Raw genomic sequence first — 230,686 nt, forward strand, 5'->3', positions numbered from 1 at the left:
GCAGAATCTCTACCCGTTGAATATTATGGAAAGTTCCAAATTCCTGCCCCAAGGCACGGACGTCTTCTTCAAAATCACTATATCCCGGTACTAATACATAACGTAGCCAGAATGGGCGGTTGTGTTCTTCCAACCAATGGGCGGTACGTAAGGTTTGTTCATTGTTGCGTCCCGTCAATGCGCGGTGGCGCTCCGGATTGTGCTCTTTGATATCAAGCAGAACCAAATCCGTCAGTCCCAATAACTCTTCAACCCTTTCGTTCCAGACCGCTCCATTGCTGTCTAAACAGATATGAATTTGGTTTGCCTTTAACTCTTTGAAAAGCGGAATTAAGGCTTCGGCTTGCAAGGTGGGTTCTCCTCCGGAAAAAGTTACTCCTCCTTTCCTTCCATAAAAAGCTTTTTGGCTGATTGCCATTTGCAGGATATATTCGGATGCAGTGAGAGTGCCTCCTTTTGATTCTATTGTGTCCGGATTGGCGCAATATAGACAACGGAACGGACAGCCTTGAAGGAAAATGACGAGCCGGATTCCCGGCCCGTCAAATGTTCCCATACTTTCGTAAGAGTGTACACGTATCATATTACATTCTTTCATGGAAAGAACGGTTGATAACTTCCAACTGGTGCTCACGACTCAGTTTCACGAAGTTCACGGCGTAACCGGAAACGCGGATAGTAAGTTGCGGATATTTTTCAGGATGCTCCATAGCGTCTTCCAGCATTTCGCGATTCAATACATTTACGTTTAGGTGATGAGCGCCTTTGGTGAAGTATCCGTCCATCATGGTAACCAGATTTTCTACACGCTCCTCTGATGTCGGACCTAATGATTTCGGAACTATGGAGAATGTATTGCTGATGCCATCTTGCGAGTCACGATAGCGAAGTTTGGCAACCGAACTCAGAGAAGCAATAGCTCCATTCTTGTCTCGCCCGTGCATCGGATTGGCACCCGGGGCAAAAGCAACCCCTTTGGCACGTCCGTCAGGAGTGGCACCGGTTTTCTTGCCATACATTACATTGGATGTGATAGTAAGCAATGAAAGGGTGGGGCGAGCGTTTTTATAGACAGGCAATTTCTTTAGTTCTTCACTGAAATAATACACCAAGTCTACTCCGAGGTGGTCTACACGGTCGTCGTTGTTGCCGAAACAAGGGAAAGTTCCTTCTATGTCGAAACTTTCTGTCAGCCCAATGTCGTTGCGGCGGGCGGTTACTTTGGCATATTTGATGGCGGATAAAGAGTCGATGGCAATGGAAAGTCCGGCCACGCCATAAGCTAAATTAATGCGCGGGTCGGTGTCTACAAATGCCATTTGGGCTTTCTCGTAATAATATTTGTCATGCATGTAGTGGATGATATTCATAGCTTCGTTATATACACGAGCTATTTCAGTCAACACTTTCTTATAGTTGGCCATTACTTCTTCAAACTTCAGCGTGTCACCGGTCAGTACGGGAATATTTTTGACCATGACCGTACCTGTGTTTTCGCAGCGGCCACCATTAATGGCCAACAGCAATGCTTTGGCGAGATTGGCACGTGCACCAAAGAATTGAATTTGTTTTCCTATGGCTTGATAAGACACACAACATGCAATGCCGTAATCGTCGCAGTTGCGTACCTCGCGCATCAGATCGTCGTTCTCGTACTGAATAGAACTTGTGTCTACGGAAACTTTGGCACAGAAGTCTTTGAAACCTTCGGGCAGTTCCGGACTCCAAAGTACCGTCATGTTCGGTTCGGGCGAAGGGCCGAGGTTGTACAAGGTTTGCAGAAAACGGAAAGACGTTTTCGTCACTTTTACACGCCCGTCATTAAAACGTCCTCCGATGGCTTCGGTCACCCAAGTTGGGTCTCCTGCAAAGATATCGTTGTACGATTGCATGCGCAAGTGGCGAACCATACGCAATTTGATGACGAATTGGTCAATCAATTCTTGCGCAAAGGTCTCATCGATTTTGCCATGCGCCAAATCATATTCTATAAAGATATCAAGGAAAGAAGAGGTATTACCCAATGACATGGCAGCTCCATCTTGTTCTTTTACAGCGGCAAGATAAGCCATATATACCCATTGTACCGCTTCTTGGGCGGATGTGGCGGGACGGCTGAGATCAAGCCCGTAATATTGCCCCAACACTTTGATATCCTTCAAGGCTTTGATTTGTTCTGATACCTCCTCACGCAGGCGGATACGGGATTCGTTCATGGGACCTGTCAGATTATGCAAATCTTCCTGTTTGGCCTCGATCAAGCGATCGATACCATAAAGCGCCAGACGACGATAGTCGCCAATAATACGTCCGCGCGCATAGTTGTCGGGAAGGCCTGTAAGAAATCCTAATGAGCGGAAAGAGCGTATTTCTTCGGTATATACATCGAAAACCCCGTCGTTATGTGTCTTGCGGTAATGCGTGAAGATTTCTTTTACTTTATCATCCACTTCTATGCCGTTTTCATGGCAAGCCTTTGCCACCACGTTGATACCGCCGAAAGGCTTGATGGCACGTTTCAACAGTTCATCGGTCTGCAAACCTACAATCAGTTCATCGTTCTTGTCTATATATCCGGCAGTGTGGGATACGATGGTAGATACTGTTGCATTATCCAATGCACGAACTCCATTGTTGTTTCTTTCTTCTTCAAGAGCTTTCAGGCAAATGTTCCAAATGCGTTTTGTGCGTTCGGTAGGCCCTTGCAAAAAAGATGCGTCTCCGGTATAGGGAGTAATGTTTCTACTAACGAAATCACTGACATTGACTTCGTTATTCCAAAGCCCATTAATAAAGGTGTTGTTCTGTTCCATAAAATTCATTTTGTTAGTGGGTTAGGGATTGTTATCCTTTTAGAGTGCGCAAAAATACCGAATAATCCCATAATACAGTAAGGAAAGCTCCTCATTTTATGTTGTACAACATTAAAATAGCTATTTGTAGGTATGACAGCTCATCATGGTTTTTCAAAATGAATCTTGCATAAAGAAAAAGAAAGGCCATACCATATTCTGAAAACAGTTATGATATGACCCTTCTTGCTTGCAGGGACTTTATGTCTATTCCTATTTAATAATTTCCAAAGCTTTGAAACATTTGGTCAATTTTTCTACTGCATAATCTACTTGCTCTACGGTGTGGGTCGCCATCAATGCTACGCGCACCAATGTGTCTTGAGGAGCACATGCGGGAGGGATAACCGGATTGATGAATATGCCTTCATCGAAAGCCATCTTTGTTACGACAAAGGTCTTTTCGGTATCACGTACATAAAGAGGGATGATGGGAGATTCGGTTTCACCGATTTCGAAACCTGCGTCACGGAATTTCTTTAATGCATAGTTGGTAATGTCCCACAAACGTTGAATACGTTCCGGCTCGGATTTTATAATATGGAGAGCCTCGCGGGCGGCAGCGGTTGCGGCCGGAGTGCTGCTTGCTTGGAATATATAGGAGCGAGCATTATGGCGTAGCCAATTGATAACCTCTTTGTCTCCGGCAATGAATCCTCCGATAGAAGCCAGTGACTTGCTAAATGTACCCATGATTAAATCGACCTCATCCGTAACGCCGAAGTGATCGCAAACACCACGGCCTTGTTTCCCGAAAACGCCTAAACCATGGGCTTCGTCTACATATATACTGGCATTGTATTTTTTCTTCAGACGAACAATTTCCGGAAGGTTGGCCAAATCTCCTTCCATGGAAAAGACTCCATCGACAACGATTAGTTTTACGGCATCCGGCTCGCATTTTTGAAGTTCTTTTTCAAGAGCTTCCATGTCATTGTGCTTGTACTTTAGCTGTGTAGCGAATGTAAGACGGCGTCCGTCCACAATAGAAGCATGGTCACGGTCATCACAAATAATATAATCTCCACGGCCCACAACGGCAGGAATGATGCCTTCGTTTACCGTAAATCCGGTAGAAAAACAGAGCGCTTCGTCTTTTCCTACAAATTCGGCCAGTTCTTTCTCCAATTCCACATGGATATCGAGGGTGCCATTCAAAAAACGGGAGCCGGCGCAACCGGTACCGTATTTTTCTGTAGCGGCTATTGAAGCGTCGATGATACGTTTGTCGTATGTCAGTCCCATATATGCATTAGAGCCGAACATCAAGACCTTTTGGCCATCCATCATAACTTCTGTGTCCTGATGACTGTTAATTGTGCGAAAATAAGGATATACTCCTTTTGCCATAAATTGCTGTGGCAAATCGTATTTCGCAAATTTTTCTTGTAATAAACTCATGAAGTGTCTTTTGTATTATGAATATTTAAATCTATTAAATACGAGTCTTAAAAAACAGGGGGCAAAGATAGCAAAATATGTCGGTATATTATTCTATTTGTTTAAAAAAACTCTTTGTGCTTATTTTAAGATATCCCATATTGATGTTATATCCTATATTTGTAATATATTTGCCAATCAGAAGAAAAACTGCATAGTATGACTTTTGCATGAGTGAAGACAAAAAGAAAATAGTATTTATCATAAACCCGATATCCGGCGCTCAGAACAAGGAAGTGATTTTGAAGTGGGTCAGTGAAAAACTGGATAAAGAGAAATATGTGCAAGAAGTTCTTTATACTGAACGGGCAGGGCATGCTGTAGAGATAGCTGCACAAAAGGTAAAAGAAGAGGTTCATGCGGTTGTGGCAATCGGGGGGGATGGTACGATAAACGAAATAGCTCGTTCATTGGTACACTCTCAAACAGCATTGGGTATTATTCCTTGTGGTTCCGGAAATGGGCTTGCCCGCCATCTGCAAATTCCGATGGAACCTAAAAAAGCTATCGAGGTTATTAATGAAGGGGTGATGGAAGTCATTGATTATGGGAAAATCAATGAAGTGCCTTTTTTCTGTACCTGTGGCGTGGGGTTTGACGCTTTTGTAAGTTTGCAATTCTCCAAGGCAGGAAAAAGAGGCCCTCTCACTTATTTGGAAAAGACACTGCTTGAAAGTTTGAAATACCGTCCGGAAACGTATGAACTGGAAATGGATGGCAGCACTTTGCGCTATAAAGCATTTTTGATAGCTTGCGGAAATGCTTCGCAATATGGAAACAATGCCTACATCACTCCTCAAGCCGCTTTAAATGACGGATTGCTGGATGTTACTATTCTCGAACCTTTCACCGTGCTTGATGTTCCTTCATTGTCTTTCCAGTTATTCAACAAGACTATCAATCAGAATAGCCGCATTAAAACCTTTCGTTGCCAAGCGTTGCGAATCCATCGTTCCAAGCCGGGGGTGGTTCATTTTGATGGCGATCCGATGATGACAGGGGAAAACATTGATGTGAAGATAGTGAAAAAGGGATTGCAAGTGATTGTGCCCCGGGGAGCGGAAAAAGATACGACAAATATGTTGCAGCGGGCGCAAGACTATATCAACGGACTGAAACAGATTAATGAGGCTTTTGTGGAAGACATAGCGCATAAAAACAAAATAATGTTGGCTAAGGGGAAGGAGCAAATTAAGAAACTGACAAAGATTTAACTTCGTCTTATTATTGTTTCGTGAATGGCGTTTTTCAGAAACTTTTCTGTTGCGATAAACTGTATAAAAGATGTTTTGTGTATTTTTGCATGGTATTTTTGCAATGGTTTTGAACCGGTATGCAGGAAGAAATAAGATTGGATAAATTAAAAAGATATAAAGATGTATAGAACACACACCTGCGGAGAACTCCGTATCTCCGATGTTAATAAGCAAGTGACACTGGCAGGATGGGTACAGCGTAGCCGTAAGATGGGGGGGATGACTTTTGTTGATCTCCGCGACCGTTATGGAATCACTCAATTAGTCTTCAATGAAGAAGTGGACGCTAAACTTTGCGAATGTGCCAATCACTTGGGGCGCGAATTTGTTATTCAGGCAAAAGGGACTGTAAACGAACGCTTCAGTAAAAATGGAAATATGCCCACCGGTGACATTGAAATCATCGTGTCGGAACTTAATGTCTTGAATACATCTTTGACCCCCCCTTTCACCATTGAAGAGAATACAGATGGAGGCGATGATATCCGGATGAAATATCGTTATTTGGATCTTCGTCGCGCCAATGTGCGCAGTAATATGGAACTCCGTCATAAGATGACGATTGAAGTTCGCAAATATTTGGACAATCAGGGCTTCATTGAAGTTGAGACCCCCATTCTTGTAGGATCTACTCCTGAAGGTGCCCGTGACTTTGTTGTTCCTTCGCGTATGAATCCGGGGCAATTCTATGCCTTGCCGCAGAGCCCGCAAACGCTGAAGCAACTGTTGATGGTTTCCGGCTTCGACCGTTATTTTCAGATTGCTAAATGTTTCCGTGATGAAGACTTGCGCGCAGACCGCCAGCCGGAGTTCACCCAAATAGATTGTGAGATGTCTTTTGTGGAACAAGATGATATTATCAACCTTTTCGAAGGTATGGCAAAATATCTCTTCAAGGAGATTCGCGGCGTGGAAATCACTGAACCTTTTATGCGTATGCCATGGGCAGATGCCATGAAGTATTATGGCAGTGACAAACCGGATCTTCGTTTCGACATGAAGTTTGTGGAGTTGATGGACGTTATGAAAGGATATGGTTTCTCTGTATTTGATGACGCCGCTTACATCGGTGGTATCTGTGCCGAAGGGGCTGCGCATTATACGCGCAAGCAATTGGATGCTTTGACCGAGTTTGTAAAGAGACCGCAAATAGGGGCCAAAGGTATGGTATATGCACGCGTAGAGGCAGACGGTAGTGTGAAATCAAGTGTAGACAAGTTCTACACCCAAGAGGTACTGCAAGAAATGAAGGCGGCTTTTGGTGCCAAGCCGGGTGACTTGATTTTGATTTTGAGTGGCGATGATGCAATGAAGACCCGCAAGCAACTGAATGAATTGCGCCTTGAGATGGGTAACCGGCTTGGGTTGCGTGATAAGAATAAGTTCTCTCTTTTGTGGGTGGTAGATTTCCCGATGTTTGAGTGGAGTGAAGAAGAAGGCAGGTTGATGGCTATGCATCACCCATTTACACATCCTAAAGATGAGGATATTCCTTTGCTGGATACCAATCCGGCTGTTGTTCGTGCCGATGCATACGATATGGTGTGCAACGGTATCGAATTGGGCGGTGGCTCTATCCGTATTCATGATGCACAGTTGCAGGCGAAGATGTTCGAAATTTTGGGATTCACGCCCGAAAAGGCTCAAGAGCAGTTCGGTTTCTTAATGAATGCCTTTAAATATGGTGCTCCTCCTCATGGAGGTTTGGCTTATGGTTTGGATCGTTGGGTAAGCATCTTTGCAGGACTTGACAGTATTCGTGACTGTATTGCGTTCCCCAAGAATAATAGTGGACGCGATGTTATGCTGGATGCTCCGTCGGTCATCGACCGGAAACAATTGGATGAATTGAATTTGATTGTGGAAGTCAAGGAATAAAAGCAAGCAGAAAGCTATGAAACCATGAAATTCATATCTAAACTTTAATTCTCGAAGACTTGTCCGCGCTGCGTGAATGCCTGTCCGCCAGTTGAGAATGTGTATTCGCACGGAGCGAGCAGGGGCCTATTCAGATAGAGAACAGGTTTATAACTGCAATAAAAAGAGCCATATCATTATTTAAAATAGAGTTTGATATGGCTCTTTAATGTTCATCAGTTACAATCCGTAATGTCTCTGAGGGCCTATGTTCGCTTCTTTTTATTCATCAAGGTATCTTTTGGTTAGTCCTTCATAGGCATCAATCCTGCGATCGCGTAAGAACGGCCACCAACGACGTACGTTTTCCGAGCGTTCCAGATCAACCTCAATAATTATGTTTTCTGAACCTTCGTTCCTTGCTTGTGCCAGAAACTCGCCTTGTGGGCCGACCACAAAACTATTCCCCCAAAATAAGATTCCTTGCGTCATACCGGAAGGGTCGGGTTCATGTCCTACTCGATTAACGGAAACCACAGGTAGGCCGTTGGCAACAGCATGGCTGCGTTGTGATATGATCCAGGCATTGAGTTGGCGTTCTTGTTCTTCTTTCGTGTCGGTAGTCTCCCAACCTATGGCAGTAGGATATATCAATATCTCGGCACCTTTCATGGCCATGATACGGGCAGCTTCCGGATACCATTGATCCCAGCATACCAAAACGCCGAGTTTCCCTATAGAAGTCTGAATTGGCTCGAAACCTATATCTCCGGGGGTAAAATAGAATTTTTCGTAATAGGCAGGATCGTCGGGGATGTGCATTTTTCGGTACTTGCCGGCAATGCTTCCATCGGCGTCGAAAACTACGGCTGTATTATGGTATAAACCGGGGGCACGTTTTTCAAACAAAGAGGTTACTAACACAACATGGTTGGCAGCAGCCAATTCCGAATAGAATTCGGTAGATGGTCCCGGGATAGGTTCTGCCAAGTCAAAAAGTTGTGTGTCTTCTGTCTGGCAAAAATATAAAGAATTATGTAGTTCCTGCAGGACGACCAGTTGGGCGCCACGGGTAGCACATTCTTCAATGTTTTTGGCTAAATTCATCATATTTGTTAGCAGGTCTGCAACGTTGCTCTGCTGAATGATACCTATTTTAATCTTTCTCATATGTTTAATCTTTTAGATGATAACTCTGTTTGCTTTATTTTTTTGCACGTATGTTTATTCCAGTACACCGGCAGGATACTGCATGGTGACACAGTGTAGGGAACCGTGCTGTTTAATCAATGCCCGACAATCTATCCCTATAATTTCATGATCGGGAAATGCTTCTTGCAGTATTTGGCCTGCCAGTATGTCGTTTTTCGGTTGATTATAGGTCGGGTAGAGCACCGCTTTGTTTATAATCAAAAAATTGGCGTACGTGGCGGGAAGGCGTTCGCCCTTTTCCTCTATTCTGTCTGCCATGGGCAATGCCAATAAACGATAAGGTTCACCTTTCGGAGTGCGAAAAGTCTGCAATTGTTGTTCCATTTTGCAAAGTGCTTCGTAATGCTCGTCTTCAATGTCGTCACACTTCACATAGGCTATGGTATCCGGTGAGCAGAAGCGAGCCAACGTGTCGATATGACTGTCGGTGTCATCACCGGCAAGATAACCATAATCAAGCCAAAGCACACGGCGCAAATGAAAAACAGTACAAAGATATTCTTCTATTTCTGCCCGGTTCATCTGTCCATTACGATTAGGAGAGAGGAGACATGCGGAAGTGGTGAGTAAAGTACCCATGCCGTCACTCTCGAAAGAACCACCCTCAAGTACAAATCCTAAGCGATTGGTGTATTTTCCCTTCAATATGCCGGCTTTTACGGCATGGCGGGTAATCAGGTTGTCCTTGTCGGATGCAAATTTCAGTCCCCAACCGTTGAATTTGAAGTCAAGCAGGGAAATGGTGTCTGAATCCAACAGGCTGACGGCGCCATGGTCGCGTGCCCATGTGTCATTAGTCTCACACTGCAAAAAACAGACGTTTCCCATATTGACCGTAGTTGCTATTTGCCTTTCAACCGTTTGTGGCTCAGGGGTAACAATCAGCAGCTTTTCTCGTTGGGCTATCTCACGTGCTATTTTTACAAAGCACTTTTCTACTTCTTCGAGCATGTATGCCCAGTCAGTTGCGGCATGTGGCCACGTCAGCTGTACGCCGCTTTGAAGTGCCCATTCGGCAGGTAAAAGAGGAGTACGATTCTCCGGAATAGTATTTGAAACAAACAGTAATTGCTCCTCTTTTTCTGATGTGCCTCCATCTGGAGAGTCTACTATAATTCCCATTTATTCGTCAATTGAGTCCCTTAAAATCTATTTTTTTATTTTCGTGTAAGTGCAGACTTACACTCTTACATATTATTTAAAAATGTGATACGACAAGTACAAATGTATGCGTGGCAATCATCATTTGTGAGCCACGTTATCATTTGTGAGCCACGTTTGGAAGATGTTCATGCCGTTTTATAAGTACAATCTTTTCTTCTTATTAGTTCGCCAAAGATAATACAAATATTTTTTTGCACTATCTTCGCAACGTAGAAAGCTTATATACAAGACTTTTTTTTGACCTAAACGTTTTTTAATCCACTGTTTTTTTCTACCTTTGCAGCCAAGTTCTCTGTTTAGAATGAAAATTAAAGAAATAGTAAGCGCCCTTGAACGGTTCGCGCCTCTGCCATTGCAAGACGGATTTGATAATGCCGGCGTGCAAATCGGATTGACAGATGCGGAAGCAACAGGGGCTTTGTTGTGTCTTGACGTTACCGAAGCTGTATTGGATGAAGCAATTTCATTGGGATATAATCTTGTCATTGCTCATCATCCTCTCATCTTCAAAGGGTATAAATCCATCATAGGCAGAGATTATGTAGAACGCTGCATCTTGAAGGCTATTAAGAATGATGTTGTTGTCTATGCTGCCCATACCAACTTGGATAACTCTCCGGGTGGGGTAAGCTTTAAAATGGCCGAGAAGATTGGATTGAAGAATGTCAGGATTCTGGAAGCAAAGGAAAATGCTTTGGCCAAACTGGTTACATTTGTCCCCAATGCGCAGGCAGAAACGGTGCGAAAGGCTTTGTTCGATGCCGGATGTGGCTATATCGGTAAATATGATTCTTGTAGCTATAATTTGGAAGGCGATGGAACATTTCGTGCACAAGAGGGCGCTCATCCTTATTGTGGAAGAATAGGAGAATTGCATGCGGAAAAAGAAGTGCGTATTGAAACAATACTTCCGGCCTATAAAAAAGAGGCGGTTATCAAGGCCTTGTTGGCAGCACATCCATATGAAGAACCGGCTTTTGATTTATATCCTCTGCAAAATTCCTGGGCACAAGCCGGAGCGGGGGTTATAGGAGAATTGGAAATGCCGGAGACTGAGTCGGAATTTCTGAAACGCATCAAGAAGACTTTCGAGGTGGGATGTTTGAGGCATAATAAGTTGACAGGGAGAGAAATCCGGACAGTTGCACTATGTGGAGGTGCAGGCTCTTTTTTAATGTCGCTTGCCGTACGTAATAAGGCGGATATTTTTATTACCGGTGAGATAAAATACCATGATTATTTTGGGCGCGATACGGATATTCTGCTTGCAGAAATAGGACATTATGAAAGTGAACAATATACAAAAGAAATTTTTTATACGATAATCAAGGAGGCGTTTCCTTGTTTTGATGTTCAAATGACAAAAGTAAATACAAATCCCATAAAATACTTATAAGTAAAATGGCTAAAGAAGCAAAGAAAGATCCCCAGGAATTGACTGTGGAACAGAAGTTGAAAGCTTTGTTCCAGTTGCAGACAATGTTGTCTAAAATTGATGAGATAAAAACGCTGAGAGGTGAACTTCCGTTGGAAGTGCAAGACTTGGAAGATGAAATTGCCGGTCTCAGTACGCGTATTGAAAGAATCAAGGCAGAGGTTTCTGAACTGAAATCATCCATCGCCGGAAAGAAAGTCGAAATTGAAAGTGCAAAAGCTTCTGTTGCAAAATATAAGGACCAGCAAGATAATGTCCGCAATAACCGCGAATATGATTTTTTGAGTAAAGAGATTGAGTTTCAAACGCTGGAAATTGAATTATGCGAAAAGCGTATTAAAGAGTTTACTGAGCAAGAGGTAGAAAAATCTAAGGAGGTAGCCGATAGCTCTGCTGCTTTGGATGAAAGACAGAAGGATCTTGAGGTTAAGAAAGGTGAATTGGACGAAATTATCTCTGAAACGAAGCAGGAAGAAGAAAAGTTGAGAGACAAAGCCAAGGAACTTGAAACCCAAATAGAGCCGCGCTTGCTTCAGTCGTTCAAACGTATTCGTAAGAACTCACGCAACGGATTAGGTATTGTATATGTACAACGTGATGCTTGTGGCGGTTGCTTCAACAAGATTCCGCCTCAGAGACAATTGGATATCCGTTCGCGCAAGAAAATTATTGTTTGCGAATACTGCGGACGCATTATGATTGACCCTGAATTGGCCGGTATTACTACTGAACAAAAAACTGAATCTGTAAAAGAAAAGCCGACGAGAACGAGAAAAAAAGCGGCAAGTTCAGAAGAGTAAATATTCTTTCAAATAGCATAAAAACGGTGATAGATAAATCTGTCGCCGTTTTTTCAATGACGCCAACTTAGAGATAATGAGAATCCTCTTTACCCCTTATCCGGTTGGATCTGTATAATACCTCCATGGGGCGTTAGTGCATTAAAAGCTTCTTCCATCCGAATGATTCCTGCATAAATCTGTGCACAGATCAGTACGCCGCCGTGTGCAAAGATGGCAACTTTCTTATAAGGTTTTTGGCTAAGTTCGTCCAGAAATCCGCTGACACGTTGATATTGCATGGCAAAAGATTCTCCGCCGGTAGCTGCTACATTCAAATAATCAGCATACCACTCTTGCAAGCGAGGGTCGTTATTATGGTCAAAAGGCTTCATTTCCCAACTCCCGAAATTTATTTCCATGAGGCGATTGTCTCGCTCTGCATCAGGATAGCCACAATATGATGCGAGACGGACACACCGTGTCAGCGGACTTGTGTAAATGTGTTCGAAGGGAAGATATGCTTTCAGATTTTCTGCCGTAACAGCAGCTTCTTCTTCAAAGGTTGCTTTTAGGGGCACATCTGTCTGCCCATAGCATATACCCGGTGGCACATCTACCGAAGTGTGGCGAATCAAGATTATTTCCATGGATTAAGTTGTTCTATTGTATGTTTGGATGGATGATTATCAGGCTTCCTATATAAAAAGATAATTCGCACAGCAGGAAAGTTGCTCCGCAACAGTCACCCGTATAGCCTTGTAAGCGTCGTTTCATCAGTAGGTATAATAAGGCAAAGGTCGCTATGGGGAAGAAGACGACAATCCATCCCTTGACAGGTAGGAGTACTGTAAGGGGAAGTAGGCCGGCAATGAGACAGATGGACAACTCGCGGGATGTCATGCGATTGTAAACAACCCCCGTTTTACTTTCTCCTTCTTTGCGGGCGTAAGGTAAAAAGTTGACAATCTGAGAAGCGCAACATTTGCTCCAACAGTCTCCGCAGAGAACAAGAATACAAAGGTAGCGGAGGGGCAGATGATACAATTGCCATAGAAGCAGGAAATAGCAGATCAATCCGATGACTCCATAACTCCCTATGTGAGAATCCTTCATAATGGAAAGTGTATGTTCGCGTGTACTTCCTCCACCAAAGCCATCGAAGAAATCAGCCAAGCCGTCTTCATGCAAGCAGCCACTGATAAACAGACGGACAACGATTGCTATTCCCCATGCCGTCGGCAATGGCAGTATCTGAGCGGCCGACCACAATGCTGCTGCCATTATGCCGCCTGTCAACCAACCCACAAGTGGCCAATAAGGAACTATGTGTTTGAAACTCTCGGCCGGGACCTTTTTTATTCTCCAAAAAGGTAACCGTGTGAGTAGTATGAATGCCGCCAGAATGTTGTTCATGATTTATGCAGAGAATTTACAGTTTGACATTCTATATTAAAAAATTATTTCTTCAATAAATGTCAGATTAAAAATATTTTGTGATAGATGCGTGTGCAAAATTATCCATCTCATTAATCATCCTTACGGCGGAGTCTACGATGGGATATGCGCATATGGCTCCCGTGCCTTCTCCCAGACGTAAGCCCAGATTCAGTAATGGCTTAGCGTGCAAGGCATCAAGCACAAGCTTGTGCCCTGTCTCGTCACCACAATGTCCGAAGATGGCATAGTTTTTCACTTCCGGATAGAGCATGGAGGCGGCGAGTAGGCAGTTGGTCATGATGAATCCATCTATCAATATAACCATTTTCAGTTCCGCCGCTTGCAACATGGCACCCACGGCCATTACCATTTCCAGCCCACCGAAGTGGCGCATGATGTTGTGCACAGAACCGTCTCCTTTATAGTTTTCTATAGATTGTTTCAACACCTTATATTTGTGACGGATGCCCATTTGGTCAAGGCCACTGCCTGCACCTACGCATTGCTCTAACGGAATGCCGGTGAAATAGCTCATCCATAAAGAAGACGAAGAAGTGTTGCCTATGCCCATTTCACCGAAACTAAGGACATTGCTTCCTTCATCATGACATAGGCGCACCACTTCGGCGCCCCGCTCCAGACATTGTTCCATTTCTTCTTCGGTCATAGCGGCTTCGTGCAGATAGTTTCGCGAACTTTTGCGTACTTTCATGTCGATGATACCCTTTTCATACGGCAGGTCGTAGTCCACGCCCGCATCTACTATCTTCAATACGAATCCATGCTGCCGGCAAAGAAAGTTTACTCCTGCCCCTCCGTGTAGGAAGTTGCTGATCTGTTGCCAAGTGATTTCTTTGGGCGACAAGCTGACTCCTTCTTCTACAATGCCATGATCGGCCGCAAAGATAATGTTCTGAGGATACTTCAGGGTGGGAGACAGTGTTTGCTGTATAAGACCTATTTGCAATGCCAATCCCTCCAATATGCCCAGAGAACCTTTAGGCTTGGTCAGATTATTGATTTTATTTGTCAATGCGATGCGTATAGATTCGTCAGGATGAGTGATATAGAATGTCTTCATAAGTGTTTTTCGTTTAAAACTCAAATAAAGTTTATTTATTCATCATTACTCTTGATTACTCTTTGATGCAATAGGTTGGTTGGTTCGTCATTTTTTACTTGCATCGGAATGCCTGCCACCATCAGTATCACCTCATCGGCGCGAGAGGCGATATACTGATTCATCCATCCTTGCATATCAGTGAACTTCTGTTGCAGTTTGTTTTCGGACACTCCTCCCATACCAATCTCATTGGTTACGAAAATGAAAGTTGCCTCTTGTTCAGTGAAACGGTTGAACTCTTCTTTGGCTGTGGCAAGCGCTCGATCGACATCAGCATTCAAGTCAAAGAAGAAGTTAGTACACCACAAGGTGACGCAATCTATAAGAACCACCTTCCCCTCCAACCGGTGACGACTGAGTTCTTTCTCTTCCTCGATATTTGTCCATTCCGCTCCCCGTCGCTGCTGATGGCGTGCCACTCTTTCCCTGAACTCTTCGTCCCAAATGCGTGCCGTGGCAAGATATACAGGGGTGGGGGAAAGGCAAAGTGCCAATTTCTCGGCATATGCACTTTTGCCGGAGTGAGATCCTCCGGTAATAAGTATGATTCGCTTCATAGTGCTGCATTTGTTCGATTCATGGAGCAAATATATATGATTTCTATGGCAAAGGCAAGGATGTCTCATGATATTCTTGCGACAGCTTTTTCATAAGAGGATCACCTATGTGCTTGACTATGGACAGATGGAGAGTAAAGCCGGCACCATACTTAAAAGGGTCCCGAGTTGGATATGCATAGTGGAAATTGTCTTTAAAAGCGTTTTTTGTTTTAATTTCAGATTGAGGATCTGTTTTTTTATTCCGAAGTCGCATAGTTGCCGGTTTTGTTATTGAGAATGAAAAACAATAAATATTTGAGGAAATGTTTGTTTCTTTCGGGAGGATTTTGTTACCTTTGCCGCTGCTTAATAGAATAGGAAAATGCGGCAGTAGCTCAGTTGGTAGAGCATCAGCTTCCCAAGCTGAGGGTCACGAGTTCGAACCTCGCTTGCCGCTCCATCTGAAAATCAGGTAGTTAATTATTTGTAACTACCTGATTTTAGTTTGTACAATATGGGCATAGAGCGCTGTAGGGCTCAAGCCGGTAAAATGTACTTTTTTACCAATTTCGGTACAAAGGTGGATTTATTCGTTGGCGGTCTGTAGTAACATTTTGTAAATAACAGGCTTACATAAACAAAAATAAGTTGATGAAAAGATAGCAACTTATTTCAATTTGTCGGGGTAGCGGGATTCGAACCCACGACCCCCTGCTCCCAAAGCAGGTGCGCTAACCGGACTGCGCTACACCCCGAGTGCCTTATTTCTTAAGCGAGCGCAAAGATAAAAAAATATGTTGATATAAACCAAATTTTTTCTCACTTTATACTTTTTTTAGTTAGGGGATAAGTGAACATTTTTAATCTTATTGTGTTTAATACTGTAAAGTTCCAAAATTTAATAATTGAACTTATGAATACATTATTAATGACTTTAATGCTAACAATTATGACGTATGAAATGCCAAAACTTCCTTATGCAAACAATGCATTGGAACCTGTAATCAGTCAGCAAACTATAGATTTCCACTACGGTAAACATTTGCAAACCTATGTAAATAACCTAAATAGTCTTGTTCCGGGAACAGAATATGAAGGTAAAGATCTAATAACCATTGTTTCCACAGCGCCGGATGGTGCCATCTTTAACAATGCAGGACAAGTGCTGAATCACACTTTATATTTCTTGCAATTTTCTCCGAATCCAGAACAAAAAGAACCTACCGGTAAGTTGGCTGAAGCCATCCAACGTGACTTCGGCATCTTTGAGAATTTCAAGAAAGAATTCAATGCGGCAGCTGTAGGTCTATTCGGTTCAGGATGGGTATGGCTTTCTGTGGACAAAAACGGTAAACTTCATATCACTCAGGAGATGAATGGAAGCAATCCTGTACGCTCCGGTTTGACTCCATTATTAGGGTTCGACGTATGGGAACATTCCTACTATCTTGATTATCAAAATCGCCGTGCAGATCATGTAAACGAATTATGGAAGATTATCGACTGGAAAATAGTAGGCGACAGGTTGAAATAATTTGAAATAAATCGATTTATAACTTATAAATCTACCCGTTGACAGAATTAATTTTCTATCCAAAGCTCGTGATTGGATTGACGGTGAGGAAGAAGGATCTTGAGAAAAGTGAGACGGAACGTTTGAATGTCGGGCAAATTCTTCCATGTATTACCAACATCTCCATCAACGGGACAGATTTGCTACTTGATACCGTGTGTTTGACAATGTTGGATTCGATTAAATCGAGAATACCGGCCTGAGCCGATATACCGCATTGTCTGGAAGCTTAGTGACAAGTAGACATGAAATAGTACAGAATACCAGTGTGCTACACACATGAAGGATATAGTGTAGCCCCATATTGGTGTTCTGTTTTATTTCGTGACAAAAAGACCGAAATAAACTTGGAAAGTGTTGATAAAAGCTTAAAAAAGAAAATCAAAAACAGAGTTTCTCAAACCAAAGTCTTGGGAAATATGCTATATTGGGGAAATGATAAAAGAGAAGAGAGCGGAAAACGAGACTCGAACTCGCGACCCCAACCTTGGCAAGGTTGTGCTCTACCAACTGAGCTATTTCCGCATTTGATGACTTCCTTTTCACAAAGGAAAGGTGCCCAGAACAGGACTCGAACCTGCATGCCTCTCGACACACGCACCTGAAACGTGCGCGTCTACCAATTCCGCCACCTGGGCATTATAAATCATCACAATAAAAATACTATGAAAACAGAGCGGAAAACGAGACTCGAACTCGCGACCCCAACCTTGGCAAGGTTGTGCTCTACCAACTGAGCTATTTCCGCAAATACAAAGGAAGTGAAGAGAAGGAGACTCGAACTCCCACGACATGATGTCACTACCCCCTCAAAGTAGCGCGTCTACCAATTCCGCCATCTCTCCATCTTACTTCCAGGAAATCAAAGAACTGATTGTTTTACCTCTGTGCCCAGAACAGGACTCGAACCTGCATGCCTCTCGACACACGCACCTGAAACGTGCGCGTCTACCAATTCCGCCACCTGGGCATTTGGTAATTACAATCATGTTGAGCGGAAAACGAGACTCGAACTCGCGACCCCAACCTTGGCAAGGTTGTGCTCTACCAACTGAGCTATTTCCGCGTTTGCGGTTGCAAAGGTAGATATTTTCCTTAAATCTGCAAATATTCCACACGTTTTTTCATACATAAAAATACGCTTCTCCACCTAATGCGCAAACAGTCTTTTAATAATCAACTCATTCGATTCCGAAAGTCTTCATACGTAAATTGTTTAAAAACTTCTGCCTTTCCCTCTTTCGTCCACATTGCAATGGCAGGATGATGAATTCCATTGAACATATTTGTCTTTACCATGGTGTAATGAATCATATCTTCAAAGATTATCCGTTCTCCTATCCGCAATTCATGATCAAAGCTCCACATGCCCATATAGTCGCCACTCAAACAAGAATTGCCGCCAAGGCGATATACGTAAGGCCCCTCGTCTCCCATTTTCGAACCACATACGGCAGGCTGATAAGGCATTTCCAAGCAATCGGGCATGTGGCAAGTAAAACTCACGTTGAGAATGGCAGTGCGAATGCCGCGGTTCTCCACAATATCCACAATTTCAGAAGCAAGTACACCGGTTTGCCATGTGAAAGCTGAACCGGGTTCAAGAATAACATGCAGGTGCGGATAACGCTTTTTCAACCCTTGCAACAGACGGATGAGATGCTCCACGTCATAATCTTTGCGCGTCATCAAATGTCCTCCACCTAAATTCAGCCATTTTATTTGTGAAAACCAACGAGAGAATTTGGATTCTAATTGTGTCAAAGAGCGTTCCAATTCATACGAGGAAGATTCACAATGACAATGGCAGTGGAATCCGTCTATACCTTCCGGAAGCACTTCCGGAAGCTGAGTTGCCACCACCCCAAAACGAGTGCCGGGTGCACAAGGGTTATAAAGTTCAGTCTCTACCTCGGAATATTCAGGATTAATGCGAATGCCGCAAGAAATTCCACTTTGCCCTGCCTTCACTTTCGGATAAAAGCGATGGAACTGCTCCAATGAATTGAAAGTGATGTGACTGCTGCACCGCATGATTTCAGGAAAGTCGGTCTCGGTATATGCCGGAGAATAGGTATGTGCTTTACTGCCAAACTCTTCAAAAGCCAAACGGGCTTCATATACGGAACTTGCCGTAGAGTTGGATATGTATTCTCTGAAAATAGGAAAGGAACGCCACATGGCAAAAGCTTTAAAAGCAAGAATAATCTCTGCCCCTGAACGTTCGGCTACACTTCTTATCAGCGTAAGGTTTTTTCTTAGAAGTTCTTCTTCCATGATGTAACACGGGGAGGGAAAACATTCAAAATCTATCATATTGTTTATGGTTTTACATTAAATTTCATCGACGCCTCTTTGTCCGGATACGCCTTACGAACACTATTTATCCTATTACCTTGAAACGTGCAAAGCGTAACAGAAGTTGTTTGTCTCCCGCATTTTTAAAACGAATGGTCGCTTTGGCATTATCCCCTTCACCTTCCATTCTCAAGACTTCTCCTAAACCGAAGCGTTCATGCTCAATCAGTTGCCCTTCCACAACTCCATGAATAGAAGCATCGGGGTGAGGCGTTGTTCCTGTGGAGTCAGAGGTCGGCATCACTCGTTTCAAATTACGAGGAACAGCCTGAGGTATAACTTCTTGCTTCGGACGCATCATCTTCTCTTCTCTCTTTTTATAGGAGAAATCGTTATGCGCATCTTCCTTCAATCTAAAAGAGGGCTTTGTATCAGGCAACTGCAAAAATCGTACATCTATATCTTTTAGAAAACGACTGGGACTTCCAAATTCCATTTTGCCAAACCGAAAACGAGTCTTTGCATAAGATAAAAAACAATGTTCCTCTGCACGTGTAATGGCTACATAAAACAATCTACGCTCTTCTTCCAACGCTCGGACAGATTCTCCAATCATTGCACTGGGAAAAAGGTTTTCTTCCATTCCCACCACAAAAACATTCTTAAACTCCAACCCCTTGGCAGAATGAACCGTCATTAAAGTTATTTTTTCATCATCATCATCGTTCTTATCCGAATCTTGATCGGTCAGTAATGAGACTTCCGACAAAAAATCAGCCAACAGAATGTCGGGATTTCCTTCCTCTTGTCGCCGAACACAAAAATCACTCATGCCATTCACCAATTCCTCTATATTTTCCTTACGGCTCAAATTTTCCGGTGAATTATCCTGACAGATATCATTGATGATACTCGACCGGCGAATGATATCGGAGCCAATCTCGTAAGCGTTCTTATCGGCTGCATATGCAATGAAGCCGGCTATCAAGTCCTGAAAGCCTTGCAACTTCCCTGCCGTGCTTTTTGTAAAAGTCAGTCCATAGGCCGGTGGGTCGCAGAGTACCGTCCATAGGCTGACATTATGCATCGTGGCAGCTGCAATGATTTTACCTACTGTAGTATCACCGATGCCGCGTGCCGGATAATTGATGATGCGTTTGAACGCCTCTTCATCATTAGGATTTACGATCAACCGGAAATAGGAAATTATATCCTTGATTTCTTTACGCTGATAAAACGATAAGCCGCCATATATGCGATAAGGCATTCCTCGCTTACGCATAACTTCTTCAAAAATGCGACTTTGCGCATTAGTGCGGTAAAGTATGGCAAAGTCGGAATAGGCATACTGTTTCTCTCGACGCAATTCGGTAATTTTATTTACTACAATATCCCCTTCTTCTACATCGCTATAGGCTTGATAAACACCAAGTGCCTCCCCCTTCTCTTTTTCAGAAAAGACTTCCTTGCGTATCTGTCGATGATTCTTCTTTATCAAGCTATTGGCCGCACAGACAATGGTTTGAGTAGAACGATAATTCTGCTCTAATTTAAAGACTTTGGCATTGGGATATATTTGGGTGAAATACAAGATATTGTCGATATCGGCTCCGCGAAAAGAGTAAATACTCTGTGCATCATCGCCCACTACACATACACGTTGGTGATTCTTGCTCAACTGTAACACAATGCTATGTTGTGCAAAATTAGTGTCTTGATATTCATCTACCAGAATATAACGGAATTGTTCCTGATAACGGGCAAGTATCTCCGGTTGATCTCTAAACAGCAAAAAGGTATAGAACAGCAAATCGTCAAAGTCCATGGCATCTGCCTGCTTACAGCGTTCCCAATACCTCTGATATACGTCGCGAAGGGCAGGAACTTTTGCCGCACGATCTGCTTCATAAGCCTCTTTACTGTTTGCATAAGCGGCAGGAGAAACCAAATGATTCTTGGCATTTGATATACGCGCTTGCACCAATCCGGGTTTGTATATCTTTTCATCCAATCCCATCTCCTTTATGATAGAGCGTATCAAACTTTTGCCATCGGCCGTGTCGTATATGGTGAATTGCGAAGTGAATCCAAGATGCATAGCTTCAGCGTGCAGAATGCGCAAGAACATGGAATGAAAGGTTCCCATCCATAGATGGCGCGCACGGTCTGTACCCACCTGGCGTGCTATGCGTTCTTTCATTTCTCGCGCCGCTTTATTGGTAAAGGTCAACGCAAGAATATCCCACGGCCGGTAACCATTCTCCAGCAGATAGGTTATTTTATATGTCAGTACGCGCGTCTTTCCAGAGCCGGCACCGGCTATCACCAATGACGGCCCATCGTTGTAAAGCACCGCTGCACGCTGTCCTTCGTTCAGTTCCTGTATATAATCGGGCATATTCCGTACAATCAAATAGAGATATTTTGCAGCAAATTTAGATATAAATTGCGATTTATATGTCGGTATAATAAGAAAAAGTCAAGATCACTCCTGTCTTTATGGCGTGAGAGATCGCAGTGAACGAGCTTCAAAACGATTGTTTACGAACTTAGTTTCAAAATATAATCTCTTGTGAGAATTGTATGTGGTCTTGACGTTCAGAAAGATAATTGAAACTTTCAAATAAGCTGGAAACCGATGCGGTTATTGCTTGGAGAAAGTTGTTTACAACATCTGTAGGTCTTGATACATAATACGATAAGTCGCCGCTTTTTTTTCTAATGCAAGTGGATAGGCTCTCGAGGAGGATGGCATCCGGTAAAGACGTAATGAACGATTCTCAAAAAGAAATTCTGCGAAGTTGCCTGCTTTGGGCTTTTCAATGGAGAACTGAAGGCATAAGATATCGGTGGCTTTTTCACCGGTGGTGGCAAGAGCCTTACATTTCGGAAGCCTACGCAGTAGGGCTTGGATATCTGTGGGTTGTACCACTTCCAAGAATTTATCCGAAGCATTGTCTTGCAGGCGTCGTATTGCCGTTGCTGTATCGAATAAAGCAATTCCTTTTTCATTCAGGAAACTTTCGATATGTTCCTTATCGAAGGTTTTCTTTACTTTGTCTACGAAATAATCCTTGTCATTGAAGAACACGTAGCCGATAATTCGCCACATATCATTTCCCCAATTGGGGTAGTAGAAATCCATCGACCATCGTTTCTTTTGTGGTGGAAAACTACCCAACATCAGCAGGTTTGCATTCTCGGGGAGGAAAGGTTTGAGGGGATGTTGTTCTATTTCCATCTTTGCGCACTTATTATCAGAGAATAAGCCCTATTCGGCATGCACTGAATAGGGCTTTGATGTAAAACTCTTTTTGCCTTTTCTATTTCTGATCCGCCTCTTTACTCTTAGGCTCTTTCTTGGCAAGCATCACTATGTTATATACATATTCTGACATCCATTCTTCCGAATATCCTAAACGCTCCTTATATTGACGCACGGACATGGCCGTTTTGTGTACATCGTCTTTTTTCCACACGTTTTTTGTACAGACGTCGTGCACTGTCTTTTCCGTCATGCTGCGCAGTGCTCCTTTAAAGAAAGAAGGCAGGCGGAACTTCCATTGCATCAAGTTGCCCATAAGCATCATCAGATCGTTGGAAAAGCCTTGATACATGAAAAGATATCCTTGCACATCGTTCTGTGTACGGCAGTGCTTCTTTACGGAAGCATCTATCTCTTTGAAAAAGTTCTCGCTGATGTTGTAGTCCTGCATCAGCATTTTGCGCGAAGCTGTTTTTTCTGCCTGCCCCAGACGTCCTCCTTGCGTCGGGATTTTGAACAGACGCTTGAAGTTGGCTACATCAGGAATGAAACGGATATTGGTAATGCCCAGATTGGCCGCTATCACGGACTGAAAATAGACACGTGTCAGTGAAACGAAGTCTTCTACGTTTTTGGAAGATACTTCTCCGGTATTCTTGTTGAACAGTTTGGTCAATATGCCCATATTACGTATGGTTTATGATTTATATTTTATAATTGCCGCAGTAATTGCGTTTGCAAAAGTACGAAATAAGTTGATTCTCGCCAGCACTCCGGGGCTTTTTCTACTTCTTTTGAAGTGATTTTTCGTGAAAACAAGATTTGTGAGAGAGTAAGACTTTTTTTTGAAATAGAGGCGTGAGGATACATCGTTTGTCTTTCTTTATTTCAATTTAAAATAAAACTTATGTCCTTCGAATACCGGCTCTACTATGCCATATCGTATGAACTTTGCCAGTAAATGTTCGGCGGCACGTCGGGAGAGATGTGACAGCCGGCAGTATCGGTTTAAAGATAACCTGCCGTTTTCTTCCAACAGGTTGAGCAGCAATCGTTCCCGTTCTGTATATTCCATCAGTTCGTCTTCGGTGCTTCCGCTTTGCTGCCAGACGCGCAAATGGATGGGAGTGGCCAGTATGTTTTCATCTTTGATACGCAGATAAGCAAGACGTTTCCCCGCTTCGTCTTTGGCATATATGGGTTTTTGTTCGCTTTCATCTATTTTTATGACCAGAATGCTGTGTCCTTCCACATGATAGGTCTGTGCGTGGAAGTTCACTTCGGGATGACAATACAACTGTGTGGCCGCTTCTATCATGTATTGTTCTTCATCAGACTGTACGCCGGCAATTTTTCCATTGTCTTTCACTCCGATGAGCAGGCGCCCTCCTTCCGTATTGGCAAAGGCGGATAGTGTTTTGGCTATCTTGCGGGCATCGGATATTTCAAATTTGAAGTCCTGCTGTTGATGCTCGCCCTCTGCTATCAGGGCACGTATGTATTCGGTGTCAGTAGGCGTTTTCATGCTTGCAAAAATATGTGACCGGATCAGTCCTATACTGATGTGACATCAGTCCTATACTGATCCTGCTTCAGTCGTATACTCATCCTACCCCCTCTCAAAAAAGTTCCGGCGGGGCATTTTGTTTCTTGATATTATTATTCCTTTCTATCCTTTATTTCACAGGTCTTGCTTTGCAACGATGATTTCTTCCGCTGCTTTACGCTTCTTCTCCTTTGCTTCATCGGAAGGATACCCGATAGGTATCAGGACGGCAGCCTCTTCGTTTTCATCCAAATCAAAGCTCTTTTTACAAAGTTCAGCGTCGAAGTTGCAGACCCAGCAGGTGCCAAGCCCTTGCTCCGCAGCTGCCAGGCAAAGGTGCTCTACCGCTATGGCTATGTCGATGTTTCCATGATGCTTTCCGTCAGCTCTTACCCATTCCTCGTCATGCAGAATAGAGACGATGATATGAACAGGTGCCGTGGCAAACCATTCACGGTTGTAGCATCGGGCGAGTTTCTTCCTGTCGTTCTCATTGGTGATGACGCGAAACTTCCACGGCTGCTTGTTGCATGCCGAAGGAGCCAAACGCACACATTCCATGATATAGTCCAGCTTTTGCTGTTTAACATTCTTTGACTGATAGCTCCTACAGCTATATCTGCTCTTTACAAGTTCTAAGAAGTTCATGTTATTCAAGTTTAATTCTGTTATGTATTTTGTTATATCCCGCCATGACATTTGTCATTATCTCGGCACGACCGAAGAAAAAAGAATAAGAAGGCGTTGGCAGACCGCCACCCCATAATATTATGGCAGACAAAAATACACAAATATTTTGCGTTATCAACGATATCGCTTTTAGAAACTGTTTTTGATTTTACTTCAGCTTCCTTACGGAAGTTGCTTTTGAGGATTTTGTCTGTTTTTCTTCGTCACATAGCCGGCTATTCTTCTTCGAAAAACAGACAAAAAAAATGAAAATAAATTCAGAGAGTGCCGATAAAACTTAAAAAAGAAAATCAAAACAGTTTAATATCCGCTTTTTTGTACGTGCAGGAATAAAAGAATATATTTGTGCAGTTTTTTCATCTGTTCTTCCGAAGTTTGAGCACCATTCTTGTTTTGCAAGCTTGTATCGGCTTTTTGCGAACATTCGTTCAACTCTTTACGGGAGGCAGGCAGATGACGATGTGCATATGGGACATATGAACTTAAGAACTTATAACACAATAAAAACAGCGTATTTATGAAGAAAGTGATTATCAACTCGTATGAGGAATTTGAAAAGTTGGTAGGCCGGCAAATCGGTGTTTCAGATTATGTAGGTCTTCCTCAGGAACGTATCAATCTTTTTGCCGATGCTACATTGGATCATCAGTGGATTCATGTGGATGCAGAACGGGCCCAGGTAGAAAGTCCTTTCAAGAGTACTATTGCCCATGGATATCTTACATTGTCCATGTTGCCCTACCTGTGGAGTCAGATTATTGAAGTAAACAATCTGAAGATGATGATAAACTATGGCATGGATAAGATGAAATTCGGCCAGGCTGTGTTGTCGGGACAGCGTATTCGCCTGGTGGCCGATTTGCACTCTTTGTCCAACTTGCGTGGGGTGGCAAAGGCGGAAATTAAATTTGCCATTGAGATTGAGGGAGAGAAGAAGAAAGCACTCGAAGGCATCGCTGTCTTTTTATACTACTTCAACTAAAAAATCTCTCCATTCAACATTTTCATGGATCAAGACGTTTTTAAGAAAGAAGTCTATAACATTGTAGCTGCTATCCCTTCGGGCAAGGTGTTGACATACGGGCAAATAGCTTACTTGATAGGTAAACCTCAACATGCCCGTATGGTGGGATATGCCATGTACAATGTTCCTTCCGAATGGCATTTGCCTTGTCACCGGGTGGTGAACAGCCAAGGTAGGCCTGTGCCCTTTTGGGCAGAACAAAGAGGGCTGCTGGAGGCTGAGCATGTGAAGTTCAAGAAGAATGGATGTGTGGACATGAAACAATGTCTGTGGGATTTTATGAAAGAATAATTTAGAATGGGGAATATGAAATTTATAGGTGCGCATGTGTCGGCAAGCGGCGGAGTCGAATCAGCTCCCGTCAATGCCCATGAGATAGGGGCAAATGCTTTTGCCCTGTTTACAAAGAATCAGCGTCAGTGGGTGGCAAAGCCGCTGGCTGACGAGAATGTGGAATTGTTTAAGAAGAATTGCGGCAAGTATGGTTTGGATGTTTGTCACATCCTGCCCCACGACAGCTATCTGATTAATTTGGGACATCCGGAAGCAGAGGGGCTGGAGAAGAGCCGCATAGCTTTTGAGGACGAAATGCAGCGTTGCGAACAGCTGGGATTGCGTATGTTGAATTTCCACCCCGGCAGTCATTTGAATAAGATTTCCGTAGAAGCGTGTCTGGACAGGATAGCAGAGTCCATCAACATTGCTTTGGAGAAGACACGGGGCGTGACGGCTGTCATCGAAAACACAGCCGGGCAGGGGAGTAATGTCGGGAATGAGCTTTGGCATCTGAAGTATATCATTGACCGTGTGGACGACAAGTCGCGTGTAGGTGTTTGTCTGGACACTTGCCACACTTATACTGCCGGTTATGACATTGTGAATGAGTACGACAAAGTGTTTGACGAATTTGATACAGCAGTAGGTTTTCATTATCTTCGTGCCATTCACTTGAATGACTCCAAGAAGCCTTTAGGAAGTCGGGTAGACCGGCACGACAGCATAGGCAAAGGATTGATAGGACTTGACTTCTTCAGACGTTTCATGGCGGATGCCCGTTTTAATGACATGCCGATTATTCTGGAAACGCCCGACGAATCGCTTTGGGCGGAAGAAATCAGGATGCTGAGGAGTTTTGAGTAAGAGCTGAGAAGTGTAAGTCTCTATTTTTCCGGTTCGCCTTTTGCCTTAAAACAAATGACAGGAAGTTTTATCTTTCTTAAGTGAGGTTACTGCTTCTTGGAGGTGATAACAGGGATGTAGAAACATGCCATGAAGTCCTCTTTCTGCATTGTTTGGTCATTGGAGCATATGCTTAAAATGTCGCTTTTCGGGTTATTTTCATTATTTCCCCGGTTACGGGGTGTGTAAATTCTAAGGTTTCGGCATGCAGATACAGTCGTTCGGCCTTTTTCCCGTATAGTTCGTCTCCGCTGATGGGACAATTCAGACCGAGCAAATGAGCGGCATGTACGCGAAGTTGGTGGGTACGGCCGGTATGCGGATAGAAGGCAATACGGGTCTGTCTGCCGATACGCTCCAAGACCTCGAAGTCTGTAATGGCGGGCTTGCCGTATTGGATATGCACCATTTGCCGGGGGCGGTCTAAAGGGTTCGGGCAGAGAGGAAGCTCAATGGTGCCGCGATCTGCTTGCACCGTCCCGTCAAGCAAGGCGATATAGCGCTTCTTGATGAGATGGTATCTGAATTGAGCTTGCAAATCCCGGTGTATATGTTTGGTTTTGGCTATTAATAACAGACCGGAGGTGGCCATGTCGAGACGATGAACCGATAGGGGGCCGTCGGCTTCCGGATATTGTTTACGTATCAGGCTGAATACGGAGTCTATGTCTTCCTTGCCCGGTACGGATAGCATGCCTGCCGGTTTGTCTACTACCAGCAACCATCGGTCTTCGTAGACAATTTCCGGCTTTTTGTCTTGTGTCTGCATCTCTTTCAACAAGGGGTTCTCTTCAACCTGCAATCCTTGTAGCATATGGCGCAGAATAGGTTCGCATTTCCCCTTGCATGCGGGATAGTAATGTCCATGATGGCGTATCTCTGTCTTAGGAGATTCTCCCCACCAGAACTCTGCCATGGTCAGCGGCTTCCATCCATGCAGATAGGCTTGTTGCAACAATTTGGGAGCGGCGCATTCGCCCGCGCCGGCCGGAGGAGTCTTGTGTACGGTTTGCTCGAATATCTCGCAGAGGTTCTTGTACTCCCCGCGTCGGTTCAGCATTTTGAACTGTGCGAATATCTCTTGCTGCAATGCGGCGGAACGTCGTTTGCGTTCTGCTTTTAAATTTTGTATCTGCTTCAGCCGGTTGTCGGCCTGTGCCTGTAGAGCGGCAGTTTTCTCTTTCCAAGCGTGCTCCTGCCGTTTGTACTCCGCTTTTTGGAATTGACTTTCACGTATCAGTGTAACTTCCTCCTGTGCGTCTGTCATGCCCGCTTGCCTGCGTTGTTCTCTTCTTGCTTTGGCTTCTTTAAGTTCTGCCTTGGCCAGAGCTAATGCTTCTTGTCCGGCTTGTATGTGCCGGTTCAGTTCCGCCAACAGCCTGATGTAGCTTTCATCTTCTTCCAGCAACTTGATGCTTCGATTAATGGCTGAGATGTTTTCTTCTTCTATCTTGAAAAATCCTTGCGGTTGCAGAAAATCGTATATGGGCGGCACGAAGTAGGGATGCAGGTTTCTTCCGGCCAATATACCCGAAAAGGCCGCTAAAAAGGCAATCTCGTTCTCCTCGGTTTGCACTGCCAATACACCGAACATTTTGCCTTTACGCAACTCTTCTTGCCATTCGGATTGCTTGTTGAGATAACTCTGCACTTCTTTCGCAGCCAATACGCATAGAGGATGCGGTGTGTAGCAAAAAGGATAGGTAAACCTTTCCGGAAGCGGTATATCGGCGATGGAGGTGGAGAAAGAATGCAACATAACAATATAAAAAGAACAGTTTCGGTGCAGGGACGGTTTGCCTTATGCTTATTTCTTCTCAGTGGCAGTGGAGGAGTTTTCGGATTGCTGCGGTTTCGGAGAAGCCGGAATATGTGCTTTCTTCTTTCCATACTTGCACTCCTTTTCCCATGCGGCCTTGCGGGCTTGATATTGTTCCATCTGCTTTTCGAGATAATTGTCTGCCATCTGCTTTATTGATGTGTGGAAGTTTACGTTTGAAAAAGAAAGTTTCATGAAATTCAGACGCTTATTTGTATTTGGCCTTGATTTCAGGCAATGCTTTCTGTATATCGCTGATGCGGCGGGCGTCACTAGGGTGGGTACTCATCAGTTCAGGCACTTTGACTGTATTGCCGGATGACATTTTTTGCCAGAACTTGACGGCAACATCCGGATTATAGCCTGCCATTCGCATAAAAATCAGTCCCATATAGTCTGCTTCCAGCTCATGTTTACGGGAGAAAGGCAACATAATTCCATATTGTGCACCCACACCGTACACCTGGTTGGCGATTGTTTGTATGGCGGCGCTTTTTTGCGTGAGTGACAGGCTTAATATTTGTGCGCCATATTGCGCCAATATTTGTTGACTCATGCGTTCATTACTGTGTTTCGCTACGGCATGGGCCACTTCATGTCCGATAACCACCGCTAGTTCGTCATCTGAAGACACTAACTTCATCAGTCCTTCATATACCACAATCTTTCCGCCGGGCATGCAGAAAGCATTGATTTGTCCGTCTTTCACCAGATTGAACTCCCAAAAGAAATTTTTCACCTCTTCAGCCAGTCCGTTCTGTTTCAAGTATTGCTCGGTAGCTGCTGCAATTCTTTTCCCTACGCGTGTCACCATTGCCGCTTGTCGCGTCGATGCCGACTTCGGGGCAGTTTTTATATAATCCCTATATTGGGTCAGGCTGGAAGTCAGTATTTCCTGGTCGGATACCAAAAGTATTTGTCTTCGTCCGGTGACGGGCACAGAACCACATCCTGCCAACATCAGCAGCGAGGCGATTACCATTATAAGCTGTTTCTTCATATCATTCATCCTTGTCATTTATAATGCAAAGGTAGAAAAAATATTGGATTAGGCGCAGATTTCGCAAGTTGGCACGTTCGTTATAAACTTCGTGAATCCTGCGTAATCTGCGCCTAAAAGCACAGTAAAGGTGTTTTAAAGCTACCTTCCTGAATCAATCTTTTATTCTAATCTGCGAGCACCGTCGCTGATGACCACATCATAGATCTTCGGACTTCTTCCGAATTTCTTCTTGAATTGCTCTTTGGCTGTTTCGATGAATGTTGTGTACAATTCATTTTTCACCAAGTTGATGGTACATCCGCCAAATCCACCTCCCATTACGCGTGAACCGGTGACGCCACAATCAAAGGCCAGGTTGTTTAAGAAGTCAAGCTCTTCGCAGCTTACTTCATACAGTTTGCTCATTCCCTGATGGGTTTCATACATTTTCTGTCCCACAGTTTCATAGTCACCTTTTTCCAAGGCATCGCATACGCTCAGTACGCGTTGAATCTCCTCAATGACATATTCTGCGCGCATGTAGTCTTCTGCACTAATCTCCTCTTTGGACTCTTGAAGCATTTCCATCGTTACATCACGCAGGAATTCTACGTGCGGGTGTTTCTTTTGAACCGCTGCCACTGCTGCTTCGCAACTTTGGCGACGCTTATTGTAGGCCGAAGAGGCCAATTCGTGTTTCACCACAGAATCAACAAGCACTAAGCGGTAGCCTTGCGGGTCAAATGGGAAATATTGATATTCCAATGAGCGGCAATCTAAACGGATGAGGCTGCCTTTTTTCCCGAATACAGAAGCAAACTGGTCCATGATACCGCAATTGACACCACAATAGTTGTGCTCGGTGGCTTGTCCCACTTTTGCCAATTCGAATTTATCGATTTTGTTTTCACCGAATAAATCGTTCAATGCGAAAGCGTATGTGCTTTCCAAAGCGGCAGACGAAGACATGCCTGCGCCCAAAGGAACGTCACCTGCAAAGGCTGTGTTGAAGCCTTTAACGTTTACCCCTCTCTTTATCATTTCCCGACATACACCGAAAATGTATCTTGCCCAGCTTGCGCGAGGTATATCCTCTTCGTTCAAGCCGAACTCTACATAGTCTTTCAAGTCGATGGAGTAAGCTTTCACTGTTTGGGTGCCATTGGGCTTTAATTCCGCAATCATTCCCTTGTCAATAGCTCCGGGGAATACAAACCCACCGTTATAATCTGTGTGCTCACCGATAAGGTTGATGCGACCCGGAGATGCATAGACAGCTCCTGTTGTTCCGTCAAAATGCTTGATGAAACGACTTCTTACGTATTCTATATCCATGATATTTATATTTTATAAGGTGAATATTTTTTCTTTTCACTTATTCCACAGGAATGTCTTTATTGACATTCTTGCAACCTATCAAACCGTAGAACAGTAGATATGCCAGAGCGGCAATGATAACCCAATAGCTAGGCATGAAACCTGCTATATCGGCCACCCAATTCTGAATGACAGGCAAGATACCTCCACCACATACCAATACCATGAACAGACCGGAAGCAGCGGCCAGATATTTACCTAACCCTTCTACTGCAAGATTGAAGATTCCGCCCCACATGATAGAAGTGCAAAGACCCACTAATACTAAATACATGGCGTTGATGGGTACTTCTGCAAGTCCGAAAGACAAACCTCCGGTTTCACTTTGTTGAAGTACCGGCAGATTGACAAACGAACCTATTGATGAGAAGATGGCAAGAAATACTAAAATCAGACCTAATGCAGATGTGAAAATGAGCATGGCTCTACTGGATACTTTTGCACCCAATGAAACACCTGCCAAGCGACCGATCAACATAAGAAACCAATATGTTCCTACAACAAAACCGGAGATAGTGGAAGGAATACCGGCTCCTCCTTTTTCAATAGGGTCGGTCAGGAACAGGTTCAACGTACCCGGTACGCCTACCTCAACACCTACATATACAAAGATTGCGATAGCGCCCAATACGAAATGGCGGAACTTCAACGCTCCGGCCATTAGTTTGCCGATAGGTTCAGTGGTTGTTGCAGCATTGGGTTCCGGTATGGGTACGAACAAGAGAACAAAGAATGCAAAAGCAAATACAGCCATTGCAGTATACATTACAGGGAATATCTGAGAGATTGTGGCTTTTTCGATGGAACCGGCGATCAGGATACCTACAAACATAGGAGTGATAGTGGCCATTACAGAGTTGAAAGAACCACCAACTTGGATAAGCTGGTTTCCTTTTTTGCCTTCACCGCCGAGTTTGTTCAACATTGGGTTGACTACCGTATTGAGCAAGCACATGGAGAAACCGGCAATGAATGCACCGATCAGATATACTGCGAACGCTGCCTCAGGGCTGGCATGGCCGGACAAATATTGAACACCTACACCGATAAAGCCGACAGCTACTGCTATCAATGCTGTTTTCTTATATCCTACTCGTTGTAATAAAATGCCGCTTGGTATTCCCATCACTGCATATGCGATGAAGTTACCGAAGTTACCCAACATTCCTAATGCGTTGGATACTGAAAACTGATTTTTCAGTACAATCCCCATAGGGGCGGCAAGGTTGGTAACAAATGAGATCATACCAAAAAGGAAGATCATCGTGATAATTGCGATGAGTTTACCATTCTGTTTTTGTTGTGTCATGGTTTCTTTAAAATTATAAGTTTATAAATTAGGTTAGTTATTTCATTCTTGTACGCCGAATTTGTAGATGGTTACCTGTTGGTATTCATCGCCCGGCAGCAAGATGGCTGATGGGAAATGGGCCTTGTTGGGTGTGTCGGGGAAGCATTGAGCTTCAAAGCAAACGGCACTTCTGGCAGGGAATGTGGCTCTGTGGGCGCCTTCGAACCCATTAAGCCAGTTGCCGGTATAGAGTTGGACACCGTTTTCCGTTGTATATACTTCCATCGTTCGTCCGCTATCGGGGTCGGTACAGGTGGCTGCCAAACTCAATTCTCCGCTTTCTGTTTTATTCAGAACATAGCAATGGTCGTAGCCGCTGCCATTTACCAATTGCTCGAATTTTCCATCAATCCTTTCTCCAATGGCATGAGGAGTGCGGAAATCCATAGGCGTATCTTCTACCTTTAATATCTCTCCCGTAGGAATAGATACTTCGTCGATAGGAACATAAAAATCGGCGTTGATGGTGATGATATGATTCAGAACGGTAGGAGAGGGAGTGGCTATGCCGGCAAGATTGAAGAAAGCATGATTGGTCAGATTCACGATGGTGGCTTTGTCCGTGGTGGCTCGGTATTCTATTACCAAAGCATTGGTTCCGTCTTCGAGACGATATGTCATTTCTACTTTCAAATTGCCGGGAAAACCTTCTTCTCCGTCCACAGAGGTGTAATTAAAGATAACAGTAGACTGATCGGGTTGTACGGCATCCCATACACGAGTATGGAAACCGGTTGGTCCACCATGCAATGAGTTGGGACCGTTGTTGATTGTCAATTGGTGTTCCTCACCATACAATGTAAACTTACCTTTAGCTATGCGATTGCCGTAGCGGCCGATGGTAGTGTTCAAAAAAGGTTCCGGACTATTGACTACGTGCTCGATGCTATCGTGTCCTAAAACAACGTTGGCATATTTCCCTGCTTTGTCGGGAACCATAATGGAAAGTATTGCACAGCCGTAATTGGTTACTGCTACTTCCATGCCCTGCGCATTTTTCAGGATGAACAAATCGGTTTTTTTGCTATTGATATTTTTTTGAAATTTATTTCTGTCCAGACCGGACAGATTATTTTCTGTTGGAGTGTTCATCATATTCATGGCTGATTTAAATTTCTTGCAAAGAAAAAGAAATTCTTTTGTTCTCCCAAGTAATTGAGAGGAAATATAGAAAGCATTTTAGGAAAGTTTAGCGTTTTGTTAATAGAATGCAATTCGGTATTTTTTTGTAAATTTGTCCCCGTAATCTAAAAAACACATCATTAACAGAATGTTTTAATTATAACAACAAATGTATCCTCTTAAATTTGAGCCTATTCTGAAGCAAACACTTTGGGGGGGCGACAAGATTATTCCATTCAAACATTTGAATGATAACCTCGCTAATGTAGGTGAGAGTTGGGAAGTTTCGGCGGTAGAAGGTAGTGAGTCAATAGTGGCTAATGGCGCCGACAAGGGGCTGACACTATCTGAAATGGTCAGAAAGTATAAGGAAGAATTGGTTGGTGAAGCCAACTATGCTCGTTTTGGTTCTAAATTTCCTTTATTGATAAAGTTTATTGACGCTAAGCTGGACTTGTCGATTCAGGTACATCCGGGTGATGAACTGGCAAAGAAACGCCACAATAGCTTTGGCAAGAATGAAATGTGGTATGTTATTTCCGCGGATAAGGATGCGAAATTGATTTCCGGCTTTTCCGAACAAATAACTCCGAAAGAATATAAAGAGAGGGTGTATAACGGTACATTTGCCGAGGTGCTACAGACTTGTGCCATTAAACCCGGAGATGTTTTCTATGTTCCGGCAGGCCGTGTGCATGGAATAGGGGCGGGGGCTTTTGTGGCTGAAATTCAGCAGACATCTGATATAACCTATCGTATCTTTGATTATAACCGCAGGGATAAAGATGGTAATTTAAGAGAGTTGCATACCGGACAGGCTATGGATGCCATCAATTTTGCGGATGTGCAGGATGATTTTCGTACCGAATACGAACTGGTACCGAACGAACCGGTAGAAATAGTGGCAAGTCCATACTTCACGACTTCTGTATATGATATGACAGAAGAAATCACTTGTGATTATTCCGAATTGGACTCATTCGTCATATTCATATGCGTGGAAGGCGCTTGCCGCATTGTAGATGATGAGAAGAATGAACTTCTCATGCAAGCCGGTGAGACGGTTTTGCTTCCGGCCACTACCCAGGAAGTTACAATTATTCCCGAAGGCACAGTGAGGATGCTTGAGACGTACGTCTGAGTTTGTCGGATTCTGTCTTGTTTTATTTCAGCCACTTCTTGACAAGTTCCTTCAGTGTTTCTATCTTGAACGGTTTCGCCAGGAAATCGCTGCAACCTGCGTCGAAGGCAGCTTGACGGTCGCTTTCGTAGGCGTACGCTGTAAGTGCAATGATGGGGATATCCGGTGAAATCTCCCGAATGATACGGGTGGCATCCAATCCGTCGAGATTAGGCATTTTGATATCCATCAAGATGAGAGCGGGATGTGTATTCTCGAACATGGTGACGGCTTCCATCCCATCTTTGGCGCGTTCCAGCCGGTAGTTATTTTCTAATATGGCTTTGATTAAGACGTAGTTACTATCTGTATCTTCGGCCACCAGAATAATGGAACGGGAGTCGTTGTTTTCTTTCGTTTTTACTGCGGGCATGTCCTTTTCGGAAAAAGGGAGGGGAACCTCGGTAGCAGCTTTTCCCGTAGGAACGATGGGCTCCACTATGCAGCAATCGGACACTGTTTCTTTTGTAGCTTTCTTGTCGGCCGATTCTATCGGGAGTAAGAATGTGAAAGTTGTTCCCTTGCCAAACTCGGAAGATACGGAAATACGTCCGCCTAACCGTTCTATGATGATTTTGCAGATAGACAGTCCCAGTCCTGTGCCTTGGGCAAAGTCGTTTGCTTTTACAAAACGATCGAATATATGTTCCACCTTGTCAGGCGCAATGCCCAGTCCTGTGTCGGTGACGTAGAACCTGACCTCATCGCCTTCTCTGCGGTAGCCGTAAGTGATGCTTCCGCTGATGGTGAATTTAAAGGCATTGCTTATCAGGTTGGATATCACTTGGAAGAGCCGGTTCTTGTCTCCATCTATCACAATGCTTGCATCCGATTCCTCAAAAATGAGTTGTACCTCCTGCGGACAGCGGAAGGTGAGTGCCTCGTGCAGTTCCTTGCAAAGTTTATGAAGGCATATAGGTGCGATGGTAAATTCAACGAAGCCCGATTCTATTTTTGACAGGTCGAGGATTTCGTTGATGAGCTGGAGCAGACGCTCATTGTTTGCTTCTACTATTTTGTAATAATTTAGTCTCTCTTCGGCGTTGGAACTCTCGGCAATGATGCCCGAAAAACCCACAATGGCATTGAGCGGTGTGCGTATTTCGTGGCTCATGTTGGCAAGGAAGGCCGATTTAAGCCTATCGGAGGTTTCGGCTTTTTCCTTGGCCACCATCAGTTCCCGTTTCATCTGTTCCATTTCGGTGATATCCCATTCGATGTCCAACAGAAATGGAGGGAAGTCATTGCTCTCAACTTTTATTTTCCGTTTATCCAGATAGATGGCAGAGCCTTTCGCGTCTTGTTTTTCAGCAATCCAGTGCTTTTCTTGGCCGGTTTGGGCTATTTCAATGTCTTCTTTCCTTTTTTGTAGGGCCACCTCTGGTGGATAGAAGTCGAAATCGTCTTTTCCCGATATGCTTTGCACTGTGATGGCACCGTTGTACGCCTCTCTATTGCGATAGATGTACTTAAATTCGTTATTGATATCTTTTACAACGATTCCTGCCGGCAGGTTTTCCATGATTTTATCCAGAATCTGGTTAAATTGCTTGATTTGTTGCTCCTGCCGGATGCGTGTGCTCACATCTCTTCCGAAAGCCCATACCGTTCCTTCTCCCTTGTCGCTGGTCACCCAATAAGCATTTCCTTCTATGGCAAGGACTTCGGGATGTTGTGGTATCGGGTTATGAAGGATGTATTCATGTGTCAGTTCTCCTCGTTTTACGGTGGCGGCAAATGTTTTCCATGCTTTCTTATCTCTTACGAATGTGGGCAAATCATAGACTTTCAAGGTTGAGATGTCTTGATTCTCATCAATCTGGTGCCTTTCCTTGAAGCGACGGTTGCAGAATATCAGAGTTCCGTCTTCGTGGGCGGAATAGATATCCTCGGTGGAATTATTGATGGCATGCGTCAGCAGATTGATGTCGTTGCGCCGTTTCTTTATGTCGGTGATGTTTTGTATATAGCCTTCCAATGTGATATTTCCATCTTTATGACATTCGCGTGCAAAAGTCTTGAGACGGATATAGTAGATCTTTTTTTTAAAAAGGAGACGATAGTCTATGTTATTTTCCATTTTGCCTTTCAGGTTATCTTTCAGCCAATTCCGGAAACTTTCCCTATCTTCGGGAATAATCGCTTCCAAATAATGGTCTTGATGAATATATTGCAACTCATCAGAGCACATGACGCCGGTATGTCCGATATAAGAAAACAAGGCGGTGTCCGAATCGTATTGCCACCTTCCGATGAGGGCGGCTTTCTGAATTTCATTCAGTTCGTGATTCCTTTTTTCCAGTTCCAACTTCCGTTGGCTGCGTTCGGTGATGTCTCGGTATTGGCAGAGTACCATTCCGTCAAACGGATACATGATGCACTTGAAGTAGTAGGTGATGCCTTTCAAGGTGATTGCATAGTTATTGGCGGAACGTATCTTATACTTCAGTACTTTTTTAAAATCCGGATAGAATTGTTCACAAGTGGATGCCGGAAGCACGTCGAATAAATTTTTACCTAATAATATCTCTTCCTTCATAAACCAGAGGTCGATGTTATATACAGCCATGTCCACACATGTTCCTTTTTCATCCAGGATAAGCATGGTGTCCGCTGTCATCTTCAGCAATCTTTCAGCATTTTCCGGCTTTCGTAGAATGTCTTTCATTTTTTGTAGTATTTAGGTCATGCTCTTCGTGCCTTTTCCCATGTGCCGTTTGTGCTGTTCCTGCGCTTCAGCAAATATCTGACCCCTCTTATGACGTTGACGTTCATGAAGAGAAAATAGTAGGGGATGAAGAGTATTTTGTTTTTTATATGTTTGGTCGATAAATAATACCCCCATCCTGCCATGAGGTAAAACAGTGTTTGCAACACCCCGATGAAAGCATATAGAGCCAACCGGTCGGTAGCAAAAAGCAAGATGACATTGAGGGGAGGCAACAGAAACAATAAAACCGGAGTGAGCGACCATCGCAGTACGCGGTGTGAGACATACTGAAGGCTGAAGACTCCGTAACGAAATGGATTCAGCAATGGACGCATCCGCCGGATGGACTGTAAGCCACCGGCGGCAATGCGTACTTTGCGTTTTTGTTCTTCGTTCATGTCGGCCGACCCGTTTTCAACAGCATAGGCATCGGCGCAATAGGCTATGGTGTAACCTCGCATGACGATACGCATAGATAGGATAAAGTCATCGAGCAAAGTGTCGGGTTGCATCTCTTCGAAAAGTTCGCGGCGAATGGCAAATAACTCGCCTGCCGCACCCACCGCTGAATAAAGTCGTGAGTCAAGAGCCTTCAGGGCCGATTCATACTTCCAATACAAGCCTTCTCCACCGGAAGCTGCATTATTCTTGTTTTGAACAGCGATACGCTTCTCTCCCGCCACGCAGCCCACCTTGGGATTATTGAAGGCGTATGCTGTTTTTCGCAGCGCCTCGCGGTTGAGGTTGGTGTTGGCATCTGTAAATACGACAAGAGGGGTTTCTACAAAGTGCATACCCCGGTTTAGGGCGGCGGTTTTTCCCAAACGTTCAGGACGATGAAGTACGGTGGCTTGCGGCCAATGCGAAAGTCGCTCGTTGGTTCGGTCGTTGCTTCCGTCGGTCACCCAAAGAATATGCAGTTTTTCGGCAGGGTAGTCCAGCTCCAAGCAATTTCGCATTTTCTCATCCACCACCTCTTCTTCATTATAAGCGGCAATGAATAAAGTCAATTCCGGTAAGCTGTCATCGCCGGGGGCATTGCTATCTGTTTTCCGATTGAAAAGTTCTTTTATTCTGACAAGAATGTACAATAATATCCCATAACCGATATAGGTATAGAATACCACGAATAAACTTGTCCAAAAAAATATCTCCAAGAATTTCATAGTATCAGATTGTCCATCCTTTGTTTATTTTGTTCTTTTTTTTCATCTTTCCATAAAAGAAGTTTACTTGCCAAAAGTAGAAATAAACTTTTATTGATACAAGAAAAAGCTATAAAAACATACTATGATTATAGAAAGACATTCGGCATATAGTTTGCCATTTTAAGTATAAACATTTTAAATTAACGTGAGTTCGACGAATTCATAATAAAGCAAGCTGCGTATCAAATATTCTTTTTACATTGATGCACGGCTTCTTTGGAAACAAGCAGTATGCGGCAATAGCCCCCAATAAATTGACGATGAAATTCTCAAAGCATCTATGCCTGGAGTGTTCCACTTGCACAATGTTCTTGAGTTCATCATTCACAGTCTCAATGATAGCCCTCTTCCTGAGCAGCAGTTTGTCGGAAACGCTCATCAGCGCACCCTTCATGTTGCTTTTCAACTTGGTAATAAGCTGTATTCCGTCCACGAACAGCCGTTGGAAGAGCCTCTTGCTTATATATCCCTTATCCCCAACCAACTTGCCGTATATGAATTTCACAAAGTCCTTGTATTCCAAAGGCTTGCGGTCGTCAATGTCACCGGGTGTTATCATGAAGTTGAGCAGTTCTCTTCGGGAAACAGATGGCGCAGATGCCTGCACACCTTTTCAAGATAGAAATGTTTCAGACAGCGGTAGCCGGAGTCGTGGAAGAGAATCATGATAAGCATGATTTTCGCCTTTGACATCATGCTGTCACGATGATATTTTCTCTTCTTGAGCGGTTTTAGCGTGTATTTTGCCATCATTGTATCAAAAACTTGCAGAAGTCGTCTGCCATACAAAATATTTCTGTAATTTTGCTCTCGGTGATCATAGCGATTTTTAGTTGTAATTCTTTGTATTTCACTACTATAAAGTTACAACAAATTTCGCTAATCACCAAATTTATAGACACTTATAATTCGTCGAACTCACGTTAAATAGAAATATAGGAAAAAGTCAGAAATGTAGGGTGAAATACGGAAATAGCTCTGATTTTAATATCTTGATAGTGAATGTCAATGATGGTAAAAGGACACGCATATATTCAATAGATGCACAACACCTTTCTTCTCAGAAAGATTCGATCTATTTCTATCCGGAGATAAAGAACGGCGTGGTTACAATAAAGTGGAATCGTGAAATTGAAAACTACGTAAACGAAGTACAATAGGCTACGATTATTTGTGGTTAAACTGCTATATTTATATATTATGAATGACTTTGAAGAATATATAAGACAGGGAGAGCCTCAGAAAAGAGAAAAAGGCTATGCTTGGCAAACAGCCATCGGATTGCAGGCAGTGGACGATTTGAAGCCTTCAGAGTATCTGATACAAACGGCACGCCAGCATATTGAGGGCGATATAACTATTGAAGAAGCCAAACAACTGATTGATAGCTATTATCAGTCTAAGACCGTCAGAGCTGACATAGAAGACAGAACGGAAGAAGCTGATAAGGTTTCGGCACGTATAGCCGAAATTTTATCGGAAAAAACGTTCACTTTCTCGCCTATTGAGTATATCACCATTCATCGTCGCCTTTTTCAAGGCATCTATAAATTTGCAGGAAAAATCAGAGATTACAATATCACCAAAAGGGAATGGGTACTGAAAGGTGAAACCGTGCTTTATGCCAGCGCTGACAGCATACGAGAAACGCTCGATTACGATTTCATGCAGGAAAAGAATTTCAGCTATAAGGATTTGAACATCAACGATGCTATCACACACATCGCCAAGTTTGTTTCCGGAATATGGCAAATTCACGCTTTTGGTGAGGGTAACACCCGCACAACGGCTGTATTCATCATCAAATACCTGCGCACTTTTGGTTTTGACATCAGCAATGAAGCGTTTGCAAATCATTCGTGGTATTTCCGCAATGCCTTGGTTCGTGCCAATTATAATAATTTGAGCAAAGGCATTTACGCCACCACCGAATATATCGAAGCATTCTTTAGAAACCTCATTCTCTCCGAACAAAACGAGCTAAAGAACCGAACAATGCTTATAAAGGATTTTTCCGAACAAGACATTCAAGGTGCAAATACATCAAACGGGACAGTCCCAAAGTGCAAATTTTGCACTTTGGATTGCACTTTAGAAGAAATCGCTGTGTTGAATTTCTTACGAGAACAGCCTAAAGCCACGCAAAAAGAAATAGCGGTACATATAGGCAAATCTGAGAGAACAGTAAAGACCATTACCGTGAATTTGACCGAAAAAGGCATCATCGAGCGCAAAAACGGCAAAAGGAATGGTTTTTGGGAAGTGAAAACGAACGATTTAAACAGCTAAATTCTCATTTATGGAAGAGAAGAAAGAACAACATAAGAAATCAATTCGCTTCTTCAACGACCGTGAAGTGAGGGCGGTATGGGACGAGGAACAAAACTGTTGGTGGTTCTCAGCCACTGATATTGTACGAGCCATCAACAACGAACCCGACTACACCAAAGCAGGTAACTATTGGCGTTGGCTAAAACGTAAGTTGAAGCAAGACGGCATTGAACCTGTGAGTGCCACTCACGACTTTAAATTTGAAGCACCAGATGGAAAGTTGCGTGTTGCAGATGTTCTTGATAGTGAAGGAGTGGCTTTATTAGCAAAGCACTATCCTAACAATCGAGCAAATGAGTTCCTTGACTGGTTTACATACAGCGATAATACTATTGATGGGCAGAGCAAGAAGAAAGCCTATCAACTTTTTGAGAGTGGCATCTTGAAAACGGCAGAGCCTGGTAGCATCAAGTGTCTGCAGCAGATTCATGCTTATCTCTTTGGAGGATTATATGACTTTGCAGGTCAAATCCGTACTAAGAATATATCCAAAGGAGGCTTTACTTTCGCTAATTGTATGCATTTCCCTGAAACTTTGCAAACAATAGAGCGAATGCCCGAAACCACTTTTGATGAGATTATGGACAAATACGTGGAAATGAACGTAGCTCACCCCTTCATGGAGGGTAATGGTCGCAGCACTCGTATTTGGCTTGATCTCATGCTGAAACGTTCTCTCAAGCTGTGTGTGGACTGGAGCCAAATAGACAAAAACGAGTATTTGTCGGCAATGCGTGAGAGTGTGTCTGATAGTATACATATCAAGGCTTTGGTAAAACCAGCACTCACCACCAAGATTGACGACAGAGAAATGTTTATGAAAGGTATTGATTATTCATATTATTATGAACAAAATGATTGATTATTATGATAGGAGAATGGAAGGAATACAAATTAAGGGATGTCTGTACAATTTTAGGGGATGGACTTCATGGCACACCCATATACGATGACAAAGGAGAATTTTTCTTTATTAATGGGAATAATCTAAAAGACGGTCGTATATCTATTAAGAATGATACCAAACGAGTGTCCTTTAGTGAAGCTAATAAATATAAGAAGCCACTAAATAATCGAACAATATTGGTATCAATCAATGGTACGATTGGTAATTATAAATTCCGTATTCCCCCATTGTCTATTCAAAAGCAAATTGGGAAAATTCTCTCTTCCTTTGATGACAAAATAGAGCTGAACCGCCGGATAAATGATAATTTAGAGCAGCAGGCGCAGGCGTTGTTCAAGGCTTGGTTCGTGGATAATCCCAATCCAAACTGGAACGAAACGACTTTATCTGAAATAGCATCTTTTATTGGTGGATATTCTTATAAAGGTGAAGAATTGGCTGATAGTTCAAATATTGCTATGGCTACTATAAAAAAACTTTGGACGTAATGGAGGCTTTAAGGCTGATGGCTTTAAGGATATTAATCCATCATCAAAACTTAAAGAATGCCATTATGCTAATCTGTTTGATATTTTGGTTGCTCATACTGATTTAACCCAAAATGCAGATGTGATAGGAAATGCAGAATTATTACTTAGCTGTGGTAAATATGATAGTGTAATCTTCTCTATGGATTTGGTTAAGGTGATGCCTAAAGATAATTTCCCATATAACTTTCCATTTAAAATCCAAACAAAGTTGGATAATTCATTAATAATTAACTTTTGTATTATATCTTTGTATCAGGATGTTAAGAGGAAGTAGGCTCTGCTGAGGAGCAACCTACCAGCGATAAGCATCCTGACGGCACGCAGTAATGCTACTTGTGGAGGCGGTTACACGCCTCTCTTTTTGTATTACTGATACTGTCTGATATGGCTAAGAAAACCTGAGCCAAAATCCTATGGTAAAACAAACTTTCCACAGCGGACATCAACGAAGTGAGCCGCAAGTTCCTTTATCAGTCAAACCATGTAATGAGAGTTACAGACTTTTTTGAGCGGACTTCAAAGCCGCAAAAGATATGTAGTATTTCTCTCAAAAGAAAGTTGTTTTACCTTATAGGATTCTATATCATTTGATAACACATGGCACATATTCCTTTTCATGTTTAAGTACAAAATAGACTCTGTTCACTAACCGTCTGGCAATTTTCACAATAGCCTTTTGCGGATTCATCCGTTTCCGGTATTCCGTATAAGCCATTGTCATGGCCGGGTCTTTCCGGATGGCAACCCATGCGGCTTCCACCAACAGACACCGGAGCATGAAATGCCGACGGGGTGTAATGTCACCCACATTATCATTATCACCACTGGAATGACACATGGGAACCAATCCAATGAAAGAGGCTAAATGGTCCGCATTGCTGAAACGGACAATATCGTCAATCTCGACCATCAGGGTAGCGGCGGTTGTAACACCTATACCCGGAACGGATGTCAGCAGGCGTATCGGTTTGTCGAATGGTGCTTTCCGGGATATTTCACGGATGGCACGTGTTTCCTGCAGCAGCATCTTCCTCAAGCGGATGAACTGCTCAAGGTGAAGCTCCAGTGTTTTCTTTCCATACTCCGTTGAGAGTTCAAGGCAGTGCAGCCAATTCAGAAAACGCTTCGACCAGCACCCGATTGAACTCCGGGTAAATTCTTCCGGTATTTCCACTCCATGGAAACGAAGCAATGATTTGATACGGTTCTTGGCACGTGTGCTGTCTTTTACTATCAGGTTTCTCAGCCTTATCAAAGAGCGCATTTCCAGGATGTCAGTTCCCGGAACATATATCCCTTCTAACGAACCTGAACGTAACTCACGGGCGAGCTTGTTGCAATCCACCGCATCGGTCTTACGTAATTTCTCCTTGCTCATCGTCGGAACATCCGCAGGATTGACCACTATATTGTTGATACCTAAATCCGTCAACTTCTCGTGTATCCAGAAGCCACAGAAACCGGCTTCATAAACTGAGAAGTAATTGGCACCCGGATAATTGCTTACCAAATATTTATGCAACGCTTCCGGCTCCGGATCTTGTCTGAATCTTCTCAGTACTGAATGTTTCGATAAGATTGCTACCGACCAACTCTTCAGGTGGACATCAATTCCTACGTAAATATTTTGTCCACTAAAATCTAATGTGTTACTTTGTACACGTTTCATAAGCTATATCGTTATGAGTTAATATTGTTTTTTTCACTTACAAAGTTAACTATAATGGTATAGCTTTTTTAGGGCTATCTTCTGTTATCCGTCACTTCCGATTTTAAACATAGGAACTTTTTACTTGCAGCAATGCTTAAAAATAAAATATTTAAGGGACATTGTCTTGGATATGTAAATGGAACTACCGTACTTCACCTTAGTAAAAAGGCATTGCCGGAATTTGAAATAAGAATGCCGTCTAAAGCTGAAGCACAAACAATGAATGACACCTTTGCTACTTATTATAAGCGAATGGCGGAAATACTGCAAGAGAATGATAAGCTCATTCATCTTCGTGATACGCTTCTCCCAAAGTTGATGTCAGGAAAGCTAAGGATTAGTGAAATAGAAAAAGAAAAGTAATTATGGATAAATCAATCGGCATATTAGATAAGGATTACTCTTTATGGGTTAATGAGCTTGTAAAGCGTTATCGTGGCAGTCAAATCAAGGCAGCAATAAAGGTGAATAAAGAATTGCTGCGCTATTATTGGGAGCTTGGTAAAGATATTGAGGACAAGCAAGCAGACAACAAGTATGGCAGTAAGTTTTACGCCACATTAAGTCGCGATTTGCGTCATGAAATGCCTGATGTAGAAGGGCTTTCGCAAACTTCTATCCGATATGCAAAACGGTTTTATACTCTTTATAGCCAACAGGTTGCAATTCTTCCACAGCTTGTGGAAGAATCTGATAAGGAAAATCTCCCACAACTTGTGGAAAGATTATACTCTGATTTATTTTCAATACCTTAGGGGCATCACCGCTATATCATAGACAAATGTTCCAATGATTCAAGTAAGGCTTTGTTCTATGTACGCCAAACATTGGAAAATGGTTGGAGTAGGGATATATTGCTGAATATGTTGAGTACAAATCTGTATGAGCGCAGTGGTAAGGCTCTGACAAATTTTAAGAATACACTCCCGGATGTGGATAGCGATTTGGCACAGGAGCTAACACGCGACCCCTACGATTTCTCTTTCACAGGTTTGCGTGGAAAATACAATGAACGTAAGCTGAAAGATACACTGCTGACCAATATCACTAATTTTTTGTTGGAACTTGGCACCGGATTCGCCTATGTAGGCAAAGAGTATCGTTTGCAAATAGCTGAGAAGGAAAAATTTATAGACCTGCTTTTCTATAATCTCAGATTATCTTGCTATGTCGTGGTTGAGGTCAAAATCGGAGAGTTCGATTTTGCCGACGCAGGTCAGTTAGGCGGTTACGTTGTCGCTTGCAATTACCTGCTTCGCAAAGAGGGGCGCGACAATCCCACAATCGGATTGCTTATTTGCAAGCAGAAGAACAACACTTTGGCTCAATATGCGCTGGAATCAAGCAGTCAGCCTCTCGGAATATCCGAATATGAGCTTGAAAAGCTCTATCCTGAAAAGGTTGAAGGTACAATGCCGTCAATCAAAGAAATAGAAGATAAATTAGAGTTCCTGTCTATTACGAAAGCCGCCTATTGAAATTGGATTTGGATGATGACACGCTTAAATTGCTCGACAGCGGGTATGACAAACTTGCTGAAGAAGGAGCAGAGGAGCAGGACATCAAACGCTCCAAGGATGAAAATGCACGGCTCCACGCTTTGCTTTCAGCCCCGCAGACTATTGACACATTATGCAAGGACATCATAGACCATTACGAGAATAACCGTGCCGACCAGCTTACGGGTAAAGCCATGATTGTAGCGATTGACCGAGCCACCGGGATAGACATTTATAAAAAAACTGATAGAACTTCGTCCACAGTGGAAAGAGATTATCGCTGTGGTTATGACGCAAGGATAAGCATAAATTGGTTCATAATCAATCCCCAGTTAGTAATCGGCATTGTCCACTTCTTCTCAATAAAATTTGGAGATAGGTTTAAATTGTTGTAATTTTACGCTCGTCGGGACGGGTGGTCCCGCCCCTTGGCGCTGGCCGCTCCCCGACCGATGAGATTGAATGAGAATAGAGCATGGCACAGTTTAATTTACACAACCTGCTCTTTTAGGTTGTGTAGTAGTCTAATGAGCGTTTCCAATTTATAATCTCCTCCGTATCTCCTCCGTATCATCTCCGTATAACCTCCGCATAACCTCTGTTCCTATAGGTACGGAGTTGACACGAAGATGGTATGGTGCAGGTACGGCTATTGTCGGAATTCAATCGGTTTCCCGTAAAATCATGCTGATAAAAATTTTGAAAGAATTGTAAGCAGACTCTTATACTTAATTCTTTTCTTTTTTGCGCTTTATTCACATTCTTTTTTGTTACTTTTGCGGCAAATTAATGAAACCATTATTTAAATAAACGCATGGCAAATGTAATAAAGTTACGTAAAGGCCTCGATATCAACCTGAAGGGAAAGGCAGCCACAGAGATTATGTCCGTCAAAGAGCCGGGATTCTATTCATTGGTTCCTGATGATTTTACGGGTGTTACTCCGAAAGTGGTGGTCAAAGAACAGGAATATGTGATGGCCGGGGGAGCCTTGTTTATCGACAAGAATCATCCCGAATTGAAATTTGTTTCGCCCGTCAGTGGTGTGGTGACAAGCGTGGAGCGTGGTGCCCGCCGGAAGGTGATGAACATTGTTGTGGAAGCGGCTGCCGAACAAGACTATGAGGAGTTTGGCAAAATGCAGCCCTCCAAGATGAGCGGACAGCAGGTGAAGGAAGCGCTTTTGCAAACCGGAATGTTCGCTTTCATCCGTCAACGTCCGTACGATGTGATTGCCGACCCGGAGGTGACTCCAAGGGCTATCTTCGTTTCGGCTTTCGACAGTAATCCGTTGGCTCCTGATTTTGAGGTGGCCTTGAAAGGAGAAGAAATGAATTTCCAGACGGGACTCGATGCTTTGTCGAAGATGGCAAAGACTTATCTGAGTGTCAGTGTGAAGCAAACCGCAGCCGCTTTGTTACAAGCCAAAAACGTTACCATTACGACTTTTGACGGACCGCATCCGGCAGGTAACGTCGGTGTGCAAATCAATCATATAGCTCCCATCGCAAAGGGAGAAACAGTGTGGACCATCTCACCCGAAGCCGTTCTGTTCATAGGACGTCTCATGAATACGGGACGAGTGGACTTGACCCGTACGGTGGCTGTCACCGGTAGCGAAGTGCTGAGACCCGCTTATTGCAAACTGCGTGTAGGTGCGTTGCTGACCAATGTATTCAGTGGCAATGTGGCAGCGGACAAGGCTCTGCGTTATATCAGCGGTAATGTGCTTACCGGCAAGAAGGTTTCTCCAAACGGTTTTCTGGGTGCTTTCGACAATCAGCTGACCGTAATTCCCGAAGGAAACGAAACCCACGAAATGCTGGGCTGGATTGCGCCTCGCTTCAATCAGTTCAGCGTCAACCGCTCTTATTTCAGCTGGCTGATGGGTAAGAAAGAATATGCGCTTGACGCTCGTATCAAGGGAGGCGAGCGTCATATGATTATGTCCGGAGAATACGATAGCGTGTTCCCGATGGACATTTTCCCCGAATATTTAGTGAAAGCAATCATTGCCGGCGATATTGACCGTATGGAGGCTTTGGGCATTTATGAGGTGGCACCGGAAGACTTTGCGCTTTGCGAATTTGTTGACTCCAGCAAAGTAGAAGTACAACGTGTGGTACGTGCCGGATTGGATATGCTCCGTGCTGAAATGGCGTAAATAGAGTTATGGTTTAAAATTCAAAATCAAAATAATTAATGAAAGCGTTAAAAAATTATCTCGACAAGATAAAGCCGAACTTTGAAGAGGGCGGCAAACTCCACGCGTTTCGTTCGGTGTTCGATGGCTTTGAAACATTTTTGTTTGTGCCGAACGCCACTTCGAAATCGGGAACGCATATTCACGACTCTATCGACAGCAAACGCATCATGTCGATGGTGGTCATTGCGTTGATACCGGCATTGTTGTTCGGAATGTACAACGTAGGTTACCAACATTTCCACGCTACCGGTGCTTCCGGCAGTTTCATCGAGATGTTTGCCTATGGTTTTCTGGCTGTATTGCCTAAAATCATTGTTTCTTATGTGGTGGGACTCGGCATTGAATTTGTCGTTGCCCAATGGAAGAATGAGGAAATTCAGGAAGGTTTCCTCGTTTCCGGTATATTGATTCCGATGATTGTGCCTGTAGATTGTCCATTATGGATTCTGGCCGTCGCCACTGCTTTTTCCGTGATTTTTGCCAAAGAAGTTTTTGGCGGTACGGGTATGAACATTTTCAACGTGGCTTTGATTACACGTGCATTCCTTTTCTTTGCCTATCCTACGAAGATGTCCGGTGATGCTGTTTGGGTGTCGGGCAATTCCATCTTTGGATTGGGGCAACAGGTAGACGGTCTGACGGTGGCTACTCCGTTAGGCGTGGCAGCCACAACGGGTGCCGCGCCGGAATTCTCCATGGATATGATTTACGGTTTCATACCGGGTTCTATTGGAGAAACAAGTGTCATTGCCATTGCAATGGGAGCTGCATTGTTATTGTGGACGGGCATTGCAAGTTGGAAGACCATGCTCTCGGTGTTCGTGGGCGGTGCCTTCATGGCTTGTGTATTCAACGCCATCGGCCCTGATACGCCTATGGCGCAGATGCCTTGGTACGAGCACCTCGTGCTGGGTGGTTTCTGCTTTGGCGCCGTATTCATGGCTACCGATCCTGTAACTTCGGCCCGTACGGAGACCGGCAAGTATATCTTTGGTTTCCTGATTGGTGTTATGGCTATTGTAATCCGTGTGTTGAATCCGGGTTATCCTGAAGGCATGATGCTTGCCATTCTGCTGATGAACATCTTTGCTCCGCTGATTGACTACTTCGTTGTACAGAACAACATCAGTCGCCGCGAGAAACGTGCAATAAAGTCTAATAATTAAATACCGGAAAAGAAATGAATACCAATAGTAACAGTTATACTATCATTTACGCTTCGGTAATGGTTGTTATCGTAGCATTCCTGCTGGCATTCGTAAGTTCCTCCTTGCGCGAAACGCAACAAAAAAACGTGGAGCTGGACACGAAGAAGCAGATTTTGTCCGCATTGGGCGTGAAGGACGTGAAGGAACCCGATGCAGAATATAATAAATATGTAAAAGGCGATATGTTGATGAATGAGGACGGTACACTTACAGAGAATACCGGCGCATTTGTCACCGCTTACGAGAAAGAAGCGAAGGAGCATAAACGCTTGCACGTGTTTGTAGCCGAAGTAAATGGAGAGACCAAATATGTGTTCCCCGTTTACGGTGCCGGTCTTTGGGGAGCCATTTGGGGCTATGTGGCATTGAATGGCGACAAGGATACGGTTTTCGGTGTCTATTTCTCTCATGCCAGTGAAACGCCGGGATTGGGAGCTGAAATTGCTACGCCTCACTTCCAAGGGGAATTCACCGGAAAGAAAACATTGGAGAATGGTGAAATAGCCCTTGGTGTCGTGAAGAACGGGAAGGTGGAAAAGGCAGCATATCAGGTGGACGGAATCTCCGGTGGCACCATCACCTCGGTAGGCGTGAATGACATGCTGAAGAACTGCTTGAGTAGCTACAAGATTTTTTTAACCAATAATAAGGAGGAGGAATAAGAATATGGCATCATTGTTTTCAAAGAAGAATAAAGAAGTATTCTCCACTCCGTTGGGGTTGAATAACCCCGTTACCGTACAAGTATTGGGCATCTGTTCGGCTTTGGCCGTTACAGCCAAGCTGGAGCCTGCTATCGTGATGGGACTTTCTGTAACGGTGATTACGGCATTCTCCAATGTGGTGATTTCATTGCTGCGCAAGACTATTCCCAACCGTATACGTATCATCGTGCAGTTGGTGGTGGTGGCTGCTTTGGTGACTATTGTAAGTGAGGTGCTGAAAGCCTTTGCTTACGACGTGAGCGTGCAACTCTCCGTATACGTGGGTCTGATTATCACCAACTGTATATTGATGGGACGCTTGGAAGCGTTTGCCATGCAGAATGGTCCTTGGGAGTCTTGTCTCGACGGCATCGGTAATGGTTTGGGCTATGCCAAGATTCTGGTCATCGTGGCTTTCTTCCGCGAGTTATTGGGATCGGGAACCCTGCTTGGTTTTAATATCCTGAACCACGATTGGCTGAAGAGCCTTGGTTATGTGAACAACGGCTTGATGCTGATGCCACCCATGGCACTCATCATTGTGGCTTGTATCATCTGGTTTCAGCGTTCCCGTAACAAGGAATTACAAGAGAAACAGTAATTAAAAATAAAGTATTTTCATTTTTAATGAACTAACATGGAACATTTATTAAGTTTATTTGTCCGCTCTATCTTTGTGGACAACATGATATTCGCTTTTTTCCTCGGTATGTGCTCTTATCTGGCCGTATCGAAGAACGTGAAGACAGCCTTGGGACTGGGTGCCGCCGTTACTTTTGTGCTGGTAGTGACACTTCCGGTCAATTATCTGTTGCAAACCAGAGTGCTGGGGCCTGATGCCATTATCGAAGGAGTCGATCTCAGCTTCCTGAGTTTTATTCTTTTCATAGCCGTTATTGCCGGTATCGTGCAGCTGGTGGAAATGGTGGTTGAACGTTTCAGCCCTTCGCTCTATGCTTCGTTGGGTATCTTTTTGCCTTTGATTGCCGTGAACTGTGCCATCATGGGAGCCTCGCTCTTTATGCAGCAACGTATCACGATGGGTGAGAGCGATCCTAAATATATAGGGGGCATTGCTGACGCGGTTGCCTATGCATTGGGTTCGGGTATCGGCTGGTTGCTGGCTATTGTCGGTTTGGCTGCCATTCGTGAGAAAATGGCTTACTCTGACGTGCCTGCTCCGTTGAGGGGGTTGGGCATCACGTTCATTACCGTAGGCTTGATGGCGATGGCATTTATGTGTTTTTCGGGTTTGAAAATCTAAAAAGAAAGGAATAAGACAATGGATATAAATATGATATTAGCAAGCATTGGAGTATTCCTGGTGGTTATTTTGTTGCTTGTAGTCATCCTGTTGGTTGCCAAGAAATTCTTGATACCGTCGGGAAATGTGAACATCACCATCAATGACAAGGATGTGCTGACGGTGCCGCAGGGCGGAACCCTGTTGGGAACACTGTCGGAGCAGGGCATTTACCTTTCTTCTGCTTGTGGTGGTAAAGGTTCTTGCGGACAGTGTAAATGTCAGGTACCCGAAGGGGGCGGTGAAATTCTCGACTCTGAAAAAGGGCATTTCACTCGCAAACAAATCAAAGACAATTGGCGTTTGGCTTGCCAATGTAAGGTAAAAGGCGATTTGGGCATAAAGGTTCCCGAATCGGTGATGGGCGTCAAGGAATACGAATGTACGGTTATCAGCAATAAAAACGTGGCTACCTTTATCAAAGAGTTCAAAGTTCAGTTGCCTGCCGGTGCCCATATGGACTTTATCCCCGGTTCTTATGCTCAAATCAAGATTCCTGCATTCTCCATGGACTATGATAAGGACATCGACAAGAGCCTGATTGGTGAAGAATACCTGCCTGCCTGGCAGAAGTTCGGACTGTTCCCGCTGAAGTGCGTCAACACCGAACCTACCATTCGCGCTTACTCTATGGCCAACTATCCTGCCGAGGGAGATGTGTTCATGCTGACGGTACGCATTGCCACCCCTCCTTTCAAGGCAGATCGTAGTGGCTTCATGGATGTTAATCCGGGTATCGCTTCTTCTTACATTTTCACGCTGAAACCGGGTGATAAGGTAATAATGAGCGGCCCTTACGGTGATTTCCATCCGCACTTTGACTCTAAGCGTGAAATGATTTGGGTAGGTGGTGGTGCCGGTATGGCTCCGCTTCGCGCGCAGATTATGCACATGACCAAGACGTTGCACACTACCGATCGCGAGATGCACTACTTCTATGGTGCCCGTGCGTTGAACGAAGTGTTCTATCTGGATGACTTCCTCGGAATTGAAAAAGAATTTCCCAACTTCCATTTCCATCTGGCACTTGACCGTCCGGATCCCGCAGCCTATGCGGCGGGCGTGAAGTATACTGCCGGTTTTGTTCATCAGGTGATGTTGGATACTTATTTGAAAGACCATGAGGCTCCCGAAGACATCGAATACTATATGTGCGGCCCCGGCCCGATGTCGAAAGCCGTGGTTGCCATGCTTACCGACCTCGGCGTAGAAGAACAATCTATCTTGTTCGATAACTTTGGAGGTTAATCCCCCGATAGGGAAAAAACAATGATTTTTTTTAAGGCGCGGATTACGCGGAATTCACGGATTTAATTTGTCAAAACCGTATTGATTCCATGTAATCCGCGCCTCTTTTTATTATTGTACACACCGGCCCCTTGTGTAAGCTTTTAGTCGTTTGGGTAGACTACGTTCCATTCTTTTCTCAATTCATCCATGATATGCATCATGCGTAAAGTCTCGCGTCATTAATCGCCGGAAAAAAGCTATCAATAAGTTCTTGTGAATTACGAAGACAGGTGTTTCTGGCGAATTATGTAAATGGGTCAACTTCAAAACAGATGGTACATTGTCAAGATAAACCTTTTTGTTATATTTGCAGGGTAATGAGTTTCGTAATCTCAAAACAGCTTCTGAAAGAATCACGTTTCTTCAATAGACAACAATATGGTGAATAAAGAGGATATACTCCACAACTTGAAAATAGAGGAACTCAACCCGATGCAGCTCGCAGCCGGCCGGGCCTATGATGAACAAAAAGATATGGTGTTGCTTTCGCCTACGGGAAGTGGAAAGACATTGGCTTTTCTCTTGCCGTTGGTGCAAAAGTTAAAAAATGAAATAAAAGGTGTGCAGGCTGTGGTACTGGTGCCTTCGCGTGAGTTAGCCTTACAGACGGAAAGCGTTTTTAAGCAGATGAACACTTCATTTAAAGCCATCAGTTGCTACGGCGGCCGTCCGGCAATGGAGGAACATCGCACCATTAGAGGAGTGAACCCGGCTGTAATCATTGGTACACCGGGACGTATGAACGACCATCTGAAGAAGGGAAACTTTGATGTCGATACCGTTCATACGTTGGTAATCGACGAGTTTGACAAATCATTGGAATTTGGTTTTCACGACGAAATGGCGGAAATCATCGGACAACTGCCCGGGGTAAAGAAACGTGTTCTTCTTTCGGCCACAGACGCTGAAGAAATTCCGCAATTCGTGGGGTTGGGAGAGGACGCCTGTATCAAACTGAATTTCCTCTCCCAAGACGGTTCTTTGTCGGAACGTCTGAACTTGTTGCAAGTGCATTCGCCTGAAAAAGACAAACTGGCAACACTTTATCGGCTGCTTTGTATGTTAGGTGAAGCCTCTACGCTCGTTTTTGTCAATCATCGGGAGAGTGTGGAACGAGTGGCGGGCTATCTGCTGGCAAAGAAGTTTCCTTGCGATACTTTCCACGGTGGTATGGAGCAACAAGACCGCGAACGGGCGCTTTATAAATTCCGAAACGGTACGTGCCCTGTCCTTATCTCTACCGACCTGGCCGCACGTGGGCTGGACATTCTGGGTATAGACAATGTAGTGCACTATCATTTGCCGGTCAACGAAGAGGCTTTTACTCACCGCAACGGACGTACCGCACGCTGGCAGGCGAACGGCTCTTCTTTTCTGATACTTCACTCCGAAGAGCGCTTGCCGGATTACATTTCCGCGGAGATTCCTGTTTTTGAGCTTTCATCGCAGGCAGTAAAGCCCATAAAGGCCCGTTGGGCTACGCTCTATATCGGTAAAGGTAAGAAAGATAAGCTTAATAAGATAGATATTGCAGGCTTTTTATATAAGAAAGGTGGATTGATGCGCGAAGACGTGGGGCAGGTAGATGTGAAAGAACATTATGCTTTTGTGGCCGTACGCCGTTCCAAACTGAAACAGTTGCTTACTTTAATTAAAGGAGAAAAGATAAAAGGCATGAAAACTATCGTTGAAGAGGCAAAATAGAAGCTTCTGGCTGACGTTTTGATAGTTTATAGCTTTTATTTCACTTTTAGTAACAAACGCGCTCTTCTTCTCAACCTGTTCTTTCATTTTCATTATAAAAAGTGAGGGTTGATATATTTATATAACAAATTGGCGCATATCTCTTGTATATACCAATAAAAAGTAAGATAAATGTGGAATAAATCCGTAATTTCATAAAGAAAGATTTGCAAAGCAGAAATTAATCCGTAATTTCGCCATGTCGGAAGACATCAATAAACGAATTGTGTAACCAAAACAAACTAATTTCAAATGAAAAAGCATAATTTCAATGCAGGACCTTCTATTCTTCCTCGTGAGGTGATTGAAGATACAGCAAAAGCTGTTCTTGATTTCAATGGTTCAGGCCTTTCACTGATGGAAATCAGCCATCGTGCTAAAGACTTCCAACCTGTTGTGGACGAAGCAGTGGCATTATTCAAAGAATTACTTAATATCCCCGAAGGATATTCTGTTCTGTTCTTGGGAGGTGGCGCCAGCCTGGAATTCTGTATGATTCCTTTTAACTTCCTGGAAAAGAAAGCTGCTTACTTGAATACGGGCGTATGGGCAAAGAAAGCCATGAAAGAGGCCAAGGGATTCGGAGAAGTGGTTGAGGTGGCTTCTTCCGCTGAGGCTACTTATACGTACATACCGAAAGATTATGCCATACCGGCCGATGCGGATTATTTCCATATCACGACCAACAACACGATTTACGGTACCGAACTGAAAGAAGATTTGAATGTAAACGTTCCGATGATTGCTGACATGTCTTCAGATATATTCTCACGTCCCATCGATGTGTCCAAATACATCTGTATTTACGGTGGTGCGCAGAAGAATCTGGCTCCTGCCGGCGTAACGTTCGTCATTGTGAAAAACGATGCATTGGGTAAAGTGTCTCGCTACATCCCTACCATGCTGAATTATCAAACACATATCGATGGGGGTTCCATGTTTAATACACCTCCCGTTCTTCCCATCTATTCGGCAATGCTCACTTTGCGCTGGAACAAAGCGCAAGGCGGTGTAAAAGAAATGGAGCGGCGCGCCATTGAGAAAGCTGATATGCTATATGCTGAAATAGACCGCAACAAGATGTTCGTGGGGACGGCAGCTAAAGAAGATCGCTCTCGCATGAATATCTGTTTCGTAATGAAGCCCGAATATAAAGATTTAGAGGCGGATTTCCTGAAGTTCGCTACGGAAAGAGGTATGGTGGGCATCAAGGGACACCGTTCGGTAGGCGGATTCCGTGCATCCTGCTACAATGCTATGCCGAAAGAAAGTGTGCAGGCTTTGATTGATTGCATGCAAGAGTTTGAAAAACTTCATTAATAATATCTTCGCCACAGACTGCACGGGTTTGCACAAGTCGTTTCCTAAAAAATAGAGTGTGCCTTGTGCAATCTGTGGCAATTTCTTTTCTAATATAGTAGAATTATGAAAGTATTAGTCGCAACAGACAAACCGTTTGCCAAAGTGGCTGTGGACGGTATTCGTAAAGAGATTGAAGCAGCCGGTTACGAGCTCGTATTGCTGGAGAAATATGGTGAGAAAACCAAGTTGCTGGAAGCCGTGAAAGATGTCGAAGCTATTATTATTCGTAGTGACGTCATAGACGCCGAAGTGCTGGATGCCGCTCAAAAACTGAAAATCGTGGTGCGTGCAGGTGCCGGTTATGACAATGTGGATTTGGAAGCTGCCACCGCTCATAACGTTTGCGTGATGAATACTCCGGGGCAGAATTCCAACGCTGTGGCCGAACTGGCTTTCGGGCTTATGGTGATGGCTGTCCGCAATATGTACAATGGAACTTCGGGAACCGAACTGAAAGGTAAGAAGTTGGGTATCCATGCTTATGGCAACGTTGGTCGCAACGTGGCCCGCATAGCCAAAGGTTTCGGTATGGATATTTATGCATTCGATGCTTTCTGTCCTAAAGAAGTGATTGAGAAAGAGGGTGTGAAAGCTGTGGCTTCTGCCGAAGAACTGTACTCCACTTGCGACGTCATCTCATTGCACATTCCGGCAACCGCTGAAACGAAGAACTCCATTAATCACGCTTTGGTGAACCGGATGCCCAAAGGTGGTCTGTTGGTGAATACTGCCCGTAAGGAAGTGATCAATGAAGCCGAGTTGATTCAGCTATTGGAAGAGCGTACGGATTTGAAGTACGTGACCGATATTATGCCGGCAGCCAACGAAACCTTTGTTTCTCGATTTGCAGGGCGTTATTTCTCCACACCGAAGAAGATGGGTGCACAGACAGCCGAGGCCAATATCAATGCGGGCATTGCAGCTGCCTGCCAGATTGTAGGTTTCCTGAAAGAAGGCTGTGAGAAATTCCGTGTAAACAAATAATGGCAAAAAAAAATAATATCCTCTATGGCAATCATTAAACCTTTCAAAGGTATTCGTCCTCCGCAAGAATTGGTGGAGCAAGTGGCTTCTCGCCCCTACGATGTGCTGAACTCTGCTGAAGCGCGCGAAGAAGCGGCCGGGAATGAGAAATCCTTATATCATATCATTAAGCCCGAAATAGACTTTCCGGTAGGTACCGATGAACATGATGAACGTGTTTATCAGAAAGCGGCCGAGAATTTCCGGATGTTTCAAGACAAGGGATGGCTGGTACAGGACGGCAAGGAGAATTACTACGTATATGCCCAGACCATGAACGGCAAGACACAATACGGACTTGTGGTGGGTGCTTATGTGCCCGATTATATGAACGGTGTCATTAAGAAACATGAGTTGACTCGCCGTGATAAAGAAGAAGACCGCATGAAGCACGTCCGAGTGAACAATGCCAACATTGAACCGGTATTTTTTGCTTATCCCGACAATGCTTTGCTGGATAGTATCATTGCACGCTATACGGCCGAAAAGCCGGTATATGACTTTGTTGCTCCGGATGACGGTTTCGGTCACACGTTCTGGATCATCGACAAGCAGCAGGATATAGATGCCATCACCGGTGAATTTGCCAAGATGCCCGCCCTCTATATTGCCGATGGTCATCACCGCAGTGCCGCCGCTGCCTTGGTAGGCGCAGAGAAAGCCAAGCAAAATCCCAATCATCGTGGAGATGAAGAATATAACTACTTCATGGCTGTTTGCTTCCCTGCCAACCAGCTGACCATTATAGACTACAACCGTGTGGTAAAAGACTTGAATGGTCTGACTGTAGAAGAGTTCCTGACTGCCGTGAGCAAGAATTTCATAGTAGAAGATCGAGGAGAGGAAATCTATAAGCCTTCCGGCTTGCATAATTTCTCTCTCTATCTGGCCGGTAAATGGTATAGTCTTACAGCTAAACCGGGTACTTACAACGACAATGACCCCATCGGCGTATTGGATGTCACCATCTCTTCCAATCTGATATTGGATGAAGTGTTGGGCATCAAGGATCTGCGCTCCGACAAGCGTATAGACTTTGTCGGTGGCATCCGTGGCTTAGGTGAACTGAAGAAACGGGTGGACAGCGGAGAGATGAAAATGGCCTTGGCTTTATATCCTGTCAGTATGAAGCAGTTGATGGACATTGCTGATACAGGTAACATTATGCCGCCCAAAACAACTTGGTTTGAGCCTAAGTTGCGTTCGGGTTTGATTATCCATAAATTGGATTAAGAAAAACAGAAACAGGTTTGACATCAAAAAGCATCTTTTTTCGGAGGATAAAAATACAGTCCGAGAGTTTATGCTTTTAATCTTTTGATGCAGGCAATACAGATTTTTTATTCAAGAGCTGTATTGTCTGCGTCATTTTGTATCGTCTGTATCTGGAAGGGGAATAGTTTGAAATAAACGCCCCCCTCTTTTATAATTTGAAGAACTATAGTCTTTTACACTTGTACAAGCGTAAGCTTATGTATGTAGGAGTTGTAGAGAGGATTTGGGTATAAGCTGCTAATTGGCTTTCCTGAAGCGGTTGTCTATATCATCTTCCGGCAAATCTCTTCCACAGTCCGCCGGATATTGGTTTTTGCAAACGCTGACTCCATAGCTTTTTCTTGAGGAACGGAAGTAGGATTGATGGAAAGTACTTCTTTGAAACCGGCTTTTTCCAGCATCTCTTTGTCTTCTATCTTTCCCGCCAACAGAATGACGGGAATTTGTTGCTTTTGAGCTTCTTGCAGGATGCCCGAAGGTACTTTCCCCATAATGGTCTGTCGGTCTGCCTTGCCTTCTCCGGTGATGATGAGATCAGCACCTTTGATTTTCTCGGTAAAATGAAAGAAGTCGAGTAGTAGTTGTATGCCGGGTTTCAGATCGGCATGCAAGAAAGCCAGCAAGCTACCACCCATGCCACCGGCAGCACCTGAACCGGGGATGTTGGAAATGTCTTTCCCTGTGGATTGAGAGATGATGCCGGCCAGTTTCTTCATATTTGCATCGAGCTTTGCTGCCATTTCCCGGTCGGCTCCTTTTTGCGGAGCAAAGACGAATGATGCGCCTTTCGGGCCGGTGAAAGGATTCTTTACATCACATGCAGCGACAAATTTTGCGTTTTTGAGTGCCGGATGGGCAGCAGAGGAGTCGATTGAGGCTACTTTGGCCAGCAACTCTCCGCACATGCCTCGCTTGGGAATATCCGGAGCTACCGCTTGGATGATGTTTGCACCCGTTTCATCAAGAAAACGAAAACCCAATGCCTGCAACATTCCCAAACCGGCATCGTTCGTTGCGCTGCCACCTAATCCGATTATAAAGTTTCTGCATCCCAAGTTCAAAGCGTGGCATATCAGTTCACCGGTTCCGTAAGAGGTGGTCAACATTGGATTTCGCTTCTCTTTAGGTACGAGTGGCAGGCCGCTGATGGCGGCCATTTCGATAAAGGCCGTTTGCCGATCGTTAGAAATGCCATAGCAGGTGTCGTGCATTTCCATCATCGGGTTGTGAGCACGTAGAAAGAGACGCTTTCCTCCCGTGGCGGAAATTAGGGCATCCAGCATTCCTTCTCCTCCATCGGCAATGGAGAACCGGACGACTTCACATGATGGAAATACTTTATGTATGCCTCTGGCAGCGGCTTCTCCTGCTTCTTGGGAGGTGAGGCATTCTTTGAATGAATCGAGGGCGATGATTATTTTCATTGGCGATTGTGCATTTTTTATCAATTCATAAATCAGTAATTCATAAGTTTGATATAGGTATAAAGAGCTGTTGGAGGTTAGGATATAAGCTTTGTTGCCTGAGCCAAAGATAGTATATTTTGATTGATTTCGTCAATTGTTGATGGCATTGTTGATGATGAAAATTAAAAGAATTGTATCTTTGCAGCATGAGCGAAGATAGGTATAAAACGATTTCAGCCCTTTCCGAAGGCATTTACACGGAGAAGCGTAGCAAATTTATCGCTATAGCCTTGCCGGTGCACACATTGGAAGAAGTGAAATCGTATCTGGATGTTTATCAGAAAAAGTACTATGATGCCCGTCATGTATGTTATGCCTATATGCTGGGACATGAGCGCAAGGATTTTCGCGCCAATGACAACGGTGAACCTTCAGGTACGGCAGGCAAGCCTATCTTAGGACAAATCAACTCTAATGAACTGACGGATATACTTATTGTTGTGGTTCGTTATTTCGGAGGTATCAAGTTAGGGACAAGCGGGTTGATTGTGGCTTATAAAGCCGCTGCCGCCGAAGCTATTGCTGCCGCGTCTGTTATAGAGAAAACCGTGGACGAGACAGTAACTTTCTTGTTTGAATATCCTTTTATGAATGACGTGATGCGCATTGTGAAAGAAGAAGAGCCGGAGATACTGGAACAATCGTATGATATGGACTGCCACATGACGCTTCGCATTCGTCAGTCCATGATGCAGAGGTTGCGGGTACGGCTGGAGAAAGTAGAGACTTTGAGGTTTGAGTAAATAGTCGGGAAGAAGCAACGTCTCTAAACATTTATTTGAAAAACAATTACGCTAATAAGAAAAAAGATGGGGGTTAGTGCGACTAAAAGAGAACTGGGTGAACTATATGCCTTTTTCCGTCTGTTGGCTGACGGAAGTGTGGCATTCGGTACACCGGATGTGCAGAAAAATGTGGCAAAGTGTTGGCCTGTTGCCTTGGTGCAGAGAGAAGAGCACGATGGTACGCGTCGTTATTACATAGAGGAGGAAGAAGTACGGCTGGTTGGCGGAACAGTGGGGAAGGATGGCGCTTTCACTCTCGGAGGCAAGGAAGAACAACGCTTTCCCCGTGAAGACTTCAAGGATGCGGCAGAACTTATTCTTCACTTGTTGAAGACTGCTTCCGGCGAGGCAATCGAGGTGACCGAAGGACTGGAAGCTTTTCTGGATGCTGTCGGTATCTATGATTTGGAGGCGAAAACGGACGATCGCACAGATTTCTACGTGGCTTTCCATCATCCCGACGCACCGTTGACGGGATTTACGGTTCGTTGCCGTCTTGCCCCGATGAACCCGTTGCTCGACGGAGGCCGTACGGCCAACTTAAAATTGGAACAGAGTGGCGTGAAGTTTGCCGTGCCCACAGTGAATAAGGTGAACGCTTTGTCTCAATCTCCAACCGAAGTAGCCGATAGGATGCTGCTTATTGAGCGCTTGGGAGGCATCTTGAAGTACGCTGATGTAGCCGACCGTATGTTCCGTTGTAATCTACAGATGATTGATCTCCATTTTCCCCGTATGTTGGCAGAGATGGTTCGCGTAATGCATCTGGATGGCATTGTCCGTGTCAGTGAGCTGACGGAGCATATCAAGGTAATGAACCCTCTGAAGATAAAGGATGAATTGATAAACAAACATGGTTTCTATGAGTTTAAGGTGAAGCAGTTTTTGTTGGCGCTTGCCCTTGGAATGCGTCCGGCTAAGATATACAACGGCACTGATTCTGCGGTGGAAGGCATGTTGCTGGTCACTACCGATGGTGAAGTGCTGTGCTATCATAAATCGGATCGTGCCATCTTTGCTGACTTTCTTTACCGAAATACCCGTTTGGAGAAAGGTTCTGCAGACAAGGACAAATATGGCTTTCTTGAGCGTGAAAACGGAGTCTGGTATTTTAAACTGAATGTGAAGATAGGTCTGATGAAAAGGTGACTCTCACTCCGGCTCTCTTCTGTTTTTATCTTTTCTGCAATTATAATCAGTGCCTCCTTCCGAAGTAATTCCTGATTTTTCTCATGAACTTAAGTCCTAATCTTACGCCATCAAAAACAGCCATGCCGGTATTGAATGCTCTCATGATTGCACCGGCTTTATTGGTGGCGGGAGCGATGGGAGCCAATATGTCTTTTGTAAGATTGGTCATGATATCTTTTTGTGCATGAATTTGCTGTAATAAAGCCGATTTTTGTTCGGCTATGCTTTCCAACGTATGAGGGAAAGGTATCGAAGTGTGGCTCATTCTGTCTCTTATTTATTGGATTTGTCTAAGAATAGTCCGGCAATGAATTTGACTGTCGGGTTGATGATTAGCTTTCTACGGAAGAGAACAAGTAAGAGGATGAGCAGGATATGAAATCCGGCAACAAGAGCATAGCTTGCCGTCAGTCCACCAACTAAAGGGGCTATTACATAAACCAGGGTAAATGACAGATAGAACAGAACCACTACGCTTAGGACAATGATAAGTATAACCAGCAAAAGCATGGAGAGCAGCTTGGATAGTTTTTCCGTGATCTCCAATAGAGTATATTCTTTTTGTAGTTCAAGAAACTTTTTGAACTCAACGAATAATTGCTGAATTTTCTCAAAACTTTGATCGTCGGCAAACATGGTGGTTCTGTTTTAGTTCGTTTTATTCAGCAGGTTCCCCTTTGATTTCTGCTGCAATTTCATCTACCAGATTCTCCATGTCATTCCGACTGAGCCGGATACCTTTTTTGCGGAGAATCTCTGCAATTTTATTACGCGTGTCCTCTCCTTTTTCAGGAGCAAATAAAATACCAAGGGCTGCACCCACTGCGGCACCGCCCAAGAAAGCTGCTAAAACGTTCAGTCCTTTCATAATTCTATCCTTTCTTTTAAGAGGTTCTCAGTTACAAAGTTAGCATTATTTTTACACAAAGGGTTGATTTTCTCCTTTATTTTCTTAAAGATCTGAGATTTGCATACATATATAAATCTTACGGTTGTTCATTTTTGTATAGCTTTCTTCTTGAAGAGCTTTTAGCACAGGCTGTATTAAAATTGAATTTTCAAATGTCATGTGGTTGATTAATCGAGCTTTACGCTCTGTTTATTTATAACAAAGATGCGGCAACTCTTTAGGCAATTCCGTCTTTATTGTGGGGTTTAATTATATTTAACTGATGAAGCGAGGGGATAATTGCGCGTTATGGCGTACCTTTGTTTCCTAAATAAGGTGTAGCTCGGAAAGATGAACTGCTTCTTGAATAAAAGCGGATTTTTATTTGCTTTGTTCCTTGAAAGTATTGATTGATATTGGGATAAGAATAGACGGAAATATTATTAACAAAAAACGATAAGAAAAAAATGAAAAAATTAACTCTATTAGGGATGGGGGTATGCATTGCTTTGGCATTCTCTTCTTGTAAATCGAGCGAAAGCGCTTATAAAAAAGCATATGAAAAAGCCAAACAGCAAGAATTGGCCGAACCGCAGACTGCTGTTGCGGTAGAAGAAACGGCTCCGGTTGTGGTGGCCCCGGCAAGCAGCAAAGTGGTGGAGAGTGCTCCGGTCGGTGTACGTCAGGAAAAGGTCACTGTGGTCTCCGGTGGCAATGGTTTGAAAGACTACAGCGTGGTATGTGGCAGTTTTGGCGTGAAGGCAAATGCTGAAAACTTGAAGGCTTTCTTGGATAGAGAGGGATATAACGCGATTGTTGCGTTCAATGCGGAAGCTTCCATGTATCGTGTCATTGTGGCAACTTTTGCGGATAGGGCTTCGGCGGCTGATGCTCGTGATGCATTTAAGGCCAGATATCCCAATCGTCAGGATTTCCAAGGATCTTGGTTGCTGTACCGAATTAACTAATTAAGTAAAGTTCTTTTGAATAATTTATAAAGAAAGAGATAACACTTTCTTTTGATAGGCGGTAGCTGGCAAGCTACCGCCTTTTGCCTTTTTTTATCAGGCAGGCTGATTATTCTTATATGTCCTTTCATCTTGTCTTTTCCAAAAAAACAACATTTTTTTATTTTTTCATATGAAAAAACTTTGCTATTATTAAAAATGTATCTATTTTTGCATCGTATTTTGTATCGTAATAGGTGCAAAGAGGTTGAACTAATGAGGTATATAAACTCCGGTATGGCAAAGTGCTTAAAAGCGGAAGTGGTAGCACAATATGTAACGTTCTTTTTATTCTGTTTGTTCCCAATGATAGGATATGGTCAAACGGGACAGGAAACTGTGGATACTTTGATTAGAATGGGCTTTGAGAATGTGGGATGGGCAGAAGATGGTGATGAACGCATATATATCTTTCAGAATTCCACATACCGTTTGCAAGGAGTCGGTATAGGTAAGGCTGTGGATGTGATTCAAAAAATAGGCTTGCCGGAAAATAAAAGATGTAGGATTGTTGTTTTGAACAATGATATACCTCAAATATCTCTTAGCTATCATCCGATTACCGGTGATACTTTATCTCGGGTAGAGCGTAATGACTGGAATGTCAGTTATGAATTGGGCGATACGTGGGAGAAGGCTAAGAAAGTGAAGTTGAGAAATCGTTCTTTGTTTAAGATTGATGTATTGGTATATCCTCAGTTGGCTTTAAAGAACTTGGTGATTACACAGATTTATCAAGTCTTGTTTAACTTGAGTCCTGCCATTGAAGTTTCGATGTGGAAAGGAATGAAGCTTACTGCACAAGTGAAACTACCTGTTTATAATGATGGGTATGGAAAGTATGAAGATAAGATTCATCCGGGGCATATCACCGTTTCACAGCGTTTCAGATTGCCTTACAATGTGTTTGGTAGAGTGGCGGTAGGCTTTTTCAATGCCGATCAATATGGAATGGATGCCGAATTCTTTCGTCCTTTGAGTGATGAACGCTTCTTTTTATCGGGCAGGATAGGTTATACCGGAACAGGGTATTGGGATGGATTTAAATTGCATTATGATCCTTCTACAAGGACAACCACATGGTCTTTGGGAGGAGGATTTTATTGGCCGCAGTTTAATACCCAATTTACACTGAAAGCCGAACAATATTTAATGAAAGAAAAAGGAATCAGATTTGAAATGACCAGACATTTCCGTTATTGTTCGATAGGCTTTTATGTAATGAAAGCTCGGCATGCAAGAGCAAATGGAGGTTTCCGATTTCAAGTGGCTTTGCCCTCTTATAATTATAAAAGAAAGGGATATATACCACGTATGAATACTTCTGCCAACATGGGGCTTGTTTATAATGCAGGTAATGAACGCATGTATTATAGGCAATACAAGGCGGAAGCCAGTGATAACATAATGGAAAAGAATAGTTTTAATCCATATTTTATTAAATCAGAATTGTTAAATTTTTAATTTATTTATTGAAATGAAGAAGATTAAATTCTTAAACGGTATAAATGCAATGTTTGCGTTAGCCGTAGTAGCTTTGGCTACAACTTTTACTTCTTGCGAGAAAGAAGAATTCAACGTAAAAGTTGATCCTATCAATGCACAGGCAACTATCAGCCCGATAGTGCTTTATGTTGCGGATGGTGTTACTACGGATGTGACATCGACTGCTAAAATTTCGTACAATCCGAATTCTACTTTTACCGGTAATCCGGCTTTGGCCGCTACTACTGCAACTGTTTCTGTTTCTTATGACGGAATAAGTGCTGATGTAAAAGTTGCTGTTCCTGCATTGCAGGCCGGTCAGTTTGCCACTCTGACTCCGACTATTATTCTGCAGAAGAAGACTCCTGAAACTAAGATTGAGATTTCTCAGGTTGTAGGTACACCTGTACCAGAGGCTTCTGATAAGTCGGCTGAATTAACCAATACAACAGATTATTGGTATTCAACAACTGTGAAGTATCTTGAAAAATCCGGTAACAAGATTATGGAGAGGGATATTAAAACAACGGATGTGAATGAAGTGGCCGCTGTTGGTACTTTCTTTAACGCTCTTCAAGATACTTACAAAGAAACGCTTGTTGAAAAGAAAGATGTACCGGTTCACTCTCATTCGCTTACAAAAGTAAGTGTGACTTATACTGTTGTGACTACGGAGTATAAGATTGTTAAGAAAACCACTACGGTAACAAAAGCAGATGGCGAAACTGTTCTTGCTACAGCAAAGGTGGCAAGTTATGCAACTTCTACAGCTACAGTTACCCCTGATTTGCAAATTCCGGGTCACAATCATGCACCTGCAGGTCATGGTCACGGTCATGGCACAGATCCTAACGCAGGTGGTGGTATTGTAATCGCTGACTAATTTTAGTTGTAGTTATTTATCTTAAAACTAAAGAGAAAGATGAAAAGTAAATTAATAATAGCCTCTTTATTGTTAGCAGGCGCTTGTGCTACGGTGAGTGCACAAGAAAAAACAAAATATTATACCGAGAAGGCTTCGGATAATATTTTCTTAGGAGTTGGTGTTGGAGGAATGAGCGTTATCAATGACGGCTTTAATAATCCGACGATGAACTTTAACATTTCGCTTGGTAAGTATATTACTCCGGTTTGGGGTGTACGCGGACAAGTGGGTGGCTTTTGGCAAACTCTTGACAAGCAGGATAATGGTTATCAGAGAGATAAGAAAAAGTTTGGCGAAGTGAACTTGGATGCTATGGTTAACCTGATTAACCTTTTCGGTGGCTATAAACCGAATCGCGCATTCGATCTTTATGTATTCGGCGGTCCTACTATGAATTTGGGTAAGGCAGTTGATACACAAATTTCTATTCAACAAGGTACGGGCAAACAAACCTATGCATATAACGAAGACGGATTGAAAGCTCGTTTTGGTGCAACTGTAGGGTTGGGTTTGGCATATAGTATCAATGAAAAATGGGCTATCAACCTTGAAGGTCGTCTGGGGGTAACTCCTTCTGTCTTCGGCGATGCAAGCGACTGCCGCAAGGCTGAAGCAACTGCTCGTGTGAACTTGGGCTTTGCTTATACTTTCGGTGGCAAGAAGTTTGTTCCGACTTCCAATATCAACGAGGATGCTATCAATGCCGAAGTCAACAGATATAGAAGAGAGTTGGCAGAAGCTCAGGCCGACTTGGCTAACTGCAAGAATGCTTTGGCTAACATGAAACCTGGAGTTAAAGAGGTTGTGAAGGAAGTTGAGGTGGCAGGTCCGCGTGCAGTCTTCTTCAGAATCGGTAGTGCTAAGATTGATGACTATGGTAAGGTTAACATTGAGTTGGCTGCTAAGACACTGAAAGCTAATCCTGACAAGAAGTATAAAGTTGCCGGTTACTGTGATAAGGCTACCGGTAGCGCACCTTTCAACCAGAAGTTGTCTGAAAAACGTGCTCAGGCTGTTTATGACGCTTTGATTGCTCAGGGTGTTGATAAAGATCAGCTCGAACTCGTAGGCTTCGGTGGTACTGAAAATATGTTCGGTAAGAACTTCTTGAACCGTGTAGTTATATTGGAATAATACACTCGTGATTTAGAGACTCTAAACATAGAAGGCGTCTGGGAAGTCAGACGCCTTTTTTGGTGGATTATCCGGCATATTTGTTGTTTTATTTTTGTTATAGGGACTGGTTCTGTATGCGATGATGAAGTTTAAGCTGTTCTTTTTTATTCTCTTTTGTTCTTTGGTAAGTTCTGCCTCTGCACAATTAACGTATGGGGCGACCGGACTCTTGCATGCTCCTTCTGCTGAGATGCAGCGAGACAGGACTTTTATGTTCGGTGGAAACTTCTTGAACAAAGAATTGACTCCTCCCACCTGGTATTACCATACCTATAATTATTTCTTGAATGTAACCATATTGCCTTTTCTGGAAGTGGCTTATACTTGTACGCTCTTCAAGGCAGAGGCTTTAGGACTTGCACCCTATGGGTACACAGGATTTACCAATCAAGATCGTTATTTCTCCCTCCGGTTGCGGGCATTGAAGGAGGGGCAGTTCTGGGAGTATATGCCATCGGTTGTGCTGGGCACGTCGGATCCTTTCACTTCTTCCGGAGGAGGAGAAATCGCTTCACCTCAAGGAAATGGCTACTACAGCCGATTCTATATTGCTGCCTCCAAACACATTCCTATTGCGGGTAAAGAAGAAGTTGGCGTTCACCTTTCCTATCTTTATAATGAACGTAAAGAGTATAAATTGAATGGATTGGCATTCGGAGTCACTTATAGTCCCGCTTTTCATCCTCAGTTGCGATTAGTGGCAGAATATGATTCCAAAGATTTTGCTTTGGGGGTATCCTATCTGTTATTTAACCATTTGCATGTACAAGTGGAGATGCAGAAGATGCAATATTTTAGCGGTGGATTAGCTTATAAGATTCATTTGAAATAATCGAGCTTATATTGTAACGTGTGGGTTATGCAAAGTGGCATAGTCCGCATGTTTTTTTAATTCCTAAAGATTTCTCATTTTATCTATATATATATAATATTGGAGGCATAATTCAAATTTAATCGTAATTTTGTAGTCCATTATGAGTAGAATAATAGCGATAGATTACGGTCGGAAGCGTACAGGTATCGCCGTGAGTGATACACTACAGATGATTGCCAACGGTTTGACAACGGTGCCTACGCATCAGTTACTCTCTTTTTTGCTGGACTATGTTGCCAAAGAATCGGTGGAACGTATTTTGGTGGGGCTTCCCAAACAAATGAACAATGAGGTTTCGGAGAACATGAAACATATTGAACCTTTTGTTCGTTCATTGAAGAAGAAGCTGCCGGATATGCCTATAGAATATGTAGACGAACGTTTTACGTCTGTTTTGGCACATCGAACGATGCTCGAAGGAGGATTGAAAAGAAAAGATCGCCAAAATAAGGCGCTGGTAGATGAAATCAGTGCAACTATTATCTTGCAGACTTACTTGGAGAACAGGCGCTTCTCTCTGTCATGATGAAAAAGACTTTCTAATAAGGATATTGTAATAAATTTAAAAGAATGATTTTACCTATTTATGTGTATGGTCAACCCGTTCTAAGAAAGGTGGCTGAAGATATAACTCCGGACTATCCCGATTTGAAGGAGTTGATAGAGAATATGTTTGAGACGATGGATAATGCTGAAGGCGTGGGGCTTGCAGCACCGCAAATAGGTCTTCCTATTCGAGTGGTGACCGTTGACTTGGACGTTTTGTCGGATGATTTCCCTGAATACAAGGGATTTCGCAAAGCATATATCAATGCCCATATCTTAGAGGTTTCGGGAGAAGAAGTCTCTATGGATGAGGGCTGCTTGAGTCTTCCGGGAGTTCATGAATCAGTGAAGCGTGGAAATCGGATACGTGTGAAGTATCTGGATGAGAATTTGGTAGAGCACGATGAGGTGGTAGAAGGATATTTGGCTCGTGTGATGCAACATGAATTCGACCATTTGGATGGAAAAATGTTTATTGATCATTTGGCTCCACTCCGCAGGCAGATGATTAAAGGAAAACTTAATGCCATGTTGAAGGGTAAGGCACATTGTACCTATAAGGTGAAAACCGTAAAGAAATAGAGGCACATATATAGCAAATAAACGAAAAATATTATTTTTGCTTCCCTACTTATAAAATAAGATGATAAAGAAAATACTGTCGGTTATTTTGCTGTTACCCGCATTGTTGTATGCGCAGATCAATACGGAAAGGGTAATGACTATCGCTCGGAATGCTTTGTATTTTGAGGATTACGTACTTTCCATCCAATACTTCAATCAAGTAATCAACGCCAAACCTTACCTATATGAACCTTACTTTTTTCGCGGGTTGGCTAAAATAAATCTGGATGATTATCAGGGTGCGGAAGCGGATTGCGATGCTGCCATTCACAGAAACCCTTTTGTGGTAGGCGCTTATCAAATCAGGGGATTGGCACGTATCAGGCAGAACAAGTTCGACGAGGCAATAGAAGACTATAAGACGGCTATTAAGTATGATCCGGAAAATGTGATACTTTGGCATAATCTTTCTCTTTGCCATATTCAGAAGAAAGAGTATGAGACCGCTAAAGAAGATTTGGACAAGCTTTTGACAATAGCTCCGAAATATACCCGAGCGTATTTGATGAGAGGGGAGGCGTCGTTAAAGCAGAATGATACGATACAGGCTTTGCGTGATTTTGATAAGGCTATTGAGATAGACCGTTATGATCCGGATGGATGGGGAGCAAGAGCCATTGTACGTATTCAACAGAGTGACTACAAGGGCGCAGAAGCCGATTTGGATCAGGCGATACGTTTGAGCGCGAAGAATGCCGGTAATTATATCAACCGTGCATTGACTCGTTTTCATCAGAACAATTTGCGGGGAGCCATGAATGACTATGATTTAGCATTGGATATTGACCCGAATAATTTTCTTGGTCACTATAACCGTGGTTTGCTGCGTGCCAGAGTAGGCGATGACAATCGGGCAATAGGAGATTTTGACTTTGTCTTGAAAATTGAGCCGGATAATATGATGGCAACTTTTAATCGGGGAGTGCTGCGCGCTCAGGTAGGTGATTATCGAGGAGCTATCAGCGACTATTCAAAAGTGATAAATGAATATCCCAACTTTGCGGCCGGCTATTACCAGCGGGCAGAAGCCCGTAAAAAAATCGGTGACCGGAAAGGTGCGGAGCAAGATGAGTTCATGATTATGAAGATGCAGATAGATAGGCGTAACAGAGCTTCCTCTGATGCTGTTTCGGACAATGCGGATAAGGATATGGCAGATAACGCCTCTGAAAAATCTGATGAAAGTAAGAGGGAAACTCGCAAAAAGTCGGATAAGAATATGGAGAATTATCGCAAAATAGTGATTGCGGATGATTCGGAGGGAGAACAACGCTATAAGAGTGATTATCGTGGTCGTGTACAAGATAGAAACGTGACAATCAAGCTTGAACCTATGTATGCTCTGACTTATTATGAGAAGCAGAGTGATGTTAAACGCATCGTGCATTATCATAAATACATCGAGGAGTTGAATCATGAAAAGCTCTTTCCGAAATCTTTACGTATCACTAATATGGAGGCTCCGTTGACAGAAGACCAGGTGAATTATCATTTTGCTTTGATCGACACGCACACTTCCGATGTGGTGGCTGATGATAAGAATGCCCAAAAACGCTTTATGCGTGGGTTGGATTTCTATCTGGTTCAAGATTTCACCAGTTCCATTGATGACTTCACGAAAAGCCTATTGCTCGATGAAACGTTTTTCCCTGCTTACTTTATGCGTGCTTTGGTGCGTTGCAAGCAGTTGGAATATAGAAGAGCAGAAGCGGAGATGAGCGAGGGGGCTACTTCGGGTGCGTCTGATGTGAAAAAGACGGAAGTAACGACTATAGATTATGAAATAGTGAAAAACGATTTGGACAATGTTATTCGTTTGGTTCCCGATTTTGTTTATGCCTATTATAACAGAGGTAATGTTTCCTCTTTATTGAAAGACTATCGTGCAGCTTTGGTAGATTATGATAAAGCGATTGAACTGAATCCGGATTTTGCCGAAGCGTATTTTAACCGTGGGCTGACACATATCTTCTTAGGCAATAACAGACAAGGCATTTCCGATTTGAGTAAAGCGGGAGAATTGGGTATTGTTTCGGCTTATAATATCATAAAAAGATTTACGGATGTGAGAGAATAACATTTTTTAGAGGTCAACAACGGTTATGCCTGCTCCGCCAAACTGTATATGTTCATCGGCAAATCGGGATACTCCGGGAACTGTTTCCAAATATTGACGAATAAGCGTACGCAAAATGCCTGTGCCCGTTCCATGAAGAATGCGTACGCGTGACATTCCGACAAGAATAGCATCATCGATAAAATAAATGACAGCTTGCATAGCTTCATCGCCACGCATGCCTCGAACATCAATATCTTGTTTAAAGTTCAACTTCTTTTCATACATACTGTCTTGCGTTTGCCCACTGATGTAAGTTGTCTTGGTTGCCAGGTCTGCCTGTTTGAGTTGCGCATTACTACGCTCCAGTCTGTCTAATTTAACAATGGTTTTGAGGTCTCCAAATGCAACAACAGCATTCTTTTCATTTACCTTCATTACCTGACCCACTACGGTTTGTCCTTTAATTTTAACATTGCAACCGGGCACAATGGAAGACTGTGGTTCGGCATCTTTCTTTGCTTGTTGTTCAGCTATGGTTTGGGTGGATAGAGAGGTCGTTAGCTCCTTATCTGTTTTTTTCTCCTTTTTCCGGATCTGTTTTTCTTTCAACTTCTCCATCTTCCGCGCTATTATTTCCTCTTGCTCTTTATTGGCAAGTGCCTGTATCGATTCACGAAAATCATTCAGTTCCTGTCGGATCTGGCGTGTTTTACTCTTTTCTGCCTGCGCCTCTTTGATGGACCGTATGGTGTTTTCGATGCGTGCATTCGCTTCCTGCATCAGCTGCTCCACTTCTTCTTTAGCTTTACGTAGAATTTCCTTACGGGATTTTTGTAACTCTTCAATTTCGGCCTGATAACGACTGATGGTTTCTTCCATCTGCTTTTCACGTTGACGAATTGTTTGCCGTTTATCTTCCCAATAGCGTTTATCGCGAACGATATCCTGCAAATATTTATCGGCATTGATATATTCGCTACCCACAATCTCCGAAGCATCGGCTATCACTTCCTCGGGCAAGCCTGTTTTTCGAGCTATTTCTACGGCAAATGAACTGCCGGGATTACCTATCTGTAATTGAAATAAGGCTTGCATCAAATGGCGGTCGTAAAGCATGGCACCATTCACCACACCTTCGTGATCTTCGGCAAAGTGCTTCAAATTCTGGTAGTGTGTAGTGATAATTCCAAATGTTTGCCGCTGATTGAAGCGTTTCAATACAGCTTCGGCAATGGCACCACCAATTTGTGGTTCCGTTCCGCCACCAAATTCATCAATTAAGATAAGACTGCGTTCGTTACAATGCTTTATCATGATTTTCATATTTGTAAGATGAGATGAATATGTACTTAAGTCGTCTTCAATGGATTGTTCATCACCTATATCAATAAAGATATCACTGAATATTCCCGCCTCACTGCGTTCGTGCATCGGGACAAGCAAGCCACATTGCAACATATACTGTAACAATCCTACAGTCTTCAGACAAACCGACTTACCACCGGCATTGGGACCTGAGATGACCAAAATACGTTGCTTTTCATTCAGTTCGATGTCAAGGGGTACTACTTTTTTGCCATGTTTGGCTAAAGAAAGCTGAAGAAGTGGATGTACAGCCATCCTCCAATCCAACAATCTCTTATTCTTTAAGACTGGTTTCAATGCAGATATTTGTTCGGCAAATAAAGCTTTGGCCCGTATAAAGTCTATTTCTGCTAAAAAGTCGTAAGACAATAATACTTCCGGAATGACAGGGCGCAATTGATTGGAGAAATCAAGCAGGATACGGATAATCTCCTTACGTTCTTCTGCCTCAAGCTCCCGAATACGGTTATTAGCTTCTACCACCTCGGCGGGTTCAATAAATACTGTTTTCCCACTGGCCGATTCATCGTGCACAATACCACGTATCTTTCGTTTCAACGCCGGCGCAACAGGAATGACCAGGCGTCCGTCACGCATAGTAGGGGTGACATCTTTATCCACAACCCCTTCGGCTTGGGCACTACGCAAAATACTATTCAATGATCGTGATATATTTCCAATAGTACTTGCCAATTCGTGACGAATACGTGCCAGCCCGGTAGAAGCATTATCTTTGATTTTGCCGTATGGCGAAAGAATAGCGTTTATTCTGTTAATAAACAGTGGAAATACCATAACATCTCCGGCCAATCGTCGCAAACAAGGGTAGGGGGAAGCATCTTCTTTCTTATCTTCACTCTTTTGCAAAAAATGCACAATGTCGCATATAGTCTCCAAAGAGCGACGCAAGTCAAAAAGTTCCTGTTCATCCAAAAACATTCCTTCTATCCGTATGCGTTTCAACGAAAAGCGTACATCAAAAAAATATTGTGCAGGAAAATTTTCTTCTTCTCTAAGTATATGTACAAACTCAACGACCTGATCCAGTCGCTCTTCTACGATAGCAAAGTGGTAAGAGAACACCATATCTTCCACTTGTTCTTCACCAAGTGTACTGAGACATTTTTCTTTCAGTATTTGGCGTATTTGATCGAAACCTATTTTCTGTTCAAAGTTCTGCGGATATATCATGGCACAAAAATACAATTTATTCATGAAAAAATAGAATGCCTATTTGCAGATTAAAAAAAGTTTTGTATCTTTGCACCGCTTTACGAGAAAAAGCACTTTATTTTTGAGTTAGGAGAGGTGGCAGAGTGGTCGATTGCGGCGGTCTTGAAAACCGTTGTGCTGCAAGGCACCCGGGGTTCGAATCCCTGTCTCTCCGCTGGAAGTACTCTGAAACAAGAGTAAGAAAAACTCCAAAAAAATCAGTAAGTATCGTAGCTTCAATAAGTTACGATACTTTTGTTTTATATCCTTCCGTCTTTTCAGAGTAGGTACAGAGGTCGTATGAACGCCCAAAATACTCTCCTATGGCTACAATCTGGCTACATTTTTTTGAGCCGATTGAAAATTGTAGCCAAGAGTCCGTAGAGCGTTCGTTTAGAGTACTTGTATATTGCTGTTTTTCAAATAATTATATAGAACTTTGCAGCACGGTTACAGAAGATTGTTTTCCGCATTTTGGCTACAATTAGCCTCTTTCGTGGCTACAATTTTTCTTGGCTTGGCTACTGGAAAATCCAGTGTAAGATGCCCCCTAAAACCAAGCGATTCTATTCCCTTGTGCCAAAATAATCCTGCCCATTGATTCCAATATAAAAATGCCCCTGTCAGACTGAAGTGCACCCCAAAAGTTGGACATAAAACTTTTGGGGTGCACTTCACATTATAATTGTTTATAAGGGGCTTTACTGTAAGGCAGTATATAGTCACCGAGGAGAAAATGTGTCACGACATGCACTGCAAATACCAGTCGTACATCCGTTGCACCCCTTCCTCGATTTCTATTTTGTGGTGCCAACCCAGTGCATGCAGTTTTGACGGGTCTGTCAGCTTGCGCAGTGTGCCGTCGGGTTTGCTGCTGTCGAAGGCAAGCCGGCCTTGATAACCTACGGTAGCTACAATCAGCTCGGCCAATTGACGGATGCTGATTTCCTTGCCCGTACCGATGTTGATGTGGCAGTTGCGTATTTCCTTTTCACCCGCTTGGCAAGTATCTTTGAAGTCCACATGCTCCATGACGAAGACACTTGCGTCTGCCATCTCCTCACTCCAGAGAAATTCCCGGAGAGGTGTTCCCGTTCCCCAGAGTTTTACTTCTTCCCGGTCGATTCCGTATTTGGAAAGAATGTTCAATATCTCTTCCTTACTACTGTTTCCGTTAATGCCCTCCACCGGGCGGAGATTCATGTCGCGGCATACGGCATCCCAATCTTCGCGTTTCAGGCAGTGTGCCAGATGTATCTTGCGAATCATGGCGGGAAGCACGTGGCTGCGTTCCAAATCGAAGTTGTCGTTGGGGCCGTACAGATTGGTGGGCATCACGGCAATGTAGTTGGTTCCATATTGCAGGTTGAAGCTTTCGCACATCTTCAGTCCGGCAATTTTGGCTATGGCGTATGGCTCGTTGGTATATTCCAGAGGCGAGGTGAGGAGTTCGTCTTCTCTCATCGGTTGCCGGGCGTCGCGGGGGTAGATGCAGGTGCTGCCCAGAAAAAGGAGTTTCTTCACATGATGCCTGAAGCTCTCGCCTATGACGTTTTGCTGTATTTGCAGATTCTTGTAGATGAAGTCGGCGCGGTAGATGCTGTTGGCCATGATTCCGCCCACGAAAGCGGCGGCAAGGAAGACGTATTCAGGCTGTTCCTCGTCGAAGAAGCGGCGGACGGCTACCCCATCGAGCAGATCGAGTTCGGCGTGTGTTTTTCCCACGAGGTTGGTATAACCTTTTTGCAGGAGGTTATTCCAAATGGCAGAGCCCACTAATCCGCAATGGCCCGCCACGTATATTTTGGCATTTTTATTTATCATATTGTCTTGCTTCTATGCACTATTCTTCTTCCTTTGCTCTCAGGTGCAGTTTCTTCACGAACTTCATGTCGTGAGCCACCATGATGCGTACCAATTCCTCAAAACCTGTCTGTCGCGGGTTCCAGCCGAGCAACGTCTTGGCTTTGGTAGGGTCTCCCAGAAGTTGTTCCACTTCGGCGGGACGGAAGTATTTTGGGTCTACCTCCACGAGCACTTTGCCCGTTCGGGTGTCAATGCCTCTTTCCTTTACGCCTTCGCCTTCCCAGCGCAGCCCGATGCCGGCTTCGCGGAAAGCCAGCGTGGCAAATTCGCGCACCGTGTGCATCTCGCCGGTAGCGATGACAAAATCTTCGGGAACGTCGTGTTGCAGGATGAGCCACATACATTCCACGTAGTCGCGGGCATAGCCCCAATCGCGCCGGGCATCGAGATTGCCCAAATAGAGCTTGTCTTGATAGCCTTGGGCGATGCGTGCGGCGGCCAGTGTGATTTTTCTTGTCACGAACGTTTCGCCCCGGCGTTCGCTCTCATGGTTGAAGAGGATACCGTTCACGGCAAACATGCCATAACTCTCGCGGTAGTTCTTGGTTATCCAGAAGCCATATTGCTTGGCCACCCCGTAGGGGCTGCGCGGATAGAAGGGGGTTGTTTCTTTCTGAGGCACTTCCTGCACCTTACCGAAGAGTTCCGAAGTGGAGGCCTGATAGATGCGTGTTTTCTTCTCCATACCGAGAATACGTACGGCCTCGAGCATGCGCAGCGTGCCTACGGCATCGGTTTCGGCGGTATATTCGGGCACGTCGAAAGATACCTTGACGTGGCTCTGTGCGGCAAGGTTGTAGATTTCGTCGGGTTGCACTTGCTGTATGATGCGGATGAGCGAACTGCTGTCCGTCATGTCGCCGTAGTGAAGATTGATGGTGCGGTGTTGTTTCATGTCGCGCACCCATTCATCGAAGTAGAGGTGCTCGATGCGTCCGGTGTTGAAAGAAGAAGAGCGGCGCAGGATGCCATGTACTTCATAACCTTTTTGAAGTAGAAATTCGGCCAGAAACGAACCATCCTGACCCGTAATGCCGGAGATGAGAGCTTTTTTCATTGTATATTGCTTTTTATATATCTGTTTTTTCAGACTGCAATATTCGTTATTTTTAGGGAGATACGCAAATGCTCTTCCTACTATTTAAAGCCTGCTTCATTTTCATTCGGAATATCTTGAAGCTGCTTGGGACTTAGAAGCTGTTTTGATTTGTCTTTGTTCCAACCTCATATCTTCTCCGCATTGACTCCGCATAAACTCCGTATCTGCTCCGCACCAAATCCGTATCAAGTCCGTATCAACTCCGTATCTTCTCCGCATAAAGGTACCCTTATGCGGAGAAGATACGGAGTTGATACGGACTTGATACGGAGCAGGACGGTTCGGAAGGGCCTTTTGATTGTGAACAGATACGATTGGAATGTGGCATTTTGGCCTGCGATTTATGAGGTTAATGAATCGCAGGCCAAAATACGGATAATGAGCGAGGGCAGGAAAGAAAGTATCCCCTTGCTCCGATCTGCACGCCCGGGATGGGAGAGCAGACCGAAACAAGGGGACTATCGGAGAACAGTGTCTTTATGCAGGCACTGTTGTGAACGCTTGGGGGAGCGTTCGGTGTGTTAAGTTGAGTTGTTTCTGCTATTCTTTATATACCTCGCGTATGGGGTCGTCGTACTGCGCTTGCAGACGCCGCAACTCCTCCTTCAGATTGGCGGTGATGGCTTCCGTGCCCGGCCGGCCGTAGATGTTGTGCATCTCCGAGGGGTCTTCGCGCAGGTCGTACAGCTCCCAGCAATCGATGTCGTTGTAGAAGTGTATCAGCTTGTAGCGGTCGGTACGCACACCGTAATGACGGCGCACGGCATGTTCGGCCGGGTACTCGTAGTAGTGGTAGTAGAGTGCCTTGCGCCAGTCTGCCGGCTGCTCGCCGCGTAGCAAGGGCAGGAACGACACGCCGTGCATGTCTTTGGGGACGGGCACGCCCGCCAAGTCCAGGATGGTGGGGCCGTAGTCGATGTTCTGCACCATCTGCTCCACGTCGCCCTGCTTCCCGCCCGGCAAGCGGACGAGCAGCGGCGTGCGGAAGGACTCCTCGTACATGAACCGCTTGTCGAACCAACCATGCTCACCCATGTAGAAGCCTTGGTCGGAGGTGTAGACTATCATGGTGTTATCCAGCAGGTTGTGCTCTTTCAGATAGTCGAGCACGCGGCCCACGTTGCGGTCCACCGAATGGATGACGCGCAGGTAGTCGTGCATGTATTGCTGGTATTTCCACTCCGCCAATGCTTTACCCGTCAGTTTGGCTTCCTTGAACCGGCGGATGATAGGGTCGTAGTGCTTGTCCCACGCTGCCTTCTGGGCGGGGTTCATGGCGTTGTACATCCGGCGTCCGGCTTGTTCCAACCCCGTGTTGGTATGGATTTCGTTCTCCTTGTCGGCCATCTTCAGGTCGTACACCAAGTCCATGTCTTCGATGATGCTCATCTCCTGCTTCGATGCGGGGATGCGCCCTTCGTACTTGTCGTAGAAGTTGTCGGGCACGGGATAGACCACATCGTTGTAGAGGTCAAGGTCGCAAGTGTCGGGCATCCATGTGCGGTGGGGTGCCTTGTGGTGGATGAAGAGGCAGAAAGGCTTCTCCGGGTTTCGGATGCTGTCCATCCAGTTCAGGGCGAGGTCGGTCACGATGTTGGTGGCATAGCCTTCGCGCCGCAACTTCTTTCCGTTGCTGATGAATGTGGGATTGTAATAATCGCCTTGTCCGATCAGTATGTCCCAATGGTCGAAGCCCGTAGGTTCGGACACGAGGTGCCACTTGCCTATCATGGCCGTTTGGTAGCCGTGCTCGCGCAGCAGCTTGGGGAACGTCTGCTGACTGCCGTCGAAGGTAGTCGTATTGTCGGTGAACCCGTTGGCGTGGCTGTGCTTGCCTGTCAGCATGCAGGCGCGGCTCGGCCCGCTGAGCGAATTGGCCACGAAGCTGTTGGTGAAGCGTACGCCGTCGTGTGCGATGCGGTCGATGTTAGGGGTCTCGATGTAGCGGCGGTCGTATGCGCTGATGGTTTGAAACGAATGGTCATCGCACATGATATAGACGATGTTCATCGGTTTCTTCACCTCGGCCGTCTTCTTGGGCGTGCCGCATGCGGCGAGGGACGACAATGCCGCCGTCCCTGCCAGGGAGTAGATGAGGGGGGATGTGTAGTTCTTCATATTTCAATCTTTATCAATTGTTCTTCATTGTTTCATGCTCCAATGGCTTACCATCCCGGATTCTGTTTCCATTGGTTGCCCGTCATCTCGAACATATCCTTATGAATGGGCAGCAGATAGTCGCGGCCGGTATTGAATTTCCATCCGCCTGCATATCCGGCCGGATTGGTAGGGATGATGTAGCGCAGGGCGTCGCCGGGCTTTCCTGTCAGGAAAAGGTTGTTCTTCGAGGGTTGGTCGTGCACCAACTTGCCCTTGTATTGCGGATGGTTCTCCAAATTGCTGCCCGTGTAGAGGGCGCCTTTGGGCCACTTACCCACAATCAACTCGTCGGCGGCTGCCCAACGCAGAATGTCTTCCAGCCGAGAGCCTTCGCAGGCTTTCTCGATGCGGCGCTCGCGGCGTACGGCTTGGACGTATTTGTCGAGCTTGCGGAAAGGATAGTCCGCCTCTTGGTTGTATTCGCGGTCGAAGTCGACGGCAGGCATGCCCACACGGTTGCGCAGCGGTTGCAGCGCGTCGACGATTTGCTGTGCATTGCCTGCCCCGTCCAGTTCGGCAAGGGCTTCGGCGTAGTTCAGCAGAATGTCGGCATAGCGGAACTGAATGCCGGGGGTGGCACCCTTGAATTCAGCGTCGAGGCTGCCGGTATAGTCTATCTGCACGTGCTTCAACAAAGAGTAGCCCGTCATGTTCTGGTTGTAGGACGAAGAACCGATGAGTGGCGGAACCACGTAGTAAGGAGCTTTGTCGTCCGGGCGCAACTGCTGCCCCGGGGCGCATACAGTCTGTATCAGACGCGGGTCGCGCAGGGTGGGTTGCAGCTCGTTGCCGAACACTCTCTTGGCCTCGATGCGCGCACTGCCGATGAAAGGCTTCCCGTCGCGCGTCAGGTAATCGTCCACCAAGGATGCGGTGACGCCCATTCCGCCTCCGCCTTGGTTCAGATAGCGGTTCACGTTGTTGCCTATCTTGTCACCGTCATACATCTTGAACCAAAGCACTTCGGAGTTGGAAGAAAGGTCTGTGGTCTGGAACATCCGGCGGTAGTCATCCAGCGGATTGCCGGTGGTGTATATGCGCCATACGTTGCGACTCATCACTTCCTTGGCGGCGGCAGCGGCCTGCGTGAAGTAGTTGCGTATCTTCTCGTCGGTCACGGTGGGGTCGTAGAACTTGTCGTTCTTTGCTTTGTGGTATTTCTCCCACGTGCCTTCGAACAGTGCCACTTCGCTCTTCAGGGCACGTGCCACATCCTTATGTACACGCATGGAGGCGCTGTTGTTTCGCTCGTTCAGCAGCGAGACGGCTTTGTCCAAGTCTTCCAGTATGTGGTCGGCTATCACGGTGCGGTTGTCGCGGGGCAGCAACATCTCCTCACGGTTGGGGTCGAGCGGTTTGCCGAGCCAAGTCAACTGCCCGTAGTTGACAAACAGACGGTAGTAGTACCATGCGCGGAAGTAGTAAGCTTCGCCCACACATTGGTTGTAGGTTGCCGTTCCCTTCTCGGAAGTGTTGTCCAAGTTATTGAGCAGGAAGTTCAGGTTGCGGATTTGGGTATATGCCCCCAACTTCGAGGCGTTGTTCAAAGAGAGCTCTCCGGCGAGGCGTGAGTTGACGGCGCTGGAAGCCATGTTGTCGCTGTGCGTGTCGTCACCGGCAATGCCGCCTCCGCCTCCGGCCGAGAAGCCCTGTGCGCGCAGGCCGCTTTCGTAGAATTGATCCAAGTAATTTCTTATCTCGCCCGTACTCGAGAAAGGAGTGGCTGTAGAGAGTACGCCTTCAGGCATCTTGTTCAGGTCGTAGCAGCCGGACAGGCCGATGATCAGTGCCAAGCCCGGCAATATATTTTTTTTCTTCATGGTCGTATGGAATTATAAGTTAACAACTAAGCCGAAGGACACTACCTTGTTCATCGGGTAGTTCTTTCCTCCCTCGCCGGTATAATTATTGCTCGTAAAGACGGCTTCGGGGTCGAACATGTCCATCAGGGGGGTAAACGTCAGCAGGTTCTCTCCTGAGAAAAACACCTGCACCTTCTGCATGCCGATGCGCTGTGTCCATGCCCGGGGAAGGTCGTAGCTCACCGTAAGGTTCTTCAGGCGGCAGTATGCGGCGCTTTGTATGTAGCGGTCGCTCACGGTCTTGGTCTTTGCCTGGAAAGGGCCGACGCCTCCACCCGAGTGTATGTAGGGTTTGGGGTAATAAGCATTCTTGTTGTCCTCCCGCCAATAGTCCAAGTGCTCTTTGAAGACGGTGACTTGTGCGTACGGGCCGCTACCCCAGAAGTAAACCGCACCGCCGGCGTGGTAGTCGCGCTTCCCGACACCTTGGAACATCGCACTCAGCGTCAGTCCTTTGTAACTGATGGAGCCGTTCAGCGTGTACTGGTAGCGTGGGGTGGTGTTACCGATGACGGTCATGTCGCCCATGCCTCCTTTCAGGCTGTTCTTGCCGTTGTCGATGACGTTGTCGCCGTTCAGGTCTCTGTATTTCACATCGCCCGGCGTCCACGGTTTGCCGCTGATGAATTTCAGGTTGTACTTCTTATTGTACTCATCCGCTTCTTCTTGTGTCTGTATCAGTCCGTCGGCACGATAGCCCCAGATTTCGCCCACTTTGCGACCTTTGTACCATGTGCTGGCGGGTTTGTTTCCGTCCGGGTTGACGTAGTCCGTCACCACGGCGGTGGCGTCGGACAGCATACCTCCGATGCTGTAGTCTATGTCTTTGCCTATTTTGCCGCGATAGTTCAGGGTCAGCTCCCATCCCCGGTTGCGCATGCGGGCGTTGTTGGTCTTGGGCGCTTCTGCTCCGAAGAAGTCGGGAAAATCTTCCACCGGCCCCAGCATGTCTTTCGTGTCACGTTGGAAGAGGTCGAACGAACCGGTCAGTGCGTTGCCGAAGAAGCCAAAGTCCAGACCGATGTTCTTGCTCTCGACCTTCTCCCACGTAGTGGCGGGGTTCACCACTAAAGGCGCTTTGGTGTAGATGTGCCGCCCGTCTTGGAAGATGTAGCCTCCCAGTCTGCCGTTCAGTTCCATCGTGGCTGCGAAAGTGTAGAGGGCAGCTCCCGCCTGATTGCCCAGCAAGCCGTAGGAGGCGCGCAACTTCAGGTTGCTCACTGTCTTGCTCAACGGTTCCATGAAGCGCTCACGGCTGATGTTCCATCCTAATGAAGCGGAAGGGAAAAATCCCCAGCGGTGGTCGGAAGCAAAACGGGACGAACCGTCGTAGCGTCCGTTTACTTCAACCAGATAGCGTCCGTCGTAATCGTAGTTGATGCGGCCGAAAAATCCTCGGGTGGCCCACCCGTTGCGGGTATCCACCACTACTTTATCGCCCGTGCCCATGCCCACGTTTGGGGTGGCTGTGGAGTAAAGTCCGGTGATGGCGTTCTTCATGTAGCTGTAGCTGTTGTCCTCTTCCTGATACCCGCCCATGAGCGTGAAGTTATGTCTGTCCGCCAATGTGAAGAGGTAGTTGGTGTAGAGGTTGACGGTCTGATAGCGCGTGCGTGCGTAACTGCGGGTGAACTTGCCGTCCGGCGACACGCCCAGCTCGCTGCGCTCGCCTTTTGACGTACTTACACCATCGGCGGCATAGATGAGCGGACTTACGTTGAGGGCTTCGTACTCCATGTTCATCAGTTTATACGTATAGTCGAAGAAGACGAACCAGTTCTTCAGTGGCTGTACTTCCAAGCCGGTAGTTAGGCTGAGGCGGTCTCGGGCGGTAGTGGTGTACGTGCCGCTTTGCAGATAAGGAATCATACTCAATTCCGTGAAATGACCGTTGGGGTCGATGACCGATACCGTGGGGCGGAAGCGTGCCAGCGAGTGATAGAAGCCCTCGCTGATGCCGCCATCGCCGAACGGGGTGTCCGTATCGGAGTGCATGAACTTTGTGTTCACCTTTAGTTTCAGCCAGTCGGTCAGTTGTGAGTTGACATTGGCGGCAAAGTTGTAGCGCTTGAAGTCCATCTTGGCATAGCGCAGGATACCGTCTTCCGAGTAGTAGCCGCCCGAAACGTAGTATTGTGCTTTCTTTCCGCCACCGCTCAGACTGATGTTGTGATTTTGCTTGAAAGCCCAGTCTTTGTAGTGCAGGTCGAAGTAATCCACATTGCCCACACCCGATTCGGAGTTTTCGAAGGCAGGGTTCATATTGGAGTTGGCAGGCAGCTCGGCCCAAGGGTTCACACTGGCAGGATTTTGGATGTACTGTTGCAACAGGTTCATCTTCTCCTCGCTATAGAGGCGTGGCGAACCGGCATTGGTACAGCCGTCGTTCCAGTACTTGGCAAAGGAGTAAGAGTCTACCATGTCCGGGAGTACCGTAGGCGCACTCCATCCCACAGTTCCCTGATAGTTGATGCGTGCCTTTCCGTCCTCGCCTCGTTTGGTGGTCACTAAAATGACGCCGTAAGCCGCCCGCGCTCCGTAGATGGCGGATGCCGCAGCGTCTTTCAGCACCGAGATGTTTTCAATGTCGTTCGGGTTCACGTCGGAAAGGTTCATCTCCACCCCATCCACTAATACGTAAGGATGAGCGGTGTTGTCGAGGTTTCCTTGCCCGCGCAGGGTCAATGTGCCCGAAGATCCCGGACGACCGGCTCCTGAATTGTTCACTAACAGGCCGGGCACCAATCCTTGCAAGCTCTGTGTGGCGTCGGCTACCGGGCGGCGTTCCAACGCATCGCCTTTCACGGCCGAAACAGAACCTGTAAGATTTACTTTCTTCTGTACACCGTAACCCACTACGACGACTTCGTCCAGCATTTCAGTATCTTCGCTCAAGGCGATGGTGAAGCTTGTTTTTCCGTTCACCGCTATTCGTTGTGTGGTATAACCGATGTACGACACCACGATGGTTCCTTGCGAAGGAACGTCTGCCAACGTAAATTCGCCGTCCAAACCGGTAATGGTGCCGTTGGTTGTTCCTTCCACCAATACACTTGCGCCTATGACGGGCTCTTGCGTGTTTCTGTCCGTCACTTTGCCTGTCACGGAGAGCGATTGCGCCATCGCTGCTACCGGTGGCAGCAACAGCATCGCTGCTACTATCCATCCGAACAGGCATGAATTTGTTCTTCTTCTTTTTTGCATACCTTAGATTATTAAAAAGTTAACTGTGAGTAAATACTTGCGACAAAAGTAGCGGAACGGACGCACAAAAGAAGTCGTAAATCGTCTGCATGAAGTCTGTAAATGTCTAAAAAGCCGATCAGGAGATTCTCCTGGTCGGCTTTTGATAGAAAAGAGTAAGTAGTATGGATGAGCCTCTCCGCTATAACCATTGGGGAGCGCCCACCTTATTTATCTTGACATTTTCATTGGTTACGGTGAAATCGCCATTGCTTTCGTCTCTGAATTTAGGGTCGAGGGTCTTGCCTCCATCCTTTGCCACTACTTGGGCAATGCCGTCCACTGTTACCTCTATCGTGCCTGCATTGGCTGCACGGAAATAGTTGTTGTTGCCGAATGTGGGGGCGGAGTTGGTTTGCGATTGCTTGGAGAAGTATCCCGCCGTATTGGTTACTATATTATTCATGAATTTGATGCTATGTTTGAAAGTGGTTTTTACACCATTCTCTTCTTTTTGCTCTGTGGCAAACCTGACGTACATGATGCGTTTGCTTGGATTGTTCGATATACCGACCAAGGTGTTGTTGCTGACGTTGATCTGGCTCATCACATCAGGGAACGTCTTGGTGGCATTGTCATAACGCACAAAATCGCGGTCGGCGCAACTGTTGTAAACGGTGTTGTTGATGAAATCCAGAGCTTTGTAGGCTCCCTTGCGGCTATCCATGAAGTCGGCTCCGTTACATTTTACGTCGTGTATCATGCAGTTGTCGAAAGTGATTGATTCCACCAAAGAAGCGGTGTTGATGTAGAACAGGCCTTTATCGAAGTTCCTTATTTCGCAGTTTTCCACATGCAGGGCAGAGTACGTCGCCTCTTTCTTGTAGTCGAACGCATGGTTTTTGGTGTAGTCTCCATCCAGAATGACATTTCTCATCTCTACGCTGCCTCCATTCAATTTGAAGTTACTGCCTTTTATCACGGGGCGGTTGTTCATTCTTTCTCCCACGATACGTACGTCTTTGTCAATGTTTATGTCGGTCAGTTCATACGTTCCTGCACGAACAAGAATCAGGTTGAGGTTCTGCGTTGCTTCGTCGATGGCTTCTTGCAGCGACTTTCCGCCTTCCGATACCAAAATGGCGGTAGCCGGGTCGATTAAAGTCGTGAAAGAGTGTTCACCGCAATTCTTGTCTCCGTTGACTAAGCGGGCTGTGTATTTGGTGTTGCCTTGTAGTTTGCCGACGGTGGCAGTGCAAGTCTTTAGTTCTTCTGCCGTGAAAGTGTGTCGGATATCTCCGGGGTTAAGCACCATGCCGGTTACTTGTTTGTTCGCTTTCCACGTAAACGTGGCGCTTGAATAAGTCAGGTCGTCTTCTGTCACTTTGCTTAGCAATTGTTCCGGGTCGGTCTTGAAATACACCCCGTTCCATTTGGACTCCGGTCTGCCTTCGCCATGCGCTTTGAATCTGGCAGAATATCGGGTGTCGCCCATCAATTCTTTCACGTCATAAGGGATATTGGAATTTGTCAGACCGGTATAGGTGCGTATCGGTGTGCCGGCAAAAGTCAGACTGTCATCTTGAAAGATTTCGATGTCATAACTTGTCGCCCCTTCTATCGGAGTCCAGCTTAGACGGACATTGATGTTATTGTTTACTTTTGCCTCCAGTCCGAAGGGAGCAAAGAAGCGTGCGTATTCAACGGCGGTCAGCTCGTTGTCTTGTTTGCTGCAAGCGGTGGTCAGGGCAACCAAAGCCAACCCTGCCCCAATGATATATTTTGAAAACTTCTTCATAATCTTCTGTTGTATGTATCTTTCATTCATTAGTTATTAGAAAGCATGCCGTTGCTGCTGTCGATAAATGTTTGCCAGATGGGCCAGAACTGATTTTCATCGGGGTTTTTCTGATAAAGACAATCGATAAGTGCGTCGGTCAGTTTCTCGGTATTAATCCATGTGACACTTTCATAACCTTCGGGGGCACTGCCCACTTCCCCGTGGTTCAGGCCATAAAAGAGCAGTGTTTCGTTATCCTTGTCTGTTTTGTAGTACAGCTTTTCGGGCAGGTCGGCATAGGCGCCTTCGCGGCGAGCCAATTGCTTCATCTTCTTTTTTGCTTCGTCCATCTTTACTTTCAGCAGATTCCAACGGATAAGGTCTGCTTTTCTGAGAGATTCTCCGGCAAACTCAAAGCCGCGTTGTTCTACTATGGCGTTGAAGAAAGCGTCTTTGTTTGCAGTGGCTTTTGTCATGTATGCCGAAACTTTGGCTACGGGCAATGCACGGCTCAATATCGGGCGCAAATAAGGTGCGGCAGCAGTAGGTGATTCCAGTTCGTTGATAGCTTCTGCGGCCATCAGATACACATCGGCCAGACGCATGTACTGCCAGTTGATGCCATCGTCGTTGGTAGAAGTAACAATACGGTTCATCCACTCATAACGAAGTTTACCGAAGCACCAGCTTTTCAGGCTGCGCACTTCCTGTCTGGATTTTCCGTTGACCAAACCGGACGACCACTCATAAGGAACACAAGTGATGTCACGACGCACATCCTCTACATCATAGTCATAGAAAAGATAGGGCAGGGGACCGTTTATGCCACCCTGTGCCTGCTCGGTATATTGGTCTTTAGCTTTGTGTTTCACGCCCAAGGTATAGAGTACGCGACCTCGACCGGCAGCAAAAGGAACTTCCCAAAGAGATTCGCCACCGGCAGTGGTATTGTCCTGACACAGTTTCTTGAAGTTATCAATGAAACTACCCAAAACGCTTCCGCTATTATTAATGACATCCAGGCATTCCTCTTTGGCAATGGTATGCATTTTATCAACTGTCAGTTCCGGATGATTGCTGCGGCGTATGCCGTCTGCACGTTGACTATATCCTGCGGCATAGAGGGCAATACGTGCACGGAGGCCTTTGACGAAAGCCTTGTTGATTCGTTCCGTACTTTTGGTAACAGTAGATGCATTAGGCCAAGGAACCATGTCCGAAGCCTCTTTCAAGTCGTTGAGCAGATGTATATAAATGGAATCTCTGTCAGTCTTGGGCAGGTAAACCGTTTCCGAAGAGTTAGGCTCGAAGCGGGCGGGAACATCTCCCCAGCCTTTTACCAAGTCAAGGTAGAGCACGGCTCTCAAAGTGAGGGCTTCACCCAGCAACTGGCGGAAATCCGGATTCGTAAGGTCGGCATAGGCACGCAAGCCGCGTATGCATAGGTTGGCACGTTCAATACCTTCATAGAATTTTGCCCAAGCATTGTTGTCGGTATTCATTTGCGAGTTGGTGGGACGCGTGGCGTAGGTGCACAACTCGTATTTTCCGTCGTCGGCAATCTTGGCGGGATCTATGTTGTTTATCCATTCAAGGTCGGTGTTTATACCATAATAAGGGAGGAAACGACCGCGATAGGAGTTAGTCTCTCCAAAGGATTGATGAATACCCATTACAGCCCCTTCGGCCAAGTCTTTTACTGCAAACAGGTTGGGTTCTTCCATCGCAGAAACAGAGGGAGATTCCAAGTCGCAAGAGGTCGTTGCGCCTGCCAGCGACAGCATTAAAACAGATGTGTATAGTATCTTTTTCATTTCTTTGATTGTTTTGCTTGGTTAGAAGTTCAAGTTAAGACCTACCACGAACTGACGGCTCTTGGGATAGGCGGAATAGTCAACACCCGGAGTCAGGTTGGTTCTGCGGACTGTGGATACTTCCGGATCATATCCGGAATAGTTCGTAAGGCAGAATACATTGTAAGCCGTCACATAGAGACGTAAATTCTGTATGTGCGCTTTAGAGAGCAAAGCTTTGGGTAATGTATAGCCTAAAGTTAATGTGTTCAGACGCAGGAAAGAAGCGTCTTCTACGGCCCAGTCGCTGAAAATCATTTTCTCGCTATTGGCATAAGGAGACCACATGGTGGTGTTGGCATTCATTGCTGTTAATCGGGCAGGATCGTTGCAAATGGTTCCGTCCGCATTCAGGTTGTTCCAGCGTTTGCCGGCGGCCATTTCGCCAATCATGTTACGGTATTGGTATTTTCCGGGATTGGTGAACTCTATTTTATTGGCATTGTAGACGTCGTTGCCATAACTCCAGTTGAAGTTTGCACTCAGGTCGAAGCCATAGGCGCGGGCATTGATGCTGAAACCGCCGGTATGTACCGGATTGGCATCACCAATGATTTCGCGGTCGGCCAATGTCACTTTGTTATCCGCACTGCCGTCAATGTTGGCAAGCTTCATGGTGCCCGGACGCAACTTACCGAGAACGGCAGTTCCATCTACCACACCTTCTTTCAGCTTCCAAGACTTGGATGCTTCGTCATAACCGATGAAATCGCTTACCTCGTAACGGCCTGCGGAACGATAGCCGTACATCCTGCCGACAGAGCTTCCCTTGGCTATCCAGAAGTCGTAACCGATTTCGGAAGAGGCCCAATAGGTCTCTTCACCGAAGTCGTTCATGATGCCCAGGTCTTTGATTTCATTCTTGTTGAATCCGATGTTCGCACTGAAGCTCAAACCATAGTTTTTTTTGTCAAGGATAGTCCAGTTGATGCTGGCTTCAATACCTTTGTTTTGTGTTTTACCCATGTTGCGATACTGATAGTCGTAACCGGTTCCTGCAACCGGGAACTGAATGAGCAAATCTTTGGTCGTGTTCAAGTATGCTTCGACAGTACCGCTCAGTTTGCCGCCTAATACGGTGAAGTCCATACCCGCATTGCGAGTAATGGTAGTTTCCCATTTCAAATCCGCGTTCGGCATTATCTTGGAAGCCGACCAATAGCTGTCAAACCCATTGATCCAGCTGGTTGCTGAAGACTTGTAGTTTAAGTTCATTTGACCGGAAGGAATATTATTATTGCCGGCAGTTCCGTAGCTTACGCGCAACTTCAAGTCGTCCAGCCAGCCTTGGGTGTTTTTCATAAAAGGTTCTGAAGATACGCGCCATGCAAAGGCGGCAGACGGGAAGTATCCCCATTGATTGCCGGATGAGAATTTGGAGGAGCCATCGGCACGGAATGTAGCACTCAACAAATATTTGCTTTCAAAGTCATAGTTGACACGACCGAAATAGGACAAGAGCTTTTCGTCCGGATTGAGGTAGTTGTCGATAGTAAAAGGCTTGCCTTGCGAGGAGTATTTCCATGCATCGGATGCTGTGAACGATTCGGGGAATCCATGAACCACATTGGTCTGAACGGTTGATTTACTGATGATCCATTCGTGTCCGGCCATGGCGTTCAAGTGGTGGCTGTCACCTCTGAACAACCTGGAGAAATCGTAGCTGACGGTATTCGTGCTACGGAACTTGTGACGATTGGTCTCGGCGAATTGAGCTGCCGGCTTCTTCTGATTGTCTTTGGAGGGAACATTCTTTATATAATAGGTGGTCAATCCCCAGAAACGTTGGTCGTTGTTGCGATAGTCGTCGTAGCCAACTTCGGCTTTGACCTTGAAGTTCTTGAAGATTTCCCATCCGAAACCGCCAGCGATGTTCAAACCTTTGCGTTCTTGCATCCTATCGTTGTCAGAGATGGATGTCAATGGATGATAGAGGTTTCCTAAATCGTCGTCGGCACTGCCTGAAGAAGAATCCAAATTGGCAAGGGGTATCGGGGTATAAATGACGGAGTATTTCAGACGTTTGTCCGAGTCATAAGGAGAGCTTACATCGTTTGCACCACCGCCGTTGATGTCTGTTTCGGAATAACGTGCCTGAAAATCCAGCGTCACGTTCTTGGCGGGCTTGGTGTTCAGCTTTAGGCTGAAATTGTCACGCTTGTATGAGGAACCTTCCATGATGGCTTTGTCATTCATGTGGTTGTAGCTGAAAGCGTATTTGATTTTGTCGCTACCTCCATTGATGTTCAGGCTGTGGTTGAAGGTATGGCCGGTACGCCCGAAAGTCAGATTCTGCCAGTCGTTGGTCGCAATGTTGTCATACAAGTCCAAGTCTGTGTACGAACCGAAGAATTTCTCATAGCCCGTCACATAACTGCTGCCTTTCAGCTGAGCCAGCTCGTATTGCCACTTTGCATAATCGGCAGCGCTGAGCACATCCAATGTTTTGGCAATCTTTTTCCATGAATAATAAGCGTTGTAGTTTACGGACACTTTGCCTTCCTTTCCGGATTTTGTAGTAACCAAGATAACACCGTTTGCGCCACGTGATCCGTAGATTGCCGTCGAAGAGGCATCTTTCAATACGGTCATATCTTCGATGTCCGAAGCCGGAATGTCGGAAATTGATTCTACGGGGAACCCGTCAACGATAAACAACGGTTCGTTGCTTTGAGAGATGGAACCTCCGCCGCGTACGCGGATTTTCATTTCTGCATCGGGCGAACCTTCGGTTGTGGTAATCTGCACACCCGCCATCTTACCGGTCAGCGCTTCTGTTGCCGTAGCTACCGGCACAGCTGCCAAAACCTCGGAGTTAACGGTGGCCACGGAACCGGTCAGGTCTTTACGTTTCACCGCACCGTAGCCGATGACCACCACCTCTTCCAGGGCCTGCGCATCGTCTGCCAAAACCACATCGATAACTTTCTGTCCTTTAACGGCAACTTCTTGTGTAGTCATTCCCACATAAGAAAATACCAGTGTGGCATTGGCGGGGACAGACAGTGTAAAGTTTCCGTCAACATCCGTAATGGTTCCATTGCTGTTATTTCCTTTTTGGACTACGGAGGCGCCTATTACTGTTTCTCCGATTTTGTCTTTCACAGTACCTTTTACGGTCACATTTTGCGCTGATACGTTGAGCGATATCATGGCTACCAACGTGAATAGTAGCGCATTGCACATGTTTTTCATCTTGTTAGACATCCTTTGCATGTTTAATAATTTAAAATGTTTTCATCTTTCATCGTGTGTTCGCACACACTGTTAAATTGTTGATGCAAATGTATAGAGATGTATATCCCCGGATGTGGAAAATTTGTTTTTAGGCTTGTATTTTTTGTTGTCTATATGGATATGTCAATGGTATGTCAGACAAAGCTTTATATTTATAGCAGGCGCATTGTTGTATTCGTAAATGCAGCTTTTCGGTTAGCAAGACATTGCCAGAGTAAAGATTTTGTCGGCTTCGTCGACGATATGTTCAGGGTGGAAAGATTCCAACTCCATGCGTGGACGAAATCCCCATGTCACTCCGCATGCGGTTACTCCCGCATTGGCGGCCGTCTGCATATCCACTCCCGAATCTCCCACATAGAGCACGTCCTCCTTATCCGTACGGGTTATTGCGAGGATATCATGCACGATGTGCGGGTCAGGCTTTACGGCAATGCCTTCGCGCTGTCCGAATACGGCTGCAAAACGAATCTCGGGGAAGTAATGGGCAATCAGCTTCTCAGTGGCGGCCTGATATTTGTTGGACGCTACGGCCGGCTGCATCCCTGCCTCTTGTATTTGTTGCAACAGTTCGGGTATGCCGGGATAGGGGCGGCTCTTGTCGGCATTATGCACGTCGTAGTAGGGGATGAATTCTTTGCGCACACGCAGCACGTTTTCTTCGCTCTTTTCACCTTCCGGCAAGGCACGTTCAAACAGTTTGTTTATGCCGTTGCCCACCATGAAGTTATAAGCAGCTTCCGGATGTATTGGGTATCCAAGTCTCTGCAGGGCATGGTTTGTACTTTGTGCCAGGTCGGCGATGGTGTTCAGCAGCGTGCCGTCCAAATCGAATATAATCAGCTTTTTCATTGTTTCTCGTTTTTCCGCGGCAAAGATAGTATTTTTAAGGAAATGAAAAAGTAATTCCGGGCAAGGCTGATGAGGAAAAGAAAGCGTAGAAGAGATTTTCTTCTTACTTCTGGGCTTCCAGCGTATAGCCTTGCTGTTGCAGCAGGTTCAATACGCCGTTGTCGCCGGGCAGGTGTCCGGCGCCTACCACGAAGAGCGTGGGAGCCTCGCTCATGAGGGCGGGCATCTTTTCGGCCCATGCTTTGTTGCGGTTGTCAATCAACGCTTCCATTTCTCCGGGCAGAGGGTCGCACGAGTCGCCGCGACGTTCGGCCAGCAGTTGCAACATCGCATTCAAATCCTGCTTCCGATAGGCTTCAATCACGCGTTTGACTTGTCCTACGGTTCTGTCGATGTCACTCGCCGTACAATACAGAATCTCCGCCTGACGTTTCAGCGTCTGGCTGTTGAAGAGGATATCCACTTGCGATTGGGGTGCTTCCAGTCCGCCCACTTTCTTGCCCTGTTGCTGTGCCTGTTGCTGAAAGTAGGCGTCGAGCTGTTCCTGCGGATTGAAGCCCGGCGTATGTTTCATGTAGAGTATCACGGCGAGTTGCGTGTTGATGGCGGCCGGTTTCAGTTGTGCCAGCATGGCGATGTCCACCATCATGTTCTCTTTGACCACTTTGCCCAATTCTTCGTATTGTTCGGGTGTGAAGAGGCTTTGCAGTGTGCTGTCTTGGGGCATCATCATCTGCTGTTGCATGCTTTGCACAAAAGCCGGCGACATCATTTCGCTCATGACCACCTCACCATAAACCTGCGAGGTTTCGTTCACGGCTTGCGGCAGGGCGGCAATGCTGTCCTTGATGCCGAGGGGCGAGAGGTGGTAGGTGCCGAAGATGTACGACGGTTTTTCCAATCCCTTGCCGGATACTTTCCACAAGAGTTGCGCATGGGCGCTCTGCACAAGGCAGATAAGCAGGAGGAGGCTGATAATTTTCTTCATGATTCTTTGGCTTTGGAGTTTTACTATATGATTTGGATTGTTTATTCCATTGGCTGCGTTTCTTGCATCGATGTCTGTTCGGATGTGTCCGAGGTTTCCTCGGCAATCTCTTCCTCTACACTGATGTTGAAGTAGGCTTCCAATTCCTTCTCGGCAGAGTTGTGCTCGTTCTTGATGTCGCGGATGATGACGCCGTTCTCCAGCAGGGCGATGCGCGGACACACGTCCACCGTATGGTTCAGGTTGTGGCTGGAGATGATGACGGTGGCACCGTGTTCTTCGTTGTACTTCTTCAGCAGGTGCTTGATGATGGATTGCGAACTGGGGTCGAGAAAGTTGAACGGCTCGTCCAAAATCAGCAGTTGCGGGTGGTGAAGCATGGCCGAGATGATGCCTACCTTCTGCTTGTTTCCCATGGAGAAGTTGCGGATGAACTTTTTCTGTCCCAGCACCTCGCCGTTCATGAAACGACCGAAGGGGAGTAAGCGTCTGTCCACCTCTTGTTTATTCAGTCCGTACATCTTGCCGATGAAGTAGAAATACTCTTCGGGCGTCAGGTAGTCTATCAGGAAACCGTCGTCGATGAAGGCGCCCGTGTCTCTTTTCCATTCCTCGCTCCGGCTGGTGTCCGTGCCGTCTATGGTGACGTTTCCTCTGTCGGCTTTCAGCAGGTCGAGGATGAGGCGGAAGAGGGTGGTTTTTCCGGCACCGTTGTTGCCCACCAGTCCCAGCATGTCGCCGCGGTGTATGGTGTAGCTCTCTATGTCGACGGCAACCTTGCTGCCGAAGTGTTTCTGAAGGTCTGTAATCTGTATCATTTGGTCTGTTTGCTTTTAGAGTTCTTGTATGCTTGATTTACTATTTCTGTCTGCTGTCTCTGAATCCTTCCATATTCCGGTAGCGGCGTTTCATGAAGCGGCGGTAGACGTTTTGCAGCCAAAGGCGTGAAGTGGCGATGAATGCGATGCCGATGACAATGAAGATAACCGCCACGGTGCCGTCGTCGAACAGCGCTTGAAGCGTGTACAGCAGAATCAGAGGCAGTCCGAAAGCCGCAAGAGAGATGAGGTTTTGCATCCCCGTCCCCATGTTGCGTTGGGTCATCGTGTTATTCAGGTTCACCGTCTTGTTGTTGTATACGGCCATCTGGAACATGCAGAAGTAGACAAACCCCGGAATGAAGAAGAACCACGAAAGGCAGGTCAGCAGTGTCACCTTGTCCATCACGATGGCAGGTATCATCAGCACGAACGGTACAATCTGCCCGCAGGTATAGAGGATATATTTGGCCTGCAGCAGCGCGTAAATGCTCTCTTTGCGGCTCATCAATCCGTCTATGTAGTTGCCTTCATATCCCATGATGGTGCTCAGGAAGAGGATGCCGAAAAGAACGAAGTTGTACATCACGAGGAAACTTTTCGTGCCCCCCTGATAGGCGTCGGTAAAGGCGATAAGCGCGCTGAACATGATGACCACGCCTCCGGCGGAATAGAGGGCGCGCTTGCACATCTTGTTGCGCAGCAGCAGTTTCAGCTCCAGCTTCATGTATTCGCCCACTTGCCCGTAGCGTTCAAGGAAGCGGTATTCCGATACGTGTTTCACTTGCACGGTGGTGTCTTCCACTTTGTTGATTTCGTTGTACATCACGCCGCTTATCACGTAGCTGTTTATCAGGTAGAAGCATGCCACGGCGACCAATGTACCCGCAAAGGTGAGCGGATTGCCTTGAATGAACCCTTCGCCCACGTCGGTGGAGAAGCTGAACACCGGACTGTTGTCCGGAATGAACATGGCGGCGGCCATGAGCCCGTAAACACCTATCGGAAGCAACAGCCACCAGAAGCGTTGACTCATCAGCGTGCGGCACAGCAGGTACCAGTAGTTGTTGACAAGCATCAGCAGCCAGATGCCCGCTAAATAAGTGATGACGCCCGTAACCCCATAGAAACGGGTGACGGTGATGACGGCAAACGGAACGAAGAAAAAGAACCAGAAGAGATTGTACAAATCCAGCCCCGAACGAAGCAGCAGACAGTCGATGAGCCGACGGCGCTTGACGGGCAGCAGGATGTAGGGCTTTACTTCTTGGCTGGGTGTCTTCTGGAAAGGCATACGGGTGACAAAGTCGAGTGCAAGGATGAATATCAGGCCGGAGTTCAGGATGTGGTAAGGCTCCGTGGCTCCGCCTTGCATGGCAAAGGCAAGCGTCGTGCCGAAGAAGATGAGATAGCCTGCCCAGAAAGCGGCCATCAGATAAATCCAGAACTTGGCGAAACGGCTCTTCTCGTACATCGGGTTGCGCTTGTCGGCCAGTCTTCCGTGTTTTCGCAATACTAAAAAGAGGTTCATTGTGGTAGATGGGTTGATTAAGAATGAACAAGGCTGCGCTACTTCGTAGCGGAACAACGCAGCCTTGTGGTGTGGTTGGTTTACGGCTCTTTTACCGGCGGCTATTTGGCTTCGGGCACGGTCATGATGACCGTGATTTTGTTGCCTTGCTTCAGGATGTCGGCGGCAAACTGCCGGATGTCTTGGGCGGTAACGGCGTTTATTGTCGCCTCATAATCCTTGGTGTTGTCTATGCCGGTGCTGAAGTATTCGTCCAGATTGCCCAGCCAGTAGCTGTTTTCTTTCTGGTGATCTTTATACTTCTTCAGCATGTATTCCTTAATCTTTTGCAGATGCTCGGCGGTAGGACCTTCTTCAGCCATCTTCTTCATTTGCTCGTCGATGATGCCGTTGAGGTGGTCTTTCTTGGACGGGTCGGTCTGGTAAACGATTTGCAGAATCATTTCCTCTTTCGGCGCTTTGGTCAGTGAGCCGTAAGTGTTTACACCGTACGTGCCGCCTTCCTTCTCGCGTACTTCCTCCGTATAGACAAGGTCGAGGGCCTGCGTGAGGAAACTCATCAGGATACTGTTCTTCAGCGTATATTCGCACTTGCCGTTGTAGACCATGATGACGGTAGCCATCGGTGTCTGTTGTTCCTTGGCATACTCGTTTACGATGTTGCCCGGCTGTATATCCATCTGGTTGTCGCGGACACTCTCTTGGCCGGCATGGGTAGCGGGCAATGAGCCGAGGTATTGCGCAATGAGCGGTTTAGCCTTCTCCAGGTCGATGTTGCCCACGAAGTAGAATTTGAAGTCGCTTGCATCGGCGAAGCGCTCTTTGTAAAGCTCGATGATGCGATCGTAGTCAATCTTGTCTACCATGTCCGGCTTCAGGCTGATGCTGCGCGGGTGGTTGTTGTACATCACTTTGCGCAGGGTGTCGGTGACGGAAGAAAGCGGGTTGGCTTCCGCACTCTCCAACTGCGCTTTCAGGCGGCTCTTGAAGGAGGAGAACGCGTCTTCATCCTTACGCGGCGCCGTGAAGTTGAGGTAAGTAAGCTGCATCATCGTCTCAAAGTCTTTGGGCGAGCAGTTGCCGCTTACATACTCCTGCGTACTGCTTACGCCGGCATTGACGGACACCTTCTTGCCGGCAAGCATCTTGGTCAGATTTACTTTGCTGAAGTTACCGATGCCTCCGGCGGAGATGACGCCATTCATCACGTGCTGGTTGAAGTTCAGCGCGTCTTTGGTTTCGAACAGGCTGTTTCCGCCGGCGCTGTAAGCCTTCATGCGGATTTCGTCTGCCTTGAAATCGGTCTTCTTGATGTACACTTTCACTCCGTTGGAGAGGGTCAGCTCGGTAGTGCCGTAGATGGCGTTCTGCTTCTCCGAGACAATCTTTCCGCCCTTGGGAGCTTCTTTCATCAGCGGTTCGTCAGAGACTTGGTCCACATACGCCGTGACATCGAGATCCTTCATGCCCTTGAGCAGAGCCACGACCTCTTCCCGGGTGGGATACTTCATGCCCTCTTTCTCGGGTGCGGCAATGAACACCACTTGATTGGTATCCGCCACCAGCTGCGTCTGCACCAACTGATTGATGGCGGCCACCGGAATGTTGGGGGCCACTTGGTTCATGGTGCTGTACTCGAACTCGATGCCGGGAATGGGCTCCGCGTTCAGGAAATGCTGCACGTATTGCCGCACGTAGACGTCGTTCTTGTTCTTCTCGCGTTCGGTGTAGGCCGATTCCAGGCGTTGCAGGTAGTTGGCGCGGGCGCGCTCGTATTCCGACTCCGTGAAGCCGAAGCGGCGAGCACGTTCCACTTCCGTCAATACGGCCTTCAGCGCCTGGCTGATGCCGTCGGCCTTGCTGCCGGCGCTGAGCGTAAAGGCCTCTTTGGTCTTGGCGAGGAAGTAGTCGTCATAACCGGCGCTGGCGTATATGAAAGGAGGGTTGGCCGATTGGCGCAGTTCGTTCAGGCGGTTGTTCAGCATATCCATGCCCATGCTCAGCAGGTAGTCCTGCAACATATACATCATATTGCCCTTGACGGAATCGGGCGTGGCGTCTTGCTTGAAGAAGATCATGAAGCTGGGGTTGTCTATTTCCTTATCCTTGCCGATATAGACCAGCGGCTCTTTATTATCCGGAACGGGGAAGTAGACACGCTCCGCCGGGTTGACGGGCGCCTTTACATCGGCGAAAGTGTTTTTGAGCTTCTGCTCCATGGCGTCTACATCGATGTCTCCCACGATGATGATGCCCTGCTGATCCGGCCGATACCACTTGGTGTAGTAGTCGCGTATGGCCTGGTAGGGGAAGTGGTCGATGACGTCGATGCTTCCGATGGGCATGCAGTCGGCGTATTTCGAACCGGGATACATCGTGGGCTGGGCTTCGGTGTAGAGGCGCATGATGCCGCTGTTGCGGCTGCGCCACTCCTCGTGGATGACGCCGCGCTCCTTGTCTATCTCCTTGTCGGTGAGCAACACGGCGCTGCTCCAGTCGTGCAGGATGAGCAGGCAAGAGTCTACCACGTTCCGGTTGTCGGTGGGCACGTTGCTGATGTTATAAACCGTTTCGTCCACGCTGGTGTAAGCGTTCAGGTTGACGCCGAACTTGATGCCTTTCGTCTCGCACCAGGGCACCACTCCCAGTCCTCTCTCGTCGCCCGGGAAGTGCTTGGTTCCGTTGAAGCACATGTGTTCAAGGAAGTGGGCCAATCCGCGCTGGTGAGGCTCTTCGAGGATGGAGCCTACCTTTTGGGCGATGTAAAATTCCACCCGATGTTCCGGCAAGGCGTTGTGGCGGATGTAGTATGTCAATCCGTTGTCTAACTTCCCGATGCGTACGTTCTTATCCACCGGGATGGGGGGCATCTGCATCTGGGCGGATGCCTGTTGGATGTTGCAGCAGATAAGCAGTGCAATCATCCAGAAGCTGTGTAGTAAATGTTTCATTATTAAGCGTTATTAAATAGTTTTTTGTTCTATATGTCGGTGCTGTGAAAGATAAATCACAGCCGATGACTGTTTTTTGATTTTAGCGGATGAAATTTTATCGGATGGCTTCTCGGATGCGTATCAATTTCGTCAGTAAGCCTTCCAGCAAATCCAATTGCAACATATTGGCGCCATCGCTTTTGGCCGCAGCCGGATTTTCATGTGTTTCAATGAATAACCCATCGGCTCCTACGGCAATGCCGGCTTTGGCAACAGTTTCAATGAGTTGCGGCATACCTCCCGTCACCCCGCTGGTTTGATTGGGTTGTTGCAGAGAGTGCGTCACATCCAAAATAACGGGGAATCCAAATGCCTGCATCTCCGGAATTCCTCGGTAGTCGATCACCAGATCCTGATATCCGAAAGTGGTTCCTCGTTCAGTAAGCATGACGTTGGGATTGCCGGCTTCCACCACTTTGTCCGCTGCAAAGCGCATGGCAAGCGGGGAGAGGAACTGCCCTTTCTTGATATTGACTGTTTTGCCGGTTTGTGCGGCAGCCATCAGTAAATCTGTCTGTCGGCATAGGAATGCGGGTATCTGAAGGATGTCCACATATTCGGCGGCCATTGCAGCTTCGTCTGCCGCATGGATATCTGTCACTGTGGGCACTCCGAATGTATCATGTATCTTTTTCAGTATTTTCAGTGCTTTTTCATCCCCAATACCCATGAAAGAGTCTAAGCGGGAGCGGTTGGCCTTGCGGTACGAACCTTTGAACACGTATGGGATTTGCATCCTTTCGGTGATAGTCGCAATACGATCGGCGATGCGCATCGCCATTTCTTCGCCCTCAATGACGCAAGGACCTGCCAGAAGAAAGAAATTACCGGCAGGATTGTTTTTCAGTTCAATCATTTTTATTTATTTTAGTATTATATTTTGTTTGTACCTCTCTTAGTTGAGTTTTGCTCCTCGCGAAGTCTTTCATCGCTTGTCAGCCTTGTATAAAATGTCTTGTTTGCTCTCTTTCTCCGCATCTCCTCCGCATCTCCTCCGTATCACCTCCGTATCACCTCCGTATCACCTCCGTATCACCTCCGCATATCCTCTGCTTGTATAGACATGGAGCAGATATGGATTTGATACGGTTCTGATAAGGAGCTGTTCCTGAAGTGACAGTAAGTGGCGTTGTTTTTTTCGACTTTCAGACGGTTCCCGTTTTAACCGGGGATAATCAGAGTGGCAGCTTCGTGCAAAATGCCTATGTCCAAAGGAAAATGGCGATCCAGAATGCGTCCGTCCAAATCGACGGAAGCGTTTTGTGCACGCAGTACCTTCACTTTCTGGGTGCGGTAGGGCATCACCACCTTATGGTTGAGAATCCGGCCTTGGATGAGCATCCATAAACCTGACCAAAGTTGTAATAATTCCGGACGGTAAATGACGGAAACATCCAACCAGCCATTATAGGGTACTGCGCTCGGAGCTTGTCCATACCCCCACGCACTGCCTATGCAGACAGTCATGATACGACCTCGAATATGCTCACCATTTATCTTGAGATGCATCCGATAGAGTTTACGTTCGAAGATAATAGATAGCAATGCCATGAAATAGGAGAGAAATTTGACGCCCCAAAAACGTTTGCACTGATCGGTGATTTTCACAATGCGTGCGCCCAACCCTATATTGATGGCATTGAGAAAATAGCGCGTCAGATGTTTTTCGCCATCGTAATAGTAGCAAGTTCCCACATCAATTTTCCGGCGACGGTTTTTAATGATGCAGTCTACCGCTTTTTTGTAGTCCTGGCTCATGTTCCAATAGTCGGCAAAGTCATTGCCTATGCCGTTGGGGATGATGCCGATGGCAATATCTTTCTTGTCGGCGACATTGGAAAACATGATACCGTTGATAACATCGTTCAATGCACCGTCACCTCCTACTACAACGATGGTTCGGTAGCCGTTGTCGGCAAGAAATCTCGCCAGACGTTCTACCGAGCCGAACCCTTCGGACTGGAGGTAGTCGTAAGACACACCTTTGGAATCCATATATTCTTTGATTTCTTTCCACCGTTTTTGCACCTTCCGTGTCCCGGCTTTGGGGTTGTATATCACTCCCCATTTTTCAGGTTTCGCACTCATAGATTCGTTTCTTTCAGTAGGTCTAACATTTTCATTTCATATCATCGGTTTCATCCTTTTTCGCCAAAGATACTAAATCTCTTTGAGTTTTGCTTTTACAAAGGCTATCTTTTCTTCCATCGGACATCGGGCATTTATCCAATGGATGGTGAATCCGCGCCGTTCCATGCCTCTAAACCACGTCATCTGCCGTTTGGCAAATTGATGAATAGCTATCTCCAGCTGATGGTACATCTCATCGTAACTCAACTTGCCGATGAGGTAAAGCGTCAAGTATTTATATTCCAAACCATAATAGATAAGGTCTTCCGGCCGGATGCCTTGTTCTATCAGTTGTTTCACCTCATCTACCATTCCTTCTGCCAACCGTTGACGCAGGCGTTGGGTTATTTTCTCACGGCGCAGTTCCCGGTCTATATCCACTCCGATGATGAGACTGTTCAAGGCCGGGAACGAACGCTCCTCTACCGGAGTGTGGGCGTAAAACTCTTCTATCTCGATGGCGCGTATGGCACGTTTGGCCGTATCTACATCTGTGGTGTTGTGCAGATTTTTGTAGCCTTTCAGTATCTCCGTCAGTTCTTCCTGCGATTTGTCGGCCAGACGGTTGCGCAGTTCTTGATTTTCCGGTACGGGCAATAGTCGGTAACCCTTCAACACAGATTCGAGATACATTCCGGTTCCTCCGCACACAATGGGTAGGCACCCTTTTTGCTTAATGGTCTCGTAAGCATCGAGAAAATCACGTTGGTATTCGAAAACATTGTATTTGTAGCCCGGATTGACTATATCAATGAGATGATATGGAATTTGTTTCCCGTTTACAGTGTAGTCTGCAATGTCTTTTCCGGTGCCAAGATCCATGCTTCGATAAACTTGCCGTGAGTCTGCACTGATAATTTCCGAATGAAGCTCGGCGGCCAATGTCGCAGCAAATGGGGTCTTCCCTGAGGCTGTGGGACCCAATATGGCGATTAAATCGTAGTGAGGCATGGTATGCTTTTGTTAATTCTGAGTTGTGATTTCTGCTACCATTTGAAATAATTAAAGAAGTAGAATGCCGCTGCCCATCTCCTGTCTGCCTGGGTATAACCGATGGTTTGATTGCTTGCATTGGCAACTCTGCCACCACTGATAGTTCCAATGAGTTGGTTATTCTGGTTTTTGACAGACCCGTCTGCTTCTATTTTCCCGATAAACTGGTTGCTACTATTGTAGTAGGAGCCGCTGCTGCACTTGCCGATCATAGAATTGGTTTCAGAGAAAATTTCACCGTTGCGACCAATTCTTCCTATTTTCTGATTGTTTTTGTTGAAAACATCTAATGAACCATTGATATGGCCGATGTGTTGGTTGCTGCCATTGTAGAATTTATTTATACTACCGGAGTTGTTCGTTACAGATTTTTGGCGTGCGGCTTGTTGTTTTCGCTCTATTTCTCTCTGCTCGGCCTGCCTCTTCTGTTCTGCCAAATGAGCTTCCCGTTCTTTCATGATGACAATGTCATCTTTCATTTTCCAGGTTTGCTTGTACTCGCTGCGCATTGAGGCATATAGGGATTGCAGTTGCTTATAAATTTCTTGGTATCGGGCATCTTTTGCGGATATGTCACCACTATATAGTCTAATTTCTCTGATGGCATTGGCTTGGGCCAGGTAGAACTCTTTGCTGTTCGGACCGGCCGAAGGTGCGTTGACCTTATCGATAAAGAACTGGATGACATCGTAAGTGCTGTTTTGTTTTGCTTCTTCAGAAGAGTTGTCGAAAGCGGGTCTTCCCCCGTAGATTAGTTTGTTTGCTTCAGCCATTATCTGTTGGACTTCGGTCCGCCATTCTTGCATTTGCTGCTTGTCAGTCTTTTCATTATTTTCCAGCAGATTCAACAGGTTGGTGATTTGATTGCAATGCAGGCAAGCTATATGTTCCATGTCTTCTTCGGCTATGGCTGTTTTAAATTGCTTCAGTTCATAGGCTAAATTGGCAAAGAGTTCTTCCGGTTCGGATTGTTCGTTAAAATCTGATTCTCGGGCGATAGAATACATTTTTTGTTCGTGCACTTTGTCTGAGACTTTCTTTTCGGCCTCATTGGCTTCTTTCACGATTTTGGTTGTCACCGTTTTTTTTACTCTTTCTTTCAGTGCCCGAAACTGTGCATTTGCAGCAAAAGAAGCTGAGAATAGCAGTACGATTACCGTACATAAGGTTCTAAACATTTTTGTTTTCATCTTTTTTTAGTTAAAGTTAAAATCTATATTTATTTCAAGTTCTTTATGTGGTAAATGGAGAAAAAGATCAATGCGTTTTAATTTTAAATTTCATTATTATAAACCTGTTGTCGGAATTAAATTAAGCAGACAATTCTGAGTGATAAAACATACATGGTCTTGATTTTTAGAGGATTATTGGTGTAACATCTTTGATTTTAAATCATTGTATTCACAACTTATACACAAAATTCGTCAAAATATTTGAGACATGCAAGCATTTTTCTTAAAATATAGTCCAATGAACAAGGCAACATAGCCCGTCGTGGTACTATCTCCAAATTTTCAGTTCTGGAAGTGGTGGTATCTTAAGGAGGGACAGGGTATTTGCCCCTATGTATGTTATCGGTAACAAGAAGTACTATTGCATTGAGATTAAATATAGAGCCGAAAAGAATCAATCCTCTGAGATTGTCGAAGGGCGTTTCTTCAGCTACGAGGATGTGATCTATGTTTTAAAAAAAAAGTCCCCGTAGGCGGCTCAACCTGCGGGGACCGGCGTCAAAAGAATCGAGTTATCAACCGATAGCAAGAGAGCCTAATTTCTTTCCGATATCCTGAAGGGCATTGTTCAATGTCTGTATCTCAGCTTCTTTCAGGTAGTATATCTTGCCTCTTACGGGGCTGCCGTTAACCCGTTGGCTTAGCCATGCGGCGCTTTTTCCGAAGTAGTTTTGTGCGATATACTTCAATGACACGATTTCGCTGATCTCTTTCACTTGCCGCTTGATGTCCAGCATCCTGTCTAACTTTCCGTCCAGCTCGTCTATTTCTTTCTCCACTTGGTTCAGTTCTCCGTCCAAATATTGTTTGATATATGCCTTTTCTTCGGGCGTCCGGTATTTGGCGGCGATTGCTTTCATCTTGTTGGTGCTCTCTACACCTTCAAGACTGCTCATGATTTTTAGTTCTTTCAATAGTTCTTCCATACTTCTGTTGTTTTTGCCCCTCCCTTTCAGGAGGGGCTGTTCTTTTACTCTTTCATTAACTTTTCTCTCTTTGCCATCATCTTAGATAGCCTTTCCAATAACTCATCTACTTTTTCAGAGGGGTCGACTTCCAGAATCTTGCAGCGTTCGATGTACTTCTGAACCTCGTACTTCAGGCGGTAGATTTGGAAGTTGACTTCTTCCAGCTCGTCTTTTCCTTTTTTCATAGGTCGTTTTTTTAATGATTAATACTCTTTTTCTTTTGACATCACAAATGTACATAAAATATTTTTAATGTGTAAGTAAAACATAAAGTTTTTTTATGACATTACAAATTACCTTCAAAGTTCTTCAGTTCCGGATGGGCGGTCATCTGCTCTTTCCTTACATACTTGTTTGTCGTGGCCACGGATGAGTGACGTGCTTGGTCCTTCGCTACGCTAAGTCCCACACGGTCAATGGCATCCGTTATCCCAGTGTCTTTCAGGCTGTAGAATTGATAGTGTTCGAGGAAGCTCTCTATATAGGCTCTGTCGAACTGGTAGATATACACCATTTTGCCGGAGAGGCTTTCGTTCCATTCCTTCAGCTGGTTAAGCCGGCATATATAATTATTGTAGGTGGATGGTTTGATGACATCGTCTTTGAGCATCTTTTTCATGTTCAGCTCGTATCGCTCGAACACTACATTGCACGGCGTGAATCCTTTCTTTCCGCATTCCTGAATCAATGGATTCCATCCCTGCTTCAGCTTTACGGCCACTTCGTCCCGGAAGCGGAGTGCCGCTTCATCCCGGTCTTTCTTGTTGGCGATGTGGTTGAATTTCTTGCGGATACGTCTTAACTTTGGGTTTCCCTCTAATACGGAGTCGGGGTCTAAGACGTAGAAGTATACATATTTTTCCCAGCCTTTCTTATTTTGTATATGGGCAGGCGGTATTTCTCGATTTCTGCGAAGTTGTCTCTGTCCTTTTTCGGCAACATTTTTTTTACATTGTTTCGTTTTCGTAACAATGCAAGTTAATGATAACCAGTTCTATTTTGTCCCGTATTTGTCCCGGCACTTGAAAAGAAAAAGGTTTAACCTGCTGACTGGCAATAGGTTAAACCTTATCTTGTCGGAATGAGGCGACTCGAACGCCCGACCCCTACGTCCCGAACGTAGTGCGCTACCAACTGCGCTACATTCCGCCTTTGAAAAGTGGTGTCACCAGGAATCGAACCGGGGACACAAGGATTTTCAGTCCTTTGCTCTACCAACTGAGCTATGACACCATTTCTCGGTTTGCGGGTGCAAAGATAAATAGTTTTTTTTATACCACAAGGCTTTCCAAGAAAAATATCTAAAAAAGGAGGAAGGATAAGCTCTCCTGACAGTGCGCTTATAAAGAATGAGTTTTTTTTAAGTGAAAGTTTTTTCTTTTGTTGAGGATTGTCCGGATGTTCACAATTTATTTATCTTTGCAAGAAAAGCATAGAACTATGAGTATAGAGTTAGGAAAATTCAATACGCTGGAAGTAGTGAAAGAAGTTGAGTTCGGAATGTATCTGGATGGTGGAGAAGAGGGAGAAATCCTGCTCCCATTGCGCTATGTCCCCGAAGAGTGTAAGGTAGGTGATAAGTTGAACGTTTTTATATATCTGGATAATGAAGAACGTTTGGTGGCCACTACATTGACACCATTGGTGCAGGTGGGGCAGTTTGCTTGCCTGGAGGTGGCTTGGGTAAATCAATACGGTGCCTTTCTTAACTGGGGCTTGATGAAAGACCTCTTTGTTCCATTTCGGGAGCAGAAGATGAAAATGCAGGTAGGGAAAAAATACGTGGTTCATGCTCATTTGGATGACGAGAGCTACCGCATTGTTGCTTCGGCTAAAGTGGAACGTTATCTTTCCAAGGGACAAGCACCTTACCAACCGGGGGAAGAAGTAGAAATCTTGATTTGGCAGAAAACTGATTTGGGTTTCAAGGCTATCATTCAACATCAATACAGCGGTCTGCTTTACGAAAGTGAGATATTCCGACCGTTGCAAGCGGGTATGACGCTAAAAGCTTATGTGAAGCAGGTGCGTGAAGATGGCAAGATAGACTTGATGCTACAGAAACCGGGTGCCGGAAAGGTGGGTGATTTTGCGGCTTCCCTTTTGGAATATATCCGCGAACAAGGCGGTGCTACCTCGCTGAATGACAAAAGTCCCGCAGAGGATATTTATGCCGCTTTTGGTGTCAGCAAGAAAACATTCAAGAAAGCAGTGGGAGATTTGTACAAGAAACAGCTGGTGGTGCTGGAAGATAACAAAATAAGGATTAGGTAGGTAATCTAAAACTGTTTATATCATGGAGTTACCTTTGGCTTTTACCGACTATATGCATGCCCTTTTGGGAAGTGAGGAATATGATAAACTGGTTGCTGCTCTTGACGAGGAGCAGCCGGTCAGCATACGACTGAATGAAGAAAAATTGCAGGCTTCTTCATTCGGCCGTTTTCGTGCCTCTTTGCGAAAGGTGCCTTGGTCGGCTACCGGATGTTATCTGAACAACCGTCTGAGCTTTACTTTCGACCCGTTGTTTCATGCCGGCTGCTACTATGTCCAGGAGGCTTCGTCCATGTTTGTGGAGCAGGCATTGAAACAGTATGTTGCACAAGAACCGGTGGCGATGCTCGACCTTTGTGCGGCTCCCGGAGGAAAATCGACTCTTGTCCGTAGTCTGTTGCCCGAAGGCAGCCTGCTGGTTGCCAATGAGGTCGTCCGCAGCCGTTCGAGGATTTTGGCGGAGAATCTTACAAAGTGGGGACATCCCGACGTCGTGGTGACCAACAATGACCCGGTGGATTTCTCTCCGTTGGATGGTTTCTTTGATGTGATACTGACCGACGTTCCTTGTTCCGGCGAAGGCATGTTTCGGAAAGACCCTGTTGCCGTGAGCGAGTGGAGCCCCGGCAATGTGGAGATATGCCGGCAACGCCAGCATCGTATCATTGCGGACATCTGGCCATGCCTGAAACCCGGTGGCATCCTTATATACAGTACATGTACTTATAATACGAAAGAGAATGAGAAGAATATCCGTTTGATGCAGAAAGACCTTGGAGCGGAAGTTTTGCCATTGCAGGTTCCTGCCGATTGGAACATCACGGGTAACCTGTTGACCGGAGAAGACTTTCCCATTTATCGTTTCCTGCCTCATAAGACGGAGGGTGAAGGCTTCTTTCTGGCTGTCCTGCGTAAGCCCGGACAGGGCAACGGGAATGTGTGGGCAGAGCAGTCGTGCACCCGGGACATAACATCTGTACTATATGGGCAAAGAGATGATAACCAGCGGGTAAGGGGGCGAAAACCGGTGGACAAAGGAACGAAAAGTAGCGGCTCTGTCAAAGAGCAACTTGCCGTGTTGCGCGGATGGCTCACTGCTCCGGATGAATATGAGTTTCTTACGCATGGCGACAACCTCAGCGCTTTCTCTAAAGAACTTCTCCCGAGATTGTCGGCTTTGCGTTCATCGCTTCGTATTGTGCAAGCGGGGATAGGCATTGCCGAGCTGAAAGGCAAAGATTGGGTGCCTGCCCATGCGCTTGCCATGAGCACTGCGCTGAATCGGGCCGCTTTCGTTTGTGAAGAAATAGGCAGCGAACAAGCCATTGCCTATTTGCGCAAAGAGACGGTGGTGCTTCCCGAAACAGCTCCCCGAGGAGTCGTGTTACTTACATATCAGCATATTCCTCTTGGATTTGTCAAGAACATCGGCAATCGCGCCAACAATCTTTATCCACAGGAGTGGCGAATCCGTAGCGGATACATGCCCGAGGAGATTTCTGAGTTGGCGGGGCTTCTATGAATATTTTTTGTCATTTGATGCAGTATTCTCATTGTCTGTGCATTTTAATTATAGATAATTGTTTTTTTAACTAATACTATCAACCTATGCTAAAGAAAACATTTGCCGTATTTGGTTTGCTTTGCATCCTTGCATCGTGCCAAAATGATGAGAGTTCTTCCCCGCAACCGCAACCTCGTAAAGACATTGCTCTTACTCGTACGGAGCAAGAAATGTTGGATAAGGGGAACGATTTTGCCTTTCGTTTTTTCAGTCAGGTTTGCAAGACTGAAGAGAAGCCCAATCTGTTTGTCTCTCCTTTGAGTGTCACTCTTTGTCTGTCGATGGTCACTAACGGAGCGGCTGGCAATACGCTGGAGGAAATGAAAACCACTCTGGGGTTTTCCGATTATTCATTGGATAAGATGAATGATTATAATAAAAAACTGGTAACCGCTCTACTTGATTTGGATAATACCACTCGGTTGGGTATTGCCAATTCTATTTGGATAAGACAAGGATTCGGAGTGTATGACGACTTCGTGAATGTGAATAAGCGGATGTACGATGCACAAGTGCGGGAATTGGATTTTGCATCGCCCGCTGCAATAGCTACCATAAACAATTGGTGTGCCGAGAAAACGAATAACTGTATCACGGAAGTCTTGACAGAAATTCCTGATGCCGCATGTCTTTATCTGCTGAATGCGCTTTATTTCAAAGGGAATTGGACGAAACGGTTCAGTAAATCCGATACTGCTTCGGAGCAATTTACAAACGGGGATGGAAGTAAGTCTGCGGTGCAGATGATGAATATGAATGAAGGGCACTTTAATTATGGCGAAAACGAATATTTCTCCATTGCCGAGTTTCCATATGGCAACGAGGCCTTCAGCATGGTAGTGCTTTTGCCCGCAGAAGGAAAGTCGCTGGAAGAGTGCTTGCCGCAACTGACAAAAGAACATTGGCTGGAGTGGAGCAAATATCTTTCGGGTGCAACGCTGAACGTCAAATTTCCCCGCTTTGAACTAAAATATGATAAAAAACTGAAGACGGTTATGATGGCAATGGGGATGAAAGATGCCTTCGATCGCGTTACCGCCGACTTCTCTAAAATGTCGGCTGCTCACTTGTTTGTCGGCCTGTTGGAGCAATACACATACGTCAAAGTGGACGAGGAAGGCACCGAAGCTGCCGCAGTGACCGTTACAGGTATGCTTACTACTTCTATCGGTACGTCGGTAAAATCTTTTCATATCAATCGTCCCTTTGTTTTCCTGATAAAGGAGAAGAGTACGGGAACCATCCTTTTCATGGGAAAGGTGACAGCGTTGTAAAGCACTTGAGCCTGGTATAAGAAATATAAAGGGAGTTTTGTTTTTTTCTTTCTTCCTTTTATGCATATAGCGGACTAACGGGAGTCTTTGTCGCTGACTCCCGTTAGCCGTTGTCGCTGACTTACAGCCTGCTCTTGTAGATTTGTGCCATCGCTTTCTGATAGCGATTCTCTAATTGCAGCAGATTCGTTTTGCTTTGGTAGATAACGGATATCTCCACGAAGTATTCAATCATGCTGATTTGCCCTCCCACAAGTGCCCGCTTCAGTAGGGTAAGGTCTTGCTGTTGTCCGAAGGTACGTTCGTATTCCTCTATCGAGGCTTGCAGGTTGCGGGCTTCTTCGTAAAGTTGCCACAGTGTGGAGCCGGCTTGAAAAACCGCATTCTCCTTTTGGGCGTCTATGTTGAGGACTTGTGCCTTGGCCATTTTTACTTTGCTGCGGTTCTCGAATATCGGGAAAGAGAAGCCTACCACCACGCCATTCAGCGGGCGTCCCGACTCTGTGTTTCGGCGATAACCCAATTCCAGTTTCGGCAACCATCCTTGCCTGCTTGCCGAAACACGCTGCCGGGCAGCGGAGCTTTCGCCTTGCAAGGCTTGTAGCATGGGGTCGGAGGCCAACAATTCGGCAACTACGGGGCGGAAATCAGCCGGCAGTGGAACTGCCGGATATCCCGCCAGATGGACAGCTTGGGTAGTGGAATAACTTTCGGGCATGGTACGTCCGGGTATGAACGACCGATTTCCGTTGAGTGCGACCAGCTCTTTTATCTTATTCTCTAAGGCGGTCTTGTTCAAACGAACTTCCGTGCGCACATTCAGTAATTCCAGATTAATTTTATTGGTTTCTATGATGTTAGCATCGCCTGTTGTAAGCCGTTGGGCATACAAGGCGGACAACTCTTCCGCATTCTTCAACCGCTCGTCGAGCAGAAGTTGCAGGCGTTGCAGCATGATGATGTCCAGACATACCTCTTTTGCTTGGAGCAATACCTGTTGGCGGAAAGCGGCGGCTTGTGCATCGAGCGCATTCGTCTTGAGGCGGTTCATTTTTCCTCTTGTTGCATAGAGGGTGGGGAAATCGAAACTTTGAGAGACGACCAGTTCACTGACAGTCTCATTGCTGTTTTTCGAATCCCAAAGGTGGGCATAAGACAGTGTAGGGTCGGACAGATTGTTGTCGGTCTTGTTCTCTAACTTTTGCGAAACGATGAGGTGTGCATTGGCCTGTAACTCTTTGTTATTGGCTTCTATCTGTCGAAGAACATCATCTATGCCGGATGTTTGTGCGCATACCTCGGCAGATGAGAGGATAACTGCGCTGAGTAGGAAAATCTGTTTCATAATAAGGGAGGCTCTTCCCCGGCCCCTCCCCCGTAGGGAGGGAGGAGCAGAGTTCGTTTTAATTTATATTTACTTAGTCGGATATCTCTTTTTCATCGGATTCCTCAATTTTCTTCCCTCTCTACAAGGGGAGGGGGTATGGGAGGAGAGACCGTAAACTATCGGTACGATAAATCCATTCAAGAACGTAGAGGTCAGCAATCCACCCAGAATCACTTTGGCCATCGGGCTTTGTATCTCGTTGCCCGGGAGGTCTCCGCCGAGCGCCAGCGGAATGAGTGCCAAAGCGGACGACAAGGCTGTCATCAGAATCGGGTTCAGACGATCCAGCGAACCGTGCACAATGCTGTCGTGCAGACTGTGACCTTCTTCCTGAAGATGCTTGTAGTGACTGATGAGCAACATCCCGTTCCGGGTGGCGATGCCGAACAAGGAAATGAAGCCGATGACAGCGGGGATGCTGACCTCGCCCGTTGTGACAAGCAGGGCAAATACACCGCCAATCAAGGCCAGCGGCAGGTTGATGAGGATGATGGCACTCTCTTTCACACTGCGGAACTCGTGATAGAGCAACAGGAAGATGACCACGATGGATATGAACGAGGTCAGTGCCAGTGTGCGGCTTGCAGCTTGTTCGCTTTCAAACTGGCCTCCATACTCAAGGTGGTAACCTTCCGGCAGGTTTATCTGATTGTCCACTCGCTGCTGTATGTCATTCACCACACTTCGCAGGTCGCGGTCCGCTACATTGGCGGAGATGACGATTTTACGTTTCACATTCTCTCGGCTGATGGTGTTCGGCCCCATGGCAGAGCGGATTTCCGCCACATGGTTTAGTGGGATTTTTCGCCCGTCGCCCGTATCAATCATCAGGTTGCTTATCCGTTCCATTCCGTCTCGCCGATCCTCTTTGATGCGGACGGTAATGTCGAAACTCTGTGTCTTCTCATAAACCTGAGAAACGGTTTCGCCTGCTAAGCAAACATTGACCACTTCAGCAAATTCCGGCAGCGTAATACCGTATTTGGCAAGCATCTCCCGCTTGGGCGAAAGGATTAGTTGCGGCCGTTCAATCTGTTGTTCTACAGTTAAGTCGGCAATGCCGGGAATGTCTTGAATGGTATTCTTGATTTCATTGCCTAAGGCAAACATGCGGTTCAAGTCGTCGCCAAAGAGTTTGATGGCGATATTGGCCTTTGTGCCGGACAGCATGGCATCGATGCGGTGACTGATGGGCTGCCCTATTTCGACGTTGGCTCCCACGATGCCGCCTAACTTCTCGCGCACTTCGGCCACGAGTTCGCTGCGCGGACGGTCTTTCAACTCAAAAGGCGCTTCAATCTCCGAAACGTTTACGCCCAAGGCATGCTCGTCCAATTCGGCACGTCCCGTTTTACGGGCCACGGTCTGTATTTCAGGAATGGAAAGTAGCAGTTCTTCGGCACGACGTCCCATCTTGTCGCTCTCGTCCAGCGAGATGCCCGGAAGCGATGACAGATTGATGGTGAACGAACCTTCGTTGAAGGGGGGAAGGAAAGAGCGTCCCAAGGTGAAAAAACAAGCAAGTGCCGTAATGAACAGCACGACACTGCCTCCCAGTACACCTTTTTTGTGTGCCAAGACCCAAGTCAGTGCTTGCTCATACCATTCTTTCATTTTGCGTGCCACAGCAGAGTCGCCATTTGCACTTTCTTCTTTCCCGATACCTTCTTTTCCCAGCAGATAGGAGCAAAGTACCGGTGTGACGGTCAGTGCCACAACGGTGGAAGCAGCCAATGCCACGATGAACGCAATGCCTAAAGGAACGAGCATTCTGCCTTCCATACCGCTCAGGAAGAACAGGGGCACGAAGCTGACGATGATTATCAATGTGGAGTTGAGGATGGGCATGCGTACTTCTTTCGAGGCGTTGAACACCACTTCTGTGATAGGCAGTTGTTCCGCAACCGGTTTCAGGCGGTTTTCGCGCAGCCGCTTGTATACATTTTCCACATCCACAATGGCATCGTCCACCAACGAGCCGATGGCGATGGCCATGCCGCCGAGGCTCATGGTGTTGATGGTAAATCCCATGTGGTGCAGGACAAGAACGGAGGTTATCAACGACAGTGGCAAGGACACCAGTGAGATGATTGTCGTACGCGCATTGGCAAGGAACAGGAAAAGGACGATGACAACAAAGATGCCGCCTTCCAGCAAGGACTTCTGTACGTTTCCGATGGAACTCTCGATGAAGCGGCTTTGTCGGAAAATGTCGGTAGATACTTTCACATCGGCAGGCAGGTTCTTTTGCAACTCTTTCAGTGAAACCTCCAGCTTGTCGGTCAGCTCTATGGTACTTGTTGCGGGTTGCTTGGTGACGGTCATCAGCACGGCAGGCTTTCCGCGTTCGGAGGCAGTGCCCAGTCTCGGCAGTTTGGCTCCTGTGCAGATGTCGGCAATGTCTTCCAGCAAGATGGGGGCGCGAGAAGCGTCCTCGCTGCGTACAACGGCCTTGCCCATGCGTTCCGTGCAGTCGGTGGACAATAAACCACGCACGATGTATTCGTTGCCATACTCATAGAGTACTCCGCCGTTGGCGTTCAGATTCATTTGGCGTGTCGCATTCATCACTTCACTCAGACTGATGCCGTAATGGCGCATCCGTTCCGGATCTAATTGAATCTGATATTCCTTAATGTCTCCACCCAATACGGCGACCTGAGCCACCCCTCCGGTAGAGAGCAGGCGCGGACGTATGATGCGGTCGGCGATGGTACGCAAGTCCGGCATGGAAGTAGAGTCTGCGGTCAGGCCCACAATCAGCATCTCGCCTAAGATGGACGATTGCGGTCCTAATGTCGGTTTGCCCACATTGGGCGGCAATGATTCGCTGACTATGGGGAGCTTCTCGCTGACAATCTGACGGGCTAAGTAAATATCCGTATCCCAGTCAAATTCCACCCACACAACGGAAAACCCGTTTGTGGAAGAAGAGCGTACACGGCGTACACCGGTTGCACCGTTCACAGCCGTTTCAACGGGGAAGGTGACAAGCTGTTCCACCTCTTCCGCTGCCATGCCGTTGGCTTCGGTCATGATGACCACCGTAGGTGCGTTAAGGTCGGGAAACACGTCCACTTCCGTATGCATGGCAGTATATGTACCGCCAATCAGCAACAGCATGGATGCCGCCAACACCAGCATGCGGTTGCTGAGCGAATAACTGATTATCTTGTTTAACACGTTTGCTATGTTTATATATTTATCAATTTGCTTTTGTTCACTCAGGGGGATTAATGCTCGTGGCTATGGGCCGGGATGGCATTGGCTGCCGAAGCTAATTTCACCTGATAGGCTCCTTGCGTCACTACATGGTCTCCGGTTTTCACTCCGGAGAGTATCTGTACGTATTCTCCATTGTCTGCGCCAAGAGTCACCAACTGTTTCCGATACCCCTCTTCGTCCAATTGCAGGTAGACGAAGAAACTGCCTTGCTCCTCTGTCAGTGCACTGTGAGGTAAGGCGATGACGTCCTCTATAGGTGAAGAAAGCAGGAATACTTCTACGTATGACCCGGGGATGATGTCGCCTTTGTTGTCGAACTCAAAAGTTATGGGGACGTAGTATCCGTTTTCGCCCGAGGCTTTTCCGTAAGAGAGCATGCGGCCGTTCAAATCTTTCAGTGCGTACACCTTATCATTATAAGGAGTACGGAAATTGGCCGAACCGATGGTGCGCAGGTAAGAGTAATATTTTTCAGACACATCGGCACGCAGGAACAATCTTTTGTTCTGAGTGATGCTCGCTATAGGTTGACCTATGGCTACGTAGTCACCTTCTTTCACGAGTAAGTCTTTCACATATCCACTGATGGGGGCAACTACCGTCTGTCCGCCGGCAGAGTGATTCTTGGCTACCGACTCGTAACTGATGCGGGCGTGCTCATAGGCCTGCTCGGCTTGGGCAAATTCTTTTTCCGATACGATTTTGTTGCCTACAAGCGCTTTCATACGCTCGTATTCTTTCTTGGAGACTTCATAGACCACGCGGGCTTTTTGCACCGGGTCGCCATCGGTCATGCCCTTTGATGACAATATGGCCAGTGCGCTACCTTTGCCTACGCCCATGCCTTCAACCACTTTGCCTTTGAATGACACGATGCCTGCCACGGGGGCTGCCACCATGCTTTCTTCTCCTTGGGCAGCCAATACTTGCCCTCCGGCTCTGATAACTTGGTGGAAAACTCCCGGTTCCACGGTGTTTACGACGATGCCGGCAGCTTGTGCTTTGGCCGGGGGGAGAATGATTTCGTCGCTTCCGCCATCATTGCTTTTTTGCTCCTCATGCTCGTGGTTGCAATCTTTGTGTGCATGGTTATGCTGTTCGTGATGGTGAGTCTCATGATTGTGTCCTTCGTGGTTGTTTTCGGACTTGCTGTTGCAGGAGCCTAACAGGAATAATCCTACGGCTCCCATAAAAAAGATTTTTTTCATGCTGTTTGTTCTTGTTCGTTATTTGAGGTACAAAAAGGAGGAATGGAGCGTGCAATCCGATTGCATGCTTCCAAACAGGAGATAGAACGGCTTTCGACGATGGTTGATGCCGTTTAAGCAAGAACAGAGGGAGGGGCGCGAAGTCCCGCGGCACGTGTGATAAACGTGCCGTGAAGAGATTCCAGATAGACGCAGTCATGCCTTCGGACATCAAGTTCGGGCAGGATTAACAATTTGGAAAGCGGTTCTATGAATAAAGTGACCGCCCATAAGATTTCGGAATGCAAAGAAACACCATCGGCTCCAGGCGTTTGTTGCACGAAATGAGTCGTGAGACATCCTGTGTCGCAACAGCAATGTCCGGCATCGGAGGTATGGTGATGTTCGCAGCAGTCGGCAGTGATATCGTTTTTCATACATATCAGTCCGTCTGCATGATGATGGTGAGGAATGACAGGTACCATCAGCATAATCAGGCTGATGAAGAGAAAGAGTATGGATATATGCTGTCTTTTTTTCATTCCTTTATCTTTGTAGGGGACAAAGATAAAGGTTCATGATTTAATAAACAAGCGTAGAAAGCTAAAAAGAGGGGGCTTATTTCCTCTCTAATTCGCGCAACGAATTCATTTTTTTCTTCTCGAGGAATTCGTAGATGCCACTTAAATGTTCTTTTACCTGTTTGTTTCCGAATTCGTAGACCTTGCTCACTAATCCATCCAAAAAGTCGCGGTCATGGCTTACAAGGATGAGGGTGCCGTCAAAATCACGAAGGGCTTGTTTCAGAATATCCTTGGTTTTTATATCCAGATGGTTGGTAGGCTCGTCCAAAATCAACAGATTGACCGGTTCGAGCAGCAACTTAATCATGGCAAGGCGTGTGCGTTCTCCGCCGGAAAGAACCTTTACCTTCTTCATGGATTCTTCGGGACCTCCGAACATGAAGGCACCCAGCAAGTCGCGTATCTTGTTGCGGATTTCTCCTTTGGCGACATCGTCGATGGTCTGGAACACAGTCAGGTTCTCATCCAGCAGAGATGCCTGGTTTTGTGCAAAATAGCCTATCTGTATGTTGTGCCCTATGGTGAGCGTGCCTTCATGTTCTATTTCGTTCATGATGCACTTCACTAAAGTAGATTTTCCTTCGCCGTTCTTTCCCACAAAGGCCACTTTGTCGCCCCGTTCTATGGTGAAAGTGGCATTCTTGAACACCACATGCTCACCGTAGCTTTTGCCAACGCCTTCCATGATGACGGGATAATTGCCCGAACGAGGCGAAGGAGGGAATTTGAGCCGCAGTGCAGAGGTGTCTTCTTCGTCTACTTCCAGCAGTTCCAGCTTTTCCAGCATTTTCACCCGGCTTTGCACTTGCAGGGTTTTGGAATATGTACCTTTGAAGCGTTCGATAAACTCTTTGGTATCGGCAATGAACTTCTGCTGTTCATCGTATGCCTTTTGTTGTTGTTCGCGGCGTTCTTTGCGCAGTTCCAGGTATTTGGAGTAGTTTACTTTGTAGTCATAAATTCTCCCCATGGTCACTTCGATGGTACGGGTGGTAATGTTATCCACGAATTTGCGGTCGTGACTGATGACGATGACCGCTTTCCCGTTGTTGATAAGGAAATCTTCCAACCATTGTATGGATTCTATGTCTAAGTGGTTGGTCGGCTCGTCCAGCAAGAGTACATCAGGCTTTTGCAGTAGCAGTTTGGCTAGTTCGATGCGCATGCGCCATCCGCCACTGAAGTCGCCGGTAGGGCGTTCGAAGTCTTTGCGCACGAATCCCAGCCCGAGCAACGCTTTCTCTACATCTTCTTCATAGTTTGTAGTGTCTATGGCGTAGAACTTCTCGCTCAGGGTAGATACATGTTCGATAAGTTCCATGTAACTGTCGTTTTCGTAGTCGGTACGCGTCTCAAGCTCTTTGTTGAGCCGTTCTATTTCAGCCTCCATTTCGTGCAGATGGGCAAAAGCCTGTGCCGCTTCTTGAAAAACGGTACGTCCGTCTTCCGTCATAAGATGCTGTGGGAGATAGGCTATGACACAATCTTTAGGAGCCGATATCTTGCCTCGGGTAGGCTGTCTTACGCCTGCCAGAATTTTCAACAAGGTACTTTTCCCCGCTCCGTTCTTTCCCATCAGGGCGATGCGGTCTTTCTCATTGATTACGAAAGATATGTCACTGAATAAGGTGGTGCCGCCAAACTCTACGGCCAGTCCGTCTATGGAAATCATTGCTTTTTCTTCTAAAATGAGATGCAAAGATAGTATAAACTGAAGAGAGAATAAATAAGGAAAAGTCGATTGTATGCAAAACTTTTGTGTCTTTTGGCAGAAAATGTATCGAGAAGAGGCTTATCTCCTCTAAAAACTAGCATCTTGCATTATTTTTTCTTATCTTTGCCCCTGTAAAATGAAACACAAAGGTCATGGAAACTGAAAACATGTCGGAAGGGTACCGACCACTTATTCTGGTGGCAGAAGATGATGAAAGTAATTTCAAACTGATAAAAGCTATCATCGGTAAAAAATGCGAGATTCTATGGGCAAGAAATGGTGAGGATGTTGTGAGTTTATTCAAAGAAAATCGTGGCAGGGCTGAGGCAGTTTTGATGGATATAAAAATGCCTGTTATGAATGGCTTGGAGGCCACGATGAAGATACGTGAGGAGGATAAGGAGTTGCCTGTGATTATGCAAACCGCTTATGCTTTTACTGCCGACCGCGAAAAGGCTCTGGAGTGTGGAGCTTCGGAGGTATTGGTGAAACCGATTACTTTGAATGCCTTGCGAATGTGCTTGAGCAAATACCTGCCAAGGTTAGTCTGGTAAGAAAGTTTCGGCAAATAGAAAAATAGCAGAGTGGTAAAACTGTAGCCAATTGCAGTTTTATCACTCTGCTGTTTTTTTACCTTATATATAGTGCCGATATGGGCAGTGCGAAGAATGAAAGGAGTGCCAATTGCGACAATGACACTTTGTCAATCCGCGTATTCTATTTTGTTATTCTTCTTTCTTCCATCTTCCGTTTCACGAATTTTATCTTCAGGTCTGCCTCCTCCATATTCTTCTTTATTTCAGATATGGACGAGAGTAGCTGTGCCAGGTCGTAGATGTCGGCAAGGGCTTGGCGATCTGTTGCCGACATGGCGGTGGAATAGGGATGCTCTCCTTGATATTCAACTTTTATGTTTTTGTCTTTGTTCAAATAAAGAAATCCCATGACGTTTCCGTCTTCTCCCATTTTATAGTCTGCTTTCTCTATTTTCTCGTCAAGATCGGTTGTCTCGTAACTGTCTTTGGCGGTGGGCGTTTCGGCAAAGCTTCCATCGGGGGCAATCACTTTGACGGCTATGTGATGGATGTTGCGAGGGCCGCAATAGATGGAGGTCATGCTCATCATGCCGTTTTCGTCTGTCTGAAAACGGAGGAACGAGCGGTGCAGGTTTTTCTCGATGACTTGCGACGGATGCAGGTAGTTGCCTGTATTTTGATATTCGGCATCTTTTTCAAAAGCGTATTTGCTTTTGATGGCGTTGAATGCCTGTTGTTTGGCCTGAAGCATGCTGTCGAGGTAGAGCTGGCTCTTTTCCTGTTCTTTCAGCTCGATTTCCTGCATCAGCCCGATGCCGGCACGACGGACATCAAAAGCTTTGGGATAGAGCGTCTTGATACTATCAACCATAATTTTCGCTTCATTGTAGTTGCCAAGCTCGAAAGCTTTCCGCGCAGCTTGCAGCTTTTCATCGGCTTTTTTGTCCGCGTCGTTGCAGGAGAAGAGTGTGCAGCACAGGCACACCAGAAGCATACTTTTTCTCATAATCATTTTCTTGAAGTTAGCGGGGAACAAAGATAGTGCAAAATTTAGAAATAATATCCCTATCTTTGTGCCTTCAAACTGATTTATTGACAAATGATAGAGTTGACGGCAGAAGAACTGAAGGCGCGTTTCAGTGACGATATATTCAAGCAAATATCCGAGACGGCTGACGGGCTGGGATTGGAGTGTTATGTGGTGGGCGGATATGTGCGCGACATATTCTTGCAACGTCCCTCCAAGGATATCGATGTAGTGGTGGTGGGCAGTGGCATAGCGATGGCCGAAGCGTTGGGGAAACGCTTGGGGCGAGGCGCGCATGTCTCTGTCTTCAAGAACTTCGGTACGGCGCAGGTGAAACATCGTGGCGTGGAGGTGGAGTTCGTGGGGGCGCGGAAAGAGTCGTATACACACGACTCACGCAAGCCGATGGTGGAAGACGGCACTCTGGAAGATGACCAGAACCGCCGCGACTTTACCATCAATGCCCTGGCCGTCTGCCTGAACCGTGCACGCTATGGCGAACTGGTGGACCCTTTCGGCGGGATGGAAGACATGAAAGAGAGAACCATCCGTACGCCGCTCGACCCCGACATCACTTTCTGTGACGACCCTTTGCGCATGATGCGCTGCATCCGTTTCGCCACCCAACTGAACTTTTACATAGACGACGAGACGTTCGATTCGTTGTGCCGCAACCGCGAACGTATCTCCATCATCTCCAAAGAGCGCATTGCCGATGAACTGAACAAAATCATCCTTGCCCCCATACCTTCCAAGGGATTTATCGACTTGGAACGATGCGGGTTGCTGGAGCTAATCTTCCCCGAACTGGTGGCGCTGCAAGGTGTGGAAACCCGCAACGGACGGGCGCATAAGGATAATTTCTATCATACCCTCGAGGTGCTTGATAATATCAGCAAGCAGACCGATGACCTCTGGTTGCGTTGGGCTGCGATTCTGCACGACATCGCCAAACCCGTGACCAAGCGTTGGGAACCTCGTGTGGGATGGACTTTCCACAATCATAACTTCATTGGCGAGAAGATGGTGCCCGAAATCTTCCGCAAGATGAAGTTGCCCATGAACGAGAAGATGAAGTTCGTGCAGAAGATGGTGAGCCTGCACATGCGTCCCATTGTGATTGCAGATGATGTGGTGACCGACTCGGCCGTGCGGCGCCTTCTGTTTGAGGCCGGAGATGATATAGACAGCCTGATGACTTTGTGCGAGGCCGACATCACGTCCAAGAACATGGAGCGCAAGAAGCGTTTTCTGGATAATTTCCGGTTGGTGCGCCGGAAGCTGAAGGACTTGGAAGAACGCGACCGCATCCGTAACTTCCAGCCTCCGGTGAGCGGGGAAGAAATCATGAAGACCTTCGGGCTTTCTCCTTGCCGCCAGGTGGGGGCGTTGAAGAGTGCCATCAAAGATGCCATTCTGGACGGCGTCATCCCCAATGAATACGGAGCCGCCCGTGCATTCATGCTGCAACGGGCGGAAAAGATGGGCTTGAAAGTGAACCAGGAAAGGTGAGCGAGCTTCTTCTTTTTCGTCACTCTCTCTCTATATATAATCGCCTTTAGTGATTGTGCTCTTTCAAGTATTCGTAAAAGGTGTATTGCGAGCGTACCCTTTCGTCTTGCGGGTGAGCCGATTTCGGGCAGTTACGCAAATGGTCATCCACAAAGCAGGCTTTCCGCCTGTCAGATAGCTGTATGGAAAGCATGTCCGTCAGTTCGTTTTTCAAATCCGGATCCAGTATGGGGGCTACGGCCTCGATGCGGCGATAGAGATTGCGGCGCATCCAGTCGGGCGAGCCAAGGAAGAGCTTGGCTTCGCCTCCGTTGCCGAAGTACCACACGCGGGCATGCTCCAGAAAAGTGTCGACGATGCGTGTGACGCGGATGTTGCGGCTGTACATCTGTCCGGGGATGAGGCAGCAGATGCCGCGCACGATGAGGTCTATCTCCACGCCGGCTTCGGAGGCTTCGTACAGCCGGTCTATCATGGCGGGGTCTTGCAGCGCATTCATCTTGAGGATGATTCTGCCCCGTTTCCCGTCCTTTGCCAACTCTATTTCGCGGTCGATGAGGCGGTTCAGCTCGGGCATCAGGTTGAAACGTGCCACGAGCAGTTGGTGGAATACGGGGTTCTCTTTGCCTTGCAGGGTGCGGAACAGATTGTGGAGGTCGTTCACAATCACCGGATTGCAAGTGAACAGTCCACTGTCGGCATAAACCGTGGCCGTCTTTTCGTTGAAGTTGCCCGTGCTGATGTAGGCATAGCCGGGCAGCTTGTCCTCTTGCCGGTCGTGCCGCAGCACCAATGCCACTTTGGCGTGTACCTTCAGTTTTGGAATGCTGTATATGATGTTGATGCCGGCACTTTTCATCATTTCGGCTGTGGCGAGGTTGTTCTCTTCGTCGAAGCGCGCTTTCAGTTCTACGAACACCGTGACTTCCTTGCCGTTGCGGGCGGCGGCTATCAAGGTATTGATGACGGTGGAGTTTTCTGCCACGCGATATTGGGTTACCATGATGGCGCGCACGTTCGGGTCGTGTACGGCCTCGTATAGGAAATGTATGAAATGATCGAAAGAGTGGTAGGGATAATGTAGCAGCAAGTCTTTCTTCTCCACATAGCGGAAGATGGACTCGTGCTCGTCCAAACAGGCCAGCTTCATGGGCTGTGGCTTGTTGATGGGAGGTGCCGGCCGGTGGGGGTTGGGCAGATGGCGCAGGTCTTCCAGGTTGAGGTGCTTGTCGCCGGGCACCAGTTCGCGGCGGTCTATGCGGTAGGCATCCACCAGGAAGTTAAGGAAGTCCGTCGGCATGGCGCGGTCGTACACAAAGCGGCAGATGGCGCCTATTTTGCGTTTCTTCACCTTCGTCTTCACCTGCTCTATGATTTCGGAAGTGGTGTTCACCGTATCGTCTATCAATATGTCCGCGTCTCGCGAAATCTTGATGCAATAGCTGCTCTCTACCACGTAGCCGGGGAAGATGGCTCCGATATTGGCCTTGATGATGTCTTCAATGAACATCAGGTAGTGGTTTTCTCCCACTTTGGGCAGTTGGATGAAGCGCGGCACTTTGCTGTACGGCAGTTTCATGACGAAGTATTGGGTATGGTCGGGCGAGCCTGCCGGCAGACTTTTGGCGTAGAGGCGCACAGCCAGATAAAGGCGGTTGTCGCGCAGGAAAGAGACAATCTTATCCTTGCTTACCGGAACGGGCGACAAATAGGGGAATATCTCTTCGTGGAAGAAGTTGCGTATGAACGCCTGATGAAAAGGCTCCACATTCCGGCTCTGATAGAAGATGATGTGCTGCTTCTTCAGGGCCGGCAGAATCTGCTGTTCGTAGATGCGGATGCGGTCTTCCAGTTGGCGGTTCACTTCGTCATTGATTTCTGCCACTAATTCGATGGCCGATTGCACCGACTCTTCGTCATTCTGCGTCACTCCGCAGGCAATGGCCTTGTGGTCGGCCACCCGTATTTTGTAGAATTCTTCCAGGTTGGAGGAGTATATGGAAATAAAATTGATGCGCTCGTACAAGGGCAATGTGTCGTCTTCGGCCTCCAGCAACACGCGATAGTTGAAAGACAGCCAACTGATGTCACGCTTGAAGTATCTGTTCTTCATAAGATTTCGGTTTAAGCGGGCAAGGATGCAGACAGGCGCTGAAATAAATCGGTCTCTTGCTCTTATTTCGTCCAAATATAATTACCTTTGTTTAATAAACAAAAGAAAGATGACAAAAATTGGTCTATTGTCGGATACGCATGCCTATTGGGACGAGAAGTATCTGCACTATTTCGAGCCATGCGACGAGATATGGCATGCCGGAGACATCGGTTCGACGGAAGTGGCACGGAAGCTGGCGGCTTTCCGCCCGTTCCGCGCCGTGTATGGCAACATCGACGGGCAGGAGTTGCGCCGGCTTTATCCGCAGACGCTACGCTTCACGATAGACGGGGCGGAAGTGCTGATGAAGCACATCGGCGGATATCCCGGCAATTATGACCCTTCCGTCAAAGGCAGTCTGCTGGTGCATCCGCCCCGGCTTTTCATCAGCGGACACTCTCATATCCTGAAGGTGAAGTATGACAAAACGTTGGACATGCTGCACATCAATCCCGGAGCCGCCGGCATCTCCGGCTTCCATAAGGTTCGCACCATGGTGCGCTTCGTGGTGGACAAGGGGACATTCAAAGACCTTGAAGTCATTGAACTGGCCGGCTGAACCGTTGCCGGCCTCATTCATCTCGTGGCTTCTGCTGAAAAAAACAGCTTGCATATTTTTTTTTACATCCGGTTTACATTATATTTGCAGCCTGAATAGCAAGTAGAGCCGTGGGGCTTCGTCCTCCTTCTTATTTTATTCTCCGTTTGATGTATCACCGAAAATAGAACTGAAATATGAAAGGAATCATTCTTGCAGGTGGCAGCGCCACTCGTCTCTATCCCTTGTCCAAGGCTATCTCAAAGCAGATAATGCCCGTCTATGACAAACCCATGATATACTATCCGCTCTCTACGCTGATGCTGGCAGGCATACGCGAAGTGCTGATTATCTCTACTCCTCGTGACTTACCCATGTTTCGCGATTTGCTTGGAACCGGCGAAGGGCTGGGAATGTCTTTCTCCTATAAAGTACAGGAAAACCCCAACGGACTGGCGCAGGCCTTTGTGCTGGGCGCAGAGTTCCTGAACGGCGGGCCGGGTTGCCTCATTCTGGGCGACAACATGTTCTATGGGCAAGGCTTCTCGGCCATGCTGAAGCGCGCCGCCTCCATCGACAAGGGGGCCTGCATCTTCGGCTATTATGTGAAAGACCCCCGGGCTTATGGGGTCGTAGAGTTCGATGATGAGGGGAAGGCCCTCTCTTTAGAGGAAAAACCGGCACACCCCAGAAGCAACTATGCCGTCCCCGGCCTTTATTTCTATGATTCCACCGTGACGGCCAAAGCGGCTTCTTTGAAACCTTCCGCCCGGGGCGAGTATGAGATAACCGACCTTAACCGTCTTTATTTAGACGAAGGCACGCTGAAAGTGGAACTCTTCGGCCGCGGTTTCGCATGGCTCGATACGGGCAACTGCGACAGCTTGCTCGAGGCAAGCAACTTTGTGGCTACCATACAGAACCGTCAAGGCTTCCGTGTCAGCTGCATCGAGGAAATAGCATGGCGCAAGGGCTGGATAGACGTCGGCCAACTGTATCGCCTCGGCGAGCAGCTGGGAAAAACGGAGTACGGCAACTATCTGATGGAGCTTGCCGACTCGAGGAGATAAGAAACGGGAGGATACTCTAAAGCTCATCATTCAACATTCATCATTCAACAAAAAAAAACTCATAATCGCATGAAGACTTATCTTGTGACCGGTGCGGCCGGTTTTATCGGAGCCAATTATATCAAATACATACTGGCCAAACATGATGACATCAAAGTAGTGGTATTGGATGCCCTGACCTATGCCGGAAACCTGGGAACCATTGCCGACGACATCGACGACGTGCGCTGCTTCTTCGTGAAGGGAGATATTTGCGACCGCGCGTTGGTGGATGACCTGTTTGCCCGATATAAATTCGACTATGTGGTGAACTTTGCAGCCGAAAGCCATGTGGACCGCAGTATCGAGAATCCGCAACTCTTCCTGACGGTGAACATTCTGGGCACGCAGAACCTGCTGGACGCCGCCCGCCGCGCTTGGGTGACGGGCAAGGACCAGGCCGGCTATCCCGCTTGGCGCCCGGGTGTGCGCTATCATCAGGTCTCGACGGACGAAGTCTACGGCTCGTTGGGCGCCGAAGGCTACTTCACGGAGCAGACCCCGCTATGCCCCCACAGTCCGTACAGCGCATCCAAGACGAGCGCCGATATGGTGGTGATGGCCTATCACGACACCTACAAGATGCCCGTGACCATTACCCGCTGTTCAAACAACTACGGGCCCTATCACTTCCCCGAGAAGCTGATTCCGTTGATCATCAAGAATATCTTGGAAGGGAAGAAGCTTCCCGTCTATGGCGACGGCAGCAACGTGCGCGACTGGCTGTATGTGGAAGACCATTGCAAGGCCATCGACCTTGTGGTGCGCAAAGGCGCGGAGGGCGAAGTCTACAATGTGGGCGGCCATAACGAAAAGACCAACTTGGAGATCGTGAAACTGACCATCTCTACCATTCACCGCCTGCTGGAGGAAGAGCCCAAGTATCGCGAAGTGTTGAAGAAAAAAGAGAAGGATGCTGCCGGTCAGATTGATATCAGCTGGATAAACGAAGACCTGATTACCTTCGTCAAAGACCGTCTGGGGCACGACCAACGCTATGCCATCGACCCAACGAAGATTACCGAGGCCCTCGGCTGGCGTCCCGAGACGAAGTTTGAGCAGGGCATCGTGAAGACTATCGAATGGTACCTCAACCATCAGGACTGGGTGGGCGAAGTGACCAGCGGCGACTATCAGAAGTATTACGAACGGATGTACGGAAAGAGATAACCTGCTTTCTTAACCGGACAGAAAAAAGAGAGGGTGCCGATGTCTCTATGGAGGCGTCGGCACTCTCTCTATAGAGACGTTGCCTGCCTCTCTATAGAGACGTTGCCTGCCTCTCTATAGAGACACTGCCTCCCTCTCTATAGAGGTGTCGCCTCCCTCTCTATAGAGGTGTCGCTTGCCTCTCTATAGAGACGTTGTTCGCCTCTCTATAGAGGTACAGGCGGCCTCTTTATCAAGGTGCCGCTTCTCTCTCTATAGAGACGTTGTTCGCCTCTCTATAGAGGTACAGGCGGCCTCTTTATCAAGGTGCCGCTTCTCTCTCTATAGGGGTGCTGCTTGTCTCACTGCGGTGATGCTGCCTGTCTCACTGCGGTGACGTTACTTGTCTCACTGCGGTGACGCTGCCTGTCTCACTGCGGTGACGTTGCCCGCTTCACTGTGGTGACGTTGCCCACCTCACTGCGGTGTCGTCACCTGTCTCGCTTCGGTGACGCTTCTGCCCTCGCCGCAAGCTCTGTTTCGCTCGGATTTACATCAGAATGGCTGCACTGAGCAGCAATCCCATAAGCAGCATGTTGCGCGAGGTTTCGGCAAGTATGCTGTTCAGTTCTTTGCCGCTTCGTATCCGGCACATCCGTTGCCAGGTGCGTACATGAAAAAAGAGGTAGAGTGGCGGCATGAGCAGTGCGGCCGGGTTGACGGGCAGGGCGGGGCTGCTGATGAGGTCGTTGTCTATGCCGAACCGGAAGGAGAGCAGGGTGGCGACGATGCCCAGCCCCAGGTAGGCATAGCGCCCGAAAGGCTCGCCCAGGCGTACTATCAGTGTGCGCTTGCCGCTAAGGGCGTCTTGCTTGCGGTCGCGATAATTGTTCACTACCAGCAACGTGTCTGTCACCAATCCGCAGACGAGCGAGGCTACGACGACATCCGTCGTTATCTCGCCGGTTTGTACGTAGTAAGTTCCTGCCACGGGGATGAAACCGAAGAAAACCAGCACCGCCAAGTCTCCCCATCCGTGATAGGAAAGTATCGTGGTGTAGAGAAAGGCGGACAGGACACAGAGCGCTCCCGCTGCCGTCAGCTCCCATCCGCCGTAAGGCAGCCTGTCCCCGCATGCGTAGAGCAATCCGCCTCCGGCCAGGCACGCGAGGAGGATGGCGAGCCCGATGCCTTTCTTCATGGCCGTGGGCGTAATCCAGCCTTGTGCGCAGGCACGTTCCGGGCCGAGGCGGTCTTTGCGGTCGGTACCTTTCAGATGGTCGTAGAGGTCGTTGATGAAGTTGGCGGCCACCTGCATGCCGCAGGCAAAGAGCAGGCACAGCAGGGCGGGCAGGGGCTTGAACGCCTTGTGGGCAAGAGCCAGCGAAGTGGCTATCAGTACGGGGATAACGGCTCCCGTCAGCGTCTTGGGGCGGGCGGCGAGTATCCAGGCATGGATTGAGTTGGTCTTTATGGTTTCCATCATGTTCTTTTCTGTATATGGGAAAAAAGCGTTTACTCCGGCATCAGCACCACGCCTTGTTTCTTCTTTCCGTCCATCTTGACGATGAGGGGTTGCTCAAAGCGTACATGGCGCAGATACTTGGACTCGTAGGCGGCGGGCTGTGCGTTGAGGAAGTCCTGATTGTACACGCCGTCGTTCATGAAAGCGTTGATGGTGAAGTAGCCCACGCCGAACGAGGTCAGGTTCTGGAAGAAGTGCGTCCCTTGACTGGGGTCTATGCGGTAGTTGGTCAGTCCCGCCTCCACGATGATGCGGGCTGCGCTGATGTGGGGCCACTTCACGGGGATGCCCAGCCAGGTGTCGCTGCTTCCCCAGCGGCCGGGCCCCACAAGGATATAATTCTTGCCATCGTTGAGGAACTGTTGGTTCAGCTTTTCTATCTCCCATGCTATTTCTTGATTGTGCGAGGCGCTGTAATCGTTCGTCTTGACGTAGACCACATCGTGCATCTCGTTCATGACGCCATGCCCCAGCGAGTTGTTGGAGCGGAGCAATATGCGGTCGGCGGAGATGAGCGAGAGGTCTTCGTCCAGCATCTCCTTGCTGTCTACAATGGGGCGGATTTGCAACAGGTAGAAGGTGCCGGATTTGTCTTTCTCGTGGTTCAGGGTGGCGGCAAACTCTATTTCCACGGGGCGGCGCATCTCCTGTTGCCCGTATTTCAAGACCAGTTGCAGGATGCGTGCCAAGGGGAATACATCGTGCTGTAGGATATTGGCAAAGGTGATGACTTTACGTCCGCCGGGGTAGAGGCCGTCGCGAATCACTTGGTCGTATGGGTCGTAAGTCGAGGCGATGTAGTTCAGCGCTCCGTCCTTTTCGGCCTCCTTGACGTGGAGCTTCAGCAGATTGAAGCCGTCGTCTATCGAGAAATCCTGCCCCGCGTTGCGCAGGTCGAGGGCGTAGAACTGCGTCTGCGTCTCTTTCAGCGCAATCTCCATTTCGCTGGTCTGCAACACCTTGGTGGGGTGGTAGGGAGAGAAGCGCAGCGTCATGCCCCCGTCCACGATGTACTTGCCCAATCCCAGCGCCAGATTGACGGTTCCTTCTTCCGCCTTCTCGTCGCCGAGGGGGTAGTAATTGAGCGAGCGTGCCACGCCGGACATCGACGGATAGTAGCGGTCGCCGTAATAGTTGCCGGCCACCTCTTGCAGGATGACCGCCATTTTCTCTTGGTCGATGACGTTGCTCGTGGCCTGCATGTAGGCTTTGGAGTCGCGGAAGTAGACCGAGGCGTAGACCCCTTTGATGGCATCGCCCAGCATGCGCAGCATCTCGTACTTATCGTCCAGATAGGGAATCATGTAGGTGCTGTAGATGCCGGCAAAGGGCTGGTAGTGCGAGTCTTCCAGCAGCGAGGAGGAGCGGATGGCTATGGGCGACTTCACCACATCGAAGAATGTGAAGAAGTCTGCCACCAGACGGTCGGGAAGTTTGGCTTTCAGGAAGCAGCGCAGGATGGTGTCGTCGTCCGCATCCGAAAGAGCAATCTGATATAAGTTGTTGCTGTCCATGAACTCGTCGAACACATCCGTGCAGAGTACAACGGTCTTGGGGATGGCCACATTGGCATTCTCCAACTCCTCGAACTCGGGATGATGCTTCACCATGTTGTCGATGAATGCCAGTCCGCGCCCTTTGCCTCCCAACGAGCCGTCGCCTATGCGGGCAAAGTTGGAGTAACGGTCGAAGCGGTCGCGCTTGAACACCGCCACCACTCCCTGGTTCTTCATCTTGCGATACTTCACGATGGCCTCGAAGATGATTTTGCGGTGCGCGTCCACATCCTGCAAGCTGTTCCAGGTGATGGGTTTCAGGAACTCCGCCACCGGAAACATGGCGCGCGAATAGAGCCACCGGCTGACGTGGTTGCGGCTGATGTGGTAAAGGAACGACTCTGCCGGCACGGCGAACAGAATGTTCTGCAATTCCTTGAGGTTCTTCACGCGGGCAATCTCTTCCATCGTCTCCGGATTGCGGAAGATGAAGTCGCCGAAGCCGAAGTTGTCCGATACGATGCGGCGCAAGTCCACATCCACCTTCTTCGAGTTCTTGTCGATGAAGGCGGCGTCGTACTTGGCGGCATAGGCGGCGTTGTCCGACTCGGAAGACTGTATGACGAGGGGGACGAACGCATCTTCCTTCCGTATGGCGGCACAGAGCTTGATGCCCGCCAGTCCGTCTTTCTCGCCTCGCTCGGTGCGGGGGAAGCGCACGTCGGTGATGACACCTAATATGTTGTTCTTGTATTTTTCGTAAAGTCCGATGGCCTCTTCGTAGGTGCGCGCAAGAACGATTTTAGGTCGCCCCCTCATGCGCAGGGTGCGTTGGTGGGCGTTCAGCGCCTCGGTGGAGAACTCTTGGCTTTGCTTCAGGATGAACTTGTACAGGTTGGGGAGGATGGAGGAGTAGAACCGGATGCCGTCTTCCACCAGCAGGATGAGTTGCACGCCCACCTCGTTGACGTCGTGCTCCAGATTCATCTTGTCTTCTATCAGCTTGATGATGGACACCAGCAAATCCGTATTGCCCAGCCAGCAGAACACATATTCGAATGGAGTCAGGTCTTCGTTGGCTATGCGCTTGGTGATGCCGTGGCTGAAAGGCGTCAATATCACCATGGGGATATGCTCGTATCGGCTCTTGATGCTGCGTGCCGCGTCGAATCCTTCGTTGTCTCCCGTGCCCGGCATGCAGATGATAAGGTCGAAAGAGATGGAAGCGAGTTGTGCCAGCGCCTCGTCGCAGGTCGATACTTGCGTGAATCGGGGCGGGTAGCGCAGTGAGAGCGAGGTATATTCGTTGAATATCTTCTCGTCTATTCGCCCGTCGTCTTCCAGCATGAAGGCGTCGTAGGGGTTGGCTATCAGCAGGACATTGAAGATGCGCCTCGTCATGAGGTTGGCGAACTGCGTGTCCTTGAAATAAAGCTGGTTTAATTTGAACTTACTGAGCATGCTCTCTCTCGGTTGATGGTTTCAAGCCACAAAAGTAATAGAAATCAAACCTATTCGGACGGTTTCTCAGCCTCTTTTTTTATATTTGTGTGTAATATTGCATCCGTAAAACAATAGATGACCTATGTCTGCTTCATATCCGTTGCCGTATAAAACCGCCGCATGCGCACTCTTATTATTGTGTATGTTCGTTTTTATGTCTGCCGACTTGTTCGCCATTACAGTTTTCTCCCATTCTGACGGCTCCGCGCTAAGCCGCATGTTCGGTGAAAAGAAAGATGTGCTCTTATTCCTATCCATCGCAGGACAACATCAATTGGCGGAATGTGATATACCGCATAACCAATTGGCTTGTGACGAAGGTTGTCGTTCGCAATGACCGCAAGAAAAGCAAGCTGCCGACTGTGCTGATAGCCGATGATACGGAGCTTCCAAAAACAGGAGTGCATATGGAATCCATCGGCGAGATGTTCTCCCATGTGCATCAGAAGTGCATTCTCGGGTACAAGGCGAATAGGCGTAAATATTCCCTTTTGATATCCGGAAACCCATGTGGAAAAGCCACTCTACTTTGACCCTTTTGGCCAAACAGGATTGCCCACCTTGGCCATAATATGATTGCCCCTTTAAAGTCCTGGTGATAGGGGTCAATTTTATTTTATCCTTTTGATTCTCTAGTTTTTCTTAGACCTTAACTTGCGCATACTTTCACCGTACAACTCAATGGTATGGGCCGTATGAATGATTCGGTCAAGGATGGCGTCGGCTATTGTCGGATCACCAACCATGTCATACCAGTTGGACGATGGGTACTGCGAGGTTATGATAGTGGATTTCCTTTCATGCCTGTCCTCAATAATTTCGAGCAGGATGGGACGTTCCTTGGCATCAAGAGGTACAAGAAACAGGTCGTCAAGGATGAGTAACTGGCAACGCTCAATCTTCTTGAGCTCAGTTTCAAGTGTACCTTTGACTTTGGCAACCTTCAGTGCACCAAGCAGTTTGGGTGCATTGGCATAGAAAGTACGGAATCCCCTTTTGCATGCCTCGTGGCCAAGGGCACATGCCAGATAGCTTTTCCCTGTACCTGAAGAGCCGGTAATGAAGAGGTTCTGCCCCTTATGTACAAAGTCAAGGGTGGCGAGGCGTTCCATCTGATTGCGCTCAAGGCCCCGGTTTGTGGCATAGTCAATCTGTTCGAGATAAGCCTTGTATCGGAACGCCGCATTCTTAGTAAGCCGCACTATGGCAGCCTGGGCACGGTAATCCCATTCGCGTGCAAGGAGCATGGAAAGGAAGGTGTCCGCGGTCATGGACTGTGGAGTGGTGCCGGCAAGGCTTTCCCTGAAAGCCTCCGCCATACCGTGTAATTTCATGCGGCTCATCAAATCCAGTGATATGGTGTTCTGGTCTTGTTGTCCCGTTACGGGAGCTGTCTTATTATTTATTTCCATAATTTTAGCTTTATTGTTCCTGTTTGTCTTTTCTGTAATAGTCACGTCCACGTATATTCTTGTGGGTCAGTGGTGTCGGGGATGTCATGTCAGGCTGTATCCTCCCGTCCTCATCAGGAAGGAAATCCGCGTCTTCTCCCAGTTCAAGCACCTCGCGTAAGGCCTGATACCCGTATTGTAGCTTCTGTTCTGCGCAGGCGCAGGCAGCGACCAAACGGTCACGGCCGTATTTTTTCTCCAGCGTCAGTATGCCCCGACAGGATCTGAACGCTTTTGGAGGATATTGCATGACACGCTCCACTTCCCGGAGATAATTCAATACGATATTGTCTATTTCCGAGGCACGTCGGAAGAGTTCCTCAAGATCCTTGTCATAAGGACCATAGTGCCCCGGCAGGTTGTGCTCCTTTTTCCATGAATAGGTGTAGGGTATGTCACAGCGGTCGTGGATGGCGACAAGGTTCATGCTACAGTATATTTCCACCGTATCGGCATCATAGAGAATCGTCACACGCCTTCCTGCATATTCCTTCGGGACACTGTAATGGTGCCTGAACAACGAGACGTAGGAGTTCTTGCCCACGGTCATGAGTTTTCTCTCTTTCATCACGTAGCGTTTCTTAGGAAGCGGACGGAGATAGTCTTTCTCTCCACGCAGGAACATCTCCTTACGTGACGCCTCCCGACCGGCCATCACCTTTTCGTTGAAATCAAGCAGGGAAATACGGATGGCGGTATTGAGACCGTCCAGGCTGGAGAATGTCATCCCCTCTATGTCAAGGTAAACGGAACGGTAGAGAAGTTTCACGGTATTCTCAACCAGGGCCTTGTCCTTGGGGTGGCGTACACGGGCAGGATAGACCGCACAACCGTAATGCTCGGCAAAGGCGGCGAAATCATCATTGATGACCGGCTCGTTACGGTCGCTCCGTGTGACAGCTGCTTTCAGATTGTCGGGAACGATGGCCGCCGGGACACCCTCAAAATATTGCATGGCGTTCTCACATCCCCTTATCAGGTCTTCCTTGCGTTGTGACCATACGGCCTCACAGTAGGTATAATGACTGAACGGCAGGACAGCGACAAAGACCTCGGCCTTCTTCGTCTCGCCTGTCATCTCATCGACAACTTCAAGCCTGTCACCGGCAAAATCAACATACATCTGGTCGGCGGCATAGTGCTCGACATGGCCGACGACCTTGATGTGGAACTTGTACTGGCGGACTGCCCGCTTGAAGGAAGACAGCTGAAGACCGTCAGGATATTCAGCATGATACTCCTTAAACAGTTTTCTGACACTCATCCCTTTGCGTGTCAGGCGGGATACATATCCGGGAAGCAAAGCCTCTAATTCAATCCTTTTGGAAGAAGGCTCCCGACGTCGGGATTCCGTACCGCCAAACATCTCATGCAACTGCTCCTCGGAAAGGGAGAGAAGATGATCGATGCTTTTCCCACTTGAAAGGAACAGACGGACATACTTGCGGACAGTGTTACGGGAAGTATGGAACGTGGATGCCGTTTCCTTGATACCCATCCCTGCCGCATAACATCTTAAAATGTTCTTGATTCTTTTATTCATTTGCATAGATTTTATTATTACCCCTTACACCAGGACTCGGGTTCTCAAATCTACACAAAAAAAACTCTAACGACACTTGTACTAAGTGGTTAATGTTATTTTGGCCAAAAGGGGCAATCATATTATGGCCAAGGTGGGCAATCCTGTTTGGCCAAAAGGGTCAAAGTAGAGTGGCTTTTCCATTGCGTTCCACAAAGGGAAACTGGCTCTTGTTCTGAATAATGAGTTCAGAGAAAACGGAGAAATACTTATTTGCAGCGATACCTTCTATCCCTCTTAAGGAATCAAGATTATTAGTTTGAAGAGCTTCACGTTTGCTCATTTCAAGGAACGAGGCAGCCTCAGCCACCGCTTGGTTTTCGCCATTGTCGCGAAGGAATCTGTGCAGAATGTTCCGATAATTGAGAATTTTTGCTGATATCATGGTTTTGGCGAGATGGATTGATTTCTCTGGATTATCGGCCCAGTGTAACTGTTCTCTCCGTAGAAGCACATTCCCTTTTATTGGTCCTTGAACTCTACTGATAAATCTTCCAGATGGCGAGAGGAAGGTAAGAGAAACACCGTTGTCGTAGCATAATTTCATCAGTCCCGGACTTGCCCCCATATAACCAAAGGTAACAATCCCTTCAATATTGATAATTGGGATACGGAAGATTTCTTTCTGTTTGACAGACACAACAACGTTCTGTCCATCTTTGTAAAGATAAGACTCCGGAGTAGTGATGTATAACGTGTTAAGTAGTTTCCTCATACAAATTTCTTTTTATATAGAAGGAAGCATTTTTTACTTTCTTTTTCATGGGCATACATATATTTAACAGTGAACAGTTGTTGCAACATGGACGATAATCTGCCTGTGGTAAGTTTGTAGTTTCATAGATGGCGTGCATTTCGTCAGCGCATTGCTTTACTATGTCACGAAGTTGCTGTGTGAAAATAACTTTCTCGCGTCTTTTGGTTTCGGCATAAAATAGTGCACCTTCCCTAATCCGGATATTGTAGGCTTCTTCCAAACATATTGCTTGGGCAGTGAGCTGTACCTCATCTATTTGGTTTTTCTTTGGTTTCCCATGCTTGTATTCCACAGGGTAGGGAGTCCATCTGCCAGGATAATTAGGATGTAAGATGCTGTTATGCTCATCATCCGCAGGATGAAGTTCCACAACATCAGTCACGCCATAAAGTCCTAACTTATGAGATCCTACGCTGACAGAGCGGAGACATATATAGTCTCCGCATTTCTGTCGGTAGAAAGGGTCATCAACATGTCTGTGCAGGATATGTCCTTCTGTTGTGAGACGGTTGTCTTCCCACTGTTGCTCGATATGTATCAATGCCCACTGTCGGGGACAGAACCGATAGTGTTGAATCCCCGATAACATAAGCATTTCGTCATCTGTGTACATCGGATTAGATAAACTCTTCAACCTCTACTCCTTCGGGGACGTGGTCTCTGTCAATTGTGATGCTGTAATCTGCCACAGAGCGGGGAGTCTGGTCAGTCCTCTTCTCCACTTTTACAAGGTCGAACAATTGATTGGCCGGTGCGTTTCCAAGGATAGAACTGTGTTTGAAAACGATGAGTTTCTGTGCACTCATCAGTCCGCGTGCTGCCGACCGGTCAATGTCAAACATATTCTTCAAAGCCTCCCAGAACAGACTCAGGTCACCTTCGTCAAAGCCGGTCTGTTTGGCAAGATTGGCAGAGATGAATCCATGACAGGCATAGAGGGCATAGGGTACAGTGGCCTTGCGTCCCATGGTTCTGTTGTCCCCATTTTGCTTCTCGGAATCTTTTTCTGTAGCCACGGCCATTCTGGTGATGGAGTGCTCTGCTGTAGCAATGGAATCAATGGAACGCGCAAAAGTCATCTGAATGGGGCCGCGTACCTGACCGGCATTCTTTCCTGTTGACATGACAGCACCGAATGTGCGAATATCATAGTATTTTCTACACATCACGTTACGCGCTGCATCGCGTTTGGCGTCGGACTTGTCTCTGCTCTTGACGCTTTCGTCTTCATACGAGTCGTCAATCAATTTGTTAAGTACGGCTTTCTCCTTGATGAATATATCATACCCTTCTGCCAAATTCTTGATTGCTTGCACGTAGTTTCTTACTTTACGTTTAAGACATACGTCAGTTACAAGTCCCTGACCTGTTTCGGCATCAACACGAGGAAGATTGCCCGCATCGGGGTCACCATTGGGATTGCCGTCCACTACATCAAAGATGTAGACGAAATCGATTCTGTTCTTTAATTCACTCATGAGTCGTTGATATTTAAGTTATTATATTCTGTTATTTCTCTTCTTTCGCAGTATAGAACCATTGTGTCTGATGATAGTATCCGACAAAGAATCTGCCCTGGTCTTGCAAGTCCAAGTGGGCAGGAAAACCGTTGGAATTAATCTTGTCGACAATCTCTTGTTTTATTTTTTCATAAAACACCTTGCTTCCTTCACTAAGTTTTTCTGAATGATGGGAAGAAAGGTTCAAGATGGTTGCAAAAACGGAAGCTGGTGTTGTACTTGCAGCATTCATGTACCTCTCCTTGATAGAATGAATGTTATTCGCATCTGACTGTATCTTGTCAAGAACTGCGAATAATCGGCCACAGAGGTAGCCTTGGTTGGTGTTTTCTTTGTCTAACATAGCAATTATTTTTTTGTTCTGATCTGTTTTCCTATTCAAATATGCTTTCAGAATGGCAGCACGAGTGATGCCAATTTCCTGTTCGCACCTGATTCTGCGGATACAGCTGGCAAACAGGGTGTATGGATAGGGGAGTCCTTGGAATATGCTCTTTACCACGGCATCCGGGAGATTGGGTGTGGCATCTGAAGATTTCCCACCTAATGTCACGGCACTAAGCATGGAATGTAGCCCTATGTATGGCTTCTTCTCTTTCCGATTATCAACGATTTCCATGTCATCAAAATGACGGAGAATCATTTCCGCAAATTGCCTTAGAGGTTGCTCTGACCAATAAGTGACGGCAATGCGGGCACTGTTAGGTGCCAAGCCAAGAATATAGAACTTGTCATCCAGAGAAGTTTTCAGGCTTCCCGAATAAATAGAGTTCAGTAGCTTTTTGGCATTCTCTATATTTCTGTTTGGGTCATCGGCATCAGCAAATCCTATTAAGCTAAATAGAGAGTTCTCTGCTCCAAGGCCTACTTCGTCATTGGCAGAGGCCCAGAAAACGAAACTACGGTTGCCTATTAAGAACTTGTTGTGCGAATCTCTTGAAAGCATAGCGTTTAATGCAGTGGTATATTTAAACTCTGCCTCTGCTGATATTGGTGCGTTGAATCCCTTTTGTTTTCCATACGAGTCATAGCCGGAATTAACTTGGAAGGATACGAGTTTAGCGGTTGCCTGACTATTGGGTATGGGGGTTGCAGTTGTTGTCTCAACGATATTACCCTTTTTCCCAGAAATAAGACAATTGCCTTCCTTGGCATCTTGTTCATCAGCAGATGCATTAGAGAGCAGTTCTTTTTTTTCTGGCAATATTTGCGTGTCACCTTCAATAAGGAAAGAGATATTCTTGATGAGGTTCTTTTGGAATTCTGTCCATAAAGAATCTGCCTTCATATCTTCTAAAATACTTTTGCTCTGATAGAATGTATGTAAGGCACTTATATCATAGCGATTCGGGAACTTCTGGTGAAGGTCTTTGACAAGCTGTAAGAAAGTATCATGGCACTTTTTGTTCTTAATACGTTCTTTGTCCCTGGATTTCTCTTTCTCTGCAATCTTAGCATTGCTAAGTTTTGACTGGTCGTATGGAAAATTAGCGTCAGAGATGCCTAATACGTATGCAGGGTTATCCCATAGAAAATTCGTTCGCGGGGCATTACTGCGTCCTACAGACCTTGGTACGAGAAACATCTGTGCTCTCTTGGCATCTGTTCTCCTGTCTTCAAGTCGCACAAAGTGTCCATCCTTGTCAATAACGATGAGAAAGGACAGCTCTTTAAGTTCCATACCCAATTCTGGCAGATTTCCACACCTATCATAATAATCATATAATGCCTTAAGAATCATCTCAATACCTCCTCACTGTTTAATTCTGGAACTTGAATAACACCGTACTCCATTTTTGCCCTATAGAACATGGCTTCGGGCTTTTCATTGTTATGGGCAAAGTCCATGTCATACAGCATGATGCCTAAGTCTCGGCTTTCTTGGATAGGGGCATTCAATAGGTCTGTTTCAGGATATATCAGCCTAAATGATGCTGCACATTCACGTGTGCCTAAATAGGGCTGATTAAAGCACTGGCCCTTGGACGCACGACGCTCGAACATGGCGTTGTATTTACCCGGATTCTCATCTTTGTGCAGATGGTTCTGCTCTTTTTGGTCTATCTCTGGATTTTTACTTTCCCCGTATTTGCGGTCATGCTTAGGAATAAATACAAGCTTTGCACTGATGCGGTATCTCACATCCTTCAGCATCAGTGTATTCTTTTGTTGTCTTTTATCGTCCTCGATTATAATAGGTGTTTTGCCGGTAACGGCACCCACCTCGTTTCTTCTGACAGATGTCCATTTGATATCGTTGAGTACTTCGATTCTTGTCACTTGCCAGCGAATGGCAGGTTTCCAAAATATTGCCTCAAAGATGGCGCGTGCTGCTGAGGGGGTGATGACATCATAGCTTACGCGTTCTACTTTCAGTTCTGGTCGTGTGAAGCAGGCAATAGGCCCCCACACCTCCAATGTAAACTCCTTGTCAAAATGTTCCATATGCTATTTTATTAGTATTTCTTCTAACCATTGATTTTCTATCGTCAGTCCTGTATTGTCGTGGTAGAATGACGGACTTTCCACGCAATATACACCTTTGACAACTTCTTCTAAAGCTCCGGCCTCTGCCAGCTTCCTGAAATCGCTGGTTTTTATGTTTACACTGTATTGTGCCAATCTTTTCAGGAGTCGGTAGGAAATCCCCTTGTCTTTCAATTGGGTAACAAGTTCCATGCTGTTATGCCAATTGATGATGACAGAGATAGAATTGTCTTCTATAAGCTGGAAGTTGTGAGCAGCCGTTTCAAACTGCATCTGTTGTTTGTACAGCAACTGTAGGATGTCTGCCTTGTCAAATGTGCAGGAGCGGCTAAACAGTTGCTCAAAGTATTGTCGCATCGCTGCCGGTGCAAACCAGTCCAGTTCGGGAGGCAAGGCCAGACGTGCATTGTTGGTTTGAGTCATAAAGCCTTTCGGTAAAGGATGCTCTGCCGCAAGACTAAATACATAGGTAGGCGAGATGTCTTGCTTTCCCTCTCTGTTGCATCGACCTGCAGCTTGAAGAATAGAGTCCAATCCTGCTTCTTGTCGGAACACCACAGGGAAGTCTATGTCGATGCCTGCTTCAATCAGTTGGGTGGCAATGACCCTTATCACACGTTGGCCAGGGTTATTCAAGTATTCTTTAAGCAGGCGTAAAGTATCTTGGACATGGGCAGGGCACATCATCCTTGACAGGTGTAGGCAGAGACCGTCTTTGGATAACCTGTCATACAGTTCCTTGGCATCCCGGCGAGTGTTGACAATGCAGAGCACGCGGTCGAATTCCGCAATCCGCTTTGCTATATCATCGTATGAGGAGGGAGCATTGTCAACAACCAATTTTACCCGCCTTAGTTTCTCGTGGAGGTTAGCTTCAGTAGGGATAATTTCATGGATGTCTGGCAAACCTTGGAATACGTGCTGGTAATTAGTTCCCCGGTGATTCCCAACCAACACCGGCAGGCTGGCCGTGGTGAATAGTATTGAACAACCAAAGATACGTTTCAATGTGTCCAGTGAGTCAACGATAGGTTGAAGATAGTTGACGGGTAAGGTTTGCACTTCATCAAGAACCACTACGCTGTTGACAATGTTATGTAGTTTTCTGCATCGGGATGGCTTATTGCTGAACAATGATTCAAAGAGTTCCACTGTGGTGGTCACGATGACTGGGTAATCCCAGTTTTCAGTTGCCAGTTTTATTCGGTATTGTTCCTCTGTTTCATTTTCATTTTCGTTGCCCTCGTGGTTCATGTTGGAGTGATGCTCCAACACATTCTCCTCTCCCAAAATGTCTTTGAGTATATGGGCGGTCTGTATGATGATACTTGTATATGGTATGGCAATGATGATTCTGTCCTGACCGTTTTGTACTGCATGGCGCAATGCCCACAGAACTGACGACAAGGTTTTTCCTCCGCCGGTCGGAACCGTGAGGCTGTAGAAACCTTTCTCACGTTCACTTGACAGTCGGCACTGTTGCTGTACATAGTTTCGGATAATGTTCACTTCTGTTTCTGGAGTGATTTGTTTGAAGCTTTCCAACCTTGTTTCTAACTTCTCCAACAGTTCCCCTAATTGTGTATGATTGCCTCTGAGTGCGGCCGTTTTTGGATGCATAAAGGATTCTGTATCAAGATAATCTGCATCAACAAGGCAACTATATAACATCCTCTCCAAGTGATGTAGGTCTTTAGGCTGAAAGGGAAGAGGAGGGATGGTCAGTTTGATGTCAAACAAGCACTTCTCATCAACGTCCTCGGGAATGGTTTTCTTCAACAGTTCTTTTTTCTCGCCTTCGTCGTAAAGTCCCCGATGATGACCCATCAGTGGGTTTGCAAAGAGCATTGCAGCTTGAGGATAATATTTCTGTGCTATCAATGCCCCCACGTAAGCGTGGTGATAGTCACCGGACACTCTGATGGCGGGCTCCATTCCACTTGCTTTCTTGATGTGCTCTTGAAACGTACGTTGTTCTTTTCCCTTGTCGTGGAGTAGCCCCATCACCACTCCCCAGTTGCCCATGCCAAACTTGGATGCGAACGTCTTACACCGCTCTGCCACTCCTTTAGAATGCTTCTCATTGGATTGTTTTACCCAATGACCGTCTTGTTCTTGGTAAAGATGTGAAATGAACATGTTCCTCGGTTACACGGTTTTCTGTTTACTAAATGATTGAGCAGCCAAATGTTGCCCTGTGTTTTGTCATGTACAAATAAAATGTTTGCTTTATCGTTAAAGTGTAAAGTCACAATTTAAAAGCTGACATCGCAAAAATAAAAATAATTCTATTTTTCCAAAAATTTCTAAGTCCTTTTTGGCTCTTCCGACATTTCGAGTGATGGTATGTTAAAGAAGAAAACCGCTGAACAAATTGTATATTTGAATAACCACAAACAAATGTACATTTATGAACAGCAGTTTTCTATATCATGCGTGGGGGCTATACAATCACAAATGCACCCGTGAGGAATACAAAGGTAATACAATTATTCTGCATGTTGAAGCAAAAGAACGTCAAAATGAGTGTCCCAAGTGCGGATGCCGCCATTTGGTGAAGAATGGTTACCGTATGCGTGACTTTATCGGTCTTCCTGTTGGCGGCAAAAAGGTGATAGTCCGCATGAAAGTACAACGCTACAAGTGTAAGAACAAGGATTGTGATTACGACCGCCAAGAGAATATCCCCTTCGCCACAGGCAATTGCAGCTACACCCACCGTTTCGCAAGGTACGTGGTCGGATTGTTAAAGGCAATGACTTTGAAAGATGCGGCCAACCTGTTGGGAGTAACATGGGACACCATCAAAGACATACATAGCCGGTATTTGGAATACCATTACACCCCTCCTTCGTTGGAGGGTGTGGATTGTATCGGCATAGACGAGTTCGCCGTAAGAAGAGGGCACATATACAAGACAATAGTTGTCGACCTGAGGAGCGGACGTATCATATATGTTGGCGAAGGCAAAGGAGCTGATGCCTTGAACGGCTTTTGGAAAAGGGTAAAGCGAAAAGGCATTGACATCAAGTATGTTACCACAGACCTTTCTGCGGCATTCATTTCGTCCGTATATGAACATTGTCCCAATGCGCTTCATGTTTTTGACCATTTCCACGTGGTCAAGCTCATGAACGAAAAGCTGGATGACATACGCAGAGTACAGTACAACATGGAAAAGGATATCAATAAGCGGAAGGTCCTCAAAGGCACGAGATACCTCCTGTTAAGCAATGGTGAGGACATCTTTGACAAGGAATATAAAACGAGGCTTGACAATGCTCTGGACATGAACAAGCCTCTCTCGCAGGCATATTACCTCAAGGAGCAGCTCCGGGAATTTTGGACACAGATCAACAAGGAAGAGGCGGAGAAAGTAATGCTGGATTGGGTAAACCAGGCTAAAGAGAGCGAAGTGCCACAGCTGATGAAAATGGCTGCAACCATTATGGCGCATCGAACGGGAATACTCGCATGGTACGACTGCCATATCTCTACCGGCAAAGTGGAGGGCATCAACAATAAGATAAAAGTAATGAAAAGGAATGCGTACGGATTCAGGGATGAACGATACTTTGAGCTTAGGCTTTATGCACTACACGACTGCCGTATCACTCGAAATGTCGGATGAGCCTCCTTTTTTGCGTTTGATGTTATGGATTGTCGATTAAACAACGTTAAATCTGCATGAATGTTTGTTTTTGTTAAGTCTTATGCTACATAAAAGTGACACTACTTTGTCACCAGCAAATTTATAAATGCTTGTATCACGTTTTATATCAGTGTATTATAAAAAGTTGAATTACTCCTACATCGAGAACTATTACAACGCGATGGACAGCATCATCCGGCTGCTCGACGCCGGAGACGATGTGCCCTCCTGGCAGGAGACACGCTACCGGAAGATGCTCGACGGCCTGCGCATAAAGCGCACCGAGGACTTCGACCTGCTCTATCCCGTCGACCTGTCTTACCTCTTCTTCTTCCGTACCATCCCGTTTCAGAAGGAGGCTCTGGATGACGGGCTGGCTTCTTACTTCGAGCGCGCCGAGGGAAAAGCGGATGTTATATCCCTGCTGGAGCGGTGCCTGGCCAAACAGACGATTGCCATTGCCCTGCGCCGGTTCGATATCCTCGACTTCCCCGTCACCATCCGTAACCTGTTCGACGACTCCAAGGCTGCGCGGGATGGCGCTCAAGAACAAACCCGCATGCTTGAGCTGGCCGACAGGCTGGCCGGGGAAGTGAAGCGCGAACTGGCCGACGTGGACATGCTTCTGACGACGGAAGCCTCCGGAAGCGTCGATACCGACACATCGTTCAACCGTCCCGACGACATAATAATGCTGATGCCATGCTGACGATAGACTTTATGGTAAGGGGGGGGCAATACAGCATCCCCAATGCCTGGGAGGGGCTGAGCCCTTATCTGTTCCAAGCCCTTATACGCGACTTGTCGGCCTTTGCCCGGGGCGCCATGCCGGTGGCGATGGTGCGTGTCAACCATATACCCCAGTTCGGGATAATCCTTTTTGTTAAATATAAGTTTTAGTGTCTTCGGCTAGGTACACAAGAAGCTCTCCGTTCATGGGACATGGACGGTTATGCTGAAAATGTTTTCTTATTAAAAATGCGTTGCGCTTAAAAAAGGCTCAACAGTTTGGTGCTCTCGATGGTGTATCCACCAAGGGCTTTGGGTTTGTTCCCAAAGAAGCAGTATGCTCCCAGTGACCAGTTGTATGCCATCCTCGAAAAGGAAGTCAAAGAGCTTTTTCGAGATGTAGCCTTTGTCGGCAAAGAGCTTGCCGTACAGTCGTTTAGCCAACACCTCAAACACATTTGGATCCTTGTCGCTGACATTTGCGCCAGTGAGGACAAACGCAATAATCTCGCCTCTGTCATTGCAAGCCAGATGGAGTTTGAATCCATGGCACCAGCCCATGGTTCCCTTGCCATCATCCGTTGCAATGCCCTTGAACACCTTGTTGGCATACCGCCTAAGATTGTGGCACACGGGTATCATGGTGGAGTCCACAAATGTAATGCCCGTGCATCTGCCGAATACTTGGAGGTTCAGGAAGAACATCAGGGGGAAGAACACACGGCTCTCGAGTTCTACGAAACGGTTGTAAGACACCGCGTCAGGGAAAAACGACTTCAACATACCCTTGATGAAGAACAGATAATAGTGTTTGAAGTTGCGGAACGAACCGAAATGGAAATAGAGCAGAATGGTCATGATTTCGCTGTCAGACATGGATGCCTTGCGTCTTCTGCGCTTCACTCCGGCCTCACCCAAAAGCAGTTTTCCCGCATTTTCTGACTTAAATTGTTTGCAGAAATCATCAATAACACAAAATAAAGCAGTAACTTTGTAATCGGTAGTCTTAATCATGATGTTTGTAGCTAATTGATTATCACTTATAAAGGTACAAAATCTTGATTAGACTACCAACTTTTTCTCTTACTATTTTTCGACTTTCTTATCCCGAGCTGGGGTAATAACTGATTAAACAGTAACGGGAATAACTTTGATAGCTATTCCCGTTATTTATATATTATCTGCCTTTTAAGAACTTAAATAGACTATTTAGATTAATTCCAATACCACCCACGTTTGGTTCAAGAATTAGTGTATCATTAAGTATTTTGCCAACGCCACCTTTTAACTCTTTCTTCACTCTGAAATCTTGAATAGCTTTCTCTTCTCTAATATCTTGAAATATCTTCTCAAGAAGTGATACTACATCTTGAGGACGTTGGCAAATTTTCCGTATTTCTAAAAATACAAATTTATCTTTGGGAATGGCACTATAAAATATTTTGTGTAAATGTAAAATACGGGATTCAGTATGAGTTCCGTATTTTTTATTTAATAGCTTTGCAAAATGAAGAAGATTATGAAAGAGAAGAATCATGTAGTGCCTGAGAGGTATTAAGTAAGGAGTTCCTTAGTCAGTTCAAGACAGAATCTGATGTCAGCAAATTTCTGAAGCAGTTACACGCGCAGGTATTGGAGAAAATGCTTGAAGGTGAGATGGATGCGCATCTGGGTTATGAGAAGAATTCGTTTTCCGGTCGTAACAGCGGTAATTCCCGTAACGGCAGCTACCCCAAGAAAATCCAAACCGAACACGGTGAAGCGGTCATACCTATTCCCCGTGACCGTAACGGTCAATTCGAGCCCATAGTTGTTCCCAAACATGAGAGCCGTGGGCTTTCTATAGAAAAACTTGTTATCTCCTTATATGCCAAAGGAATGAGCGTGTCCGACATTGAAGAGGAAATGCGTGAAATCTATGAAATAGAACTTCCACATCAGCCATTTCCATCATTACGAACAAAGTCAACCAGGGGCTGCTCAGGAATGGCAGAACTGCCCTTTGGATCCTGTCTATCTTATCGTTTGGATGGACGGTATTGTATTCAAGGTTCGTGACAACGGAAAAATCATCAACAAGACTGTCTATCTCTGTATCGGTTTGAAACAGAACGGCTTGAAAGAAGTCCTTGGCATGTGGGTGGGAAAATCAGAAAGTTCTTCATTCTGGATGGGTGTCCTGACAGATTTGAAGGCTCGCGGAGTGCAGGACATACTGATTACCTGCACTGACAACCTGAACGGGTTTACCGACACCATACGTGCCGTATTTCCTCAGTCTTCCACGCAAAATATGTGTTGTACATCAGATCAGGAACTCCTGTAAATATGTCGTTTACAAGGACAAGAAAGAGTTTACAGCCGATATGAAGAACATCTATAACGCGCCCAACAAGGAGGCTGCTGCCGTGGAATTGGATAATTTGGAAAAGAAATGGGGCGGGAAGTACCCTTATGCCATCCTCTCATGGAGGAATAACTGGGATGACCTGACTGTTTTCTTCCAGTTTCCATTGGAAATCAGGAAAATAATCTACACAACAAATCTCATAGAAAATCTGAATGGAAAAATCAGAAAGTACACTAAATCAAAACTTTCATTCACGTCGGATGATGCTGTGAAGAAAATGGTATACCTGTCTTTGATGGAGATTGAGAAGAAGTGGACAATGCCGATTACTAACAGGGGATTGATTATGAACCAATTTATGCTTATTTTTGAAAACAGAATCCAGATATAAGAGAACTTATAACTGAATCCCGTTTCTATTTACACAAAATTATGGATACTGCCGAAAATATAGAAAAACTTATTCTATAATTCCGATTTTTGTCTTATCTTTGCGTTTGAAGAGTTCTTTGAAGGTTACGCAACGTACAGAAAAATAATGCAGTAGATAACTAACTTAATCGTAACCTATTACTATTATGAGTAATAAACTTATGCTCATTCCCAGCAAATTACATTCTTTTCGTAACTTCGTTACACAAATATACAAAAATTATGCGACATGGAATTTATGCTTTCTTCTTTTTGTCAATGATTCCTGTGGTTTTGGCAAAAACGGATAGTGCAATTGCGGCAACCAGTCCGATACCGGCAAAGTAGTACCAGATATAATGCGCATTAGTGCTGGCTGCTTCCCACGCTTCTCGTGTCTCAAACAAAAGCGGGTCGGGGCAGTATTCTGTCAGAAGCACACCGGCAATGCCGAATCCGAAAATGGAAGACAAGAATGAATGGAGATGGCTGAATCCGAGATACATACCTTCTTCTCCCTTAGGGGCCTGTAAAGAGAAATATTCCAGATAGCGTGGGGAGATGAAGCATTCTGCCAAAGCCTGCACCACGATACCCAGCACCATCATCAGCGTGATGTTGCTCATGCCACCGATCACCTCATTATCCAATAGATTGCCGCATGCCATCAGCAATGCCGAGATGGGAATCAGAAACATGCCTATATTCATGGATAAGATGGCCGAACGTTTTGCCATCAGCCGGGTGATGAAGCTTACGCAGCAGACCACGACCAATGGATTCACATTGGCTATCCATCCCGGCTTAGCCGTTTCGCCTGCCATGCGAATCACGTATTTGGGCATGGTGGCATACAATTGCTGCTGCACCATCCAGAAGCCCGTGACGATAAGAATAAGAATCAGTAAACGCCAGTTGGTGATGATGCGCATAAATCCCCGGCCTATTTCGCGCATGCTCTTTCCTTCGCCGGCCGTATGTGCCGATTTATACAATAGAATGACGGATAGCAAAGCCAGGATTGTCATTGCGGCCGAGAAATAATTGATGTAAATATAAGCTTGTTCACCGATGAGATTCCGCAATGGGTCGACAATGGTTTTTCCGGTGAAAGCTCCTATGTTGACCATCATGTAGAAAATGGAATATCCCCGTGCCCGGGTAGCTTCTGTCGTTTCTTTGGCCACTGACCCCGATATGATGGATTTGATAAATGAGCCTCCTACCATGATGACAAACAAAATGGGAACAATCATCCACTTGTTGTTACTCTCCGGTAATCCGGAGAAACGAGTCACCTCACCATATTCCACCAATCCGGCTGCTTCCAGCAGAGTAGGGAGCAGGCCCAGCCCCAAATATCCCACGGAAAGCAACGAAAAAGCTATAAGCATCGATTTCCTGAAACCTATTTTGTCGGCATACGCTCCGGAAAAGATAGGTAACAGATAGAGCCCGCCCGAAAACAAGCCGGAAATCATACTCGCTTCAAAATCATTGAAACCTAAAATGTTGGAAAGATAAATGGTGAGAACAATAAATACGGCATAATATGCCATACGCTCAAACAGTTCGACTGTGTTACTTACCCAAAAGGCCTTGCTGAAACCTTTGGTGGTGGCTTGGGGCGATTGCGTCATCCTTAATGTTTTTTGTTGGGTTGATAGAAAATAAACGCAAAAATACATTTTTAGAATAAAAGAAGCAAATGTCTTTTTCTTCTTATCGATTGATTATTTGTGGCAAGGCTATTAATCAGAAGAGGAGCGGGGCTTGGATGCAAAAGTTACCGGGAAAGGAATAGTTTGGTAACTTATTGAAAATAGGCGTTTTACGCTTGTATAAGTGTGAGATTGCGCTTGTACAAGTGAAAGCTTGCAGTTGTACAACCGTAATCCCACACTTCAGGAACGATATGGTGTGGGCTTACGGGTGCTTTGCCCGGCGGTTAAGATTAGGCTGCTGTCAGAATCGGAAGAAGTTCTTAGCGTTATGATAGCTGATATCTTCAATCATCTGATTTACACGTTCCATTTCGGATGCGGGAATTTCACCGTTTTCCACATCACGTCCCACAAGGTTGCACAACGTGCGACGGAAGTATTCATGACGAGGATAGGAGAGGAAAGAACGGGAATCGGTCAGCATACCTACAAAACGGCTCAGTAATCCCAGCACGGAAAGCGCGTTCATCTGTTTCTCCATACCGTCTTTTTGGTCAAGGAACCACCAACCGGAGCCGAATTGTATCTTACCGGCGACAGTTCCATCCTGAAAGTTCCCCAACATAGTAGCAATCACCTCATTAGCGCATGGATTGAGATTGTAGAGGATGGTCTTCGTAAGCTTTCCTTCCGAGTTCAGACGGTCAAGGAACTTAGCCATTGCTTTCGCCGTAGTAAATTCGCCGATTGAATCAAAGCCGGTGTCAGGCCCCAACAATTTAAACATCTTGCTGTTGTTGTTGCGGATGGCTCCATAATGGAACTGTTGCGTCCACCCCTTTTCCCAATCCATTTCTCCAAACACGACCAACATGGCCGACTTGAATTTCAAGACCTCTTCTTTAGTCAGCATCTTGCCGCCATACACCTTATTGAATATAGCATTGATTTCCGCATCCGTATAATCTTCAGCATAGAACTCTTCAATGCCATGATCGGATAACTTGCAACCTTGTCCGGCAAAGAAGTCATGACGTTTGCGCAAAGCGGCAATCATGTTGTCGAAACTCGAGATGCTAACACCACTCACCTCTGCCAGCTTTTCTGCGTAAGCGCGGAAGTCGGCAGGATTTTCCACCGCCATAGCCTTGTCGGGACGCCAAGTAGGCAACATCTTTATCTCAAAACCGCTTTCGCGAGTCCTGATGTGGTATTCCAAGGAATCAATGGGATCATCGGTCGTGCAAACCACTTCCACGTGATAACGCCGCATCATGCCGCGTGCCGAATATTCCGGCCGCTTCAGTTTTTCGTTGCATTCCTCATATATATCACGTGCGGTTTTAGGATTCAGAATCTTATCAATGCCAAAAGCTGTTTTTAGTTCAAGATGAGTCCAATGATACAACGGATTGCGGAAAGTGTAGGGTACGGTTTCCGCCCATTTCTCGAATTTCTCCCAATCGGTGGTATCTTTACCCGTACAGAAGCGTTCATCCACACCATTGGTACGCATGGCACGCCATTTGTAATGGTCTCCACCCAGCCAGATTTCCGTCAAGGACTTAAACTGATAATCATCTGCCACCATTTGAGGAATCAAGTGACAGTGATAATCGATAATCGGCATTTTAGCCGCATGCTCATGATACAACTTCTGTGCAGTTTCTGTTTGCAACAAGAAGTTCTCATCCATAAAGTTCTTCATCTTTTTGTGTTTTAAATATCTAAAAATATTACTTGTCTGATATTATACGTTTATAGCATTGATTTTAAGGGAATAAGGCTAATAATTCTTTTTTGTTTTTATTAACCGTTATCGAACACAAAAGTAGAAATTTTACTTGGAGGAACAAAATAATTCGTATCTTTGCGGCGAATATTTATAATATTTAAGTTTTAAACGTCCACACCTTTATCGACTCAGGAATACACCTTAAAATGGGGAATAAGATTTATACCATTAAAGACATTGCACGTATGGCAGGCGTCTCTGCCGGAACCGTGGATCGCGTATTGCACAATCGCGGAGACGTATCTCTTGCCAGTAGGGAGAAAGTTCAGAAAGTGCTCGATGAGATAGACTATCAGCCAAACATGTTTGCCATCGGGCTGGCTGCCAAGAAACGCTACCGCATTGTTTGCATTATACCTTATTATATAGAGCACGATTATTGGCATGCCGTAGCCCAAGGAGTAGGGCGTGCTGCGCAAGAACTCCATCCTTTTAATGTAGGAGTGGACTTTTTATATTATTCGCATGCCGACAAGCAGTCTTACGAAGAGGCATGCCGGTTTCTTCAACAAGAATCGGCCGATGCAGTATTGATTGCACCGAACTTCGAAGAAGAGACGCTGAAGCTTACATCTTATCTCGAAAAGAATGACATTCCTTACGCGTTTGTCGATTTCAACATTGAGCACACACATGCCTTATGCTATATCGGACAAGATTCCGGAGTCAGCGGCTACATTGCCGCCAAGATTCTGATGAATAGTTATGAAGCGGGGCAGGAGCTTGTGCTTTTCCTTAACAGCCAGAAGGACAATCCGGCAGAGATACAGATGCAGCGCCGCCTGGAGGGCTTCATGCAATATCTTACCGAGAGGCACTACGACCTGCCCATTCACGACGTCATTCTGCACAAAGAAGACGCAGATGCCAATCAACAGATATTAGATACGTTCTTTAATGAACATCCAAAGGCTGTTTTAGGGGTGGTATTCAATTCCCGCGTATATCAGGTGGCGCACTATTTGCAGACAAAAGAACAGAAGTTGAAGAATCTGTTAGGCTACGACCTTCTGCAAAAGAACGTGGAATACCTGAGAACGGGCGAAGTGAACTATCTCATCGGCCAACGCCCCGGCCTGCAAGGCTATTGCGGAATAAAAGCCTTGTGCAACCACATCGTATTCAAAAAAACGGTTACAGCCGTAAAATACATGCCCATTGATGTCATGATGAAAGAAAACATTGACTTTTATTTTGAATTCGAGTAGTCTTCATACATCTTTCAATCGGACTGATAATAACAAATTATCCTATCAATCATTTAAACCTATTTTTAAAATGAAAGCATTAAACAAAGAAACAGCGGTGAAAGTACAACGTCCGGAACGTATCATCCAGTTTGGCGAAGGAAATTTCCTGCGTGCGTTTGTGGATTGGATTATCTACAACATGAATCAAAAGACCGATTTCGATAGCAGCGTAGTGGTAGTGCAGCCCATCGACAAAGGTATGGTGGATATGCTGAATGCGCAAGATGACCTTTATCACCTTAATCTGCAAGGTCTGGAGAAAGGAGAAACCGTTAACAGCCTGACTTTGATTGACGTAATCAGCCGTGCTTTGAATCCTTATACGCAAAACGAAGAGTTTCTGAAGCTGGCAGAACAACCGGAAATGCGCTTTGTCATCTCCAACACAACCGAAGCGGGGATTGCCTTTGACCCTTCATGCAAACTGACCGATGCTCCCGCCTCTTCCTATCCGGGCAAACTGACACAGTTGCTGTATCATCGTTTCAAGACATTCAATGGCGACAAGAGCAAAGGGCTTATCATCTTCCCCTGCGAATTGATTTTCCTAAATGGACATAAACTAAAAGAAACGATTTATCAATACATCGAATTGTGGCAGTTGGGCGATGAGTTCAAAACCTGGTTCGAAGAAGCTTGTGGCGTATATGCTACCTTGGTCGACCGCATCGTACCGGGTTTTCCTCGCAAGGATATCACCGCTATCAAAGAACAGTTGCAATACGATGACAACCTTGTTGTACAAGCAGAGATTTTCCATCTGTGGGTAATCGAGGCTCCAAAAGAAGTGGCAAAAGAGTTCCCCGCAGATAAGGCCGGCCTGAACGTGCTGTTCGTTCCTTCTGAAGAACCATACCACGAAAGGAAGGTTACACTGCTGAATGGCCCTCACACTGTTCTGTCTCCGGTATCCTACCTCTCCGGAATCAATATTGTCCGTGACGCTTGCCAACATCCGGTAATAGGCAGATACATCAACAAAGTGATGTTTGACGAGCTAATGGAAACATTAAACTTGCCTAAAAACGAGCTGAAGAAGTTTGCGGAAGATGTGTTGGAGCGTTTCAACAATCCGTTTGTCGACCATGCCGTAACCAGCATCATGCTAAATTCATTCCCCAAATATCAGACTCGCGACCTTCCGGGGTTGAAGACCTATCTGCAACGCAAAGGTGAATTACCTCAAGGATTGGTGCTCGGTCTTGCGGCCATCATTACATATTACAAAGGCGGCGTTCGCGAGGATGGTGCTGAAATCGCTCCAAACGATGCACCTGAAATCATGAAACTGCTGAAAGATTTGTGGGCGACCCGCGATACTCAGAAAGTAACGGAAGGAGTATTGGGCGCAACGTTTATCTGGGGAGAAGACCTGAATTCCATTCCCGGACTTAGTGCTGCTGTGAAAGCCAACTTAGATTCTATTTTGTCTAAGGGAATGTTGGAAACAGTGAAAAGTATTCTCTAAGAAGTCTTCCCAAGGGTCTGATGGCTCTTGGGGATTCTTTCTATTCTGCCGTGCGCAGAATAAAGGTGGTGGCGCCAATAGTTACAATTGCTCCATCCTTAATGTGTATATGATCTTTTTCGCCTAAAAGTTCATTGTTCAGGAAAGTACCTGTCAGACTGAGAGCATCGCGTAGCGTATATACCAATTCGCCTTGCTTGTTACGTTTCACATTGATAATGCAATGCCTGCGATCCATGCTCATATCCGAACTTTCTATGGGAACATGAACAATTGTTCCCACACAACGACGCCCTATCACATTATCTCCTTCTTTAAGAGGCAGTATCTGTTTGAATCCAAATACATTTTCTATAACCGTTATGCTGCCGAAAGATTTTTTATATTCTTCTTCATTGAGAAGCTCCTCTTTTTGAGAAACTTGGTTCTTTGTTTTACCTAAACGAATGCTGAATTGTTTTTTGCATTGCTCGCAAACGAAGACCAATGACTGACCTTCGCTATACTTTGTTTCATCGAACATTAAATAACTCTCGCATTTGGGACAACGGATTCGCTTCATTGGCTGTCAAAGTAATTTTATAATTGATGAATAGGGTGAGAGATACTCTTATTTCTTCAGTACCCACGCGTTCTGATAAGCTTCATTCTTACGAATTTCAGTCAAAGCCTGATAAACTTCCGCTTCTGTGCTGCACGACAGAATGCTGACACGCATCTTGCCATCACCTATGATAGCTTTTGCACCTGAAAATCCTTTTTGTATCAGGTGTTCCGCCATCAGCTGTGCATCTTTCTCTGTTCCCACACTTGCAACAATGATGTGATAAGGTAGGGGAGGAGGAACGGGCTTGACAATCTCCGGAGCATCTACTGTCTGAGTGACCGCTGTTACCGGACGCGAGACATTTGCCATGACTTCGGGTTTTGCAGGTGCAAGAGCAACCGGATTTTTTTTATTCTTTACCGTTTTTGAAACAATTGGAGTAAAGGCCAGAGATTGCTTCTCTATCTTCTTAAAAAGATCCCCGGGAAGCAGTTGCGCATAATTTCCTTCTAAAACTTCCGTGTTTTCCAACGGAGTGGACAGCAGGAAGAATAACACAACGGCCGCTATCATAGCCACAGCATTCGATAAGTACGAACGGTTAATCTTGATTTCAAAGTTCCTTTTCTTATTCCCCTCTATTGCCGGTGTCAAAGGAATGAGCTTTCCTCCGGTAGTTTGCGTCAAAGCAGATAGCTTTTTCATTTCAAAGCTATCCAGGCCATATAGATAAGGGCTGGTGATTTTATCATCGTAAGGAATAAATTCATAGGTTCCATAGATAGAGTAACGAAGTTCTCCTACATTGGGTAAATCCAGTTTCCCTTCTTCATGAAGAGTGGCAAAAATATCTTCCACTTTCCTTTCGATTATTCTGGTAGCATCTGCAAAACTGGTGTTATAGACAGCCATATAAGATTGCACCAACACTCCATCATTCATTGTCAGTTGGGGATTGAAGCCGATGATACGGGTAGGGGGCAGGAAGAGGCTCTCTTCCTCAATCCTTGTCGCCGAGGTGTAGTGAGCAACAAAGCCGCCTAATCCCGGAACAATGACACAATCATTTTCCAGTAATAATGCTTCTATGTGTTGTGATAACTCAATCATGCAACAAAAGTAACTGAAATATCCGATATAAACCAGCTTTCGGTACTTTTTCTTATCAAGAATTTATAAAGAACACACTTTTACTTGCCGCAATAACAGTATAAAAAAAAGCTTTTTCAAACCACGCAATAAGAAACAGTTTTTTTTCATACATTTGCAATGTTTTTATAGGTCTTTCTGATGTAGAAAGACAGAAGTTTGGTGCTCTATAAAGCAGAATAGAACCAAGCTATTATAAAAGAAAATACTTAAATCATTTTGAGAGAATGAACTATATACAGACAGAGATTGATGGCGTATGGCTGATTGAACCAAAAATTCTTCATGACGCTCGCGGATATTTCATGGAGGCATTTAAAGAAGAAGAGTTTCGCGCCCATATAGGAGATGTTCACTTTATTCAGGATAATGAATCTAAGTCTTCTTTCGGGGTGCTGCGTGGTTTGCATTATCAGAAAGCGGAATACAGCCAGGCCAAGCTGGTACGTGTCCTATGCGGAAGGGTATTGGATGTAGCTGTCGACTTAAGAAAATCATCCTCTACATTCGGTCGATATGTCAGCGTGGAGCTGAGTGGAGAAGACAAACGACAGTTTTTCATCCCGAGAGGTTTTGCGCATGGTTTTTTGGTATTGAGCGATGAAGCTGTTTTTACTTATAAAGTGGACAATGCCTATACTCCCCAGTCCGAAGCGTCTATCCGCTATAATGACGAGACAATCGGCATAGAATGGCCCATTGCTGGAGAATCACTCATATTATCAGAAAAAGACAGACACGCCGCATCATTCAAAGATGCGGTTTATTATGAATAATCAATGAAAATAGCTATTGTTGGTACAGGCTACGTCGGTTTAGTGACCGGCACTTGTTTTGCGGAAATCGGTGTCAATGTAATTTGTGTAGACACTAACAGTGAAAAAATAGAAGCACTGAAAAAAGGCGTCATCCCCATCTATGAGAATGGATTGGAAGATATGGTAAACCGTAATGTGAAAGCAGGGCGCTTGCAATTCACAACTTCTTTAGAGAGTTGCTTAAACGAAGTGGACGTTGTGTTCAGTGCCGTGGGAACACCTCCCGACGAGGATGGCAGTGCCGACCTGAGTTATGTATTGGAGGTAGCTCGCACCATTGGACGAAATATGCAGAAGTATGTATTGGTGGTAACAAAAAGTACCGTACCTGTAGGTACTGCTCGGAAAGTGCGTGCGGCCATTCAGACTGAGTTGGACAAGAGAGGAGCAGATATTGAGTTTGATGTCGCTTCGAACCCGGAATTTCTGAAGGAAGGCAACGCCATCAATGACTTTATGAGTCCTGACCGTGTAGTAGTGGGGGTGGAATCGGAACGTGCGAAAGTGATAATGAGCAAACTGTATAAACCTTTCTTGCTGAATAACTTCCGCGTCATTTTTATGGATATACCTTCTGCCGAAATGACCAAATATGCCGCCAACTCCATGTTGGCCACCCGAATCAGCTTTATGAATGACATTGCCAATTTGTGTGAATTGGTGGGAGCTGACGTCAATATGGTACGGAGCGGTATAGGTTCTGATACTCGTATCGGACGCAAGTTCCTATATCCGGGCATCGGCTATGGGGGCTCTTGTTTTCCAAAAGACGTAAAGGCCCTGATAAAGACAGCCGAACAAAATGGATATAAAATGAGTGTGCTTCAAGCTGTAGAAGAAGTTAATGAGAACCAAAAAAGCGTCTTGTTCGAGAAGTTGCAGAAGCATTTCAATAACAACCTGAAAGGAAAGACCATTGCTCTGTGGGGATTATCGTTCAAGCCGGAAACAGACGATATGCGCGAAGCACCCGCCTTGGTCTTGATTGACAAACTATTGAAAGCCGGATGTAGCATACGGGCATACGACCCTGCTGCCATCAATGAATGCCGTCGCCGCATTGGCGATAGCATATTCTACGCGAAAGACATGTATGACGCTACACTGGACGCGGACGCATTGATGCTGATTACCGAATGGAACGAATTCCGTTTACCATCGTGGGCAGTCATCAAGAAGGCTATGAAGCAGTTGCTGATACTCGATGGGCGTAATATTTATGACAAAAAAGAACTGGAGGAACAGGGCTTTATATATCGTTGCATCGGTAAGTAAGTTACAGAATTTGAAGGAGAAACTATGAATATAAGACGAAGTACGATTCTCATTGTGCTTGTTCTTTTATCAGCATCATGCGGCAACAGGCAAAACGGAAGAATGTCTGAAAAAGAAGACATTACTGCCAAACAAATGTTGCAAGGCATTTGGGTGGATGACGAAACCGAAATGCCATTGATGCGCATTGAGGGAGACACAATCTATTATGCCGACTCTCAAAATATTCCAGTATCTTTTAAGATAGTCCAAGACACCATATACATATATAGTAAAGAGCCGGTAGCCTATAAGATAGATAAACAATCGGAATACAACTTTTGGTTTCATTCTCTGATGGCTGACGTTATTAAACTTCATAAATCGGAGAATACCGAGGACCTTCTGGCGTTCAGCAACGGTGATGTAGAGATTATTTCGTCAACGCCGGAAGTTGTAAAGAAAGACAGTATTATAATATACGAAGGCACGAGATACAGAGGGTATGTATATATCAATCCTTCTAAGATGAAAGTCTTTAAAACCTTTTATTCCGAGAATGGGCTCGGGGTTGATAATGTATATTATGATAATGTGATACACATCTGTGTGTACCAAGGTAGAAAAATGCTTTATGGACGAGACATTACCAAAAACATGTTCTCGGAACTTTTTTCTCCTGAAATGCTGAGTCAAAGCATTCTTGCGGATATGAATTTCGTGGGAGTGGATAGCGCAGGCTATCATTATCAAGCCACTATCGGTATCCCCGAAAGTTCGGCATATAACCTGATAGATATGATTATCGGATTCGATGGGAAGATAACAATAAGAAAGGCGGAGTGAGTTCCGCCTTTCTTATTGCTATACTTTCCTTTTCCTTTTTTAACTTCATGAACGTTTAGGCTTGTTGTTTTGCTTATTCCGGTTGCTTTTTTTTCTTGGCTGTTTACGCCCATTGTTATTCTCCCGTTTATTTCCATCGGATGACTTTGGATTATATTCCGGCGCTTTTCCGAGCTCCTCCGGAAACGGTATCTTATAAATATCTTTTTCCAGGAAACGCTCAATAGCCTTAAAACTCCCTTGTTCTTTTTCTGACACAAAAGTGATGGCTACACCGTCATTGTTCGCACGGGCTGTACGACCGATACGATGCACATAGTCTTCACTGTCATGAGGGACATCATAATTTATCACCAAACGAATATCATCAATATCAATACCTCTTGCCACGATGTCTGTAGCCACCAAGATATTGATACGTCCGGCCTTGAACTCATACATCACGGCTTCACGCTGTGCCTGCTCCAAATCCGAGTGCATCTCGCCGACATTCAGTTTCATTTGCTTCAAAGCTTTGGTCACCTCTTTTACTTTCAATTTGGAAGAAGCAAAAATGATGACGCGTTCCGGCGTTTCTTCAGCAAACAAATTGCGGATAATCCCCAACTTCTGATTTTCATAACAAACATAGGCTGCTTGCACAATCTTCTCTGCCGGCTTTGAAACTGCAAGTTTAACCTCCACCGGGTTATTGAGTATATTGTGAGCCAACTGTTGAATCTTAGCCGGCATGGTGGCAGAGAACATGATTGTTTGACGCTCTTTGGGAAGATACTTGACTATTTGCATGATATCATCATAAAATCCCATATCGAGCATACGGTCGGCTTCGTCCAAAATGAAATAAGAGACACGTGAAAGGTCAACATACCCCAGACTGAGATGAGCGATCAGACGGCCGGGAGTCGCAATGACTACATCAGCTCCTAAAGTCAGCCCCTTTTTTTGCTGCTCAAATAAAATTCCGTCATTACCGCCATATACAGCCACGCTGGATACAGGCATGAAGTAAGAAAAGCCTTCCATCTGCTGATCTATTTGCTGAGCCAATTCGCGAGTGGGGGCCATGACAATACAATTAATGGCATCAGCCGGATGCCCGCCTTCCGAAAGTTCGTTCAGTACGGGCAATAAATACGCTGCGGTTTTCCCGGTTCCGGTTTGTGCTACCGCTATCAAATCCCGTCCTTCAAGTATGACCGGAATAGATTTCTCTTGTATGGGTGTACACTCTTCAAAACGCATGGCATCCAGCGCATCGAGTACATTGTCATTTAAATTGAGTTCGGCAAAGTTCATGTATATCTTTAAATTTAAGCTTATTTCCGCTTTGGAGACAAAGATAGAAAAAAGACTTCTAAATTACATGCTATTGTTTTAAGTTATTGAGGAAGGTCAATATACGAATCCTTAAACCCTAAGAAATAGAGCACTCCGTCCAAGCCAATCGTATTTATAGACTGTTTGGCATTGGCCACCACCTTGGGCTTGGCGTGAAAAGCAATTCCCAGACCGGCAACACCAAGCATCGGTAAATCATTGGCTCCATCTCCCACGGCAATGGTTTGGGCAATATCCACTTTTTCAACTTGAGCTATCAGACGCAACAATTCGGCTTTTCGTTTGCCATCCACCACATCTCCCAAATAACGACCGGTCAACTTTCCATTTTCTATTTCCAATTCATTGGCATACACATAATCTATTCCATACTTCTTTTGAAGATATTGCCCAAAGTAAGTGAAACCTCCTGAAAGAATGGCTATCTTGTAGCCATATTTTTTCAATACATACATTAAACGATCCACTCCCTCTGTGATAGGTAGCCTTTCCGCAATCTCTTGCATCACAGACACATCTAAGCCTTTCAGCAGGGCCACTCGTTCGCGAAAGCTTTCTATGAAATCAATTTCCCCTCGCATGGCACGCTCGGTAATGGCTTTCACTTCTTCGCCCACTCCGGCACGCATGGCCAGTTCATCAATGACTTCGGTTTCAATCAACGTAGAATCCATATCGAAACATATCAATCTACGCATCCGGCGATACATGTTGTCCAACTGGAAGGAAAAATCCATTTCCAATTCTACTGCCAACTTCATCAATTCTTCTTGCATGGCAATACGATCTTTCGGAGTACCTCGTACCGAAAATTCAATGCATGCCCGTGTACGAGACTCGTACTCATTCAGCGGAATACGCCCTGTAAGGCGTTTGATGGCATCAATATTCATGCCCTGCTCTGCCAGAATGCGGGTTACGGCAGCAATCTGCCGGGCAGACAGCTTACGACCCAATAATGTAAGAATATAACGGTTCTTGCCCTGCATGCTCACCCAGTTCTCATACTCTTTCACTGTAATGGGATAGAAACGGACGGTTACTCCTAAAGAGGAGGCTTTAAAAAGCAGCTCTTTCATAATAAAACCTGAATGCTGCTCCTCTGTCTTACACAGAATTCCCAATGAAAGCGTATTGTGAATATCTGCTTGTCCTATATCTAAAATAGTAGCATCATATTTAGCCAGGATTTCTGTGACAGAAGCTGTCAAGCCGGGACGATCCTCCCCTGTAATACGAATCAGGATAAGTTCAGTGTTTAATTGTTGCATAAGCCATCTTTTTGATAATCTAATAGGTTACAAAAGTAGGTATTTTTTTTACTATCTATGCTAAATAACATAAAAAGATGGATACTAAAAGCAAGTTTTTTACTTGTTTATTTGGAGTTTTGTTTAATATTTACTTACCTTTGCACCCGATTTCTGAATAAAAAGCTTTGATTATCAATTGATTTACATCATCGAGGTCAAAGAAAACAATGTTCCGGGAAGAAATCACTGTTGAAGGACAGGCCCGGATAGTATTAACCAAAACCGCATTACATGAAATATGTAAAATGGATTTTTGTTGTATTACTAATAAGTTCCTTGACTTCTTTTGTGGAAAAAGACAAACCTACCGGAGGTTTGAATGTGGGTGACATGGCCCCGGATTTTACAATTCAAACCATGTCGGCTGGACAATCGCAAACAGACCTTTCAGACCTGAGAGGAAAGTATGTGCTGCTCAGTTTCTGGGCAAGTTACGATGCGCAATCCCGGATGCAAAATGTAAGTTTGAGCAATGCGCTTCGCTCCGCTTCCCCCAATAATGTAGAAATGGTTTCCATCTCATTCGATGAATATAATTCAATCTTTGAAGAAACCATTCGTAAGGACCAAATAGCTACGCCCACTTGTTTCGTGGAAACCAAAGGCGAATCTTCCGGCCTTTTCAAGAAATATCGCTTAAGCCGCGGATTTACCAGCTATTTATTGGATGATAATGGTGTAATTATTGCCAAAAACATCTCTGCTGCAGAACTTTCTGCTTACTTGAATTAAGCAAGGCACTTGTTTTTATTGCTTAATAATTAGTGAGATGAAAGTGGGAATGTTCTCCCGAAAGCTGTTTTCAACGGAAAGAGAGGGAACGAATAAAAGAGGAAAATGAATACAACAAAAAGCCCTTGGCGCACTTTGTGGCAGCACAAATGCGCCAGGGGCTTCTTCTTTTTCAGCTCTTATGAAAGCTGGGGTGTCAATCCTAAAAGCGAGGCTGAGTTGTGTGACGGCAGCCATGCATGAGATTCTCAAGTGTCATAAAATGGACACATATAAAGGTTTGCAAGATTTGTTTGTATGGAGCGATAGCCTGTATTTGTGTTATTATTCTTACCTTTGTCGCGCTTCGGAAGGAGACGCCAAGATAGTCTTGCAGCCCTCAGATAAGCAAAGTGACTATTATTATGAGTTCGGGAAATATGGAATTTAGAGAGATGCGTCGTAAGCGTCAGCAATTATCAGAAACGGAATGTATAGAGATTCTTGAGAAAGCCACATCGGGAATACTTGCCCTGCTGGGTGATGGCGACTATCCTTATGCCGTTCCTATCAGCTATGTCTATGCAGAAGGAAAGCTGTTTTTTCACAGCGCCTTGAAAGGGCATAAGGTTGATGCCATACGCAACTGCGACAAAGCCTCATTTTGCGTTATCGATAAGGATGAGATTCACGGCGAGGAGTACACTACATACTTCCGCAGTGTGATTGCCTTCGGTCGAGTACATATCCTTGAAGATGATGAAAAGAGGATGATAGCTGCCGAAATGTTAGGTAATCGCTATAATCCCGATGACGAGGAAGCGCTTCGCAAGGAAATTGCCAAAAGTTTCAATCACATGCTGGTCATCAGCCTTGACATTGAGCACATGACCGGCAAGGAAGCCATTGAACTGGTGAGGATGAAAAAGCAGAACACATAGCGATGAAATCACGTCTGTTAAGTTAAATGTTTGTTAAAGGCGTTTTGGAAAATCCCCTGTAATCTTTTAATTCCTACTTTTTGGTAAGTATATGACCATTTTGTGCCTTATTGCAAATCGTCGTTTCCCATATTACCTTTGCATCGTCAAAAAGGGAATAAACGTCAAAAAATAAAAGGCAATGGAACAGAATACGATTCAGACAGAGAATGGAAAGAGAAGCAGAGACTATGCAGCTGCACTTGATTTTCTAAGCAAACATAAGGAAGTTGCTTTCGCCACATGCGAGGACAATCGTCCCAAGATACGCGTCTTTCAAATAATGCGTCAAGAGGCAACAAGACTTTATTTCGCTACATCTGCACAAAAGGCCGTCTATCAACAGCTGAAGAGAAATCCGCACATAGAAATCCTTGCTCAGAAAGAACAGCTATCCGTGCGTTGTACCGGCAAGGCAGACTTCAACGTAAACAATGAATGTAAACAATGGATTTACAACAATAACCCCGTCCTACCACGGCTTTACAGCAGTTACGATAAACTGGCTTACTTCTCTCTCGATATTGAGGATATGGATTATTACGACCTTCGCCCAACTCCGCCCATACTTCGTCATTTTAATCTCCTTGAAGGAACGGAAACAGGTGGCTTTGTGGGAGAGCGGTTTGCACAGAAAGGATAACAATGGATAGATTAGAGAACATAAACCACGCACTACAAATGCTGTTGGAGGAAACGGGCGAAGAAATGACACTTCCTCAAACTCTTCCTCTTAAACAGCGATTGCTGCGAGCATTGATGAATGTCAGGCAACCGCTTCATCCCTCGCGAGAACTACTCAATGCACAAGACGAGGAACTAAGGCTACAGCGTGACGAAAAAGGAATTGTTGAAATAAACGGGGAAGGCTTACAGTTGTGGCAAGGTGACATAACCCGACTGAAAATAGACGCTATCGTCAATGCTGCCAATAGTCAGATGCTTGGTTGTTTTGTTCCTCTCCATTCGTGTATCGACAATGCCATCCATTCCGCGGCAGGCATACAGCTACGCTGTGCCTGCAACAAGATGATGCAGGCACAAGGGCACGAAGAACCCGCGGGACAAGCCAAGATAACGCCGGGCTTTAACCTCCCTGCACGTTATGTCATTCACACGGTTGGACCAATTATTCCTAATGGTGTGCCAACAAAAGAGCAAGAAGAACAGCTCGCTTCCTGTTATCGTTCGTGCCTTCAGATTTCCGAAAAACACAAACTGAAAAGTATTGCTTTCTGTTGCATCTCTACAGGTGTGTTCCGTTTTCCACAGAAATTGGCTGCCGAGATTGCTGTCAGTACCGTAAAAGCATATCCGATACAGCACTTGAAGACTATAGTATTCAATGTTTTCACCGATACCGATTATGACATCTACCAACAACTTATCTGAAAGAATGGCACATGTGCGAAGGCTCATTGACGATGCTGATTATATACTGATTGGTGCAGGGGCCGGACTCTCAGCGGCTGCCGGGTTAGACTATGGCGGGAAGGAGTTCGAGCAGGAGTTCCAACCGTGGATAGAACGGTATGGCATCACCGACTTGTATTCCTCGTCTTTCTATCCTTTCAAGACCGAAGAGGAGCGATGGGCATATTGGGCAAAACACATCTGGTTTTCCCGTTTCCGTCCTGAGGGAGCAAAACTGTATCGTAACATTCTGAGAATCATAGGAGGAAAAGAATATTTCGTAATAACAACCAATGTTGATGCACAGTTTGAGAAATCGGGATTTGCAAAGGAAAAGATATTCGCAACACAGGGCGACTATGCCTATCTACAAGCAAAAAGCGGACAGTCACAGACACTCTTCTACAACGAATTATGGGTGAAACGAGCCTTGGTGGCAACCGTAGACTGTAAAATACCCACAGAACTCATTCCGCTTCACCCTCAGACCGGAGAGCTGATGAGCCCTAATTTACGTTGCGATGACACTTTTGTAGAAGACGAGCAATGGCATCGGCAGGCGGAGGCGTATCACGACTTTGTTGAAAAAGCATGGAACAGCAAGCTGCTCCTGCTTGAATTCGGCGTCGGTTTCAACACACCGTCCATCATTCGTTTTCCGTTTGAACAAATGGCTGCAAGTAACCCAAATGTCTCACTCGTTCGCTTCAATCGTGATTATCCGCAAGTGATTCAAGAGAACATACATCATTTCACTTACTTTACGGAGGAACTGAATGAAGTAGCGGACAGTCTGCTTGCCGGTATAGATTCCAAGGTATAATCAAACTTAGGGGCTATCCCAATTTTGTGCATGATTTCCTCAACATGCTTTTCGACCATCGGAGCGAATGAAGAGTCTATATTCCCGTCGCCCATATTGAGGAAGCCACCGCTGAACGCCAGACCTTTGTAGTTCATTTTGCAGAACGAGAAGATTTGAGTGCAGGCAGGCGTTTTTTTAGCCTCTCCACAATCATTTTGTTGGCCACTGAAATTTGCTCGTAGGTATGGCCTGTTACGAGCAATACGTTTTCTGAACTTTTTGTTTCCATTTTAAAACCCTTTATTGTTTTATCCACTTGGTTTTTCGGGTTCTTGCTTACTTGGGTGCCTTTCTGTACAGATAGAATGCGATGAAAGCATAAAGCAGGTTAGGAATCCAGACTGCAATCACCGGAGGCACATTTCCATTTACGGCAAAAGTAGAAGCAATGGTCTGGAAAAGAATATAAGAAAAGCTTAGAGCCAGGCCTATCCCTAAGTGCAACCCCATGCCTCCCTTTGTTTTCCTTGAAGACAAAGAGACACCAATCAAGGTTAAAATAAAAGAGGCAAACGACATGGCAACCCGTTTGTGATATTCTATCTCAAACTCTTTGATATTGGCAAACCCTCGTTGCCGTTGGCGATCTATATACTCGCTCAATTGAGGGCTGGTCAACATTTCCTGCTGGTTTTTCATGATGAGAAAATCGGCAGGTTCCATAAAAAGGACAGTATCTATCAGGTCACCTTTCTCGATGCTTTCCTTCATGCCATCCATCCGGCGAATCATGTAATCTTTAACAGTCCATTTATGTACGGAAGTTGTGTCATACGTGATGGAGCGTGCCGTAAGATGAGACACCAGCTGCTTATCATTGAACTTATCCAAAGAAAAGCGATAGCCGGTTTTACTATAATCTTCAAAGCGCTCGATATAAGCAATGACTCCCGTATCCACTTCCAGTTGAACATTTCGTGCAGTATTTGCCTTACGGGATTTATAATACTTGTCTTCAAAATTGATACGTGTCACACTGCCTTTAGGAATGACGTACGAACCCAGGCTAAATGTCACCAACGCGATAATGGCTGCCGAAACCATGTATGGACGCAACATTCGCTTGAAGCTCATGCCCGTAGAAAACATTGCAATGATTTCTGAATTTTCGGCTAGTTTGGAAGTAAAGAAGATGACAGCAATAAATACGAACAGCGGACTGAACAGATTGGCGAAGTAGGGGATAAAATTCAGATAATAGTCAAAGATGATGGCGCTCCACGGGGCTTCGTGCGACATGAAGCGATCCATCTTCTCATTGAAATCAAAGACCACTGCAATCGAAATGATCAATGCAATGGCAAATACATATGTACCCAGAAATTTCTTAATGATATACCAATCCAGCCGCTTCAGATATTTACCCTTCGGCAGCTTGACTTCCTCCCATATCTTCCAGCTCCGGTTCTTCATAACCTTGTCGATACACGTTTTACCATCATCGGTTTCCAAGTAGCGAAGTCGCCGGCGATGATATGTTTGCGAGCTTCGCCCACCAGCCACAAGTAGAATGCCAGATTATGAATGGAGGCTATTTGCATGGCCAATAGTTCTTGCGCATGAAACAGATGGCGCAGATATGCTTTACTGTACAAGGCATCTACGTATGATGCGCCATCCGCCTCGATGGGAGAGAAGTCCGTCTCCCATTTCTTGTTACGCATATTGATGATGCCGTCTTTTGTAAATAGCATGCCGTTGCGCCCATTGCGGGTAGGCATCACGCAGTCAAACATATCGACTCCGCGCTCGATACCCTCCAGAATATTCACCGGTGTTCCCACTCCCATCAGATAACGCGGCTTATCTTTGGGAAGGATTCCGTTCACTAATTCTATCATTTCGTACATTTTGTCTACAGGCTCACCTACAGCCAATCCGCCGATGGCATTTCCATCCGCCTCCTTGGAGGCCACAAATTCTGCCGATTGTGTGCGGAGGTCTCTGTAGACGCAACCTTGCACAATGGGGAACAAAGATTGTCGATAGCCATATTTCGGTTCGGTTTCATTGAAACGTTTAATGCAACGATCCAACCAGCGATGCGTCAAGCCCAATGACCTTTTGGCGTATTCATAATCCGAGTTTCCGGGAGGACACTCATCAAAAGCCATCATGATATCCGCGCCTATGGTACGTTCTATATCCATCACTTTCTCCGGAGTGAAGATGTGCTTGCTACCGTCTATGTGCGAACGGAATTCCGCACCCTCTTCACGCAGCTTACGAATATCGGATAGCGAAAACACCTGAAAGCCACCGCTATCGGTCAGCATAGGGCGGTCGAAACCGTTGAACTTATGCAATCCGCCGGCTTTTTCAATCACTTCCAGCCCCGGCCGCAGATAAAGATGGTATGTGTTGCCCAATATGATTTGCGCCTTTATATCATCTTTCAATTCGGGAATGTGTACGCCTTTCACTGTTCCTACTGTCCCCACGGGCATAAAGATAGGAGTTGCAATTTGCCCATGGTCGGTAGTGAGCAGGCCGGCACGCGCATTTGTTTTGCTGTCTGTATATTGTAGTTCGAACGTCATCCTTCTTTCTTATCTTTTTTTACCGACAAGTCAATGGCATCAGCCACCTTTTCGTCAGTCAACGCAATGGCGAACACTTCTTTTATATCTTTTACGTAATGGAAAATAAGTCCCTGTAGATATATCTCTTGTATTTCTTCTATGTTTTTACGATTCTCATCGCTTAAGATGATTTCTTTGATACCGGCACGCTTGGCCGCCAAAATCTTCTCTTTGATGCCGCCAACCGGAAGCACTTTGCCGCGCAAGGTTATCTCTCCTGTCATGGCGAGATTGGCTTTCACTTTTCTTTGCGTAAGTGCGGATGCAAGGGAGGTTGCCATCGTGATACCTGCCGACGGGCCATCTTTCGGGATAGCGCCTTCGGGCACATGCACATGAATGTTCCAGTTATCAAAGATTTCGTCGTCAAGGTGCAATAAAGAGGAGTGTGCTTTGATGTACTCCAATGCCAACATGGCAGACTCTTTCATCACATCTCCCAAGTTTCCTGTCAGTGTCAGGCGTCCGCCTTTTCCGCGACTCAAACTGGTCTCCACAAAAAGAATCTCACCGCCCACAGCCGTCCATGCCAGACCTGTGACCACACCGGCATAGTCATTGCCCTGATATTTGTCACGAGTATATTCGGGTGCTCCCAAGAAGTCATACAAATCTCCCGGTTTTATCTCTTCTTTCGAGAAACAGCCGTTCGTGGCATATTGGCGTGCCGATTTGCGAAGAATCTTTCCGATTTTCTTTTCCAACTCGCGTACGCCGCTCTCACGAGTATAATTTTCAATGACAGCTTCCAATGTGTTCTTCGAGAACTTGATGGCATTCTTCTTCATACCATTGGCTTCCAACTCTTTCGGAACCAAATGGCGGCGGGCTATCTCTATTTTCTCTTCAGTGATATATCCACTGACCTCAATCAACTCCATACGGTCGAGCAATGGCCCGGGAATGGTGTTCAGATTATTGGCTGTGGCGATGAACATAACCTTGGACAAGTCGTAATCCACATCCAGAAAATTGTCATGGAACGTTGTGTTCTGTTCCGGGTCGAGCACCTCAAGCAGGGCAGAGGAGGGGTCTCCTTGATGGTCGGAGCCCACTTTGTCTATCTCATCCAGAATGAATACTGGATTGGAAGAACCGGCTTTTATCAAGCTCTTGATGATTCGCCCCGGCATTGCTCCGATATAGGTTTTGCGATGTCCGCGGATTTCGGCTTCATCGTGCACGCCCCCTAAGGACATGCGGATGTATTTTCGCTTCAAAGCTGCCGCAATGGAGCGTCCTAAAGATGTTTTCCCTACTCCCGGAGGGCCATACAAACAGATGATGGGAGCTTTCATATTGCCTTTCAACTTCAGTACGGCAAGGTGTTCCAGAATACGCTCTTTCACCTTCTCCAGGCCGTAATGGTCTTTATTCAGCGTTTTCTCGGCATTGGCAAGATTCAAATTGTCCGCAGTATATACCCCCCATGGCAGAGAAAGCATTGTCTGCAAATAATTCAGCTGTACGCTGTAGTCGGGAGATTGTGGGTGTGAACGTTCCAGTTTGTCTACTTCTTTCAAGAAAGTATCTTTCACTTCCTTGCTCCACTTTATCGTCTCCGCCTTTTGGCGCATTTCCTCTATTTCCTGCTCCTGTCCGCTGCCTCCCAGCTCATCTTGGATGGTTTTAATCTGTTGCTGCAAGAAATACTCGCGTTGCTGCTGGTCTATGTCCTCCCGCGCACGCATTTGAATGGATTCCTTTATCTCGGCCAACTGCACTTCGCGGTTCAATATTTCGAGCAAACGATAAGAACGAGCCCGCAAGGAGTCGATGTGCAACAATTCTATCTTTTCATCTTTTTTTAGCGGAAAATTCGTACAGATGAAGTTGACAAGGAACATGGGATTATTAATGTTCTTGATGGCAAATGCCGAATCTTGCGGAAACATCTCGGACGATTTGATGTAGCGTACGGTCAAATCCTTGCAGGCCTCTACCAATGCCTGGAATTCTTTGTCCTTCTTGTCAGGAAGGTCGTCATTCAGCGCTTCTATGCGTCCTTTCAAGTAGGGAACCGTATCTGTGATTTCTTTCAGCTCCAAGCGCTTGGAACCCTGAAGAATGACGGTAGTGCTCTGGTCGGGCATTTCAAGTATACGAACAATCTTGGCAATGGTGCCTACAGTATGCAAATCCTCAAAAAGCGGAGATTCTGTCTCAACCTGCTTCTGGCATACCACAGCTATGTATGAATTCTTCTTCTCTGCTTCCCGTACCAGCCTGAGGGACGATTTTCTCCCCACAGACACCGGCATAAACACACCCGGGAACAATACCATGTTTCGCAGAGGCAATATGGGCAATATCTCCTTAACTTCAATATCCATCAATTGTTCTTCGCTCCCTTCAAAATCTGCAATTACAGAGAAAGCATTCTCATCTCTATTTTCGATATCACTCAGATAATCTCTTTTCTTCATTTCTTTCTTTTTAGTTTATGTCATATCGGCAGGCCGATAAAACGCCTGCAAAGTTAATCTATTTCTTTATAACAGGAAGTTATTCGTTCTTTAAAAAGACAAAAACCATACCATTTTCGCGGCGGTTCTATCAGCTTTGATTATTTTTGAACCGAATTTAAAGAATACGGCTATGTCAAGTTCAACTTTCCGGTTTAAAGGTTTTACTATTGAACAAGATAAATGTGCCATGAAAGTAGGTACGGACGGAGTGCTTTTGGGGGCATGGGCGCCGATTGATCAGGCTAAACGCATACTCGATGTAGGAACGGGTACGGGATTGATAGCCTTGCAATTGGCACAACGCAATGCGCAAGTAGGCATTACGGCTCTCGAAATAGATCCTGTTGCCGCGACGCAAGCCGCGGAAAACGTGCGTAATTCTCCTTGGGCCGACAGGGTAGAGATAATATGCCAGGATTATCAGGTTTACAATCCGGCAAATAAATTCGACCTTATCGTGTCCAATCCCCCTTACTTTGTGGATGCTCTGAAATGTCCCGATGAACAGCGATGTATGGCAAGACATGCAGGTGGATTGAACTACTTCACGCTCTTTAGGAAATCGAAAAGCTTATTGACGGAAGAAGGGGTGGTAAGTATCATTATCCCCTCGGAGGTAGAAAAGATTGTGCGGGATGCGGCATGGGATAACGGTCTTTTTCCGATACGCCGGATGCAGGTCTTCACCAAGCCCGGAAAGCCATGCCGGCGCATTCTGCTTAGTTTCGGCTTTCAAGAAAAAGGATGTATGGAAGAATGTCTATGCATCGAAACCGTGAACAATGAATATACCCCGGAATACCGACATCTTACAAAAGAGTTTTATCTGAAAATGTAAATAGATGCATTCCGGCAATTGCCGGCTCGCATCTCCTCCGTATCAACTCCGTATATCCTCCGCATCTATAGATACGGAGAGAGTACGGCCTTGATACGTCTTTGATATAGAGCAGGTCGCCAAAATTTCATTTTTGATGGCTTGTAGAAGATTGTATAAATCGGTGAACCCTATTCGCGAGGCTGCTAAACAGAAAGGCAAAAGCGGAACATTGCCATTATAAAAGCAGAACTATTAATAGTTTGAAGGGATTTTCTGTAATTTATGTGACATTTTTTTTGTAATTTCAAATTAATGCTTTATTTTTGTCGCATTAAAAGAGATGAATATGAACTATAATACTGTAGCACATCATTACCATCATCCTGACGAATAATTCGGTGGGCGCATGAGTGTATGTATTCTACAATAAGTAATAACGAGGCTTACCGAATATGGGGTAGGTCTCGTTTTTGTTTTATGCCAATCGGATTTCGGGATTGAACCCGATAAATGAACTGTGAATAAATTTAAAATAAGAAGACCAATCATGTTAAGAATTGCAGTACAGGCCAAAGGCCGCCTCTATGACGAAACAATGGCTTTTTTAGAAGAATCGGACATAAAGTTGAGTGCCATGAAACGCTCATTGTTGGTACAATCGTCGAACTTCCCTCTTGAAGTGCTGTTTTTGAGAGACGATGATATTCCTCAATCAGTGGCTACGGGGGTGGCTGATATAGGCATTGTAGGTGAAAACGAATTTGTGGAGAAGCAAGAAGATGCCGAGATAATCAAGCGTCTGGGGTTCAGCAAGTGCCGTCTGTCTCTGGCAATGCCGAAAGACATTGAATATCCGGGAGTGAAATGGTTTGAAGGAAGAAAAATAGCGACTTCCTATCCCGGCATTCTTTCATCATACTTAACAGAACAAGGGGTAAAAGCCGAAATACATGTCATTACAGGCTCGGTGGAAGTTGCTCCGGGCATCGGTTTGGCAGATGCCATTTTCGATATTGTGAGTTCCGGCTCTACTTTGGTGAGCAACCGGTTAAAGGAAGTGGAGATTGTGATGAAATCCGAAGCCTTGCTGATTGGCTGCAAGAATATGAGTGAGGAAAAAGCCGAAATATTGAAAGAGTTGCTGTTTCGGATGGATGCCGTGAGAACGGCCGAAGATAAGAAGTATGTATTGATGAATGCTCCGCAAGAGAGGTTGGAAGAAATTGTCGCTGTGCTTCCGGGCATGAGGAGCCCCACTGTGATGCCGTTGGCACAAGAGGGTTGGTGCTCTGTACACACAGTACTTGATGAAAAATGTTTTTGGGAAATCATCGGAAAGCTGAAAGCATTGGGGGCTGAAGGCATCTTGGTATTGCCGATTGAGAAAATGATTGTGTAACAAGTGAGTTTTAAGAAACAGACAGAAAAGAGGTATGCCATTTTTTAACTTATAATTTTAAAGAACACAATATGATATTAATATCAAACCCGGATAAATCGCAATGGACGGAAATTCTGAAACGCCCGATGATGAATACCGAAAGCCTGTTTGATACGGTAAGAAGTGTCATTGAGCGCGTGAAAGCAGAAGGTGATAAGGCCGTCTTGGAATATGAAGAGAAGTTTGACGGTGTGTCATTGGCATCATTGTCCGTATCGGAAGAAGAAATGGAAGAAGCCGATGGACTGATAAGTGAAGATTTGAAAGCTGCCATTTATCTGGCCAAACAGAACATCGGGACTTTTCATGCCGCACAACGGTTTGAAGGGAAGCAAGTGCAGACACAACCGGGGGTGAACTGTTGGCAGAAAGCTGTTGCCATTGAGAAAGTAGGATTATATATTCCGGGAGGAACAGCCCCCTTGTTTTCCACTGTATTGATGCTGGCTGTTCCTGCCAAGATTGCCGGATGCAAGGAGATTGTGTTATGCACACCTCCGGGGAAAGATGGAAAAGTGCATCCCGCCGTGCTGTTTGCCGCCAAAACAGCGGGCGTGAATAGAATTTTCAAAATCGGAGGCATACAAGCCATCGCGGCAATGGCTTATGGCACGGAAAGTGTACCTAAGACATATAAAATCTTCGGTCCGGGCAACCAATATGTCACGGCTGCCAAACAACTGGTCAGTCTGCGTGACGTGGCCATCGATATGCCTGCCGGCCCCTCTGAAGTGGAGGTCTTGGCCGACGAAACAGCCAATCCGGTCTTTGTTGCCGCCGATTTATTAAGTCAGGCGGAACATGGGACAGACAGTCAGGCTATGCTGGTCACCACTTCTGCAAAGTTGCAGCAAGCAGTGCAAACGGAAGTAGGGCGCCAATTGGCCTTATTGCCTCGCAGAGAGATTGCGGAAAAATCTCTTGCCAACAGCAAATTGATAGTGGTAGATAGCATGGAGGAGGCTATTGAACTGACCAATGCCTATGCTCCGGAGCATCTTATCATAGAGACCGAGAACTATATGTCCGTGGCCGGTCGGATAAGGAATGCAGGTTCCGTATTCTTAGGTTCGTTCACTCCGGAAAGTGCCGGAGATTATGCTTCGGGCACCAACCACACTCTGCCTACAAATGGTTATGCCAAAGCATTTGGTGGCGTCGGCCTTGACAGCTTTATCCGTAAAATAACTTTTCAGGAGATAAAGCCCGAAGGCATTCGCGCTATTGGTCCCGCCATCGAAGTGATGGCATTGCACGAAAACCTGGTTGCACATAAGAATGCGGTCACCGTGAGGCTGAATGAGATCAATCGTAAGAAGTAATCGTATAACTCTGTCCCCGATATAATCATGAAACCATTAAAAGAATTAACCCGCCCGAACATTTGGCAACTGAAGCCTTATTCTTCGGCGCGCGATGAATATAAAGGTGCAACCGCATCCGTCTTTCTTGATGCGAATGAGAATCCTTATAACACACCTCACAACCGTTATCCGGATCCAATGCAGCGGGATTTGAAGAAAGAACTTTCCAAAATAAAGAAAGTGGCCCCTGACCGCATATTTCTTGGAAATGGCAGTGACGAAGCCATCGATCTGGTGTATCGTGCTTTTTGTGAACCTCGTACAGACAATGTGGTGGCCATAGACCCCACCTATGGAATGTATCAGGTATGCGCCGAGGTCAATGACGTGGAGTATCGCAAGGTTTTGCTCGATGAAGAATTTCAATTTTCGGCAGATAAACTTTTGGCGGCATCCGATGCGCATACCAAGCTGGTATTCCTTTGTTCGCCAAACAATCCGACCGGCAACGACCTGCTTCGCCGCGAAATAGAAAAGCTGCTTGGAGGGTTTGATGGATTAGTGGTGCTGGACGAAGCTTATAACGATTTCTCCGAAGCCCCTTCTTTCCTTGAAGATTTAGATAAATATCCCAATCTTATTGTTCTTCAGACCTTTTCTAAAGCATGGGGATGTGCAGCCATTCGTTTGGGTATGGCATTTGCTTCGTTGGAGATTATCAGCATTCTCAACAAAATAAAATACCCCTACAACGTGAATTTGTTGACACAAAAGCAAGCCATGGAAACGCTATACCGTTACTATGAAGTAGAGCATTGGGTGAAGACCTTGAAAGAAGAACGGGAAAATCTGGAAAAAGAGTTTGCAAAGTTGCCTTGTACCGTACATATCTTCCCTTCCAATGCCAATTTCTTTTTGGCTCGCATGACGGATGCCGTGAACATTTACAGTTATTTGGTCAGCGAGGGCATCATTGTACGCAACCGCCATTCGGTATCGCTCTGTGGAAATTGTCTGCGCATAACGGTAGGGACACGCATGGAAAATGAGAAACTGATTGAAGCGTTGAGAAGATTCAGAATAGGGGAACACTTATAGAGGAGAATGAGTATGAAAAAGGTACTTTTTATAGATCGTGACGGTACTTTGGTGATTGAACCTCCCGTTGATTATCAGCTGGATTCTTTAGAAAAATTGGAGTTTTATCCGAAGGTGATGCGTAATTTGGGTTTTATACGCAACAATCTGGATTTTGAATTTGTCATGGTGACTAATCAAGATGGACTGGGAACAGCTTCCTTTCCGGAAGAATCTTTTTGGCCGGCACACAATTTGATGATGAAGACACTGGTGGGAGAGGGCATCACGTTTGATGATGTTTGTATAGACTGCAGTATGCCCGAAGACAACGCCCCGACCCGCAAACCACATACAGGTATGCTCACTAAGTATCTGGATAATCAGGAATATGACTTGGCACATAGTTTTGTCATCGGCGACCGTCCTACCGATGTGGAACTGGCAAAGAACCTGGGATGCCGGGCCATCTTGCTGCAGGATGATGCCGCCTTGTTGCATCCCGAAAGAGGTACTGCCGCATGCGAAGGTCTTGAAGCTTATTGTGCCCTTATCACCAAAGATTGGGATAAAGTAACGGAATTTCTTTTTGCCGGCGAACGCAAAGCGGAAGTGCGGCGCACCACCAAAGAAACAGATATTCATGTGGCTTTAGATCTGGATGGAAAGGGGCGTTGCGATATCACTACCGGACTGGGCTTTTTCAATCATCTGTTAGAGCAAATAGGCAAGCATGGCGGCATTGATTTGACAATTCGCGTGAAAGGTGATTTGGAAGTGGACGAACATCATACCATAGAAGATACAGCTCTTGCTTTGGGCGAATGCATCTATCGGGCTTTAGGCAGTAAACGAGGAATAGAACGTTACGGCTATGCTCTTCCCATGGATGACTCTCTTTGTCAGGTTTGCCTTGATTTCGGCGGGCGTCCATGGCTTGTATGGGATGCAGAGTTCAAGCGCGAGAAGATAGGGGAGATGCCCACAGAGATGTTCATGCATTTCTTTAAATCGCTAAGCGATGCGGCTAAAATGAACCTCAACATCAAAGCGGAAGGGCAGAACGAGCATCATAAGATAGAAGGAATCTTCAAAGCCTTGGCCCGTGCACTGAAAATGGCTGTGAAAAGGGATATTTATCATTTTGAGCTACCCAGTTCCAAAGGGGTCTTATAAGGGGATGGCATAAAAGTTTCAAGAAAACGGCGTTTCTTTTTAGTATAGTTCGTATTTGAATTGTATTATTAAACAAAGGGAATAAAATCTCTTTTTCAGTAATTAATCATTTATTTAAACTTAATCATTTTACTATGCTAAAACGAACAACTTTAAGTGCGATGCTATTTTCCATAAGCCTTTGTGGCGGAGTAGCATTTGCTCTACCAGTCATGGGTGCAGAGCGTGTCGAAATCTCTCAACAAGTCGGAAAGTGTACCGGCAGCGTATTAGACAATCAAGGGCAACCCGTCATCGGTGCTTCTGTTGCTGTAAAAGGAGGGCAAACCGGAGCTGTGACAAACCTTGACGGAGAATTTTCCATCCCGGACGTACCCAGAGGAACTGTACTGAAAATATCTTTCATTGGTTACAAAACGGTTGAGGTTACTTACAAAGGCACTCCCTTGACCATAACTTTGGAAGAAGATTCCGAACTTATCGGCGAAGTGGTCGTTACTGCCATGGGTATCAAACGCTCTGAAAAGAGTCTGTCCTATGCCACTCAGCAAATAGGCGGTAAAGAACTCACTACGGTTCCCACAGCCAACATGCTCGACAATCTGGCCGGTAAGGTGGCCGGAATGAGCATCTCAAGTTCAGCGGCCGGAGTGGGTAGCTCTGTAAAAGTATTGCTTAGAGGCAACCGCTCCATCTACGGAAACAACCAGCCGTTGTATGTAGTGGACGGGACTCCCATCAATGCCAAACCATTGACCAATGGTGCCAACAGTGATGGAGGCTATGGTGGTTCCATCGACGCCGGAGACGGCCTGTCGGGCATTGCTCCCGAAGACATCGAAAGCATCAACGTGTTGAAAGGTGCTTCTGCTGCCGCACTTTACGGTAGTCAGGCAGCCAATGGTGTCATTATGATCACTACCAAGCGCGGTTCGCAAGATAAGACAACCGTCAACTTCACCTCCTCTTTCCAAGCCGATATGCCCTACATGACTTACGAATTTCAGGATAAGTATGCCATGGGGACAGCCGGTGTCAACAAGCCCTCCAACATGCAATGGGGAGCCAAATCGGATAAACCGATAAACAATGATTTCATCGATGACTTCTTTGAAACCGGACAGCTTTTCCAAAACACCGTTGCCGTGAGTGGCGGCAGCAAAATGTTGCAAAACTATTTTTCTTATCAAAACACTACCGGAAAAGGCATCATGCCTAAGAATAAACTGGAAAGGCATAATATCAGCTTACGCAGTACCACTTCCTTATTGGACGGGTTTATCGACGTAGATGGCAGCGTGGCGCTTACCAAACAAAAGATGAATCATGTGCCTTCTGCTCCGAGCCGTTATTTCAACCCTATCGTAGGACTTTATCTATTCCCCGAGGGAACCGATGTGTTCAATACCTTTAAGGAAAAATACGAGGTGATGAATCAAAGCCGTAATATCATGACCCAAAACTGGACTCACGAAGAAGACATCAACAAGAATCCCTATTGGCTCGTCAACCGATACAACTATACCTATAATATGGAAAAGGTAATCGCTAAGTTGAACTTGACTTTCAATCTTACCGATTATCTGAATCTGAAGTTGAGGGGTAGTTACGATAAGACCAATGGTTTCTCCGAACGTCGCGTAAACTATGGAGTCAGTATCATCTCTTCCAATGATGATTCAGGTGGAGGTCGTTTCGAACGCTACCACGATGAATTCTCCAATACGTATGGAGACGCCCTTCTGAACTTCAACAAAACATTCAGTAATTGGAGCGTTCTGGCCACTTTGGGAACTTCGGTTAGTAACAGCAAAATAGTGAAAGACGGTATGCGCATCACGCTGAACTATCCCAACTTCTTCCACATGAATAATTTTACAGGTCGCCCGCAAAACTCTAACAGTTTTGAAAAGAGAGTTCTTTATTCCGTATTCGGAACAGCTTCTCTCGGATGGAAAGACATGCTCTATTTAGATGTGACAGGACGTAATGACTGGTCATCCACTCTGCCGAAAAACAATCGTAGTTTCTTCTATCCCTCGATAGGTACATCATTTATATTCAGTGAGATGTTGAGTAAGACAAATTCGCTGCCTTCTTGGCTCACTTTCGGAAAAGCGCGCTTGTCATGGACTCAAGTGGGTAACGACATGCCTTGGGGTAAGACGATTGTTTACGACTCTCTCAATGAACTCGGCGACATCACTGCCAACACCATTGCTCCGTTCACTGACTTGAAACCGGAGAAATCAACCTCTATCGAAGCGGGTTTGCAGTTGAAGTTGTTCGACAACCGTTTAAGTTTTGACTTCGCTTTTTACTCCACCAGCACCAAGAATCAGTATTTCCTTGTGGACAACACTTCCGGTACGGGGTACTCCAAGTACTATATCAATGCCGGTGAAATCAGGAATACCGGTTTCGAGGCTTCGATTGGCTTCACGCCGGTTCGCACCAAAGACTTCGAATGGAATGGCTCCATCAACTTCTCGACAAATAAGAATAAGGTAGTCTCTCTGCCCGAACAATATCAGAAAACCGGTTTAATATTGGGAGGCGGTGATTCATCTGCGTTCATGTTCAAGCTGTTTGAAGGCGAAGAATGGGGCAATCTCTATGTAGACCGCATGAAGCGTGATGACCAAGGACGTGTCATCGTGACCGAAACCCAGAAAGACGGGGTGGTGACCCAACAGTTGGCGCAAACCAACGAGAAGCAATATGCAGGGAATATCAACCCGAAGTTCATGCTCAGCACACGTCACCAATTTGTATATAAAGGCGTTTCATTGGGATTCCAGCTCGACGGGCGTTTCGGCGGCAAGGCCATATCGCTGACGCAAGGTTTCCTGAATAAATACGGACGCAGCCTTGAAAGTGCTCAGGCACGCGACGCCGGCGGCGTGCATGTTCCTGCCGTAACGGATAAAGGAGAAGTCTACAACAAGCCCATCAACGCCGAAGTATGGTATACTTCCAAAGAAGGCGAAGTGGCTTTGTACAATGCAACCAACGTACGCCTGAGAGAACTGTCTCTGGGTTATTCTCTCCCGGCTTCCTTACTTGCCAAGACCAAATACGTAAAGGGTGTCACACTGTCATTGGTGGCACGCAACTTATTCTATCTGTATCGTGATGCGCCATTCGATCCGGAGTTTGTACTCTCTACAACTTCCAACAGCATGACCAACATGGATAACTTCAGCATCCCTGTATCGAGAAATATCGGATTCACTCTAAACGTTAACTTTTAAATGATGCATATATGAAAACGAAAAAAATATTATTCCCACTATTTGCGGCCGGATTGTTATTGACAACCGGATGTACCGATAATTTTGATGAATATAATACCGACCCCTATGCCGTGAAACCGGAATATATGGAAGCCGATTTGGCATACATGGGAGGAAGTATCACTCAAATGGAAAAGTCCATTTACTTCAATGCCAATAACTGGGACTGGGACTTCCAGATAGCCCAAAATCTTTGTGCCGACATCTTTAGCGGTTTCATGGCTCCTCCCACTCCATTCAACGGTGGAAAACACAATGGCAACTACTTCCTCATGAAGGGTTGGACCAGCTATTCCTTCGGCATGTACAACGGAGGCATCATGGCTCCTTGGAAGAAGGTGAAAGAGAATACCCTTGACAAGAAAGAGTTCACCGAGGTATATGGTGTAGCTCTCATCCTGAAAGTTATGGGTATGCAACGCTCTACCGACTGCTACGGGCCTATTCCTTATTCTAAATATGGCGAAGGAGGCGTGTCGGTGGCATACGACTCGCAAAAGGACATCTACAAGCAGTTCTTTACCGAGCTTGACGAAGCTCAGAAACTGATTAGCGATTTCTTGCAGAGCGACCGAAAAACAGCCAAGCTGCTCAAGAAGTGGGATCTCATCTACACAAGCGACTATGAAGCTTGGATGAAGTTGGCCAACTCTCTGCGCCTGCGCCTTGCCATCCGCATCTCTAAAGTAGATCCCGCATGGGCCAAAACCGAGGGAGAAAAAGCATTGAGCAATGCATATGGCGTGATAGAGACCAAAGCGCAAAGCATGATTCTGCCTACGGCAACCATGAAAAACCCGCTTAACATTCTGGCTTATGCATACAATGACATACGTATGAGCGCCGATATGCAGTCTATCCTTATCGGTCTGAAGGACCCGCGTATAGCTGTCTACTTTAGTAAGGCTACGGACTCCAATCCCGAAATAAACGGTCAATATATAGGTATTCGTCAAGGAATCGACTATCCGTCTAAGGCTCAAAGAGAGAAATTCTCTAATCTGGGAGAGGCGTGGGTCATGGACAAGAGGAATGTAACCCCGATTGTGCTGATGTCTGATGCCGAAACATACTTCCTTAGAGCCGAAGCCCTCTTGAGAGGATGGCAGCCGAAAAACGCAAGCGACAAAGTAGAGGAATTGTATAAGAAAGGGATAGAGGCCTCTTGCTCATATTGGAACGTCAGTGGCGGAGAATATATCAACGGCACTACGCAACCTACTGCCTATACCGACCCCAGCGATAAGAAAGAAGACGGCACGCACAATACCCGTTTCGATGCTCAACCGGCATCTACCGTCACCGTGAAGTGGGATGAAAATGCTACTCAGGAACAGAAACTGGAAAAAATCATCACCCAGAAATGGATTGCTCTCTTCCCCGAAGGACAGGAAGCATGGTCGGAATTCCGCAGAACAGGCTATCCCAGACTCTTCCCGATGGTTGTTAACCTTTCTGCCGGCGAGATAGATTCAAATATCATGATACGTCGTCTGCCTTTCAATCAAGACGAATACAAGAACAATAAGGAAGAAGTAGAGAAGGCTCTGCAACTGCTGGGGGGACCTGACACCGGCGGTACAAAACTTTGGTGGGACACCAATGCCGGAGCAGCCGACGGAAAGCCCAATTTTTAGTGGCTTTATTAAAGAAACATTGTAGTTAGAGACATCTATTCATTTTTTAGAGATACTGTTCTATATATGGAGCAGTATCTCTTTTTATTGAACTATCTGATGTCCGTATGGAATAATAAGGAGACGCATAGCACGTCTGTCAGAATTTCACCTCCGTTTTGCTTCCGTCGTAGCCTACTGCCAGCACCTTGATGTCCGGGCCTGCTTCCGTATCCAGACTGAAAGAAGCTTTATTGGATACGAATACTGGTGTATCGCCATCATACACTTCGTAGGCCACTACATTTTGCCAGCCCGTCATGGTAATGGTTTTGCCGCTTTTTACGGCGGTTCCTTGCCGTACGGGCAAGCGGTTTTTGAATATTTGCCGGTTGGAATCGGAGATATATTCTATCTTTTCGCCGGGTGCCGGGTAGTTTTTAGCTTTCACGGCGGCTATGGTTTTGTCTATCCGGCTTTGTTCGATTAGAAAGCGTACTTTCCCGTAGTCGTCTATTTCGCTGTCGAAGGGCGACAAGTAGCCCCATTTCCCGAAGAAATCGGTCAAGTCGGTCTGTGCGATGTCGCACGCAATCTTCACAAATTCCAATTGTTGAGCACCGGGGTCCGGTTGGTCGGGCGTGGTACGTATCTTCTCATACAAATCCTTATAGAAATCCGTCTTGCCGCACACGTCGGAAAAGTAGAGCTGCAACTGCCACAACGAAACCAGTTTGCAGAAAACATCTTCCTCACCGGGATGAGGCACGTGTTTCACGAACGAGTTGTAATAAGCCTTTTCATAGCGGTTATTGAAACGCCCCAGCGCTTCCGTCTCGATGCGTGAGGCATTGCCCCATTCGGTTTGCACGTAAAGGGAGTGGACGTTGTTCGTAACTTCGGTCATGCCGTGCCATTTGAATCCGGGACGAGTCTGAAACGAGTGCCCCTGTTCGTGTGCAGGCCCCCAAGGTGATTTCTTCAGTTCGTTCACATCCAGCAGTGTCCTTCTCTCGCTTTCACCTGTCACATTGTATGCCGTGCGGTAAGACGTGGAGTAGAAGTAAGCATGATACATGGCGTGAAAATAAGCGCGGTTCACGGTGGGGCGGTTGTATTTCATCAATCCCATGAACTCTTTCTCCAGACGTACCAGCTCATCGTAAGCATCAATCAGTTGCTTGCCGTTGTTGCCCGCATAGGTCTTGAAGTGTGCGGTGGGGAACGTGAGGTGGGCGTGCTTGCCCAACACATCGAAATACTCGTCAACGGCCGCATTGAGGTATTTCGGCCAGTCGGACGCCTGATGCTTCTGCGAGTCGAAATATCCGTTTACTTTTCCGGTTGCAAAATGAATCTTGACCGGAGGCGCCGTCCGGTAGTCGGGAGTATGGTAGAAGACATATACCAATCCTTTATTCCTCATTTTTAATTTGTTAATTCCCTCGGAAAGCGTATATCGAGATGCGTTCTCATAGCCGTCGCCTCCCGGTTTGTTCAGATTCTGGACTTTCAAATCGAGTTTATATCCTACGGTGGGGCCTACGAACACGATAAGTTCGTCATTTTCTCCTACGCTGATTCCGGTAGGATTGTCGAGCAGACTTAGCGTAGAGGTTTTGTTCACGCGTGCCCACTCGTCGGGATGCGGCCAGGCACGATAGTGCTGAATGCGGAACTCGTGCGGATAACTTCCTTTGTGCAGATAGTAGGCTATGTTGCGGTAGAGGCTGTTCGGCACTTTCTCAATCTCTTCGAGAGAGATGCCGGGCTTCAGTTCCGAGCAGGTGAGGTCGGTAAAGAGCGTAAGCGGGTCGGGATTGCGGCGATAAAACTCCATCTCGGCGCAAGAGGCAAAGCCTTGCCCGTCGCCGTGACCCGACTTCACGATGAACTTGATGGACAGCGGTTTTATCAGAGGCTTGTCCAGCATGACTTTTGCCGCCAGCGGAGAGCCTTTGAAGTCATAGTCCGTCACTTTCGCATAATCGGGGGCGGCCTGTGTGGACACCCAAATCTCCACTTCCTTGAAATGGCCGTTGTAGCCCTCGGTGCGGGGATAGTAAATCAGGTAGTCGATGCTTTCCTGATTCTCGAAGAAATACTCCAGTGTGATGGGAAAATAATGCTCTCCCTTATTGTTCCACGACGAGTGGTAAATGCTTTTGTAATCGCCGTCGAACGATTTCTCTATTTCTCCGCCCTGCTGTGAAGAGCTTGCCGCGGCATGGCTTACGGGCACTTTTACGTCGTCCTTGATGTCGCCGGAAGTTTCTCCCGTATAGCCTGTTTGTGCTTTCTGCGTCACCGGAACTTTCTTTTCAAGTGTTCCGCCTTTCTGCTTTACAACCAGCTCGGTGGTGCGCGCCGCATCTGCGGCGTTGAACGACACGCTGAAGCGATGCGCCTTCTTCACCATCTCCACGGCGCGCGTATCGGCCATGGGCTTAATCCAAGCGGCATCTGCCGGAATGCTGATGTCGTACTCTACGTTGGCCGTAACTTCCAGATTTATCTCTCCGCCGCTTGCGGCAACGGTGAACATCTCGGAAGAAAGCAGCAGGGCCGGAGCCATGCCCAGTTGTTCCACAACGATGATTTCGGACAGTCTCCCGGCTGTTACCTTAATCTCTCCGCGGCGTTTTTCCATCTCCTCGTTGGCAGACACACTGATTTGCAGTATAGAGCCGCGGCCCTGCGTCTTGAGCCATGTTGCGGCATCGCCTTGCACGGTTGCCGTCCAATGGCTGTCGTTCGTCTTTATCTGAATGTCGGATGAGGAAGCCGTCTCGGCGAAGTTCACCGTTTTCTGCCCGATGATGAGGGACAAAGCTTCGTCTTCAGGTTTGTCACTGCACGCAGGCGTCAGGAAAACGGATATGGTTAAAAGAAAAAACAAGTGCAATCTCATGGTAAGTGTTTTTATAGGTTTTCTTAGAAAAGTCTGTTTGGATTTACCACGCCGGTTCAGGACAGAGGTCCTAAATCCTGCCGGCATCTTGTGCCCTTATTACGGTTGAATCCGCAATGGTTTCAGACACTTGCCCCTATCGTGACAAAGGCTTGTGTCTGTCACGACAGGGGCTTTTGCCTGTCGGCCTGAACACTTGCATCTGTCACGACAGGGACATGTGTCTGTCAAAAAGAAAATCAAAACAATATCTTGCTTCTAACCGGCTGCTACAATACGGTTGTTTCTCCGGTCTCCGGGTCGAACATCTCCAGCTTGTATTTGTAAAGCTTGATTTCGGCCAGGGCGAAGTACAGTCCGCTGCCGTGAGGCTCGAGAACTTCGAACCATACATACTGCATCGGAGACGGAAGAACGTAACCCGGAGATTCCACCTCGCTGCCGCTCCCTTCGGGCATGCCTCTGAACTCGGCCACCTTATGCGCCGAGAACCCGGCCGGGTTGAAAGTGGTTCCGTCAAAGGTTTCGCTCACCCAAAGATTCATATTCTTCGGACGATTGTTGTTGTTGGCATGCGTACGGTTTTTGAAGAAGAAGCTCAATGCGCCGATTGCCTCGGGGGCCTTCATCACAATGTAATGCGGGAAAGGCTTGGGGCTGCTCCAACTCATGTGAAAATACGTGTTATAATTATTATCCACCAAGTTTGCAATTACGCCTTCGCCATAGAGCGGCTCGGGATTGCTGGCCCAGATTTGGGTTGCATCTATCTTCATTTGCTCCTTGGAGTCGGAAATTACTTTGATTTTCTTGGGCAACGCGAGCGACTCGGCAGTTATGGTACGCACTTCTCCTTCGCGTCCTTTGGCGGTTACGGGCATCAGCTTGAACTCGATGGCCCCGTATCGCTTCAGCAAACCGTCGATGACGATATGGTCGGCATAGACGCTGGCCAGACGGATGTGCTCCTTGCCCGTACCCGGATGCATATAAGTGACCCGGATGTATTCGTAGTTGGCCGCTTCCGGAATCTTCCAGCTTATTTTGACGGCTCCTTCCTGCGGCTCGGCAGTGAGTGAAGAGGCTTCGATTGCCACGGGCAGGGGGCCCATATCTTCTTTCTGGCAACCCGAAAGTGCAAGCAGCGCAATGGCCCCTGCAAAGGCATACAAAAATAAAGGTTTCATATCGTAAAATAGATTTAAGCGTTAATAACCGGGATTGTTCACAAGTTTGGGATTTCTGTTGACGTCATCGCTCGGTATAGGCAACAGATAGTTTTTCGGCGCCTCGAATTTGCGTTCGAAAGAGATTTCCCTGAGTTGTGCAAATTCGTCGATGTCGTTCCCCTCGATATTAAGTCCCTGAGCTTTCTTGCTGAAGGTTTCTTGGGCAATCATCCAGCGGCGCATATCCCAGAAGTTCTGATTTTCGAGATAAAGTTCTATCTGGCGTTCCCGGCGTACGATTTGGCGCAGTTTGTCCTTATTGAGTTCGGCCACGCCCGCCCACGATTTCTCTACGGTGGGAATACCCGCACGCGTGCGCACCTTGTTCAGGTAAGTCTTGGCGGCATCCAGTTCGCCCGTCTCCACGCATGCCTCGGCATAGCCCAGATAGAGGTCGGCCAAACGGATGACCGGCCACGGATATACTGTGCGGTTGGGACCTCCTTTTCCCATAACCATGTTGGGGTCTGTACCTTTTTTATTGAGGTATCCGCCGGGAGAATAGTTGTTGGTGCGGTTCTTGCGCCCCTGATTGCCATCCTTGAAGAAGTTCAGGAGGACACGTCCCCGTTCGCTCATGTAACCGGGAATGGGGTATGCGTTGTCGGTTCCGTTCAGCACTTCGAAATATCCGCCATGAAAACCCACCCAGGCATAAAAGCGCGGTTCGCGGTTGAGGTTGAAGGCGATGGTCTTCTCTCCCTCCTTGCCATAGGCGGCATGGCCGGCGTCTATGCTGACAACCGCCAGCTTGTTGTCCGACTTGAATTCAGGGTCTTCATCCCACGGCAGTCCGTTCTTCGTATAGAAACGGTTCAGCATGGTCCACGTGAGCGACACACCGTTGGCACCTTGCTCCACGGAGGTTTTCGGCATACATTTCAGTTGTATGTCGTAGTAGCCTTCTCCCCGCGTGTCGGCAAACAACACTTCGGGGTTGGCTGCGCCTTTCCAGTCGAGGGTCAGGGTACGCATACGTCGCACGATGCCTTTCTCCGGGAACTTGTTTGCCGAGCCGTCTTCGCCCCGGTAGGCATCGTTGACGTAGAGGCTGTGACCGTTGCTCTCGGCCAGCTTGATGGCTTCCATCAGTGCGTCGCGTGCTTTCATCCACTTCTGCGCGTCGTATGAGGCGGGCATCAACGCTACGCCTTCTTTATCTTTGAAACCGGCATACGCACTGTTTCCGTTGAACAGGGGCGAAGCGGCGTAGAGCAGCATTTTGGCCTTTACCGATTTGGCCACGATGCTGGTGGCCAATCCGTATTGGTTCTTTATGTCCCGCTTGGCAGGCAGGTCTTTGGCGGCTTCGTCAAGCAGGTCGCAAATCCAAGCCACACACTCGTCGTAAGGCACACGGGTGGGATATTCGGAGGCAAGAATGTCTGTCGACGGCGTTTCCTTAATCAGCAGGATGGGGCCGTAGGCACGCGAAAGCAGGAAGTGATAGTAGGCGATGAGGAACTTGGCCTGTGCCCGATAATCATTCTTCTCGGCATCCGTGGTGTCGGGAAACCTGTCTATTCTTTCCATGAACATGTAGCACTGGCGTATTCCCTGGAAGAAAGTATTCCAGTATGAGATGACCGGTGAGGAGGCCGAATAATTCCCTTTGGGGAAGGCGGCGAACGTTTCGTGCTCGAAAGCGGTTATCACCTCATCGCCCGTGAGCAGATCGAGACCTCCGGGCGTGTTGGACGGGTTGGGCAGATAGGCATAGCAGGAATACAGATAGTCGATACCGTTGTTGCGCCCCGCATACGTGTCGGTGTCCGTAGTCCGCTCGTCGGGCACTACGTCCAGAAAATCGCAAGATACACTGCATATCATGGCCAGTGTCAGGGCAAATATTTTGGATAATAATTTCATATATGTCTATATTTAAGGATGCAAAACTTATTTATCATTGAAGCGGACTTGCACACCTACGTTGAACGTGCGTTGCAACGGATACTTCATTCCGCTTCCTCCTCCCAGTTCAGGATCCCAGAGCTTGAAGCCGGAGAGCGTGAACAGATTGGTTACGCTTGCGTAAACGCGCATGCCCTTATAAGTATAACCCACTTCGAGGTTTTTCAGCTTCAGGAATGCGGCATTGCGCAGCCAATGCGTGGAGGTTTGCTGGTTGTTATTGTTGTAATAGTGCGTCAGACGCGGATAGCGGGCACGGTTGTTCTGGTTGTCTTTGCTCCAGTAGTCATCGGCTATCCATTGCAGCACGTTGCGCCTCTCTTGTGTGCCGAAGGGGTGAAAACCGCTCATCATGAGCGACACGTTGGCCTGGCCTTGGAAGAAGAACGACAGGTCTACGTTTTTATACTTCATGGAGGGGCCGAAACCATATACGATTTCCGGAACATGGGGATGTCCTATTTCAATCCGGTCATCGGACGTTATCTTTCCGTCATACTTGCCGTCGGCATCGGGCTGGTCCACATACTTTATATCGCCCGGAGCAATGGTGATGTTGCCCAGCGTGGAAGTGGGGTTGTTGGCTATATCCGCTTCGTCGATGTAAAGGCCGTCGGCCACGTATCCCATGTAGGTGTTCAGCCGTCGACCCACTTGGCGCAGGGCGGGACGCAGGCCGGGAGCTTCGTCGTATTCGAGCACCCGGTTGCGGGCAAAGGTAAACGTGCCTCTGAACTGCAAGGAAAAGTCCTTGGTGATTTGTTTCCCGTAATCCATGGAGGCGTCGATACCCCAGTTCTTCACTTTGGCGTAGTTTCCGAAGATTTTCGTGTCGGCCGTTCCGAACGAGTTCGGGATGGATTGCTTTTGCTGGAAGATGTCGCTGCGTATTTCCTTGAAGGCGTCGATGGTGAGGTTCAGCGAGTTGAAGAACTGCAAGTCCACCCCGACGTTGTATTTCCGTCCTATCTCCCAAGTGATGTTGTCGTTTTGCAGGCGCGAATAGGTGGGGCCTTTGCGTTCGCCCGTCCGGGCGTCGTCGTAGCCGGTGATGTATCCGGGCGTATTGTTCAATGAAACGATGCCCATGTAGATGAAGCGTTCGCCACCGATCTGGTCGTTTCCTACCAATCCGTAAGAAGTGCGGATTTTGAAATTGGACACGATGGACTTGAGCGGAGTCCAGAAATTCTCTTCACTGACGTTCCATCCTGCCGACACGGAAGGGAAGAATCCGAAGCGGTGCCCCTTTGCGAAGTTTTCCGAACCGTTGTATCCGGCATTGACTTCGAACAAGTATCTGTTGGCATAATCGTAAGTGATACGTCCCGCAAAGCCGAGCTTGCGTTTGGGAAGCGAGCCTATCAGATTATTGTTGCCTATCACGTTATTGTTGTACTCGCTCATGTTGTATAGCAGCATGGCCGACACGTTGTGATTGCCGAACGAGCGATTGTAGTCGAAGTAGCTCTGGAAATAGTAGTTGCGGTCTCCGGCCACGCCCGATCCGGCATTCAGGTTCGGTTTGGAGGGGTTTCCGTCTACGGGAGTCTGTACATATACGGTGTTGCCTTCGGCGTCGGTTTCCACTCTTTCAAGGATGTATCTGTTGCCACCCTGATAGCGGAAATTCGTAGTCCGGCTCCAGTTCTTGAACGAGAAGAGCGCTTTGAAACCCAGTCCCTTGGTGATGAAGTCGAGTTTCTGTTCGTAGTTGAGGATGGACACAACGGTGCTCTCGAACATGTCCTTGTAGCCCGCAGTGGCCACCACCATGGGGTTTTCTATGGGGGTGGAGCCTATCCGTGTGCCTCCCCAATGATACCACGGGTCTCCGCCTTGCGGATACATGACGGGGAAGTCGACGGCGTTGTTCTGCATGATGGCGTTGAAGATGTTGCCCACTCCTCCGCCGCCGTCGCTGGCCGTAATGGGGCCGTGCAGGCTGTTGAGCTGCACATTGAGGTTGAGCCCTATCTTGGCGGTCTTGGAGAGGTTGAAGTCGATGTTGTTCTGGAAGGCGTACTTCATGTAGTTGATGTTGTTGTCGAACGAGAAGAACTCCTTGCTGCGTCCTCTCAGCATACCGGTTTCGTGCACGGTGTTGACATTCATGAAGTAGGTGATTTTGCTTGTACCGCCGCGAACGTTGAAGTTGGCTTTCTGGTTGAACGTAGAGTTGTTGAACAGCTCGTTATACCAGTTTACGTTCGGGTACAGATAGGGGTCGAGCCCTTTCAGGGTTCCGTTGATTTTGTCTTCGGAATAGAGAAGCGCGTCGGTGCCTTGGTTGGTGACCGCTTCGTTGAACATGCGCATGAACGTGACGGGGCTTACCACTTGCGGCACGTTGATGGGCTTGTTCACATAGCCTTCCACACGCACGCTTATCACCGGTTTGTCGAGGTTGGCGCCGCTTTTGGTCTTGATGATGAGCACTCCGTTGGCACCGCGCGTACCATACATGGCCGAGGCCGTGGCATCTTTCAGCACCGAAAAGCCTTCGATTACTTCCGGGTCCAATGCGTCGAGGTCTGCTTTACTCACTTCCACGCCGTCGAGGATGATGAGCGGATTGGTTGCTCCGCTCATGGTGGAGACGCCGCGCACAAAGAAATTGGCTCCGTTGCTTCCCGGTTCGCCGCTTCGCTGATAGGCGATGACTCCCGAAAGGCGTCCGGCAAAGGCGGTGGAGAGGTTCGTTGCCGGCACTTTCAAGTCGCTGGGGCGCAGTGTCTGTATCGAACCCGTCATGGTGGCTTTTTTCTGACCCATGTTGAAGGCCGTCACCACCACTTCGCCCAGCGCGGTCGCGTCTTCCGACAGGGAGATGCTGAGTATCTTCCGGTTGCCTATTTTTACTTCTTGGGACAGGTAGCCGATGAAGCTGACCACCAGCACATCGTCGGGCGACACCGAAAGTTCGAATTTTCCGTCCACATCGGCTGTGACGCCGTAGGGGGGAGTGGCGTTCTTCACGAGCACGGAGGCACCGGTCAGCGGGTCGCCCGTCACGGCATCTACCACTGCGCCTATCACCTTGCTGCGGCGCGAAGATTGTTGCTTGGCATTTGTTCCGGCTTTCTTCGGAGAGGTAATGATTACGTTTTTTCCTTTTATGGTTACGTTGTAGCCCGCAAAAATGGTTTTGGCCGCCGTTTCCACGGTTGCGTTCTCTATGTTTACGCTGATTTTGCGCGAAACGTCTACATCGGCATTGTTGTACACAAATTTGTAGGTGGATTGTTTTTCGACTGCTCTTACGGCTTCTACTACCGTTGCGTTATCCAGCTTTAAGGTTATCGGCTTGTTTTGGGCCACGGCCTCTATGCTGAAGGCGGAGGCAAGCAAGCCTATGACAAGCAGGCACAATTGTGTGCAAAACGTTATTTTTTTGCAACAGAATGAAAAGTCGTTCTGTTTTCCTTTGTAATTCATACTATTTATTTATTTTTGTTGAGTAATTAGCTTTCTCCTCTTGCACTCTTTCGGTTTTGAGCAAGAGAGGAAGAAATAATTCGGATGAGGGGCGGATAGGTGAAGGCATCCGCTCCTTAATTTTTTTCTCTTCTTCGTTCTATGTTTTCATAAGCATTCCGGTATTAAAAGGTTAGTTATTCGATGATTATTGCGTTGGTTCCATCTCTTTTCCATGTCAGGGGCGTGATACTCTGCAAGATGCTCAGGATGTCGTCCGCAGTTTCATTGTCGAGCGTGAAAGATACCGGGGTGTTGAGCAACTGCGGGCTGCACGTTTCGTAAGAGATGTAGATGTTATACCATTTGCTCAACTGGATAAACACATCTTTGAGCGGCGTATTCTCAAACAGAAGATGTTCTTTTCTCCAGTTGGTGTAATCGGAGGCATTTACCGTTCTCACCTCCGTCGATTTCTTTTTCTTGTTGTAGATAAGCCGGCGGTCAGGTTGCATTTCCAGCTTCTCGCCGGTTTCTTTCACTGTTATGTCAATCTTTCCCGTCTCCAATACAGCTTCGGCTTGTGACTGTTCCTTCCTGTCGGTGACAACGAAAGTGGTACCCAGCACTCTTACGGTCATCGTGGATGTGTTCACTGCAAAGGGTCTCTTCTTGTCTTTCCTCACATCGAAAAAGGCTTCGCCTTTCAAAGCCACATTGCGGCGCTTGCGACCGAACCTTTTCGGGTACGTCAGCTCGCTTCGGGCATTGAGCCAGACGATGGAGCTGTCTGGCAGGATGACTTCTCGTTTTGTATCGTCAGTGGCCACAGTCAACATCCGGGCACCGAATAGAAGTTCTGCATCCCACATATGCAGCCCCCAAAGCAAAAGGAGCACCGCTGCCGAACTTGCAATCCATCGATACATCCTGACACGCCTTTTCGCTTCCATTCGTGCAAGGAATATTTTTGCCGCCTTTAGGGTTGCTTCTTTGTCCTGAAGTTCGATAGTCGATTTTTCCCACACTTTTGCCATCTGCACAAAGTAGGTCTCATTTTCTTTCGATGCCTTTACCCACTGCATGAGCTTTTCTTTTTCTTCCGGCCCGATGTTGCTTTCCAGATAATTGGAAATGAGTATATCGTGGTCTTTCATATCATTCTGCATAACGTTTTTTTTACTGACTTTATCTATCACGATTCACAAAGGGAATACCCTACCTCTAATCGTGATTTTTTTTGAGACGCTTTCATGAACTAAAGATGCTGTCTGTCGGAATTATGAGGGCGAAAGGCGATTTATATGTGAGTGAAGAGTGAGAAGAACCGTCTGTCTTTTCGTATGTTTCTGTTCGTCACGCAGAGTTCGCTGCACTCCTCGCAAAAAAGAGAAACAGCTTCAGAAAAGAATGCCGGCAGTTTTAAACAGGTCTCTGAAATGAAGAAAAATGCTTTTAAAGCAGCAGAGGGGATAGCTGTTTTGAAAAAGAACTCCTGTTAAAAAGAGTTAAGTGAGGGGGGGGGTAAAAGAGAGCGAAAGTATTAAAGTCACGACAGGCATGTATCCGTTTTGCAAAAGATGGGCACGAATATCTTTGAGCGCTTTCGAAATGTGCTTTTCTACCGCTTTCACTGTGATATTTAGCTTTTCGGCAATTTCACGGTTCTTAAGGTTGTGATAGCGGCTCATCACAAATACCTCCTTACACTTGTCGGGCAATAGGTCTATACAATGTATTATTTCCTTTCTTATTTCATCCGTATTCAACTGTTCGTCTATGGTGAAAGAGGTGAAAAGCAGATTGTCCAGATAAGAGAGATTGGCAGACCAATCTTTTTGGGCATATTGAGAAGACTTCAACAAATCAAGAGAACGATGATAAGTCAACGTGTACAGATAGGATTTAACAGATGCAGACACATCTATCTGCTCCCGATTCTCCCAACAGTCAGTAAAAACTTCCTGAACGATATCTTCGGCATGCGACATGTCTCCGACAATGCGCATGGCAAAGAAGCGCAAAACTTTATAGTAATCGGCATACATACGTTCGAAACATGCTCTATCCATTATAGCGTTGAAAGATTTATTCGACAAGATAGGTAATCGTAGGCAAAATTAATAAAAAAACTTCTTTATCCATGAACTGTCCGGAAAAAATAAAAAGAACAAGATTTTGCATGTTTGCAAAGAATGTAAAGACCGCTACGAGACATGCTGCAAACCAAGATGCGTGTTACGCAAGAGAAAGTTTATGCTGAAAAACCCATCATGCAGAGGGATGAGATTCACAGAGGAATACGGTGCATCATTCCGATATATACACAAGATTATCAGAAATGGATTTCCATAATCAGAATGGTTCTTGTATAGGAAAAGACAGTATTTTTTGTAAGACATATATACTCAAGGATTTACACTTGCACAAGTATCGCCTCACACTTGTACAAGCGTAAAATTACGCATGCAGGAGTGTCCGGTTGGAAAAAAATTCGTTATTCAAACTTATTGTATATCTTTAAAAATATGCTTACAAATTACTCCACTTTTTCTTTCAGTAACTCTTCCATTTTCAATACCTCGTCGCGATATTGGGCGGCTTCTATAAAGTCGAGTTTCTTAGCTGCTTCCTGCATAAGTTTTTTGGTGCGTTCGATGCTCTTCTCCAATTGCGAACGACTCATATAGCGGACAATCGGATCGGCGGCGACAGATACTTTCTGCTCTTGTTCCACATAGGGACGGGGAGTACTTTCTGTCCGGGCATAATGTTCGGAAGCAGGTGTGCCGGAATATTCGCCGGTGGCGAACACGTTGAGATTTTTTGCTTTTTTTATCTGCTGAGGCGTGATGCCGTTTTCTTCGTTGTATTTCAACTGCTTTTCACGGCGGCGGTTGGTCTCATCTATGGTCATTTGCATACTTTCCGTTATCTTGTCGGCATACATGATGACCATCCCGTTCACGTTGCGGGCAGCACGGCCTGCCGTCTGTGTCAACGAACGGTGGGAGCGGAGAAATCCTTCTTTGTCGGCATCAAGGATGGCCACAAGAGAAACCTCCGGCAAATCAAGTCCTTCGCGCAACAGATTCACGCCAATCAATACGTCATACAATCCGTCGCGGAGATCGCTCATGATTTTCACGCGTTCCAGTGTATCTACATCACTGTGTATATAGTTGCATCTCACTTGATTGTTCAGCAAGTATTCGGTCAGTTCCTCAGCCATCCGTTTGGTGAGAGTGGTTACGAGGGTACGCTCGTTCTTCTCGACGCGTAGTTGTATCTCTTCCATCAAGTCGTCTATCTGGTTATGGCTGGGACGCACCTCGATGATGGGGTCGAGCAATCCCGTGGGACGTATGACCTGCTCTACCACAATGCCTTCGGACTTTATCAGTTCGTAGTCGGCAGGCGTGGCACTGACGTAAATCACTTGTTTGGCCATCTCTTCGAACTCTTCGAATTTCAACGGACGATTGTCCATGGCTGCAGGCAGGCGGAAGCCATATTCAACCAGATTCGTTTTTCGGGCACGATCACCACCATACATGGCACGTATCTGCGGAACGCTGACGTGGCTTTCGTCAATGACTATCAGAAAATCTTCGGGAAAGAAATCCAGCAGGCAATAGGGGCGCGTACCGGCAGCTCGTCCGTCAAAGTAGCGGGAGTAGTTCTCTATGCCCGAACAATGTCCCAGCTCCCGTATCATTTCCATGTCATAGGTCACCCGTTCCCGCAAACGTTTGGCTTCAAGCGGACGCCCCTCGCTTTCAAACCATTGTACCTGTTTGTGCAAGTCATTCTCTATCTCATGGATGGCACGCAAAGTGGCTTCTTTGGTTGTCATGAAGAGGTTGGCGGGGTATATTTTGTAGGCATCGAACTTGCCGACGATCACGCCACTGATGGGATCTACCTCTTCAATACTGTCCACCTCGTCTCCCCAAAAGGCAACGCGCAGCAGGTTATCGGCATATGCCAGATAGATATCCACGGTATCTCCTTTCACACGGAAGCTGCCGCGATTCAGGTCTATGTCGTTGCGCACATAGAGGCTATCCACCAAGCGTCGCAGGAATACGTTTCGGCTGAAATTCCTGCCTTGCTGCACTTCGATGACATTGTTGTAAAAGTCGGAAGGATTCCCCATGCCGTAGATGCATGAGACGGACGAGACTACTACCACGTCTTTTCTGCCGGAAAGCAGGGCAGAGGTGGCGGCAAGGCGCAACTTGTCTATCTCGTCGTTGATGGCAAGATCTTTCTCTATATAAGTGTCCGACGAGGGTAAATAGGCTTCCGGCTGGTAATAGTCGTAATACGAGACATAATATTCCACAGCATTGTTGGGGAAGAAGCCTTTGAACTCGCTGTATAGCTGGGCAGCCAGTGTTTTGTTGTGGCTCAATATCAAGGTAGGTTTGTTGATATTGGCTATGACGTTGGCTATGGTGAATGTTTTTCCGGAACCGGTGACACCCAGAAGAGTTTGGGCGGGAAGTCCCTCTCGTATGCCTTCGGTCAGTTGTGCTATGGCTTCCGGTTGGTCTCCTGTAGGACGATAGGCGGATGTTAGTTCAAATCTGCTCATTTTTATTTTCTTAATGAGTGGCAATATTCGGCAAAATCTTCGAAATAAACAAAATATTTTGTTTACTTTGCGGCAATTTGATAATAATCACTCAAACAGTACAACAAATAGCATGATTTGGAATGAAAACATCGAATGTATGGAGCGCGAAAGCCTTCGCAAAATCCAGAGCATTCGCCTCAAAAAGACCGTGGAGCGCGTGTATCATGACACTCCTTTCTATCGCAAGAAAATGCAAGAATTGGGCATCACTCCCGATGACATAAACAGTATAGACGATATCGTGAGACTTCCTTTTACCACAAAATATGATTTGCGTGACAATTATCCTTTCGGTCTTTGTGCCGTGCCGATGAGTCAGATTGTACGCATCCATGCTTCTTCGGGAACAACCGGAAAGCCGACTGTGGTGGGATACACCCGTAAAGACCTCTCGGTTTGGTCGGAGTGCCTTTCGCGTGCTTTTACGGCGTATGGCGCAGGACGTTCGGATGTTTTTCAGATATCATACGGTTACGGTCTCTTCACCGGCGGACTGGGTGCTCATTCCGGAGCCGAGAACATCGGGGCATCTGTTATCCCTATGTCCAGCGGTAACACCGAAAAGCAAATTACGCTGATGCACGATTTCGGTTCTACCGTGCTTTGCTGTACCCCTTCATACGCACTTTATCTGGCAGATGCCATCAAAGATTCCGGCCTTCCACGCAAGGACTTCAAATTGAAGGTGGGGGCCTTTGGGGCCGAACCGTGGACGGAGAATATGCGCCGTGATATTGAAACCAAACTGGGCATCAAAGCATACGACATATATGGCTTGAGTGAAATTGCCGGCCCCGGCGTAGGCTATGAGTGTGAATGCCAAAACGGCACACATCTTAATGAGGACCACTATTTTCCCGAAATCATCGATCCGAATACGCTTGAGCCTGTTCCATCCGGCGAGAAAGGTGAACTGGTATTTACACATCTCACCAAAGAGGGCATGCCGTTGTTGCGCTATCGCACCAAAGACCTCACTGCTCTTCATTATGAAAAATGTGCTTGCGGACGTACATTGGTGCGTATGGATCGCATTCTCGGACGCAGTGATGATATGCTGATTATTCGTGGTGTGAATGTATTCCCTACACAAATTGAATCTGTCATTCTCGAAATGCCGGAATTCGAACCTCACTATCTTTTGCTGGTGGATCGCAAGAATAATACTGACACGATGGAACTTCAAGTGGAAGTTCGTCCGGAATATTATTCCGATGAAATCAACAAAATGCTGGCACTGAAGAAAAAACTTTCCACCCGTCTGCAAAGCGTGCTGGGCTTAGGAGTGGATGTGCGGTTGGTTGAACCTCGCAGCATTGAACGAAGTGTGGGCAAGGCCAAACGTGTCATCGATAATAGAAAAATATAATTAATTGCACGACTTGCACTGTATGCCGGGCAGTGCCATCCTGTTTGTAAGGAATGAAAATCTTTTTGGCACACATTGTAAATCGTCTAATTGTAAATAGCATTATGGTAGCAAAACAACTTTCTATTTTTTTAGAAAACAAGTCCGGCCGCCTTACGGAGGTGACAGAGGTACTTGCCAAGGAAGGGGTTAACCTTTCTGCTCTATGTATTGCGGAGAATGCCGATTTCGGTATCCTCCGCGGCATTGTGTCTGAACCGGAAAAGGCATACGAGGCTTTGAAAGAGCATCACTTTGCTGTAAATGTAACAGATGTGGTGGGCATCAATTGCCCCAATATTCCCGGTTCGTTGGCCAAGGTGCTTCGCTTTCTGTCTGACGAGGGCGTGTTTATCGAGTATATGTACTCTTTTGCCAACGGCGAGACCGCCAATGTCATCATCCGGCCGAATGACATGGATAATTGCATCCGTGTATTGACAGAGAAAAAGGTAGATCTGCTCGCGGCGAGCGACTTGTATAAACTTTGATCAGGGCGCGGTTTTCGTTTTTGAAAAATTAAGGTACGTATCGTTGTATAATTCGATGCGAACCTCTATCTTTGCGCATTATTTGAACAGTGGTAATGAAAAAAAATATCTTAATAACTCTGCTTGCAGCCTTGCTGTTCTCTTCGTGCGGGGAGTATAACAAATTGCTGAAAAGCACGGATTATGAATATAAGTACGAAGCAGCTAAGAATTACTTTGCGAAAGGGCAGTACAGCCGTAGCGCAACCCTTCTCAACGAACTGATTACCATCCTCAAAGGTACTGACAAGGCCGAGGAGTCTCTCTACATGTTGGGGATGAGTTACTATAATCAAAAAGATTATCAGACGGCAGCACAGACTTTTATTCAGTACTACAACGTTTATCCCCATGGCACATTTACTGAATTGGCACGTTTCCATGCCGGCAAGTCTTTGTTTCTGGATACTCCCGAACCTCGTTTGGACCAGTCCGGTACATACAGTGCTATCCAGCAGTTGCAGATGTTTATGGAATACTTTCCTCAAAGCACCAGAAAAGAAGAAGCGCAAAATATGATTTTTGCACTGCAAGACAAGCTGGTGATGAAGGAATATCTTTCAGCAAAACTCTATTATAATATGGGGAATTATATGGGCAACAACTATCAGGCTTGTGTCATTACGGCTCAAAATGCCTTGAAAGATTATCCTTATACCAACTTGCGCGAAGATTTGTCCATCCTCGTACTGCGTGCCAAGCATGAACTGGCCATATATAGTGTGGAGGATAAAAAACTTGAACGTTATCGTGAAGCGGTAGATGAATACTATGCTTTCAAGAATGAGTTCCCTGAAAGTAAATACTTGAAAGAGGCGGATCGCATCTTCAAGGAAGCGCAGAAAATATTAAAAGATTAAAGAAACCGGAAAATATATCGATATAGAATTTAAATTAGACGGATAAAAATTATGGATTACAGAAAGACGAATGCTCCTACCAATACAGTTACTCGTGACATGATGGAGTTGTGTGAGGATACCAATAATGTATACGAATCTGTGGCAATCATCGGAAAACGTGCCAACCAGATTAGCGTAGAGATTAAGAATGATCTCTCCAAGAAACTTGCAGAGTTTGCCTCCTATAATGACAATCTGGAAGAAGTATTTGAGAATCGGGAACAGATCGAGATTTCCCGCTATTATGAGAAATTGCCGAAACCGACTCTGATCGCTACTCAAGAATATATTGAAGGTAAGGTTTATTATCGCAATCCGGCTAAGGAAAAAGAAAAATTGCAGTAATAATGATACAGCGCATTCAATCCGTTTATTTGTTGTCGGTGACTGTTTTGCTGGTGGTCACCATGTGCATGCCTATGGGGTATTTCATCGGAGTGGACGGAGTAACTGTAAGTACCTTTAAATCCTTGGGACTATATATGGCCGACGGAAGTTTCCGTTTTACATGGGGATTATTCGGTATTTTGCTGCTGAGTGCCATTATAGTGTTCGGTACTATTTTCCTGTTCCGCAACCGGATGCTGCAAGTACGCATGACCATTTTCAGCAGTGTTCTACTGATAGGTTTTTATATTGCTTTCACCGTATTCGCTTTTATGTTGAAAGACGGAGTAGAGATTGTTTCTTTCCGATTGGGATGGGCACTTTGTTTGCCGGCAGTTTCTATTATACTCAATTATTTGGCATTCCGTGCCATCTATAAAGATGAATTGATGGTCAAGGCAGCAGATCGATTAAGAAGATAAGAAAATAACATTCTGATTTATGATAAAGACAGACCACGTGTTTTAATGGCGCTTGATCTGTCTTTTCTTTTTATTGTTCGCGACTTATTGGCGGAATTTTATTTCCTCAAGTCAAACAAGTAAGTTATCTTGGCGGTAATCACTTCGTGTGCAGAGCGAGAGAAGAAATCCTTTTTGGCACTGTTATAGAAATCGGATAGGGCATAATAGTATCTTCCTTCTACCAAAAAATGACCGACCTTGGTGCGCACCTCTATGCCGAGCCCTCCGGTGAGACCATAATCAAAATTATTATCAATGGGTTTACCATGTTGTTCCACTGTGATGTACGACTCCGAAACAGCAGTTGTCCAGTCCCCGTCTATTTTCTCGCTGCTGTTGAGCAAAAAGCCTATTTGCGGACCGGCATGTATGAAAAGCTGCATGCCGCGGTTTTTGCCGAAAGCCAAATGTGCAAGAAAAGGAATTTCTACATAGTTCATGTGGCGTGTATAGCTCAAAGCAGGATAATCTTCGTAGTATTCATTCCATCCGTGTTGTGAGAGATTTATTTCAAGTTGTGCGCCGCAAATCATTTTGAAGTACCTCTCTGATATATATCGGGCTGTGATGCCGCCATTCATACCCATGAGATTCTTTTGTTTTACAGTGGGAGAGAAGCTGGCTTTGTTCAGGTTGATTCCTCCATTGATGCCGATAGCTAAATTATGAAGTTGTTCACCCACTTGTGCATTTGCCGGCAACACACATGTACCTGCAAGCAGGGCGGCTCCTATTAGTGCTTTTATTTTCATTGTTTTTTTAAGCTTTAATTGACGGTACAGCTTCTCTTCATCAGTCAAAATCCAATTTCATCAATTCATGATTCTTGGTGAAGTGCACAAAAAAGACCTTCTTGTTGATGAAACCTCCCCAATTGTTTACCCGTTGAAACTTAAAACCGGTTTGTATAGGAGTCAAGTCCATGCGTTGCATATTATCTTCAAATGCTGAGCCATAGCGTGCCAGACCTTTCAAGAAGAAATAACCGGTGTCGAATCCCAGCATTCCGAATTTGGGATAACGCTCGTCCATGTCTTTGCTGTACCATTTGCGGTAGCTCTTTGTAAAATTGATGGCGGCCGGTAACAGGTTGTTGGTATAGAAAGATGAATAGAAATAGGTGCTTAGTTCGAAAAAAGCATCCAGATGGTCCTTGGTATAGGTCTGCCATTCCGGATAGCCGAACAAGTGGATGGGGCTATCCGGCAGCTCACGTACCAGCAATGTCAGTTGAGGGAGAATCTTAATAAGCGTCAGGTTACTGCCGGAGGTCGGGATGAAAATGTTTTCGCGGTCAGCATGCAATACGGTTTTCAAAGATTCTATCGTGGCATCTTCTTTCAGGCTTTTCATGGGGATGGAGCGGTTGCGCAATTCATCTTTTAACCCTTTGATGAATTCCGCCTTATCTTTAGTGCCTTGGCTTGCCTCGATAAAAATGACGTTGGCATTGGGAAATTGGCGTACAAAATGATCGTACACTTCGGAATACAAGTAAGATTGAGGAGTGTTGATCTGATAAACGGCAGGATTCTTGAATACGGTATTATCCTTTGAAGTGAACGGTATCACCAGACGGGTGTCATGTTTCTTGGCAAATTCAGCCAAAGGCATGATGTGTTGCTGATACAAAGGGCCGAAGATAATGTCCATCTCCTTCATTTCGCTTTTGTCGAGCACGGCATTCAATGAAGCACTTTCCGGACCGGAATTATAAGTATATAAATCAATCGAAGTACCGCTACATTTCAGACTATCCACAGCCATGAGCAGTCCTTCATAGTATTCCACCATGCGCGATGATTCGCTTTTTGAAACGCCATCTAAGAAAGGAAGAACCAAGGCTGCCTTGATGGTGTTGAGTCGTTGAGTCTTTTTTCTGTTTTCATTGAACAATTCGTTATCGGTGGGAGCCGTACTGCTTGAGCCCACTTGTGCAGTCTTCGCTTTTGCGTAAGGAATGCAAAGGGAAGAACCTTTTTTGATGTGCTTCTCACCTTTCAGTTCAGGGTTGGCGGCAATCAGTTCGGATTCGCTGATTCCATATTTACGACTGATGCTGAAAATGGTTTCTTTCCGTTTCACTTTATGCATTTCGCGACAGCGAGATTCTACGGGACCGGGAATAGTGGTTCCGGTTATAGTCGCATTGCCGCCGGCTTCGGAGAGGGCGTCAGTGACTTCGAAGGCAGAAGGGATGCGTATAACCTGTCCAGCACGGAAGTTCTCTGCGCTCAATCCGGGGTTAGCATCACAGATAGCTTTGGCTGATACATTGTATTTTACGGTCAGGCGGTAGAGCGTTTCGCCGGTTTCAATGGTATGATAGGTCTCTTTTTGAACATTGCCGGCACCACGAGGGATGCGTAGTGTGCGTCCTATATATATTTTTTCATCACTTCCGGGGTTCAGCTTGACAATGTCCGATTGGCTGACACCATACATGCTGGCTATGGAATAAAGGCTTTGTCCTTTCTCGACGGTATGTAGAAAATATGACTGATTTTCTTGTGCCATTGCTCCCAAACTGTATATGCCGGCAAGTAACAGTGAGCAGATAATACGGTTTATAGTTTTCATTCAGTAATCATTGGTTTATATTCACAATCTCCCAAAGTAGTTGCAAAGATAAGAATATTGACTTAATATCAGCCAACGGATTGCGTTAAGAAATAATATTGTCCGTTTTTCTTTTTCTATTCCCATATTCATTTGATATTGTGGAAAAGCTTAAATAGTTTCTAACTCTTTTTAGGTTGATATTCGAAGGAAAAAACTTATTTTTGTCCCCTTGTGAAGCATGGAGCCTAAAATACGGCATCTTTTTTCGGCAGATACGGCTCTGACATGAAGAAAGAGAGACCAAACAGAACCAAAGATTATGCAGGAAGAAACAGAATATATCAATGTATATGGTGCACGTGTGCACAATCTCAAGAACATCGACGCTGAAATTCCCCGCAACAGCCTTACGGTGATTACCGGACTGAGCGGAAGCGGCAAATCATCGTTGGCTTTCGATACTATTTTTGCCGAGGGTCAACGGCGTTATATCGAGACATTTTCTGCTTATGCCCGTAATTTCCTGGGTAATTTGGAGCGTCCAGATGTGGATAAGATAACCGGACTGAGTCCCGTTATTTCCATCGAGCAGAAAACAACGAACAAGAATCCCCGTTCCACGGTGGGTACCACAACGGAAGTTTACGACTACCTTCGTCTGCTTTATGCCCGTGCCGGCGAAGCCTATTCCTATCTGTCCGGAGAAAAGATGGTGAAATATACCGAAGAGCAGATTCTTGAACTCATTTTGAATGATTATAAAGGAAAGCGTATTTATATTTTAGCCCCGTTGGTGCGTAGCCGCAAAGGACACTATAAGGAACTTTTCGAGCAGGTGCGCAAGAAAGGCTATCTCTATGTGCGTGTGGACGGCGAAGTTTGCGAGGCACTGCCGGGTATGAAACTGGATCGCTACAAGAACCATGATGTGGAAGTAGTGATAGACAAACTGGTGGTTGCAGACAAAGATGACACACGTTTGAAAAACAGTGTGGCAACCGCCATGCGGCAGGGAGACGGATTATTGGTGGTGCTTGATGTTCAGACCGGCGACTTGCGTCATTACAGCAAGCGGCTGATGTGTCCCGTCACCGGACTGTCTTACCGGGAACCGGCACCGCACAATTTTTCATTCAACTCTCCACAAGGAGCATGCCCCAAGTGTAAGGGCTTGGGAATTGTCAGCCGGATTGATATGGATAAGGTGATTCCTAATCGTGAACTCTCTATTGCAGAAGGTGCGATAGCGCCATTAGGGAAATATAAGAACAGTATGATTTTCTGGCAGATTGGCGCCCTTTTGGAGAAATATGAAGCTACACTGAAAACACCGGTCAAAGAACTTCCGGACGATGCGTTCGACGAGATTCTATATGGCTCTGACGAACGTATCAAGATAAAAAGCTCGCTGATAGGCACTACCTCCGATTATTTTGTGACTTTTGAAGGCGTCGTGAAGTATATTCAGATGTTGCAGGAGAAAGATGTTTCGGCCACGGCGCAAAAATGGGCTGACCAGTTTGCCAAGACTGCGGTCTGTCCGGAGTGTCATGGAGCAAAATTGAATAAAGAGGCACTTTCATTTCGCATTCACGATAAGAATATCCACGAACTGTCTGTTATGGACATCAGCGAGTTGTATGATTGGTTGACAAATGTAGATGCGTTCCTCAGCAGCAAACAGCGGCAAATAGCTGGTGAAATACTGAAAGAAATCCGTACACGCCTTAAATTTCTGCTTGACGTGGGATTGGATTATCTTTCGTTAAACCGCACGGCTGTAAGCCTGTCCGGAGGTGAAAGCCAGCGCATCCGTCTGGCTACGCAAATCGGCTCTCAATTAGTGAATGTGCTGTACATCCTGGACGAACCGAGTATCGGGCTACATCAGCGTGACAACCAACGTCTGATTCGTTCTCTGAAAGAACTGCGTGATATAGGAAACTCTGTCATTGTGGTGGAGCACGATAAGGACATGATGCTGGCTGCCGACTATGTGATTGACATGGGGCCGAAAGCCGGACGCATGGGGGGAGAAGTGGTCTTTGCCGGCACTCCGCGCGAGATGTTGCGGACACACACGCTTACCTCTCAATACCTGAATGGTGAACGGGCCATTGAAGTGCCAGCCAAACGTCGTGAAGGAAACGGGCATAGTCTGTGGTTGCATGGAGCCAGAGGGAATAACCTGAAGAACGTGAATGTGGAATTTCCACTTGGCAAACTGATTTGTGTGACAGGTGTTTCGGGTAGCGGCAAATCTACACTCATCAACGAGACGTTGCAACCCATACTCTCACAAAAGTTCTATCGTTCTCTCCAAGACCCCTTAGAGTATGACAGCATAGAAGGTTTGGAACACATTGATAAAGTGGTGAATGTAGACCAGTCGCCTTTGGGCCGTACACCGCGCTCCAATCCGGCTACCTACACGGGCGTGTTTTCCGACATACGCAACTTGTTTGTCGGATTGCCCGAAGCAAAGATACGTGGATATAAACCGGGACGCTTTTCGTTCAATGTGAGTGGCGGACGCTGTGAAGCCTGTCAGGGAAACGGTTATAAAACCATTGAAATGAACTTCCTGCCCGACGTGTATGTGCCTTGCGAGGTGTGTCATGGCAAACGATATAACCGCGAGACGCTGGAGGTGCGCTTTAAAGGAAAATCCATTTCCGATGTGCTTGACATGACCATCAACCGTGCGGTGGAATTCTTTGAGAGCGTGCCCCAAATCCTGAACAAGATTAAGGTGATTCAAGAGGTGGGACTGGGATATATCAAATTGGGGCAGTCATCCACCACACTTTCCGGTGGAGAAAGCCAGCGTGTGAAACTGGCCACTGAACTATCGAAACGTGATACGGGCAAGACCGTCTATATCCTCGATGAGCCTACCACCGGACTTCATTTCGAAGATATCCGGGTGTTGATGAGCGTGCTGAACAAACTGGTTGACAAAGGAAATACCGTTATCGTCATTGAGCATAATCTCGACGTCATCAAGATGGCCGACTACGTCATCGACATGGGGCCTGAAGGTGGCAAGGGCGGGGGAGAGCTTCTTTCCTGCGGCACACCCGAGGAGGTAGCAAAGAGCGAGCGGGGATATACACCGAAGTTTCTGAAAGAGGAGTTGCATTGAGCAAGTCTCTCAACCGAAAAAAGTTTTTCTTTTGTAAAATCATCAGATGATGAAAATAAATAAAACTAACGCAGCCCGACTGCTTGATAAGGATCGAATTGCCTACGAACTTATTCCCTACGAAGTAGACGAGAACGATTTGAGTGCGGTTCATGTGGCAGCCCGTTTGGGTGAAGACATCGATTGTGTATTCAAAACTTTGGTTCTTCATGGAGACAAAAACGGATATTTTGTCTGCGTCATTCCCGGTGAACATGAAGTGGATTTGAAGTTGGCGGCCAAGATATCCGGTAACAAAAAGTGCGATCTGGTTCCCATGAAAGAGCTTCTTCCCTTGACGGGCTATATCCGCGGGGGATGTTCGCCCATCGGAATGAAGAAACTTTTTCCTACTTACATTCACGAAACATGTCTCCGCTTTCCTCACATCTATATCAGTGCCGGACAACGCGGCTTACAACTGAAATTGGCTCCGGAGGATTTGATAAAGGAAGTATGCGCAGAAGTTTGCATTCTTTTTGATGAATAAGACTGAACATTCATAAAATATTCAGAAGAAATTATATATTTGCAAGAATTATTAAAGAGATTCATACATTACTAACTTTAAAAACTAATTTTTATGTTCGAGAATCACCCTAAAGGTTTGTTGGCGGCTGCTATCTCTAACATGGGCGAACGGTTCGGCTACTACATCATGAATGCGGTACTTGTATTGTTCCTATGTTCCAAATTTGGCTTGAGTGATGAGAGTAGTTCCATTATTTATTCGGTTTTCTACTGCGGAATTTATGTATTAAGTTTGATAGGTGGTAGCATTGCCGATAAGACACAGAATTATAAAGGAACAATTATGTCCGGACTGATTGTGATGTCGTTGGGCTATATCATTCTGTCTATTCCTATTCTGTCCACAGCCGGTAATATCGGTTGGTTGCTTCCATTGACGTGTATTGCTTTGTTTTTCATTGCATTTGGCAACGGACTGTTCAAGGGAAACCTGCAAGCCATTGTGGGACAGATGTACGACAATTTTGAGAAAGAAGCAGAAAAGCAGGGACCGGAAGCCCTTAAGCTGGCAAAAAGCCGTCGTGATTCAGGCTTCCAGATTTTCTATGTGTTCATCAATATCGGCGGTCTGATTGCTCCGTTCGTGGCTCCTCTTCTCAGAGAATGGTGGCTGAAAGCCCACAGTCTGGCATACAATGCCGATTTGCCCGCATTGTGCCATCAATATATCAAGGAAGGTGGAAACATGGCTGCCGACCATTTACAGAACCTTACGGAACTGGTCGTAAAAGCGGGTGGAACGGTTGTCCCCGATCTGACTCCATTCTGTACACAATATCTTGATGTATTCAATACCGGTATCCACTACTCTTTCATCGCCTCTGTGGGAGCAATGCTCATTTCTCTTCTTGTTTTTGTGGCCTGCCGGAAGATATTCCCCACACCGAGCAAAAAGGCCAAACAAGAGTCAGTGGACTATACACCTGAAGAAAAAGTGGCTATGGCTAAGGAGATTAAACAACGCTTATACGCTTTGTTTGCAGTGTTGGGTATCGTTATTTTCTTCTGGTTCTCATTCCACCAGAACGGACAGTCACTTTCACTCTTCGCGCGTGACTTTGTCGTTACCGATAGCATTGCACCCGAAATATGGCAAGCTGTGAATCCTTTCTTTGTGATTGTACTCACTCCGCTTATTATGTTGTTCTTTGGCTCTCTCATTCGTCGTGGCAAGGAGATTTCTACTCCGAAAAAGATTGCCATTGGTATGGGCATTGCGGGTATTGCTTTCTTATTCCTTACAGTTTATTCTATCATGCAAGGTTATCCTTCGGGCGCAGATTTCAAAGCCATGGCAGATTCGGCCAAGGCCGGAATGAAAGCAGGCCCATGGGTACTGATTGTCATTTATTTCTTCTTGACGGTAGCGGAACTCTTTATCTCACCGCTGGGTCTTTCCTTTGTTTCAAAGGTAGCGCCGAAGCATATCCAGGGCTTGTGCCAAGGATTGTGGCTTGGGGCAACAGCCATAGGTAACCTTTTCTTATGGGTAGGACCGTTGATGTACAACAAAATTCCTATCTGGCAGTGCTGGTCTGTGTTCTTTGTGGTTTGCCTTGTATCCATGGGCGTGATGCTGGCCATGGTGAAATGGCTGGAGCGGGTGACCAAATAAGCTCGAGACTATAACAAGGTAAGGAGGACTGTGCAGTCTCTAAGCGAATAAACGCTTACGAAGACAATGCACAGTCCTTATTTTATATTTCCATTCCCATGATATAATCATTCATATAGTACCCGTTCCCTATCGGGAAATCTCCTTCGCGCAGTTTGTGCATCCCCATGTGCTCGTAGAAGTGTAGCGCTTTGTTATTACGGTTCACGTTCAGCTCCAACCGGCAGGGAGCCGGGTGCACTTCCTTGATGTATCGAATGGCCTCGCGAAATAAGAAACTGCCGCAGTGGGCACCCTGATAGCGGGGCAGAACGTAGATTTTTTGCAGATGAAACACTGCTTCACCTTGCCGTTCTACGGAAGCATATCCGGCTGTTTCATCTTCCTTGCAGGCCAGAAGATAGACGTGACCCTCTTTTTCCATTTGTCTACTGAGGTTTTCTGTAGAGTACATCCACTCCATCATGTAGTCTATCTGTTCGGGAGTAAGAATGTCTTGATACGTCACGGGGAAAATCTGCTGCGCCAATTGGTGTATCAGTTCGCAGTCGGCTGTTGTTGCTTTTTTGATGGTAAACATATCGGATAGGCTCTTTAAATTTAATGCAAAGTTACAGAAAAAATCGCGAGATCTAAGCCAATAGAGATAAAAACGAGAAGGAGTGCACGAAAGGGTCTCACATGAAAAGAGAATACCTGTTGTCGGAATTAATTTAGCGCATACTTGATTCTGCCGATAGGTTTATTGTTGATGTAGTTTGCGTATGAAAAGTTTGTTTTATATTTCACTTATATCATCACTCCCGACATACGTATCCCATTTTTCCTTCTTCTGTAAAGCTCAAGTTATAATACAAGGTCATGTGTACCGACTTCGGGAAAAGAAAACACTTCATTCCATAGCCTCTTTTCTTTCCCATATATAGAGACTCTACTTCCCAATACGACTGAAGCCACTTCAGTCGTATTGGGAAGTAGAGTCTCATGGTAACGGGAAGGGGGTGAAACTTTTAGTCAAGGCCTCATGGAAAAATGAAACTCCAATCTATTGGTCACATTATATTTTGATATGAATATTACCAATGGGACATTAAATCGGATAAAATAGACAATACTAATTGGGTAAAAAGCTCTATTTTTGAATGATTTTTAAACTCTAAATAAACAATGGCAATGAAAGAAAACATTAAACCGGCAACCGGACGCCTTGGCGTGTTGATAGTCGGGGTAGGCGGTGCCGTTTCAACCACCATGATTACCGGTACTTTAGCGGCCCGAAAGGGTTTGGCAAAGCCTATAGGCTCGATTACACAAATGGCTGCCATGCGTATGCAAGACGGTAACGAGAGACTTATTAAAGACATAGTGCCTTTGGCAGATTTAAATGACATCGTTTTCGGTGGATGGGATATTTTCCCTGACAATGTTTACGAAGCTGCTGTGTATGCAGAGGTTTTGAAAGAGAAAGATTTAAATCCGGTAAAGGACGAGTTGCAAGCCATTAAGCCGATGCCCGGCGCCTTCGACCACAACTTTGCGAAACGTCTGAACGGTACATATATTAAAAAGGCGGCCACCCGTTGGGATATGGTGGAGCAGCTGCGTGAGGACATACGTAACTTCAAGGCGGACAATAATTGTGAACGCATAGTTGTGTTATGGGCTGCGAGTACGGAAATTTATATTCCGTTGGCAGACGAACACCACTCTTTGGCCGCGTTGGAAAAAGCTATGAAAGAGAATTGTGTCGAGGTTATCGCTCCGAGCATGTGCTATGCCTATGCAGCTATTGCCGAAGGTGCCCCCTTCGTCATGGGAGCTCCCAACCTGTGTGTGGATATTCCGGCTATGTGGGAATTTGCCAAGAAGATGAATGTGCCCATTGCCGGAAAGGACTTCAAGAGTGGACAAACTTTGATGAAGACGGTACTTGCCCCGATGTTCAAGACGCGTATGCTGGGGGTAAGCGGTTGGTTTTCTACCAACATATTGGGTAATCGCGATGGTGAGGTGCTTGACCAACCGGAAAACTTCAAGACGAAAGAGGTCAGCAAATTGTCGGTTATCGACAATATCTTTGAACCGGAGAAGTATCCCGATTTGTACGGTGACGTATACCACAAGGTGCGCATCAACTACTATCCTCCCCGTAAGGACAATAAAGAGGCTTGGGATAATATTGACATTTTTGGCTGGATGGGTTATCCGATGGAAATCAAAGTAAATTTCTTGTGTCGGGATTCTATTTTGGCAGCACCTATTGCACTTGATTTGGTCATTTTCAGTGATTTGGCCAAGCGTGTGGGCATGTGTGGCATCCAGACTTGGCTGTCATTCTTCTGTAAGAGTCCGATGCACGATTTCGAGCACCAGCCGGTACACGATTTATTCCGGCAATGGCGTATGGTAAAAGAAACACTCCGGAACATGGTGGGTGAAACTGCGCCGAGCTATTTGGACTAAAATACGGGTGATAATATGATAAGATGGCAGGGATGATAGACCTTCCGGGGGTGTCTTACTATTTTGCCATCTTATCACTTTGTTGTTCGATACATTTGGGTGGTATGAGGAAACCTTCTCTTTTTTCTGTTGTTATCGGTACGGGATTCGGTTCCGGCTTTTCTCCTGTCGCACCCGGCACTATGGGAGCGTTGTTGGCTACTCTTGTCTGGTTCGGCTTGTCTTATTTGGTTTCCGATATATGCCTGCTATGGCTGACGGTTGTCTTGATTTTGGCATTTACACCTGCCGGTATATGGGCTGCCGACTCTTTGGAAGCATATTGGGGAAAAGATCCTTCGCGTGTGGTGGTCGATGAGATGATAGGCGTGTGGATTCCGCTACTTGCAGCACCTGCCGGACATGTATGGTATGCATTGGGAGCATTTGTACTGTTTCGCCTATTCGATATCTTTAAGCCGTTGGGCATCAGACGTATGGAGAGATTTCCCGGTGGAGTGGGGGTGATGGCGGATGACATCTTGGCCGGTGTTTATGCTTTTATCGTTCTGATTGCGGCGAGATGGCTAATAGGATGAAAACAAGCGACAAAAGAGTCGCATGGCATCGTGTTGTCAAGGTTTTCTTTAAGGCCCAGTTGTCTGCGCAGTTGGCCGGTTTCTTGGATTTTCTGACAACCATTCTTTTGGTGAAAGCTTTTGGCATCTTTTATCTTTATGCCACTTTTACAGGTTCTGTGGCAGGTGGTGTGGTGAATTGTGCCGTAAATTACAGTTGGGTGTTCCATGCGAAAGAGGTGAAGAAGTTGCATGTTGCCCTGAAATACCTCTTTGTCTGGGGAGGCAGCATCGTTCTCAATACATGGGGGACATTTGCTTTGACCGAATGGCTCACGGGCATGACATGGGTGAATAAATTGCCGGGCTGTTACATTAATAATGTGTTTGTTTTATCAAAGATAATCGTTGCGGTGCTGGTGTCTTTCTTTTGGAATTATCATTTGCATCGGGTTTTTGTTTACCGGAATCATAGTGTCAGAGATTTTCTAAAACATCATTTGAGGAACAATAAGAATGAATATGAATTATAGAGATTATTTGCAACAGTTGATTTACAAAATCATCAATCCGATAGTGAGTGGCATGATTAAAGTAGGCATTACGCCTAATCTCATTACAACTGCCGGATTAGTGCTGAACATCATGGCGGCGGTCTTGTTTGTTTATGCGGGTTTGTATAAAGGCGGTGAGCTTGCCTATGTGGGCTGGGGGGGAGGCATTGTGCTTTTTGCCGGATTGTTTGATATGATGGATGGGCGTGTGGCACGGGTAGGCAATATGAGTTCTACTTTCGGAGCATTATATGACTCGGTGCTCGATCGCTACAGCGAACTCGTAACGCTATTCGGCATCTTTTACTATCTGGTACTGCAAGGCTATTTGTGGGGCTCCATCATTACGTTCGTTGCGCTGGTAGGCTCGTTGATGGTGAGTTATGTGCGTGCCCGTGCCGAAGGGCTGGGACTGGAATACAAAGTCGGCTTTATGCAACGTCCTGAACGAGTGGTACTGACAGCTCTTGGAGCCATATCCTGTGGCATATTCGGCGACTGTACATTGTTTGACCCTGTGTTGATATTGATTGTGCCGATGGCGGTGATTGCTGTATTATCAAATGTTACGGCCTTTGCCCGTCTGTCACATTGTTACAAACTGCTGGAAAGAAAGTGATGAGGAGTGAATGGATTCCGTCGATGAGAGAGACTGTCCCGGCTGTTGTCATAACGACGCTTTTCTTGATGCTGACAGCGCTTTGCATCAGACTCCGTCCGGAACATCTTCTGATGGCTGCTATATTTTTGATATTATTCTTTGCCGGCAAACCTTCTCGTAAATTGGCTGTGGCCCTATTGCCTTTCTTTATATTCGGCATTTCGTATGATTGGATGCGCATATATCCCAATTATATGGTCGGTCCGGTTGATATTAAAGGTCTGTATGAGGCCGAGAAATCCCTGTTTGGTTTATCTATTGGCGGCGTCACTCTTATTCCTTGCGAATATTTTGCCTTGCACCATTGTAAGGTGGCAGACTTTTTGGCCGGAATATTCTATCTGTGCTGGGTACCTGTTCCAATGGCTTTCGGACTATGGTTGTATTTAAAGGGGCATCGCAGTGTATATCTGCGTTTTGCATTAGTATTTCTATTGGTCAATCTTATCGGTTTTGCAGGATATTATATCCATCCTGCAGCTCCCCCTTGGTATGCCATGAATTATGGTTTCGATCTTGTGCTCGACACTCCGGGCAATGTGGCGGGTCTGGAGCGTTTTGACGAATTATTGGGATGCGCGGTTTTCGGTTCCATTTACGGACGGAATGCCAATGTCTTTGCAGCAGTGCCTTCGCTTCATGCAGCCTATATGGTAGTGGCCCTGGCCTATGCCATCATCAATCGTTGCAAAAGATGGCTGGTGATTCTGTTTGGCGTCATTATGACCGGCATTTGGTGGACGGCAGTCTATTCGGGCCATCATTACCTGATTGATGTATTGCTGGGCATCCTCTGCGCCATGTCGGGCATCCTGTTTTTTGAAAGAGTGTTGATGAATCGGAAAGTTTTCAGACGTTTCTTTGAGAGATACGTCCATTATATCGGCGGATAATCCGCAAGGTGGAAACGTGGGCCATTTGCCTCTAAAATGAGAGAAAAGGGCGCATCAGAAATTTGACGCGCCCTCGTTATCTATTGGCCGAAATGATTCTTAGATAATATATTGCGAACTGATGGATTCATTGTTCATTACTCTATTGATGGTTTCAGCAAACATATCGGCAATGCTTAATTGTTTTACTTTGGCACATTTCTTGGAGTAAGGAATACTGTCAGTAAATACCATCTCGGACAAAGATGATTCCTGAATTCTGAAAGAAGCCGGGTCGGACATTACACAATGGCTGGCAATGGCACGAACAGACCTTGCTCCCGCATCCATCATGACGTTGGCAGCTTTAGTAATGGTACCGGCTGTGTCTACAATATCATCTACCAATACAACATTTTTGTCCTTCACGTCGCCGATTATCTGCATTGTGGCAACTACATTCGCTTTTTCGCGCGTTTTATTGCACAATACCAAAGGAACACCCAGATACTTGGAGAATGTGCTGGCTCGTTTGGAACCACCTACGTCCGGAGTGGCAATTACCAAATTTTCCAACTTCAACGACTCGATATAGGGAAGGAATACGGCTGACGCATACAGGTGATCTACCGGAATGTCAAAAAATCCCTGAATTTGATCGGCATGCAAGTCCATTGTTATCAGACGATCAATTCCCGCAACAGAAAGCAGGTCGGCAACAAGTTTCGCACCGATAGATACACGCGGCTTGTCTTTTCTATCCTGACGTGCCCATCCAAAATAGGGAATGACTGCCACAATACTTTTGGCTGATGCTCTTTTAGCGGCATCAATCATCAGCAAAAGTTCCATCAGGTTGTCAGAGTTAGGAAAGGTTGATTGAACCAAGAAGACGTGTGCGCCACGAATAGACTCTTCATAAGAGACGGCAAACTCACCGTCTGCAAAGTGGGTAATGTTCATCTTTCCCAAAGGGCAATTAAGACTGGCGCAAATTTTTTCTGCAAGGTACCTCGAATTTGTTCCGGAGAATACCATAAAAGGTGTTTTTTCGCTCATTTCTGTAATAGATATTACCTATTTGTTAATATGTATGCAAAGGTATGAAATTCCCATTACATACAACAAGAGTTATTGTATAAAAATAATTTTTCTTTCAGGGATTTATTTGTAGTTTTGCTCAATGAAGCAACTTTCTTCAATATGGCTTGCCGGATTACTTTACTTATGTGCAGTAATGGTTTCGTGTGGGGGAGCAGCTCCCATCAAGGAAGTACGCCTTATTGACTCTCTGAACCAAGTGGCGTATTTATATCGTTATAAAAATCTGGACTCTTCCTATCACGCCGCTCTACGGGCCTATCAAGAGGTGAATCTGTATAAACAGGGGCGGGCAGAGGCTTCTAATAACCTGGGCTTCTGTGCCTTTATGCGCATGGATTTTGAGCAAGCGGAGAAGCTGTTCATGGACGTCTACAATATAACTAAAAATGAATTGGAACTTCTGATTGCCGACATAGGTCTGATGAAGATTTATCAGCGGACAGCTTTGAATAAGGAGTTTTATGATTATAGGAACAGCGCCTTGCGCCGCATGAAGCGAATAGCGGAAGACCGTGACCTTTTTGTCGATAAGCACGAGCGTATGCGGTTGAACTACGCCCGTTCGGAATTTCATATAGTCTCTGCCGTATATTATTATTATCTGCAACAGCGTCCCGAATCCATGACTTCCATAAATATGGTAGTTGCAAACGAAGAGCTGGCAACCGACACCAACCAATTATTGTATTATCATTACATCAAAGGTTCTGCCGCTTTGTGCGACGGTGAGTATCCGGACGAACGTATGCTTCAAGAATTTGACGAGCTTTATACCACCTGGCAGATAGCTTCGCGAAAGGGGTATCTCTATTTTGAAGGAAACAGTGTGCAAGGCCTTGCCAACCTAATGGTTTCACCCGATAGTTATAAATTCTTTCAGAATAGGCGTTCGCATGATTTAATACAATCGGGCATACCCGCGGATTCTTTATTGCCCATGCGACTTGGGCAGTTGGCATTAACTAAATTCCGCCAATACAATGACTTATATCAGATTGCAGGAGCCTATGTGTCTATTGGCAGGTACTTGAATGTACATGGCAGGTATGCCGAAGCGCTGGACACCCTGAAGCAGGCACTGGAATGCGTGAACAGTCATCATCGTCGTTTCTATCACAGCCATAACAATGAGGATTACCTGAAAGCGTTTGACCACAGAGATACAATCAGCACAGAAAGAGTATGGATAGATCACAAGCTAAAGACCGTACCCGAGTGGATTTTGCGTATTCGCGAACAGTTGACCGTATCATATGCCGGTCTCGGAATGAAAGAGAATTTAAATTATAACCGCAATATCTATCTGGATATATTGGAAGATACTCGCCAAGACAAGGAATTGGAAAGCCGGTATCAGGCGCTGGAGAAGGAGTCGAAACAATTGAACGTTGTACTTTCAGTGGTACTTATCGGTTTCGTGCTGTTATTTTTCCTCTTCTGGCTTTTCAATAAACATTCCAAGGCAAGAAGCAACCGGCATCTCCATCGCCTGCAACTGATGTTGGATATTTGCCAGAAAATTACAGTATCCATTCCGGCCGATGCACATAGCGAAGAAGAAATAGTCGAAGCCATTCAACAGTCAGTCTGTCCGGAATTAGAGTTGCTCTTCGGGGTAAAAGATGTCCGAATTAAAGATGGTAAATTGACCTTTCCATGCCGCATCGGAAAAGACGAACAAGCAATGGTGAAAGTGATAGCTCCTTATATTCAGTGGGCATTGGATAATGGTATGACCACCCTTTCTTTGGGTGACGAGCGCCGAAGGCTGGAAAAACAGCGTTATATCCACGAACAACACATAGCAGAAAACAAACGACAGAATCTGATAAAGAAGGCATGCATGGCTATTGTGAACGGTATCCATCCTTATATCGATCGTATCACCAACGAAGTGCACAAGCTTACCCGAAAAGAGTTCGTGGCAGATGAAAGCATAAAGGCTGACAGGTATCTATACATGAATGAATTGGTGACTACAATCAATGAGTATAACGATATTCTTACTTTATGGATCAAGATGAAACAAGGAAAACTCAGTCTGAATGTGGAAACCTTTGAACTGAATGAATTGTTTGACTTGGTGCGTAAAGGAAACCGGGCTTTCGAAATGAAGCAACTCACGTTGGACGTACTGCCTGCGGATTCTTGGGTGAAGGCCGATAAAGCATTGACATTGTTCATGATAAATACATTGGCCGAAAATGCGCGTAAATATACTCCGCGGGGAGGAACGGTAAGGATTTATGCGAAGCAAGAAGAGGAGTATGTGGAGATTTCGGTAGAAGATAACGGTTGCGGACTGTCGGCAGAAGACGTGGCACGCATTGTCGGTGAAAAAGTTTACGACTCGAAAGCCATCGGGATGAACGAGTCTCTTGATAAGGAGGAATTGCAAAAGAACAAAGGAAATGGCTTCGGACTGATGAATTGCAAAGGCATTATCGAAAAATATCGCAAGACCAATGAGTTATTCAAGGTCTGTATATTCAATGTAGAAAGCACCTTGGGACAAGGCAGCCGTTTCTATTTCAGGTTGCCCGGAATCATTCGTAAAACAACATCCGTTTTCTTACTGCTTTTATCCTTAGGGGTATCTTCTTGCCACCACCATGGAAGAGAAGAATTATCCGTAGATACAGAGAACGACTCATTGGCATTAAATGCACGAAATGAGTACGAAAGGCTGCTCGACGCCGCTTCGGATTATGCCAACGAGGCTTATTACTGCAATGTGGAAGAAAAATATGAGGAAGCCCTGCTATATATAGATTCTGCCATGTACTGCCTGAATGAACATTACAAACGATATGCACCGCATCCGCGCCGCTACATGACTTTGACCGGAAACGATACACCGGCAGAATTGGATTGGTGGAACCGAATGTTTTATTCCGATTTTCATGTCATTCTGGATATCAGAAACGAAGCCGCAGTTTCATTTCTTGCATTGAAGCATTGGGATGACTATAATTATAACAATGCGGCCTACACCACTTTATATAAGCTATTGGGTGAGGACCGGTCTCTCGAAGAATATTGCCGACAGTTGGAACGTTCCACCACCAACAGAATAGTTGGCATATTGTTGACTCTGGTTTTATTATTTGCATTGTTGCTGGGTTACTACATCCTTTATATCCGCAAACGTTTAGTCAACCGTTGGAACCTGGAACAAGTATTGGAGATAAACGAAAAAGTGTTTGCTTCCTCTTTATTATCTGTTTCAAGAAATGAAGAGATGCTCCGGCAGGAAGAAAATATCTGGAAGGAGATACCTCTGCAAATTGTAAATTCTGCTTTCGATGCGGTAAATGAGTTATTAAGCATTGACAGATTGATTCTTGCCGTCTATAACGAAACAACCCGGCAATTGGAATTTACTTCCAATCCTGCCGAAGAGAGAGGAACAGAACAAGAAGTGCCGTGGAAAAAGATAATGCAGCAAAGTTTTGATCAACGCACCTACATTTCTGAAGGAAACACGTATGCTTTGCCACTTATGGTAGATACCGGAAGTGCGGGACTGTGCATTGGCGTGCTGTGTCTGGAGCGCAGGGTAGGAACAGAACAAGAGACCGACCGTCTGCTGTCGGAACTCATTGCCAGATACATAGCCATCGTGCTTTTTAATGTAGTGGTAAAACTGATTGTCAAATTCCGAGATATTGAGACGGCACAGGATGAAGCCCGGCGGGCATTGCGGGAAGACAGTCTGTTGCATGTACAGAACATGGTTTTAGACAATTGTCTTTCTACCATTAAGCATGAAACCGTTTATTATCCCAACAAGATAAAACAATTGATCGGGAAATTGAGATCCGGACAGATAGCAGAGGATGAAGAAAGAGATACTGTTATTGCTATCCGTGAATTGATAGAATATTACAAAGGAATCTTCACGATACTCAGTTCATGCGCCTCCCGACAACTGGAAGAAGTCACTTTTCGCCGCTCCGCCATTGCCGTAACCGAATTAATGAATGCTGCCGAGAAATATTTTCTCAAAAAGAGCAAAGCAGGTAAATCACATCTCAATTTCAAGACAGAGACATTGGAAGAGTGGATTATCGGTGACCGGAATCTGTTGTTTTTCTTACTCGAGAATTTGATTGATGAGGCTCTTTCCGATTCTTCAGACGGGAATATCCACCTGACGGCTGAAGAAGACGGTGACTTCGTGCGTTTCCGGTTTACGGATATGCGCAGGGAGAAAAGCCGGGAGGAATTGAATCATTTATTTTATCCGGAACTGGCTCGTATGACAGCAGGTGAAAGAGGAAAGCTCCATGGTACGGAATATCTGGTTTGCAAACAGATTATTCGCGATCATGACGAGTTTGCCGGACGTCGCGGATGTAGAATCAACGCCGAAGAGGGAAAAGATGGAGGTTTTACTGTATATTTTACGCTACCGAAGAAATAAAGTTCCTATGTTTAAAATCGGAAGTGACGGATAACAGAAGATAGCCCTAAAAAAGCTATACCATTATAGTTAACTTTGTAAGTGAAAAAAACAATATTAACTCATAACGATATAGCTTATGAAACGTGTACAAAGTAACACATTAGATTTTAGTGGACAAAATATTTACGTAGGAATTGATGTCCACCTGAAGAGTTGGTCGGTAGCAATCTTATCGAAACATTCAGTACTGAGAAGATTCAGACAAGATCCGGAGCCGGAAGCGTTGCATAAATATTTGGTAAGCAATTATCCGGGTGCCAATTACTTCTCAGTTTATGAAGCCGGTTTCTGTGGCTTCTGGATACACGAGAAGTTGACGGATTTAGGTATCAACAATATAGTGGTCAATCCTGCGGATGTTCCGACGATGAGCAAGGAGAAATTACGTAAGACCGATGCGGTGGATTGCAACAAGCTCGCCCGTGAGTTACGTTCAGGTTCGTTAGAAGGGATATATGTTCCGGGAACTGACATCCTGGAAATGCGCTCTTTGATAAGGCTGAGAAACCTGATAGTAAAAGACAGCACACGTGCCAAGAACCGTATCAAATCATTGCTTCGTTTCCATGGAGTGGAAATACCGGAAGAATTTACCCGGAGTTCAATCGGGTGCTGGTCGAAGCGTTTTCTGAATTGGCTGCACTGCCTTGAACTCTCAACGGAGTATGGAAAGAAAACACTGGAGCTTCACCTTGAGCAGTTCATCCGCTTGAGGAAGATGCTGCTGCAGGAAACACGTGCCATCCGTGAAATATCCCGGAAAGCACCATTCGACAAACCGATACGCCTGCTGACATCCGTTCCGGGTATAGGTGTTACAACCGCCGCTACCCTGATGGTCGAGATTGACGATATTGTCCGTTTCAGCAATGCGGACCATTTAGCCTCTTTCATTGGATTGGTTCCCATGTGTCATTCCAGTGGTGATAATGATAATGTGGGTGACATTACACCCCGTCGGCATTTCATGCTCCGGTGTCTGTTGGTGGAAGCCGCATGGGTTGCCATCCGGAAAGACCCGGCCATGACAATGGCTTATACGGAATACCGGAAACGGATGAATCCGCAAAAGGCTATTGTGAAAATTGCCAGACGGTTAGTGAACAGAGTCTATTTTGTACTTAAACATGAAAAGGAATATGTGCCATGTGTTATCAAATGATATAGAATCCTATAAGGTAAAACAACTTTCTTTTGAGAGAAATACTACATATCTTTTGCGGCTTTGAAGTCCGCTCAAAAAAGTCTGTAACTCTCATTACATGGTTTGACTGATAAAGGAACTTGCGGCTCACTTCGTTGATGTCCGCTGTGGAAAGTTTGTTTTACCATAGGATTTTGGCTCAGGTTTTCTTAGCCATATCAGACAGTATCAGTAATACAAAAAGAGAGGCGTGTAACCGCCTCCACAAGTAGCATTACTGCGTGCCGTCAGGATGCTTATCGCTGGTAGGTTGCTCCTCAGCAGAGCCTACTTCCTCTTAACATCCTGATACAAAGATATAATACAAAAGTTAATTATTAATGAATTATCCAACTTTGTTTGGATTTTAAATGGAAAGACATATATGGAAGATAAAAAATTCAAAGTAATCATCGTTGAGGATGTCAAACTGGAACTGAAAGGCACGGAAGAAATTTTCCGTCATGAGATACCTAATGCTGAAATCATTGGCACTGCTATGACAGAACAAGAGTTTTGGACTTTGATGGAAAACGGCGTGCCCGACCTCGTCTTGCTTGACTTAGGTTTGGGAGGCTCTACTACCATCGGGGTGGATATATGCCGCAACATTATCAAACGCTACCCCGACGTGCATGTCCTGATATTCACCGGAGAAATACTGAACGAGAAATTATGGGTAGAGGTGCTTGAAGCAGGAGCTGACGGCATCATTCTGAAAACCGGCGAACTGCTAACCAAAACCGATGTACAGGCTGTGATGGATGGTAAAAAAATGGTCTTCAACCATCCTATCTTAGAGAAGATTGTAGAGCGATTTAAGAAATCGGTGTTGAATGATGCTAAACGTCAGGAAGCTATTATCAGCTATGACATCGATGAATACGACGAGCGGTTCCTTCGCCATCTGGCATTGGGATATACCAAGGAGATGATAGCCAATCTGAAAGGCATGCCGTTTGGAGTGAAGTCGTTGGAGAAGCGTCAGAACGATTTGGTGGGACGTCTCTTTTCTTCCGACGAAAGGGTAGGGGTGAATGCTACCCGATTGGCCGTACGCGCATTAGAACTCCGCATCTTGAACATCGACAATCTGGAGGCCGACGATGAGTAGATTGCGCATGCCACACCCCGCCACGATGTTCTTCCTGCTGACGCTGGCAGTCATCCTTCTATCATGGATATTCGACATCTATGGTCTGAGCGTGCCGCATCCGCAGACGGGTGAAGAGATACGCGTGCAAAGCTTGCTGAGTCCGGAAGGCATACGCTGGCTATTGCGTCATGTGATCACTAACTTTACGGGATTTGCTCCTCTGGGTTTGGTGATTGTGGCTATGTTTGGAATCGGCGTGGCTCAACATTCGGGATTCATTGACGCATGTATCCGCAGAGGGGTGCGAAGCAAACTCGCTCCTTGGCGCACGCTCATTGGGGTGATAATCTTGGGCTTGCTCTCCAATGTGGTGGGAGATGCAGGATATATCATTTTGCTCCCCATAGCAGCCACTTTATTCCAATTCGTCGGTTTGCATCCCATAGGAGGAATAATCACAGCATACGTTTCCGTATCTTGCGGATATAGTGCTAATATCTTCTTGACGACTTTGGATTCCATGCTTGCCGCTTCTACTCAGGAAGCGGCTGATATGTCCAACGTAGTTTCCGGACAAACGGGACCTCTGTGCAATTATTATTTTTTCTTTGCCTCTACTTTCCTGCTCACATTTGTCATTTACTATATAACCCGCAAGAGCTTGCTGCCCGGTTTAGGCAAGTACGAAGGCAACATTCGTTTCGGCGGATACAAACAATTATCCCGGAAAGAACGAAGGGCACTGATAGGTTCCGTTATGGTGGCTTTGCTGTATATAGGCATTATCGTATGGGCCACTTTCTCTCCGTGGGGCATACTGCGTGGCGTCAATGGCGGACTTATTCGTTCTCCTTTCATCGTGGGCATTCTCTTTCTGCTATCTCTTGGCATAGGATTGACAGGGATGATATACGGCTTTGCTTCAGGACGCTATCGCACGGACGGTGATATGATAGAAGGACTGACGCAACCCATGAAATTACTGAGTGTGTACTTTGTGATCACTTTCTTTGCCGCACAAATGTTTGCATGTTTCGAGTATTCTCATTTGGACAGATGCATAGCCATCATGGGAGCAAATTTGCTTTTTTCTGTACGTTTAAGCAGTATATGGGTTTTGATATTGTTCATTCTGTTCACGGCCTTGGTCAACATGATTATGGTATCGGCCACCGCCAAATGGACTTTCATGTCATTCATCTTTGTTCCGGTATTGGCGGGTATGGGCATCTCGCCGGACATGGTTCAATGCGCATATCGCATTGGTGACAGCGCCACCAATGCCATTACGCCCTTTATCTTTTACATGCCCCTCGTACTGACTTATATGCAGCAATATGACAAGCAGTCAACTTATGGCTCACTCTTAAAATATACCTGGAAATATTCACTTACCATCCTGTTTTCCTGGACGCTTTTACTTGTACTATGGCACATCAGCGGTCTGCCATTAGGCTTATAAGTTCAAACTTCAGGCTTGCTTTCTCTTAAGGTGTGGGTTTGCGTGCACAAAAGCGTGAGGTTGAGTTGCTCAAGTGATTACTCGATTTTTCTCAACACCACAGCCGTACGTGCCGGCACATAGAGCTTCAACCATTCTTTCTTTTCTTTCTTGTACAATGGGTCATGATTGGTGAAATGCTTCACCGTATCATCTGTAAGCCCGTTGCCGCCAAATGCCGGGTCATCGGTGTTCAGAACCACTTCGTAAGTTCCTGCCGGCACAAGGAGACCATAGTCTGTGAAAGACTGTTTAGGATTGAAGTTAAACACAAAGACTAAATCCTTGCGCATATAGGCCAACACCTGATCGCCGTCATTATGCCATATTTCCTGAATCGGAGTAGCCTGGAAGTTCTTCACGCTTTTCACCACTTCGAGCATTGCCGTATCAAAATCACCCATGTAATGGTATGCCAATCGGGGATTGTCCACCAAATCCCATTGACGGCGAGCATATTTGCAAGACCAACCGTTACCCTCGCGAGGGAAATCAATCCATTCGGGATGGCCGAATTCATTCCCCATAAAGTTCAGATAGCCGCCATTGATAGTCGTTGCAGTCAACAAGCGTATCATTTTGTGAAGAGCTATACCGCGGTTCACCGTATAATTTTCATCTCCCTTCTGCATGTGCCAGTACATATCGGCATCAATCAGGCGGAAAATAATAGTTTTGTCGCCAACCAAGGCCTGGTCATGGCTTTCCGCATAAGAGATTGTCTTTTCATCTTTTCTGCGATTGGTAACTTCCCAGAACATACTTGACGGTTTCCAGTCTTCATCTATTTTCTCTTTGATGGTCTTAATCCAATAGTCGGGAATGTTCATTGCCATACGATAGTCGAACCCATAGCCTCCATCTTCGTACTTGGCCGCCAGTCCGGGCATTCCCGAAACTTCTTCGGCAATTGTTATGGCTTTGGAATTTACCTGATGGATGAGCCGGTTGGCAAGGGTCAGATAACAAATGGCATTATCGTCCTGATGACCGTTGAAGTAGTCTCCATAGTTACAGAACGCTTCGCCCAGGCCATGGTTGTAATACAACATAGAGGTCACGCCGTCAAAGCGGAAACCGTCAAAATGAAATTCTTCCAGCCAATATTTACAGTTGGATAGCAGGAAGTGTATCACTTCATTTTTTCCATAATCAAAACATAGGGAATCCCAAGCCGGATGTTCACGCCGCCCGCCGGAATAGAAGTATTGGTTAGGATCACCGGCAAAATTCCCCAATCCTTCCACTTCGTTTTTCACTGCATGAGAATGAACAATATCCATGATGACGGCAATATTCATACTGTGAGCCGTGTCAATCAATTCTTTCAGTTCTTCCGGAGTGCCGAAGCGGGAAGATGGCGCAAAAAAACTGGAAACATGATATCCGAAACTACCATAATAGGGGTGCTCCTGAATAGCCATTATTTGTATGCAGTTATAGCCCTGTCCGGCTATGCGCGGAAGAACTTTCTCCTGAAATTCCCGATAACTTCCCACCTTCTCCTCCTGTTGAGCCATACCGATATGACATTCATATATCAGTAAAGGGTTCGTGGACGGTTTAAAGGAATGTTTTTTCATCTTATACGCATTCTCCGGCATCCATACCTGTACGCTGAATATTTTTGTTTGTTCGTCCTGCACCACACGAGTGGCCCATGCCGGGATACGTTCGCCGGAACCACCGTTCCAATACACCATCAGTTTATATAAGTCACCGTGTTTCATGGCATCGGCGGGAAGCTTTATCTCCCAATTGCCATTCGTATCACGCTTCAGGCTATATTGTTGTTGCTCTTTCCAATCGTTGAAAGTTCCTATCAGAAAAATTTGGGTTGCATTGGGGGCCCACTCGCGAAACACCCACCCATCACTTGTACGATGCAGACCAAAATACATATAGCCGGATGCAAAATCAGACAAGGTTTGCTTTCCTGTCAACTCGGCTTCCTTGTTTACGGCATACTGATGACGTCCGTTGATGGCCTCGGCATAAGGCTCCAGCCAAGGGTCGTTTTTAATCAAATTCAAAGTCTCCATAAAAGATCGTTTTGGGATATTCGACAATTATTATATGGGAAAATTATTCAAAATCATCTATCGTATAATTTACAAAGTCGGAAAAACGTTTCATCTGCTTAAGAATGTCATCCGTACGCTCCAGAAAATCAGGGGGCAAGAAGAAACTGTCCGGCAATTGACAAGCAACCGTGTATTCCTTACATTGAAGATATTTCAGGTAAGGGTAATCTTTTGGGAAGCCCTTAGGAGCTGTTTTCAGGAAATTTTCTCCTATAACGGGAAAGTATTGCTTGAAAGACGGATCTTCTACTATGCCACGAAATTCATCGATATTATCATAAACAGCTTGTCGCAAAGCTTTCAAGAGGGGAGGAGGGGGGCAATAGCTTCCTCCCGCCAACATACAATTACCGGGTTCCAAATGGATATAATAACCGCAATGGTCGGACTTCTTTCCTTTGGCGTTGATGTATCCTCCCAAATGAGTTTTATAAGGTGTCTTGTCTTCAGAAAAACGTATGTCACGATAAATTCGGTAAGTACAATCTTTTGCCTCTATGCCACGAATGCTGTCATCAAACAAAGAAATACGGGAAATGATAACAGTGAGCAATTCTTCAAACTCGTTACGAACCAATTCATATAGTTCCCGATGAGCATTGAACCATTCACGATTATTATTAGCAGACAGTTCCTTCAAAAATTGAAATATAGCAGGTATATAGTTCATATCATATTCATTCCTTTAACCTGCCAAATTTACGGATAATATTTCTAACATAACACAAAGAAGGATAAAAAAGCATCGGGCAGCATCGCAACTCCATACCGGTATGTCTTGATGAGCGAGGAAAATTATTATAAATCCTTATAACTTAATCTTCAGAATTTTTCCTCCGTATCCTTCAACAGCAACATTGGTTGCCTTGTAAGGAAGCAAGCTGATGCATTCTTTTCTTCCACTGAGCAAATCGGTGGCTTCATACTGATTGATTTGTGGCATTTGCAGAAAGCTGAAAGCATGAGCGGGAATATTGATAGCAAGATCGGCTGACAGGTGATCGAAATTTACGACAAACAGCAACAATTCGCTTTCATACTTGCGCAAAAAAGTATATTGCCTATGTTCGTTGAAGCGCCATCCTCCGATATTAGCATACATCAAATCGAAAAAAGCTCCTTGAGAGATGGCTTTCTCGTCGTTGCAGAGCGTCAGTATCCGTTGGTAAATGCCATATATATATTTCTGCTTTTCCGTAAGCATTTTGCCATCGAACTTACCTCCATTGCGCCAACGGCGAATGGTGTCAACGCTCCAATAATCAAAAATGGTGGTACGCCCGTCTCTTCCGCTGAACCCTTCACTATCCATACCCGGTTCACCAAACTCTTGTCCGAAATAAATCATCATCGGGTTGGTGTTCATACATGCGGATACAATGAGTGCCGGGATTGCCTTGCGCGGATCGCCTGCAAAGAAGTCAGAAGCAATGCGCTGCTCGTCATGATTTTCCAAAAAGTTAAGCATGCGAGTCTCAATTCCCCCCAGGCTCTGCCATGAGCGTGTGATATCCGTTGCCGAGCCTTGTTCGCAAATCACAGCCCGCAAGGTGTCATAAAGCCCCACTTTATCATACAGATAATCAAATTTTCCCCGGAACAGATAGTTCTTGTATTCTCTCGGACTGTAAACTTCGGCTATAAACAAAATAGAAGGATAGACAGCCTTGACTTGAGGGACGGCCCATTCCCAAAACTCAACGGGAACCATTTCCGCCATATCGCAACGAAAGCCATCAATCTTCTTTTCCGCCCAGAACAGCAGGATATCCAACATCTTGTGCCAAGTGTCGGGAATGGGATTGAAATGACAAGTTCCACCGTTCTGATAATCCACTCCATAATTCAGTTTTACCGTTTCATACCAATCGCTGCTATCGGGATAGGCATCAAAACGATTATTCCCGGTAGCTTTTGCCGGACACTCCCTATAAGGTTCGGCTGCCGGTCCTTTCATGTCAAAGCGGCCATGCAATTCGGATTGCGGAATATAATAGAAATTATTGTACGCACTGAAGGCATGATTCATGTCGTCGTTTGCTCCCAATTGCAAAGTTCCATCGGGTTGCACATCCGAGTGATACTGACGAGCCACATGGTTGGGAACAAAATCAATGATAACTTTCAAGCCACTGCGATGTGTACGTTGAATCAAATTCTCAAACTCTTTCATACGTTCCGTAACATCTTTGGCAAGATCCGGATCTACATCATAATAGTCTTTGATGGCATACGGTGATCCGGCTTTCCCCTTTACAATAGCCGGGTGGTCGGGACGGATATTGTAAGGACGGTAATCGGTCTGAGTGGCATGTTCGATAATGCCTGTGTACCAAATATGCGTAGCGCCCAGTTTCTTAATTTCTCCCAACGCCTTGGCGGAGAAGTCTGCCATTTTGCCACATCCATTCTCGTCTATGCTGCCATTATTGATGCAATGGTTATTGTTGTTCCCGAATAGTCGGGTAAATACTTGATAAATAATCAATTTATTCTCTTCCTTCATTTTTTTTCGTATTCCGTTTCGTACAATGTTACCTCACGCTTTCCAGACGCTTCTTTTTTCTGCGAGCAAGCCTTGCAGCACATCGTTGGCGGTGTTATATCCTTGCATGAATATTTCTTCAGCCTTCTCCAACTCCGTATTGCTGTATCCTTCCAAATTATAAGGTTCTATCAACAAATCCGCCTTTTCCCGCTCCGGGAAAGTATTGGAACGGAACATGAAGTTGTATGAGCGCATCGCAATGCTGACAATGTTTTTCTTATATTCCGTTGCCATCAGCGGGCTGACATTTACCGCCACCACCTTATCGCATATACGCCGCAAAGTAGTGACAGGCAGATTCATCAGCACACCGCCATCCACATAATAAGTTCCGTCAATCTGTACCGGAGCAAACAGTACCGGCATGCAGCACGAGGCGGCTACACGTTCGGCAATGTCTCCTTTATGAAAATGTACCGGACGCCCATGATCCAAGTCGGTGGCTGTCACAATCATAGGTATTTGCAGTTCTTCCAGTTTTTTAGCCTTCAGGTTACTCTTCAGGAAATCAACAAATTCTCCCAACTCAAACAGCCCGACTTTAGGTATCACCAATTTGGTCAAGTCCTGAAACTTATGCCCCGAAAAATAGTCGAGTATTCGATGCGGTTCATTGCCATCGGCATAAAATACCCCGGCCAGAGCACCTGCACTCACCCCGGAAAGTATATCAGGCTTTATATCATGTTCTAACAAAGATTGCATTACCCCCAAATGAGCAAAACCTTTGATGAAACCACCGCTTAGCGCAAAGCCTACCGGATATTTCCGAGTGAACCAATTATTCGCTGCTGTTTCCATGCTGAAAATAAACTTTAATGTCCGGCACGAAATTAATGATTTTATTGCAGTAAGAAAGGGTTTACGTCAGAAAAAGTTCTGTAGGATACGGGAGCTTACCGACTTTTCTTGTAGATATCATTATAAGTGCGTAGGGAAATCCCTCTCTACAAATAGGGGGAAAATTTTAAAGATATTCGGCATTCTGTGTACCTTTGCGTAAACTAAAAACCTAACAAGATGAAAACTTTCAGACAAATCATGATGGCAACAGCCATTACCTTTGTACTCTCCGGTTGCGCCTCACTCATTTCTCAGGGTTCCCGTGCCAATGTGTTGAGCAGCATTCAGAAAGGCATGAGCAAGCAAGAGATAACCAGCCTGTTGGGCTCTCCGGATTTCCGTCGCTTCGACAATGCCATGGAAGAGTGGGAATATACGAAAAGACTCTATAACGAAAAAATCACCGGCACAACAACCCAAATTGTGATAAGTTTTGAAGATGATAAAGTGGTCGCAATGGACTCTTTCGAAAAAGATCCCTATCCAATGCCGCCGACTCCCAATGGAATGCTCCTGAATCCTTCTGTAGACTTTAATTTCAAAGGAATGCATCCCGGGGAATTTCAGCGTCTTTATGAAAAAATAAAATCCCGTCCTTTCAAAGACGACCGGCTTGAGATGATGCTTGTGGTCTCCCGCAATAACCGCCTGAATTGTAGGCAATGTGCAAAACTGATGTCGCTCTGTCCTTTTGATGACGATAAGATAAAAGTATTGAAGATGTTTGCTCCCGGCATTAAGGATATTGAAAACTACGATGAAATCTTAGACGTAATAGATTCTCTGTTCAAAAAAGACGATGCTAAAAAGATTTTAGGCATACGATGACAATCATTCCGATAACGGGAAATGCCATAAAGGTCCGCTGCCTTGTCCTATTTTCATCTCCTTCCCCCGGGTAATAGCCTGACTGATGTAGTTCTTGCCTCGGCAGACCGCTTCATCAAGCCGATACCCTCCGGCCAAAAACAAGGTTATGGCAGAAGAGAGCGTACAGCCGGTACCATGCAGGTTCCGGCTTTCTATTTTAGGACCGGAATAGAGCACACATCCGGATGAAGAAGTTGTATCGACAGAGTTGGAAAGCTTCCTTTCGTAAAGCACATCGCACATCTCATCGCCTTGTAAGTGTCCACCTTTGATGAGCACAGAGGTACGAAACCGATAAGACAATTCCCGGGCTGCTTGTTTCATTCCGTCCGTAGCCGAAATAGAATGACCGAACAGCAAGCCCGCTTCGTGCAGATTCGGAGTGATAAGAGTGCATAAAGGAAGAAGTTCTTTCATAATGATCTGAATAGCCTGTTCCGTCATCAGGGATTTACCGCCGGTTGATGCCATGACAGGGTCGTACACCACATATGCGGGACGATATTTCCGAAGACACTCGGCAATGACATGTGCCGTTTCGGCATCATGTATCATACCTATTTTGACGCCATTCGGCCGAAGATCATCCATTACGGACACGACTTGCGCTCGCACCACGTCTGCGGGGATGGGATATACCGATTGAACACGGATCGTGTTCTGTGCAGTGACAGCCGTAATGACAGAAGCAGCATAGCCGCCCAAAGCCGAAATTGTCTTTATATCGGCTTGAATGCCTGCACCACCCGAAGAATCGGAGCCGGCAATGGAAAGAATGATATAAGGCATAAGATATATAAAGTTAAATCAACTTCGTGTATGCTCAATGTCCGCTCCATGTCCGCTCCGTATCCATAGGAGCGGAGGATATACGGAGGATATACGGAGATGATACGGAGGTGATACGGAGATGATACGGAGGATATGCGGAGGATATGCGGAGCGGATGCGGATGTAAAACATGGTGACTTCATAAGTATTCCCGGTGAAAATTAAACAGACTCTAAGCTTGTGCAGAAAGCTTTCAGACAGAGAAAATGAGGGAGAATGTCGTTGTCGTCTCTTTGCCAGATATCGCCCAACAAAGCAACGCCTCCGAACCCCAACGAATGTATTTCAGGCAGATGCTGCATGTCAACACCCCCCAACGCAATGACTTTATCGTCGATAATGCCCTCTTGCCGCGCTTCCAGCAAATGGTCATAGGAATAGGCCGAGGCATACCCTTCTTTGGATATGCTGTCGTAAACGGGACTGAGAAAGACATAATCGCTATGGGACTTGTGCTGAGAAACTTCGGCAATCGAATGACAAGAGCAACTGATGTGTCCTGCATAATCCTTCGGCGCACGCTTGTTACGTCCGTTCAAGTGAATGCCTTTCAGGTTGAAAACCGGTACCAACTTAAAGTGCTCATGCGTCACAATCCTCGACCTGTATTTCTCCGAAAACTGTCGCAGAAAAAATTCCAGTTCCCCGGCAGAGGCTTCCGGTTTACGTAGATGAAGTATTTCCAAACCGTTTTCAAACAGAGCGGTGATGATGGCAGTTTCTCCTTCAAAGAAACGCGGATGAGTGATAACAATCAGTTTCATGATTCCCTTTACAATGAAAGAATATACGATTGCATGGTTCTTAAATCAATGGTCCAAAGCCTGCCGATTAACGGTTCGCCATAGCCGCAAATCAATTTCAAAGCTTCGTTTGCCTCCACACTCCCTACAATGGCAGGAGTAACGCCGACAACAGATTTATCAAAAGTAGACATAAGCAGAGCTTCTTCCTCGTCAGGATAAAGGTCACGATAGGTCTTACAACATTCACCGCAGCCGAATACGGACACCTGCCCTTCAAACCCTTGAATGGCTCCATACACGTATGGTTTGCCTAAAGCAATACAAGTATCATTCAGCAAGTATCGGGTGGCAAAATTATCACAACCATCCACAACCAAGTCATAATCGTCTATCAATGCTGCCGCATTTTCCTTATCAAGACGAAAAGAAAAGGGACGAACCTCCACGCTACTGTTCAAAGCCTGTAGTCTTCGAGCGGCACATACCACTTTCGGTTGCCCCACTTCGGACTCGGAATAGAGCACTTGTCGTTGCAGGTTGCTGATACTTACCACGTCATCATCCACAAGTCCCAACACACCTACTCCTGCACCGGCCAGATATAGTGCGATGGGAGAGCCTAATCCTCCCACACCCACTATCAACACTTTGGCGTTGCTTAATTTCTGTTGTCCGCTTTCTCCTAATTCAGGAAGCGAAATTTGCCTGTCGTATCTTCCCATAGCCGATTAAACTATTCTGTTTTTTTATCATTTATTTCCTGTTCTGTTTCAGACATCGCCTCTTTCCCGCATCTGTAAACGAGTGGCGTTGCAATCATCCCTTCAAGCCAATTTTCCGGAATAAGAGCTCAAATCAAAACAAGCATCCCAATCTTTCCACACCGGTTCGCGTCCCAAACGCTTCAAGGCTCTGTCCACTTCCACAGCTTTGCGCTCGTCGCTCACATGAAACTGCTCCAGCGTTTGCGGATAACTGTAATATCCTCCCGGCTCGGTTTTGCTCTCGGCACTCATGGTCGTCACACCGAGTGTTGCCATGTGGTCGCGTATGGCGGCCGGTTCGCGGGTGGAGTAGGAGATATCCACATCATGGTCGAAGATGCGCATGGCAAAGGTGACCTGTGCCAACTCTCGGTCGCTCATGATGACGTTCGGGTGGAAGCCGCCATTTTCCGAAGGACGCATGCGCGGAAAATTGACACTGTATTTCGTCTTCCAATAATGCTTCTGAAGATAGCGCAGATGGTAGGCCATCATAGTAATGTCTGTCCGCCATTCCTTCTCCAATCCGATAAGTACCCCCATACCTATGGAGTGCACGCCGGCCTGTCCCATGCGGTCGAACCCGTTGGCCCGCCACTCGAATTTCGATTTCATGCCGCGGGGGTGGTAGATGTGATAGTGCGCCTTGTTATAGGTCTCCTGAAAACAGATGACACCGTTCAACCCATGCTCTTTCAGTTCGGCATACTCTTCGGTTTTCAGAGGCATCACTTCTATTTTCAGGTTGCTGAAATAGGGTTTTGCGAGGTCGAGGGCACGGGCTATGTAGGGCACGCCGGCTTGGGCGGGATTCTCTCCCGTGACCAACAGCAGATTATCAAAAGGTGCCAGTTTCTTGATGGCTTTGTATTCGTTTACAATCTCTTCCTCCGTCAAGATGGTGCGCGGCATCGGGTTACTGATGTGAAAACCGCAATACACGCAGGAATTGGTGCAGGAATTGGTGATGTATAGAGGGATGAACATGGAGATGGTTTTCCCGAAACGTTCTTCGGTGAACTTCTTGCTGAGACGTGCCATCGTCTCTAAATAGGGGATGGCGGCGGGAGAGACAAGCGCCATGAAGTCGTTTACATCACAGTGCTCTTTGGCAAGGGCGCGGCGCACGTCCACCTCTGTCTTGGCATGGATGCGCTCCGTGGTTTCTTCCCATGAAATATTTGCTAATTCGTCTGAAAACATTTATCCGATAGAAAAAGATTAGAAACTGTTTTGATTTTATTTTTTGTGCCCTTTCAGCTCTCTGGACAAGCGCATGGCACAGAAGTTCGGTCCGCACATCGTGCAATATTCTCCATCGGTATGCCGACCGGCATGAAAATAGTTTAAAGCACGTTCCGGGTCGAGTGAGAGGTCGAACTGGTCTTTCCAGCGAAACTCATACCGGGCCTTGCTCAAGGCATTGTCGCGTACTTGCGCCCCCGGATGCCCTTTGGCCAAATCGGCCGCATGCGCCGCTATCTTATAGGTGATGACACCCACTCGTACATCTTCTTTGTCGGGCAGGGCCAAGTGCTCTTTGGGAGTGACGTAGCAAAGCATTGCCGTACCCAGCCAGCCTATCTGTGCCGCACCGATGGCAGAGGTGATATGGTCGTATCCCGGTGCTATATCTGTGACGATAGGGCCGAGGGTATAGAAAGGGGCGTTGTGGCATTTTTCTATCTGGCGTTCCATGTTCTCCTTAATTTTGTGCATGGGCACATGGCCCGGGCCCTCGATAAAAGCCTGCACATTCTTCTCCCAAGCCCGGAGCACGAGTTCGCCCATCGTGTCAAGCTCGGCAAACTGGGCTTCGTCGTTGGCGTCGTGCGTAGAACCGGGACGCAACCCGTCACCCAAAGATATAGCCACATCGTATTGCGCCAGTATGTCGCAGATGTCGTCAAAATGTTCGTACAAGAAGCTCTCGCGGTCGTGCACGAGGCACCATTTGCTCATGATGCTGCCGCCACGGCTCACGATGCCGCACAGGCGTTTGTCCGCCAGATGCACATTGTGGCGACGGATGCCGGCGTGGATGGTGAAGTAATCCACCCCTTGTTCACACTGTTCTATCAAGGTGTCCCGATAAATCTCCCAACTGAGATCTTCGGCTTTGCCTCCCACCTTCTCCAAAGCCTGATAAATGGGCACTGTGCCCACGGGAACGGGACAGTTGCGTATAATCCATTCGCGCGTTTCGTGTATGTTTTCGCCCGTAGAAAGGTCCATCAGCGTATCTCCGCCCCATTTGCAGCTCCAAACGGCTTTTTCCACCTCTTCGTCGATGCTCGATGTCGTTGCGGAGTTACCTATGTTGGTGTTGATTTTCACAAGGAAATTACGGCCGATAATCATCGGTTCCGCTTCCGGATGATTGATGTTGGCAGGTAGCAGAGCACGTCCTGCGGCTATCTCCTGACGCACGAACTCCGGAGTGATGTGGGTTTCTATCCCCAATTCGGCGCAATTCATGTTTTCACGGATAGCCACATATTCCATTTCGGGGGTGATGATGCCTTGTTTGGCATAAGCCATTTGGGTAATGTTTTTCCCGCTTCGGGCCCGATAGGGCAGCGTGATGTGTCCAAAGCGCAGATGGTCGAGCGAGCGGTCGGCACGACGCATGCGGCCGTATTCCGATGTTATATCCGGCAGTTGCTCCACATCGCCGCGGCTCAATATCCAAGGTTCGCGGAGCCGGGGCAATCCTTTTTTCAAATCGATTTCCATATCAGGGTCGCTGAACGGGCCGCTGGTATCGTAAACGTATATATAGGGATTGGGAGTGACGATTTTTTCGTCCTCTGCGAAATGAGTACTGGGCACCTGTTCTACCTTGCGCATGGCTACACGTAACTCAGGAAACAGTTTACCCGGCAGATATACTTTCTCGGAACGGGGATATGTTATTTTCATGACAAATGAATTGAATAAATGAAAAGACTCTTAAATTAAAAAGACGCTGCGTCAAAAAGTTAAAGCTCCGGGGCTTTTTCGGAAGAATCTTCTTCCAAGAATGCCGTCAACGGCGAACTTGCCTCTGCCACAAAGCTATCGGCCTGCACGCCCAGACCTGCCTCATAAGCCATGCGGCCGGCTTCTACGGCTTGTCTGAATGCTCTTGCCATGGCCTCCGAATCTCCCGCTACGGCAATGGCGGTATTGACGAGGCAAGCCGCAGCGCCCATCTCCATGGCTTCGGCAGCATGGCTCGGAGCGCCGATGCCGGCATCTACCACGACGGGAATGTTAGCTTGTTCGATGATGATTCGCAAGAAGTCGCGGGTTTGCAGTCCTTTGTTTGTTCCGATGGGCGCACCCAATGGCATGACAGTGGCAGCACCCGCTTCTTCGAGGTGTTTGCATAAAGTAGGATCTGCCTGACAATAAGGAAGCACGACAAATCCTTGCTTCACCAATATTTCCGTAGCCTTCAGGGTCTCTACGGAATCGGGAAGTAAATAACGAGGGTCGGGATGTATCTCCAGCTTCAGCCAGTTTGTACCGAAAGCCTCACGTGCCATTTGTGCGGCGAACAGGGCCTCTTCGGCATTACGTACTCCCGAGGTGTTGGGCAGCAATCGGATGTGAGGATGGCGGATATGTTTCAGCATATCGTCCTCTTTGTCGTTCAGATTGATGCGCTTCATGGCCACCGTCACCATTTCTGTGCCGGATGCCAAGATGGATTGTTCCATGACAGCGTTAGAGTGGAACTTGCCTGTTCCCAGAAATAAGCGGGAGTTGAACTCATGTCCCGCAATTATCAGTTTTTCCATACTTGTGTATTTATTGTTGACTGTTTCCGTGTTTATTGACAGCTTTCCTGCATCAGCCCAATGATTCTTTTCATTTCTTCTATCGGACGAGGGGCATGCAGCACTGTGCCCGAAAGGGCAATCCCACTGACGCCTGTCCGCATGAGGGCCGGAATGTCTTCCGCCGTAATCCCTCCGATGGCCACTACAGGCAAGTGTATATCCGCTTTCCGCATGTGACCGAGAATGTCTATATAACCTTCTATTCCCAATATCGGGCTCAGGTTTTTCTTGGTGGCGGTGTAACGAAAAGGGCCGCAACCTATGTAGTCGGCACCTGCCGCATGATGCATCCATACATCCTCAAACGTATTGGCCGTACCGCCTATGATGAAACCTTCCCCCAAAATGCGGCGTGCCTCGGTTATGGGCATATCGTTTTTTCCCAAATGCACGCCATCGGCATGTAACTTTCCGGCCAGCTCCACATGGTCGTCAATGATGAAAACGGCTTTATATTGCCGGCAAAGAGCTTGTACTTTCAGGGCCACAGGCTCTATCTCCTCCGCCGTTGCGCCTTTCATGCGCAGTTGTACCCAGCGGCAGCCGCCCTCAAGGGCCATGCGTGCGGCATCTAAATAGGAATACCGTTCCGTATGATGGGTAATGAACTGAATTTGAGTCATGACGATTACCCTCCACAAGTGGCTTTAATGATGATGATGGACAGGAATTCCCGCAGAGTATATGTTGACCACTGTACACGGGGCACCATGCAATTGTCCACGGCAACGGCAATGCCTTGCGTCGGCAAGGAGAGTTCTTCAATAAGTTGTGCAAGGGTAGTGGCATCTGTTTCCACTTCTTTGCTATTGACTGATACTTTCATCTTTTATGTTTATAAAAAAAACAATGGAAGTAAATACAAAGAAGCGCGCCGTTGCGGCAGATGCTTTTGAAAAGAAAAGAATATCCAATTCCTACGGCAGTACTAACTGCATCAGGTTCGAGGGTATGATCTCAGCCCGCCAGGGGCACCCCTTTGTTTTTACGTCGGCAAAGATACAACAAAAGGAGGCAAAAGCAAGTAAAAGGAAAATAAAAATGTTCTTTTATTCTTTCGCCTGAATGGTATGGGCTTTTAGACAAAAGAACAAAAGAACATAAAAAAAGAAGCTCAAAATCAAGACTGAGCAAAATCAAGACATTTTCTAAATCAGCTTGAATATTATTCGATGCCGTGAGCGGATACTTCCGGAGCGATTTTCTTGATTAATCCTTGCAAAACTGCACCGGGACCGCATTCCGTAAAGTCCGTAGCGCCATCGGCAACCATGTTTTTCACGGTTTGCGTCCAACGTACCGAAGCTGTCAGCTGAGCTACCAGATTCTTTTTGATTTCTTCCGGATTTGTGTGAGGCAAGGCGTCCACATTCTGATATACCGGACATTTCGGAGTATGAATCGCTGTGGCATTGATGGCTGCTTCCAGTTCTACTTTGGCCGGATTCATCAGCGGAGAGTGGAATG

The 230,686-nt window shown here is 46.1% G+C and carries 181 protein-coding genes, 11 tRNA genes, 5 pseudogenes and 1 riboswitch (2 of these 198 cut by a window edge); of the genes and pseudogenes, 85 read left to right on the forward strand and 112 right to left on the reverse strand.

Annotated features, from left to right (window positions below):
- From pflA to spt, 3 genes are all read right to left on the reverse strand, one after another.
- Window positions 1-583: the 5' portion of a pyruvate formate-lyase-activating protein gene (gene pflA, locus C4H11_RS00750; protein ID WP_106040070.1), read on the reverse strand. The gene continues 146 nt to the left of window position 1, outside the view; the window shows 583 of its 729 coding nt (coding positions 1-583); it begins with the start codon at window positions 581-583; the stop codon falls past the left edge of the window.
- A 1-nt stretch (window position 584) separates the two neighbouring features.
- On the reverse strand, window positions 585-2,813 hold the full coding sequence (pflB, locus tag C4H11_RS00755; RefSeq protein ID WP_106040071.1) for a formate C-acetyltransferase: 2,229 nt from the start codon (window positions 2,811-2,813) through the stop codon (window positions 585-587).
- Between the two features lie 252 nt (window positions 2,814-3,065).
- On the reverse strand, window positions 3,066-4,253 hold the full coding sequence (gene spt / locus C4H11_RS00760) for a serine palmitoyltransferase (RefSeq protein ID WP_106040072.1): 1,188 nt from the start codon (window positions 4,251-4,253) through the stop codon (window positions 3,066-3,068).
- 209 nt (window positions 4,254-4,462) lie between these two features.
- Here spt and C4H11_RS00770 point away from each other — a divergent pair, with 209 nt between their 5' ends.
- Both C4H11_RS00770 and aspS read left to right on the forward strand, forming a co-directional pair.
- The gene (locus C4H11_RS00770) at window positions 4,463-5,506 is read left to right on the forward strand and encodes a diacylglycerol/lipid kinase family protein (RefSeq protein WP_106040074.1); all 1,044 of its coding nucleotides are present in this window, start codon (window positions 4,463-4,465) and stop codon (window positions 5,504-5,506) included.
- A 162-nt stretch (window positions 5,507-5,668) separates the two neighbouring features.
- Window positions 5,669-7,426, forward strand: coding sequence for an aspartate--tRNA ligase (gene aspS, locus C4H11_RS00775; protein ID WP_106040075.1), 1,758 nt, complete (start codon window positions 5,669-5,671; stop codon window positions 7,424-7,426).
- Window positions 7,427-7,687: 261 nt separating this feature from the next.
- On the opposite strand, the gene C4H11_RS00780 is transcribed toward aspS, so the two are convergent.
- Together C4H11_RS00780 and C4H11_RS00785 are read right to left on the reverse strand one after the other, a co-directional pair.
- On the reverse strand, window positions 7,688-8,575 hold the full coding sequence (locus tag C4H11_RS00780; protein ID WP_106040076.1) for a carbon-nitrogen hydrolase: 888 nt from the start codon (window positions 8,573-8,575) through the stop codon (window positions 7,688-7,690).
- Between the two features lie 54 nt (window positions 8,576-8,629).
- A complete protein-coding gene (locus tag C4H11_RS00785) occupies window positions 8,630-9,739 on the reverse strand; it encodes an agmatine deiminase family protein (protein WP_106040077.1) in 1,110 nt (369 codons plus the stop codon).
- 343 nt (window positions 9,740-10,082) lie between these two features.
- Here C4H11_RS00785 and C4H11_RS00790 point away from each other — a divergent pair, with 343 nt between their 5' ends.
- Together C4H11_RS00790 and C4H11_RS00795 are read left to right on the forward strand one after the other, a co-directional pair.
- Window positions 10,083-11,177: a Nif3-like dinuclear metal center hexameric protein gene (locus tag C4H11_RS00790; RefSeq protein WP_106040078.1), complete on the forward strand. Its 1,095-nt coding sequence runs from the start codon at window positions 10,083-10,085 to the stop codon at window positions 11,175-11,177.
- A gap of 5 nt (window positions 11,178-11,182) precedes the next feature.
- Window positions 11,183-12,016 (forward strand): zinc ribbon domain-containing protein, encoded by an 834-nt coding sequence (locus C4H11_RS00795; RefSeq protein ID WP_106040079.1) that lies wholly within the window; start codon window positions 11,183-11,185, stop codon window positions 12,014-12,016.
- Window positions 12,017-12,105: 89 nt separating this feature from the next.
- Here C4H11_RS00795 and cobC read toward each other — a convergent pair whose 3' ends face one another.
- The 4 genes from cobC to cobU form a co-directional block, all read right to left on the reverse strand.
- Window positions 12,106-12,645, reverse strand: coding sequence for an alpha-ribazole phosphatase (cobC, locus tag C4H11_RS00800; RefSeq protein WP_106040080.1), 540 nt, complete (start codon window positions 12,643-12,645; stop codon window positions 12,106-12,108).
- 13 nt (window positions 12,646-12,658) lie between these two features.
- Complete coding sequence (locus C4H11_RS00805) at window positions 12,659-13,411, reverse strand: adenosylcobinamide-GDP ribazoletransferase (RefSeq protein ID WP_106040081.1); 753 nt, start codon at window positions 13,409-13,411, stop codon at window positions 12,659-12,661.
- A gap of 67 nt (window positions 13,412-13,478) precedes the next feature.
- The gene (gene cobT / locus C4H11_RS00810; protein ID WP_106040082.1) at window positions 13,479-14,516 is read right to left on the reverse strand and encodes a nicotinate-nucleotide--dimethylbenzimidazole phosphoribosyltransferase; all 1,038 of its coding nucleotides are present in this window, start codon (window positions 14,514-14,516) and stop codon (window positions 13,479-13,481) included.
- A 35-nt stretch (window positions 14,517-14,551) separates the two neighbouring features.
- Window positions 14,552-15,115, reverse strand: coding sequence for a bifunctional adenosylcobinamide kinase/adenosylcobinamide-phosphate guanylyltransferase (gene cobU / locus C4H11_RS00815; protein WP_106040083.1), 564 nt, complete (start codon window positions 15,113-15,115; stop codon window positions 14,552-14,554).
- A 366-nt stretch (window positions 15,116-15,481) separates the two neighbouring features.
- Here cobU and C4H11_RS00825 point away from each other — a divergent pair.
- A tRNA-Gly gene (locus C4H11_RS00825) sits at window positions 15,482-15,557 on the forward strand.
- A gap of 220 nt (window positions 15,558-15,777) precedes the next feature.
- On the opposite strand, the gene C4H11_RS00830 is transcribed toward C4H11_RS00825, so the two are convergent.
- Window positions 15,778-15,852 (reverse strand) — tRNA-Pro (locus tag C4H11_RS00830).
- Between the two features lie 158 nt (window positions 15,853-16,010).
- On the opposite strand from C4H11_RS00830, the gene C4H11_RS00835 reads away from it, so the two are divergent.
- The gene (locus C4H11_RS00835; RefSeq protein WP_106040085.1) at window positions 16,011-16,631 is read left to right on the forward strand and encodes a superoxide dismutase; all 621 of its coding nucleotides are present in this window, start codon (window positions 16,011-16,013) and stop codon (window positions 16,629-16,631) included.
- Between the two features lie 491 nt (window positions 16,632-17,122).
- Here C4H11_RS00835 and C4H11_RS00840 read toward each other — a convergent pair.
- The 12 genes from C4H11_RS00840 to C4H11_RS00895 all read right to left on the reverse strand — a co-directional run bounded on the left by C4H11_RS00840 (window position 17,123) and on the right by C4H11_RS00895 (window position 24,427).
- Window positions 17,123-17,195 (reverse strand) — tRNA-Gly (locus tag C4H11_RS00840).
- A 31-nt stretch (window positions 17,196-17,226) separates the two neighbouring features.
- Window positions 17,227-17,308 (reverse strand) — tRNA-Leu (locus tag C4H11_RS00845).
- 37 nt (window positions 17,309-17,345) lie between these two features.
- Window positions 17,346-17,418, reverse strand: a tRNA-Gly gene (locus C4H11_RS00850).
- A gap of 14 nt (window positions 17,419-17,432) precedes the next feature.
- A tRNA-Leu gene (locus C4H11_RS00855) sits at window positions 17,433-17,515 on the reverse strand.
- A 43-nt stretch (window positions 17,516-17,558) separates the two neighbouring features.
- A tRNA-Leu gene (locus tag C4H11_RS00860) sits at window positions 17,559-17,640 on the reverse strand.
- A gap of 23 nt (window positions 17,641-17,663) precedes the next feature.
- A tRNA-Gly gene (locus C4H11_RS00865) sits at window positions 17,664-17,736 on the reverse strand.
- Window positions 17,737-17,846: 110 nt separating this feature from the next.
- Window positions 17,847-18,986, reverse strand: a complete 1,140-nt coding sequence (gene nspC, locus C4H11_RS00870; protein ID WP_106040086.1) for a carboxynorspermidine decarboxylase — start codon at window positions 18,984-18,986, stop codon at window positions 17,847-17,849.
- Between the two features lie 67 nt (window positions 18,987-19,053).
- Complete coding sequence (locus tag C4H11_RS00875; protein WP_106040087.1) at window positions 19,054-21,366, reverse strand: ATP-dependent helicase; 2,313 nt, start codon at window positions 21,364-21,366, stop codon at window positions 19,054-19,056.
- A 267-nt stretch (window positions 21,367-21,633) separates the two neighbouring features.
- On the reverse strand, window positions 21,634-22,209 hold the full coding sequence (locus tag C4H11_RS00880; RefSeq protein WP_106040088.1) for a uracil-DNA glycosylase family protein: 576 nt from the start codon (window positions 22,207-22,209) through the stop codon (window positions 21,634-21,636).
- A gap of 82 nt (window positions 22,210-22,291) precedes the next feature.
- Window positions 22,292-22,918: a hypothetical protein gene (locus C4H11_RS00885; RefSeq protein WP_106040089.1), complete on the reverse strand. Its 627-nt coding sequence runs from the start codon at window positions 22,916-22,918 to the stop codon at window positions 22,292-22,294.
- A 198-nt stretch (window positions 22,919-23,116) separates the two neighbouring features.
- On the reverse strand, window positions 23,117-23,758 hold the full coding sequence (locus C4H11_RS00890) for an AlbA family DNA-binding domain-containing protein (RefSeq protein WP_106040090.1): 642 nt from the start codon (window positions 23,756-23,758) through the stop codon (window positions 23,117-23,119).
- Window positions 23,759-23,914: 156 nt separating this feature from the next.
- On the reverse strand, window positions 23,915-24,427 hold the full coding sequence (locus C4H11_RS00895; protein WP_106040091.1) for a nitroreductase family protein: 513 nt from the start codon (window positions 24,425-24,427) through the stop codon (window positions 23,915-23,917).
- Between the two features lie 559 nt (window positions 24,428-24,986).
- Between C4H11_RS00895 and C4H11_RS00900 the strand changes: the two genes are divergently transcribed.
- Genes C4H11_RS00900 through nfo form a run of 3 tightly spaced genes read left to right on the forward strand, consistent with a single transcriptional unit; the run spans window position 24,987 to window position 26,633 of the window.
- Window positions 24,987-25,451, forward strand: a complete 465-nt coding sequence (locus C4H11_RS00900) for a MaoC family dehydratase (protein ID WP_106040092.1) — start codon at window positions 24,987-24,989, stop codon at window positions 25,449-25,451.
- Window positions 25,452-25,475: 24 nt separating this feature from the next.
- On the forward strand, window positions 25,476-25,784 hold the full coding sequence (locus tag C4H11_RS00905; protein WP_106040093.1) for an MGMT family protein: 309 nt from the start codon (window positions 25,476-25,478) through the stop codon (window positions 25,782-25,784).
- Window positions 25,785-25,799: 15 nt separating this feature from the next.
- Window positions 25,800-26,633, forward strand: coding sequence for a deoxyribonuclease IV (gene nfo / locus C4H11_RS00910; protein WP_106042978.1), 834 nt, complete (start codon window positions 25,800-25,802; stop codon window positions 26,631-26,633).
- 172 nt (window positions 26,634-26,805) lie between these two features.
- Here the strand turns inward: nfo and C4H11_RS00915 are convergent, their stop codons facing one another.
- From C4H11_RS00915 to C4H11_RS00935, 6 genes are all read right to left on the reverse strand, one after another.
- Window positions 26,806-28,431 (reverse strand): RluA family pseudouridine synthase, encoded by a 1,626-nt coding sequence (locus tag C4H11_RS00915; protein WP_106040094.1) that lies wholly within the window; start codon window positions 28,429-28,431, stop codon window positions 26,806-26,808.
- Between the two features lie 48 nt (window positions 28,432-28,479).
- Window positions 28,480-28,638 carry a hypothetical protein gene (locus C4H11_RS14115; RefSeq protein WP_164996496.1) on the reverse strand — a complete coding sequence of 53 codons (159 nt, stop codon included), beginning with the start codon at window positions 28,636-28,638 and terminating at the stop codon, window positions 28,480-28,482.
- A gap of 61 nt (window positions 28,639-28,699) precedes the next feature.
- Window positions 28,700-29,491 (reverse strand): M48 family metallopeptidase, encoded by a 792-nt coding sequence (locus tag C4H11_RS00920; protein ID WP_106042980.1) that lies wholly within the window; start codon window positions 29,489-29,491, stop codon window positions 28,700-28,702.
- A gap of 162 nt (window positions 29,492-29,653) precedes the next feature.
- A complete protein-coding gene (gene galK / locus C4H11_RS00925; RefSeq protein ID WP_106040095.1) occupies window positions 29,654-30,808 on the reverse strand; it encodes a galactokinase in 1,155 nt (384 codons plus the stop codon).
- A 40-nt stretch (window positions 30,809-30,848) separates the two neighbouring features.
- On the reverse strand, window positions 30,849-32,159 hold the full coding sequence (locus tag C4H11_RS00930; RefSeq protein WP_106040096.1) for an MFS transporter: 1,311 nt from the start codon (window positions 32,157-32,159) through the stop codon (window positions 30,849-30,851).
- A 42-nt stretch (window positions 32,160-32,201) separates the two neighbouring features.
- Complete coding sequence (locus C4H11_RS00935) at window positions 32,202-33,296, reverse strand: aldose epimerase family protein (RefSeq protein ID WP_106042982.1); 1,095 nt, start codon at window positions 33,294-33,296, stop codon at window positions 32,202-32,204.
- Between the two features lie 196 nt (window positions 33,297-33,492).
- On the opposite strand from C4H11_RS00935, the gene C4H11_RS00940 reads away from it, so the two are divergent.
- Window positions 33,493-34,464, forward strand: coding sequence for a type I phosphomannose isomerase catalytic subunit (locus C4H11_RS00940; RefSeq protein WP_106040097.1), 972 nt, complete (start codon window positions 33,493-33,495; stop codon window positions 34,462-34,464).
- Between the two features lie 22 nt (window positions 34,465-34,486).
- Here C4H11_RS00940 and C4H11_RS00945 read toward each other — a convergent pair whose 3' ends face one another.
- From C4H11_RS00945 to C4H11_RS00955, 3 genes and pseudogenes are all read right to left on the reverse strand, one after another.
- A complete protein-coding gene (locus C4H11_RS00945; RefSeq protein WP_106040098.1) occupies window positions 34,487-37,171 on the reverse strand; it encodes an ATP-binding protein in 2,685 nt (894 codons plus the stop codon).
- Window positions 37,172-37,188: 17 nt separating this feature from the next.
- Window positions 37,189-38,379 (reverse strand): glycosyltransferase family 2 protein, encoded by a 1,191-nt coding sequence (locus tag C4H11_RS00950; protein ID WP_106040099.1) that lies wholly within the window; start codon window positions 38,377-38,379, stop codon window positions 37,189-37,191.
- 202 nt (window positions 38,380-38,581) lie between these two features.
- A pseudogene (locus C4H11_RS00955) lies at window positions 38,582-39,242 on the reverse strand (transposase).
- A 379-nt stretch (window positions 39,243-39,621) separates the two neighbouring features.
- Here C4H11_RS00955 and C4H11_RS00965 point away from each other — a divergent pair.
- From C4H11_RS00965 to C4H11_RS00975, 3 genes are read left to right on the forward strand one after another with little or no spacing between them, the layout of a single operon-like run.
- On the forward strand, window positions 39,622-40,710 hold the full coding sequence (locus tag C4H11_RS00965) for a Fic family protein (protein WP_106040101.1): 1,089 nt from the start codon (window positions 39,622-39,624) through the stop codon (window positions 40,708-40,710).
- A gap of 10 nt (window positions 40,711-40,720) precedes the next feature.
- The gene (gene fic / locus C4H11_RS00970) at window positions 40,721-41,614 is read left to right on the forward strand and encodes a protein adenylyltransferase Fic (protein ID WP_106040102.1); all 894 of its coding nucleotides are present in this window, start codon (window positions 40,721-40,723) and stop codon (window positions 41,612-41,614) included.
- Window positions 41,615-41,619: 5 nt separating this feature from the next.
- On the forward strand, window positions 41,620-42,147 hold the full coding sequence (locus tag C4H11_RS00975; RefSeq protein ID WP_205729973.1) for a restriction endonuclease subunit S: 528 nt from the start codon (window positions 41,620-41,622) through the stop codon (window positions 42,145-42,147).
- Window positions 42,148-42,772: 625 nt separating this feature from the next.
- Here C4H11_RS00975 and C4H11_RS00980 read toward each other — a convergent pair.
- Complete coding sequence (locus tag C4H11_RS00980) at window positions 42,773-43,858, reverse strand: IS110 family RNA-guided transposase (protein ID WP_106040103.1); 1,086 nt, start codon at window positions 43,856-43,858, stop codon at window positions 42,773-42,775.
- 132 nt (window positions 43,859-43,990) lie between these two features.
- Here C4H11_RS00980 and C4H11_RS00985 point away from each other — a divergent pair, with 132 nt between their 5' ends.
- The 13 genes and pseudogenes from C4H11_RS00985 (at window position 43,991) to C4H11_RS01045 (ending at window position 57,471) form a co-directional block, all read left to right on the forward strand.
- Complete coding sequence (locus C4H11_RS00985) at window positions 43,991-44,263, forward strand: restriction endonuclease subunit S (RefSeq protein WP_106040104.1); 273 nt, start codon at window positions 43,991-43,993, stop codon at window positions 44,261-44,263.
- A gap of 2 nt (window positions 44,264-44,265) precedes the next feature.
- A pseudogene (locus tag C4H11_RS00990) lies at window positions 44,266-45,378 on the forward strand (PDDEXK nuclease domain-containing protein).
- Window positions 45,375-45,794 (forward strand): hypothetical protein, encoded by a 420-nt coding sequence (locus tag C4H11_RS00995; RefSeq protein ID WP_234819849.1) that lies wholly within the window; start codon window positions 45,375-45,377, stop codon window positions 45,792-45,794. Before C4H11_RS00990 ends, C4H11_RS00995 begins: the two are co-directional and overlap by 4 nt.
- A 419-nt stretch (window positions 45,795-46,213) precedes the next feature.
- Window positions 46,214-47,563, forward strand: a complete 1,350-nt coding sequence (locus tag C4H11_RS01000) for a Na(+)-translocating NADH-quinone reductase subunit A (protein ID WP_106040105.1) — start codon at window positions 46,214-46,216, stop codon at window positions 47,561-47,563.
- Between the two features lie 38 nt (window positions 47,564-47,601).
- Window positions 47,602-48,771: an NADH:ubiquinone reductase (Na(+)-transporting) subunit B gene (locus C4H11_RS01005; RefSeq protein WP_106040106.1), complete on the forward strand. Its 1,170-nt coding sequence runs from the start codon at window positions 47,602-47,604 to the stop codon at window positions 48,769-48,771.
- Window positions 48,772-48,785: 14 nt separating this feature from the next.
- Window positions 48,786-49,475, forward strand: a complete 690-nt coding sequence (locus tag C4H11_RS01010; protein ID WP_106040107.1) for a Na(+)-translocating NADH-quinone reductase subunit C — start codon at window positions 48,786-48,788, stop codon at window positions 49,473-49,475.
- A gap of 4 nt (window positions 49,476-49,479) precedes the next feature.
- Entirely contained in the window at window positions 49,480-50,118 is a 639-nt protein-coding gene (locus tag C4H11_RS01015) for an NADH:ubiquinone reductase (Na(+)-transporting) subunit D (RefSeq protein ID WP_106040108.1), read from the forward strand.
- Window positions 50,119-50,154: 36 nt separating this feature from the next.
- Window positions 50,155-50,781 carry an NADH:ubiquinone reductase (Na(+)-transporting) subunit E gene (gene nqrE / locus C4H11_RS01020; RefSeq protein ID WP_106040109.1) on the forward strand — a complete coding sequence of 209 codons (627 nt, stop codon included), beginning with the start codon at window positions 50,155-50,157 and terminating at the stop codon, window positions 50,779-50,781.
- Between the two features lie 18 nt (window positions 50,782-50,799).
- A complete protein-coding gene (nqrF, locus tag C4H11_RS01025; RefSeq protein WP_106040110.1) occupies window positions 50,800-52,068 on the forward strand; it encodes an NADH:ubiquinone reductase (Na(+)-transporting) subunit F in 1,269 nt (422 codons plus the stop codon).
- A gap of 423 nt (window positions 52,069-52,491) precedes the next feature.
- Window positions 52,492-53,814: a DEAD/DEAH box helicase gene (locus C4H11_RS01030; RefSeq protein WP_106042984.1), complete on the forward strand. Its 1,323-nt coding sequence runs from the start codon at window positions 52,492-52,494 to the stop codon at window positions 53,812-53,814.
- Between the two features lie 291 nt (window positions 53,815-54,105).
- Window positions 54,106-55,173, forward strand: coding sequence for a 3-phosphoserine/phosphohydroxythreonine transaminase (gene serC / locus C4H11_RS01035; RefSeq protein ID WP_106040111.1), 1,068 nt, complete (start codon window positions 54,106-54,108; stop codon window positions 55,171-55,173).
- 105 nt (window positions 55,174-55,278) lie between these two features.
- Window positions 55,279-56,199 (forward strand): NAD(P)-dependent oxidoreductase, encoded by a 921-nt coding sequence (locus C4H11_RS01040; RefSeq protein ID WP_106040112.1) that lies wholly within the window; start codon window positions 55,279-55,281, stop codon window positions 56,197-56,199.
- Window positions 56,200-56,223: 24 nt separating this feature from the next.
- Window positions 56,224-57,471 carry a DUF1015 domain-containing protein gene (locus tag C4H11_RS01045; RefSeq protein WP_106040113.1) on the forward strand — a complete coding sequence of 416 codons (1,248 nt, stop codon included), beginning with the start codon at window positions 56,224-56,226 and terminating at the stop codon, window positions 57,469-57,471.
- 305 nt (window positions 57,472-57,776) lie between these two features.
- Here the strand turns inward: C4H11_RS01045 and C4H11_RS01050 are convergent, their stop codons facing one another.
- Entirely contained in the window at window positions 57,777-58,937 is a 1,161-nt protein-coding gene (locus C4H11_RS01050) for a glycerate kinase family protein (protein ID WP_106040114.1), read from the reverse strand.
- A 188-nt stretch (window positions 58,938-59,125) separates the two neighbouring features.
- On the opposite strand from C4H11_RS01050, the gene C4H11_RS01055 reads away from it, so the two are divergent.
- Window positions 59,126-59,722 carry an IMPACT family protein gene (locus C4H11_RS01055; RefSeq protein WP_106040115.1) on the forward strand — a complete coding sequence of 199 codons (597 nt, stop codon included), beginning with the start codon at window positions 59,126-59,128 and terminating at the stop codon, window positions 59,720-59,722.
- A 66-nt stretch (window positions 59,723-59,788) separates the two neighbouring features.
- A complete protein-coding gene (locus C4H11_RS01060; RefSeq protein WP_106040116.1) occupies window positions 59,789-60,913 on the forward strand; it encodes an HpaII family restriction endonuclease in 1,125 nt (374 codons plus the stop codon).
- A 46-nt stretch (window positions 60,914-60,959) separates the two neighbouring features.
- Here C4H11_RS01060 and C4H11_RS01065 read toward each other — a convergent pair whose 3' ends face one another.
- From C4H11_RS01065 to C4H11_RS01075, 3 genes are read right to left on the reverse strand one after another with little or no spacing between them, the layout of a single operon-like run.
- The gene (locus tag C4H11_RS01065) at window positions 60,960-61,220 is read right to left on the reverse strand and encodes a hypothetical protein (protein ID WP_106040117.1); all 261 of its coding nucleotides are present in this window, start codon (window positions 61,218-61,220) and stop codon (window positions 60,960-60,962) included.
- Between the two features lie 8 nt (window positions 61,221-61,228).
- Window positions 61,229-61,591, reverse strand: coding sequence for a phage holin family protein (locus C4H11_RS01070; RefSeq protein WP_106040118.1), 363 nt, complete (start codon window positions 61,589-61,591; stop codon window positions 61,229-61,231).
- A gap of 22 nt (window positions 61,592-61,613) precedes the next feature.
- Window positions 61,614-61,823, reverse strand: coding sequence for a YtxH domain-containing protein (locus tag C4H11_RS01075; RefSeq protein ID WP_106040119.1), 210 nt, complete (start codon window positions 61,821-61,823; stop codon window positions 61,614-61,616).
- Window positions 61,824-62,311: 488 nt separating this feature from the next.
- Here C4H11_RS01075 and C4H11_RS01080 point away from each other — a divergent pair, with 488 nt between their 5' ends.
- From C4H11_RS01080 to C4H11_RS01115, 8 genes are all read left to right on the forward strand, one after another.
- Window positions 62,312-62,812, forward strand: a complete 501-nt coding sequence (locus tag C4H11_RS01080; protein WP_106040120.1) for an SPOR domain-containing protein — start codon at window positions 62,312-62,314, stop codon at window positions 62,810-62,812.
- A 255-nt stretch (window positions 62,813-63,067) separates the two neighbouring features.
- A complete protein-coding gene (locus tag C4H11_RS01085) occupies window positions 63,068-64,315 on the forward strand; it encodes a hypothetical protein (RefSeq protein WP_106042986.1) in 1,248 nt (415 codons plus the stop codon).
- Between the two features lie 13 nt (window positions 64,316-64,328).
- Window positions 64,329-65,219, forward strand: coding sequence for a DUF3869 domain-containing protein (locus C4H11_RS01090; RefSeq protein ID WP_106040121.1), 891 nt, complete (start codon window positions 64,329-64,331; stop codon window positions 65,217-65,219).
- A 39-nt stretch (window positions 65,220-65,258) separates the two neighbouring features.
- The gene (locus C4H11_RS01095) at window positions 65,259-66,395 is read left to right on the forward strand and encodes an OmpA family protein (RefSeq protein WP_106040122.1); all 1,137 of its coding nucleotides are present in this window, start codon (window positions 65,259-65,261) and stop codon (window positions 66,393-66,395) included.
- Window positions 66,396-66,516: 121 nt separating this feature from the next.
- Window positions 66,517-67,269 (forward strand): YjbH domain-containing protein, encoded by a 753-nt coding sequence (locus C4H11_RS01100; protein WP_106040123.1) that lies wholly within the window; start codon window positions 66,517-66,519, stop codon window positions 67,267-67,269.
- 142 nt (window positions 67,270-67,411) lie between these two features.
- Window positions 67,412-67,837 (forward strand): Holliday junction resolvase RuvX, encoded by a 426-nt coding sequence (ruvX, locus tag C4H11_RS01105; protein WP_106040124.1) that lies wholly within the window; start codon window positions 67,412-67,414, stop codon window positions 67,835-67,837.
- A 44-nt stretch (window positions 67,838-67,881) separates the two neighbouring features.
- Window positions 67,882-68,439, forward strand: coding sequence for a peptide deformylase (def, locus tag C4H11_RS01110; RefSeq protein ID WP_106040125.1), 558 nt, complete (start codon window positions 67,882-67,884; stop codon window positions 68,437-68,439).
- Between the two features lie 61 nt (window positions 68,440-68,500).
- Window positions 68,501-70,558, forward strand: a complete 2,058-nt coding sequence (locus C4H11_RS01115) for a tetratricopeptide repeat protein (protein WP_106040126.1) — start codon at window positions 68,501-68,503, stop codon at window positions 70,556-70,558.
- A gap of 6 nt (window positions 70,559-70,564) precedes the next feature.
- Here C4H11_RS01115 and C4H11_RS01120 read toward each other — a convergent pair whose 3' ends face one another.
- On the reverse strand, window positions 70,565-73,096 hold the full coding sequence (locus tag C4H11_RS01120; RefSeq protein ID WP_106040127.1) for an endonuclease MutS2: 2,532 nt from the start codon (window positions 73,094-73,096) through the stop codon (window positions 70,565-70,567).
- Between the two features lie 111 nt (window positions 73,097-73,207).
- Between C4H11_RS01120 and C4H11_RS01125 the strand changes: the two genes are divergently transcribed.
- Window positions 73,208-73,292: transfer RNA gene (locus tag C4H11_RS01125), tRNA-Ser, on the forward strand.
- Window positions 73,293-73,858: 566 nt separating this feature from the next.
- Here C4H11_RS01125 and C4H11_RS01130 read toward each other — a convergent pair.
- The 22 genes from C4H11_RS01130 to C4H11_RS01235 all read right to left on the reverse strand — a co-directional run bounded on the left by C4H11_RS01130 (window position 73,859) and on the right by C4H11_RS01235 (window position 103,895).
- On the reverse strand, window positions 73,859-74,938 hold the full coding sequence (locus C4H11_RS01130; protein WP_106042988.1) for a GDP-L-fucose synthase family protein: 1,080 nt from the start codon (window positions 74,936-74,938) through the stop codon (window positions 73,859-73,861).
- 22 nt (window positions 74,939-74,960) lie between these two features.
- Complete coding sequence (gene gmd, locus C4H11_RS01135; RefSeq protein WP_106040128.1) at window positions 74,961-76,040, reverse strand: GDP-mannose 4,6-dehydratase; 1,080 nt, start codon at window positions 76,038-76,040, stop codon at window positions 74,961-74,963.
- Between the two features lie 582 nt (window positions 76,041-76,622).
- Complete coding sequence (locus tag C4H11_RS01140) at window positions 76,623-78,200, reverse strand: sulfatase family protein (protein ID WP_106040129.1); 1,578 nt, start codon at window positions 78,198-78,200, stop codon at window positions 76,623-76,625.
- 47 nt (window positions 78,201-78,247) lie between these two features.
- Window positions 78,248-80,062 carry a RagB/SusD family nutrient uptake outer membrane protein gene (locus C4H11_RS01145; protein ID WP_106040130.1) on the reverse strand — a complete coding sequence of 605 codons (1,815 nt, stop codon included), beginning with the start codon at window positions 80,060-80,062 and terminating at the stop codon, window positions 78,248-78,250.
- Window positions 80,063-80,074: 12 nt separating this feature from the next.
- On the reverse strand, window positions 80,075-83,308 hold the full coding sequence (locus tag C4H11_RS01150; RefSeq protein WP_106040131.1) for a SusC/RagA family TonB-linked outer membrane protein: 3,234 nt from the start codon (window positions 83,306-83,308) through the stop codon (window positions 80,075-80,077).
- A gap of 181 nt (window positions 83,309-83,489) precedes the next feature.
- The gene (locus C4H11_RS01155; protein WP_164996497.1) at window positions 83,490-85,085 is read right to left on the reverse strand and encodes a DUF4957 domain-containing protein; all 1,596 of its coding nucleotides are present in this window, start codon (window positions 85,083-85,085) and stop codon (window positions 83,490-83,492) included.
- 29 nt (window positions 85,086-85,114) lie between these two features.
- Window positions 85,115-86,881 (reverse strand): RagB/SusD family nutrient uptake outer membrane protein, encoded by a 1,767-nt coding sequence (locus tag C4H11_RS01160; protein ID WP_106040133.1) that lies wholly within the window; start codon window positions 86,879-86,881, stop codon window positions 85,115-85,117.
- Window positions 86,882-86,902: 21 nt separating this feature from the next.
- Window positions 86,903-90,127, reverse strand: coding sequence for a SusC/RagA family TonB-linked outer membrane protein (locus C4H11_RS01165; RefSeq protein ID WP_164996498.1), 3,225 nt, complete (start codon window positions 90,125-90,127; stop codon window positions 86,903-86,905).
- 225 nt (window positions 90,128-90,352) lie between these two features.
- The gene (locus C4H11_RS01170; RefSeq protein WP_106040135.1) at window positions 90,353-91,009 is read right to left on the reverse strand and encodes an HAD family hydrolase; all 657 of its coding nucleotides are present in this window, start codon (window positions 91,007-91,009) and stop codon (window positions 90,353-90,355) included.
- A 103-nt stretch (window positions 91,010-91,112) separates the two neighbouring features.
- Window positions 91,113-91,997: a TraB/GumN family protein gene (locus C4H11_RS01175; RefSeq protein WP_106040136.1), complete on the reverse strand. Its 885-nt coding sequence runs from the start codon at window positions 91,995-91,997 to the stop codon at window positions 91,113-91,115.
- A 41-nt stretch (window positions 91,998-92,038) separates the two neighbouring features.
- Window positions 92,039-92,815, reverse strand: coding sequence for an ABC transporter ATP-binding protein (locus tag C4H11_RS01180; protein ID WP_106040137.1), 777 nt, complete (start codon window positions 92,813-92,815; stop codon window positions 92,039-92,041).
- Window positions 92,816-92,855: 40 nt separating this feature from the next.
- Entirely contained in the window at window positions 92,856-94,346 is a 1,491-nt protein-coding gene (locus C4H11_RS01185) for a DUF5687 family protein (protein ID WP_106040138.1), read from the reverse strand.
- 101 nt (window positions 94,347-94,447) lie between these two features.
- On the reverse strand, window positions 94,448-97,297 hold the full coding sequence (locus tag C4H11_RS01190; protein WP_106040139.1) for a M16 family metallopeptidase: 2,850 nt from the start codon (window positions 97,295-97,297) through the stop codon (window positions 94,448-94,450).
- Window positions 97,298-97,394: 97 nt separating this feature from the next.
- Entirely contained in the window at window positions 97,395-98,195 is an 801-nt protein-coding gene (gene kdsA / locus C4H11_RS01195) for a 3-deoxy-8-phosphooctulonate synthase (RefSeq protein ID WP_106040140.1), read from the reverse strand.
- Between the two features lie 305 nt (window positions 98,196-98,500).
- Entirely contained in the window at window positions 98,501-99,427 is a 927-nt protein-coding gene (locus C4H11_RS01200) for a diacylglycerol/lipid kinase family protein (protein WP_106040141.1), read from the reverse strand.
- 72 nt (window positions 99,428-99,499) lie between these two features.
- Window positions 99,500-100,420 carry a tRNA (adenosine(37)-N6)-dimethylallyltransferase MiaA gene (gene miaA / locus C4H11_RS01205; protein WP_106040142.1) on the reverse strand — a complete coding sequence of 307 codons (921 nt, stop codon included), beginning with the start codon at window positions 100,418-100,420 and terminating at the stop codon, window positions 99,500-99,502.
- Window positions 100,421-100,455: 35 nt separating this feature from the next.
- On the reverse strand, window positions 100,456-101,640 hold the full coding sequence (locus C4H11_RS01210; protein WP_144597884.1) for a 5-fold beta-flower protein: 1,185 nt from the start codon (window positions 101,638-101,640) through the stop codon (window positions 100,456-100,458).
- Between the two features lie 569 nt (window positions 101,641-102,209).
- Complete coding sequence (locus C4H11_RS01215) at window positions 102,210-102,620, reverse strand: DUF5053 domain-containing protein (protein WP_106040144.1); 411 nt, start codon at window positions 102,618-102,620, stop codon at window positions 102,210-102,212.
- A gap of 44 nt (window positions 102,621-102,664) precedes the next feature.
- Window positions 102,665-102,847, reverse strand: a complete 183-nt coding sequence (locus C4H11_RS01220; RefSeq protein ID WP_106040145.1) for a hypothetical protein — start codon at window positions 102,845-102,847, stop codon at window positions 102,665-102,667.
- Between the two features lie 101 nt (window positions 102,848-102,948).
- Window positions 102,949-103,383 carry a site-specific integrase gene (locus C4H11_RS01225; RefSeq protein WP_106040146.1) on the reverse strand — a complete coding sequence of 145 codons (435 nt, stop codon included), beginning with the start codon at window positions 103,381-103,383 and terminating at the stop codon, window positions 102,949-102,951.
- A gap of 355 nt (window positions 103,384-103,738) precedes the next feature.
- Window positions 103,739-103,811: transfer RNA gene (locus C4H11_RS01230), tRNA-Pro, on the reverse strand.
- Between the two features lie 11 nt (window positions 103,812-103,822).
- Window positions 103,823-103,895: transfer RNA gene (locus C4H11_RS01235), tRNA-Phe, on the reverse strand.
- Window positions 103,896-104,102: 207 nt separating this feature from the next.
- Between C4H11_RS01235 and C4H11_RS01240 the strand changes: the two genes are divergently transcribed.
- From C4H11_RS01240 to C4H11_RS01250, 3 genes are all read left to right on the forward strand, one after another.
- A complete protein-coding gene (locus C4H11_RS01240) occupies window positions 104,103-104,936 on the forward strand; it encodes a CvfB family protein (protein ID WP_106040147.1) in 834 nt (277 codons plus the stop codon).
- A gap of 22 nt (window positions 104,937-104,958) precedes the next feature.
- Window positions 104,959-106,458 (forward strand): methyltransferase RsmF C-terminal domain-like protein, encoded by a 1,500-nt coding sequence (locus C4H11_RS01245; RefSeq protein ID WP_106040148.1) that lies wholly within the window; start codon window positions 104,959-104,961, stop codon window positions 106,456-106,458.
- An 86-nt stretch (window positions 106,459-106,544) separates the two neighbouring features.
- Window positions 106,545-107,774, forward strand: coding sequence for a serpin family protein (locus C4H11_RS01250; RefSeq protein ID WP_106040149.1), 1,230 nt, complete (start codon window positions 106,545-106,547; stop codon window positions 107,772-107,774).
- Between the two features lie 121 nt (window positions 107,775-107,895).
- On the opposite strand, the gene C4H11_RS01255 is transcribed toward C4H11_RS01250, so the two are convergent.
- The 5 genes from C4H11_RS01255 to C4H11_RS01275 form a co-directional block, all read right to left on the reverse strand.
- A complete protein-coding gene (locus C4H11_RS01255) occupies window positions 107,896-109,119 on the reverse strand; it encodes a TolC family protein (RefSeq protein ID WP_106040150.1) in 1,224 nt (407 codons plus the stop codon).
- Window positions 109,120-109,188: 69 nt separating this feature from the next.
- A complete protein-coding gene (locus tag C4H11_RS01260; protein WP_106040151.1) occupies window positions 109,189-112,344 on the reverse strand; it encodes an efflux RND transporter permease subunit in 3,156 nt (1,051 codons plus the stop codon).
- A gap of 50 nt (window positions 112,345-112,394) precedes the next feature.
- Window positions 112,395-113,594 (reverse strand): efflux RND transporter periplasmic adaptor subunit, encoded by a 1,200-nt coding sequence (locus tag C4H11_RS01265; RefSeq protein WP_106040152.1) that lies wholly within the window; start codon window positions 113,592-113,594, stop codon window positions 112,395-112,397.
- 113 nt (window positions 113,595-113,707) lie between these two features.
- A complete protein-coding gene (locus C4H11_RS01270) occupies window positions 113,708-114,115 on the reverse strand; it encodes a DUF6769 family protein (protein ID WP_106040153.1) in 408 nt (135 codons plus the stop codon).
- A 76-nt stretch (window positions 114,116-114,191) separates the two neighbouring features.
- Window positions 114,192-115,829, reverse strand: a complete 1,638-nt coding sequence (locus C4H11_RS01275) for an ABC-F family ATP-binding cassette domain-containing protein (protein ID WP_106040154.1) — start codon at window positions 115,827-115,829, stop codon at window positions 114,192-114,194.
- A gap of 194 nt (window positions 115,830-116,023) precedes the next feature.
- Here C4H11_RS01275 and C4H11_RS01280 point away from each other — a divergent pair, with 194 nt between their 5' ends.
- Window positions 116,024-116,425 carry a response regulator gene (locus tag C4H11_RS01280; protein WP_106040155.1) on the forward strand — a complete coding sequence of 134 codons (402 nt, stop codon included), beginning with the start codon at window positions 116,024-116,026 and terminating at the stop codon, window positions 116,423-116,425.
- 163 nt (window positions 116,426-116,588) lie between these two features.
- Here C4H11_RS01280 and C4H11_RS01285 read toward each other — a convergent pair whose 3' ends face one another.
- Window positions 116,589-117,413, reverse strand: a complete 825-nt coding sequence (locus tag C4H11_RS01285; protein WP_106042990.1) for a peptidase associated/transthyretin-like domain-containing protein — start codon at window positions 117,411-117,413, stop codon at window positions 116,589-116,591.
- Between the two features lie 93 nt (window positions 117,414-117,506).
- Between C4H11_RS01285 and C4H11_RS01290 the strand changes: the two genes are divergently transcribed.
- Window positions 117,507-118,946 carry a CCA tRNA nucleotidyltransferase gene (locus tag C4H11_RS01290; protein WP_106040156.1) on the forward strand — a complete coding sequence of 480 codons (1,440 nt, stop codon included), beginning with the start codon at window positions 117,507-117,509 and terminating at the stop codon, window positions 118,944-118,946.
- Between the two features lie 46 nt (window positions 118,947-118,992).
- Here the strand turns inward: C4H11_RS01290 and C4H11_RS01295 are convergent, their stop codons facing one another.
- Window positions 118,993-121,059, reverse strand: coding sequence for an RNA degradosome polyphosphate kinase (locus tag C4H11_RS01295; RefSeq protein ID WP_106040157.1), 2,067 nt, complete (start codon window positions 121,057-121,059; stop codon window positions 118,993-118,995).
- 109 nt (window positions 121,060-121,168) lie between these two features.
- Between C4H11_RS01295 and C4H11_RS01300 the strand changes: the two genes are divergently transcribed.
- The 3 genes from C4H11_RS01300 to rfbB all read left to right on the forward strand — a co-directional run bounded on the left by C4H11_RS01300 (window position 121,169) and on the right by rfbB (window position 123,918).
- The gene (locus tag C4H11_RS01300; protein ID WP_106040158.1) at window positions 121,169-121,660 is read left to right on the forward strand and encodes a metallophosphoesterase family protein; all 492 of its coding nucleotides are present in this window, start codon (window positions 121,169-121,171) and stop codon (window positions 121,658-121,660) included.
- A 176-nt stretch (window positions 121,661-121,836) separates the two neighbouring features.
- Window positions 121,837-122,709, forward strand: a complete 873-nt coding sequence (gene rfbA, locus C4H11_RS01305) for a glucose-1-phosphate thymidylyltransferase RfbA (protein ID WP_106040159.1) — start codon at window positions 121,837-121,839, stop codon at window positions 122,707-122,709.
- A gap of 69 nt (window positions 122,710-122,778) precedes the next feature.
- Window positions 122,779-123,918 carry a dTDP-glucose 4,6-dehydratase gene (gene rfbB / locus C4H11_RS01310; protein WP_106040160.1) on the forward strand — a complete coding sequence of 380 codons (1,140 nt, stop codon included), beginning with the start codon at window positions 122,779-122,781 and terminating at the stop codon, window positions 123,916-123,918.
- 529 nt (window positions 123,919-124,447) lie between these two features.
- Here rfbB and menA read toward each other — a convergent pair.
- A complete protein-coding gene (menA, locus tag C4H11_RS01315; protein ID WP_106042992.1) occupies window positions 124,448-125,380 on the reverse strand; it encodes a 1,4-dihydroxy-2-naphthoate octaprenyltransferase in 933 nt (310 codons plus the stop codon).
- A 32-nt stretch (window positions 125,381-125,412) separates the two neighbouring features.
- On the reverse strand, window positions 125,413-128,379 hold the full coding sequence (locus C4H11_RS01320; RefSeq protein WP_106040161.1) for a PEP/pyruvate-binding domain-containing protein: 2,967 nt from the start codon (window positions 128,377-128,379) through the stop codon (window positions 125,413-125,415).
- Window positions 128,380-128,645: 266 nt separating this feature from the next.
- On the opposite strand from C4H11_RS01320, the gene C4H11_RS14275 reads away from it, so the two are divergent.
- A complete protein-coding gene (locus C4H11_RS14275) occupies window positions 128,646-128,954 on the forward strand; it encodes a hypothetical protein (protein ID WP_129588268.1) in 309 nt (102 codons plus the stop codon).
- A gap of 99 nt (window positions 128,955-129,053) precedes the next feature.
- Here C4H11_RS14275 and istB read toward each other — a convergent pair whose 3' ends face one another.
- The 8 genes and pseudogenes from istB to C4H11_RS01370 all read right to left on the reverse strand — a co-directional run bounded on the left by istB (window position 129,054) and on the right by C4H11_RS01370 (window position 138,357).
- On the reverse strand, window positions 129,054-129,833 hold the full coding sequence (gene istB / locus C4H11_RS01335; RefSeq protein WP_106040164.1) for an IS21-like element helper ATPase IstB: 780 nt from the start codon (window positions 129,831-129,833) through the stop codon (window positions 129,054-129,056).
- Between the two features lie 10 nt (window positions 129,834-129,843).
- The gene (istA, locus tag C4H11_RS01340; RefSeq protein WP_106042995.1) at window positions 129,844-131,415 is read right to left on the reverse strand and encodes an IS21 family transposase; all 1,572 of its coding nucleotides are present in this window, start codon (window positions 131,413-131,415) and stop codon (window positions 129,844-129,846) included.
- 181 nt (window positions 131,416-131,596) lie between these two features.
- Window positions 131,597-132,169: pseudogene (cas1, locus tag C4H11_RS01345) on the reverse strand (CRISPR-associated endonuclease Cas1); the annotation flags it as partial.
- Window positions 132,153-132,824, reverse strand: coding sequence for a CRISPR-associated protein Cas4 (gene cas4 / locus C4H11_RS01350; RefSeq protein WP_106040166.1), 672 nt, complete (start codon window positions 132,822-132,824; stop codon window positions 132,153-132,155). The gene cas4 and the pseudogene cas1, both read right to left, overlap by 17 nt.
- Window positions 132,825-132,828: 4 nt before the next feature.
- A complete protein-coding gene (cas7c, locus tag C4H11_RS01355) occupies window positions 132,829-133,689 on the reverse strand; it encodes a type I-C CRISPR-associated protein Cas7/Csd2 (RefSeq protein ID WP_106040167.1) in 861 nt (286 codons plus the stop codon).
- 31 nt (window positions 133,690-133,720) lie between these two features.
- Window positions 133,721-135,472 (reverse strand): type I-C CRISPR-associated protein Cas8c/Csd1, encoded by a 1,752-nt coding sequence (gene cas8c, locus C4H11_RS01360; protein WP_106040168.1) that lies wholly within the window; start codon window positions 135,470-135,472, stop codon window positions 133,721-133,723.
- Window positions 135,469-136,176 (reverse strand): type I-C CRISPR-associated protein Cas5c, encoded by a 708-nt coding sequence (gene cas5c / locus C4H11_RS01365; RefSeq protein WP_106040169.1) that lies wholly within the window; start codon window positions 136,174-136,176, stop codon window positions 135,469-135,471. The genes cas8c and cas5c overlap by 4 nt, the downstream gene beginning before the upstream one ends.
- A gap of 3 nt (window positions 136,177-136,179) precedes the next feature.
- On the reverse strand, window positions 136,180-138,357 hold the full coding sequence (locus C4H11_RS01370) for a CRISPR-associated helicase/endonuclease Cas3 (protein WP_106040170.1): 2,178 nt from the start codon (window positions 138,355-138,357) through the stop codon (window positions 136,180-136,182).
- Window positions 138,358-138,628: 271 nt separating this feature from the next.
- On the opposite strand from C4H11_RS01370, the gene C4H11_RS01375 reads away from it, so the two are divergent.
- The 3 genes from C4H11_RS01375 to C4H11_RS01385 all read left to right on the forward strand — a co-directional run bounded on the left by C4H11_RS01375 (window position 138,629) and on the right by C4H11_RS01385 (window position 140,770).
- A complete protein-coding gene (locus C4H11_RS01375; protein ID WP_106040171.1) occupies window positions 138,629-139,849 on the forward strand; it encodes an ISL3 family transposase in 1,221 nt (406 codons plus the stop codon).
- Between the two features lie 151 nt (window positions 139,850-140,000).
- Window positions 140,001-140,579: a hypothetical protein gene (locus tag C4H11_RS01380; RefSeq protein ID WP_205729975.1), complete on the forward strand. Its 579-nt coding sequence runs from the start codon at window positions 140,001-140,003 to the stop codon at window positions 140,577-140,579.
- Complete coding sequence (locus C4H11_RS01385) at window positions 140,573-140,770, forward strand: hypothetical protein (RefSeq protein WP_106040173.1); 198 nt, start codon at window positions 140,573-140,575, stop codon at window positions 140,768-140,770. Before C4H11_RS01380 ends, C4H11_RS01385 begins: the two co-directional genes overlap by 7 nt.
- A gap of 89 nt (window positions 140,771-140,859) precedes the next feature.
- Here the strand turns inward: C4H11_RS01385 and C4H11_RS01390 are convergent.
- Both C4H11_RS01390 and C4H11_RS01395 read right to left on the reverse strand, forming a co-directional pair.
- Window positions 140,860-141,613, reverse strand: a pseudogene (locus C4H11_RS01390) (IS982 family transposase).
- Window positions 141,614-141,776: 163 nt separating this feature from the next.
- Window positions 141,777-142,136 (reverse strand): hypothetical protein, encoded by a 360-nt coding sequence (locus C4H11_RS01395; protein WP_234819850.1) that lies wholly within the window; start codon window positions 142,134-142,136, stop codon window positions 141,777-141,779.
- On the opposite strand from C4H11_RS01395, the pseudogene C4H11_RS14615 reads away from it, so the two are divergent.
- Window positions 142,119-143,340 (forward strand): annotated as a pseudogene (locus C4H11_RS14615) (IS256 family transposase). The gene C4H11_RS01395 and the pseudogene C4H11_RS14615 sit on opposite strands and share 18 nt — an antisense overlap.
- A 277-nt stretch (window positions 143,341-143,617) precedes the next feature.
- On the opposite strand, the gene C4H11_RS01405 reads toward C4H11_RS14615, so the two are convergent.
- Both C4H11_RS01405 and uxaC read right to left on the reverse strand, forming a co-directional pair.
- The gene (locus C4H11_RS01405; protein WP_106040174.1) at window positions 143,618-145,000 is read right to left on the reverse strand and encodes a peptide MFS transporter; all 1,383 of its coding nucleotides are present in this window, start codon (window positions 144,998-145,000) and stop codon (window positions 143,618-143,620) included.
- 325 nt (window positions 145,001-145,325) lie between these two features.
- Window positions 145,326-146,732 (reverse strand): glucuronate isomerase, encoded by a 1,407-nt coding sequence (gene uxaC, locus C4H11_RS01410; RefSeq protein ID WP_106040175.1) that lies wholly within the window; start codon window positions 146,730-146,732, stop codon window positions 145,326-145,328.
- A 233-nt stretch (window positions 146,733-146,965) separates the two neighbouring features.
- On the opposite strand from uxaC, the gene C4H11_RS01415 reads away from it, so the two are divergent.
- Both C4H11_RS01415 and C4H11_RS01420 read left to right on the forward strand, forming a co-directional pair.
- Window positions 146,966-148,027, forward strand: a complete 1,062-nt coding sequence (locus C4H11_RS01415; RefSeq protein ID WP_106040176.1) for a LacI family DNA-binding transcriptional regulator — start codon at window positions 146,966-146,968, stop codon at window positions 148,025-148,027.
- Between the two features lie 70 nt (window positions 148,028-148,097).
- On the forward strand, window positions 148,098-149,537 hold the full coding sequence (locus tag C4H11_RS01420) for a tagaturonate reductase (protein WP_106040177.1): 1,440 nt from the start codon (window positions 148,098-148,100) through the stop codon (window positions 149,535-149,537).
- A 40-nt stretch (window positions 149,538-149,577) separates the two neighbouring features.
- Here the strand turns inward: C4H11_RS01420 and C4H11_RS01425 are convergent, their stop codons facing one another.
- Window positions 149,578-150,099 carry an FHA domain-containing protein gene (locus tag C4H11_RS01425; protein WP_106040178.1) on the reverse strand — a complete coding sequence of 174 codons (522 nt, stop codon included), beginning with the start codon at window positions 150,097-150,099 and terminating at the stop codon, window positions 149,578-149,580.
- A 48-nt stretch (window positions 150,100-150,147) separates the two neighbouring features.
- Window positions 150,148-151,194, reverse strand: coding sequence for an HU domain-containing protein (locus C4H11_RS01430; RefSeq protein ID WP_106040179.1), 1,047 nt, complete (start codon window positions 151,192-151,194; stop codon window positions 150,148-150,150).
- Window positions 151,195-151,460: 266 nt separating this feature from the next.
- Between C4H11_RS01430 and rfbC the strand changes: the two genes are divergently transcribed.
- Genes rfbC through C4H11_RS01445 form a run of 3 tightly spaced genes read left to right on the forward strand, consistent with a single transcriptional unit; the run spans window position 151,461 to window position 154,151 of the window.
- On the forward strand, window positions 151,461-152,009 hold the full coding sequence (gene rfbC, locus C4H11_RS01435) for a dTDP-4-dehydrorhamnose 3,5-epimerase (RefSeq protein ID WP_106040180.1): 549 nt from the start codon (window positions 151,461-151,463) through the stop codon (window positions 152,007-152,009).
- Window positions 152,010-152,012: 3 nt separating this feature from the next.
- A complete protein-coding gene (locus C4H11_RS01440) occupies window positions 152,013-153,326 on the forward strand; it encodes a UDP-glucose dehydrogenase family protein (protein WP_106040181.1) in 1,314 nt (437 codons plus the stop codon).
- 24 nt (window positions 153,327-153,350) lie between these two features.
- Entirely contained in the window at window positions 153,351-154,151 is an 801-nt protein-coding gene (locus C4H11_RS01445) for a DUF4738 domain-containing protein (protein ID WP_106040182.1), read from the forward strand.
- A gap of 45 nt (window positions 154,152-154,196) precedes the next feature.
- On the opposite strand, the gene C4H11_RS01450 is transcribed toward C4H11_RS01445, so the two are convergent.
- Complete coding sequence (locus tag C4H11_RS01450) at window positions 154,197-155,450, reverse strand: DEAD/DEAH box helicase (RefSeq protein WP_106040183.1); 1,254 nt, start codon at window positions 155,448-155,450, stop codon at window positions 154,197-154,199.
- Between the two features lie 83 nt (window positions 155,451-155,533).
- A complete protein-coding gene (gene serB, locus C4H11_RS01455) occupies window positions 155,534-156,763 on the reverse strand; it encodes a phosphoserine phosphatase SerB (protein WP_106040184.1) in 1,230 nt (409 codons plus the stop codon).
- Between the two features lie 273 nt (window positions 156,764-157,036).
- On the opposite strand from serB, the gene C4H11_RS01465 reads away from it, so the two are divergent.
- The 5 genes from C4H11_RS01465 to C4H11_RS01490 all read left to right on the forward strand — a co-directional run bounded on the left by C4H11_RS01465 (window position 157,037) and on the right by C4H11_RS01490 (window position 160,732).
- Complete coding sequence (locus C4H11_RS01465; RefSeq protein ID WP_106040185.1) at window positions 157,037-157,537, forward strand: peroxiredoxin family protein; 501 nt, start codon at window positions 157,037-157,039, stop codon at window positions 157,535-157,537.
- A gap of 404 nt (window positions 157,538-157,941) precedes the next feature.
- Window positions 157,942-158,457, forward strand: a complete 516-nt coding sequence (locus C4H11_RS01475; RefSeq protein WP_106040187.1) for a NimIJ family nitroimidazole resistance protein — start codon at window positions 157,942-157,944, stop codon at window positions 158,455-158,457.
- Between the two features lie 181 nt (window positions 158,458-158,638).
- Window positions 158,639-159,139 carry a pyridoxamine 5'-phosphate oxidase family protein gene (locus C4H11_RS01480; RefSeq protein ID WP_106040188.1) on the forward strand — a complete coding sequence of 167 codons (501 nt, stop codon included), beginning with the start codon at window positions 158,639-158,641 and terminating at the stop codon, window positions 159,137-159,139.
- Window positions 159,140-159,141: 2 nt separating this feature from the next.
- Window positions 159,142-159,888 carry a protein-ADP-ribose hydrolase gene (locus C4H11_RS01485; protein WP_106040189.1) on the forward strand — a complete coding sequence of 249 codons (747 nt, stop codon included), beginning with the start codon at window positions 159,142-159,144 and terminating at the stop codon, window positions 159,886-159,888.
- A 4-nt stretch (window positions 159,889-159,892) separates the two neighbouring features.
- Window positions 159,893-160,732, forward strand: coding sequence for an SIR2 family NAD-dependent protein deacylase (locus tag C4H11_RS01490; protein ID WP_234819851.1), 840 nt, complete (start codon window positions 159,893-159,895; stop codon window positions 160,730-160,732).
- A gap of 133 nt (window positions 160,733-160,865) precedes the next feature.
- Here the strand turns inward: C4H11_RS01490 and C4H11_RS14125 are convergent, their stop codons facing one another.
- The 4 genes from C4H11_RS14125 to lon are packed head-to-tail and all read right to left on the reverse strand — an operon-like array spanning window position 160,866 to window position 165,782.
- Complete coding sequence (locus C4H11_RS14125; RefSeq protein ID WP_164996499.1) at window positions 160,866-161,003, reverse strand: hypothetical protein; 138 nt, start codon at window positions 161,001-161,003, stop codon at window positions 160,866-160,868.
- Window positions 161,004-161,050: 47 nt separating this feature from the next.
- Window positions 161,051-162,187, reverse strand: coding sequence for an LptF/LptG family permease (locus C4H11_RS01495; RefSeq protein ID WP_106040191.1), 1,137 nt, complete (start codon window positions 162,185-162,187; stop codon window positions 161,051-161,053).
- On the reverse strand, window positions 162,184-163,314 hold the full coding sequence (tgt, locus tag C4H11_RS01500; protein WP_106040192.1) for a tRNA guanosine(34) transglycosylase Tgt: 1,131 nt from the start codon (window positions 163,312-163,314) through the stop codon (window positions 162,184-162,186). The genes C4H11_RS01495 and tgt overlap by 4 nt, the downstream gene beginning before the upstream one ends.
- Complete coding sequence (gene lon, locus C4H11_RS01505) at window positions 163,311-165,782, reverse strand: endopeptidase La (RefSeq protein ID WP_106040193.1); 2,472 nt, start codon at window positions 165,780-165,782, stop codon at window positions 163,311-163,313. Before lon ends, tgt begins: the two co-directional genes overlap by 4 nt.
- 172 nt (window positions 165,783-165,954) lie before the next feature.
- Between lon and C4H11_RS01510 the strand changes: the two genes are divergently transcribed.
- The 7 genes from C4H11_RS01510 to C4H11_RS01540 all read left to right on the forward strand — a co-directional run bounded on the left by C4H11_RS01510 (window position 165,955) and on the right by C4H11_RS01540 (window position 176,575).
- Window positions 165,955-166,662, forward strand: coding sequence for a tRNA1(Val) (adenine(37)-N6)-methyltransferase (locus C4H11_RS01510; RefSeq protein ID WP_106040194.1), 708 nt, complete (start codon window positions 165,955-165,957; stop codon window positions 166,660-166,662).
- A gap of 529 nt (window positions 166,663-167,191) precedes the next feature.
- The gene (gene hisG, locus C4H11_RS01515) at window positions 167,192-168,043 is read left to right on the forward strand and encodes an ATP phosphoribosyltransferase (RefSeq protein WP_106040195.1); all 852 of its coding nucleotides are present in this window, start codon (window positions 167,192-167,194) and stop codon (window positions 168,041-168,043) included.
- A gap of 71 nt (window positions 168,044-168,114) precedes the next feature.
- Window positions 168,115-169,407 carry a histidinol dehydrogenase gene (hisD, locus tag C4H11_RS01520; protein WP_106040196.1) on the forward strand — a complete coding sequence of 431 codons (1,293 nt, stop codon included), beginning with the start codon at window positions 168,115-168,117 and terminating at the stop codon, window positions 169,405-169,407.
- A 27-nt stretch (window positions 169,408-169,434) separates the two neighbouring features.
- Window positions 169,435-170,487, forward strand: a complete 1,053-nt coding sequence (hisC, locus tag C4H11_RS01525; protein ID WP_106040197.1) for a histidinol-phosphate transaminase — start codon at window positions 169,435-169,437, stop codon at window positions 170,485-170,487.
- Between the two features lie 12 nt (window positions 170,488-170,499).
- A complete protein-coding gene (gene hisB / locus C4H11_RS01530; RefSeq protein WP_106040198.1) occupies window positions 170,500-171,642 on the forward strand; it encodes a bifunctional histidinol-phosphatase/imidazoleglycerol-phosphate dehydratase HisB in 1,143 nt (380 codons plus the stop codon).
- 161 nt (window positions 171,643-171,803) lie between these two features.
- A complete protein-coding gene (locus C4H11_RS01535) occupies window positions 171,804-174,896 on the forward strand; it encodes a SusC/RagA family TonB-linked outer membrane protein (protein WP_164996500.1) in 3,093 nt (1,030 codons plus the stop codon).
- Window positions 174,897-174,907: 11 nt separating this feature from the next.
- The gene (locus C4H11_RS01540; RefSeq protein ID WP_106040200.1) at window positions 174,908-176,575 is read left to right on the forward strand and encodes a RagB/SusD family nutrient uptake outer membrane protein; all 1,668 of its coding nucleotides are present in this window, start codon (window positions 174,908-174,910) and stop codon (window positions 176,573-176,575) included.
- A gap of 139 nt (window positions 176,576-176,714) precedes the next feature.
- Here C4H11_RS01540 and C4H11_RS01545 read toward each other — a convergent pair whose 3' ends face one another.
- The 7 genes from C4H11_RS01545 to uvrB form a co-directional block, all read right to left on the reverse strand.
- A complete protein-coding gene (locus tag C4H11_RS01545) occupies window positions 176,715-179,465 on the reverse strand; it encodes a M60 family metallopeptidase (protein WP_106040201.1) in 2,751 nt (916 codons plus the stop codon).
- Between the two features lie 269 nt (window positions 179,466-179,734).
- Window positions 179,735-180,652 carry a DUF4959 domain-containing protein gene (locus C4H11_RS01550; protein ID WP_106040202.1) on the reverse strand — a complete coding sequence of 306 codons (918 nt, stop codon included), beginning with the start codon at window positions 180,650-180,652 and terminating at the stop codon, window positions 179,735-179,737.
- A 21-nt stretch (window positions 180,653-180,673) separates the two neighbouring features.
- Window positions 180,674-182,563, reverse strand: coding sequence for a RagB/SusD family nutrient uptake outer membrane protein (locus C4H11_RS01555; protein ID WP_106040203.1), 1,890 nt, complete (start codon window positions 182,561-182,563; stop codon window positions 180,674-180,676).
- 27 nt (window positions 182,564-182,590) lie between these two features.
- The gene (locus tag C4H11_RS01560) at window positions 182,591-186,043 is read right to left on the reverse strand and encodes a TonB-dependent receptor (RefSeq protein ID WP_106040204.1); all 3,453 of its coding nucleotides are present in this window, start codon (window positions 186,041-186,043) and stop codon (window positions 182,591-182,593) included.
- A gap of 176 nt (window positions 186,044-186,219) precedes the next feature.
- The gene (locus C4H11_RS01565; protein ID WP_106040205.1) at window positions 186,220-187,191 is read right to left on the reverse strand and encodes a FecR family protein; all 972 of its coding nucleotides are present in this window, start codon (window positions 187,189-187,191) and stop codon (window positions 186,220-186,222) included.
- 339 nt (window positions 187,192-187,530) lie between these two features.
- Entirely contained in the window at window positions 187,531-188,094 is a 564-nt protein-coding gene (locus C4H11_RS01570; protein WP_106040206.1) for an RNA polymerase sigma-70 factor, read from the reverse strand.
- Between the two features lie 467 nt (window positions 188,095-188,561).
- Window positions 188,562-190,622 carry an excinuclease ABC subunit UvrB gene (gene uvrB / locus C4H11_RS01575; protein WP_106040207.1) on the reverse strand — a complete coding sequence of 687 codons (2,061 nt, stop codon included), beginning with the start codon at window positions 190,620-190,622 and terminating at the stop codon, window positions 188,562-188,564.
- A 112-nt stretch (window positions 190,623-190,734) separates the two neighbouring features.
- On the opposite strand from uvrB, the gene C4H11_RS01580 reads away from it, so the two are divergent.
- The 5 genes from C4H11_RS01580 to C4H11_RS01600 all read left to right on the forward strand — a co-directional run bounded on the left by C4H11_RS01580 (window position 190,735) and on the right by C4H11_RS01600 (window position 194,313).
- Window positions 190,735-192,033 (forward strand): phenylacetate--CoA ligase family protein, encoded by a 1,299-nt coding sequence (locus C4H11_RS01580; protein WP_106040208.1) that lies wholly within the window; start codon window positions 190,735-190,737, stop codon window positions 192,031-192,033.
- Between the two features lie 104 nt (window positions 192,034-192,137).
- A complete protein-coding gene (locus tag C4H11_RS01585; RefSeq protein WP_106040209.1) occupies window positions 192,138-192,563 on the forward strand; it encodes an amino acid-binding protein in 426 nt (141 codons plus the stop codon).
- Between the two features lie 95 nt (window positions 192,564-192,658).
- Window positions 192,659-193,462 carry an outer membrane protein assembly factor BamD gene (locus C4H11_RS01590; protein WP_106040210.1) on the forward strand — a complete coding sequence of 268 codons (804 nt, stop codon included), beginning with the start codon at window positions 192,659-192,661 and terminating at the stop codon, window positions 193,460-193,462.
- Window positions 193,463-193,513: 51 nt separating this feature from the next.
- Window positions 193,514-193,849, forward strand: a complete 336-nt coding sequence (locus C4H11_RS01595) for a DNA-directed RNA polymerase subunit omega (RefSeq protein ID WP_106040211.1) — start codon at window positions 193,514-193,516, stop codon at window positions 193,847-193,849.
- 2 nt (window positions 193,850-193,851) lie between these two features.
- Window positions 193,852-194,313: a DUF4293 domain-containing protein gene (locus tag C4H11_RS01600; RefSeq protein WP_106040212.1), complete on the forward strand. Its 462-nt coding sequence runs from the start codon at window positions 193,852-193,854 to the stop codon at window positions 194,311-194,313.
- A gap of 98 nt (window positions 194,314-194,411) precedes the next feature.
- Here the strand turns inward: C4H11_RS01600 and C4H11_RS01605 are convergent, their stop codons facing one another.
- Window positions 194,412-195,107 carry a porin family protein gene (locus C4H11_RS01605; RefSeq protein ID WP_106040213.1) on the reverse strand — a complete coding sequence of 232 codons (696 nt, stop codon included), beginning with the start codon at window positions 195,105-195,107 and terminating at the stop codon, window positions 194,412-194,414.
- Between the two features lie 40 nt (window positions 195,108-195,147).
- The gene (locus C4H11_RS01610) at window positions 195,148-196,935 is read right to left on the reverse strand and encodes a LysM peptidoglycan-binding domain-containing protein (protein WP_106040214.1); all 1,788 of its coding nucleotides are present in this window, start codon (window positions 196,933-196,935) and stop codon (window positions 195,148-195,150) included.
- Window positions 196,936-197,236: 301 nt separating this feature from the next.
- Here C4H11_RS01610 and uvrA point away from each other — a divergent pair, with 301 nt between their 5' ends.
- From uvrA to C4H11_RS01625, 3 genes are all read left to right on the forward strand, one after another.
- The gene (uvrA, locus tag C4H11_RS01615; protein ID WP_106040215.1) at window positions 197,237-200,062 is read left to right on the forward strand and encodes an excinuclease ABC subunit UvrA; all 2,826 of its coding nucleotides are present in this window, start codon (window positions 197,237-197,239) and stop codon (window positions 200,060-200,062) included.
- Between the two features lie 49 nt (window positions 200,063-200,111).
- Window positions 200,112-200,591, forward strand: a complete 480-nt coding sequence (gene ybaK, locus C4H11_RS01620; RefSeq protein ID WP_106042997.1) for a Cys-tRNA(Pro) deacylase — start codon at window positions 200,112-200,114, stop codon at window positions 200,589-200,591.
- Window positions 200,592-200,684: 93 nt separating this feature from the next.
- Window positions 200,685-202,247, forward strand: a complete 1,563-nt coding sequence (locus tag C4H11_RS01625) for a peptide MFS transporter (protein WP_106040216.1) — start codon at window positions 200,685-200,687, stop codon at window positions 202,245-202,247.
- An 82-nt stretch (window positions 202,248-202,329) separates the two neighbouring features.
- Here C4H11_RS01625 and C4H11_RS01630 read toward each other — a convergent pair whose 3' ends face one another.
- Window positions 202,330-202,827 (reverse strand): GNAT family N-acetyltransferase, encoded by a 498-nt coding sequence (locus C4H11_RS01630; protein WP_106040217.1) that lies wholly within the window; start codon window positions 202,825-202,827, stop codon window positions 202,330-202,332.
- A 593-nt stretch (window positions 202,828-203,420) separates the two neighbouring features.
- Between C4H11_RS01630 and C4H11_RS01635 the strand changes: the two genes are divergently transcribed.
- From C4H11_RS01635 to C4H11_RS01655, 5 genes are all read left to right on the forward strand, one after another.
- Complete coding sequence (locus tag C4H11_RS01635) at window positions 203,421-204,710, forward strand: inositol-3-phosphate synthase (protein WP_106042999.1); 1,290 nt, start codon at window positions 203,421-203,423, stop codon at window positions 204,708-204,710.
- Window positions 204,711-204,814: 104 nt separating this feature from the next.
- Window positions 204,815-205,288 carry a phosphatidylglycerophosphatase A family protein gene (locus C4H11_RS01640; RefSeq protein WP_106040218.1) on the forward strand — a complete coding sequence of 158 codons (474 nt, stop codon included), beginning with the start codon at window positions 204,815-204,817 and terminating at the stop codon, window positions 205,286-205,288.
- The gene (locus C4H11_RS01645; RefSeq protein WP_106040219.1) at window positions 205,273-205,800 is read left to right on the forward strand and encodes a GtrA family protein; all 528 of its coding nucleotides are present in this window, start codon (window positions 205,273-205,275) and stop codon (window positions 205,798-205,800) included. Before C4H11_RS01640 ends, C4H11_RS01645 begins: the two co-directional genes overlap by 16 nt.
- Window positions 205,790-206,440 carry a CDP-alcohol phosphatidyltransferase family protein gene (locus tag C4H11_RS01650; RefSeq protein ID WP_106043001.1) on the forward strand — a complete coding sequence of 217 codons (651 nt, stop codon included), beginning with the start codon at window positions 205,790-205,792 and terminating at the stop codon, window positions 206,438-206,440. Before C4H11_RS01645 ends, C4H11_RS01650 begins: the two co-directional genes overlap by 11 nt.
- A 23-nt stretch (window positions 206,441-206,463) precedes the next feature.
- On the forward strand, window positions 206,464-207,375 hold the full coding sequence (locus C4H11_RS01655) for a phosphatase PAP2 family protein (RefSeq protein ID WP_394336045.1): 912 nt from the start codon (window positions 206,464-206,466) through the stop codon (window positions 207,373-207,375).
- Window positions 207,376-207,474: 99 nt separating this feature from the next.
- Here the strand turns inward: C4H11_RS01655 and C4H11_RS01660 are convergent, their stop codons facing one another.
- Window positions 207,475-208,413, reverse strand: a complete 939-nt coding sequence (locus C4H11_RS01660) for a ribose-phosphate pyrophosphokinase (RefSeq protein ID WP_164996501.1) — start codon at window positions 208,411-208,413, stop codon at window positions 207,475-207,477.
- A gap of 124 nt (window positions 208,414-208,537) precedes the next feature.
- Here C4H11_RS01660 and C4H11_RS01665 point away from each other — a divergent pair, with 124 nt between their 5' ends.
- From C4H11_RS01665 to C4H11_RS01680, 4 genes are all read left to right on the forward strand, one after another.
- A complete protein-coding gene (locus C4H11_RS01665; RefSeq protein WP_106040222.1) occupies window positions 208,538-212,884 on the forward strand; it encodes a DUF5113 domain-containing protein in 4,347 nt (1,448 codons plus the stop codon).
- 118 nt (window positions 212,885-213,002) lie between these two features.
- Complete coding sequence (locus C4H11_RS01670; protein WP_106040103.1) at window positions 213,003-214,088, forward strand: IS110 family RNA-guided transposase; 1,086 nt, start codon at window positions 213,003-213,005, stop codon at window positions 214,086-214,088.
- 406 nt (window positions 214,089-214,494) lie between these two features.
- Window positions 214,495-215,223 carry a DUF5932 domain-containing protein gene (locus C4H11_RS01675; protein WP_106040223.1) on the forward strand — a complete coding sequence of 243 codons (729 nt, stop codon included), beginning with the start codon at window positions 214,495-214,497 and terminating at the stop codon, window positions 215,221-215,223.
- On the forward strand, window positions 215,216-216,667 hold the full coding sequence (locus C4H11_RS01680; RefSeq protein ID WP_129588270.1) for an AbgT family transporter: 1,452 nt from the start codon (window positions 215,216-215,218) through the stop codon (window positions 216,665-216,667). The genes C4H11_RS01675 and C4H11_RS01680 overlap by 8 nt, the downstream gene beginning before the upstream one ends.
- Window positions 216,668-216,744: 77 nt before the next feature.
- Here C4H11_RS01680 and C4H11_RS01685 read toward each other — a convergent pair whose 3' ends face one another.
- The 4 genes from C4H11_RS01685 to C4H11_RS01700 all read right to left on the reverse strand — a co-directional run bounded on the left by C4H11_RS01685 (window position 216,745) and on the right by C4H11_RS01700 (window position 222,139).
- Window positions 216,745-218,748 (reverse strand): alpha amylase C-terminal domain-containing protein, encoded by a 2,004-nt coding sequence (locus C4H11_RS01685; protein ID WP_106040224.1) that lies wholly within the window; start codon window positions 218,746-218,748, stop codon window positions 216,745-216,747.
- 43 nt (window positions 218,749-218,791) lie between these two features.
- Entirely contained in the window at window positions 218,792-219,460 is a 669-nt protein-coding gene (locus C4H11_RS01690) for a DUF2461 domain-containing protein (RefSeq protein ID WP_106040225.1), read from the reverse strand.
- Between the two features lie 138 nt (window positions 219,461-219,598).
- The gene (locus tag C4H11_RS01695; RefSeq protein ID WP_106040226.1) at window positions 219,599-221,296 is read right to left on the reverse strand and encodes an alpha-amylase family protein; all 1,698 of its coding nucleotides are present in this window, start codon (window positions 221,294-221,296) and stop codon (window positions 219,599-219,601) included.
- A gap of 33 nt (window positions 221,297-221,329) precedes the next feature.
- Window positions 221,330-222,139: a patatin-like phospholipase family protein gene (locus C4H11_RS01700; protein ID WP_106040227.1), complete on the reverse strand. Its 810-nt coding sequence runs from the start codon at window positions 222,137-222,139 to the stop codon at window positions 221,330-221,332.
- A 219-nt stretch (window positions 222,140-222,358) separates the two neighbouring features.
- Here C4H11_RS01700 and C4H11_RS01705 point away from each other — a divergent pair, with 219 nt between their 5' ends.
- A complete protein-coding gene (locus tag C4H11_RS01705; RefSeq protein WP_106040228.1) occupies window positions 222,359-223,009 on the forward strand; it encodes a DUF4476 domain-containing protein in 651 nt (216 codons plus the stop codon).
- A 3-nt stretch (window positions 223,010-223,012) separates the two neighbouring features.
- On the opposite strand, the gene thiD is transcribed toward C4H11_RS01705, so the two are convergent.
- The 9 genes from thiD to fabD all read right to left on the reverse strand — a co-directional run.
- Window positions 223,013-223,840, reverse strand: a complete 828-nt coding sequence (gene thiD, locus C4H11_RS01710; protein WP_164996502.1) for a bifunctional hydroxymethylpyrimidine kinase/phosphomethylpyrimidine kinase — start codon at window positions 223,838-223,840, stop codon at window positions 223,013-223,015.
- Window positions 223,841-224,043: 203 nt separating this feature from the next.
- On the reverse strand, window positions 224,044-224,646 hold the full coding sequence (locus C4H11_RS01715) for a thiamine phosphate synthase (RefSeq protein WP_106040230.1): 603 nt from the start codon (window positions 224,644-224,646) through the stop codon (window positions 224,044-224,046).
- 8 nt (window positions 224,647-224,654) lie between these two features.
- Window positions 224,655-225,350 carry a HesA/MoeB/ThiF family protein gene (locus C4H11_RS01720; protein ID WP_106040231.1) on the reverse strand — a complete coding sequence of 232 codons (696 nt, stop codon included), beginning with the start codon at window positions 225,348-225,350 and terminating at the stop codon, window positions 224,655-224,657.
- A 102-nt stretch (window positions 225,351-225,452) separates the two neighbouring features.
- A complete protein-coding gene (gene thiH / locus C4H11_RS01725) occupies window positions 225,453-226,595 on the reverse strand; it encodes a 2-iminoacetate synthase ThiH (RefSeq protein ID WP_106040232.1) in 1,143 nt (380 codons plus the stop codon).
- Window positions 226,596-226,631: 36 nt separating this feature from the next.
- Window positions 226,632-228,314, reverse strand: a complete 1,683-nt coding sequence (gene thiC, locus C4H11_RS01730) for a phosphomethylpyrimidine synthase ThiC (RefSeq protein ID WP_106040233.1) — start codon at window positions 228,312-228,314, stop codon at window positions 226,632-226,634.
- A gap of 59 nt (window positions 228,315-228,373) precedes the next feature.
- A complete protein-coding gene (locus C4H11_RS01735; RefSeq protein WP_106040234.1) occupies window positions 228,374-229,177 on the reverse strand; it encodes a thiazole synthase in 804 nt (267 codons plus the stop codon).
- A 32-nt stretch (window positions 229,178-229,209) separates the two neighbouring features.
- Window positions 229,210-229,842, reverse strand: a complete 633-nt coding sequence (locus C4H11_RS01740) for a thiamine phosphate synthase (protein ID WP_106040235.1) — start codon at window positions 229,840-229,842, stop codon at window positions 229,210-229,212.
- 5 nt (window positions 229,843-229,847) lie between these two features.
- On the reverse strand, window positions 229,848-230,045 hold the full coding sequence (thiS, locus tag C4H11_RS01745; protein WP_106040236.1) for a sulfur carrier protein ThiS: 198 nt from the start codon (window positions 230,043-230,045) through the stop codon (window positions 229,848-229,850).
- A gap of 71 nt (window positions 230,046-230,116) precedes the next feature.
- Window positions 230,117-230,208: riboswitch (TPP riboswitch) on the reverse strand.
- A gap of 176 nt (window positions 230,209-230,384) precedes the next feature.
- On the reverse strand, window positions 230,385-230,686 hold the 3' end of the coding sequence (fabD, locus tag C4H11_RS01750; RefSeq protein WP_106043005.1) for an ACP S-malonyltransferase. 586 nt of this gene lie beyond the right edge of the window; 302 of the gene's 888 nt are visible here — the last part of the coding sequence; the start codon falls outside the window, past its right edge; its stop codon occupies window positions 230,385-230,387.

This window comes from Bacteroides zoogleoformans (assembly GCF_002998435.1).
In the GTDB taxonomy this organism is placed as follows: Bacteria; Bacteroidota; Bacteroidia; order Bacteroidales; family Bacteroidaceae; genus Bacteroides; species Bacteroides zoogleoformans.

Bases quoted from the DNA above. Each gene is read 5' to 3' on its own strand.
- C4H11_RS01185 (WP_106040138.1), bottom strand. From the start codon at position 94,346: ATGAACCTCTTTTTAGTATTGCGAAAACACGGAAGACTGGCCGACAAG.
- C4H11_RS01610 (WP_106040214.1), bottom strand. From the start codon at position 196,935: ATGAAAACTATAAACCGTATTATCTGCTCACTGTTACTTGCCGGCATA.
- C4H11_RS01065 (WP_106040117.1), bottom strand. From the start codon at position 61,220: ATGAGCCACACTTCGATACCTTTCCCTCATACGTTGGAAAGCATAGCC.
- C4H11_RS01440 (WP_106040181.1), top strand. From the start codon at position 152,013: ATGAAAATAGCTATTGTTGGTACAGGCTACGTCGGTTTAGTGACCGGC.
- C4H11_RS01115 (WP_106040126.1), top strand. From the start codon at position 68,501: ATGATAAAGAAAATACTGTCGGTTATTTTGCTGTTACCCGCATTGTTG.
- istA (WP_106042995.1), bottom strand. From the start codon at position 131,415: ATGAATAAAAGAATCAAGAACATTTTAAGATGTTATGCGGCAGGGATG.
- C4H11_RS01160 (WP_106040133.1), bottom strand. From the start codon at position 86,881: ATGAAAAAGATACTATACACATCTGTTTTAATGCTGTCGCTGGCAGGC.
- thiD (WP_164996502.1), bottom strand. From the start codon at position 223,840: ATGCCTTATATCATTCTTTCCATTGCCGGCTCCGATTCTTCGGGTGGT.
- C4H11_RS00805 (WP_106040081.1), bottom strand. From the start codon at position 13,411: ATGAACAACATTCTGGCGGCATTCATACTACTCACACGGTTACCTTTT.
- C4H11_RS00980 (WP_106040103.1), bottom strand. From the start codon at position 43,858: ATGAAACGTGTACAAAGTAACACATTAGATTTTAGTGGACAAAATATT.
- C4H11_RS01630 (WP_106040217.1), bottom strand. From the start codon at position 202,827: ATGTTTACCATCAAAAAAGCAACAACAGCCGACTGCGAACTGATACAC.
- C4H11_RS00965 (WP_106040101.1), top strand. From the start codon at position 39,622: ATGAATGACTTTGAAGAATATATAAGACAGGGAGAGCCTCAGAAAAGA.
- C4H11_RS00785 (WP_106040077.1), bottom strand. From the start codon at position 9,739: ATGGGAATTATAGTAGACTCTCCAGATGGAGGCACATCAGAAAAAGAG.
- cobT (WP_106040082.1), bottom strand. From the start codon at position 14,516: ATGAAGACATTCTATATCACTCATCCTGACGAATCTATACGCATCGCA.
- C4H11_RS01220 (WP_106040145.1), bottom strand. From the start codon at position 102,847: ATGAAAAAAGGAAAAGACGAGCTGGAAGAAGTCAACTTCCAAATCTAC.
- C4H11_RS01010 (WP_106040107.1), top strand. From the start codon at position 48,786: ATGAATACCAATAGTAACAGTTATACTATCATTTACGCTTCGGTAATG.
- C4H11_RS00895 (WP_106040091.1), bottom strand. From the start codon at position 24,427: ATGAACTTCTTAGAACTTGTAAAGAGCAGATATAGCTGTAGGAGCTAT.
- C4H11_RS00915 (WP_106040094.1), bottom strand. From the start codon at position 28,431: ATGTTGCATTCTTTCTCCACCTCCATCGCCGATATACCGCTTCCGGAA.
- C4H11_RS01450 (WP_106040183.1), bottom strand. From the start codon at position 155,450: ATGAACTTTGCCGAACTCAATTTAAATGACAATGTACTCGATGCGCTG.
- C4H11_RS01415 (WP_106040176.1), top strand. From the start codon at position 146,966: ATGGGGAATAAGATTTATACCATTAAAGACATTGCACGTATGGCAGGC.
- C4H11_RS01155 (WP_164996497.1), bottom strand. From the start codon at position 85,085: ATGAAGAAGTTTTCAAAATATATCATTGGGGCAGGGTTGGCTTTGGTT.
- gmd (WP_106040128.1), bottom strand. From the start codon at position 76,040: ATGAAAAAAGCTCTCATCTCCGGCATTACGGGTCAGGATGGTTCGTTT.
- C4H11_RS01200 (WP_106040141.1), bottom strand. From the start codon at position 99,427: ATGAGTGCGAAACCTGAAAAATGGGGAGTGATATACAACCCCAAAGCC.
- C4H11_RS01180 (WP_106040137.1), bottom strand. From the start codon at position 92,815: ATGATACAGATTACAGACCTTCAGAAACACTTCGGCAGCAAGGTTGCC.
- C4H11_RS00880 (WP_106040088.1), bottom strand. From the start codon at position 22,209: ATGGAAATAGAACAACATCCCCTCAAACCTTTCCTCCCCGAGAATGCA.
- C4H11_RS00950 (WP_106040099.1), bottom strand. From the start codon at position 38,379: ATGAAATTCTTGGAGATATTTTTTTGGACAAGTTTATTCGTGGTATTC.
- C4H11_RS01585 (WP_106040209.1), top strand. From the start codon at position 192,138: ATGGTAGCAAAACAACTTTCTATTTTTTTAGAAAACAAGTCCGGCCGC.
- miaA (WP_106040142.1), bottom strand. From the start codon at position 100,420: ATGCCTCACTACGATTTAATCGCCATATTGGGTCCCACAGCCTCAGGG.
- C4H11_RS00835 (WP_106040085.1), top strand. From the start codon at position 16,011: ATGAATACATTATTAATGACTTTAATGCTAACAATTATGACGTATGAA.
- pflB (WP_106040071.1), bottom strand. From the start codon at position 2,813: ATGGAACAGAACAACACCTTTATTAATGGGCTTTGGAATAACGAAGTC.
- C4H11_RS01060 (WP_106040116.1), top strand. From the start codon at position 59,789: ATGGGGGTTAGTGCGACTAAAAGAGAACTGGGTGAACTATATGCCTTT.
- C4H11_RS01550 (WP_106040202.1), bottom strand. From the start codon at position 180,652: ATGAAACCTTTATTTTTGTATGCCTTTGCAGGGGCCATTGCGCTGCTT.
- C4H11_RS01625 (WP_106040216.1), top strand. From the start codon at position 200,685: ATGTTCGAGAATCACCCTAAAGGTTTGTTGGCGGCTGCTATCTCTAAC.
- spt (WP_106040072.1), bottom strand. From the start codon at position 4,253: ATGAGTTTATTACAAGAAAAATTTGCGAAATACGATTTGCCACAGCAA.
- C4H11_RS01170 (WP_106040135.1), bottom strand. From the start codon at position 91,009: ATGAAAAAGCTGATTATATTCGATTTGGACGGCACGCTGCTGAACACC.
- C4H11_RS01425 (WP_106040178.1), bottom strand. From the start codon at position 150,099: ATGAAGCGAATCCGTTGTCCCAAATGCGAGAGTTATTTAATGTTCGAT.
- C4H11_RS01290 (WP_106040156.1), top strand. From the start codon at position 117,507: ATGATAGAGTTGACGGCAGAAGAACTGAAGGCGCGTTTCAGTGACGAT.
- C4H11_RS01480 (WP_106040188.1), top strand. From the start codon at position 158,639: ATGGAACAGAATACGATTCAGACAGAGAATGGAAAGAGAAGCAGAGAC.
- C4H11_RS00795 (WP_106040079.1), top strand. From the start codon at position 11,183: ATGGCTAAAGAAGCAAAGAAAGATCCCCAGGAATTGACTGTGGAACAG.
- C4H11_RS01580 (WP_106040208.1), top strand. From the start codon at position 190,735: ATGATTTGGAATGAAAACATCGAATGTATGGAGCGCGAAAGCCTTCGC.
- C4H11_RS01705 (WP_106040228.1), top strand. From the start codon at position 222,359: ATGAAAACTTTCAGACAAATCATGATGGCAACAGCCATTACCTTTGTA.
- C4H11_RS01595 (WP_106040211.1), top strand. From the start codon at position 193,514: ATGGATTACAGAAAGACGAATGCTCCTACCAATACAGTTACTCGTGAC.
- menA (WP_106042992.1), bottom strand. From the start codon at position 125,380: ATGGAAACCATAAAGACCAACTCAATCCATGCCTGGATACTCGCCGCC.
- C4H11_RS01165 (WP_164996498.1), bottom strand. From the start codon at position 90,127: ATGTCTAACAAGATGAAAAACATGTGCAATGCGCTACTATTCACGTTG.
- C4H11_RS01265 (WP_106040152.1), bottom strand. From the start codon at position 113,594: ATGAAAAAAATCTTTTTTATGGGAGCCGTAGGATTATTCCTGTTAGGC.
- C4H11_RS01545 (WP_106040201.1), bottom strand. From the start codon at position 179,465: ATGAGATTGCACTTGTTTTTTCTTTTAACCATATCCGTTTTCCTGACG.
- C4H11_RS01000 (WP_106040105.1), top strand. From the start codon at position 46,214: ATGGCAAATGTAATAAAGTTACGTAAAGGCCTCGATATCAACCTGAAG.
- cas8c (WP_106040168.1), bottom strand. From the start codon at position 135,472: ATGATTCTTAAGGCATTATATGATTATTATGATAGGTGTGGAAATCTG.
- def (WP_106040125.1), top strand. From the start codon at position 67,882: ATGATTTTACCTATTTATGTGTATGGTCAACCCGTTCTAAGAAAGGTG.
- C4H11_RS01430 (WP_106040179.1), bottom strand. From the start codon at position 151,194: ATGATTGAGTTATCACAACACATAGAAGCATTATTACTGGAAAATGAT.
- C4H11_RS01145 (WP_106040130.1), bottom strand. From the start codon at position 80,062: ATGAAGAAAAAAAATATATTGCCGGGCTTGGCACTGATCATCGGCCTG.
- C4H11_RS01665 (WP_106040222.1), top strand. From the start codon at position 208,538: ATGAAGCAACTTTCTTCAATATGGCTTGCCGGATTACTTTACTTATGT.
- rfbC (WP_106040180.1), top strand. From the start codon at position 151,461: ATGAACTATATACAGACAGAGATTGATGGCGTATGGCTGATTGAACCA.
- C4H11_RS14125 (WP_164996499.1), bottom strand. From the start codon at position 161,003: ATGGAAACAAAAAGTTCAGAAAACGTATTGCTCGTAACAGGCCATACC.
- C4H11_RS01295 (WP_106040157.1), bottom strand. From the start codon at position 121,059: ATGAAGAACAGATACTTCAAGCGTGACATCAGTTGGCTGTCTTTCAAC.
- C4H11_RS14115 (WP_164996496.1), bottom strand. From the start codon at position 28,638: ATGGCAGACAATTATCTCGAAAAGCAGATGGAACAATATCAAGCCCGC.
- rfbA (WP_106040159.1), top strand. From the start codon at position 121,837: ATGAAAGGAATCATTCTTGCAGGTGGCAGCGCCACTCGTCTCTATCCC.
- C4H11_RS01050 (WP_106040114.1), bottom strand. From the start codon at position 58,937: ATGAAAATAATCATCGCCCTCGATTCATTCAAAGAATGCCTCACCTCC.
- C4H11_RS01385 (WP_106040173.1), top strand. From the start codon at position 140,573: ATGCTGACGATAGACTTTATGGTAAGGGGGGGGCAATACAGCATCCCC.
- C4H11_RS01560 (WP_106040204.1), bottom strand. From the start codon at position 186,043: ATGAATTACAAAGGAAAACAGAACGACTTTTCATTCTGTTGCAAAAAA.
- C4H11_RS00920 (WP_106042980.1), bottom strand. From the start codon at position 29,491: ATGAAGAAACAGCTTATAATGGTAATCGCCTCGCTGCTGATGTTGGCA.
- nfo (WP_106042978.1), top strand. From the start codon at position 25,800: ATGAAATTTATAGGTGCGCATGTGTCGGCAAGCGGCGGAGTCGAATCA.
- cobU (WP_106040083.1), bottom strand. From the start codon at position 15,115: ATGAAGCGAATCATACTTATTACCGGAGGATCTCACTCCGGCAAAAGT.
- cas7c (WP_106040167.1), bottom strand. From the start codon at position 133,689: ATGAGTGAATTAAAGAACAGAATCGATTTCGTCTACATCTTTGATGTA.
- kdsA (WP_106040140.1), bottom strand. From the start codon at position 98,195: ATGATTGAACTGAAAAACAATCCTGCCGGTAATTTCTTTCTTCTGGCA.
- serB (WP_106040184.1), bottom strand. From the start codon at position 156,763: ATGCAACAATTAAACACTGAACTTATCCTGATTCGTATTACAGGGGAG.
- C4H11_RS01695 (WP_106040226.1), bottom strand. From the start codon at position 221,296: ATGAAGGAAGAGAATAAATTGATTATTTATCAAGTATTTACCCGACTA.
- nqrE (WP_106040109.1), top strand. From the start codon at position 50,155: ATGGAACATTTATTAAGTTTATTTGTCCGCTCTATCTTTGTGGACAAC.
- C4H11_RS01245 (WP_106040148.1), top strand. From the start codon at position 104,959: ATGGAGTTACCTTTGGCTTTTACCGACTATATGCATGCCCTTTTGGGA.
- C4H11_RS00940 (WP_106040097.1), top strand. From the start codon at position 33,493: ATGTATCCTCTTAAATTTGAGCCTATTCTGAAGCAAACACTTTGGGGG.
- C4H11_RS01465 (WP_106040185.1), top strand. From the start codon at position 157,037: ATGAAATATGTAAAATGGATTTTTGTTGTATTACTAATAAGTTCCTTG.
- cas4 (WP_106040166.1), bottom strand. From the start codon at position 132,824: ATGTACACAGATGACGAAATGCTTATGTTATCGGGGATTCAACACTAT.
- C4H11_RS01285 (WP_106042990.1), bottom strand. From the start codon at position 117,413: ATGAGAAAAAGTATGCTTCTGGTGTGCCTGTGCTGCACACTCTTCTCC.
- cobC (WP_106040080.1), bottom strand. From the start codon at position 12,645: ATGGAAATAATCTTGATTCGCCACACTTCGGTAGATGTGCCACCGGGT.
- serC (WP_106040111.1), top strand. From the start codon at position 54,106: ATGAAAAAGCATAATTTCAATGCAGGACCTTCTATTCTTCCTCGTGAG.
- C4H11_RS00875 (WP_106040087.1), bottom strand. From the start codon at position 21,366: ATGCCCGATTATATACAGGAACTGAACGAAGGACAGCGTGCAGCGGTG.
- C4H11_RS00885 (WP_106040089.1), bottom strand. From the start codon at position 22,918: ATGGGCATATTGACCAAACTGTTCAACAAGAATACCGGAGAAGTATCT.
- C4H11_RS01555 (WP_106040203.1), bottom strand. From the start codon at position 182,563: ATGAAATTATTATCCAAAATATTTGCCCTGACACTGGCCATGATATGC.
- C4H11_RS01100 (WP_106040123.1), top strand. From the start codon at position 66,517: ATGATGAAGTTTAAGCTGTTCTTTTTTATTCTCTTTTGTTCTTTGGTA.
- C4H11_RS01485 (WP_106040189.1), top strand. From the start codon at position 159,142: ATGGATAGATTAGAGAACATAAACCACGCACTACAAATGCTGTTGGAG.
- C4H11_RS01085 (WP_106042986.1), top strand. From the start codon at position 63,068: ATGAGGTATATAAACTCCGGTATGGCAAAGTGCTTAAAAGCGGAAGTG.
- C4H11_RS01120 (WP_106040127.1), bottom strand. From the start codon at position 73,096: ATGATATATCCGCAGAACTTTGAACAGAAAATAGGTTTCGATCAAATA.
- C4H11_RS00930 (WP_106040096.1), bottom strand. From the start codon at position 32,159: ATGACACAACAAAAACAGAATGGTAAACTCATCGCAATTATCACGATG.
- C4H11_RS01175 (WP_106040136.1), bottom strand. From the start codon at position 91,997: ATGAAGAAAATTATCAGCCTCCTCCTGCTTATCTGCCTTGTGCAGAGC.
- C4H11_RS00975 (WP_205729973.1), top strand. From the start codon at position 41,620: ATGATAGGAGAATGGAAGGAATACAAATTAAGGGATGTCTGTACAATT.
- C4H11_RS01095 (WP_106040122.1), top strand. From the start codon at position 65,259: ATGAAAAGTAAATTAATAATAGCCTCTTTATTGTTAGCAGGCGCTTGT.
- C4H11_RS01535 (WP_164996500.1), top strand. From the start codon at position 171,804: ATGCTATTTTCCATAAGCCTTTGTGGCGGAGTAGCATTTGCTCTACCA.
- C4H11_RS01570 (WP_106040206.1), bottom strand. From the start codon at position 188,094: ATGGATAGAGCATGTTTCGAACGTATGTATGCCGATTACTATAAAGTT.
- ruvX (WP_106040124.1), top strand. From the start codon at position 67,412: ATGAGTAGAATAATAGCGATAGATTACGGTCGGAAGCGTACAGGTATC.
- uvrA (WP_106040215.1), top strand. From the start codon at position 197,237: ATGCAGGAAGAAACAGAATATATCAATGTATATGGTGCACGTGTGCAC.
- C4H11_RS01140 (WP_106040129.1), bottom strand. From the start codon at position 78,200: ATGAAGAACTACACATCCCCCCTCATCTACTCCCTGGCAGGGACGGCG.
- hisC (WP_106040197.1), top strand. From the start codon at position 169,435: ATGAAACCATTAAAAGAATTAACCCGCCCGAACATTTGGCAACTGAAG.
- C4H11_RS01675 (WP_106040223.1), top strand. From the start codon at position 214,495: ATGGAAGATAAAAAATTCAAAGTAATCATCGTTGAGGATGTCAAACTG.
- hisD (WP_106040196.1), top strand. From the start codon at position 168,115: ATGATATTAATATCAAACCCGGATAAATCGCAATGGACGGAAATTCTG.
- C4H11_RS01740 (WP_106040235.1), bottom strand. From the start codon at position 229,842: ATGACTCAAATTCAGTTCATTACCCATCATACGGAACGGTATTCCTAT.
- rfbB (WP_106040160.1), top strand. From the start codon at position 122,779: ATGAAGACTTATCTTGTGACCGGTGCGGCCGGTTTTATCGGAGCCAAT.
- thiH (WP_106040232.1), bottom strand. From the start codon at position 226,595: ATGTTTTCAGACGAATTAGCAAATATTTCATGGGAAGAAACCACGGAG.
- C4H11_RS01605 (WP_106040213.1), bottom strand. From the start codon at position 195,107: ATGAAAATAAAAGCACTAATAGGAGCCGCCCTGCTTGCAGGTACATGT.
- C4H11_RS00905 (WP_106040093.1), top strand. From the start codon at position 25,476: ATGGATCAAGACGTTTTTAAGAAAGAAGTCTATAACATTGTAGCTGCT.
- C4H11_RS01255 (WP_106040150.1), bottom strand. From the start codon at position 109,119: ATGAAACAGATTTTCCTACTCAGCGCAGTTATCCTCTCATCTGCCGAG.
- C4H11_RS01150 (WP_106040131.1), bottom strand. From the start codon at position 83,308: ATGCAAAAAAGAAGAAGAACAAATTCATGCCTGTTCGGATGGATAGTA.
- hisG (WP_106040195.1), top strand. From the start codon at position 167,192: ATGTTAAGAATTGCAGTACAGGCCAAAGGCCGCCTCTATGACGAAACA.
- uxaC (WP_106040175.1), bottom strand. From the start codon at position 146,732: ATGAAGAACTTTATGGATGAGAACTTCTTGTTGCAAACAGAAACTGCA.
- C4H11_RS01735 (WP_106040234.1), bottom strand. From the start codon at position 229,177: ATGGAAAAACTGATAATTGCGGGACATGAGTTCAACTCCCGCTTATTT.
- C4H11_RS01700 (WP_106040227.1), bottom strand. From the start codon at position 222,139: ATGGAAACAGCAGCGAATAATTGGTTCACTCGGAAATATCCGGTAGGC.
- hisB (WP_106040198.1), top strand. From the start codon at position 170,500: ATGAAAAAGGTACTTTTTATAGATCGTGACGGTACTTTGGTGATTGAA.
- C4H11_RS01395 (WP_234819850.1), bottom strand. From the start codon at position 142,136: ATGATTCTTCTCTTTCATAATCTTCTTCATTTTGCAAAGCTATTAAAT.
- C4H11_RS01370 (WP_106040170.1), bottom strand. From the start codon at position 138,357: ATGTTCATTTCACATCTTTACCAAGAACAAGACGGTCATTGGGTAAAA.
- C4H11_RS01375 (WP_106040171.1), top strand. From the start codon at position 138,629: ATGAACAGCAGTTTTCTATATCATGCGTGGGGGCTATACAATCACAAA.
- cas5c (WP_106040169.1), bottom strand. From the start codon at position 136,176: ATGGAACATTTTGACAAGGAGTTTACATTGGAGGTGTGGGGGCCTATT.
- C4H11_RS01645 (WP_106040219.1), top strand. From the start codon at position 205,273: ATGGCTAATAGGATGAAAACAAGCGACAAAAGAGTCGCATGGCATCGT.
- C4H11_RS01510 (WP_106040194.1), top strand. From the start codon at position 165,955: ATGTCAAGTTCAACTTTCCGGTTTAAAGGTTTTACTATTGAACAAGAT.
- C4H11_RS01490 (WP_234819851.1), top strand. From the start codon at position 159,893: ATGGCACATGTGCGAAGGCTCATTGACGATGCTGATTATATACTGATT.
- C4H11_RS01075 (WP_106040119.1), bottom strand. From the start codon at position 61,823: ATGAAAGGACTGAACGTTTTAGCAGCTTTCTTGGGCGGTGCCGCAGTG.
- thiC (WP_106040233.1), bottom strand. From the start codon at position 228,314: ATGAAAATAACATATCCCCGTTCCGAGAAAGTATATCTGCCGGGTAAA.
- C4H11_RS01685 (WP_106040224.1), bottom strand. From the start codon at position 218,748: ATGGAGACTTTGAATTTGATTAAAAACGACCCTTGGCTGGAGCCTTAT.
- C4H11_RS01590 (WP_106040210.1), top strand. From the start codon at position 192,659: ATGAAAAAAAATATCTTAATAACTCTGCTTGCAGCCTTGCTGTTCTCT.
- C4H11_RS01280 (WP_106040155.1), top strand. From the start codon at position 116,024: ATGGAAACTGAAAACATGTCGGAAGGGTACCGACCACTTATTCTGGTG.
- C4H11_RS01680 (WP_129588270.1), top strand. From the start codon at position 215,216: ATGAGTAGATTGCGCATGCCACACCCCGCCACGATGTTCTTCCTGCTG.
- C4H11_RS00770 (WP_106040074.1), top strand. From the start codon at position 4,463: ATGAGTGAAGACAAAAAGAAAATAGTATTTATCATAAACCCGATATCC.
- C4H11_RS01240 (WP_106040147.1), top strand. From the start codon at position 104,103: ATGAGTATAGAGTTAGGAAAATTCAATACGCTGGAAGTAGTGAAAGAA.
- C4H11_RS01040 (WP_106040112.1), top strand. From the start codon at position 55,279: ATGAAAGTATTAGTCGCAACAGACAAACCGTTTGCCAAAGTGGCTGTG.
- C4H11_RS01270 (WP_106040153.1), bottom strand. From the start codon at position 114,115: ATGAAAAAAAGACAGCATATATCCATACTCTTTCTCTTCATCAGCCTG.
- C4H11_RS01215 (WP_106040144.1), bottom strand. From the start codon at position 102,620: ATGGAAGAACTATTGAAAGAACTAAAAATCATGAGCAGTCTTGAAGGT.
- aspS (WP_106040075.1), top strand. From the start codon at position 5,669: ATGTATAGAACACACACCTGCGGAGAACTCCGTATCTCCGATGTTAAT.
- C4H11_RS00945 (WP_106040098.1), bottom strand. From the start codon at position 37,171: ATGAAAGACATTCTACGAAAGCCGGAAAATGCTGAAAGATTGCTGAAG.
- C4H11_RS01320 (WP_106040161.1), bottom strand. From the start codon at position 128,379: ATGCTCAGTAAGTTCAAATTAAACCAGCTTTATTTCAAGGACACGCAG.
- C4H11_RS01715 (WP_106040230.1), bottom strand. From the start codon at position 224,646: ATGAAACTGATTGTTATCACTCATCCGCGTTTCTTTGAAGGAGAAACT.
- C4H11_RS01275 (WP_106040154.1), bottom strand. From the start codon at position 115,829: ATGATTTCCATAGACGGACTGGCCGTAGAGTTTGGCGGCACCACCTTA.
- C4H11_RS01190 (WP_106040139.1), bottom strand. From the start codon at position 97,297: ATGAAACATTTACTACACAGCTTCTGGATGATTGCACTGCTTATCTGC.
- C4H11_RS01495 (WP_106040191.1), bottom strand. From the start codon at position 162,187: ATGAAGAACCGGAGCTGGAAGATATGGGAGGAAGTCAAGCTGCCGAAG.
- C4H11_RS01660 (WP_164996501.1), bottom strand. From the start codon at position 208,413: ATGAGCGAAAAAACACCTTTTATGGTATTCTCCGGAACAAATTCGAGG.
- C4H11_RS01080 (WP_106040120.1), top strand. From the start codon at position 62,312: ATGAAAAAATTAACTCTATTAGGGATGGGGGTATGCATTGCTTTGGCA.
- C4H11_RS01635 (WP_106042999.1), top strand. From the start codon at position 203,421: ATGAAAGAAAACATTAAACCGGCAACCGGACGCCTTGGCGTGTTGATA.
- ybaK (WP_106042997.1), top strand. From the start codon at position 200,112: ATGAAAATAAATAAAACTAACGCAGCCCGACTGCTTGATAAGGATCGA.
- C4H11_RS00935 (WP_106042982.1), bottom strand. From the start codon at position 33,296: ATGATGAACACTCCAACAGAAAATAATCTGTCCGGTCTGGACAGAAAT.
- C4H11_RS01640 (WP_106040218.1), top strand. From the start codon at position 204,815: ATGAGGAAACCTTCTCTTTTTTCTGTTGTTATCGGTACGGGATTCGGT.
- fic (WP_106040102.1), top strand. From the start codon at position 40,721: ATGGAAGAGAAGAAAGAACAACATAAGAAATCAATTCGCTTCTTCAAC.
- C4H11_RS01655 (WP_394336045.1), top strand. From the start codon at position 206,464: ATGAGAGAGACTGTCCCGGCTGTTGTCATAACGACGCTTTTCTTGATG.
- C4H11_RS01210 (WP_144597884.1), bottom strand. From the start codon at position 101,640: ATGTTTAGAACCTTATGTACGGTAATCGTACTGCTATTCTCAGCTTCT.
- galK (WP_106040095.1), bottom strand. From the start codon at position 30,808: ATGGATATAGAATACGTAAGAAGTCGTTTCATCAAGCATTTTGACGGA.
- C4H11_RS01600 (WP_106040212.1), top strand. From the start codon at position 193,852: ATGATACAGCGCATTCAATCCGTTTATTTGTTGTCGGTGACTGTTTTG.
- C4H11_RS01405 (WP_106040174.1), bottom strand. From the start codon at position 145,000: ATGACGCAATCGCCCCAAGCCACCACCAAAGGTTTCAGCAAGGCCTTT.
- C4H11_RS01070 (WP_106040118.1), bottom strand. From the start codon at position 61,591: ATGTTTGCCGACGATCAAAGTTTTGAGAAAATTCAGCAATTATTCGTT.
- C4H11_RS01250 (WP_106040149.1), top strand. From the start codon at position 106,545: ATGCTAAAGAAAACATTTGCCGTATTTGGTTTGCTTTGCATCCTTGCA.
- C4H11_RS01300 (WP_106040158.1), top strand. From the start codon at position 121,169: ATGACAAAAATTGGTCTATTGTCGGATACGCATGCCTATTGGGACGAG.
- C4H11_RS00985 (WP_106040104.1), top strand. From the start codon at position 43,991: ATGCTTAAAAATAAAATATTTAAGGGACATTGTCTTGGATATGTAAAT.
- C4H11_RS01055 (WP_106040115.1), top strand. From the start codon at position 59,126: ATGAGCGAAGATAGGTATAAAACGATTTCAGCCCTTTCCGAAGGCATT.
- C4H11_RS00890 (WP_106040090.1), bottom strand. From the start codon at position 23,758: ATGAAAACGCCTACTGACACCGAATACATACGTGCCCTGATAGCAGAG.
- C4H11_RS01720 (WP_106040231.1), bottom strand. From the start codon at position 225,350: ATGGGAAGATACGACAGGCAAATTTCGCTTCCTGAATTAGGAGAAAGC.
- C4H11_RS01475 (WP_106040187.1), top strand. From the start codon at position 157,942: ATGAGTTCGGGAAATATGGAATTTAGAGAGATGCGTCGTAAGCGTCAG.
- C4H11_RS01090 (WP_106040121.1), top strand. From the start codon at position 64,329: ATGAAGAAGATTAAATTCTTAAACGGTATAAATGCAATGTTTGCGTTA.
- C4H11_RS00780 (WP_106040076.1), bottom strand. From the start codon at position 8,575: ATGAGAAAGATTAAAATAGGTATCATTCAGCAGAGCAACGTTGCAGAC.
- C4H11_RS01540 (WP_106040200.1), top strand. From the start codon at position 174,908: ATGAAAACGAAAAAAATATTATTCCCACTATTTGCGGCCGGATTGTTA.
- tgt (WP_106040192.1), bottom strand. From the start codon at position 163,314: ATGACGTTCGAACTACAATATACAGACAGCAAAACAAATGCGCGTGCC.
- nspC (WP_106040086.1), bottom strand. From the start codon at position 18,986: ATGATAGATTTTGAATGTTTTCCCTCCCCGTGTTACATCATGGAAGAA.
- C4H11_RS01045 (WP_106040113.1), top strand. From the start codon at position 56,224: ATGGCAATCATTAAACCTTTCAAAGGTATTCGTCCTCCGCAAGAATTG.
- C4H11_RS01420 (WP_106040177.1), top strand. From the start codon at position 148,098: ATGAAAGCATTAAACAAAGAAACAGCGGTGAAAGTACAACGTCCGGAA.
- C4H11_RS01690 (WP_106040225.1), bottom strand. From the start codon at position 219,460: ATGAACTATATACCTGCTATATTTCAATTTTTGAAGGAACTGTCTGCT.
- uvrB (WP_106040207.1), bottom strand. From the start codon at position 190,622: ATGAGCAGATTTGAACTAACATCCGCCTATCGTCCTACAGGAGACCAA.
- lon (WP_106040193.1), bottom strand. From the start codon at position 165,782: ATGAAGAAAAGAGATTATCTGAGTGATATCGAAAATAGAGATGAGAAT.
- C4H11_RS01565 (WP_106040205.1), bottom strand. From the start codon at position 187,191: ATGCAGAATGATATGAAAGACCACGATATACTCATTTCCAATTATCTG.
- istB (WP_106040164.1), bottom strand. From the start codon at position 129,833: ATGGAAATAAATAATAAGACAGCTCCCGTAACGGGACAACAAGACCAG.
- C4H11_RS01015 (WP_106040108.1), top strand. From the start codon at position 49,480: ATGGCATCATTGTTTTCAAAGAAGAATAAAGAAGTATTCTCCACTCCG.
- C4H11_RS01005 (WP_106040106.1), top strand. From the start codon at position 47,602: ATGAAAGCGTTAAAAAATTATCTCGACAAGATAAAGCCGAACTTTGAA.
- nqrF (WP_106040110.1), top strand. From the start codon at position 50,800: ATGGATATAAATATGATATTAGCAAGCATTGGAGTATTCCTGGTGGTT.
- C4H11_RS01445 (WP_106040182.1), top strand. From the start codon at position 153,351: ATGAATATAAGACGAAGTACGATTCTCATTGTGCTTGTTCTTTTATCA.
- C4H11_RS00900 (WP_106040092.1), top strand. From the start codon at position 24,987: ATGAAGAAAGTGATTATCAACTCGTATGAGGAATTTGAAAAGTTGGTA.
- thiS (WP_106040236.1), bottom strand. From the start codon at position 230,045: ATGAAAGTATCAGTCAATAGCAAAGAAGTGGAAACAGATGCCACTACC.
- C4H11_RS01650 (WP_106043001.1), top strand. From the start codon at position 205,790: ATGAATTATAGAGATTATTTGCAACAGTTGATTTACAAAATCATCAAT.
- C4H11_RS00790 (WP_106040078.1), top strand. From the start codon at position 10,083: ATGAAAATTAAAGAAATAGTAAGCGCCCTTGAACGGTTCGCGCCTCTG.
- C4H11_RS01670 (WP_106040103.1), top strand. From the start codon at position 213,003: ATGAAACGTGTACAAAGTAACACATTAGATTTTAGTGGACAAAATATT.